This window comes from Micromonospora sp. HM5-17 (assembly GCF_003762835.1).
Taxonomy (GTDB): Bacteria; Actinomycetota; Actinomycetes; order Mycobacteriales; family Micromonosporaceae; genus Plantactinospora.
On record NZ_RJWA01000007.1, the window covers coordinates 172566 to 365295 of the forward strand.

131 protein-coding genes, 2 tRNA genes and 3 pseudogenes (1 of these 136 running past the window's edge) are annotated in these 192730 nt (G+C 72.5%); 63 read left to right on the forward strand and 73 right to left on the reverse strand.

What is annotated here, in order from left to right:
• The 5 genes in view from EF879_RS20460 to EF879_RS20480 are tightly spaced (at most 43 nt apart) and all read left to right on the forward strand, a layout consistent with a single transcriptional unit that may run on beyond the window.
• On the forward strand, window positions 1–27 hold the final stretch of the coding sequence (locus EF879_RS20460; protein WP_123561025.1) for a glycosyltransferase family 4 protein. Its footprint begins 1059 nt before the window's first position; 27 of the gene's 1086 nt are visible here — the last part of the coding sequence; the start codon falls outside the window, past its left edge; its stop codon occupies window positions 25–27.
• A complete protein-coding gene (locus EF879_RS20465) occupies window positions 24–875 on the forward strand; it encodes a class I SAM-dependent methyltransferase (RefSeq protein WP_123561027.1) in 852 nt (283 codons plus the stop codon). The genes EF879_RS20460 and EF879_RS20465 overlap by 4 nt, the downstream gene beginning before the upstream one ends.
• Before the next feature lie 43 nt (window positions 876–918).
• Complete coding sequence (locus EF879_RS20470) at window positions 919–1899, forward strand: lysylphosphatidylglycerol synthase transmembrane domain-containing protein (RefSeq protein ID WP_123561029.1); 981 nt, start codon at window positions 919–921, stop codon at window positions 1897–1899.
• Between the two features lie 12 nt (window positions 1900–1911).
• Window positions 1912–2565, forward strand: coding sequence for a GTP cyclohydrolase II (ribA, locus tag EF879_RS20475; protein WP_123561031.1), 654 nt, complete (start codon window positions 1912–1914; stop codon window positions 2563–2565).
• Between the two features lie 15 nt (window positions 2566–2580).
• Window positions 2581–3324: a dihydrofolate reductase family protein gene (locus EF879_RS20480; RefSeq protein ID WP_123561033.1), complete on the forward strand. Its 744-nt coding sequence runs from the start codon at window positions 2581–2583 to the stop codon at window positions 3322–3324.
• 1472 nt (window positions 3325–4796) lie between these two features.
• Here the strand turns inward: EF879_RS20480 and EF879_RS20485 are convergent.
• A pseudogene (locus EF879_RS20485) lies at window positions 4797–5578 on the reverse strand (transposase family protein).
• A gap of 97 nt (window positions 5579–5675) precedes the next feature.
• On the opposite strand from EF879_RS20485, the gene EF879_RS20490 reads away from it, so the two are divergent.
• Both EF879_RS20490 and EF879_RS20495 read left to right on the forward strand, forming a co-directional pair.
• The gene (locus tag EF879_RS20490) at window positions 5676–5885 is read left to right on the forward strand and encodes a hypothetical protein (protein ID WP_123561035.1); all 210 of its coding nucleotides are present in this window, start codon (window positions 5676–5678) and stop codon (window positions 5883–5885) included.
• On the forward strand, window positions 5882–6304 hold the full coding sequence (locus EF879_RS20495) for a transposase (protein ID WP_158624215.1): 423 nt from the start codon (window positions 5882–5884) through the stop codon (window positions 6302–6304). Before EF879_RS20490 ends, EF879_RS20495 begins: the two co-directional genes overlap by 4 nt.
• 295 nt (window positions 6305–6599) lie before the next feature.
• Here the strand turns inward: EF879_RS20495 and EF879_RS20500 are convergent, their stop codons facing one another.
• Window positions 6600–6803 (reverse strand): DUF397 domain-containing protein, encoded by a 204-nt coding sequence (locus EF879_RS20500; protein ID WP_123561037.1) that lies wholly within the window; start codon window positions 6801–6803, stop codon window positions 6600–6602.
• Window positions 6796–7686: a helix-turn-helix transcriptional regulator gene (locus EF879_RS20505; RefSeq protein ID WP_123561039.1), complete on the reverse strand. Its 891-nt coding sequence runs from the start codon at window positions 7684–7686 to the stop codon at window positions 6796–6798. Before EF879_RS20505 ends, EF879_RS20500 begins: the two co-directional genes overlap by 8 nt.
• A gap of 290 nt (window positions 7687–7976) precedes the next feature.
• Between EF879_RS20505 and EF879_RS20510 the strand changes: the two genes are divergently transcribed.
• From EF879_RS20510 to EF879_RS20525, 4 genes are all read left to right on the forward strand, one after another.
• The gene (locus EF879_RS20510; protein ID WP_123561298.1) at window positions 7977–8285 is read left to right on the forward strand and encodes a DivIVA domain-containing protein; all 309 of its coding nucleotides are present in this window, start codon (window positions 7977–7979) and stop codon (window positions 8283–8285) included.
• Window positions 8282–8602 (forward strand): hypothetical protein, encoded by a 321-nt coding sequence (locus tag EF879_RS20515; protein ID WP_123561041.1) that lies wholly within the window; start codon window positions 8282–8284, stop codon window positions 8600–8602. The genes EF879_RS20510 and EF879_RS20515 overlap by 4 nt, the downstream gene beginning before the upstream one ends.
• A 135-nt stretch (window positions 8603–8737) precedes the next feature.
• Window positions 8738–8917: a hypothetical protein gene (locus tag EF879_RS20520; protein WP_123561043.1), complete on the forward strand. Its 180-nt coding sequence runs from the start codon at window positions 8738–8740 to the stop codon at window positions 8915–8917.
• Window positions 8918–9017: 100 nt separating this feature from the next.
• Window positions 9018–9257 (forward strand): hypothetical protein, encoded by a 240-nt coding sequence (locus EF879_RS20525; RefSeq protein ID WP_123561045.1) that lies wholly within the window; start codon window positions 9018–9020, stop codon window positions 9255–9257.
• On the opposite strand, the gene EF879_RS20530 is transcribed toward EF879_RS20525, so the two are convergent.
• The 7 genes from EF879_RS20530 to EF879_RS20570 form a co-directional block, all read right to left on the reverse strand.
• Window positions 9208–9939: a 5-formyltetrahydrofolate cyclo-ligase gene (locus EF879_RS20530; RefSeq protein ID WP_123561047.1), complete on the reverse strand. Its 732-nt coding sequence runs from the start codon at window positions 9937–9939 to the stop codon at window positions 9208–9210. The genes EF879_RS20525 and EF879_RS20530 overlap by 50 nt on opposite strands.
• A 143-nt stretch (window positions 9940–10082) precedes the next feature.
• Entirely contained in the window at window positions 10083–10754 is a 672-nt protein-coding gene (locus tag EF879_RS20535; protein ID WP_123561049.1) for a hypothetical protein, read from the reverse strand.
• Window positions 10751–12853 carry a hypothetical protein gene (locus EF879_RS27325; protein ID WP_233604623.1) on the reverse strand — a complete coding sequence of 701 codons (2103 nt, stop codon included), beginning with the start codon at window positions 12851–12853 and terminating at the stop codon, window positions 10751–10753. The genes EF879_RS20535 and EF879_RS27325 overlap by 4 nt, the downstream gene beginning before the upstream one ends.
• Window positions 12854–13018: 165 nt before the next feature.
• Complete coding sequence (locus tag EF879_RS20555) at window positions 13019–13897, reverse strand: hypothetical protein (protein WP_123561054.1); 879 nt, start codon at window positions 13895–13897, stop codon at window positions 13019–13021.
• Between the two features lie 65 nt (window positions 13898–13962).
• The gene (locus EF879_RS20560; RefSeq protein ID WP_123561300.1) at window positions 13963–14940 is read right to left on the reverse strand and encodes an ROK family protein; all 978 of its coding nucleotides are present in this window, start codon (window positions 14938–14940) and stop codon (window positions 13963–13965) included.
• A 32-nt stretch (window positions 14941–14972) separates the two neighbouring features.
• Window positions 14973–16442, reverse strand: a complete 1470-nt coding sequence (locus tag EF879_RS20565) for a M81 family metallopeptidase (protein WP_123561056.1) — start codon at window positions 16440–16442, stop codon at window positions 14973–14975.
• 13 nt (window positions 16443–16455) lie between these two features.
• Complete coding sequence (locus tag EF879_RS20570) at window positions 16456–17604, reverse strand: ROK family transcriptional regulator (RefSeq protein ID WP_123561058.1); 1149 nt, start codon at window positions 17602–17604, stop codon at window positions 16456–16458.
• Window positions 17605–17919: 315 nt separating this feature from the next.
• Here EF879_RS20570 and EF879_RS20575 point away from each other — a divergent pair, with 315 nt between their 5' ends.
• The 13 genes from EF879_RS20575 to EF879_RS20635 all read left to right on the forward strand — a co-directional run bounded on the left by EF879_RS20575 (window position 17920) and on the right by EF879_RS20635 (window position 35631).
• Window positions 17920–19719 carry a peptide ABC transporter substrate-binding protein gene (locus EF879_RS20575; RefSeq protein ID WP_123561060.1) on the forward strand — a complete coding sequence of 600 codons (1800 nt, stop codon included), beginning with the start codon at window positions 17920–17922 and terminating at the stop codon, window positions 19717–19719.
• Window positions 19720–19789: 70 nt separating this feature from the next.
• The gene (locus EF879_RS20580) at window positions 19790–20749 is read left to right on the forward strand and encodes an ABC transporter permease (protein WP_123561062.1); all 960 of its coding nucleotides are present in this window, start codon (window positions 19790–19792) and stop codon (window positions 20747–20749) included.
• A complete protein-coding gene (locus EF879_RS20585) occupies window positions 20746–21675 on the forward strand; it encodes an ABC transporter permease (RefSeq protein WP_370375534.1) in 930 nt (309 codons plus the stop codon). The genes EF879_RS20580 and EF879_RS20585 overlap by 4 nt, the downstream gene beginning before the upstream one ends.
• 13 nt (window positions 21676–21688) lie before the next feature.
• Entirely contained in the window at window positions 21689–23968 is a 2280-nt protein-coding gene (locus tag EF879_RS20590) for an ABC transporter ATP-binding protein (protein WP_123561064.1), read from the forward strand.
• Complete coding sequence (locus tag EF879_RS20595) at window positions 23965–24678, forward strand: copper homeostasis protein CutC (protein WP_233604624.1); 714 nt, start codon at window positions 23965–23967, stop codon at window positions 24676–24678. Before EF879_RS20590 ends, EF879_RS20595 begins: the two co-directional genes overlap by 4 nt.
• 583 nt (window positions 24679–25261) lie before the next feature.
• Window positions 25262–27415, forward strand: a complete 2154-nt coding sequence (gene helR / locus EF879_RS20600) for an RNA polymerase recycling motor ATPase HelR (protein WP_123561066.1) — start codon at window positions 25262–25264, stop codon at window positions 27413–27415.
• A 188-nt stretch (window positions 27416–27603) separates the two neighbouring features.
• A tRNA-OTHER gene (locus tag EF879_RS20605) sits at window positions 27604–27680 on the forward strand.
• A 23-nt stretch (window positions 27681–27703) separates the two neighbouring features.
• Window positions 27704–29122 carry an SDR family NAD(P)-dependent oxidoreductase gene (locus tag EF879_RS20610; protein WP_123561306.1) on the forward strand — a complete coding sequence of 473 codons (1419 nt, stop codon included), beginning with the start codon at window positions 27704–27706 and terminating at the stop codon, window positions 29120–29122.
• Window positions 29119–30255, forward strand: coding sequence for a gala protein (locus EF879_RS20615; RefSeq protein ID WP_123561067.1), 1137 nt, complete (start codon window positions 29119–29121; stop codon window positions 30253–30255). Before EF879_RS20610 ends, EF879_RS20615 begins: the two co-directional genes overlap by 4 nt.
• Window positions 30252–31937, forward strand: coding sequence for an ankyrin repeat domain-containing protein (locus EF879_RS20620; RefSeq protein ID WP_123561069.1), 1686 nt, complete (start codon window positions 30252–30254; stop codon window positions 31935–31937). Before EF879_RS20615 ends, EF879_RS20620 begins: the two co-directional genes overlap by 4 nt.
• A gap of 8 nt (window positions 31938–31945) precedes the next feature.
• The gene (locus tag EF879_RS20625) at window positions 31946–33115 is read left to right on the forward strand and encodes a MoxR family ATPase (RefSeq protein WP_123561308.1); all 1170 of its coding nucleotides are present in this window, start codon (window positions 31946–31948) and stop codon (window positions 33113–33115) included.
• A complete protein-coding gene (locus tag EF879_RS20630; protein WP_123561071.1) occupies window positions 33112–34329 on the forward strand; it encodes a VWA-like domain-containing protein in 1218 nt (405 codons plus the stop codon). The genes EF879_RS20625 and EF879_RS20630 overlap by 4 nt, the downstream gene beginning before the upstream one ends.
• Window positions 34330–34641: 312 nt before the next feature.
• Window positions 34642–35631: a LacI family DNA-binding transcriptional regulator gene (locus tag EF879_RS20635; protein ID WP_199736537.1), complete on the forward strand. Its 990-nt coding sequence runs from the start codon at window positions 34642–34644 to the stop codon at window positions 35629–35631.
• A 118-nt stretch (window positions 35632–35749) separates the two neighbouring features.
• On the opposite strand, the gene EF879_RS20640 is transcribed toward EF879_RS20635, so the two are convergent.
• The 10 genes from EF879_RS20640 to EF879_RS20685 all read right to left on the reverse strand — a co-directional run bounded on the left by EF879_RS20640 (window position 35750) and on the right by EF879_RS20685 (window position 51962).
• Complete coding sequence (locus EF879_RS20640; protein WP_123561076.1) at window positions 35750–36811, reverse strand: LacI family DNA-binding transcriptional regulator; 1062 nt, start codon at window positions 36809–36811, stop codon at window positions 35750–35752.
• Window positions 36812–37364: 553 nt separating this feature from the next.
• The gene (locus EF879_RS20645) at window positions 37365–38546 is read right to left on the reverse strand and encodes a family 43 glycosylhydrolase (protein ID WP_123561078.1); all 1182 of its coding nucleotides are present in this window, start codon (window positions 38544–38546) and stop codon (window positions 37365–37367) included.
• A gap of 528 nt (window positions 38547–39074) precedes the next feature.
• Entirely contained in the window at window positions 39075–40328 is a 1254-nt protein-coding gene (gene mmsB, locus EF879_RS20650; protein WP_123561080.1) for a multiple monosaccharide ABC transporter permease, read from the reverse strand.
• Window positions 40329–40334: 6 nt separating this feature from the next.
• Window positions 40335–41864, reverse strand: a complete 1530-nt coding sequence (gene mmsA, locus EF879_RS20655; protein ID WP_123561082.1) for a multiple monosaccharide ABC transporter ATP-binding protein — start codon at window positions 41862–41864, stop codon at window positions 40335–40337.
• 76 nt (window positions 41865–41940) lie between these two features.
• Entirely contained in the window at window positions 41941–43068 is a 1128-nt protein-coding gene (chvE, locus tag EF879_RS20660; protein WP_123561084.1) for a multiple monosaccharide ABC transporter substrate-binding protein, read from the reverse strand.
• Between the two features lie 102 nt (window positions 43069–43170).
• Entirely contained in the window at window positions 43171–44688 is a 1518-nt protein-coding gene (gene araA / locus EF879_RS20665; protein ID WP_123561086.1) for an L-arabinose isomerase, read from the reverse strand.
• Window positions 44689–44716: 28 nt separating this feature from the next.
• Window positions 44717–45397, reverse strand: a complete 681-nt coding sequence (locus tag EF879_RS20670; protein WP_233604626.1) for an L-ribulose-5-phosphate 4-epimerase — start codon at window positions 45395–45397, stop codon at window positions 44717–44719.
• Window positions 45394–47106, reverse strand: coding sequence for a ribulokinase (gene araB, locus EF879_RS20675; RefSeq protein WP_123561088.1), 1713 nt, complete (start codon window positions 47104–47106; stop codon window positions 45394–45396). The genes EF879_RS20670 and araB overlap by 4 nt, the downstream gene beginning before the upstream one ends.
• Window positions 47107–47331: 225 nt before the next feature.
• A complete protein-coding gene (locus tag EF879_RS20680; RefSeq protein ID WP_123561090.1) occupies window positions 47332–50193 on the reverse strand; it encodes a wax ester/triacylglycerol synthase domain-containing protein in 2862 nt (953 codons plus the stop codon).
• 110 nt (window positions 50194–50303) lie between these two features.
• Entirely contained in the window at window positions 50304–51962 is a 1659-nt protein-coding gene (locus EF879_RS20685; RefSeq protein WP_123561091.1) for a hypothetical protein, read from the reverse strand.
• 233 nt (window positions 51963–52195) lie between these two features.
• Here EF879_RS20685 and EF879_RS20690 point away from each other — a divergent pair, with 233 nt between their 5' ends.
• The gene (locus tag EF879_RS20690; RefSeq protein WP_123561093.1) at window positions 52196–53116 is read left to right on the forward strand and encodes a DMT family transporter; all 921 of its coding nucleotides are present in this window, start codon (window positions 52196–52198) and stop codon (window positions 53114–53116) included.
• Window positions 53117–53493: 377 nt separating this feature from the next.
• Here EF879_RS20690 and EF879_RS20695 read toward each other — a convergent pair.
• Window positions 53494–54714: pseudogene (locus tag EF879_RS20695) on the reverse strand (FAD-dependent oxidoreductase); the annotation flags it as partial.
• A gap of 168 nt (window positions 54715–54882) precedes the next feature.
• Here EF879_RS20695 and EF879_RS20700 point away from each other — a divergent pair.
• Window positions 54883–55260 (forward strand): helix-turn-helix transcriptional regulator, encoded by a 378-nt coding sequence (locus tag EF879_RS20700; RefSeq protein ID WP_123561097.1) that lies wholly within the window; start codon window positions 54883–54885, stop codon window positions 55258–55260.
• A 382-nt stretch (window positions 55261–55642) separates the two neighbouring features.
• Complete coding sequence (locus EF879_RS20705) at window positions 55643–57424, forward strand: glycoside hydrolase domain-containing protein (protein WP_123561099.1); 1782 nt, start codon at window positions 55643–55645, stop codon at window positions 57422–57424.
• 260 nt (window positions 57425–57684) lie between these two features.
• Here the strand turns inward: EF879_RS20705 and EF879_RS20710 are convergent, their stop codons facing one another.
• Complete coding sequence (locus EF879_RS20710; protein ID WP_123561101.1) at window positions 57685–58185, reverse strand: hypothetical protein; 501 nt, start codon at window positions 58183–58185, stop codon at window positions 57685–57687.
• 444 nt (window positions 58186–58629) lie between these two features.
• Between EF879_RS20710 and EF879_RS20715 the strand changes: the two genes are divergently transcribed.
• The 4 genes from EF879_RS20715 (at window position 58630) to EF879_RS20730 (ending at window position 62917) form a co-directional block, all read left to right on the forward strand.
• Complete coding sequence (locus tag EF879_RS20715; RefSeq protein ID WP_123561103.1) at window positions 58630–60210, forward strand: DHA2 family efflux MFS transporter permease subunit; 1581 nt, start codon at window positions 58630–58632, stop codon at window positions 60208–60210.
• A 290-nt stretch (window positions 60211–60500) separates the two neighbouring features.
• Window positions 60501–60995 (forward strand): DUF1772 domain-containing protein, encoded by a 495-nt coding sequence (locus EF879_RS20720; protein ID WP_233604627.1) that lies wholly within the window; start codon window positions 60501–60503, stop codon window positions 60993–60995.
• Window positions 60996–61172: 177 nt separating this feature from the next.
• Entirely contained in the window at window positions 61173–61952 is a 780-nt protein-coding gene (locus EF879_RS20725) for a FadR/GntR family transcriptional regulator (protein ID WP_233604628.1), read from the forward strand.
• A complete protein-coding gene (locus EF879_RS20730; protein ID WP_123561107.1) occupies window positions 61949–62917 on the forward strand; it encodes an aldo/keto reductase in 969 nt (322 codons plus the stop codon). Before EF879_RS20725 ends, EF879_RS20730 begins: the two co-directional genes overlap by 4 nt.
• Before the next feature lie 91 nt (window positions 62918–63008).
• Here EF879_RS20730 and EF879_RS20735 read toward each other — a convergent pair whose 3' ends face one another.
• On the reverse strand, window positions 63009–63317 hold the full coding sequence (locus tag EF879_RS20735) for a hypothetical protein (RefSeq protein ID WP_123561109.1): 309 nt from the start codon (window positions 63315–63317) through the stop codon (window positions 63009–63011).
• 227 nt (window positions 63318–63544) lie between these two features.
• Here EF879_RS20735 and EF879_RS20740 point away from each other — a divergent pair, with 227 nt between their 5' ends.
• The gene (locus tag EF879_RS20740) at window positions 63545–64504 is read left to right on the forward strand and encodes an RNA polymerase sigma-70 factor (protein ID WP_123561314.1); all 960 of its coding nucleotides are present in this window, start codon (window positions 63545–63547) and stop codon (window positions 64502–64504) included.
• On the opposite strand, the gene EF879_RS20745 is transcribed toward EF879_RS20740, so the two are convergent.
• Both EF879_RS20745 and EF879_RS20750 read right to left on the reverse strand, forming a co-directional pair.
• Complete coding sequence (locus EF879_RS20745) at window positions 64437–65630, reverse strand: NAD(P)/FAD-dependent oxidoreductase (RefSeq protein WP_123561111.1); 1194 nt, start codon at window positions 65628–65630, stop codon at window positions 64437–64439. The genes EF879_RS20740 and EF879_RS20745 overlap by 68 nt on opposite strands.
• A gap of 206 nt (window positions 65631–65836) precedes the next feature.
• A complete protein-coding gene (locus EF879_RS20750; protein ID WP_123561113.1) occupies window positions 65837–66238 on the reverse strand; it encodes a TetR/AcrR family transcriptional regulator C-terminal domain-containing protein in 402 nt (133 codons plus the stop codon).
• 18 nt (window positions 66239–66256) lie between these two features.
• On the opposite strand from EF879_RS20750, the gene EF879_RS20755 reads away from it, so the two are divergent.
• Window positions 66257–67099 carry an ABC transporter permease gene (locus EF879_RS20755; protein ID WP_123561114.1) on the forward strand — a complete coding sequence of 281 codons (843 nt, stop codon included), beginning with the start codon at window positions 66257–66259 and terminating at the stop codon, window positions 67097–67099.
• Window positions 67100–67183: 84 nt separating this feature from the next.
• On the opposite strand, the gene EF879_RS20760 is transcribed toward EF879_RS20755, so the two are convergent.
• The gene (locus EF879_RS20760) at window positions 67184–68077 is read right to left on the reverse strand and encodes a M23 family metallopeptidase (protein ID WP_370375535.1); all 894 of its coding nucleotides are present in this window, start codon (window positions 68075–68077) and stop codon (window positions 67184–67186) included.
• A 177-nt stretch (window positions 68078–68254) separates the two neighbouring features.
• Between EF879_RS20760 and EF879_RS20765 the strand changes: the two genes are divergently transcribed.
• The 4 genes from EF879_RS20765 (at window position 68255) to EF879_RS20780 (ending at window position 83350) form a co-directional block, all read left to right on the forward strand.
• Window positions 68255–71050, forward strand: a complete 2796-nt coding sequence (locus EF879_RS20765) for a BTAD domain-containing putative transcriptional regulator (RefSeq protein ID WP_199736538.1) — start codon at window positions 68255–68257, stop codon at window positions 71048–71050.
• Between the two features lie 179 nt (window positions 71051–71229).
• Window positions 71230–74922: an RICIN domain-containing protein gene (locus tag EF879_RS20770; protein ID WP_158624218.1), complete on the forward strand. Its 3693-nt coding sequence runs from the start codon at window positions 71230–71232 to the stop codon at window positions 74920–74922.
• A 141-nt stretch (window positions 74923–75063) separates the two neighbouring features.
• A complete protein-coding gene (locus tag EF879_RS20775) occupies window positions 75064–76764 on the forward strand; it encodes a family 43 glycosylhydrolase (protein ID WP_123561118.1) in 1701 nt (566 codons plus the stop codon).
• A gap of 397 nt (window positions 76765–77161) precedes the next feature.
• Window positions 77162–83350, forward strand: a complete 6189-nt coding sequence (locus EF879_RS20780; protein ID WP_233604630.1) for an RHS repeat-associated core domain-containing protein — start codon at window positions 77162–77164, stop codon at window positions 83348–83350.
• A gap of 176 nt (window positions 83351–83526) precedes the next feature.
• Here EF879_RS20780 and EF879_RS20785 read toward each other — a convergent pair whose 3' ends face one another.
• The 7 genes from EF879_RS20785 to EF879_RS20815 form a co-directional block, all read right to left on the reverse strand.
• Complete coding sequence (locus EF879_RS20785; protein ID WP_148086496.1) at window positions 83527–84111, reverse strand: hypothetical protein; 585 nt, start codon at window positions 84109–84111, stop codon at window positions 83527–83529.
• On the reverse strand, window positions 84108–90389 hold the full coding sequence (locus tag EF879_RS20790) for an RHS repeat-associated core domain-containing protein (protein ID WP_123561124.1): 6282 nt from the start codon (window positions 90387–90389) through the stop codon (window positions 84108–84110). Before EF879_RS20790 ends, EF879_RS20785 begins: the two co-directional genes overlap by 4 nt.
• Window positions 90390–90656: 267 nt before the next feature.
• The gene (locus EF879_RS20795) at window positions 90657–91799 is read right to left on the reverse strand and encodes a hypothetical protein (RefSeq protein ID WP_123561125.1); all 1143 of its coding nucleotides are present in this window, start codon (window positions 91797–91799) and stop codon (window positions 90657–90659) included.
• An 89-nt stretch (window positions 91800–91888) separates the two neighbouring features.
• Window positions 91889–93979, reverse strand: a complete 2091-nt coding sequence (locus EF879_RS20800) for a right-handed parallel beta-helix repeat-containing protein (RefSeq protein ID WP_148086497.1) — start codon at window positions 93977–93979, stop codon at window positions 91889–91891.
• A 633-nt stretch (window positions 93980–94612) separates the two neighbouring features.
• Window positions 94613–96265: a cellulose binding domain-containing protein gene (locus EF879_RS28285; RefSeq protein WP_233604631.1), complete on the reverse strand. Its 1653-nt coding sequence runs from the start codon at window positions 96263–96265 to the stop codon at window positions 94613–94615.
• 295 nt (window positions 96266–96560) lie between these two features.
• A complete protein-coding gene (locus EF879_RS20810) occupies window positions 96561–97274 on the reverse strand; it encodes a hypothetical protein (RefSeq protein WP_123561129.1) in 714 nt (237 codons plus the stop codon).
• A 108-nt stretch (window positions 97275–97382) separates the two neighbouring features.
• On the reverse strand, window positions 97383–98519 hold the full coding sequence (locus tag EF879_RS20815; protein WP_123561131.1) for a hypothetical protein: 1137 nt from the start codon (window positions 98517–98519) through the stop codon (window positions 97383–97385).
• Between the two features lie 363 nt (window positions 98520–98882).
• Here EF879_RS20815 and EF879_RS20820 point away from each other — a divergent pair, with 363 nt between their 5' ends.
• Window positions 98883–101468, forward strand: coding sequence for a S8 family peptidase (locus EF879_RS20820; protein ID WP_233604632.1), 2586 nt, complete (start codon window positions 98883–98885; stop codon window positions 101466–101468).
• 163 nt (window positions 101469–101631) lie between these two features.
• The gene (locus EF879_RS20825; protein ID WP_148086498.1) at window positions 101632–107865 is read left to right on the forward strand and encodes an RHS repeat-associated core domain-containing protein; all 6234 of its coding nucleotides are present in this window, start codon (window positions 101632–101634) and stop codon (window positions 107863–107865) included.
• A gap of 127 nt (window positions 107866–107992) precedes the next feature.
• Here EF879_RS20825 and EF879_RS20830 read toward each other — a convergent pair whose 3' ends face one another.
• The gene (locus EF879_RS20830) at window positions 107993–110884 is read right to left on the reverse strand and encodes a BTAD domain-containing putative transcriptional regulator (protein WP_123561135.1); all 2892 of its coding nucleotides are present in this window, start codon (window positions 110882–110884) and stop codon (window positions 107993–107995) included.
• A 146-nt stretch (window positions 110885–111030) separates the two neighbouring features.
• Here EF879_RS20830 and EF879_RS20835 point away from each other — a divergent pair, with 146 nt between their 5' ends.
• On the forward strand, window positions 111031–111897 hold the full coding sequence (locus EF879_RS20835) for an AfsR/SARP family transcriptional regulator (protein WP_123561137.1): 867 nt from the start codon (window positions 111031–111033) through the stop codon (window positions 111895–111897).
• A 54-nt stretch (window positions 111898–111951) separates the two neighbouring features.
• Here the strand turns inward: EF879_RS20835 and EF879_RS20840 are convergent, their stop codons facing one another.
• From EF879_RS20840 to EF879_RS20850, 3 genes are all read right to left on the reverse strand, one after another.
• A complete protein-coding gene (locus EF879_RS20840) occupies window positions 111952–114963 on the reverse strand; it encodes a BTAD domain-containing putative transcriptional regulator (RefSeq protein ID WP_158624220.1) in 3012 nt (1003 codons plus the stop codon).
• A 451-nt stretch (window positions 114964–115414) separates the two neighbouring features.
• Window positions 115415–115957, reverse strand: a complete 543-nt coding sequence (locus EF879_RS20845; RefSeq protein WP_123561141.1) for a hypothetical protein — start codon at window positions 115955–115957, stop codon at window positions 115415–115417.
• A gap of 133 nt (window positions 115958–116090) precedes the next feature.
• Complete coding sequence (locus EF879_RS20850) at window positions 116091–117305, reverse strand: hypothetical protein (RefSeq protein WP_199736539.1); 1215 nt, start codon at window positions 117303–117305, stop codon at window positions 116091–116093.
• A gap of 85 nt (window positions 117306–117390) precedes the next feature.
• On the opposite strand from EF879_RS20850, the gene EF879_RS20855 reads away from it, so the two are divergent.
• Entirely contained in the window at window positions 117391–118131 is a 741-nt protein-coding gene (locus EF879_RS20855) for a TetR/AcrR family transcriptional regulator (protein ID WP_123561143.1), read from the forward strand.
• Window positions 118132–118232: 101 nt separating this feature from the next.
• Here the strand turns inward: EF879_RS20855 and EF879_RS20860 are convergent, their stop codons facing one another.
• From EF879_RS20860 to EF879_RS20870, 3 genes are all read right to left on the reverse strand, one after another.
• Window positions 118233–119186: an SgcJ/EcaC family oxidoreductase gene (locus tag EF879_RS20860; RefSeq protein WP_123561145.1), complete on the reverse strand. Its 954-nt coding sequence runs from the start codon at window positions 119184–119186 to the stop codon at window positions 118233–118235.
• A 61-nt stretch (window positions 119187–119247) separates the two neighbouring features.
• Window positions 119248–120270: a sigma-70 family RNA polymerase sigma factor gene (locus tag EF879_RS20865; protein ID WP_123561147.1), complete on the reverse strand. Its 1023-nt coding sequence runs from the start codon at window positions 120268–120270 to the stop codon at window positions 119248–119250.
• A 578-nt stretch (window positions 120271–120848) separates the two neighbouring features.
• The gene (locus tag EF879_RS20870) at window positions 120849–121415 is read right to left on the reverse strand and encodes a hypothetical protein (RefSeq protein ID WP_148086499.1); all 567 of its coding nucleotides are present in this window, start codon (window positions 121413–121415) and stop codon (window positions 120849–120851) included.
• Window positions 121416–121907: 492 nt separating this feature from the next.
• Here EF879_RS20870 and EF879_RS20875 point away from each other — a divergent pair, with 492 nt between their 5' ends.
• The 4 genes from EF879_RS20875 (at window position 121908) to EF879_RS20890 (ending at window position 124244) form a co-directional block, all read left to right on the forward strand.
• Window positions 121908–122177 (forward strand): hypothetical protein, encoded by a 270-nt coding sequence (locus EF879_RS20875; RefSeq protein ID WP_148086500.1) that lies wholly within the window; start codon window positions 121908–121910, stop codon window positions 122175–122177.
• Between the two features lie 60 nt (window positions 122178–122237).
• The gene (locus EF879_RS20880; RefSeq protein WP_123561153.1) at window positions 122238–122675 is read left to right on the forward strand and encodes a helix-turn-helix domain-containing protein; all 438 of its coding nucleotides are present in this window, start codon (window positions 122238–122240) and stop codon (window positions 122673–122675) included.
• 51 nt (window positions 122676–122726) lie between these two features.
• The gene (locus EF879_RS20885) at window positions 122727–123353 is read left to right on the forward strand and encodes a DsbA family protein (RefSeq protein ID WP_123561155.1); all 627 of its coding nucleotides are present in this window, start codon (window positions 122727–122729) and stop codon (window positions 123351–123353) included.
• Between the two features lie 219 nt (window positions 123354–123572).
• Entirely contained in the window at window positions 123573–124244 is a 672-nt protein-coding gene (locus tag EF879_RS20890) for an NPCBM/NEW2 domain-containing protein (protein WP_148086501.1), read from the forward strand.
• A 46-nt stretch (window positions 124245–124290) separates the two neighbouring features.
• Here EF879_RS20890 and EF879_RS20895 read toward each other — a convergent pair whose 3' ends face one another.
• The gene (locus EF879_RS20895; RefSeq protein ID WP_158624221.1) at window positions 124291–124938 is read right to left on the reverse strand and encodes a TetR/AcrR family transcriptional regulator; all 648 of its coding nucleotides are present in this window, start codon (window positions 124936–124938) and stop codon (window positions 124291–124293) included.
• A 56-nt stretch (window positions 124939–124994) separates the two neighbouring features.
• On the opposite strand from EF879_RS20895, the gene EF879_RS20900 reads away from it, so the two are divergent.
• Window positions 124995–126695 carry an FAD-dependent monooxygenase gene (locus EF879_RS20900; RefSeq protein WP_158624222.1) on the forward strand — a complete coding sequence of 567 codons (1701 nt, stop codon included), beginning with the start codon at window positions 124995–124997 and terminating at the stop codon, window positions 126693–126695.
• A 13-nt stretch (window positions 126696–126708) separates the two neighbouring features.
• Here EF879_RS20900 and EF879_RS28530 read toward each other — a convergent pair whose 3' ends face one another.
• The 5 genes from EF879_RS28530 to EF879_RS20920 form a co-directional block, all read right to left on the reverse strand.
• Entirely contained in the window at window positions 126709–126843 is a 135-nt protein-coding gene (locus EF879_RS28530; protein WP_255420931.1) for a hypothetical protein, read from the reverse strand.
• Between the two features lie 155 nt (window positions 126844–126998).
• Window positions 126999–128318 (reverse strand): RICIN domain-containing protein, encoded by a 1320-nt coding sequence (locus EF879_RS20905; RefSeq protein WP_123561163.1) that lies wholly within the window; start codon window positions 128316–128318, stop codon window positions 126999–127001.
• Between the two features lie 237 nt (window positions 128319–128555).
• Window positions 128556–129176, reverse strand: coding sequence for a GyrI-like domain-containing protein (locus EF879_RS20910; RefSeq protein ID WP_123561165.1), 621 nt, complete (start codon window positions 129174–129176; stop codon window positions 128556–128558).
• A complete protein-coding gene (locus tag EF879_RS20915; RefSeq protein ID WP_199736540.1) occupies window positions 129173–129760 on the reverse strand; it encodes a PadR family transcriptional regulator in 588 nt (195 codons plus the stop codon). The genes EF879_RS20910 and EF879_RS20915 overlap by 4 nt, the downstream gene beginning before the upstream one ends.
• 149 nt (window positions 129761–129909) lie before the next feature.
• A complete protein-coding gene (locus EF879_RS20920; RefSeq protein WP_123561166.1) occupies window positions 129910–130377 on the reverse strand; it encodes a chitobiase/beta-hexosaminidase C-terminal domain-containing protein in 468 nt (155 codons plus the stop codon).
• 294 nt (window positions 130378–130671) lie between these two features.
• Here EF879_RS20920 and EF879_RS20925 point away from each other — a divergent pair, with 294 nt between their 5' ends.
• Together EF879_RS20925 and EF879_RS20930 are read left to right on the forward strand one after the other, a co-directional pair.
• Window positions 130672–133545 carry a LuxR family transcriptional regulator gene (locus tag EF879_RS20925; RefSeq protein ID WP_123561168.1) on the forward strand — a complete coding sequence of 958 codons (2874 nt, stop codon included), beginning with the start codon at window positions 130672–130674 and terminating at the stop codon, window positions 133543–133545.
• Window positions 133546–133893: 348 nt separating this feature from the next.
• On the forward strand, window positions 133894–134712 hold the full coding sequence (locus EF879_RS20930; RefSeq protein ID WP_148086503.1) for a BTAD domain-containing putative transcriptional regulator: 819 nt from the start codon (window positions 133894–133896) through the stop codon (window positions 134710–134712).
• A 6-nt stretch (window positions 134713–134718) separates the two neighbouring features.
• Here EF879_RS20930 and EF879_RS20935 read toward each other — a convergent pair whose 3' ends face one another.
• From EF879_RS20935 to EF879_RS20995, 13 genes are all read right to left on the reverse strand, one after another.
• The gene (locus EF879_RS20935; protein ID WP_148086504.1) at window positions 134719–135897 is read right to left on the reverse strand and encodes a zinc ribbon domain-containing protein; all 1179 of its coding nucleotides are present in this window, start codon (window positions 135895–135897) and stop codon (window positions 134719–134721) included.
• Window positions 135863–136438: a phage tail protein gene (locus tag EF879_RS20940; protein ID WP_123561174.1), complete on the reverse strand. Its 576-nt coding sequence runs from the start codon at window positions 136436–136438 to the stop codon at window positions 135863–135865. Before EF879_RS20940 ends, EF879_RS20935 begins: the two co-directional genes overlap by 35 nt.
• A 30-nt stretch (window positions 136439–136468) precedes the next feature.
• On the reverse strand, window positions 136469–138418 hold the full coding sequence (locus EF879_RS20945; RefSeq protein WP_123561175.1) for a putative baseplate assembly protein: 1950 nt from the start codon (window positions 138416–138418) through the stop codon (window positions 136469–136471).
• Entirely contained in the window at window positions 138418–138840 is a 423-nt protein-coding gene (locus EF879_RS20950; RefSeq protein WP_123561177.1) for a GPW/gp25 family protein, read from the reverse strand. The genes EF879_RS20945 and EF879_RS20950 overlap by 1 nt, the downstream gene beginning before the upstream one ends.
• A gap of 4 nt (window positions 138841–138844) precedes the next feature.
• Entirely contained in the window at window positions 138845–139189 is a 345-nt protein-coding gene (locus EF879_RS20955; protein WP_123561179.1) for a PAAR domain-containing protein, read from the reverse strand.
• An 86-nt stretch (window positions 139190–139275) separates the two neighbouring features.
• The gene (locus tag EF879_RS20960) at window positions 139276–141087 is read right to left on the reverse strand and encodes a VgrG-related protein (protein ID WP_123561181.1); all 1812 of its coding nucleotides are present in this window, start codon (window positions 141085–141087) and stop codon (window positions 139276–139278) included.
• Window positions 141088–141092: 5 nt separating this feature from the next.
• Complete coding sequence (locus tag EF879_RS20965) at window positions 141093–141860, reverse strand: LysM peptidoglycan-binding domain-containing protein (RefSeq protein ID WP_158624224.1); 768 nt, start codon at window positions 141858–141860, stop codon at window positions 141093–141095.
• A gap of 41 nt (window positions 141861–141901) precedes the next feature.
• Window positions 141902–142330, reverse strand: a complete 429-nt coding sequence (locus EF879_RS20970; protein WP_123561326.1) for a phage tail protein — start codon at window positions 142328–142330, stop codon at window positions 141902–141904.
• Window positions 142327–142842, reverse strand: a complete 516-nt coding sequence (locus tag EF879_RS27030; protein ID WP_148086506.1) for a hypothetical protein — start codon at window positions 142840–142842, stop codon at window positions 142327–142329. The genes EF879_RS20970 and EF879_RS27030 overlap by 4 nt, the downstream gene beginning before the upstream one ends.
• Window positions 142843–145062: 2220 nt before the next feature.
• Window positions 145063–145221 (reverse strand): DUF6760 family protein, encoded by a 159-nt coding sequence (locus tag EF879_RS27750; protein WP_199736541.1) that lies wholly within the window; start codon window positions 145219–145221, stop codon window positions 145063–145065.
• Window positions 145218–145697 (reverse strand): hypothetical protein, encoded by a 480-nt coding sequence (locus EF879_RS20985; protein ID WP_123561187.1) that lies wholly within the window; start codon window positions 145695–145697, stop codon window positions 145218–145220. Before EF879_RS20985 ends, EF879_RS27750 begins: the two co-directional genes overlap by 4 nt.
• 103 nt (window positions 145698–145800) lie before the next feature.
• Window positions 145801–146244 carry a phage tail protein gene (locus EF879_RS20990; RefSeq protein ID WP_123561189.1) on the reverse strand — a complete coding sequence of 148 codons (444 nt, stop codon included), beginning with the start codon at window positions 146242–146244 and terminating at the stop codon, window positions 145801–145803.
• Between the two features lie 53 nt (window positions 146245–146297).
• Window positions 146298–147842, reverse strand: coding sequence for a phage tail sheath subtilisin-like domain-containing protein (locus EF879_RS20995; RefSeq protein ID WP_123561191.1), 1545 nt, complete (start codon window positions 147840–147842; stop codon window positions 146298–146300).
• Between the two features lie 330 nt (window positions 147843–148172).
• Here EF879_RS20995 and EF879_RS21000 point away from each other — a divergent pair, with 330 nt between their 5' ends.
• A complete protein-coding gene (locus tag EF879_RS21000) occupies window positions 148173–149141 on the forward strand; it encodes an alpha/beta hydrolase (RefSeq protein ID WP_233604633.1) in 969 nt (322 codons plus the stop codon).
• 142 nt (window positions 149142–149283) lie between these two features.
• Here EF879_RS21000 and EF879_RS21005 read toward each other — a convergent pair whose 3' ends face one another.
• The 6 genes from EF879_RS21005 to EF879_RS21030 all read right to left on the reverse strand — a co-directional run bounded on the left by EF879_RS21005 (window position 149284) and on the right by EF879_RS21030 (window position 160397).
• Entirely contained in the window at window positions 149284–151176 is a 1893-nt protein-coding gene (locus EF879_RS21005; RefSeq protein ID WP_123561193.1) for a DUF4157 domain-containing protein, read from the reverse strand.
• Window positions 151177–151314: 138 nt separating this feature from the next.
• A complete protein-coding gene (locus EF879_RS21010) occupies window positions 151315–153672 on the reverse strand; it encodes a DUF4157 domain-containing protein (protein WP_123561195.1) in 2358 nt (785 codons plus the stop codon).
• Window positions 153673–153687: 15 nt separating this feature from the next.
• Window positions 153688–155826 (reverse strand): ATP-binding protein, encoded by a 2139-nt coding sequence (locus tag EF879_RS21015; RefSeq protein ID WP_123561197.1) that lies wholly within the window; start codon window positions 155824–155826, stop codon window positions 153688–153690.
• The gene (locus EF879_RS21020; protein WP_123561199.1) at window positions 155823–156518 is read right to left on the reverse strand and encodes a DUF4255 domain-containing protein; all 696 of its coding nucleotides are present in this window, start codon (window positions 156516–156518) and stop codon (window positions 155823–155825) included. The genes EF879_RS21015 and EF879_RS21020 overlap by 4 nt, the downstream gene beginning before the upstream one ends.
• Window positions 156519–156537: 19 nt before the next feature.
• Entirely contained in the window at window positions 156538–159576 is a 3039-nt protein-coding gene (locus EF879_RS21025; RefSeq protein ID WP_123561201.1) for a DUF11 domain-containing protein, read from the reverse strand.
• A gap of 197 nt (window positions 159577–159773) precedes the next feature.
• The gene (locus EF879_RS21030; protein WP_123561203.1) at window positions 159774–160397 is read right to left on the reverse strand and encodes a response regulator transcription factor; all 624 of its coding nucleotides are present in this window, start codon (window positions 160395–160397) and stop codon (window positions 159774–159776) included.
• 287 nt (window positions 160398–160684) lie between these two features.
• Here EF879_RS21030 and EF879_RS21035 point away from each other — a divergent pair, with 287 nt between their 5' ends.
• Both EF879_RS21035 and EF879_RS21040 read left to right on the forward strand, forming a co-directional pair.
• Complete coding sequence (locus EF879_RS21035; RefSeq protein WP_123561205.1) at window positions 160685–161974, forward strand: hydrolytic protein; 1290 nt, start codon at window positions 160685–160687, stop codon at window positions 161972–161974.
• Between the two features lie 48 nt (window positions 161975–162022).
• Window positions 162023–162472 (forward strand): annotated as a pseudogene (locus EF879_RS21040) (LOG family protein); the annotation flags it as partial.
• A 61-nt stretch (window positions 162473–162533) separates the two neighbouring features.
• Here the strand turns inward: EF879_RS21040 and EF879_RS21045 are convergent.
• On the reverse strand, window positions 162534–162869 hold the full coding sequence (locus EF879_RS21045) for a cupin domain-containing protein (RefSeq protein WP_123561329.1): 336 nt from the start codon (window positions 162867–162869) through the stop codon (window positions 162534–162536).
• A gap of 71 nt (window positions 162870–162940) precedes the next feature.
• On the opposite strand from EF879_RS21045, the gene EF879_RS21050 reads away from it, so the two are divergent.
• Entirely contained in the window at window positions 162941–163960 is a 1020-nt protein-coding gene (locus EF879_RS21050) for a GlxA family transcriptional regulator (protein ID WP_123561209.1), read from the forward strand.
• 83 nt (window positions 163961–164043) lie between these two features.
• Here EF879_RS21050 and EF879_RS21055 read toward each other — a convergent pair whose 3' ends face one another.
• On the reverse strand, window positions 164044–165063 hold the full coding sequence (locus tag EF879_RS21055) for an ornithine cyclodeaminase family protein (protein ID WP_123561211.1): 1020 nt from the start codon (window positions 165061–165063) through the stop codon (window positions 164044–164046).
• Window positions 165060–165917: a PhzF family phenazine biosynthesis protein gene (locus EF879_RS21060; protein ID WP_123561213.1), complete on the reverse strand. Its 858-nt coding sequence runs from the start codon at window positions 165915–165917 to the stop codon at window positions 165060–165062. The genes EF879_RS21055 and EF879_RS21060 overlap by 4 nt, the downstream gene beginning before the upstream one ends.
• A 72-nt stretch (window positions 165918–165989) precedes the next feature.
• Here EF879_RS21060 and EF879_RS21065 point away from each other — a divergent pair, with 72 nt between their 5' ends.
• From EF879_RS21065 to EF879_RS21075, 4 genes are all read left to right on the forward strand, one after another.
• The gene (locus EF879_RS21065) at window positions 165990–166823 is read left to right on the forward strand and encodes a LysR family transcriptional regulator (protein ID WP_123561215.1); all 834 of its coding nucleotides are present in this window, start codon (window positions 165990–165992) and stop codon (window positions 166821–166823) included.
• Between the two features lie 138 nt (window positions 166824–166961).
• Window positions 166962–167092: transfer RNA gene (locus EF879_RS27330), tRNA-OTHER, on the forward strand.
• Window positions 167093–167181: 89 nt separating this feature from the next.
• Entirely contained in the window at window positions 167182–169341 is a 2160-nt protein-coding gene (locus EF879_RS21070; RefSeq protein WP_123561217.1) for a hypothetical protein, read from the forward strand.
• A gap of 301 nt (window positions 169342–169642) precedes the next feature.
• A complete protein-coding gene (locus EF879_RS21075; protein WP_148086508.1) occupies window positions 169643–170545 on the forward strand; it encodes a low temperature requirement protein A in 903 nt (300 codons plus the stop codon).
• A gap of 424 nt (window positions 170546–170969) precedes the next feature.
• Here EF879_RS21075 and EF879_RS21080 read toward each other — a convergent pair whose 3' ends face one another.
• The 3 genes from EF879_RS21080 to EF879_RS21090 form a co-directional block, all read right to left on the reverse strand.
• Entirely contained in the window at window positions 170970–175037 is a 4068-nt protein-coding gene (locus tag EF879_RS21080; protein WP_123561221.1) for a ThuA domain-containing protein, read from the reverse strand.
• A 60-nt stretch (window positions 175038–175097) separates the two neighbouring features.
• Window positions 175098–176222, reverse strand: coding sequence for a multicopper oxidase domain-containing protein (locus EF879_RS21085; protein ID WP_199736543.1), 1125 nt, complete (start codon window positions 176220–176222; stop codon window positions 175098–175100).
• 205 nt (window positions 176223–176427) lie between these two features.
• The gene (locus tag EF879_RS21090; RefSeq protein ID WP_148086509.1) at window positions 176428–179562 is read right to left on the reverse strand and encodes a family 16 glycoside hydrolase; all 3135 of its coding nucleotides are present in this window, start codon (window positions 179560–179562) and stop codon (window positions 176428–176430) included.
• Window positions 179563–180111: 549 nt separating this feature from the next.
• Between EF879_RS21090 and EF879_RS21095 the strand changes: the two genes are divergently transcribed.
• Window positions 180112–180960, forward strand: coding sequence for an aminoglycoside adenylyltransferase domain-containing protein (locus EF879_RS21095; RefSeq protein ID WP_123561225.1), 849 nt, complete (start codon window positions 180112–180114; stop codon window positions 180958–180960).
• A gap of 150 nt (window positions 180961–181110) precedes the next feature.
• Here the strand turns inward: EF879_RS21095 and EF879_RS21100 are convergent, their stop codons facing one another.
• On the reverse strand, window positions 181111–184509 hold the full coding sequence (locus EF879_RS21100; RefSeq protein WP_123561227.1) for a glycoside hydrolase N-terminal domain-containing protein: 3399 nt from the start codon (window positions 184507–184509) through the stop codon (window positions 181111–181113).
• Window positions 184510–184830: 321 nt separating this feature from the next.
• Between EF879_RS21100 and EF879_RS21105 the strand changes: the two genes are divergently transcribed.
• The 4 genes from EF879_RS21105 to EF879_RS21120 all read left to right on the forward strand — a co-directional run bounded on the left by EF879_RS21105 (window position 184831) and on the right by EF879_RS21120 (window position 188568).
• Entirely contained in the window at window positions 184831–185679 is an 849-nt protein-coding gene (locus EF879_RS21105; RefSeq protein ID WP_123561228.1) for a fumarylacetoacetate hydrolase family protein, read from the forward strand.
• The gene (locus tag EF879_RS21110; protein ID WP_123561230.1) at window positions 185676–187013 is read left to right on the forward strand and encodes an L-fuconate dehydratase; all 1338 of its coding nucleotides are present in this window, start codon (window positions 185676–185678) and stop codon (window positions 187011–187013) included. Before EF879_RS21105 ends, EF879_RS21110 begins: the two co-directional genes overlap by 4 nt.
• Window positions 187010–187468: a substrate-binding domain-containing protein gene (locus tag EF879_RS21115; RefSeq protein ID WP_233604634.1), complete on the forward strand. Its 459-nt coding sequence runs from the start codon at window positions 187010–187012 to the stop codon at window positions 187466–187468. The genes EF879_RS21110 and EF879_RS21115 overlap by 4 nt, the downstream gene beginning before the upstream one ends.
• 428 nt (window positions 187469–187896) lie before the next feature.
• Window positions 187897–188568, forward strand: coding sequence for a FadR/GntR family transcriptional regulator (locus EF879_RS21120; RefSeq protein WP_123561232.1), 672 nt, complete (start codon window positions 187897–187899; stop codon window positions 188566–188568).
• 184 nt (window positions 188569–188752) lie between these two features.
• Here the strand turns inward: EF879_RS21120 and EF879_RS21125 are convergent, their stop codons facing one another.
• Window positions 188753–189982, reverse strand: coding sequence for an ROK family protein (locus EF879_RS21125; protein ID WP_123561234.1), 1230 nt, complete (start codon window positions 189980–189982; stop codon window positions 188753–188755).
• 572 nt (window positions 189983–190554) lie between these two features.
• Between EF879_RS21125 and EF879_RS21130 the strand changes: the two genes are divergently transcribed.
• Both EF879_RS21130 and EF879_RS21135 read left to right on the forward strand, forming a co-directional pair.
• The gene (locus EF879_RS21130; RefSeq protein WP_123561333.1) at window positions 190555–191640 is read left to right on the forward strand and encodes a sugar phosphate isomerase/epimerase; all 1086 of its coding nucleotides are present in this window, start codon (window positions 190555–190557) and stop codon (window positions 191638–191640) included.
• A 166-nt stretch (window positions 191641–191806) separates the two neighbouring features.
• Window positions 191807–192730, forward strand: a 924-nt coding sequence (locus EF879_RS21135) for an ROK family protein (protein ID WP_148086510.1), incomplete at its 3' end; no start/stop codon positions are given.

The following is a 192730-nucleotide window of genomic DNA, read 5'->3' on the forward strand; positions in this document are numbered from 1 at the left end:
CACCACCCCCACGGGAGACCGAGATGACCCTGTCAGGCCACGGTGTGATCGCCGACCCCGACACCGCCCTCGACTTCGCCGACTGGCTCGCGCTCCGGGAGGCCGCCGACACGGCGGCCCGGGCGGCCGACCTGGTGGCGCCGATCCGCCGGCACCTGGCCGGGGCACGCCGCGTCGTGGTCCACGATCTCGGCACGGGAACCGGCGCGATGGGTCGCTGGCTCGCCCCCCGGCTGCCCGGTCCGCAGCACTGGGTGCTGTACGACCGCGACGCCGACCTGCTGGCCCGGGCCCGCGCCGGGATGGTCACGCGGGCCGGCGACGGCACCCCGGTGACCGTCGAGACCCGGGAGCGCGACATCACCCGGCTCGGCGTCGCCGACCTTGCCGACGCCACCCTGGTCACCGCCTCGGCGCTGCTGGACATGCTGACCGCCGAGGAGGTGGCGCGCGTGGTGGCGGTCTGCGCCGACGTGGGCTGTCCGGCCCTGTTCACCATCTCGGTGATCGGCCAGGTGGCGTTCCGCCCGGCCGACCCGCTCGACGACGAGATCGCCGAGGCGTTCAACGCCCACCAGCGGCGGACCGTCGACGGCCGGACCCTGCTCGGGCCGGACGCGGTCGACGCCTGCGTCGCGGAGTTCGGCCGACGGGGCGTGCCGGTCACGGTCCGGCCGAGCCCGTGGCGGCTCGGCGCGGACCAGGCCGGGCTGCTCGCCGAGTGGTTCGCCGGCTGGCTGGGCGCCGCCCGCGAGCAGCGGCCGGAGCTGACCGACCGGACCCGGGCGTACGCCGAGCGCCGGCGGGCCCAGATCGCCGCCGGCCGGCTGGACGTCGTCCTCCAGCACCGCGACATCCTCGCCGGATGCCCGTGAACTGATCTGAACTGTTCCCGACCGGGGCACGTATAGCAGGTCGATGGTGACCACGGAGAGCCTGTCTGCGCAGCGTAGCGGCACCGGATGGGCCTGGGTACGGCTGCTCGCCGGGGCCGGGATCCTCGGTTTCCTGCTCTGGCGGGTCGGTACCGGCCCGTTCCTCGACGGACTGCGCCTGATCGACGGCACCGCGCTCGCGGCCGCGCTCGGCATCGGCCTGTTCACCACGGTCTGCTGCGCCTGGCGGTGGAGCCTCATCGCCGGCGGGCTCGGCGTACGGCTGCCGCTGGCCAGCGCCGTCGCCCGGTGCTACCGCGCGGTCTTCCTGAACGCCACGCTCCCCGGCGGCGTACTCGGGGACGTGGAGCGGGCCGTGCAGCACGGGCGCGACGCCGGAGACGTCGGCCGGGGGATCCGGGCCGTGGTCTGGGAGCGGACCGCCGGGCAGGTCGTCCTGCTCGTCGTCGCGGCGGTGCTGCTGCTGGTGCTTCCGTCGCCGGTGCGGCCGTACCTGCCGGGGGTGATCGCGGTGCTGGTGGCGGTCGGGGGAGTCGTCGCCCTGCTGCTGTGGGCGCTGCCCCGCGCCGGGTCGGCGCGCTGGACCCGCCCGCTGCGCACCCTCGCGACCGACCTCCGGCACGGTGTGCTCGGGCGGCGTACCTGGCTCGGCGTGGTCCTGGCCTCCGCCCTGGTGGTGGCCGGTCACCTGGCGACGTTCCTGGTGGCGGCCCGGACGGCGGGCGCCACCGCGTCCCTGGCCGAATTGGTGCCGCTGACGCTGTTGGCTCTGCTAGCCATGGGGGTACCGGCAAATGTCGGTGGCTTCGGGCCGCGTGAGGGTGTGGCGGCCTGGGCCTTCGGCGCCGCCGGCCTGACCGCCGCCCAGGGGGTCGCCACCGCGATGGTGTACGGGGCGCTGGTGCTGGTCGCCAGCCTTCCCGGCGCCGCCGTGCTGGTGCTCCGGCGACCCGGCCGGGTGAGGGCCACGTCCCGGGCGGGCCGCAGCCCGGCACCGCACTGACGAAGGAGAAGCATGTCGGAACCACTGCCGATCGCCACCGTCCGAACCCAGGTCACCGTCCCGCTCCGGTTCCCCGACGGGTACGCCACGACCGCGCGGGTCTTCTCCTTCGACGGGCTGGTGGACGCCCGGGAACACCTTGCCTTTGGCCTGGGGGACTGGGTGGCGGCGCGGGACCGGGGCTCGGCCGACGGGCCGGCGACGCTGGTCCGCCTGCACAGCGAGTGCCTGACCGGTGACGTCTTCGGCAGCCAGCGCTGCGACTGCGGCCCGCAGCTGCGGGAGGCGGTCGAACGGATCTCCGAGGCGGGCGGCTTCCTCCTCTACCTCCGCCAGGAGGGCCGGGGAATCGGACTGTACCCGAAGCTCGACGCGTACGCGCTCCAGGACACCGGACTGGACACGTACGAGGCGAACGTGGCACTCGGGCACGGCGAGGACGAACGAGACTACACGGCCGCCGCCCAGATGCTGGCCGCGCTGGGGGTGACGCGACTCGCCCTGCTCAGCAACAACCCCGAGAAGGTCGAGCAGTTGACCCGGCTCGGGGTGACGGTGACCGAGTCCGTCCCGACCGGGCTGTACGTCTCCCCGGCCAACGCCGGCTACCTGGCGGCGAAGGCGAGCCGAGCGGCCCGGGCCGCCGACCGTCCCGTCGTCGCCTGACTCGTCCCCGGCGCCATGAGCCAGCGAACCAGTCACCTCAGCGAGCGTCCGTACGTGCTGATCAGCTGCGCGACGTCGATCGACGGCTACCTCGACGACGCCACCGACCAGCGGTTGCTGCTCTCCAACGACGAGGACTTCGACCGGGTCGACGCGGTCCGGGCGAGCTGCGACGCGATCCTGGTCGGGGCGAACACGGTCCGGCTGGACAACCCCCGGCTGCTGGTGCGCTCCGCGGAGCGCCGAAAACGGCGGGTGGCCCGTGGCCTGCCCCCGTCGCCGATGAAGGTCACGGTGCTGGGCCGGGGAGAACTGGACCCCAACGCCCGGTTCTTCACCGAGGGCGACACCGAGAAGCTCGTCTTCTGCCCGCCCGCGGCCGTGGAGAAGGCCCGGGAACGCCTCGGCGGCCTGGCCACCGTGGTGGACGGCGGAGGCGACCCGGTCGAGCCGGAGCGGATGCTCGCCGACCTCGCTGCCCGGGGCGTACGGCGGCTGCTGGTGGAGGGCGGGGCGAGTGTGCACACCCAGTACCTGACCGCCGGGCTCGCCGACGAACTGCACCTGGTGATCGCCCCGTTCTTCGTCGGCGACTGTCGCGCGCCCCGGTTCGTCAGCGACGGCCGGTTCCCGTGGCATCCGGGCCGGCCGGCCAGCCTGGTCGAGGTCCGGCAGCTCAACGATGTCGTGCTGCTGCGGTACGCGCTCTCCGACCGGTTCGATCCGGCCCTGGTCGGGGCGGCCGGCTGCGTCAGCTGAACCGACGAACGCAACCCGGCCGGCGCGGGCGGGAGGCCCCTTACCCCCTGCGGCTCCGCGCGGGGCGCTACGACACCGTCAGGTTCACACCCTCGACGAGCTGCGCCTCGGTGTACTGAACCCGCGGCCCCGACCGGCCACCTCCACCCCGTACGGCCCCTTCCCGGCCGGCATCCCACCGATGTTGAACCAGAACACGCACGCCTCGGCCTGCGACGGGTCGTCCGGGTCGAGTACGGGGTCACCGTCGATGGTTGGCCGTCACCCATCGTGTTGTGGTGGTGCCACAAATCACATAGTCGACAGCTATCGATCAATCTTCATCGCGCTTGGTAGTAGATCGACTCCATGCGGGGTAAATAATCGAAGTCTTTCACTGTTCGTGATCGCCTGCGGCGCTGACGGCGCCGCCTGCGCCCCGAACGGGACTGCCAGACGCGGGGATGACTGTCAGTATTGGGAAGTGCTATCCCACTTCCCCGGGTGACGGATTTCTTCTGGAGAGAGAGGAGGGTCATGTATACCGACGCACCTCATGTGCGCACATGGATAGACCGGCACAACGCCCAAGTGGCTGACCAGAGGGTTTGCGCCCAATTTGAATCATTCCTTGCCGGTCTCCCGTGGGCTGGAAGTCATATCGATTGGCGTGTGATTCCGTACGAAACAATAGAACTTCCAATCGAGGTTGACGCCGAAACGTTGAAACAGTGTGCGGAAACAAGGTGGGGTAGACATGGGTGTTTGCTAATAATGTATAACGGTGACGAACCTGGGATCTTCTGTGATGTTACGACTGGCTTGAAAGATTTAGATCTTCTGTATAGCGCTGCGCCAGGAACGCGGTTTATATGCGGCGCCCGAATGGCTGGGCGCGGTGTGGAGCCCGTCTTTGATGACTTCGCCGAGTTCGATGGATCTTCGGTACTCGCATACGCGCGCACTCGGGGCTCAGCGTGACGATGCTTGGATGTGGTTGCCAATACGTACGGTAGTGGCTGGTTGTGCAGGTTGCCGAAGGTCGGCCTGGGTTGCCGTCACGGTTGCCGTCAGGAAATGCCAAGTATCCGAGAGCATCGATCGATGCTCGGATGGCCCATGTGCGGAGCTACTCGGTGGCGTGCCGCGTAGCGGTGCGGCGTCGATCCCCGGAAGCCGTCGCCGTGGCTGGGTGGTGAAGGGATCGTCACGGCTGCGGCCTGTCGAGGGCCCGACGCGTGGGTGGTGGCTCGGTGTTGTTGGGCGTGCGCGCGTGGCCGTAGGCCCGTAGCGCGTGCGCGCGGCCAGGCTCTGCCGGGCCGCTCTTGAATTAGGTATAGCAGTTTTGAGCCAGACATCCCGTACCATGCTTGTCTATCGGTCATTTCAGTCTTTTTCGGACTGCCGGCTGGCGTGTGGTGCGTGGTCGGGCTGGCGCCGTCAGGTGCCTGCCCGGTGGTGTTGGCGGCGAGAGGCGGTAGAGTGAGCCCTTTTCATCCTGAGTAGCGGCTGGTCTCGACGTGGTGCAGGACGAGGATGGCCTGCACGATCGCGGTCGCGCGGCGGGGACAGCAGCGCAGCTTGGCCAAGACCTTCCAGCACGTGAGCGTGGCGATGGCTCGCTCGCCGCGGGCGCGGATACGGGCGTGCGTACGATTGACGGCCCGCTGGCGGCGGGACAGTTTCGGCCGGTAGCGGTGGCGCTTGAACGGTGTGCGAACGCTTCCGCCGGCTCCCTATAGCCCTTGTCCGCGAAGGTCATCACGCCGGCGCTGGTCAGCGCCTCGATGATGCCGTGAGCGCGGGCGGCGCTCAGGTCGTGGATGGCGCCGGGCAGCGCGGGCGAGGCCCAGACCAGGCGGCCCGCCGCGTCCGCGGTGACCTGCACGTTCACGCCGTGCCGTTGGTGTTTGCCGGAGTAGTGGGGCCTCTGGTCGGCGACTCGGTCGATCGGTATCAGGGTGCCGTCGAGGATCGCGTGCGCCAGTTTGCGGATCCGCGCCATGGCGGTGGCCAGGTCGTCGGCGGCTGCGGCGAGCAGGTCGACAGCTTCGCGGACGTAGCGCCAGGCGGTGGTGATGCTGATGCCGAACCCGGCGGCGAGTCGGGTGTAGGTGTCGCCGTTGCGCAGGTGAGCGAGGGTGAGCAGGGCTTGGCGGCCGGGGTCGAGACGCCGCCACCGCGATCGACGCTGCCGGCGGCGGGTGCGAATGCGGTCGGCGAGGTGGTTCAGGGTTCGACTGGACAGGGGGATCGTGGCGGGGTGAGACAGCACGGCGAGGATCCCGGTCGGGCATCGGGTTTTGGTCGACTGCTGTCTTACCTGGAGCCTCGCCCTCATTCCTCCCCGCGAGCTGGGCTACGGGTCGGGGATGACCTGCTGGCGCAGGCTACGCCGCTGGACCGACGCCGGGGTGTTCGACCGGCTGCACCGCCTGCTGCTGGCCGAGGTGAACGCCGCGGGTCGGATCGACTGGTCACGCGCGATCGTCGACGGCGGACACATCCCCGCGAAGAAAGGGGCGAGGGGACCGGCCCGTCCCCGGTCAACCGGGGTAAACCAGGCAGCAAGCATCATGTGATCACCGACGGCGAGGGGACACCCCTTGCCGTGTTGACCACCGGTGGGAACGTGCCGGACATCAGCAGAGCCGTCGACCTGGTCGACGCGGTACCACCCATCGCCGGACGACGCGGCAGGCCCCGCCGACGGTTCCCCGTGCTGTTGGCGGACACGGGATACGACAGCGCCAGGTTCCGCACCGCCTGCCGGCAACGGCGCACCGGGCCGATCATCCCCCGCCGTGGGCGGAAGCACATCAAGGGACTGGGCAGGCTGCGCTACGTCGTGGAACAGAGCATCGCCCTGCCCCACCAGTTCCGCCGCCTGGCCGTCCGATGGGAACGCCACCTCGACCTCCACGAGGCGTTGGTCAGTCTCGACTGCGCCCTGATCTGCTGGAGGCGTCTGACCAAGCGAACAACCTCAAGATCGTGTTAGGAGCTCTTAGGTGGGATACACCTGGTAGACCGTCAGTCGATGCCCTACACGCAGGGTCTCTGTGGCGTTGTCGGCGCAGCCGTCCTCGCCCTGACCAGGCCGCATCGTCGAAAAGAGGACCGCCGAGCGTACGTCGCGCGTCCATCAGCGACCCCTCGGCAGGTTCCCTGGCGCGGATTCCCTGGCGCGGGGCCTCGGCGATGGATGACCGTGGGTCACACGCTATTCCAGTGGCTGCCCGGTACGGCGTACGCCTCCGGGGGCTGTGGAGGCGTACGCCGTACGACGGGTCGGGTCAGCGGGTGATGGTGCCGGTCTTGACGGCGGTGACGAAGGCGGCCCAGCCGGTCGGGCCGATGGTCAGGACGGGGCCGGTCGGGTCCTTGCTGTCGCGGAGGGCGACGATGCCGGGCAGGTTGTCGGCGACTTCGACGCAGTCGCCTCCGTTGCCGCCGCTGCGGGTGCTCTTGCGCCAGCGGGCGCCGGTCAGGTCAGTCATGGTGGACCTCATGGATGAGTGCATTGATCAGATTCTTTGATTGTCTCTCATCGGGGGCGAGCGCGGTGAGCCCCTGCCACACGTTTTCGTATGCGGTCAGCTCGTTCGGCTTATCGAGGTAGATCGCCCCGGTCAGCGACTCGCTGTAGACGACGGACGGCTCGGGCAGGCTGCGACCGCCGTTGCCGGGCGGGAAGTCGAGGATGACGAACGATCCCGCGATCGCTCCGGAGTGCGGCCCGGCGGCCAGTGGCAGTACCCGCAGCGAGACGTTCGGCAGTTCGGCGACCCGCAGCAGGTGGCGGAGCTGGTTGGCCATCAGCTCCGGGCCGCCGACGGTCCGGCGCAGGACCGCCTCGGAGAGGATCGCCTCCAGCCTGGGCGCCTTCGGCAGTCGTCGGGTGAGTAGGGACTGTCGCTGCAACCGGACGGCGACCAGACGCTCCCGATCCTCCTCGCTCATTGTCGGACGGTCGAGCCGGTAGATCGCGTCCGCGTACTCGCGCGTCTGGAACAGGCCCGGGATCAGCGTCTCGTCGTACCGACGCAGGTGGGAGGCGGCGGCCTCCAGGCCGACGTACAGCTCGAACCAGCTCGGGATGGCGTCGCCGTAGGCGTGCCACCAGCCCTTCGCCTTGGTCTCGATGGCGAGGCCGCGCATCGCCTCGGCCATCTCGGGCGAGACGCCGTACAGCTCGCAGAGCGCCTGCACGTCGAGCATCCGGATCGCGCCCAGCCCGCTCTCGATCCGCCAGACCTTCTGACGGCTGTACTCGAGAATCTCGGCGGCGGCGTCCAGCGTGACGCCGGCCTCGGTGCGGTACTGCCGCAGCAGCCGGCCGAGCTGTCGTCGCGGCACCGTCGAGCCGATCTCTTCTGCCATGTCGGATCTCCCCAGTTCCATGGCGCAACACTGTGGATGCCTGCCCCGCACCGCCCCGAGGTAACGGCAGAGAAAGTCGGTCCACGCTGCGGGTTTTCCTGCTCCGAAGCGTTGCGCTCTCACTCCGGACTGTTCCAGGATGGCGCCTGAGACGACAGATGTCGACACCTATCGTCATCTGCTGACAGGAAACTGCGTCGTGGTGCCGCCGTGGCACGGCAGCGACGCGGCGACGGCATATCCCCGGATCGAAGAGAGGCGGGCTCATCGTGCGTGTCGGGTGGTCACGGATCCGCCGGCTGAGACGGCCGGCAAGGCAGCGGCAGGGACAGAGCCGAGGACGGTGTTACCGGTCGGCGGCGTACGTGCCGTTGCGGCCGTGGCAGGTGCGGGACCGGCGCTTCCGGCTCGCCCGCGTCGGGCAGCGGGGCTACGACCGGGCCGAGGTTCGGGAGTTCCTCACCCGGGTCGCGGAGGACCTGGCCGCCGTGTACGCCGAGCTGGCCCGCAGCCAGCAGGAAACGGCCCGGATCAAGGACGCGCTGCGCCGCTGGCAGTCCGCGCAGGCCGGCACGGTCGGCGAGCGGGGCCGGCGGTGACCCGGTACGTCATTCACCTGCCGGTGACCGTGGCCGACCTGGATGCGGCGGTCCGGCTGGCCCGGGTGGTGGCCCGGACGATGAGCTTCCTGCCGCAGGTCGACGCGCAGGCGACGACCGTCGCGGCAGAGGTGGAGCACGCGGCGGCGGAGTCGGCAGAGGCGGCGGGGGCGGTGACGGGAGTGGAGGCGGTGGCGGATCCCGACGTACGCCATCGGGTCTTCTGCGACCGGCGGCTGCCCAGCGGCCGGCCCTGTCTGCTGCGGCCCGGCCACGACGGCGCCTGCTCCCGACGGATCGGGCGGCGGTCGTGCTGACCGGCGCGCGGCCGATACCCGAGTCGGCGGCGTGGCCGCCGTGCCGACCGGCGGCCCACCGCTCGCCGGTGCGACCGTGCCGCGCCGGCCCGTCCCACCACGTCTGACGACCCGTGACTCGAGAGAGGCGCCGAGGTGACCTCGTACGTCGTGCTGGCCGTGGTGGCGGTGCTCGGCTTCGCCGCCGGCCTGTTCCTGTTCAAGGTCAAGTCCCGTTGGTGCCGGCGGTGTGGCGCCTGGTTGACCTGCCCCGACTGTCGCAACCGGGTGCCGTACCCGTTTCTGCGCAACGACCGTGGCCCCGGCCAGTGGTGAGCCGGCCTCATGCTCCTGCCCGCCGTCGTCGTTTCCGGCAAGACGCGGCGGCGGGCAGGACCCCCACAGGACCCCCAGACTGAAGGATGGTGTTCCACCCGTGACCAGTGCACCGGCCCCGCTGGCCCGGCCCGGCGACGTCGTGCGGCTCGCCGTCGAGGACTACCTCTACGGCGACGCCCCGGTCACGGTACGGGTCGTCGGGATCGACGCCGGCCTGGACCGGATACCCGGCCTGGAATGGGTCCGGATCCTCGCGGTCGACGTCGCGGCACCGGACGGCGAACCGTTCACGACCGTCGAGCCTTGCGCGCCTGCTCCAGTACGGGAATGGCGGTGATTTTCTCCAAGCTCAGGCTGTCCCAGTACAGGCCGGCGGGACGGCGTGCTTGCCCACACCGGATGACCTCCTCCGGTGTCACGATCAGATCGACGCTGAAGTCATGCTTGGTCTCGGGCAGATCGTCCTCAACGACCTGCAGCGAATGCACCGTCGTCACGATGGTCGTGTTCGGCCCGATCAGTCCAGCCTCTCGTAGTAGCGCTACCTCGATGTCCGAGTAGCCCGCGCCCTTGCCCAGTCGCACCCCGCGCCGGTTGACCGCGACGCTTCCGCACACGATGAGGTCAACCGGCTTCATCTCCTCGACACCGATCTTTCGCGCCACGCTGGCGGCTACCTTGCTCGACGCGGCCTCACTGGGCGGCACGGTCAGCTTCGCGGGGTCGAGCACGTAGAACGGCAGGGCTTTGGCCAGCTTGGGAACTGCCATGTAGACCAGCTTGCCCTCCGCGAGCGCCCGTGCTCGGACGGGAAGCTGGGCCTTGTCGGGCACCGCCTTGACGACGTGGGCCGACTGCCAGACGGGCAGCTCAGCAAGGCGATGAGCAGCAGCCTCGGCCCCGTAGAAGGCGGGGATGCGTCCGTGTACGCCAGGCGGTACGGCTCGCTCCTGCTCCAGGAGCGTCCACACGCGTTCCCTGATCGCCTGCTTGGCCTGGTCGGTGCTTACGCCGGTCAACTCCGCTCCCTTACGCCGCCGCCATCAGGGGGAGCAGCCGGTCATACACATCCTGGACGACCGGCACCTGTCGCCAGGGCCGCAGCTCCCGGCCAGCACGGATACCGTGACGTGGTTGTCGTCCATGGGACGTCACGTCGCCGTCACCCTGGCCGGCGCTCGTCCTCGGCGCCGGGGTGGCTGGCGGGCGGCGGCGGGTTCGGTGGTGGCGGGTTCGACGGCGCAGGGTTGGCACTCGGCGGCGGATAGACGGCCGTCGGAGAGACGACGACGGGCGGGTACGGGTACGCCGGGCCGGAGCGGAACGGTTGCCGGTAGCGCGCGGCCCGGCGCTGGGCGGCGATACGCTGGCGGGCAGCGCGGTACTCGCGGAAGAAGCGTCTGGACGCGGGCCCGGCCAGCAGGACCGCCCCACCCGCGAGCAGCAGCGCGGTCAGCACCGCCGTACCGGTCATCAGCCACCGGTGCCACGGGATCGCGGCGAACGGGTCGGCGAGCACCACGGTGCCGGCGACCAGCACCGACAGCCCGGTGTAGACCCAGGTCATCGCGCGTGCGCCCGACCAGCCGTAGCCGTCGAGCAGCGTCAGCAGCACGGTCACCAGCACACCGCACACGGCGAGACCGGCCGCCAACAGGAGCAGCAGCGTGGCGACCGCGCCGGCCTCGGCGCTCTGCGCCAGGTCGCTGTAGTGGCGGCGGTACTCCGGGATCGCGAACAGCGTGGCGACGGCGGCGGCCAGCCAGAACGCGGACGCGCCGGCGTAGAGGTAGAGGGAGGCCAGCAGGCTGCCGGGACGCCTCGGCGCGGTCACGCCGACCCCGTCCCCGACGCCCGGCGCCGCACCAGCAGGTACGCCCCCAGCCCTAGCCAGGCCAGCACCGGCAGCCCGACGAGGACGTAGAACACCGGCATCCGGAGTGGCGAGGTCGGCGCCGGGAGGGGCGAGTACGGCGGACGCTCGCTGGTACGGCCGCCGAGCCAGGTGACGCCCGTGCCGTCCTCCGACGTCGGGGCGGACAGCGCCGTGCTCACCGTGGTGGCCAGCCGTGGCCGGTCGCGGGTGAACGCCTCCGCGCTGAGCAGCCGCTTCGGCACCCGGGTCAGGTCCACCCCGCCGTACACGTAGAGGTAGGTCACGACGTGGTCGCCCTGGCGGGTCTGGCGCTCCACCCGGAACTCGCCCTCCCGGTAGGACTTGACAAACCTGTCGAAAACCTCCTTGGGTTTCCAGCTGACCCGGGAGGGCCACGCACTGACGTCACCGGAGTCGATCAGGTGCCCGTACGCGGTCGTCTTGGTCTTGCTCCGCTGCCGGTACCATTCGGCCGCCACCCGGCTGGTGTAGACGCGCCGCAGGTCGGCGTACTCGGGCGCGGTGTTCACGGCCTTTTCCAGTTCGGGCAGGATCGTGTTCCGGTAGATCCGCTCGTTGTACTCGGTGTCCCGGCTCGCCTGGGTGGCACAGCCCGGGTCGGAGGCGGCGCCCTTGGCTCTGACGTACTCCGTCTCCATCTTCACCTCCAGCGGGGCGTCGATGATGAACAGCCTGTTGCCGTCCTCGCGCACCACCGCCGGGCGGGGAACGATCCACTGCCGCATGGACAGACACTTGGTCTCGCCGCGCAGGGAGTCCCAGAACGTCCGCCCCCGCCGGCTGTTCGGGTGGATCAACCGCGCCACCGTCTTCTTCATCTGCAGGTCCGCCTCGAGCAGGACCCGGCCGGCGTCGGTCGTGCCGAGCTTGGCGTCGATGATGCGGTGGGGTTCGTCCGGGTTGAGGTTGACGGTGAAGCTGGTCGGGGGCAGCGCCAGGAAGATGAAGAACGAGTCGGCCGCGAGCTGCGCCGCCCGGCGCCCGCCGAACGAGATCTCCTCGCCGGGCTTGGCGTCGACCCGGTACGCGTACTCGATTCCGCTGCCCAGCCCGCCGCTGTAGGTGTCGGCGACGTAGCGCAGTTCGAGCGTGGAGAAGTCGACGCCGCCGAGCCGGTCCACACCCACGTCGGATTCGTCGACGTCGGTGTACCCGAGATCCTCCGCCACCGCGGCGGCGACCCGGTCCTGCGCCGCGGCCTGCTCCGCGGAGTCGGGCGAGTTCGCGATCCCGTCGGTCGAGGTGCCGCCGGCCACATGCTGCCCCGCACCGGCCAGCGATCCGGCCGGTCCGGCGGCGGGACCGGCGGGGCTGGTCGGGCCGTTGGGGCCGCGCGGGTCGCCGGGACCGGCCGGGCCGGGCGGCGGCGGCATCAGCGGGTGCCGCCGGGGAATGGCCGGGGCGGGCCAGTAGCGGTGCTGGATACCGAGTCTGTCCAGGAGGTTACAGGTCTCCTCGGAGGGCTTCTCGCCGAAGATGAAGAACGCGACGGGTCTGACCCCGTTGGCCGCCTGCTCCCGGTCCAGCAGCCGCGCGCGCCGGTTGGCCTGCTTGAGCTTGATTCCGCCGCCGGCCTTGAACTCCAGGATCACCTTGCCGGGTAGGAAGGCGTCGACCTCGAAGTCGTTCCCCGGGTACCTCTCGCCGATCGTGTACCCGAGCCCCCGAAGGTTGAACTGCCGTACATAGTGGTTGGCGAACGCCTCACCCCTGGCCTCGCCATCCCTCGCCTCGATGTAGGCGTCCAGGAAGTCCGCCCAGGCCGCCCGCTTCTGCTCGGGCGACATGCGGTCCCAGGGGGCGCCGGCGGCGCGTTCGATCGCCGGCAGGGCCTCCTTCCACATGCTGAGCAGATGGTTCAGGCTGCCCACCTGGTCCCGGTAGGCCCGACGGCCCTGGATCGCGTTGAGGTTGACCGGGCGCAGGAGCTCCGAGTCCCAGGGCAACTCGGTGCGGTACGCCTCCACCGAGGGGTATTCGTATGGCGGAGGAACCTCGGCTGCGCTCGGCTCGTCGCGGCCGGTGTGGCTCGGCACCGGCCAGGATTCGCTTCTGGCGAATGCCGGTGTGCCGACCAGGGCCACGAGCATTACCACGATCAGCGCAATGGCACGGTTCGCTCTCGCCGTCCTGGCCACCTGTACCCCCAGGGCTCGGATCTGCCGCTGGGGAAAGCATAAAATCCAGCGTCGAACGTGAATCTATGACGCGAAGCTGTCGTGGTGGGCGCGGAGGTGTCCTGGCTGGAGCAACGCGGTCTGTAGGGCAAAGACGGGCGTCGACGTACTCTCCCAGACGCCGATCTTCTCGACGAAGGGATGGGAGCGGTCGTCGGCAAGACGGTCGTCACGATTCCATCGCCCGCCCAGGCCGCGCCGCAGCACCTCGCCCAGATACCAGGCCGCGCCCTCGACGAAGTCGCGGTGGGACGGGTCGTGCAGTTCCTCCGGGGTCGGCGTCACCCGCCGTACCAGCTCCTCCAGCGCCGGGAGGGAGTCGGCGGTGAAGTCCCAGCGGCCCTCCGGGGCGTACGTGGCGACCCAGCGATCGAAGGTGCGGGCGCGCTCGGCGAGCCACGCCGTCAGCCGCGGCGAGTCCGGATCCGGCGGGTCGGCCGACGTCGGCTCCTTGACCGGCCGCCATGTCGGCCGGTCCTGCCGGACGCGCCGTACCGCGCGCTCCCAGCGGTGGTAGACGGTGCTGAAGCGTTCACCGTCCTCGGCGCGCAACGCGGCGAGGATCAACGCTCGGGGAGACACCGGTGCCAGGCCGAGGAGGTCGTCCGGCCGCACCAGCGGCGGGTGCGGGGCCGACTCGGGCCAGATCCAGGCCCCGCCGCCCCGCCGCATCAGCGTCTCGCCCACGTACGCCACGACACCGTCGACAAACCGCTGCTCGCCGGGGTCGGCGAGATCGTCGGGACCGTCGAGCCGGTCGATGACGTGGCCCTCCACCGCCCGTAGCGAGGCGGCCGAATAGTCGAGGGAGAACTCCTCGGGCAGTTCGAACAGGCGAAGATACGCGATCTTCAGGCCGACGTCGCGCCGCCATCGGGTGAGCGCTTCGGCGGGTACGACCACACCACCAATCTACGGACGACCTCGCCGCGCGGCCCCGAGCCGGGCGAACGGGAGGTCCGAAGCGGTCAGGAGTGGACGGGCGCGAGGGCTCCCCAGCCGTCCGGGACGGCGAGACCGGCCGCGCGCCGGGCCAGGATCGCGGCGCCGATCCGGGCGCCGGTCGTGCCGAACGCGGAGGGGACCAGGTCGGGCGCGTCCCGCCAGGCCAGCGCCGCACCCAGCGTCTCCCGGACCGGGTCGAAGAGCTGCGCCCCCGCCTCGGCGAGCCCGCCGCCGAGGACGATCCGGGCCGGGTCGAGGGTCAGGGTGAGGGTGGCCAGGGCGATCCCCAGCGCCTCGGTCGCGGTCTCCCAGACCGACCGGGCCAGCGGGTCGCTCTCGACCGCCGCGGCGATGGCCCGGCTGTCCCGCCCCGGTGTCCCGCCGAGCCGGGCGTAGCGTCGGGCCAGCCCGCCGGCGGAGGCGTACACCTCCAGGCAGCCGCGCTGCCCGCAGCTGCACGGCTCGCCGCCCGGGAAGACCGGCATGTGGCCGACCTCCCCGGCCGACCAGGTGGTTCCCGGCACCGGCGCGCCGTGCACCACCACGGTGGCGGCGATGCCGGTGCCGAGCGGCAGCAGCAGGAAGTTGTCGAGCCCACGGCCCGCGCCGGCGACCGCCTCGGCGATTCCGGCGGCCCGGGCGTCGTGCCCGATCCCCACCGGCAGGTCCAGGTCGTCCTCGACGAGCGCCCGCAGCGGCACGTCCCGGAACCGGATGTTCGAGGCGTACCGCACCACCCCGGCGGTCTCGTCGACGATGCCGGGGGTCACCACCCCGATCCCGGCCGGGACCACGCCCCGGGCGAGCGCGTCGTCGCGGAGCCGGCGGCACAGCGCCCGTACCGCGTCGACCGGCTCGGCCCCGGTCTCGGTCTGCGACGGCACGACCACACTGTGTTGGATCCGGCCGGCACCGTCGACGATCGAGCCCTTCATCGTGGTCCCGCCGACGTCGACGGCGAGCACCGCGCCGTCCGGGTCGGGGGCGGGCACCTCCGTCACCGGACCCGCGGGACTCGCCGGATCGACCGGGCTCACCGGACCACCACGGTCAGGTCCGCGGTGAAGTCGCGGTCCAGCGGGAAGAGCGGACGGCGCACCCGCTGGTACGGCAGCCGGGTGAGATTCTGGTCGACGCCGCCCGGGGTCAGGGCGAGCCGCCAGTCGCCGGCCGCCTCGAACAGCTCCGGCTCCAGGTAGCCGATCTTGACCACGACCAGGTCCACCTCGTCCACCGCCACCCCGAGCCGGGCGTACGACGACAGCAGCCGGTACTGCATCCGCCGGGAGGTGACGAAGACACTCACCCCGCCGACCCGGATGCTGACGCACCGGCCCCCGTCCGGATCCTCGGCGACCGCCTCCAGGGTCCCGGTCAGGGTCAGCGGCCCCGGATCGCGCGGATCGATCCGGCCGCCGACCCGCACCTCGACCGGGGACCCGATCGGCTGGTCGGCGACCTGGGCCACCGCCTCCGGGTCGACGAGCGACGCGTAGACCGCCCGGACGCTCCCGTCCCGCAGCTCGGGGCGGGCCAGCATCCGGTCCAGCGCGAAGGTGACGTCGTCGGCGCCGCCGGCGCCGGGGTTGTCACCGGAGTCGCTGATGAAGAACGGCCGGCGGGCCGGGTCGGCGACCGCCGCCAACGCGGTGTCCAGGCACTCGTCCATCGAGCCGGTGGGGGCGACGAAGTCGAACTCGTCCCGGGCCGCCCAGAACGCCGCACCGAGTTCCCGGGCCGCCTCGGCGGTGGCGGTGGGGTCGGTGCCGGTGGCGACCACGGCACCCCGGCAGCGCGGCTGGTCGGCCCAGGCGAAGCCGATCCAGATCGCCGCATCGATGATCCCGTCCCGCGCCTCGACCTCGTCGAGCCGGGCGTAGAGGCTGCGGGCCGGCTCCTCCCGGGTGCTGGTCATCTCGCCGGGCAGCAGGATCGGCACGTGGACCAGGGCCTTGTGCGGCCGTTCCCCCCGGCGCAGCGCCGCGACGAGGTTGCGGGCGGCCCGCTCCCGGGTCTCCCAGACGTCGACGTGCGGGGCGGTGCGGTAGCAGGTGAGCAGGTCACAGGCGTCGAACAGGACCTCCGAGACGTTGCCGTGCAGGTCCATCGCGGCGGAGACGAACGGTTCCGGCCCGATCACCTCGCGGATGGCGGTGACCAGGTCACCCTCGGCGTCGTCCCGGCCGACGACGCTCATCGCGCCGTGGATGTCCAGCAGCATGCCGTCGATCGGTCCGGCCTCGGCCAGCCGCTCCACGATCTCGGTGGCCCAGGCGTCGTACGTCGCCGCCTCGACCGCCCCGCCCGGCAGCGCCCGGGCGTGCACCAGCGGGATCCACTCCACCCCGGCGGCCCACGGCGGGACCGGGGAGAGCCAGGCGTAGCGGGCGAGCAGCGCGTCGCCTCGGGTGACCTCGAAGTCGTGCGCGGTGCTCAGGTGCGGCGAGAAGGTGCTGGACTCGATGTGGATGCCGCCGATGGCGACACGGAGGGGACGGGGCACGGGTGGTGGCTCCTCAGGAGGGTCGTACGTCGGCCGTCGTGTGCAGCAGGTGCCCGAGGCCGATCAGGGCCGCGTCGGGGCCCGTGACGCTGGCTTCGATGATCAGGGACTGGGTCATGGACGGTAGGCAGCGCTCGTAGAGCATCCCGCGGGCGGCGGCCACGTAGACGTCGAGGCTGGAGAGTCCGCCGCCGATGACGACGGCGTCGGGGTTGAGGAAGTTGACCAGGCCGGAGAGGGCCACACCGAGCAGCCGTCCGGCGTTCCGGACCATTGCCACCACGGTCGGGTCGGCGTCGGCGACCGCGGCCATGATGTCCCGGGTGGTGGTCGCCGTCGAGCCCTGCTCGGCGAGTTGCCGGGCCAGGGCGGCGCCGCTGGCGACCGTCTCCAGGCAGCCCCGGCTGCCGCAGGAGCAGTGTCGTTCGCCGCTGTCCGCGACCCGGACGTGGGTGACGTCGCCGCTGAGCCCTCGGCCGCCGCGGAAGATCTGGCCCCCGGTCACCAGGCAGGCGCCGATGCCGGTACCGGCCTTCACGTAGATCATGTCGCCGGTGTCCCGGCCCCGGGTGATGTGTTCGCCGATCGCCGCCGCCTTGGCGTCGTTGTCGACCACCACGGGCACCTGGAAGAGGTCCCGGAGGTGGCTGCGGGCGTCGACGCCGCTCCACCCGGGCATCCGGGCCGGGCCGACCAGTCGCCCGCTCGGGTACTCCACCGGACCGGGCAGGGCGACCCCGACCCCGAGCAGGGCCTGACCGGGCGTGGTCGCGGCGGAGAGTCGGGCGTACGTCGCCGCGACGACGTCGAAGACCTCCTTCGGGCCGGCGGCGATGTCGATCGCCACCTCCTCGGTGGCGCGCAGCTTGCCGCCGGGGGCGCAGAGTCCGACCCGGGCGTGCCGGCCGCCGAGTTCGGCGACGGCGTACACCCCCTCGACCTCGCGCAGCCGCAGGATCCGGGGGCGCCGGCCACCGGTGGACCGCCCCACCCCCTCCTCCAGGATCGCGCCCTCCTCGAGCAGTCGGCGCACCAGGGTGGTGACCGTCGAGGGGGCGACCTGCAACGCCTCCACGAGGTCGGCCCGCGACGTGGCCCGGCCGCTCGCGAGCAGGCTGAGGGTCTGCTCGCGCAGGGTGGCGGAGATCGATGATTCCGACATTCCTCTCCTCCTTCGGGCCGGTCGTCCGGCGCTGCCTCAGCCTGTCAGGGTGCACAACGGCCAGGGATGTACGCCGGGGACACCGCGAAGAGTATCGGACGATGCTTCGCCGACTTAGATCGTAGCCTGGCCGAAGTTGCCGAATAAAGGGGGTTAGTTTCGTTGACTAGGAACTTCTAGCCGGCTACATTCTCCGCATCACAGGTCCCGGAGCAGCACCAGAGGCTCGAGCAGCGGCATCAGGCGGCTGGACGCGAAGGGAATGCCGCGAGCGCCCGGAGACGCGGGGCACGTGCACATCAATCGAGGAGATCCATGAGGAGTAGATTTCACGGGCGCGCACTCCGCGGCGTGGTGGCGCTGACCGGCGCCGTGGCCATCGGAGTGAGCATGGCTGCCTGTGGCGGCGGTGGGTCGTCGAAAGAAGGCGGAAGCCAGGGCAAGGACACCGTCACCGTCGCCTTCCGTACCCCCAACTGGATCCTGCCGATCTCGGCGCCCGGCTACACGCAGGGGGAGAACGCGATCTTCGGTCAGGCGCTGTACCGCTCGCTCTACCAGTACCGGCTCGACGGCACGGCGCAGTACAACATCGACCCGAACCGGTCGATGGCCGAGCCGCCGGTGGTCAGCGACGGCGGTAGGACCCTGACCATCACGCTGAAGGACAACACCTGGTCGGACGGCAAGCCGATCACCACCCGCGACATCCAGTTCTGGTACGACCTGGTCACCGCGAACAAGGACAAGTGGGCGTCATACCGGCCCGGCGGCTTCCCGGACAACGTCGAGAAGTGGACGATCAAGGACGAGAAGACGTTCTCGATCACCACCAAGCGGGTCTACAACACCGCGTGGTTCGTGGACAACCAGCTCAACCGGATCACGCCGCTGCCCCAGCACGTCTGGGACAAGGACTCCCCGGACGCGCCGGTGAGCAACCTGTCCAGCACCCCCGAGGGCGCCCGGAAGGTCTTCGACTTCCTCACCGCGGCGTCCAAGGACCCCAAGACGTACGACTCCAACGAGCTGTGGAAGGTCAACAGCGGCCCGTGGAAGCTGGAGAGGTACGTGCCCAACGGCGAGGTCACCCTCGTCTCCCAGCCGAACTACTCCGGCACCGACAAGCCGAAGCTCAAGAAGGTCGTGCTGCGGCCGTTCACCAGCGACGACGCCGAGTTCAACGTGCTGCGCGCCGGTGAGATCGACTACGGGTACGTCCCGGCGGCGCACATCTCGCAGGAGGACTACCTCAAGTCCAAGGGCTACACCATCTCGCCCTGGTACGGCTGGTCCATCACCTACCTGCAGCTGAACTTCAACAACCCCAAGACCGGCGTGCTGTTCAAGCAGCTGTACCTGCGGCAGGCGCTGCAGATGCTGATCGACCAGAAGACGATCAGCAAGGTGATCTGGTCCGACACCGCGGCGCCGACCTGTGGCCCGGTGCCGCCCAAGCCGGGCACGAACACCGCGGGCGAGGGCTGCGTCTACTCCTTCGACCCGGAGCAGGCCCGGCAGCTGCTGGAGAGCCACGGCTGGAAGGTGACCCCGGACGGGGAGACCACCTGCGTCAACCCGGGCAGCGGGCCGAACCAGTGCGGCGAGGGGATCGCCGCCGGCACCCCGCTGAAGTTCACCGTCACCAGCCAGACCGGCTTCACCGCGACCACCAAGATGTTCGCGGAGATCAAGTCGCAGATGGCGAAGCTGGGGATCCAGCTCACCATCAAGGAGGTCCCGGACTCGGTGGCGGTCACCCCGGCCTGCAAGCCGAGCGAGCCGAGCTGCACCTGGGACATGTCCTTCTTCGGCTCCCAGGGCAGCTGGTACTACCCGGCCTTCGCCAGCGGTGAGCGGCTCTTCGCCACCGACGCCCCGGTCAACCTCGGCAGCTACAGCGACCCGGAGGCGGACCGGCTCATCGAGGCCACCCAGTTCTCCGGCGACGAGAGCGCGCTGAAGGCGTACAACGACTACCTCGCCCGGCAGCTGCCGGTGCTCTGGATGCCGAACCCGGTCTACCAGGTCTCGGCGTACAGGTCGGGGCTCCAGGGGGTCGAGCCGCAGGACCCGATGAACTACATGTACTTCCAGGACTGGTCCTGGAAGTAACCACCCACTGACCGTCCGGCCCCGGTGGCGTCCGCGCCACCGGGGCCCGACCCGAACAGGAGCGGCCCAGGTGGTCCGGTACCTCATCACACGCTTGGGTCAGGCCCTCGTCGTCGTCCTGCTCGTGACGGTGATCGCCTTCCTCATCCTGCACCTGCTGCCCGGCGGCGCCGCCCGGGCCACGCTGGGCAAGGAGGCGACGCTGGAGCAGCTGGCGGCGTTCAACCACGAGATGGGCTACGACCGGCCCTGGATCCAGCAGTACGGCATGTTCATGCAGCGCCTGCTCCAGGGCGACCTCGGCTACTCGTACCAGCTCAACCAGTCGGTGAGCGAGGCGATCATGCAGCGGTTGCCGAAGACGATGGTGCTGTCGCTGCTCTCGACCCTGCTCGCCATCGTGGTCGCCATCCCGCTCGGGGTCATCCAGGCGGTACGGCGCAACCGCTGGCCGGACTACGTCATCACGTCGCTCTCGCTGCTGGCGTACGCGACGCCCATCTTCTTCCTGGGCCTGATGTTGATCATCCTCTTCTCGCAGGTCTGGCCGGTGCTGCCGCCGGAGGCGCCGCAGGGCTTCACCGTGGCGGAGGTCCTCTCCGACCCGGCCGGGCTCGTCCTGCCCACCGTCACCCTGGCCATCGTCACCATCGCGGTCTACTCGCGCTACGTCCGCTCCTCGATGGTCGACAACCTCAACGAGAACTACGTCCGCACCGCGCGCAGCAAGGGGCTCTCGGAGCGGCGGGTGGTGCTGCGACACACCCTGCGCAACGGTCTCTTCCCGGTCATCACCCTGCTCGGCATGTACCTGCCCGCGCTGTTCAGCGGTGCCCTGGTCGTCGAGTCGCTCTTCAACTACCCCGGCATGGGGCAGCTGTTCTGGCAGGCGGCGCTGAAGCGCGACTTCCCGATCCTGCTCGGGGTCACGCTGATCATCTCGATCGCGACGGTCGTCGGCGCCCTCCTCGCCGACCTGCTCTACGCCGCCGTCGACCCCCGGGTCCGACTCCGCCGGAGCGCGTCATGACCACACTCTCCACGGCGGCGAACGCACAGCCGGACACCGGCGCACCGACCCCGGGCGAGGCGGCCGAGGCGCCGCTCCGGGGCATGTGGCGCCAGGGACTCATCGTCTTCTGCGAGAACCGGCTCGCCCTGGTCGGGCTGGGCCTGTTCGTGCTGCTGGCCGGGTTCTGCTTCCTCGGCCCGCTCTTCTACCACACCGACCAGGTGCACACCGACCTCACCCAGGTGCACCTGGCCCCGGGCGAGCAGGGGCACCCGCTCGGCACCGACGGCGTCGGGTACGACCAGCTCGGGCGGATGATGCTCGGCGGGCAGACCTCGATCGTGGTCGGGCTCGCGGCCGGACTCCTCGCCACCGCCCTCGGCACCATCTGGGGCGCGGTCGCCGGCTTCGTCGGCGGCTGGGTCGACGCGGCGATGATGCGGGTGGTCGACGCGATGATGTCGATCCCCTCGCTCTTCCTCTTCATGCTGCTGGCCGCGATCGTCACGCCGAGCGTGCCGATGCTGATCCTGATCATCGGCGCGTTCGCCTGGCTGGGGCCGGCCCGGCTGGTCCGGGGTGAGGCGCTGACGCTGCGGTCCCGCGAGTACGTCCAGGCGATGCGGGCGATGGGCGGCACCGGTGCCCGGGCCGTCCGCCGGCACATCGTGCCGAACGCGATCGGCACCGTGATCGTCAACGCGACCTTCCAGGTCGCCGACGCGATCCTCTACGTCGCGTACCTCTCCTTCCTCGGCCTCGGTGTGCCGCCGCCGGCGGCGAACTGGGGCGGGATGCTCTCCGACGGTCTCGCCGACGCCTACAGCGGCCACTGGTGGCTGCTGTACCCGCCCGGGATCGCGATCATCCTCATCGTCCTGGCCTGCAACTTCATCGGGGACGGGCTGAGGGACGCCTTCGAGGTCCGCCTCCGGCGGCGCTAGGCAGGAGTACGAGATGACCGCATCGAACGAGCTGACCCGTCTCGGTCCGGCGCCGGACCAGTCCGGCACCCAACCCCTGCTGGAGCTGCGGGACCTCGACACCGACATCGCGCTGCGTCGCGGCACCGTGCACGCCCTCGACGGGGTCGATCTCCAGGTGATGCCGGGGGAGACCCTCGGCGTGGTGGGCGAGTCCGGCAGCGGCAAGACGATGACCGCGCTCTCCATCATGGGGCTGCTGCCCCCGGGCGGCCGGGTCACCGGCGGGGAGATCCGCTTCGAGGGTCGTGACCTGCGCTCCCTGCCGGCCGACGAGGTACGGCGGATCCGGGGCGTCCGGATGGGCATGGTCTTCCAGGACCCGCTCACCTCGCTCAACCCGACGATGCGGATCGGGTTCCAGGTCGCCGAACCACTCCGGGTGCACCAGGGCGTCGGCAAGGCGGAGGCCCGGGAGCGGGCCATCGAGATCCTGCGCCGGGTCGGCATGCCCCGCCCGGAGCGGATCGTCGACAACTACCCGCACGAGCTCTCCGGCGGCATGCGGCAGCGGGTCGCGATCGCGATGGCGTTGGTCTGCTCCCCGCGGCTGCTCATCGCCGACGAGCCGACCACCGCGCTGGACGTCACCACCCAGCGGCAGATCCTCGAACTCATCGACGACCTGAAGGACGAGTTCGGGATGGCGGTCATCCTGGTCACCCACGACCTCGGGGTGATCGCCGGCCGGGCCGACCGGGTCGCGGTGATGTACGCCGGCCGGGTGGTGGAGACCGCGGCGACCGGGGAGCTGTTCCGGTCGCCCCGGCACCGATACACCGAGGCGCTGATGGAGGCGCTGCCCGAGTCGGCGATCCGGGACGACGGCGCGCACGCCCGGCTCTACAGCATCCCCGGCCTGCCGCCGGACCTGTCCCAGCCGCTGACCGGCTGCCGGTTCGCGCCCCGCTGCCGGTACGTCACCGCCGAGTGCCGGACCACCGAGGTGACCCTGTCGACCGGTCCGCACCAGCACGCCTGCCTGCACCCGGTGCCGGCGACGGCTCCCGCCCCGCTCGCCCGGACCGCGCCGGCGGCCCCGTCCGCCGACGCCGGCGGGACCCCGCCGGCCGCCGACGACCGGACCGCGCCGGCTTCGGCTGCCGAGCCCGTGGCGGCTTCGGCGGCCAAGGCCGTGGCGGCCGAGCCCACGGCGGCCGAGCCCGCGGTGGCTCCGGCGGCCGGGTCCGCGGTGGCCGAGCCCGCGGCGGCGCCGATCCTGTCGGTCCGCGGGCTGGTCAAGAACTACCCGGCCGGTGGCGGGCTGTGGCGGCGGTCAGCCGGACAGGTGAGCGCCGTCGCCGGGGTCTCCTTCGAGGTACGTCCCGGCGAGACCTTCGGCCTGGTCGGCGAGTCCGGCTGCGGCAAGTCGACGATCGGTCGGCTGGTGGTGGGGTTGGAGACGCCGACCGCCGGCCAGATCGTGCTGGACGGCACCGACATCGCCACCCTCCGCGGGCGAGAGCGGCGCCGGATGCACCGGCAGGTGCAGTTGATGTTCCAGGACAGCTACGCGGCGATGAACCCGCGGATGCGGGTCGACGCGATCCTGGCCGAGCCGCTGGAGATCCAGCAGGTCGGCAACGCCGCCGCCCGCCGGGCCCGGATCGCCACCCTGCTCGACCAGGTCGGGCTCTCCCGCCGCGCGCTGGAGCGCTACCCGCACGAGTTCTCCGGCGGTCAGCTGCAACGGATCGGGCTGGCCCGGTCGCTGGCGCTGCAACCCCGGCTGATCGTCGGGGACGAGCCGGTCAGCGCGCTGGACGTCTCGATCCAGGCCCAGGTGCTCAACCTCATGCGGGACCTCCAGCAGGAACTCGGCCTGGCGTACGTCTTCATCAGCCACGACCTCTCGGTGGTCGACTACATGGCCGACCGGATCGGCGTGATGTACCTGGGCAAGCTGGTCGAGGTCGGCCCGGCCCGGGAGGTGGTCCGGGCCGCCCGGCACCCGTACACGCAGGCGCTGATCGACGCGGTGCCGACGGTCACCCCGAACGCGGAGGCGGCCCGGTCGGGCATCGCGATCCGCGGCGAGCTGCCCAGCGCACTCAACCCGCCGACCGGCTGCCGGTTCCGTACCCGCTGCCCGTTCGCCCAGGAAATCTGCGAGACTGAGCCGCCGCTGACCGGCGGCGTCCACCAGGTGGCGTGCCACTTCCCGCTGCGCCCGGAGTCGACGGCGTCGACCGCCGGGTCGGCCGACGGCGTCCCGGCCGTGAACGCCGTACCCTCCGCCGAGGCGGCCCGGTGACCGCTCCGGACCGGCCGCTGGTCGAGATCTGCGTCGGCGACGTACCGGGCGCGCTGGCCGCCGAGGCCGCCGGCGCCGACCGGGTGGAGCTCTGCGCGGACCTCGGCCAGGGCGGCACCACGCCGAGCCTGGGCGCGGTGGCGGTGGCGCTACGGACGCTGCGCCGGGTCGGGGTACGGGTGATGATCCGGCCGCGGGGCGGGAACTTCGTGGTCAGCGAGGTCGAGGAGGAGGTGATGCGCGCCGACATCGCGGCGATCCGCGAGCTGCCCAACCCGCACGGCCTCGCCGTCGGGGTGGTGTTCGGCGCGCTCACCCCCGACGGTGAACTCGACCTGCCGGTGCTGCGCCGGCTCATCGCGGCGGCCGGGCCGCTGCCGGTGACCGTGCATAAGGCGTTCGACGAGGTCGCCGACCAGCAGGCCGCGTTGGACGAGATCATCGCGCTCGGCGCCGACGCCGTCCTCACCTCGGGGGCGGCGCCGACCGCGCTGGACGGCGCGGACCGGATCGCGGCGCTACGGGCCCGGGCCGGGGACCGGCTGCGGGTCATCGTCGGCGGTGGCGTCCGCGCGCACAACGTGCGAGAGGTGCTGGCCCGGACCGGGGCGCGGGAGGTGCACCTGCGGGCGCCGGTGCACCGCGACGGCCGTGAGGCCACCGACGGCGCCGAGGTACGCCGGGTCGTCGCCGCCGTCCGTACCCGCTGACCTGGTCGGCGGCGGAGGGTCTCCGGACGGCGGTCCGAGGTCGACGCCCGCGGGCCGGCGGCGGCCGGGTCGGTGGCGCCCCGGGTCGGCCGTCCCGGTCCGCCGTGTCGGACGAGCGCCGGCGGACGAGGCCGCGCCGTGCGGAGACCACCGGACTTGAGTGGAGATTGCTCGGCTCGGGGTGGGAAAGCCTGGCGGCGGGAAACCGCTCTGCGGTGGGAAACCGTCGTGGCGGACGCCGGGAAATACAGAACAAACACTCCCCGCCACCTTCAACGTATATCCCACCCCGGGGCTTGCGGCAAGACCCGGGTCGTGCCGCAGAATCGCTGGCCGAAGCCGACGCCGGCTGACACAACCTTCGTCACCCCGAACCACGCAGCGCTCGGGCAGCGCGTCCGACCGCGCAAACCGCCGGACCGCAAGGGTTCACGGGAATCGCGAAAAGCGTTTGTCATCGGCGACGTGTCGCATGCGCCCGAGCCGACGAATCGACGACGGAATTCGCGGCGCGGTGTCGGGACCTGTCGGGAACTCGGTGCGGAGTCGCGCGTACGCGCCGCCGCAGAATGGAGCTGATGACGTGAACCGGTTGGCGCACGACGTGTTCGACCTCCCGGACCGGCTGGCCCACAAGGCCGACCCGGCGCTGATCGCCGGCGACGTGCGGCACTTCGCGGCCGTCGCGGAGAGCCTCGCGCAGTCGATCGCCGAGCTGTCCGAGCGCCTCGACGCCGTACGCCGGGCGCCCGGCGGCACGGGCCGGCGGGCACTGGACCGGGACCAGGAGGTCCGCCGGCTCACGGCCCGCCTGCGCGCCCTGCGCCGCTACCGCCTGGACCTGTGCCTCGGGCACATGGTCAGCGCGGACGACCCCGAACCCCGGTACATCGGCCGATTCGGCCTCACGGACAGCGCGGGCCGCCGGCTGCTGATCGACTGGCGTTCCCCCGCGGCCGAACCGTTCTTCGGGGCGACCCACGCCAACCCGATGGGCCTGGTGAGTCGCCGCCGGTACCGCTGGACCCGCGGCCGGATCACCGACTACTGGGACGAGGTCTTCACCCCGGACGGGTTCGAGGGGCACGCCGCCGCGCTCGACGACCAGTCCGCCTTCATCGCCAGCCTCGGCGCGAGCCGGTCACCCCGGATGCGGGACGTGCTCAGCACCATCCAGGCCGACCAGGACGCCATCATCCGGGCGGGATCCCGGGGTGCGCTCGTCGTCGACGGTGGTCCGGGAACCGGGAAGACCGTCGTCGCGCTGCACCGCACCGCGTACCTCTGCTACTCCGACCCTCGGCTGCGCAACCGCCACGGCGGCGTGCTGGTCGTCGGCCCGCATCAGCCCTACCTGGCCTACGTCGCCGACGTTCTGCCCAGTCTGGGTGAGGAGGACGTGCAGATCTGCACCCTGCGGGACCTCGTCGCCGAGGGCGCCACAGCGGCGGTCGAGACCGACCCGGAGGTGGCGCGCCTGAAGGCGTCCGCGGACCTGGTGCGGGCGGTCGAGGCGGCCGTGCGGTTCTACGAGGAACCGCCGACCACGGGGATGAGCGTCGCGACCGACACGTCCGAGATCTGGCTCGGCGCCGACGACTGGGCCGAGGCGTTCGACGCGGTGGAACCCGGTACGCCGCACAACGAGGCACGCGACCAGATCTGGGCGGCGCTGCTCACGATCCTGCTGGACCGGTACGACGGCGACGAACCGGCGGACCTGGTCCGCGCGTCGCTGCTGCGCAACCGGGAACTGCGCACCGCCCTGCACCGCGCGTGGCCGCTGCTCGACTCGGCCGACCTCGTCGGCGACCTGTGGTCGGTCCCCGCCTACCTGCGCCGGTGCGCGCCCTGGCTCAGCCCGGACGAGGTCCGGACGTTGCAGCGGGCGGACCCGCGGGCCTGGACGGTCTCCGACCTGCCGCTGCTGGACGCGGCACGGCAGCGGCTCGGCGACCCGGAGGCGGCCCGGCGTCAGCGCCGACACGACGCCGTGCTCGCCGCCGAACGCGACCGCATGGCCAGGGTCGTCGACGACCTCCTCGCGTCCACCGTCTACGACGACGGCGAGGGCGTGCTGGTCATGCTGCACGGTCAGGACATGCGGGAGGCCCTGGTCGACGAGAGCGCGCTGCCCCACGCCGACCCGGACCGGCTCGCCGGCCCGTTCGCGCACATCGTCGTGGACGAGGCCCAGGAGCTGACCGACGCGGAGTGGCAGATGCTGCTGCGTCGGTGCCCGTCCCGGAGCTTCACCATCGTCGGTGACCGTGCCCAGGCCCGCCACGGGTTCACCGAGTCGTGGCGGGAACGGCTGGAGCGGGTCGGGTTCGACCGGATCGAGCTGGCCTCCCTGACCATCAACTACCGTACGCCCGAGGAGGTCATGGCGGAGGCCGAGCCGGTGATCCGGGCCGTGCTCCCGGACGCCAACGTGCCGACCTCCATCCGCCGCGGTGGTTGTCCCGTCGTCCACGGATCCATATCGGAGCTGGCCTCGATCCTCGACACCTGGCTGGCCACGCATCCCGAGGGGACCGCCTGCGTCATCGGCGATCCCACGTTCCGCGAGACGGACCGGGTCCGGTCGCTGACCCCGGAGCTGGCGAAGGGACTCGAGTTCGACCTGGTCGTCCTCGTCGACCCCGAGGCGTTCGGCACCGGTATCGAGGGAGCGGTCGACCGCTACGTCGCGATGACCCGGGCGACCCAGCAGCTCGTCGTCCTGCACCGCTGACGATGTCGGGTCCGGACGCCGTGACCGGAGCCCGTCGATCGTGGAGCGTGCGGGACCGGACCGCCGGGCTCGCCGAGGCCCAGGGGGCGGCGCGTCCGCCGACCCGACGGTCCGCCGGGCTCGCACGCGTCGCGGTGGGCGGCCCTGGGATGGTCGTGTCGGTGGCCTTGGGTATGCTCCCGCACGGCGAGGCCGTAGCGCAGAGGTCGTCGCGCCTTGACAGCAAGCTTGGAGGACGCCGGTTCGAATCCGGCCGGCCTCGCCACTCAGCACACGGGGGAGGGGGTCGTGTCCGTCGACCGCGCCGAGGTGGCGGCCTGTGTGGCCGTCCTCGCCCGCCTCGACGACGCGGACCTCGACGAGTCGACCCGTGCCGAGCTCGAGCGCGCCGTGGTGACGGCGTACCGGGGGGTGAAGAAACGGGCCCGGTCCCGTCGCGCGACGCGGAGCCGGGAGGCCGACCGCGCCCTCCTCGCCACCGCGACCCGCTTCCACACCGAGATCCCCGATCCCGCGCCGCCCGATCCTGATGCGACTCCCGCCGCGCGCGCGGTGACGCCGGCCGAGGCCGTGGCGGAGCCGGTCGCCGCCGATGCGGCGCCCGCCGGCCCGGCCGGCCCCGGCACGCTCCGGCGGGCGCGCCGCTGCTACGTCTGCAAGACGCCGTACCGCCAGGTCGACGTCGACTACCACCTGATGTGCCCGCCGTGCGCGGAGGAGAACCGCCGTCGGCGGTACGCCCGCTGCGACCTGACCGGCCGGACGGCCGTGGTCACCGGAGGGCGGGTGAAGATCGGTTTCCACACCGCCCTGAAGCTGCTCCGGGACGGCGCCGAGGTCATCGTCACGACCCGGTTCCCACGGGACGCGGCCCGCCGGTACGCCGCGGTGCCCGACTTCGACGACTGGGCCGACCGGCTCTACGTGCACGGGCTCGACCTGCTCGACCTGCCCGGCCTGCTCGACTTCATCGGCCTGGTCCAGCGGCGCTTCGCCGGGCTGGACATCCTGATCAACAACGCCGCGCAGACGCTGTACCGGCCGGCGGCGTACTACCGCGAGATCCGGCAGGCCGAGACGACGGCGCTGAGCGGGCCGGCGGCCCGGGTGGCGATCGGCGGGTCCACCCCGGCGCCGACCGACGGCCCCGCCCTGCCGGCCAGGCTGGACGCCCTCTTCCCGCCCGGCCTGCGCGACGAGACCGGCGAGCAGCTCGACCTGCGCGACGTCAACTCCTGGGTGCTCCGGGACGCTGACGTCAGCCCGCACGAGTGGCTCCAGGTGCACGTGGTCAACGCGTTCGCGCCGTTCCTGCTCACCTCCCGGCTGCGTCCGCTGATGGAGACGAGCGTCCACCCACGACGGTACGTCGTCCAGGTCTCCGCCATGGAGGGCAGTTACTCGCGGTCGACCAAGACCGTCCGCCACCCCCACACCAACATGGCGAAGGCGGCGCTCAACATGCTGGTCCGCACGGTGGCGGCGGACTACCTGACCAGCGGGATCCATATGAACAGCGTGGACACCGGCTGGGTGACCGACGAGCGCCCGCATCCGAGCAAACGCGCCCAGCGCGACCTCGGCTTCCGCCCACCACTCGACGTGATCGACGGCGCGGCCCGGGTCTACGACCCGATCGTGCGGGGCGAGGCCGGCGCGCCGGTGAGCGGCCTGTTCCTCAAGGACTACCGGAGTGTGCCCTGGTGAGCGAACCGACCCCGGTGCGCTGCCCGATCATCGCCAACCCCGAGACCGGGCTCGCCGCGCCGACCGACTTCGACCCGCTGCTGGCCCGCCTCGCGGTACCGGACGCGGTCTCGGACTCCGAGGTCTTCCCGCGCGGTACGCTCCGGGCCGACGGCCGGCTCGACCTCTGTAAGCAGGGCCTCGGACCGGTGCAGACCGGGCGGATCGCCGCCGCGGCGGTCGACTCCCCACTGGTCCGGCACCTGCTGCTCGGCACCAACGCGCTCGGTACGGAGGGCGCCCGAGCGGTGGCGGCCGCGCTCCGGCCCGGCCACCGGGTGCAGACGCTCTACCTCGGCTGCAACCGGATCGACGCGGCCGGAGTGGAGGCCCTGGCCGCCCGGATCGAACGCGACGACACGGTCCGGGCGCTCTGGCTCAAGCGCAACCCGATCGGCGACGCGGGGGTGGTCCGGCTCGCCGCGGCGCTCGAGGTCAACACCACGATCCGGACCCTCGACCTGGTCAACGTGGGGATGAGCGAGCGCGGACTGGCCGTTCTCACCGAGGCGCTGATCCGGCGGAAGCCGGCGCTGCAACGGCTGTTCCTCGGCGGCAACGGCTTCGGCCCCGAGACGGCCTCGACCCTGGGCGCCCTGGTCCGTGAGGCGGGGGTCCGCGAACTGTTCCTCGCCGCCAACCACCTCGGCGACGACGGAGCCGCCGAGCTGGCCCGGCTCGCCGACGGATTCGAGCTGACCCTGGGGCTGGGCGGCAACGGCATCACGGCGGCCGGGGTCGCGGCGCTGGCCCGACACCTGGGGGCGTGGCACGGCCTGGACCTGGCCCGGCCGCCCTCCGAACGGGCGCTCGGGGCCCGCGGCAACGTGGTGGGGGACGAGGGCGCCGCCGCGCTCGCCGCGGCGCTGCCGGCGGCCCGGCTCCGCCGGCTGGACCTGCGGCGTACCGGGATCGGCGGGCGGGGCGCCCGACTACTCGTCGAGGCGATCGACGGCCACCCCACCCTGGAGTACCTCGGCATCAACGGCGGGGTCCCCCGCCGGATGCGCCGCCGGGCCAGCACCCTGCTCGCCGAGCGGCCCGTCACCCCTCCCCACCCGGACATCCAGGCGATTGTGAGCGTCTACCGGTGACCACGACACCGCCCGTCATCCCCGAACTCCGTGTCTGGCAGCGGGTCCGCCGGTACGCCGTACCACCGGCGATGATCGAGGCGTGCACCGCGGCCCGCGAGGCCGGGGACTGGCGGGCCGCCTGCGCGGCCGGCCGGATCGACGTCACCGTCGACCTCGCCGAGGTGCGGCGCGAACACGGCCGGCGGCATGCCGAGCTGATCGAGGCGGATCTCGCCGCGCTCGCGCCGGACCTGCTGCGCTGGCACCTGCCCCGGGTCCTCGGCGGCCGGACCAGCGTCGCCACCCACCGGCAGTTCCTGCTGTCGGTACGGGAGGGACGCCTCGACCCGGGGGACCCGGTCCTGGTGCTGTCCACCCCGAAGACGGTCGACGGCTCCCAACGGCTTCGCCTCGCCGTCCGACCCGCCGTGGAGGAGGAGGCCCGGCGGTGGGACCTGCCGCCGGTCTACTGGAGCGTGCGCCACGTCGACGGTCTCGCAGCCGCCCACGGCGGCTCCCCGGCGCGGCTGCCCGGCTTCGCGCCGGACGGGACGGTCCGCTTCTTCGAGGCGTACGCGACGACCGTCGACCCGGCCGACCCGGCGAGCCGGTCCGAGGTCTTCGACCGGTGCATCGCCGCCGGCGACCTCGTCGCCGCCTGGGCGGCCACCGGCGTGGAGCTGGATCCCACCCCGCCGGTCAGCTCCCGGGACGACGACGCGATCGAGCAGGTCCGGGCGGGCGTGGTGACGCCGGTCGGGCTGACCGCCGAGCTGACCCGCCTCCACCGGCGCTACGGAGTGGACCGGGTGGCCGTCGGCGGCCGGTGGTGGCCGACCCTGGAGGTACGCCGCCGGAGCGACGGCACCGTCACCGCCTCGTTCGTCAAGAAGCCCGCGGGCTCGCACCGCCACTTCCTCGCCGAGCCGGTGCACACCCGCCCCGTCGACCTCGAACTGCTCCGGCACGGCCTCATCGACCCGGCCGCGCTTCATCCCCTCGTGCGGCGGGCACTCCTCCCACACCTGACGGTCGACACGGCGGTCCGGCCCGACCGTATCGACCTGCGGCGCAGCGTGCCGGTGCGGTGCCGTGGCGAGTGGCACACGGTGGTGCACGCCGACGGCCGGCTGGACCTGGCCTCCCACACCGTGGAGGAGGTGGGCCGGGAGGCGGCGCTGCGGGCCCTGGGCGGCCCGATCAGCGGCTGTTTCGCGGTGCTCGACGCGTGGCGTTCCACGGGTGGCTGGCTGCCGCGGCAGCTGCGGGAACTCCGTCGCGAGGTGCTGCAACGGCTCCAGCACGGCGGGTCGGCGGCGTTTTCCGCACTACTGGACGCCGGCCTCGACCCGCTGATGCGCGACGGTCGCGGCCGTACCCTGCTGCACCACCTGCGCTGCGTCCGGGACGTCACCCTGGTCCGGCGGCTGGTCGATGCCGGAGTGCCGCTCAACGCCGCCGACCGACGCGGGCGGACGGCACTGCACGTCACCGTCGGCGACGGTGGCACCCCGGAGATGGTCCGCGCGCTGCTCGAGGCCGGCGCCGATCCAGATCTGGTTGACGCCGAGGACATGAGCGCCGCCGAGCTGGCCGAGCGGAAGACGTACCTCTACGACGATGACGAAGACGAGGTCCCCGAGGAGTTCCGGGACGTACTGCGCGTCCGTGACGTCATCGAGGATTGGCAGACGAGGTGACCGTGACCATGCCCGGCCTCGCCGCGGCCGACGCGCTCGTCGCCGCCACCCGAGCCTGGCGGACCGAGCCCGTTCACGACCCCAAGGTGGAGGCGCTTGCTCTGGCCGTCTCGGCGAACCTGCCGGTGCTGCTCTGGGGTGAGCCGGGGATCGGCAAGTCCGCGACGCTGCAGCAGCTCGCGGAGGGGATGGGCACGCCGCTGGAGACGGTGATCGCCAGCGTGCACGAGCCCAGCGACTTCGCCGGGCTGCCGGTCGTCGGCGACTCGCCCGCCACCGACGGGGTGCCGATGGCCCCGCCGGACTGGGCGGTACGCCTCGCCCGGGCCGGCACCGGGCTGGTCTTCTTCGACGAGCTCTCCTCCGCGCCGCCCGCGGTGCAGGCCGCGCTGCTCCGGGTGGTGCTCGAACGCCGGGTCGGGAGCCTGCAACTGCCGCCCGCGGTGCGGATCGTCGCCGCCGCGAACCCGCCCACCAGCGCCGCCGACGGCTGGCACCTCAGCCCGCCGCTGGCGAACCGCTTCGTCCACCTGCACTGGACCCACGACGCGCGGACCGTCGCCCGGGGTCTCGCCGGCACCTGGCCGGCGGTGTCGGTGCCGACCGTCGAACCGGGCCGTACGTCGACCGCGCTGGCGAAGGCGCGGGGCGCGGTCGCCGGCTTCCTCACCGCCCGCCCCGGCCTCGCCCACCACCTGCCGGCGGACACCGAGGCCCGGGGCGGAGCATGGCCCTCCCCGCGCACCTGGGAGATGGTGCTGCGGCTGCTGACCTTCCACTACAGCGCCGGCACCAGCGCGGAGGCGCTGGCACTCGCGGTGGTGGGCGCGGTCGGGGACGGCGCCGGCCTCGAGTTCGTCAGCTACCTGGAGCACCTCGACCTGCCCGACCCCGAGCGGGTGCTCGCCAACCCGGAGGCGTTCGCGCTGCCCGAGCGGGGAGACCGGCAGCTCGCCTTCCTCACCGCGGTGGTCTCCGCCGTGCAGACCCGCGTCGACCGACGGCGCTGGGAGGCGGGCTGGACGGTGCTGGAGAAGGCGGTCGAGGCCGGGGTGCCGGACGTCGCGGCCCGGGCGGCGATGGACCTCGCCGCGCTGCGGGACCCGGCCTGGCCGGTGCCGGCGACGATCGACGCCTTCGTCGAGGTGCTGCGGCTCTCCGGACGCCTGCCGGGATGACCGGGGCGCTCGACCGGACGAAGCTGCTCGCGGCCCGGTTCCGGGCGGCCCAGGAGCGGCCGTACCTGGCCACCGCGTTGTTCAGCGTTACCGTCGTCGAGTCCCGGCTGGTGCCGACGATGGGTGTGGACCGGCGGTGGCGCTGCTACGTCTCGCCGGGGTTCGTCGACCGGACACCGGTGGCGCAGCTCGCCGCGGTCTGGGTCCACGAGGTCGCTCACCTGCTCCGCGACCACCACGGCCGGGCCGACCGGCTCGACACCGGGGACCGGTTGGACCACTACCGGGTCAACGTGGCGCAGGACTGCGAGATCAACGACGACCTGGTCGCGGACCGGCTCCCGCTGCCGGAGGGCCGACTGGAGCCGGCGACGTTCGGGCTTCCGACCGGGCTGCTCTTCGAGCAGTACCTGGCGCGGTTGCCGGCGAACGTCCGCAGCCGCGTCCGGCCCGGCCTCGAGGGTGTCCCCGAGGGCGGCGGCGCGCTCGACTGCGGCTCCGGCGCGCACGGTCTGGCCCGACCCTGGGAGATCGGGGCGGTCGGCGGCGGGGTCAGCGACGTCGAGGCGGGCGCGATCCGCCGCGACACCGCCCGGGCGATCCGCGACCATGCCCGTAGCCGGGGGACGGTTCCGGGCGGCTGGCAGCGGTGGGCCGACGAGGTCCTGGAGCCGACCGTCGACTGGCGGCGGGCGCTGACCGGCGCGGTCCGGGAGGCTGCGGCCTGGGCGAGCGGGGCGGTGGACTACACGTACCACCGGCCGTCCCGACGATCGGCGGCGCTGCGGGGCGTGGTGCTGCCGAGCCTGCGCCAGCCGGTGCCCCGGGTGGCGGTCGTCGTCGACACCTCGGGCTCGATGGGTGAGGAGCGGTTGACCGCGGCGCTCGCCGAGATCTCCGGGGTGCTTCGGGCGGTGGGGATCGGCGGGAACCGGGTCGTCGTGCTCTCCTGCGACGCGGACGTGCACGTGGTCCGCCAGGTCCACACCGTCGGCGAGGTACGGCTCGTCGGAGGCGGCGGCACCGACATGCGGGTCGGGATCACCGAGGCGCTGAAGAGCCGGCCGCACATCGTCGTGGTGCTGACCGACGGGTACACGCCCTGGCCGGAGCAACCGCTGGAGTCGACCCGGGTCGTCGTGGGACTGATCGGGGACGACGCCCCCGAGCCGCCGTCCTGGATCACCACGATCCACATCCCCGACGACCGGTAGCGCCGCATCCCCGACGACCGGTAGCGGCGGGCCATGCGGCCAACGAGAGCCCCACGACCGCGCCGAGCCGCACCACTCCCACCAGGCTCCCGGGGCCACCGTCCCCCCGGGGCGGGACCCGTGCGGACCGTCACCGTGACGGTTGCTGGTCCGGTGACTTTTCCGGCCGATAGCATGCAGGGGCGAGATCGTGTACCCCGGCCGGACCCGGTCCTTCGCGGGAGCGTCGCCGGCCGTTCCGTCATTCCGCGGTCGACCGGGTGTGGCAGACCGGAAGGACGGGGGAGTGAGATGGCCGTACGCAGCCCTGCCATGACCGACGTGGCGCGTCTTGCCGGCGTGTCGCACCAGACGGTGTCGCGGGTCTTGAACGGGCACCCGAACGTGCGCGAGCAGACGCGGTTGCGGGTGCAGGCTGCGATCGCCGAGTTGGGCTACCGGCCGAACCGCGCGGCTCGGGCGCTGGTGACGGGCCGTTCGCAGGTGATCGGCGTGGTCGCCCAGAACACGACGCTGTACGGTCCGGCGTCGTTGTTGACGGCGTTCGAGCAGGCGGCGGCGGAGGCGGGTTTCGCCGTCAGCGTCGGAAGCGTGCGCGACCTGGACTACCGGTCGATCTCCGCGGCCGTGGAGCAGCACCTGGCGCACCGGGTGGCGGGGATCGTGGTGATCGCCCCCGTGGAGTCGGCGGGTGAGGCGTTGGAGCGGTTGCCGCAGGGTGTGCCGTTGGTGACGGTGGACGGCGATCCCCGTCGGCCGGTGCCGCTGGTGACGGTGGATCAGGTGGCGGGAGCCCGGGAGGCGACGCGGCATCTGCTGGCGGCCGGGCACACGACGGTGTGGCACGTCTCGGGTCCGGCGGACTGGTTCGACAGCGCGGGACGGATCGAGGGGTGGCGGCAGGCGTTGGAGGAGGCGGGGGCGGAGGTGCCCCCGGTGGTGCCGGCGGACTGGTCGGCGGCGGCCGGTTACCGGTGCGGGCAGATGCTGGCGCGGATGCCGGAGGTGACCGCGGTCTTCACCGCCAACGACCACCTGGCGTTGGGCGTGTTGCGGGCGTTGCACGAGTACGGGCGCCGGGTGCCGGAGGAGGTGAGCGTGGTGGGGTTTGACGACGTGCCGGAAGCGGCGTACTTCATCCCGCCGTTGACCACGGTGCGGCCGGATTTCGCGGCGGTGGCGGAGGCGAGTCTGGCGTTGCTGTTGGCGCAGTTGGACTCGGACGGCGCGGTCGGCGTGCAGCGGCAGACCATCGCGCCGACCCTGGTACCGCGCCGCAGCGTCGCCCCACCACCGGCCTGATCCGCCGGACCCGCGGGATCGGCCCGGCCGGCGGGCCGGCGAGGGCCACCAGGGCGGCCCCGGCGTTCGGGCCGGCGGGTCCGGCCACCTCGGCGGGTACGTCCGTCCCCGACTCGGGCTACCCCCGCCCGCCAGGGCCGCCGGGCCGGGCACCGCCTGATGGGCGGCCCCGCCGTCGCCGGGCGCGCCCCGGCATCGCCGTACTGGCCCGGACCACCAGCTCCGGTGCGAGCACCACATGGTCCGGCGACCGTCCGCGACCCTGCCGATCGATCTGGTCGAGCAGGACCCTGAGGCTGCGCCGGCCGAGTTCGGCGAAGTCCTGGCGGACCGTGGTCAGCGGGGGCAGGAAGTACTCGGCGTCCGGGGTGTCGTCGAAGCCGACGACGCTGACCTGTTCCGGCACCCGACGACCGGCCTCGTGCAGGGCGCGCAGCACGCCGAGCGCGATCTGGTCGTTGCCGCAGAAGATCGCGGTGACCGACGGGTCCCGGGCGAGCACCATGCCCTGCTCGTAGCCGGAGCGCGCGGTCCAGGCGCCGGGCGCGACGGGCGGCACGACGGCGCCCGCGTCGTAGAGGGTCCGGCGCCAGCCCTCGATCCGCTCGTACGCCTCCGGCCAGTCGATCGGCCCGGCCACGTGGTGTACGGTCGGGTGCCCCAGGTCGAGCAGGTGCTGGGTGGCCAGCCGGGCACCCGCTCCGTTGTCGATCCGCACCGTCGGTACCGCGTCGTCGTCGGTGGCGCCCCCGCCGACCCCGACACTGGCCAGCCCGGCCGGCACCTGGAGGAGCGCGGTGGTGACGGTCGGCTTGGGTGCGATCGCGATGATGCCCTCGACGGACTGCTGGGTGAGCCGGTCCACGGCGTCGAGCACCGACCGGCGGTCGAGGTTGGGTACGGTGGCGACGCTGACGAAGTAGCCGGCCTGCCGCGCGGCCGCCTCGATGCCGTAGAGCATCGAGGCGGGGCCGAAGAGCGTGGTCTCGAAGCCGATGATCCCGAGGGTGCGGGACCGGCGGGTGACCAGGGTGCGGGCCGCCAGGTTGCGGCGGTAGTTCAGGGCCCGCATCGCCTCCAGGACCCGCGCCCGGGTCTCCGGACGGACGTTCGGGTGCTCGTTGAGCACCCGCGACACGGTCTGGTGGGAGACGCCGGCCAGCCGGGCGACGTCACGCATGACCGAACCGCGCGGGCGGGCGCTCGGCGCCTCGGCCGGGTCGGCGTCCCCATCGGTCGAGGAATTCACTGGCTCGCCCCCTGATCTTGATGTTACCGCTCACACCATACCGCGTGTCAGGTTCCGGTCGTACGCGTACCCGTCGATCGAACGTGGCGAAGTGCTCAGGTCAGGCGGGGAGTGGCGAGGGAACGGCGCGACGAGATCCGCGGCCGTGGATGGAGAACGATAACAATCGGGCTTCCGGGGGCACCATATCTCGGGGATGTCGGTCCCGGGGGACGAGGCATGGTCGTTTGCGGTCCTCGACGCTGGTGGTCGCAGCGCGGCCGGGGACCGGCGTGGGGCGATCGGCCGGAACCCGGGTCCCCCAGGTCGGTCCCTGGCCACCGCCGGCGCCGGTGACAGGTTCACCGGGCCGGCGGTGGCCGGTCAGGGGCGTCGGCGGTGGCCGGTCAGGGGGGCGCGGCCGGCCGGCGGGCCCGGAGCGGTGCTGGCGGGGCGGTGTCACTCGCCCGAGGGCGCGGTCAGCGTGACACCGAGGCGCACCGGCTCAGTAGACGTACGGCCAGCCGGCGGCGTCGTAGCCGATCCGGTTGATGCCGAGCAGGGCGGCGCCGTCGTCGGCGTAGTAGTGATAGACGAGAACGTCGCCGTCGCTGTCGGCGACCACCGCCTGGTGGCCGGGTCCGTGCACACTGCCGTGCCCGGCCAGGACCTGGGTACCGCCGCCGGAGGTCATGGCGACGCCGTTACGGTCGACGAAGGGTCCGGTGGGGCTGGTCGAGCGGCCGACCATCACCCGGTAGGTGCTGGAGGCACCTCGGCAGCACAGGTCGAACGAGACGTACAGGTAGTAGTACGAGCCGCGCTTGACCATGAACGGCGCCTCGATCGCGCCGCCGTTGCGGCCGGCGATACTGTGCATCGTCCCGTTGAGCCGTCGTCCGGTGGCGGGGTCGAGCTGGATCAGCTTGATGCCGGACCAGAAGGAGCCGAAGCTGAGCCACCAGCGGCCCTGGTCGTCGATGATGAGGTTCGGGTCGATCGCGTTGAAGGTGTCCGAGCTGCGGGACTCGATGACCAGACCCTCGTTCCGCCAGCTTCCCGAGGCACCGGTGGTACTGGTGGCCAGGAAGATCGCCGAGTGGTTCGACCCGAAGGTCGAGGCGGAGTAGTAGAGGTAGTAGCGGCCGTTGTGGTAGGAGATGTCCGGCGCCCAGAGGTTGCGGCTGCCGTTGGTGTACGCGCTCGTCCAGGGTGCGCCGCCGGGAAAGACGGTGCCGGCGTTGCGGAACGTCACCCGGTCGGTCGAGGTCTTCAGTGCGATGTCGTCCCCGGTGTGCGCCAGGAGGTATCCGCCGGCCGGCGTCTTCACCACCGCGGGATCGTGGACCCCGATGTCCCCGGAAACGACTCCGGGATTCGGGTACGACCCGGGCGGTGTGCCGGTGTCGTGGTCGATGGGGATGAGTTGCCATTGTTGGTTGGCGCCGTTGAGGTCGGTGTATTGGATGAGTGTGGCGCCGTCGGCGGTGGAGTGGTCGAGGACGTCGATGGCTTTTCCGCTGTTGCGGTTGACCAGCACGTACCAGGCGCTGGTGTCCACGACGGCCGCCGAGACGCTCGGCGCGGCGACCGTCACGCCGGCGCCGACCAGCAGGGTGGCCAGGACGGCCGCCAGCCAGCCGCGTCGTCGGACGCGGGAGGTGTCGGATCGGCGGGTGGGGGTCATGATGCTCCTGTTCGCCGGAGGGACGGGGTCGCGGTGGGGTGTGGTGCTCCGGTGGAACGCCGGCCGGTGCCGACGCCGCGGGCCGGCGTCGGCGGCCGTGGCCGGACCGGTCCGACGGGCCGCGGACGGGCGGTCGAGCGAGCCGGCGGGGTGAGCAGGCGACGGGTGTCGAACCGGCAGGAGCGAACCCCCGACCGGTCGCCGGCCCGGCTGCTGACGTTCACGGGCAGGGCTGGCACGGTGTGGGCGGGAGGGACTGTCCCTGCCGCCGCGTCAACCCGAATCGGCGCCGGTCGCCGGGGGTGGGTGCGACGACGCCGGAGTCCTAAGTGTTAGCGCTAACAAAGGTATAAGTCAATACCTTCTCCGGTCCTCGCGCCTGGCGGTGCCCGTGGTCGCGGCCGTCCCCGCCGACGAGGCGAGGGGCGCGTGCCGTCGTCCTGCCGCGTCGTCGACCACATGCGACAGCGGGTCCATCCGCGTCCCGACGAGGGGAGGGCGGACGGACCCGCTGGCGTGGGTGTCGGGTCAGCGGGCGGCGCCCGCGCGACGCTTGGTCCAGACGTCGAAGGCGACGGCCGCCAGCAGCACCAGGCCCTTGACCAGCATGACCCGCTCCGACGGGGCGTTCAGCAGCGACATTCCGTTGTTGATCACGCCCATGATCAGGCCACCCGTGATGGCGCCGACGATGCGGCCGACGCCGCCCTGGACCGCGGCGCCGCCGATGAAGGCCGCCGCGATCGCGTCCAGCTCGAACTGGTTGCCGGCGACCGGGTTCGCCTGGTTGAGCCGGCCGGCGAAGATGACGCCGGCGAGGGCGGCGAGGACCCCCATGTTGACGAAGAGCCAGAAGACCACCGACTTGACCTTGATGCCGGAGAGGGTGGCGGCGTGCAGGTTGCCGCCCACGGCGTAGATGTGCCGGCCGAAGACCGAGCGGTTGGTCAGCAGCGAGTACCCGAGCACGAGCGCGGCCAGGAGCACCAGCACCCAGGGCAGGTTGCGGAACCGGGCGAGCTGGACGACGACGAAGAGCACCAGGGCCGACGGCACAATGATCTTGAGTAGGAAGACCGGCATCGGGTCGACGGTCTGCTGGTAGCGGATCCGTCCCACCCGGGCCCGCCACTGCGTGACGGCGATGCCGGCGACCGCGAGAAGGCCGACCAGCAGGCTGACCAGATCGGCGCCGCCGAGCGGCCCGAGACCGACGTTGCCGAGGTAGCCCTCGGTGAAGCCGTTGGAGAGGGTGCGCAGCGGGTCCGGGAACGGGCCGATGCCCTGGTTGCCCAGGGTGGTCAGGGTCAGCGCCCGGAACAGCAGCATGCCGGCGAGGGTGACGATGAACGCCGGGATGCCGAAGTACGCGATCCAGAAGCCCTGCCAGGCGCCGATCAGGCCGCCGGCGATCAGCGTGACCAGCAGCGCCAGTGGCCAGGGCATGTCGTGATTGACCGTGAGTACGGCGGTGATGGCGCCGCAGACCGCCACCACCGAGCCGACCGACAGGTCGATGTGCCCGGCGATGATGACCATGATCATGCCGATCGCCAGGATCAGGATGTAGGAGTTCTGCACGATGATGTTGCTGATGTTCTGCGGCTGCAACATGTCGCCGCCGGTCAGCACCGAGAAGAGCGCGACGATCAGGGCGAACGCGATGTAGATGCCGCTCTGCCGTAGGTTGACGCTGAACCGGCGCGGCGCGGTCGGCTTCTCGGGGGCGGCCGGGTTCTTGTCGACCGCGAGGTCGGTGTTGGTCGGTGCGACACTGGTCATCGCGGCCTACTCCTGTTCCTTGGTCATGTACGTCATGAGGCGTTCCTGGGTGGCCTCCGCGCGGGGCAGCTCGCCGGTGATCCGACCGGCCGAGAGGGTGTAGATCCGATCCGCCAGACCAAGCAGCTCGGGTAGCTCCGAGGAGATCAGCAGGATGGCCTTCCCCTCGTCCGCCAGTCGGTTGATGATCGTGTATATCTCGAACTTGGCGCCGACGTCGATGCCTCGGGTGGGCTCGTCGAGGATGAGGACGTCCGGATCGGTGAAGATCCACTTGGCGAGCACGACCTTCTGCTGGTTCCCGCCCGAGAGGGTGCCGGTGACGCTCAGCACGTCCGGGGCCTTGATGCCCAGGCTCTGCCGGAAGCCGTCGGCAACCTGGTACTCCCGGTTGTCGTCCACCCACCCGCGGCGGGCCAGCCTCTCCAGCGCCGCGGCGGAGACGTTCCGCTTGATGTCCTCGATCAGGTTCAGGCCGTACCGCTTGCGGTCCTCGGTGGCGTACGCGATGCCGTGCCGGATCGCGTCCCGGACGCTGCGGACCTCGATCGGGCGGCCGTCCTTGATGATCCGGCCCGAGATCCGGTGCCCGTAGGACCGGCCGAAGACACTCATCGCCAGCTCGGTGCGGCCGGCTCCCATCAGCCCGGCGAGCCCGACGATCTCGCCGCGGCGCAGGCTCAGCGTGACGTTCGACACCACCCGGCGGTCATGCTGGGTGGTGGAGTAGACCGTCCAGTCCTCGATCCGCAGCACCTCCGCGCCGATGCGCGGCTCACGCGGCGGGAACCGGTGGTCCAGGTCGCGACCGACCATGCCGGAGATGATCCGCTCCTCGGTCACCTGGTCGGTGGCCGTGTCGAGGGTCTCGACGGTACGGCCGTCGCGAAGGATGGTGATCGCGTCGGCGACCGAGATCACCTCGTGCAGCTTGTGCGAGATGATCACGCAGGTGATGCCGTCGTTCCGCAGGCCGCGCAGCAGCTCCAGCAGGTGTTCCGAGTCCTCGTCGTTGAGCGCCGCGGTCGGCTCGTCGAGGATCAGCAGCCGTACCTTCTTGGAGAGCGCCTTGGCGATCTCCACCAGTTGCTGCTTGCCGACCCCGAGCTCGGTGACCGGGGTCGTCGGGTTCTCGGCCAGGCCGACCCGTCGCAGCAGCAGCCCGGCCTCGTGGTTGGTGCGATTCCAGTCGATCAGCCCGCGTCGGGCCCGTTCGTTGCCGAGGAAGATGTTCTCCGCGATCGACAGCTGCGGGGCCAGCGCCAGTTCCTGGTGGATGATGACGATGCCGCGCTGCTCGCTGTCCCGGATCCCGGAGAAGTGGCACGGCTCGCCGTCAAAGACGATCTCACCCTCGTACGTCCCGTGCCGGTAGACCCCGGACAGCACCTTCATCAGGGTGGACTTGCCGGCGCCGTTCTCGCCACAGATCGCGTGGATCTGCCCCCGGCGTACCGACAGGTTGACGTCCTGCAACGCCGTGACCCCGGGGAACGACTTCGTGATGCCGCGCATCTGCAGGATGTGGTCGCTCATGGTCCTCACCGCTCTCCGCCGGTACCGACGACGACCCCGCCGGCGCGATCCACGACCACGCCGGCGGGGCCTCCGGTCACGTCAGGTCCGCCTCGGTGTAGTACCCGCTGTCGATCAGGACCTGCCGGTAGTTGTTCTTGTCCACGATCACCGGCTCGAGCAGGTACGACGGCACGACCTTGGTGCCGTTGTCGTAGTCCGTCGTGTTGTTCACCTCGGGCGTGCCGCCCTTGAGCAGCGCGTCGGCCATCTTCACGGTCACCTCGGCGAGCTTGCGGGTGTCCTTGTAGATGGTCGAGAACTGCTCGCCCGCGATGATCGACTTGACCGACGCCCGCTCCGCGTCCTGCCCGGTGACCACCGGGTACGGCTGCCCGGCCACCCCGTAGCCGGCGCTCTTCAGCGCGGACAGGATCCCGATGGAGAGCCCGTCGTACGGCGAGAGCACCCCGTCGACCTTGGTGCCGTCCCGGTACGTGGAGGTGAGCAGGTCCTCCATCCGCTTCTGCGCGGTGCCCGGGTCCCAGCGCGGGATCGCCACGGTCTTGAAGTCGGTCTGGCCGCTGGCGACCCTGAGCGTTCCCTTGTCGATGTACGGCTGCAGCACGCTCATCGCCCCGTTGAAGAAGAACGTGGCGTTGTTGTCGTCCGGCGAGCCGGCGAAGAGTTCGATGTTGAACGGCCCCTTCGCCTCGCCGGGTGACCCGTCCGGCTTGAGGACCTTGAGGCCGATCAGCAGCGAGGTCGCCTGCTGCACGCCGACCTTGAAGTTGTCGAAGGTGGCGTAGTAGTCGACGTTCGGGCTGTTGCGGATCAGGCGGTCGTAGGCGATCACCGGAATGTTCGCCGCCTTGGCCTGCTCCAGTTGGCTGGTCAGCGCCGTGCCGTCGATCGAGGCGATGATGAGCAGCTTGGCGCCCTTGGTGATCTGGTTCTCGAGCTGGTTGACCTGGGTCGGGATGTCGTTCTCGGCGTACTGGAGGTCGACCTTGTAGCCGAGCGCCTCGAGCTGCTTGCGGACGTTGTCGCCGTCGGCGACCCACCGCTCCGAGGACTTCGTGGGCATGGTGACGCCGATCAGCGCACCGGCGTTGTCTCCGGGCTGCGGCTTCTGGTCCACCGACTTGGTACTGGAGCCGCAGGCGGACAGGGCGGCGGCGAGCGTGACGGCGGTGGCCGCCGTCACGAGCCGGGCGAACTTCATCGTTCTCTCCTTCATCGGTGGCGGCGCGGGCCGGTCCGGGGGTTCCCGGGTGCCGGGCGGGCGCATCGGACGGTGGGGTGCGGGCCGCCCCCGCCGCTGCGGTCAGCGGTTGGTCGGCAGCCCCTGGGCGAGTCGGTGGTACGCGTGGTTCCACCGGATGCGGTCACGGAAGTCGGCGACGGTGGTCGTGTGGTCGATGAACAGGAGTTCGGTGTGGAGCATGTCGGCGAAGTCCCGGAGGGTCTCGGCGGTGACGGCCTGGGTGAGGACGGTGTGGTGGGGGCCGCCGGCGGTGATCCAGGCCTCGGCGGAGGTGTGGAGCGAGGGGGCGGGTTTCCAGACGGCGCGGGCGACGGGGAGCCGGGGAAGCGGCTCGTCGGGTGGCACCACCTCGACCTCGTTGGCGACCAGCCGGAACCGGTCGCCGAGGTCGACCAGGCCGATCACGACCGCGGGGCCGGGAGCGGCGTCGAAGACGAGCCGGACCGGGTCCTCCCGGCCACCGATGCTCAGCGGGTGGATCTCGCAGGAGGGCCGCCCGGCGGCGATGCTGGGGCAGACCTCCAGCATGTGCGCACCGAGGATCTTGGGTTCGCCCGGACCGAAGTGGTAGGTGTAGTCCTCCATGAACGAGGTGCCACGGTCGCGGCCGGTGCCCATGGCCTTGACGGCGGCGAGGAGGGCCGAGGTCTTCCAGTCGCCCTCGCCGCCGAAGCCGTAGCCGTCGGCCATCAGGCGCTGGACGGCGAGGCCGGGGAGTTGGCGTAGCCCGCCGAGGTCCTCGAAGTTGGTGGTGAACGCACCGAAGCCACCGGCGGTCAGGAAGTGACGGAGTCCCGCCTCGATGCGCGCCGCGTACCGGAGGGATTCGTGCCGGGCGCCGCCCCGGGCGAGTTCCGGAGCGAGCCGGTACGCGTCGGCGTACTCGGCGACCAGGGCGTCGACGGTGGACTCGTCGGCGGTGTCGACGGCGGCGACGAGGTCGTTGACCGCGTGGGTGTTGACGGAGAAGCCGAACCGGAGTTCGGCCTCGATCTTGTCCCCCTCGGTGACGGCGACGTTGCGCATGTTGTCGCCGAAACGAACCAGCCGGAGCCCTCGGAGGTGGTCGAACCCGATGGCGGCGCGGATCCAGCTGTCGATCCGGTCGACGGTCGCCGGCTCGGAGACGTGTCCGACGACGGTCTTGCGGGCGACGCCGAGCCGGGTCTGGATGTAGCCGAACTCGCGGTCGCCGTGTGCCGCCTGGTTGAGGTTCATGTAGTCCATGTCGATGGACTGCCAGGGCAGGCTGACGTTGTGCTGGGTGTGCAGGTGCAGCAGGGGCTTGCGGAGGGCGTCCAGGCCGGAGATCCACATCTTGGCCGGGGAGAAGGTGTGCATCCAGGCGATGACTCCGATGCATGCGGGGTCGGCGTTCGCCTCCAGCAGCACCGTGCGGATCGTGGCCGGGTCGGTGAGCACGGGGCGCCAGACGAGTTCGGCGGGGAGTCGGCCGGAGCCGACGAGCTCGCGGTGGATGTGCCGGGACTGGTCGGCGACCTGGGCCAGGGTCTCCGGTCCATACAGATCCTGGCTGCCGGTGAGGAACCAGACCTGCGGCGTACTGGTGCGCGACATGACGGACCCTTCGGTGGCTGGCACGGGGTCACCCCTGCCCGTAGACGTTCTGGTAGCGCGCGTACAGCGCGTCGATGTCCCGCTGGTCGATCGGCACCGGGGTGCCGAGCTGCCGGGCGATGTGGACGGTGCGGGCCACGTCCTCGCACATGACCGCCGCCTTCACCGCCGCTCTGGCGGTGGCACCGATGGTGAAGACGCCGTGGTTGCGCATCAACACGGCCGGCGAGCGGTGCCCGGCGAGCGTCTCGACGATGCCCCGTCCGATCGAGTCGTCGCCGATCAACGCGAACGGCCCCACCGGGATCTCACCGCCGAACTCGTCGGCGATCATGGTGAGCACGCAGGGGATCGGCTCACCCCGGGCGGCCCATGCCGTCGCGTATGTCGAGTGGGTGTGCACCACCCCGCCGACCTCCGGCATGTGCCGATAGACGTACGCGTGCGCGGCGGTGTCGGAGGAGGGCGCCAGGTCGCCGTCGACGAGGCGGCCGGTCAGGTCGGTCACCACCATGTTCGCCGGGCTGATCTCGTCGTACGCCACGCCGGACGGCTTGATCACCATCAGGTCTGCGCCCGGCACCCGGGCCGAGACGTTGCCGGCGGTCCAGACCACGAGCTGGTTGCGGGGCAGCTCGGCGTGCAGGGCGGCGACCTCGCGGCGGAGCGCGGCGACCGTGTCGGCGACCGCCGCCACCGTCCCGGTCACCGGGCCACCGCCGGCTCGGCGGCCGGTACGCCCTCCTCCGTCGCCGCGAGCGCGCGGCGCTGGATGCTCCGAAGTCTGCGCATCACCGTGTTCCCACCCCGTCCGAAGTAGTCGTGCAGCTCGCGGTACTCGCGGTAGAGCTCGTCGTAGCGGGTTGCCGCGGTCTCGTCGGGTCGGTAGACGTCGCGCTCCACCCGGCCCATCCGGGCGGCGGCGGCGCGGATGTCCGGGTACGCCCCGGCGGCGACGGCGGCGTGGATGGCGGAGCCGAGCGCCGGCCCCTGGTCGGAGACGATCCGGTGCAGCGGCAGCCGGGTGACGTCGCTGTAGATCTGCATCAGCAGCGGGTTGCGGACCAGTCCGCCGCTGACCACGAGGTCGGTGACCGGCACCCCGGCCTTGGCGAAGGTCTCGATGATCGTCCGGGTGCCGAAGGCGGTCGCCTCGATCAGCGCCCGGTAGATGTCCTCCGGACGGGTCGCCAGGGTCTCGCCGACCAGCAGGCCGGAGAGTTCGTGGTCGACCAGCACCGAACGGTTGCCGCTGTGCCAGTCCAGGGCGATCAGACCGTGTTCGCCGATCCGCTGCCGGGCGGCCAGCCGGGTCAGGTGCTCGTGGACGGAGATGCCCTCGGCGCGAGCCGCCTCGACGTACTCCGAAGGGACGTGCCGGCGGACGAAGTGGGCGAAGATGTCGCCGACGCCGCTCTGGCCGGCCTCGTAGCCCCACAGGCCCGGGACGATGCCGCCGTGCACCACCCCACACATCCCGGGGACCTCGCGCAGCTCGGCGCCGTTCATCACGTGGCAGGTGGAGGTGCCCATGATGGCGACCATCTGGCCGGGGTCGAGGGCCTGCCCCGCGGCGGCGGTGACGTGGGCGTCGACGTTGCCGACCGCGACGGTGATGCCGGCCGGCAGACCGGTCCAGGCGGCGGCGCGGGGCGAGAGCGTCCCGGCCGCGGCACCGAGCTGGCCGATCGGCTGGTCGAGCTTGCTGGTGACGAAGTCGGCGAATCCGGGGTGCAGGGCGGTCAGGAACTCCGGGTCGGGGTAGCGGCCGTCCTGGAGGATGCCCTTGTAGCCGGCGGAGCAGACGTTGCGGACGTAGGTGCCGGTGAGCTGCCAGACGATCCAGTCGGCGGCCTCGACCCACCGCTCGATCGCCGCGTAGACCTCGGGGTCCTCCTCCAGGATCTGCAGCGCCTTGGCGAACTCCCATTCCGAGGAGATGAAGCCGCCGTAGCGGGGCAGCCACCACTCGCCGCGTTCGGCGGCGAGGCGGTTGATTCGGTCGGCCTGCGGCTGCGCGGCGTGGTGGCGCCACAGTTTCACGTAGGCGTGCGGCCGGTCGGCGAAGCGGTCCAGCTCGCACAGCGGGGTGCCGTCGGCCAGGGTCGGCACCATCGTGCAGGCCGTGAAGTCCGTGCCGATGCCGATCACCCGGGACGGGTCCACCCCGGCCGCCCGAACCGCCGCCGGTACGGCGTTCCGCAACACCTCGACGTAGTCGCCCGGCACCTGCAAGGCCCAGTCCGGGCCCAACGGCACGTCGTGCCCGGGCAGCGTGTCCGTCACCACCGCGTGCGGGTACTCGTGTACCGCCGAGCCGAGCTCGGCACCGTCCGCCACCCGGACCACCACGGCGCGCCCGGACAGCGTGCCGAAGTCGACTCCGACGACGAAGGCCTCCGACAGGTCATCCGACATTCGCGACACCTCGGTGCGTGGGTGGAGGGCGAAGTCCTTTCATGGCCGCCATTGTTATCGCTAACAAATACGGAGGTCAACGGAGCTTCGTAACGCTTGGGTAACGCCGGATCGATGGTGGTAACATTCCCTGTGCTGCGGGCTCGCCCGTTGACCACGGCGCCAGACCTGCTCGTGACCGCTGTGCTCGCGCCATTTCCTGTGAGCGGTAACAGCAGGGTCGCCCTACCCGGCCGGTGCCTGATCCGTCCACTCCGACCGCAGCTCGGCGACGGCGGTCTGCAGGGCGGCGACGAACTCCGGCCCGGTCTCGGCCAGCGACTCGTCGAGCAGGACCCCCACGTTCGTCGTCTCGCCCCAGCGAAGGACGCCGATCCCGATGGGTACGCCCTCGGCCAGCGCCACGACCGGCGTGATCCGTCGCAGCGGCGCCCCGGCCAGCCGTTGCGGACGCGGGTTGCCGCCGCTCATGTAGGACACGATCACGTTCATGAACCGGCTGTTGTAGACCTGCCGCGCCAGCATGCCGTGCACCGGAGACGGCAGTAGTCCCATGGCCCGCATGACGAGCGCGGCGGCGATCGGTTGCCCACCCGACACGCTGCGCCGCAGCTGGTCACGGACCAGGCTCGTTCGCTGCCGCCGGGTCAGCCGGCCGAGCGGCAGGTCCAGCGCGACCGCCCCGGTCCAGTTGCCGTAGGTCCGGGCCCGGTTTCGGGGATCCAGGGAGACCGCGAACATCGCCCGCAGCCGGGACGAGGTCGCCCGGGGGCGGTAGGTACGGTCCAACGCCTCGGCCACCAGGCTGCACATCAGCTCGCTGACGTGCGCGCCGTACTCCCGGGCCGCGCGCCGCAGGTCGTCGGTGGGCACCGTCGCGACGACGAGGGCCCGCCCCGGGGTCCGCAGTGGACCGTTGACGGTGGAGTGTGGCGCCCGGCCGGCCGTGGCCAGCCGGGCCAGCCCCCGCACGACGAGCCCGCCGCGCCGCGCCCCGGTCCTGACCAGCTCGGCGAGGGCCCGACGGCGGGATTCGGGCCCGGAGTCGGCCACCGTCCGCGACGCGGTCCCGGCCGGCTGTCCGGTGTTGGTGGCTCGGCCGGTTGCGGGGCGGTGCTCGGGCGCGTCGACGGGCTGCCCGGCGTGGGCCGGTCGGCGGGGCGCGGGGTGGCGGTCCGGTGTCTCGCCGGGCTGCCCGGTCCCGGGCGGGTGGTCGGTCGTGGCGCGACGGTCCGCCCCAATCGGCTGGTCGGTCGGGGCTGGCCCGCCGGTCTCGGGATCGAGCAGCCGTTGCAGCGTGCCGATGACGGAGAGCCCGTCGCCGAGGCTGTGGTGCAGCTTGATGGCGAGCCGGGTCCGTCCACCGGCCAAACCGGTGACCAGCAGGATCCGCCACAGCGGCCGGTGCAGCGCCAGGGGCTGCGACCAGAACTCGTTGACCACCGCGTCGACGTCGCCGCCGCCGGCCGGGACGCGGTGCTCTGCCACGTGCTCGGACGGGTCGACGCCGGGGTCGATGACCCAGCCGGGGCGCCGGAACCGGCCCCGTCCGGAGAGCCGTCGGCGCAGGGTGGTCAGGGCGGGAAGGCGCCGACGCAGCAGGTCCACGATGTCGTCCCGGCCGACGGGGCTGCCGTCCGGCCGGGGGTCGAGGTCGAGGACGGCGCCGATCTGCTGCGCGACCGTCGCGGACTGGACGTGCAGGAAGAACGCGTCCTGCGCCCGCAACGGCCAACTCGGCGGGGGACGGCGTCGGCGGGGGCGGCCGACCGGGGGCACACCCGCCGGCCCGGGGCGCGCGGTGCCGGCGACTCGCTCGGGGACGGCGACCGATCCGGTGGCCCGATCCGGTGCCGGCGGCGGCGCCGCGGTGGCGGCCAGGGCGAGCAGGCCCAGCTCGGCCAGGCCGTCGTCCTCGGGACCGGGGTGCGGCCGGGCCGAGGCGACCTGCTGGGCCCAGCGCACCCGCCGGACCAGATCGGGCAGGCTCTGGTAGGTCTCGGTCAGGCCGCAGGCGGTCATCAGCGCCGCGTTGGCCGCGCCGTGCGCGGCGATGGGCCGGTACATCAGCATCGGGGTACCGGTCGCCCAGGCCTCCAGGGCGGTGGCCCCACCGGCGTTGGTGATCAGCAGGTCGGCGGCGCGCAGCAGGGCGGGCATGTCGTCGACCCAGCCGAGCACGGTCAGTCGGTCCGGGGACACGCAGAGCCGGTTGAGCCGATCGACGAGCCGCCGGTTCTGCGCGCACACCACGACCACCTGGACCGGATCGGTGAGCGTGCAGAGCCCGCGGACGGCCTCCTCCACCGCCCCGAACCCGAACGACCCGCAGGCGACCACCACGACGTACCGGGTGGGGTCGAGGCCGAGCCGGCGCCGGGCGTCGTCCCGGTCACCGGGGTGGAAGCGCCTCAGCACCGGCGGCGCGCAGACCGCGACCGGGGCGCCGGGCGCCGCCGCGTCCGCCAGCGGCACGGCACGGGGATGGACCACCAGGTTCAGGTCGAGCTGCGGATAGACCCAGAACGGGTGCGGGGCGAAATCGGATACCCAGGCTCCGATCGGCACACCGAGCCCCCGGTGCTGTCGCAACCAGGCCAGGCCGGCACTACCCAGCGGGTACGTGGAGATGATGAGGTCCGGGTCGAAGATCTCGATCCGCGAGGCGAGCCGGCGCCCGGCCCAGGAGCCGGTGAACGCCTTCGACGCCCGGGCGAGCCAGGGGTACCGCCACAGCGAGGAGTAGAAGAACTCGTACAGCCAGGGCGTCACCTCGACATTGGTGATGTAGATACGCCGGAAGGCGGCCCCGACGCCCGGCCCCATCACGTCGAGGGTGTCCAGCCAGCGCACCTGGCTGCCGGGCCACAGCTCCAGCACCCGTTCCTGCAGGGCGCGGCCGGTCGCGTGGTGCCCGCCTCCGATGTCGGCCGACACCATCAGCACCCGCCGCGGCGTTGCCCCGGGAATGGCCGGCCCGGCCGGCCGGTCGGTGGGCGGGTGGTCGGCGGAGGGATGACCGGAGGCGGGCGGGTCGGCGGCGGGGTGGCCTGAGGCGGGGCGGCCGACCGTCGGAGGGAACGTCATGCCACCTCCTCAACCAGGCCGGCGTCGTGCCGGTACGTTCCGTTCGTCTGGATTCGCCGCGGGTCATCCCGGGCGGCGGTGCGGGCCACGGCACCGTCACGCTCAGATTGTCACGACGAGCCGCGGTCGGTCTGCCAGACCGGATTGAGGCCGGTGGCGAGCTCCGGAGCCTGCCAGGCGGCACCGGCGGCGCCGAGCACCCGGTAGGCGGCCCCGGCGGGGCCGTTGGCGGGGGTGACCGGCATCCCGTTGAGGAAGGCGACGAGGAGCCGCTGGGTCCGTGCTCTCCCGTAGTCCATGGCGTGCCGTTCGGGTACCACGACGACCGGGATCCGGGGCCGGGGACCGGGCGTATCCGTCACCGCGTCGAGCAGAGGCAGAACGGCGATCATCCGTACGCCGGGCACCGGTTGGAGCATCCGGTCCCGGTACCGCGGCCCGTGGTCGAGGAGCGAACGGACGAACGGGGTGTCCGCGCCGAGCCGGGCGCCGCCGGTCCGGTTCACCACGGCGAAGATGATCCGCAACTGCCAGCCGGCGGCGATCCCCCAGCCGGTGTCGGCGTGGGCCGGCGGATAGTAGGCCCGGGCGGGCCGGGTCAGCGGGCTCAGCAGCGCGACCGCCTCGACCTCGGGGCGAGGGTCGCGCTCCAGGTAGGTGCGGATGACCAGGGTTCCCTCGCTGTGCCCGAGCAGCGCCACCGGCCGTCCCGTCCGGCGGCGTATCTCCCGGACCTGCGCGGCGAGCAGGTCGGCGCTGCGGGCGAGCGACTGGTGGGTGTCGGCGGCCGCGTACGGCCGGGGATGCCCCTGTGCGTCGAGCCCGGCGTACGAGAAACGGTGTACCGGAATCGACGTCCGGCCCGCGGGGTCCGGGACGCTGGCGGTCGAGCCGTCGTACCGGGAGTCGTAGCCGCCGACGTAGAGCACCGCCTGGCGGGGGTGTTCGGTCCCGTCCCGCAGCACCAGCGCCGGCGGTGGCCGGGCGGCGGCCCGGGAGCCCGCCCCGGCCACCGCCCCGCTGCCGGCGAGGGCGAGCAGCAGCACCAGCGCGACGGCCGGGACGGCCGGCAGCCGGGGCAGCCGCGCCCGGCGCCCGACCACCGTGCCGAGCAGCCCGCGCCACAGCGGCGCGTTCGCCGCGCCGCCGGCGGCGGCCACCGGCACGGCCGCCCAGTCGGGTCCGAGCCCGACGACCAGGGCACCCGCGGTGAGGACCGCGAACGTCGCCACCACCCAGAGCAGCACCGCCGGCGGCGGCAGTCCCCGCCACCAGGTGCCCGCCATCGGCCCGCGCTGCAGCACCACGGCCAGGACCAGCAGCGCGAGCACCGAGCCGATCGAGAACCAGGAGAGGGCCGTGACGGCGGCGGCCACGGTGACCGCGGCCCAGGGCGCCAGCGCGAGCGCGGTCACCGCGGTGACCGCGAGGCTGGTGCGGATCAGCCGGCGAGTCCCCGGCCGGCGCCGTCCCGGCGGCCAGGCCACGACGATGATCGCCACGGTGTACAGGGCCCGCGCCACGACCGCGCCGACCGACAGCGCGGCGAAGGAGAGCCACGAGTCGTGGTAGACGACGATCCACCGCAGGTCGTGGAAGACACCGAACGGGTTGGGCGCGGCGGCCTGCGGGGCCAGCGCCAGCGGCGACCGGTTGCCGGTCCAGCCGAGGATCGCCGCCTCGACCGCGGCCGGTCCGGCGGTCAGCCCGACCAGCAGCGGCAGCCGGCCCCGACCGCTCCACCACCGGACGTCGTCCGCCTCGGCCATCGCCCGCCCGTCTCCGCTCACCGTCGGCGGGCGGCTACCCCACGCCGACTCCGCCAAACCGGGTCCGTCGGGCCGATGAGGTTTGCCGACGACGGGTACGGGAAGGGCACCACGGCGGTCCGAGCCGCCGCCGGCGCTTCCGCCCCGGAGTCCGGCGTACGGCCGCCGGCCGGAAGCGGACGCGCGTGCCTGTCCCGCCACCGAGGATCTGTGATGATCGGACCGACCAGTCGGTGAACGACGCCCTGCACCTGGCGCTCGGCACCACGCTCGCGGTGGCCGCCGGCGCGTCCTTTGGAGCCTCGTCGGTCCTGCAGTACCGGGCGAACCGAAATGTGCCGCAGGAGCGGGTGGCCCGTCCCCGGCTGCTGTGGCGGCTCGTGCACCGGCGGGCCTGGCGATGGTCCGTCCTGCTGGCGGCGGCGGCCTTCGCCATGCAGACGGCGGCCCTCGTCTTCGTGCCGCTGATCCTGGTCCAGGCCATCCTGGTGACCGGCCTGCTCTGGTACGTCCTCCTGCTCGCCGCGCTGGAGCGGCACCGCCCGGACGGGCCGATCCTGCTGGAGGCGCTGCTCTGCCTGCTCGGCCTGGCCGCCTTTCTGCTGATCGCCGCCCCCACCGCCGGCTCCAGCCGGGGGCTCGACTCGATCCGGTCCGGGGCGCTGCTGGCCGGCGCGCTCGCCGTCACCGTCGCCGGCTGCCTCGGCGCGGCGGCCCGACTGGGCCCGCACTGGCGTCCGCTGCCGCTGGCGCTCGCCGCCGGCGCCTGCTACGGCGTGACGGCCGGCCTGATCAGCAGTCTCTCCCACTCCCTCGACGGCGGCCCGATCGCCGTGCTCGGGCACTGGCAGACGTACGCCATCGTGGTGCTCGGTCCGCTCGGGGTCCTGCTGAGCCAGAACGCGTACCAGGCCGGTCCGCTCGGCGCGCCGGCGCTGGCGACGTTCACGGTCACGGATCCGCTGGTGGCGATCGCGGTGGGGCTGCTCTGGCTCGACGAGCGGATCCGGACCGGGGTGTGGAACGCGGTCGGTGAGGCCGTCGCGCTCGCCACCCTTGTCGTCGGGGTCTTCCTGCTCGCCCGGCGCGCCCCGCGGGCGGACCCGGAGGGCACCGCTCCGCCGGGAGCCGACGACGGCGACGCGTCGACCTGACGGGGACACCCCGGCCGGGGCGCGGCGGAAGGTCGCCGTCCTGGACTCACGCGGAACGCCGCGGCCGGGCTCGTGGTGTCGCCTCAGCCGCAGCATTCCCCCGCGGTGTCCGACCGACGGCTGAGCCCGCTTCCGAGCGGGGCGGCCCGCTCGGTGTCAGCCTCGAACCGGTCGCCGGCGAGCGCGGCGAGCTGCACCGCGACCTCGGGGTCGAGACCGAGTTCGATGGCGGCGGCCCGGGTGGCGGCGGCGATGGTGCCGGCGGTGGGGAGGTGCCGCAGCGCGGCCGAGATCAGCCTGGCCGGAATGTCCGGGGCGAGCCCGTGGCGGGCGGCCGCGTCGGCGAGCATCGCCTGAGCGCCCTGGGTCGCGGAGCAGACCCCGGTGGCGGGCAGGTCGAGCCGGACGTCGCGGGCTGCGGTCCAGTCGCCGGCGAGGGCGGCGGTGACGGAGCGGACCTGTTCGTAGCCGGTGGCCAGCAGGAAGGTGGGGGCACGGCCGTAGGACTTCATGCCGACGATGTAGTAGCCGGGCTCCGGATGGGCGAGTTCGTCGACGCCGTGTGGTCGTACCGTGCCGCAGGAGTGCTCGTTCGGGTCGATCAGCGGGGCTAGGAGCCGGGCGCAGCCGAGGGCCGGGTCGAGGTCGAGCCGCAGTTCGGCGGCGATCGTATGGTCGGGGCGGAAACCGGTGGCCGAGACGACGCGGTCGCCGACGAGGGTACGGCCGTCGGCGGCGGTCAGCTCGGCCCGACCGCCGACGGCCCGAATCCGGCGTACGGCGAACCCGGTCACCAGCTCGACGCGGCCGGTCTCGACCAGCAGCCGGACGCCCGTGCCGAGCGCGCCCCGGCCCGGGAGGGCGTCGGCCTCGCCACCCCCGACGGCCCGGTCGATGGAGCCGCGGGTGGCCCAGGTGATCCGGGTACCCGGCTCGTGTTGGGCCAGCTCGGCGAGGGCGAGGAGGGTGTTGGCGGCGGAGTGTCCAGCGCCGACCACGACGGTGTGCCGGCCGGCGTGGGCGGCCCGGTCGGCGCCGAGGACGTCGGGCAGCGCCGGACCGATCAGCCCGGCGGCCTGCTCCTCCCCGAGCGCCGGCAGTCCGTTGGCGCCGAGCACGTTCGGGGTGTACCAGGTGCCGGACGCGTCGATCACGGCGGAGGCGGTTAGCTCCTCGCCGGTGTGCAGCCGGACCACGAACGGGCTGTGCTCCCGGCCGGCGGTGGTGACCCGGTCGACGTCGCGACGGCCGATCGCGGTGACCCGGGCCTGGTAGCGCAGGTGCGGTGCGAGGTCGGGGAGTTGCGCCAGCGGCGCGAGGTACGCCTTGACGAGATCGGCGCCGGTGGGAAGGACCTCGGGGTCGGGCGTGCTCCAGCCGGCGGCGTCGAGCAACCGGCGGGCGGCGGCGTCGATCGTGAAGCGCCACGGGGAGAAAAGACGGATGTGCCCCCACTCGGCCACGGCGGCGCCGGGACCGGTGCCGGCTTCGAGGACGGTGAACGGCAGGCCGCGTTCGTGGAGGTGGGCGGCGGCGGCCAGGCCGACCGGGCCGGCACCGATCACGACCACGGGCAGGTCCGGCAAACGATCGGTCATCACGGGCTCCCTGTTTTGACGTAATTCGAAACAGCGGGCCGGCGGGTGCCGCGGTGCCACGTTCGGCTTCCCCTCGTGACCAGGCGGCCGGCGCCGGCCGGCGGGCTGTCTTGACATTTCTCGAATCAGAGGTTTGCATGCTGTTTCGAGATCTGTCAACCTAGAGGAATGTCGAAGCAGGCGGTGTCACGCATCCTGGCCGCCCTGACCGCCGGGCAACCCTGTTGCGCGCCGATCAGCGAGCGGCGGATCCCGGCGGAGGTTGCCGCGCTGCTCGCCCCGGCCTTCAAGGCGCTCGGTGACCCCGTGCGCCTCCAACTGATGTCGATGATCGCCTCGGCGCCCGGCGGCGAGATCTGTGTCTGCGACCTGACGCCGGCCTTCGCGCTGTCCGGCCCGACGATCTCCCACCACCTGAGGACGCTGCGCGAGGCGGGCCTCGTCGAGGCCGAGCGACGCGGTACCTGGGTCTACTACCGGGCCCGGCCGCAAGTCATGCGGCGGCTCGCGAGCCTGCTCTCGACCGAGGTCGCCGCCGGCGCGTGAGGCCGGACCGGGCCGACGCGCCCGGCGTCACCACCGACTTGGTCGACACCGTCCCCGACGGGATGGCCGGGCCGGTACCCGTCCCCGTGGTCCTGGACGGTCCCCTCCCGCTGACCGAGGACGCCGTCCTGGTGGCCGAGGTGTCCGATCGTCACCGGCATGCGGGTGCTGCTGACGCACCCCGGCCGGGTCGCGGCCACCCTCGGCGTCCGGACGATCAGCGGCGCGTCGCCACCCGACGCTGGTACGCCGCCGCGGCGCGCCCCTGTCGGGCCGACCGGATCGATTGCGACGAAATTACGCCTAGCGGTCGGCGTCGATGCATGGTAGAAATCCTTCAAATGGCGTCATTAGATGTAAAGAACTTACAAGGAGGACCCGGATGACGGGAATCAGGACGGGTCTGGCCGGTCTCGCGGCCGTGGTCGCCGGCTCGGTCGGGGCGATCGTGCCGACGCCGTCGGCGTGGGCGGCCGGTCCGGACCCGGCGGAGGGCACCCACACCGTCAGCTACCGGGGCTATCGGGTGGCGGTGCCGAAGACCTGGCGGGTCGTCGACCTCGCGGCCGAGCCGGACTCGTGTGTGCGGTTCGACCTGCCCACGGTCTACCTGGGCCACCCGGGGGACCAGTCCTCGTGTCCCACCCGCCTCGGCGGGCGCACCGCCGGGTTGGTCATCGAGCCGATCGACGCCGTCACGGCGGCGCGTCACCGGACAGAGGTGGCGGTGACCGCGCCGGGCGCGGCCAGCGTGCCCGCCCCGGCGTCACACGACGACGCCATCCAGGTCGCGGTACGAGACGCCGGCGTCCTCGTCACGGCGGCGCACACCCCGCTGACCGAGCCCCTCGTGCGCCGGATCCTCGCCTCCGCGACGCTCGGACCGGACGCCGAACCGGCGGAGCCCTCCGACCTCGACGCCACCGTCCGCGACACGGCGGCCCTGGCCCCGACCGGTTCGACGGCGGTGCCGGCCGGGACGGGGGCGGCGCGGGCCACGGCCGGCCCGGTGACGCCGTCGGCGGTCAGCCCCCAGCCCGGCACCTATCAGGGCCGGGGCTTCGACACCTGCGCGGCCCCGTCCCAGGCGACCATGGACGCCTGGCGGACGAGCTCGCCGTACCGCGTGATCGGCATCTACATCAGCGGCGCCAGCCGCTCCTGCGCCCAGCCGAACCTGACCGCGACCTGGGTCGCCAACCAGGTCGCCAAGGGCTGGCGGCTGATCCCGATCGAACTCGACCGCCAGGCGCCGTGCGGCACCCGGACGCCGAAGATGTCCAGCGACCCGGCCGTCGCGCGGGACCAGGGCGCGAGCCGGGCGACGGCCGCGGTGAACGCCGCGCGGGCGCTGGGCATCCCGCCGGGCAGCGCGATCTACAACGACATCGAGCACTACCCGTCGGACGCGTCGTGCAAGGCCGCCGTGCTGTCGTACCTCTCCGGCTGGACCGAGCGGCTGCACTCCCTCGGGTACCTCTCCGGCATGTACTCGAGTGGCTCGTCCGGCGTGGCGGACCTGTGCAGCGCGTACCACGACCCGGCGTACACCCGGGTCGACCACCTCTGGTTCGCCTGGTGGAACGGCGTGGCGGACCTCGACGCCGGCCCGTACTGCCCGGCCGAGTACTACGCCGACCACCAGCGGCTGCACCAGTACGCCGGGGACGTCTACGAGACCTGGGGCGGGGTGCGGTTGCGCATCGACCGCAACTACCTCGACGTCGCGGCCGGCACCAACCCCGAGCCGCCGGTCTGGAGCACCATCGTCGACAACACGACCCCCGGGCGCTTCACCGCCAGCGCGAACTGGGGCACCTCCAACTACTCCGACCAGCGGTACGGCGACGACTACCGCTTCGCCGAGCCGGTGCTCTCCAGCGACGTCGCCTGGTACCGCGTGGAGATCCCGGAGACCGCCGGTTACGAGGTCTCGGTCTGGTACGCCGCCAACGCGGGCTACAACGACGCCACCCCGTTCATCATCGCCACCGCGACCGGCAACCAGACCGTACGCGTGAACCAGCGGGTCAACGGCGGCCAGTGGGTCTCGCTCGGGGTGTACACGCTCGCCGCCGGGGACAGCGACCGGGTCGGGGTCAGCCGGTGGACCACCGGTACCGGCTACGTCATCGCGGACGCGGTCCGGATCACCCGGGTCTGAGCCAGCCGGGGCGGACCAGGCCGCGGCCCGCCGACCGTGGGCGGTGAGAACGCGGTCCTGATCCCTCCCGACCGGTGTCGATGCGCGGCCCGTCTCACCCGGGCGACCGGGTGGCCGGGCCGCGCCGACCCGGGACGGCGCCGGCGGACATCTCCGTCAGGAACGCGTCGATCCTGCGCAGGTGCCGCGGCGTCAGCCCGGTCGTCGTCCTCGGCGCCACGATCGGACACGGCGCCGCCGTCGGGTGCCGGGGCTTCCGGTCAGGGCTCGCGCGGGGGTGGCAGCGAGGAGTACCGCGCCCGACGGTGGTTGAAGTGGGCGAGGTAGTAGGTCACGCCGTCGCGCTCGACCTCCATCGGCGGCGGGTCCGGTACCCAGTACCAGCGCTGGCCGTCGAACTCGGCCTCGATGCCGCGGTAGTTCAGGCGCGCCGCCCACTCGGCCGCCTTCTCCGCGGAGTCGAACAGCATCACTCCCGGCCGCTTGGAGAGCAACCGGTGCACCGTCGGACTGTAGACGGCCTTGGCGCGGGCGTTCTTGAGGTGGCGCGACTCGATGATGATCCGGATGTACCGGTGACCGACCCGGTGGCGTCCGACGACGTACAGCCGCTCGCCGCCGTCACCGCTGAACGGCAGCGACACCCACACCCTGGCGCCACCGGCGAAGTGCTTGAGCCCGCGCCGGACCTCGAGGTCGGGACCGGCGAGACGTTCCTGGACGATGTTCGCCACGACGCCCCAGCCGAGGGGTTCATCCACCCCATCGATGCTAGTACCGGCCTGCCCACGCGGTGGCTGGCCTCCCCGGCACCGTGCCGAACGAGGTTGTCACCGATCGCATCGACCGGGTCACCGGGGGCACCGGCAGGTGTCGAGAAAGTGTCGTAAAGATGTCCGCCCTGCAATTCTGCCCTGGTCGACAGAGCGTTTGTGACCGAGGTCGCAGCGGCCCATTCCATGAGGTGGAATTGTGGGCCATCGACCCCGGGTGGCGCGATAGGCGGATGTCGAACTCGCAGGTGGGCGGCGGCGAGGGGTGATCTACGACACCTTTCTCCAGGTACTGGACGTACGTTCGATACGGCCTGTCATCCTCTATCCCGGATTGTGCCCACCAAAATGGGCGGGCGAATGCGTCCGGACCGCGTAGCTTGACCTGCGCATGTCGACAACATCCCACTGGCCCGACGGACCTGGAGAGTCGTGACCAACCAAGCCACCGCGGCGCCGAACAAGCTCGATGCCGCCGTATTCAAGATCGCTGGCGTGGTCGTGCTCGGCGCGATCATGTCCATCCTCGACGTCACCGTCGTCAGCGTCGCGCTGCCGACCTTCCAGACCGAGTTCGACGCCACGTACGCCGAGGTCGCCTGGACCATGACGGGCTACACCCTGGCCCTGGCCACGGTGATCCCGCTCAGCGGGTGGGCCGCCGACCGGTTCGGCACCAAACGGCTGTACATGCTCGCCCTGCTGCTGTTCACGCTCGGCTCGGCGCTCTGCGCCGTCGCCGACTCGATCGGCCAGCTCATCGCGTTCCGGGTCCTCCAGGGCCTGGGCGGCGGCATGCTGATGCCGATCGGCATGACGATCATGACCCGGGCGGCCGGTCCGGAGCGGATGGGCCGGCTGATGGCGGTCCTCGGCATCCCGATGCTGCTCGGCCCGATCGGTGGACCGATCCTCGGCGGCTGGTTGATCGAGGCGGCGAGCTGGCACTGGATCTTCCTGATCAACGTTCCGATCGGCGCGATCGCGCTCGTGTACGCCGCCGTCGCGCTGCCGAAGGACGCGCCCGAACCGTCCGAGTCGTTCGACTTCCTCGGCATGCTGATGCTCTCGCCGGGGCTTGCCCTCTTCCTCTTCGGCGTCTCGTCACTGCCGGAGACCGGCACGATCACCGCCACCAAGGTCTGGGCGACGATGCTGGTGGGTGGGGCGCTGGTGATCGGGTTCGTCCTGTACTCGTTCCGCCCTCGGCACCCGCTGCTCGACCTCCGGCTGTTCCGCAACCGCAGCCTGACGATCGCCGCGATCTCGCTGTTCGTCTTCGTCATCGCGTTCATGGGCGCCGGCCTGCTGTTCCCGAGCTACTTCCTGCAGGTTCGGGGTGAGTCGACCCTGCACGCCGGTCTCCTGATGGCGCCGCAGGGGATCGGGGCGATGCTCACGATGCCGATCGCCGGCACCCTGGCCGACAAGATCCCGGTCGGCCGGACGGTGCCGTTCGCGATGGCGCTCATCGCCACCGGGCTCTTCACCTTCACCCAGGTCGGGACGGACACCTCGTACCTGCTGCTCTGCGGCTCGCTGTTCGTGATGGGCCTCGGCATGGGCGGCACGATGATGCCGATCATGACCTCGGCGCTGCGGACGCTGGCCCCGCACGAGACGGCGCGGGGTTCGACCCTGGTGAACATCCTCCAGCAGATCGCCGGCTCCATCGGGTCCGCGATCATGTCGGTGATCCTCACCAGCCAGCTCAACAAGTCGGATCCGATCCCGGGGCTGACCGACCCGGGCACCGGCAAGCCGGTCACCGAGGCCGGGGCGGCGATCGCCCACCAGCAGGGGGCACAGCTTCCGCTGGATCCGTCGCTGCTGCACCGCGGTCTGGAGTTCGTGGCCGACTCGTTCGCCACGACGTTCTGGGTCGGCTTCGTGCTGGTGCTGGCGACGTTCGTGCCGATCGCGTTCCTGCCCAAGCGGCGCGCGGTGTCGCGGCCGGGCGGCGACCCGACCGGGGACGGCGACCAGGCGGCGGCTCCGGTGCTGGTCCACTGACCGTACCGCGACCCGCGCCCTGGGCAGCCGCGGCTCGACCGCCTGCCCAGGGCGGCCGAGCTATCGGCGCGTCGCCGGCTGGTGACGCCGGCTGACGGCGCGGTCCGTGGGCGGCGGGCCGCGTCCCGGGTGGCACCATCCGGGACGCGGCCCGCCGTGCTGTGTACCGGGACGTCGTCGTCCTCCCCGGCAGCGCGACGGCGAGGAGGTGGCGCGGGGGTGAGAGGCTGTCGCTGCTCGAGCCGAGGCTCCGGCCGCGGCAGGGGTCGTACCGACAGGAGGTGGGAGTGATGCTGACCGGGGTCGCGCTGGTTGCCGCCGCGCTGACCAGCGGGCTGGTCACCGGCGTGTTCCTGCTCTACGCGCACACGATCATGCCAGGACTGCGCCGGACCGACGACCGTACGTTCGTCGGGGCGTTTCAGGCGATCGACCGGGCCATCATCAACCCGATCTTCATGGCGTGCTTCTTCGGAGCGCTGGTCCTCAGTGGTGTCGCGACCGGCCTGCTGTGGAACGCGGAGCACCGCGCCCCGCTGCCGTGGGTCGCCGGCGCGTTCCTGCTGTACCTGCCGGTCATCGTCATCACTCTCGCGGTCAACGTGCCCCGTAACGACGCCCTCAAGGCGGCCGGTGACCCTGACCAGATCGTCGACCTCGGCCGGGTGCGCCGGGACTTCGACGAGGCGCGGTGGTGGAGGTGGAACCTGGTACGCGTCGGGCTGAGCGTCGCCTCGTTCGGCTGTCTGCTCGTCGCCCTGACCGAGTACGGCAGCCTGCCCTGAGGCCCGCCCCGTACGGGCGGCCGACGGGGACCGGTGCGGGGTGAGCGTACGCCGTAGAGCCGCAGAACTCGCCAGACATCGGGTGTTCTTCGGGGAGGCGCTCCCGACCGGCCATGACTTGCCCACGGTGGCAGCGCCGGGCGCGGACTAGTTCGGCTGTAGGCTGAGATACATCCGATGTCCTGCGAAGGGGGCGAGGTGCCGGTCACCGACGAGGCGATCGAGAAGATCAAGTTGATGATCGTCCAGGGAGAACTCGCTCCCGGCGCCCGGCTGCCCAGGGAGGCCGACCTCGCGGAACGGCTCGGGCTGTCCCGCAACTCGCTCCGGGAGGCGGTGAGGGCGTTGTCCCTGATCCGGGTCCTGGACGTCCGGCAGGGGGACGGCACGTACGTGACGAGCCTGGAACCCGAGTTGCTGCTGGACGCGGTCGGGTTCGTCGTCGACTTCCACCAGGACGACACGGTGCTCCAGTTCCTGGAGGTGCGGCGCATCCTCGAGCCCGCGGCGACCGAGCTGGCGGCGACCAGGATGACCGACGACGACGTCGCCGGACTGCGGGCCATCCTCGACGAGCTGGACGACGCGCCGTCGGTGGAGGCGCTGGTGGCCAACGATCTCCGGTTCCACAACCACATCGCCGCCAGCTCCGGCAACAAGGTGCTGAGTTCGTTGATCGACAGCCTCTCCGCCCCGACGACCCGGGCGCGGATCTGGCGCGGGCTGACCCAGGAGGGGGCCGTGCAGCGTACCCGGGAGCAGCACGAGGCGATCTGCGAGGCGATCGAGGCGCGTCAGCCCGACGTGGCGCGGGCCTGGGCGGCCGTGCATGTCGCCGGCGTCGAACAGTGGTTGCGGAACGCGCTCGGCGAGTCCACGTCGGCGTCCGGGCCGCCGGGGAGGGCCGCCGCCGCGGCAAGGAACGGTCGTCCTCGCCGTGCCCGGAGGTCGGCGTGAGGACCGCGCGGCTCGGCCGGTCCCAGGTACGGGTGACCGGTCTCGGATTCGGTGGGGCCGGCATCGGCAACCTGTACCAGGCCGTGGATGACGAGACGGCGCGGCGGGCGGTCGACGCCGCGTGGGAGGCCGGGATCCGGTACTTCGACACCGCCCCGCACTACGGTCTGGGGCTCTCCGAACGTCGGCTCGGCGCCGCGCTCGCCGGACGTCCGCGGGGCGACTACACCATCTCGACCAAGGTCGGGCGCCTGCTGGTACCCACCCCGGAGACCGCGCACCTCCGCGACGACGAGGCCGGGTTCGACGTACCGGCGGACCATGCCCGGCGGTGGGACTTCAGCGCCGACGGGGTACGCCGGTCACTGGAGTCCAGTCTGGAGCGGCTGGGCGTCGACCGGGTGGACGTCGTGCTGATCCACGACCCGGACGACCACTGGCGGCAGGCGGTCGACGAGGCGTACCCGGCGCTGCACGAGCTGCGTGACCAGGGCGTGGTCGGGGCGATCGGGGTCGGGATGAACCAGTGGCAGATGCTGGAGCGGTTCGTCGTCGAGACCGACGTCGACGCGGTCATGCTCGCGGGACGGTACACGTTGCTGGACCAGTCGGCGGGGGAGAGCCTGCTGCCGCGCTGCCGGGAACGCGGTGTGTCGGTGCTGGCGGCAGGGGTGTTCAACAGCGGTGTTCTCGCCACGGACGAGCCGGGCGGGATGTACGACTACCGCCCCATCTCCACCGCGCTGTACGACCGCGCCCTCCGGCTCGCCGAGGTGTGCCGCGCCCACGGGGTACGGCTGCCGCAGGCGGCGATGGCCTTCGTGGCGCGCCACCCCGCGGTCGCCTCCGTGGTGGTCGGGGCGCAGCGCGTCGAGCAGGTCAGCCGCAACGCGGCCCTCGCCGCCGCGCCGGTTCCCGACGGGCTGTGGGACGACCTGGTCGCGGCGGGGCTGATCCGCGGCTGAGCGGGGTCACGAGCCGACCCGTGAGGTGTCGTGGCGCCGGGTCCGGCGGCGTGCGCCGACCGGACCGGCCGGCGCACGCCCGGACGACGGGTCAGTCGCTGACGCAGGTGGCGGTGGCGAGGAACACCGTGGTGCTGTCCGGGTAGTACGGCGTCAGCGTCGCCTCGGGATGGGTGCCGGCCGGGCAGGTCTCGGAGTGGACCCAGCGGGGCGTGAACGGCTCCGGTATGCAGAAGAAGATCTGCTGGTCGTGGTTGATCGGATAGCGGCCGTACATCGAGACGCCCTCGGCGCGGCACGGTTGCGGCCAGGCGGCCTGGGCCGGTGTCGGGGCGACCCCGACGGCGACCGTGGCGCCGACCACTCCCAGGATCGCCGCCCGAACCGTGAGCCTTCGCATCGCCTCTCCTCCCCGTTGCCGGTCGCTTGTTTGACTATTGACCAAACTAAATGACCGCTGCTCGGGGGGCAACGCCTCGTACATTGGGGTGTTTTACGATGTTGGAGGTGATCGCCCGGGACATCGGCGCCGACGGTGCGGTGCGGCGGAGGACGCCCGAGCCGGCGGGCGCCATGCCGGACCGGACGGGCGGGCACGACACCGGCTCGGGCGGGGGTGGGACGGCGATGACGGCGATCGGCGGTGACGGGGCGACCAACGGTTCCGGGTCGGTCGCCGGGTCCGAGGCGACCCGGGTCTTCGCCCGGTACCGGGCCCGGCTCCACGCGATCGCCTACCGGCTGCTCGGCCGGGTTGGTGACGCCGAGGACGTGGTGCAGGACGCCTGGGTGCGTTGGTCGGAGGTGGACCTGGCCGAGGTGGCCGACCCGGAGGCGTACCTGGTGCGGGTGGTGACGCGGCTGGCGATCGACCGGCTGCGCAGCGCCCAGGTCCAGCGGGAGCGGTACGTCGGATCCTGGCTCCCGGAACCCCTCGCCACCACGCCGGACATCGCCGACCGGGTGGCGCTCGCCGACACCGTCTCCACGGCCATGCTGGTGGTCCTCGAGTCGCTCTCGCCGCTGGAGCGGGCCGTCTTCGTGCTGCGCGAGGCGTTCGACTACCCGTACGCGGCGATCGCCGAGATGGTCGGTCGCAGCGAGGCCTCGGTGCGGCAGACCGCCCGTCGGGCCCGCGAGCATGTCGCGCGGCGGCAGCTTCGGTACGACACCGACCCGGCGACCCGCGCCCGGGTGACCCGGCGCTTCCTCGCCGCCGCCGCGGGCGGTGACCTGACCGACCTGATGGCGGTGCTGGCGCCGGACGTGACGCTGATCAGCGACGGCGGCGGCGTGGCGCCCGCGCCACGCCGGCCCATCGTGGGCGCGGAACCGGTGGCGCGGGCGCTGATGACGTTCACCGGGCGGATGCCGGCCGACCCGCGGGTCGAGGTGGTGGAGCTCAACGGCGGCCCGGGCATCGTGGTCTACTCGGGAGACACCCCGGCCGTCGCGATCACCCTGCACCTGGTCGACGGCGCGGTGCGCACCATCCACCTGGTGAGCAACCCCGCCAAGCTCACCGGGGTACGGCCACCCGGTTCGCTCGCCCACCGGTCCGCGCCAGGGCTCGGGCCGGGATCGTGATCCGCTGCGACAGCCGGTACAACTTGGGCGGGCTGCTGGTGAACGTCTCCTTGTACGTCACCGCGGCGCGACCGGTCAGGTACCACCGGCCCGGCGAGTCGTCGGGCCGGGTGAACTGGATGACCGCGTCCCGCCGGCCGAGGCTGACCGGCTGGTGCAGGTACCCGAACCGGAACGGTCGGGCCTGCTTGCCCCGCAGCCGCCGAGCGATGCTCTCGGCGGCGTGTACCCCGGACGGCACGCCGCTCTGGCAGGTGCCGTGGATCTCGCCCCATCCCTGCCGGATGGCGGCGGCGTCGCCGATCGCGTACACCGAGGGGTGCGAGACCGAGGCGAGCGTGGCGTCGACCACCACCCGATCCCGGTCGTCCACGGTCAGCCCGGCCTCCCGAGCGAGCGGCGAGGCGACGACCCCGGTGGTCCACAGGGTGGCGTCGGACGGTACCAGCTCGCCGCCGGCCAACTCCACCGCGTCCGGCAGCACCTTGGTCACCTCGACCCCGGCACGTACCTCGACCCCGAGCCGGTCCAGCGCGGCGCGCAGGTAGCGGCGGGCCGGCGCGCCCATCATGGTGCCCGGCTCGTTGCGGCCGAGCAGCACCACGTGCAGGTTCGGGTAACGCTCGGCGATCTCGGCGGCCGCCTCGACGCCGGTGAGGCCGGCCCCGGCGACGGCCACCGCACCGCTGCCCCGGTGGACCAGCTCGGCCAGCCGTGCGGCGAACCGCTCGGCCTCGGCACGGTCGTTGAGCGTGTACCCGTGCGCGTCCATCCCCGGCACGGTGGCGGTGTCGGCCACGCTACCGATGGCGTAGACCAGGTAGTCGTACCTCAGCGTGAGCTCGCCGTCCGGGACCGCGACGCTGACCTCGCGCTGCTGGGGATCGATGCGGGTCGCCCAGCCCTGGACGAACTCGACACGGCTGCCCTCGAGCAGCGCCGGGATCCGGTAGTCGGTCAGGGTCTGACCAGTGGCGATCTGGTGCATCCGGAGCCGCTCCGTGAACCGGTCGGACGGGTTGACCAGTATCACCCGGGCGCGGAGGCGGCGGGTACGCCGGGCCAGCACGAGCGCGTTCATGATGCCGGTGTAGCCACCGCCGAGCACGACGATCGTGGGTGTCATGGCACTTTCTCTCCTCAACCGGCACCCGCTCGGGTGCCCTCACACCCCACGGACGAGGCAACGGGCCCCGCGCGTGAGCCGGGTCTGGCGTGAGGCAGGCCACAGCGGTCGGCGGCGACGTCCGGCCGGTGCGTCCTCCGAGGCCGGCCGCGGTGGGAGAGCGTGGTGCGCGGGGGCTGGCCGAGCCGGTCAGGTCCCGGGGGTGGTCACCGGCGGTCCGGGGACGGCCCGGACGAGGCCGACGCGCCTGACGCGCTCGACGCGTCCGACGCGCCCGAGGCGGCTGGCGCGGCCGCGCGGGCGGCGACGAGCGCCGCGATGCCGTCGAGCAGGCGCTGCAGACCGAACTCGAAGCTCTCGTCCCAGCCCGCGTCGAACGCGTCCTCGTTGAGCGCGGCCATCGCCGGGAAGTTCCCCGACTCCATGGCCCGGACGAGCGTTGGAAAGTGCTGGTTCCAGAACTCCTCGTCGCTGATCCCGCTCTCCTCCACCGCGGCGTCGTACTGGATCCGGTGCCGCGCGAAGCCGGTGACGAAGCCGTCGAGCGTGATCACCGCGCTGAGCCGTTCCTGGTCGGTCAGGCCAAGGTTGGCGAGGCCGGCGATCATGGCCTCGGAGGCCAGTCGATGAGTGCACTCGACCTCGTACCCGACGACCGCGACACCCTGGGCAGCCGGGTTCGGTGGGCGGTGGTCGACTGCTGGACGATCGTGCTGCAGGAGCTGACGCACCTCGTCCGCCAGCCCTCCAACGTCGCCTGGCAGCTCGGCTTCCCGATTGTCATGGTGCTGCTGTTCGTCTACGTCTTCGGCAGCGCCATGGACGTTGCCGGGCAGGGTGCCGGCGAGGGCTACCTGGAGTTCGCGATGCCCGGCCTATTCACCATGACCATGGTGCTCAGCTTCATGAACACCGCGTTCGCGGTGGCCATGATGAAGGAACGCGGATTCATCGACCGGTTTCGGTCGATGCCGATGGCCTCCTCGGCGGTCGTCACCGGACGGGGTGTGGCCGACATCATTCACGCCGCCGTGGACCTGGCGATCCTGGTCGTCATCGCGCTGATCCTGGGCTGGCGCCCCGGCGGCGACCTGGTCGCCACGCTGAGCGCCTTCGTGCTCCTGCTCTGGCTGCGACTGGCGCTCATATTCGTGGGTATCTATCTCGGCCTCCTGGTCAAGAACACCGAGATGGCGGGGAACCTGTTCGCCGTCGCGTTCCCGTTCGGGATGATCTCCTCGGTGCTCACGCCGCCCGACCTGATGCCGGGATGGCTGGGCGCGATCGCCGCGTGGAATCCGGTCTCCTCCACCGCGGCGGCGATCCGGAGGCTGTTCGAGTCGCCGGCGGTGGCCAGCGGGTACTGGATCGAGGAGCACCCGATCGCCGCCGCCGTGGTCTGGCCGGCGGTGATCACCGGGATCTTCCTGTTCCTGGCGGTCCGCCAGTACCTGCGGCTCGGCCGCTGAGCACCGGGCGGGCGCGGGTGGAGACCGGGTCCCGCCCGCCCGGTCCGCCGATGCTGCGTGTCGGCCGCCGGGCTGGGCCCACGGTCACCCCGGCTGGCAGTTGTTGCTGGTCAGGGTGACCGTGTACTCGGCATCGTCGTGGGTGATGCCGGAGGGTCGACCGTCGAAGTAGGTCTCCACCTTCTGCCAACCCCGGCGCTGTTCGTAGTGCAGGTGTGGCGCCCCGGAGTTGCCGGTGCTGCCGACCCGTCCGATCTGCTCGCCCTGGGCGACCCGCTGGCCCACCCTGACCAGGGGCGGTTCCAGCAGGTGGAGGTACTGCGTCTCCCACCGGCCGCCGTGGTCGATCTTCACCCAGTAGCCACCGCCGCGACCCCGCGGGCCGTTCGGGTTGTCCGGGGTGCGGCCCCCGAGCGTCCCGTTGATCCCCGCCGCGGTCACGGTGCCCTCGTAGGACGCGAGCACCGGCCGGCCCCACGCCTCGCCCTCGGTCGGGAACATGTCGACGTCGTAGTCGTCGTGGCCGGGATAGGTGCCGAGCTGCCAGGTCTCGCCGCACGGTACGGGAAGCTGGAAGAGCGGGCGCGGACCCGGCGGCAGCAGCAGGGGTACAACGAGGACGGCCGCGCCGAGCAGGGCCGCGACCGCGGCCAGGGCGAGCAGCAGGCGGGTGGTACGGCTCCGGGCGCGGCGGCGGTCGCCGCGTCCGGTCGGGTGGCCGGTCGTCACCGTCCCGAGGATGGCAGATGCCGGCAAGCCACGGACCATCGGGTACGCGGGCCGCGCGCCGGGGGCGCCGCGCGGAGCAGGCCCGACCGCCGGGCCGCCGAGCCTGTCCGCCATGAACGGATGAAACGCCTGCGGCATCCCGAAGAACATCGCGTTCATGTCGACGAGGTGGATGCCGAGCAGTTCGGGCCGGGCGGGCGTTCGCCGGCCACCGCCGCCAGGGCCAGTAAACCGGAGGCCGGTCACCACCGAGCGAAGCGACGGACGGCCGGCGGGGGCGGCACCGCCCGGATCAGCGACAGGCGGATGGATATCCCCTGCACAACGGCCGTCAGTGTGGCCTCACCCGGACGTTCGGGCACGTTCGGCTGCCCCGGTAGGCTGCGGCCACGGTATCCACCATCGCCGTGACCCCCGGGGGTTGGTGTGGAATTTCGGCTGCTGGGTCCGTTGGAGGTGGTCAGCCGCGGCCAGGTGCTCCGGCTCGGCGGTACGAAGCGTCCCGCGCTGATGGCGGTGTTGCTGCTGCACCCGAATCGCGTGGTGCCCCTCGGCCAGCTCGTCGAGGCGCTCTGGGCCAACCCGCCCCGCGCCGCGGAGTCCAACCTCCGGACCTATGTCGCGGCCCTGCGCACCACCTTCATCAGGGCAGGCGAGGATGGGGCGCGCCTGTCGACGGACCAGCGAGGGTACCGACTCTCGGTCGAGCCCGGCGAGTGTGACCTGGCCACCTTTGTGGACCTCGCCGCGGAGGGGGAGCAGGCACTCGCCCGAGGCGACACCGCCACCGCGGCCCGACGCCTGCGCGCCGCGCTTGACCTGTGGCGCGGACCTGCGCTGGCAGGCCTGACTGGCGGGCCCTACCTCGCCCTCGAGGCAGACCGGATGGATCAGCACCGGCTCCAGGTCGTTGGACGCTGGGCCGAGGCAGCCCTGGCCGAGCGCTGCCACGAGCAGGTGGCGGCGGAGCTCGATCCGTTGGTGCGATCGTACCCGATGTGGGAGGGGCTGTGGGGGCAGCTGATGCTCGCCCTGTATCGCTGCGGGCGGCGGTCGGCCGCGCTGGCGGCGTACCGGGAGGCGTACCGGGTGCTCACCCGCGAGCTGGGTGTCCTGCCGGGCCAGGAGTTGCAGGACCTGCACCGGCGGATGCTCGCCGCCGATCCCACCCTCGACCCGCCGCCGGCCCGCGAGTCGGTACGCGTCGCGCTGCCGGCGCCGCGGCAGCTACCCGCGGACATCGCCGCCTTCGCGGGCCGGACCGAGCAGCTCGACGCACTGGACAGGTTGCTGGGCGCTGCCGACGGCGCCCAGCCGGAGACGGTGACGATCGCCGTCCTGACCGGCTCCCCGGGGATCGGCAAGACCACGTTGGCGGTGCACTGGGCACACCGGGTGGCGGCGCGGTTCCCGGACGGGCAGTTGTACGTGAACCTGCGGGGCTTCGACCCCGGGGGAGCGGTGATGAGCCCGTACGACGCCCTCCGCGGCTTCCTGGACGCCCTGGGCGTGGCACCGCAGCAGATTCCCACGACCCCCGACGCCCAGGCCGCGCTCTACCGCAGTCTGCTCGCCGGGCGGCGGGTGCTGGTGGTGCTGGACAACGCCCGCGACGCCGAGCAGGCGCGCCCCCTGCTGCCCGGCACACCGGGCTGCATGGCCGTGGTGACCAGCCGCAACCAGCTCGCCGGCCTGGTCGCCGCCGAGGGCGCCCACCCGGTGACGGTCGAGCTGCCCAGCACGGCCGAGGCCCGCCGGATGCTCGTCGGCCGGCTGGGTGAGCGGCGGGCAGCGGCCGAACCGGCCGCGGTGGACGAGATCATCGCCGGCTGCGCCCGGTTGCCACTGGCCCTGGCGATCGTCGCCGCCCGGACCGCATGCCGCCCCGACTTCCCACTCGCCGCGATCGCCGCCGAACTGCGCGCCGCCCGCGGCGGCTTGGAGCCGTTCGCCGGCGACGACCCCGCCACCGACGTACGGGCGGTCTTCTCCTGGTCGTACCAGGCCCTGCCGCCGCCGGCGGCCCGGGTGTTCCGGCTGCTCGGCCTGCACCCCGGCCCCGACATCGCCGCCCCGGCCGTGGCCAGTCTCGCCGCGCTGCCGGTCGAGCGGGTCCGCCCGCTGCTGGGTGCGCTGGCCGAGGCACACCTGCTCACCGAACGCGTCCCCGGCCGGTACGCCTTTCACGACCTGCTGCGCGCGTACGCCGCCGAACTCGCGCACACCCTGGACTCGGCGGCGGACCGGCGGGCCGCGCTGGCCCGGCTGCTCGGCCACTACCTCCAGACCGCGCACGCCGCCGCGCTGCTGCTGCACCCGACCCGGGAGCCGATCGCGCTGCCCGCGATGCCGCCCGGCGTCACGGTCGAGCGGCTCGCCGACGGTGCGCAGGCGGTCGCCTGGTTCACCACGGAGCACCGGGTGCTGCTGGCCCTCACCCGGTGGATCGCGGAGCACGGCCCCGACGACCACGCCGGCCCGCTCGCGTGGGCCCTGTCGGACTTCCTCCAGCGCCAGGGGCACTGGCTCGACTGGGCCACCAGCCAGCAGGTCGCGCTGACCGCCGCGCGGCGGCTCGGCGACCGGGCCGGCCAGGGCGACGCGCACCGCGGCCTCGGCTTCGCGTACGCCCGGCTGGGGCGGCACCGGGACGCGCTGGACGAACTCGGGCACGCCCTCGACCACTACCGCGCGTGCGACGACGAGACCGGGCAGGCCAACGCCCACCTCGGCATCGGCTGGGTGCTGGAGCGGGAGGGCCGGCACTCCGAGGCGCTGGCGCACGGCCAGCATGCGCTCGACCACTTCCGCCGCGCGGACAACCGGATCGGGCAGGCCCGGGCCCTGAACAGCATCGGCTGGTGCCACACCCTGCTCGGCGACCACCGACCGGCGCTCGCCCACTGCCAGGCAGCGCTGGCCATCCAACGGGAACTCGGCGACCGGCGCGGCGCGGCCACCAGCCTGGACAGCATCGGCTACATCCACCACCAGCTCGGCGACCACGCCGCGGCCGTGGACTGCTACCAGGAGGCCATCGCGCTGTTCCGGGAGGACGGCGACCGGTACTACGAGGCCGACGTCCTGCACCATCTCGGAGACTGCCACCACGCCCGGGGCGACCGCGCCGCGGCCGTCGCCGCCTGGCGCCAGGCCCTGGCCATCCTCGACGAACTCGGCCACCCCGACGCCGCCACGCTCCGCGGCAAGCTCGACTCCTGACGTGTCCCGGTCGCCGGGTCCCGACGGCGGGTTCGCCGTCGTTCGTGGTCCGGGGACCGCCGTGGTCCGGCCGCCCTGTGCGGAAAATGTGCGGATCGGCTGGCAGCCTCGGAGCGACCCGTGTCAAGACCCGCGCTGATGCCGGCCGGGCGGGTGCGGACCTGCGCGGTGGAGGCGCGATGACGGTGTGGGCTGGAATAACCGGTTGGTCGACGACCCTCGTGGCGGCGCTCGTGGTCGGCTCCGCCGTACCGCCCGGTCCGCTCTTCTCGCCGGCGGATGCGGGCGGGACCGGGGCGCGGTCCGCCGAACCCGCGGCCGCGAGCCTGACCGAGGCCGCGCGGGCGGCCGAGACGGCACGTCGCACCGGCGAGCCGGTGGAGATCCTCAGCGAGGGCACCGAGACGTCCCGGGTCTTTGCCAACCCGTCCGGGACCCGGACGCTCGAACAGTACGCGCTGCCGATCCGGACGCGTCGCGACGGACAGTGGGTGCCGATCGACACCCGACTGGTCCGCGACCCGGACGGGCGGGTGTCGCCGGCCGCGACCCCGGTCGGGCTCCGGCTCTCCGGGGGTGGCGACGGCCCTCTGGTCGCCGCCGAGCAGGACGGCGCCGAGCTCGCGCTCTCCTGGCCGACGCCGCTGCCGGAGCCGATCCTGGCCGACGACACCGCGACCTATCCCGAGGTGCTGCCCGGGGTGGACCTGCAGGTGCGGGTCAATCCGGTGGGCTTCTCGCAGGTCCTGGTGGTGAAGAACGCGGCGGCGGCGAAGAATCCGGCGCTGCGGCGGATCCGCTTCGGCACCCAGACCCGGGGGCTGACCCTGCGGGAGGGTGAGGACGGCAGCACCGTCGCCGTGGACCCGAGTGGCCGCCCGGTCTTCAGCTCCGGGCCACCGCTGATGTGGGACAGCACCCCGGCACCGACCGGAGCCGAGGGGGTCGGCGCGCGCAGCGTCGCGACGGAGGCACCCCCGGTCGGACCGGATCCGTCGACCGCGTACCGGCAGCGCGTGATGGAGCTGGAGGTGAAGCCGGGGGAGCTCACGGTCGTTCCGGACCAGGACCTGCTGACCGGTCCGGACACCCGGTACCCGGTCTACCTCGACCCCTCGTACAGCGCGGTCCAGTACCGGTGGACGCTGGTCAGTAAGGGCGCTCCGAACAAGTCGTACTGGGTTCACGACCACTACCGCGAGGATGTCCGGGTCGGCACGACCTACGGGGTCTCTGAAGCAGAAGCACGGGGTCCCTGGCGGACGTTCTTCCAGATGCGCGTCGCGCGGCTGCCCAGGGCGACGATCTCCCGCGCCTGGTTCTCCATCTCGATGACGCACACCGCGAGCTGTTCGGCGACCACCGTCGAGCTGTGGCACACCAAGCTGATCGACCCCGCGACCTCCGTCACCTGGAACAACAGCGGTGGACACTGGCTCGGCGGCAAGGCGCTCTTCACCCAGTCTGGTAAGGCCAACAAGGTGACGTGCGGCCAGCCCGCGCTGCTGATGGAGTTCGGGCTGAGCCCGGACACGGTCACCCCGGTGGTGCAGCAGGCGGTGGCGGGCGCCGACGGACCGCAGGAGGCGATCGGCTTCGGGCTGCGTATCCCGTCCGCCCACGAGGACGAAGAAACCTACTGGAAGCGGTTCAACCCCTCCACCGCCCGCCTGAACATCGAGTACAACACGCCGCCGGAGATCCCGACCGGAGTGTCGACCGTGCCGCCCACCCGCTGCGGCACCGCCACCGCGCCGACGGTGCTGAACACCACCACCCCGACCTTCTCCGCGGTGGGCTACGACCGGGACGGGGACAACCTCGTCCACGAACTGGAGGTGCTCTCCGGCGAGACGGTGCTGACCCGGCTCCAGTCCGGCACCGTCGGCACCGGCACCGTGGCCCGTTGGTCGCCGGTGCCCGCCGGGACCCTGCCCTCCGGCTCGTCCGGGACCGTCTTCAGCTACCGGGCCCGTAGCCGCGACGCCAGCCTGACCAGCGGATACACCGACCGCTGCTACTTCACCGTCGACACCACCCGGCCGGCTCCGCCGGTGGTGTCGTCAACCGACTACCCCGGCGCGACAGCGGCCATTCCGGTCGGCCGGGCCGGCATGGTGACCTTCGACCCGGGCGGGGCGGAGACCGACGTCGTCGCCTACCGGTACGGCTTCAGCCCGGACGTCACCACCATGTGGGTGGCCGCCGGGGCGCAGGGCCGGGCCAGCGTGCCGATCACCCTGTGGCCGTCGAGCCCGGGGGAGACCGGTGACGTCCGGCGGACCCTCTACGTACGCGCGATCGACCGGGCCGGCAACAGCAGCCCGCTGAGCTCCGGATACGAGCTGGTCGCCCGGGGGAGGACCGTGTCGGATCCGCCGGTGCGCGGTGACGTCAACGGCGACCGGCGCGGTGACGTGACCACCCTGGTGGACCACGGGTTCGGCCGGACCGCGGTGTGGAACCTGCTCGCCGCACCGGACGGCTTCCACCCCGGCTACATCGGCTGGGACACCGACGTCAGCGGCGGCTTCCCCGCCGACCTGGTGCGCAGCGCCGCCGGGGACTTCGACGGGGACGGGCGTACCGACCTGGTCATCTTCCGGGAGGACGCCGACAAGGTGGTCCGGCTCTTCCTGCTCCGCTCCGACGGCAACCGGTTCTCCGCGGCCAGCGAGCCGGTGTGGAGCGGCAGCACGTTCCGGCTGAGCCACCTGAAGGCGGTCGCCGGGGACTTCGACGGCGACGGCGACGACGATCTGGCCGCGTACCAGGGGCTGGTGGACGGTCAGGTCCGGCTCTGGACGTTCCGCTCGGACCGGGGCGCCTTCGCCGCGCCCGTGTCGCACTGGGACAGCGGCGCCGGCGGTCCCGGCGTCGCCGGTGCCAACCTGGTCGCCGGCGACTTCGACGGCGACGGGGACGACGATGTCGCCGATGTCCACGACGTCGGTGGCGCCCGGACCCGGCTGATGGTGCACACCGCCACGGCCGGTGCGTTCGGCGCCCCGGCGCAGGTCTGGGACAGTGGCGCCGGCGGTCTCGACGCGGCCCGGTCCCGGTTCGTCGCCGCGAACGTGACCGGGGACGCGGCGGGTGTGGCCGAGGTGGTGGCGCTCGTGGACGACGGCGCGGCGACCGCCCGGCTGGTCACCATCGCCCGCCAGGACGGTACGTGGACGGCGGCGACCTGGTGGAGCAGCGGCGCGGGCGGGTTCGACGCCACCCGGGCGACCCTGGCCGCCGGGGACTTCGACGCGGACGGGCGGGACGACGTCGCCACCCTCTCCGACATCGGAGGCGGGAACCGGCGCCTCGTCAGCTTCCCGTCGACCGGCACCGGCTTCGCCTCGGCGCGGACCGGCTGGGAGGGCTACGTCAGCGACGCCACCCCGACGCTGCACATCGACCCGACCCGGAAGTACCGGATCCACCCGGTGCACAGCGGCAAGTGCCTCGACGTTCCGGGTGGGAGCAGCGCCAACGACGTCGTGATCGACCAGTGGGACTGCGTCACGACGGCGACGTGGGAGCAGTTCCGCTTCGAGCGGGTCGGCGCCTCGCCGTACTTCCAGATCCGGACCGCGGCCGAGAAGTGCGTGGACCTCAAGGCGTGGAGCCTGCTGGACGGCACCCCGGTGCTCCAGTACACCTGCCACGACGCGGGGGTGACGAAGCCGAACCAGCAGTTCCGGCTGGAGTGGGTGTCGGGCAGCGGGTACGAGCCCGTGGTCCGGCTCCAGGTGGTGCACAGCGGCAAGTGTCTGCAGGTCAGTGGCGGCAGCGTGGCCAACGGGGCGCAGATCGTGCAGACGCCGTGCGCCACGACGCCGCCGCCGGAGGCGCGGTTCATCCTGCGGATGGAGCCGTGACGGCGTGCGCGTCGGACGACGCCCGTCCGGAGGCACGGAGGCCCGAACCGGCCGCATGGCGGGCCTGCCCGGAAGCGGGATGACGGCCGTCGTGCGGGCGGGGTGACCCGGGTCCGACGCGTACGACGAGGGGAGGACGCGATGGGGATCGGCCGGCGTACGGGTGCGGTACGGCGCGGGGTGCTGGCCCTGGTGCTGGCGCTCGGCCTGGTGACCGCCGGCTCGACCGTGCCGGCCGGAGCCGCCGCAGCCGGTGCCGGGGGACCGGCCGTCGGTGCCAGGGGATCGGCCGGCGCCGCCGCCACCTTCACCAACCCGGTCGCCACCAACCGGTCCGACCCGCACATCATCTCCTTCGGCGGGCGGTACTACTACACGAGTACGGACGGGTGTCAGGCCGGCTGGCTCTGTGTCTGGGAGTCCGCGACGCTGACCGGTCTCGGCGGGGCCACCCGGCACCCGGTGTGGCAGATCCCGGCGTGCCCGGCGCCGAACTGCCGCGAGGTGTGGGCGCCGGAGATCCACGAGCTCGGGGGGCAGTTCTACATCTACTACACCGCGACCGACGCGACGGAGCACGCGAACCACCGGATCTTCGTGCTGCGGTCCACCACCGGCGCGCCCACCGGTCCGTACGTGGAGGCGGACACGGGGTACCCGCACGGCCAGCTCCGGGAGTCCAGCGACCTCTTCGCGATCGACCTGAACGTCTTCACCGGCCCGGACGGGCGGCTCTACGCCACCTGGTCCGGTTGGCCGACCAGCGCCGGCGGCCGGCAGCACCTCTACATCGCGCCGATGAGCGACCCGCTGCACATCAGCGGGCCCCGGGTGCAGATCTCGGCCCCGGAGCGGCCCTGGGAGACCGTGCGGTACCCGGTCAACGAGGGTCCGGTCGGCTTCGTCCGCAACGGGACGACCTTCATCACGTACTCGGCGAGCGCCTGCTGGAGCGACAGCTACGCGGTCGGCCTGCTCACGAACACCTCCGGCAACCTGCTCGACCCCGCCGCCTGGGTCAAGACCGGTCCGCACTTCAAGTTCCACTCCGGGGTGCGCGGCACGGCGTCGTTCGTACCGATCCAGACCCTCGACGGCGCCGAGACATGGTTTCTCGTGCACGCCAACACCAACGCCTGCGACCCGGGGCGGGTGCTGCGGGCACAGCGGCTGTACTGGGACCCGACCGGCACCCCGGTGCTCGGCTACCCGGTGGCCGACGGCGTGCCGCTGCCACCGCCCTCCGGCGAGCTGGGCTCGACGGGTACGCCCAACCCGTACGAGCGGGGCTGGGGAGACGCCTTCGGCGACGCCGCGATCGGCGACACCGTACACGGCCGGCGTACCGGCGCCTGGACCGTGCTGAGTCCCACCGAGGCGCGGCTCACCTCGTTCGGCGGTACCACCTGGACCCAGCTGTTCCGGGCCGCCAACCCCAACTACGAGACGTACACCGCCGCGGTCGACGTGCAGTGGGTGGCGACCGGCACCACGTCGGCGTACCCCAAGTACGGGATGTACGCCTCGTATGCGGACCGGAACAACTACGTGGCGGTCTTCATCGACATCAAGTACCGGGTGCTCGCCACCTTCGCCGTGGTCCAGGGAGTCCCGGCCGGGTGGCAGAACGCCCCGCTTCCCGCCGGTTTCGTGGCGACCAGCTACCACCGGCTCACCGTCCGCAAGACCGGGGCGACCTACCGGTTCCTGCTCGACGGTAAGCAGCTGCAGCAGCGGACCTTCTCCGGAGAGTTCCCGGTGCTGCTCAACGGCCAGGTGGGGCTGGTAACCGAGGACACCAAGGCGAACTACCGCAACCTGGCGATCACCGACACCTGGTGACCCGGGCCTCGTGCCGTTCCGGTCACCCGGCCGGGTCGCCCGCGTGGACGGGATAACGCCCGCCCGCCGCCGGCCGTGGTGTGTCGCCGACCGGCGTCGACCGTGGGGCGTGCCAGGACCCGCGGCCGATCCGGACCCCCTCCGCCCGCCCGTAACTGTGCAGTTCCTGTGCATCTCGCCCGGAACGATGGTCAATATCGGGGAATCTGGATGCGGCAACAGATCTGTCGACAGTCCCCGATACGGCTGGGATTACGGGACTGGAGGCGAGATGGACCGTGACCGGAGACCGAGGCACCACCGATGGCGGGTATCACGCCAAGGGGCGACCCGGCGCTGGGCCCGCGGTGTCCGACACGCGCTGGTGCCGGCGCTGAGCCTGGTGTTGGTCGTCACCATGACGGACGCGCCCGTGTCGGCGCGACCGGCCGAGGAGGACCTGTGGAAACCCCGCGCCGAGCGATCCGTGCCGGTGCGGAGCGTGACCGTGCCCGAGCCCGAACCCGACCCGGCCGAGCAGCTGGCGCTGCGGGCCACCCCGACGGTGACCTGGCCGACTCCGGGCGCCACGGAGGTGGTGCTGGACACCGGGACGCGGCGGGCCGTGGCCGGCACCGCCGGCTCGCTGCCGATCCGGGTGGCGCCGGTCGAGGGCGCGACCGCGTCCGGGGAACGAGCCGCCGCCTCGACACCCGGCCGGGTCCGGGTGGAACTCAAGGATCGGTATCTCGACGGGCTGCTGCTCGACGTACGCCGGACCGACGGGGTGGCCCGCGACGGCCGGGTGTCGCTGGAGGTGGACTACTCCGGCTTCCGGGACGCGTACGGAGCGGACTGGGCGGTGCGGCTCCGGCTGCTGAAGCTGCCGGCCTGCGCCCTGACCACCCCGGAGCGGACGGAGTGCGTCGGCACCCCGGTGGCGACCCGCAACGACGGCTCCGGACGGCTGAGCGCCGAGGTCACCGTACCCGGCACCCTGGCCGCCGGGGCGCGACCCACCGACGGCGGACTGTACGCGGTGGTCGCGGCGGCCTCCTCCGGCGCGGGTGACCTCCGGGCGTCGCCGCTGGCGCCCTCGTCGACCTGGGCGGTCGGCGGGTCCTCCGGCGACTTCACCTGGAGGTACCCGATGGACACCCCGCCCGCGGTCGGGGGTCCGGAACCGGAGCTGGAGCTGGCGTACTCCAGCGGCACGGTCGACGGGCGTACCTCGGCCACCAACAACCAGCCCTCGTGGGTCGGTGAGGGCTTCGACTTCAACCCGGGCGGCTACATCGAGCGCCGCTACACCAGCTGCGGCACCGACACGTCGGGCGGCAACAACAGCGGACGCAAGACCGGCGACCTCTGCTGGGCCACCGACAACGCCGTCTTCTCACTCAACGGCAAGGGCGGTGAGCTGATCCGCGACGACGCCACCGGGAGGTGGCGTCCCCGGGTCGACGACGGTTCCCGGGTGGAGCGGATGACCGGCGCGTCGAACGGCGACAACGACGGCGAGTACTGGCGGATCACCACCCGGGACGGCACCCAGTTCTACTTCGGGCTGCACGACGTCCCCGGCGGCGAGGTGTCGAACTCCACCTGGACCGTGCCGGTGTACGGCAACCACGCCGGCGAGCCGTGCCGCAAGTCGACCTTTGACACGTCGTACTGCGACCAGGCCTGGCGGTGGAATCTCGACTACGTGGTCGACGTGCACGGCAACGCGATGACCCTCTACTACCAGCGCGAGACGAACCGGTACGGCCGCAACCTGTCGGCGTCGAAGGTCTCCACGTACCACCGGGGCGGCTGGCTGGACCGGATCGACTACGGGCAGCGGGTCGACGACGGCACCGTGGTCACGCCCCCCGTCGCCCGGGTTGACCTGGTCGTGGCCGACCGGTGCATTCCGGGCACGACCTGCACCCCGTCCAAGCCCGCCGACTGGCCGGACGTGCCGTGGGACCAGTCCTGCACCAGCAGCACGAGCTGCCCCAACAAGCACACCCCGACGTTCTGGACGCAGAAGCGGCTGGCGAAGGTGGTCACCCAGGTGCGCGTCGGCTCGACGTTCCAGAACGTCGAGTCGTGGGAGCTGACGCACGAGTTTCCCAGCCCGGGCGACGGCACCCGGGCCGGTCTCTGGCTCGACAGCCTCCGGCACGTCGGCCACGTCGGCGGCACGGCCAGCGACCCCGAGGTCCGGTTCACGGGCAAGCGGCTCAACAACCGGGTGGACGGAATCGACGGGGGCATCCCGCCGATGAACTGGTTCCGCCTGGTCAAGGTCGAGCTCGACTCCGGTGGCGAGGTGGCGGTCGACTACTCGCCGGCCGAGTGCGTGGCGCCGGACCGGCTGCCGACGCCGGACAGCAACGGTATGCGCTGCCACCCGTTGCGCTGGACCCCGGAGGGACAGCTCACCGAGCGCCAGGACTGGTTCCACAAGTATGTGGTCACCAAGATCACCGAGACCGACCGGATCACCGGGCTGGAGCCCGAGGTGACCACGGTGGAGTACCTCACCGATCCCGCCTGGCGGCACGACGAGGAGGACGGCCTGGTCCCGGCCGAGCGTAAGACCTGGTCGCAGTGGCGCGGTTACGGCAAGGTCAGGACGATCAAGGGCACGGCCAACGAGGTGAAGACGGTCACCGAGTCGGTCTATTTCCGCGGCATGGACGGCGACCGGACCGCCTCCGGCGGGACCAAGAAGGTGATGGTCTACGACTCCACGGGCACCCCGCTGCCCGACTCCGACCCGCTGGCCGGGACCGAACGGGAACACATCACCTACGACGCCACCGGGGAGATCCTGGAACGGTCGATCACCGACCCGTGGATCTCCGACCCGACCGCGACCCGGACCCGGAGCTGGGGCACCACCAAGGCGTACCAGGTCGAGGAGGCCAGGGTCCGGCAGGCGGAGGCGAGGACCGGCGGCGGCTGGCAGGAGTCCGGCTCGGACAACGTCTACGACGTGGCCGGACGGCTGCTCCACTCGACGGACTTCAACGACCTGGCTGACCCGAACGACGACGTCTGCACCCGGTACACCTACGTCAGCAACGAAGACGCGTGGCTGATGGACCTGCCGGCCCGGGTGGAGACCCTCGGGGTGAGCTGCGACAAGACCCCGTCGTACCCGGAGGACCTGCTCGGCGACGAGCGGTTCTACTACGACGGCGCCAGCACGCTCGACGCCACGCCGGTGCACGGTGACATCACCCGCAAGGACGAGCTCTCCGGATGGGCGAACGGCGCCCCCACCTTCATCACCACCTCCCGGGCCCGCTACGACGTCCACGGCCGGCAGGTCGAGCACATCGACGTGCAGGGCGGGCGGAGCACCACCAGCTACACCCCGGCCACCGGCGGGCCGGTGACCGCGGTCTCCACCACCAACCAGCTCGGCCACGTCACCACGACCACGTTGGAGCCGGCCTGGGGCGAGGAGCTGCGGGTCACCGACCCGAACGGGCGGAGCACGGTGACCCGGTACGACCCGTTGGGTCGGCTGACCAAGGTCTGGCAACCGGGCCGGGACCCGGCGACCGACTCACCGAGCGCCGAGTTCAGCTATCTGACCCGGACCACCGGCGCCAACGCGGTCACGATCCGGACGTTGCAGCCCGACGGCAGCTACGAGACCGAGTACGAGCTGTACGACGGGTTCATGCGGCCCCGGCAGAAGCAGGAGCCGGCGCCGGGAGGCGGGCGGATCGTCACCGACACCATCTACGACTCGCGCGGGCTGGAGATCAAGGAGAACGGTCCGTACCTGAACGACGCACCGCCCGGCCCGGAGGTGGTCATCCCGGACGAGGCGCTGCTGCCCGCCCAGACCGTCACCATCTACGACCACGCGGAGCGGCCGGTGGCGGAGATCTTCAAGGTCGGCGGGGTGGAGCGGTGGCGTACCACGCACACCTACGGGCACAACCGGCACGACATCGACCCGCCGGACGGGGAGACCCCGACCACGCGGCTGATGGACAACGAGGGCCGGCTGGTCGAGCTGCGCCAGTACCACGGCGACTCGCCGACCGGGCCGTACGACGTGACCCGGTACACGTACACCAAGCGCGGCCAGATGGAGACCGTCACCGACCCGGCGGGCAACGTCTGGCGGTACGCCTACGACCTGCGCGGCCGGATGGTGCGTGCGGAGGACCCGGACCGGGGCGTCACCGAGTTCACCTACAACGACGCCGACGAGAAGGTCACCGCGCGGGACGCCCGGGGCGTGACGCTGGCCTACGCGTACGACGCGCTCGGCCGGCTGACCGCCATTCACGAGGGCTCGCTCGCCGGGCCGAAGCGGGCCGAGTGGACCTACGACGTGCTGCCGGACGGCACGCCGGCCCGGGGCCAGCAGGTCGCCTCGACCCGGTACGTCGACGGCAACGCCTACGTCACCGCGGTCGCCGGGTACGACGCCGCCGGGCGGCCGACCGGCACCACGTACACGATTCCGGCCAGCGAGGGCGCCCTGGCCGGCACCTACCGGTTCAGCACCACGTACCACGCCGACGGCGAGGTGGCGACGCTGGGCCTGCCGGCCGCCGGCGGCCTGCCGGCCGAGCAGCTCCGGTTCGGGTACGACGCCCTGGGGCTGCCGTCCACCCTGACCGGTCACACCCCGTACGTGACCAGGACGGGCTACACCTCGTACGGGGAGCTGGCCCAGCTCCGGCTGTCCGCGGGCGGGAAGTGGGTGACGTCGAGCTACGAGTACGAGCGCGGCACGCACCGGCTGAGCCGGGCGGTCGTCGAGCGGGAGACCGCACCGGTCCAGCTGGCCGACCTCAACTACACCTACGACGCGGCCGGCAACGTCACCCGGATCGCCGACCGGGCGGGCCCGGACGCCGGAGGCGGGCCGGAGACGCAGTGTTTCCGGCAGGACTACCTGCGTCGGCTCACGGAGGCGTGGACGCCCGCCTCGGGCGACTGCGCCGCGGCGCCGTCGGCCGCGGGGCTGGGCGGGCCGGCGCCGTACTGGCACGCCTGGACCTTCGACAAGACCGGCAACCGGCTCTCCGAGACCCGGACCGAGGCGAATGGCGCCACCACCACCAGCACCTACCGCTATCCGACCCCGGGGTCGGCGCAGCCGCACGCGGTGCAGGGCAGCACCACCACCGGGCCGGGCGGCACCCGCACCGACAGCTACGAGTACGACGCCACCGGCAACACCGTCACCCGGAGCAAGGGCGACAGCACGCTGCGGCTGATCTGGGACGCCGAGGGTCGGCTCGCCGGCACCACCGGTGCGGAGACCACGAGCTACGTCTACGACGCCGACGGGGAGCGGCTGATCCGGCGGGACTCCACCGGTACCACCCTCTACCTCGGTGACACCGAACTCCACCTGAGCACCGGTGGCGTGGTCACCGGCACCCGGTACTACCAGTTCGCCGGGCGGACGATCGCGGTGCGCACCTCGGCCGACAACAAGCTGCACTGGCTGGCCCTGGACCACCACGGCACGCCGGAGATCGCGATCGACGCGACCACGCAGCAGGTGCACCGGCGCCGACACACCCCGTACGGCGAGCTGCGCGGGCCGGCGCCGGACTACTGGCCCGGGCAGCGGTCCTTCGTCGGCGGCACCAGCGACCGGACCGGCCTGATCCACATCGGTGCCCGGGAGTACGACCCCACCCTGGGTCGGTTCATCTCGGTCGACCCGGTGATCGACTTCACCGATCCCCAGCAGACCAACGGCTACGCGTACGCCAACAACAGCCCGGTGACGTACGCCGACCCGGACGGCCAGTGGGGCTTCATCACCCGGGTCTTCTCCAAGACCGTGGTGCGGACGGTGGTGCACAAGGTCGTGCACCACGTGACGCACCACATCCCGGTGCCGGTGACCATCGTCAAGGACAAGATCAAGAAGACGGTCACCAAGCTGAAGAAGATCAGGAAGAAGGTCGTCCGCAAGGTCAAGAAGATCCAGAAGCAGATCGTCAAGATCAAGAAGAAGATCAGGACCGCGGCCAAACGCCTCGTCAAGAGGGTGGCCAAGAAGGTCACCAAGAAGTGGAACGAGGCCAAGGCGGCGGCCAAACGGGCGCGGGACCGGGCGGTCAAGGCGTTGCGGCAGGCCAGACAGGCGGCCGCACGGGCAGCCAAGGCCGTGGCGGACGCGTCACTGGTGGCCGCACGCTGGACCCTGAAGAACGTCCAGCCCGACGGGGCGATCTGGAAAGCGGCCAAACTCGGGCTCAGCGCCGCCGCGATGGTCGGCTGCGCCATCTGCGGCGCGGCAGCGGCCGGGATGACGCTGGTCGACATGACCCTCGCCGCCAAGGACGGCAACTACGGCGAGGCGGCATTCGAGGGCTTCGGGTTGGTCACCTTCGGGTTGGGCCGGGTCGCCAAGACCGGCATGGATGCGGCCCGGATCAACCAGAGCGCGGCGCGCGCACTGGCGCCGAACGTACCGGACCGGGCGGCCCGGATCGCCGCGGCCGACCGGGCGGTGGCTCGGGGCGAGGCCGCGGAGGCGAGCATCAACGGTACCGACGCCGGACTGTTCCTGAAGGACGCCGCCAAGGGCGCCTGGGAACTCGGTAACTGGATCAAGGGCTAGCGCCGCGGCGCCGACACGGGGGAGCAACGGAATCGGGCCGGGAACCGTCAGGTTCCCGGCCCGATGGCGCGTCCCGGGCCGGCGTGCCCTCTCCACCTCGCCGGGTGCCGACCCTCCCCGTGCGGCCCGCACGGTCGGACGCGTCGCGTGAGCGCCGCCCGGTTCCGGGCGACAGGTCAGTCGGCCGGCGGGCAGGCGCCCTGCCGCTCCAGCGCCTCCTGGAGCTGACGGGCCGACCGGGGACCCTGCACCGTGTCGAAGGTCAGCTCCGCCAGCGGCGTACCGGCCGGATACCGAGGCAGGTCGGCCGGTCGCTCCCGCGCCTCGCCGGGGCTCCAGCCGCGCGCGGTGTCCGCGTGCACCGACAGCCGGCGCGGGAAGTCGGCCGGTGCCGGCCGGGTCACCGTCTGGAACTGGCTGTCGTCGCCGAGGACGAACAACCCCTGCCGGACGGCGTCGGTGGTCGGCCCCTCGGCCTCCCACAGCGGCACGAAGTCGCCGCCACGTTCCGGATCCGGCGCCGCGTAGACCCGCACGCCCCGCACCTCGTCACCCGGGCAGAGCGGCGTGTAGACCGCCGTCCGACCGTCGATCTCGACGTACCCGAACACGTCCTCGACCTGGCCGCCGCCGCAGTGCGCGGCCGTCTGGCTGAGGCAGCACAGCCACAGCAGGACGACGGCGGCCCGCCGCCGGCCGCGGCCCGGCACCGTCCGGCGACGGTGCCGGGTCCGCGGAATCCGGGTGTCCATCGTTATCACAGACAACTGTTGTAGTGCCCCTTCGCGAGGCCGGCCTCGTTCTCGTACCTGTTCCGGCACTCGTTGCCGCCGGTGCGCAGGGCCTCCAGCCCGTACATGATGGCGAAGGAGGCACCGTAGCGCCGCCACTGCCGGCGATGCACCTTCTCGTGCGCGATCAGGTCCCGGTCGACGTCCCCGTCCTTCGAACGGAACGTGTCGCCGTAGGTGGTGCCGCCGTTGCCGTACGGGACGATGCCGCCCCAGCAGACCCGCATGCCGTGCTGGGTGCTGCACTGGCCGCCGGTGAGCCGGGTGATCCAGTCCACCCCCTTACCCAGTGAGTAGGAGGTCACCCGGTTGATGATGAAGTTCAACGGCGAGCCGAACCGCGCCAGGAATCCGATTTCCTTCTGGGCGCCGATCAGTCGGCCATTCCAGATGGCGCTGAGCAGCAGACGTGCCGCGAGCCGGCTGGCCAGCTGCGACGTCCGGATGAACTGCTCGGCATCCCGCAGCAGCTTGTCGATCCTGTCGCCGAGTTTGCGCAGGTTCGATGTGTTCTTGCGGTCGGGATCCTTCACCCAGACCCGGATCAGCCGGACCGTCTTGACGATCTCTTTTTGCAGGACCTTGATGTACCGGACGATGATCTTCGTGACGTAGAAGAAGACCGGCGCGAACATCGGCATGAGGATCCCGAGCGCGGTCAGGGTGAACACCAGCACCCACATGGTGACCAGCACCCGTACCATCCGGGTGACCTTCTTGATCACCGTCCGGTACACCGTCTTGTAGCTGACCACCCGCTTGGTGACGTACGCCCGGCCGTCAGGGTCGGTGAAGCTGACCGGGCTGTTGTTGGCGTACGCGTAGCCGTGCAGGTGCTGCGGGTCGTCGTAGCTGATCTCCGGGTCCACCGAGATGAACCGTCCGGTCGTCGGGTCGTACTCCCGGGCGCCGAGGTGGGTCAGGCCGGTGGAGGGGTCGTTGATGCCGCCGACGAAGCCCCGGTCGCCGGCGAGGGCGGGATCGCCCGGTCCCCGGGTGCCGCCGTACGGATCCCGGCGCTGCCGCGTGACGCTCTGGGTCGACTCGTCGACCGCCAGCTCCGCCGTGCCGTGGTGGTCCGAGACCAGCCAGGTGACCTTGCCGGTCTGGCCGTTGCGCATCGCCACCACACGGTCGTCGTGGGTGTAGTAGCGCAGGCCGGTGACCCTGCCCGAGGTGTCGAGCTTGAGCTGGGTCTCCCCGAGGTAGAGCGTGGTGCCCGTCGGGTCACGGCGGATCAGCCGGTCACCCGCCGCGTCGTAGACGTACGAGGTGACCCGGCCGTTCTCGGTCACCTTCGCCAGCCGACCCTCCGCGTCCCACTCCAGGGTCTGCTCGACCCCGGCGCGGACCCGGCGGGTCAGGTTACCGGCGTCGTCGTAGTCGTACTCGTCGACCCGGGTGCCGTCGGGGGTGGCGGTGGTCACCGAGAGCAGCGCGTGCGGCTGGGCCTGACCGGCCGGGTTGTAGGCGTAGGTGCTCGTCGTCCGGGACCCGTCCGCGGAGGTCCGGGTCTCGGAAAGCCGGTTGCCCAGCTTGTCGAAGGTCCACGAGTGCCAGTACGGGGCCGGACCGCCCAGCCCGGCGGCCGTGGGCGCCGCCGCGCAGTCCCCGGAGGCCGGCGTCCACGCCTCGACGAGCCGGCGCAGGTAGTCGTGCCGGAAGCACTGGGTGTCCGCGGCGATCCCGGTCGCCGGGTCCGGGGTGTCGCTGATCCGGGTCACGTTCCCGCCCGGGTCGTAGGAGTACGCCACGCTGGAGATGAGCTGCGGGCCGGTCTCCCGCCGGGTCTCCGCGAGCGAGAGCCGGCGCGTGCCGGCCTCGTACCGGAACGAGCGGCGCACCGACTTGCCGCCTGCGGAGAGGGTGATCTCCTCCTCGTCCCCGTACGGCGAGTAGATGGTCTCGGTGACGTAGCTCGTCGCGCCGGAGAGGGTGGTCGGCATGCCGAGCGCGTTGTAGCCGTACCGCAGCGTCTCCGTCGGCAGCCCGCCACCGCCGGGCAGCGTGGCCGTCTCGACCGTGCCGTCCGGGCGGTAGCTGGTGCGGAACGTGTAGGTGCCGGCGAGCGCACCCTCCCGCTCCGGGATGGTGACGGTCCGGGAGGTGACCCGGTTGCCCGCGTCGTACCCGGTGATCGCCGTGGTGTACGCGGCACCGTCGACGTACCGCGTCGCGGTGGCCTGGAGACCGGGGACGGGGGTGCCGTCGACCAGCACGTCGTAGGTCCACTCGGCGAGCTTCGGTCCGGTCGCCGATCCCTGCCGCAGCGCCGTCTTCCGGCCGAGCATGTCGTACTCGTACCAGAGCGTCACACCGCGGGCGTCGGTCTCGCTGACGAGGTCGTTGCGGTCGTTGTAGGTGTACGTCGTGACACCCTGGTCCGGGTCCTCGACGCGGATCTTGCGCCCCCGCGCGTCGTAGTGGAACCGCCAGACGTTGCCGGCGGCGTCGGTGACCGTCTCCGGCTGGCCGTGCCGGTTGTAGGTGTACCGCGTGGCGTCGTACTCGCCGCTGGTGGTGCTGCCCTTGTACTGGCGCAGTTCCACGAGCCGGCCCTCGACGTCCAGGATCCGGGTCGTCGGGGTCTGCCCGGCCGGCGGCGTGGTGTGCTGCCGGTCGACCTCGTGGACGTGGCTGGTCCGCCACTTCTCCACCCCGTAGACCAGGAAGATCTCCGCGGTGGGACGGTCGGCGCCGTCGAAGACGGTCAGGGTCTGGGCGGGGAGCAGCGCATGGTCCGGAACGAACAGGGTGTCACCCGGCGGGGCGTCGTTGTAGTAGGGCCCGCTCTCCCGCACCTTCAGACCCCGGGAGTCGTACTCGATGTCGGTGATGATCCGGCCGCCGCTCGGCGAGGGCGCCTGGGTCTGACGCAGCCGCATCTTCCCGTCCAGGAGCTGGTACTCCGTACGGTAGGAGCCGTCGGACTCCAGCGTGCGGACGGTCACCACGTTCGGCCCGTCGTTGCGGGTCTGGTACTCGTACGTGGCGTTGGGCGAATCCTTGCCCGGGGTCCGGCCCGGCAGCCAGGTCCGGACGACCCGGCCGAGCGGGTCGTACTCGGCCACGCTGCGCGCGCCGTTCGGCGCGGTGACCGAGAGCTCGCTGCCCCAGGCCGGCTCCAGTTCCGTCGTGGTGGTCTGGTTGAGGTGGTTGGTCGAGGTGACCCGGGTGGTGGGGCCGGTGGCCGGGCTGTAGGAGATCGTCTCCCGCGCGCCGAGCGCGTCGATCCGCTCGGTGAGTCGCCCGTGCGCGTCGTACCGGGCCCGCAGCGTGGTCAGGTAGGTCGGGGCGCCGTTGGACCAGCCGGAGAACTCCTCCCGCCGGGTGAGGATGCCCCGTTCCGGCGGGGCGCCGAGGGTGTCGTTGCCGTCGTAGTAGAACCGCTCGTCCGAGATGATGTCCTTCTCCGAGGTCGGTTCGCGGTCGCAGTCGCCCACCACCGTGCGCTTCTGGGCGACCACCTCCATGAGCCACGCCGTCGTGTTCCGCGCGTAGGTGTAGTGGGTGCAGCTGTCGTCGGACGGGTCGGCCAGGTCGCCCAGGTGCAGCTGCGTCAGCAGGGTGCCGTCGTCGTCGTACTCGTGTTCGGTCGCGGTCTCCCGCCACCGGCCGCCGCTCGTCTCGCCCTGCACCAGCCGCTTCTGCTGCACGTTGTGCGCCGTGGTGGTGCCCCACGGCCGGACCCGGGTGGCGGTCGCCTCGGACATCCACGGGTCGGTGATGGACCGGGACAGGATAGTGCCGCCGTCGGCGGTGTAGGTGATCTGCTCACGGAGCATGCCCGCGTACGGGTTGCTGTCCGGCCACGGCGTCTCGTTCGAGTCGACGACGTCGACCCGCTTGAAGACGCCCTCCTTGGCGGTCTTGTCGCCGTCCATGCCCCGGAAGTAGACCAGCTCGGTCAGCGACCGGACCTGGCCCGCCGCCCCCTTGCGGATGCGGACCCGCTCGTAGCCCCGCCACTGGCTCCACGTCTTGCGGCTCTCCGGGACCAGCCCGTCCTCCTCGTCGTGCCGCCAGGCCGGCTTGCCCACGTACTCGACCTCGGAGACCTCCTGGGCAAAGCCGTTGGTCCGATCGCTCTCCACGACCTTGGTGACCACGTACTTGTTGAACCAGTCGGTCCGCTCGCTCAACCCCTCCGGCGTCCACCGCACGGGATGGCAGAGCTTGTCGTTGGTGTCCGGCGCCGGCAGGTTGGACTGGTAGGAGCACTCCGGCTCCGAGTAGGTGACCGTGATCTCGTTGCCGCTCTCGGAACGGATCGTCTCCACCCGCCACCAGTTCATCGGCGGGATGAAGTCGTTGCCGTCCACCCGGTTGTTCAGCGGCTTGCCTTCGAATTCCACGTCGGGCAGGTCCTGCCTGCCGTTCACCAGACCGCTGTGCCGGATCGCATCCAGGAAGAGCCGCGGCTTCGTCCCGTCCCGCGGGTCCGGGAAGGTGTGGACGAACTCCCAGGAGTCCACGTCGCGCGGCCCGTTGCCGCCCCAGACCTGGGTGGTGACCTTCTTCAGACGCTTCTGCGTCCAGAACGTGGGGGTGAACTTGTTGTTGCAGTTGGTGGTGCTGGTGCACTCCTGGTCCCAGGGCACGTCCGGCCAGTTGGCCGGCGCCGACCGGGTGCAGGTGGTGTTCGGGATGCAGCGGTCGACGGCCTCGAAATTCACCCGGCCGACCCACGGCGAGGTGGAGCCGCCGTCGGTGCGCTGGCCGTACTCGATGTGGTCCAGGTAGCCGCCGCGGACGTAGGTGGAGACCTTGCTCGCGGTCAGGTTCCGGGCGTAGCGGTTCGTCTCCTGCTGGTAGTAGAAGCTGGCGGTGTTGCCGTGCGGGTCGACGACGTAGTCCAGGTTCCACCGCCACGCCTGCTGGCAGTGCGACGCGTCGAACGACGACGCGTGGCACGGCTCGCCGGCGTGGTTACCGAAGACCGGCACCGTCCACGTGGACAGGGTCTGGGCGTTCGGGTTGATGGGGAGCTTGTTACGGCCGAAGTGGTACTGCACGCCGTCCCGGGTGGTGACCACCCAGTACTCGCCGTCGTTGTCGCCGTTGTCGAGGCTGGGGTCCGTACGGCGCTCGATTCTTGACCCGTCGTCGTTGCGCAGGTGCCAGCGCCCCGTCTCGCTGTTGTACAGCAGCTCGCCGCCGCGGCCGTTCAGGACCAGGGTGACGTTGTCGGTGCCCCAGCAGAGGTCGCCGGTCTTCCTGGTGTTGTTGGCGCCGTTCTTCATGTCCAACGAGCAGGGCACGTACCGGCGCTCGATGTACCCACCCGGAGTGAACTCGAACCCCTCGCCGACCCAGGAGGGCTGGTTGTTGGTCCCGCTGGTACGGCCGTCCACGCTTCCGGAGGAGTAGACCAGCTTCAGCTCCGGCGTCGGCCCGCCCAGCGACGGCGGCACCGACATCGGGTACTGCCAGGTGAAGTCGCCGGACGAGCCGCCGATCTGCCAGGTCGCCGACGGGGAGAGCGGGCTCTGCCCGAAGTCGCCGGCGGTGCCGGCGGCGGCCGCCATGACCGCGATCAGCCCGGACTCCGTCCCACCGACCGGCACGTCGCCGTGCAGCCGACCGGAGCCGTTGTTGTGGGTGGCCACCGGCGTACCCTGGCACTCTGGCGCGGCCGGGGTCTGTGTGGCGCACTCTGGCAGCCGTACCAGCCGCAGCCGGGTCGCCCAGTCGCCGCCGAACGCGTCCCGGAAGCCCGAGTAGTCCACCTCCAGCGAGATCCGACCCGATCCGGACCGCCCGTCGGCGCGGCGAAGCCGGAGCAGCAGCCCGTCATCCTTCCGGCCGAACAGCTCCACCTCGACCCGGTCTGGCGGGTCCGCCTCGGCCGTCGCAGCCGCCCCGGGGGTTCCGGCCGGCGCCGCCGGGTCGCCGTCCGTCGTGGCGGGCCCGAGGTAGATCGGCAGCGAGCCGGCCTGTTCCCGGGTGGTGGCCGCGCCGGTACCATCCCGTGCCCCGGCCGAGGCCGCCGTGGTCAGGTCGACGACGGCCCGGCCCGGCGCCGGCCAGGACACCGTCGGGGCCGATCGGACGGCCCACTCCTCGGCCGGGTCCGGGGGCGCCGGGCGGGTTTCGGCGTTCCGGCCCGGCACCGATTTCTCCGGCGGAGCCGAGGTATTCCAGGCGAAGGCGGTCGCTGCCGCCGCCGGTACGCCACCGAGCAGGGTGGCGACCAACGACGCTCCGGTGACCAGCGCCACCGGGCCGGCGAGGCGGGAACGCCGCATCCGGAACCGTGACCGAGTATTCATGGCGTGCCACTCCCGGGGTTCGACGGCTGGACCGGACCGACCGGCGCGGATCGGGGGTCACACCGTCGAGGGGCGGGACTCCGGCCCCACCCGGGAGGTCCGGCACAGGAGGTACGGACGCGTGAGATCGCGGACGCGAACGGCTGCCAGTGTGGCGAGTGGCCCGCACATTTTCCGTACACGCGTCGCCGTCGTTCCGGGCCCCGCCACCGGGCCCGGAACGACGGTACACCGCCGGAAGCGTCAGCTGTTGTAGCCGGTCCGCAGCCGTTGGTCGCCCTCGGGGATCGCGCACGGCGCCCCGCCCGCGTTGGTGAGCCCCTCCGGGCTGAGCGACCAGGTTGGCAGCTTGCCGGTGTTGGCGTAGTTGCTGCCGAGGGTGTTGCTGAAGAACCGGTTGTGGTACGAGGCGCACTGCCGGTCCATGTTGTTGGCCACCGCGCAGGCCCGGTCGCAGAACTCACCCCGGTAGTGGGAGTTCCGGCCGGTCCGGTTGAACCGGTTCTCCTCGACCTTGTTGTGGTTGCTCATGTTCCGGATCTTGACCGGGTCGCCGCTGATGTAGCTGAACGCGTTGCCGACCACGTCGTTCGAGGAGCTGTAGTGCGTGATGTAGACACCGTGGATCTTGCCGCCGTACGGGCTGGCGTTCTCCACGTTCACGAAGTGGTTCTTCGCGATCCGGTTGTGCGACGAGTTGGTCAGGACGATCGCTCCGTAGCCGTACGAGCTGCCCCCCGTCCACTTGTTGCCCAGGTACCTGAACACGAGCCCGACCATGGTGTTGCCGTTCAGCCCGGCGCTGCCGGCCACCCGTAGCGGCGGGTTGTAGCGCTCGTCGCTGACGTCGCGCTCCGAGTCCCCGTAGATCGAGATGCCGCCGGCCGAGTAGTACTCGAGTTGCAGGTAGTAGAAGCGCAGTCCGGAGGTGCCTCCGCCGTAGAGCGGGTCCGCCGGGTCCCGGGGTAGCCGGGGCTGGAGCCAGTAGCCCGGCGGGTAGCTGCCGTCGGCGTTACGTCGGTTTCGGAAGATGGGCCGGCCCGCGATGCCGTCGACCCCCTCGCCGTACTCGTAGTCGATCGGCAGGAACGTGATGGTGTGCCCGGGAACGTAGAACCGCCAGTCGTGCATCGGCGGCGCCTGGTACGTCCCCTGCCTGATCCGGACCTCCACGTCCACCGTGGGCCGGGCCGCGACCAGCACCTGCTGAACCCGGACCAGGGTGGCCACCGGTCGGTCCGGGCTCAGCCCGTCGTTGGCGTCGGAACCGTTCGCCGCCATGTACACGGTGAACACGTCGGCGGCCGCCGCCGGCACCGCCGGCAGGACCGCGGCGAGACAGCCGGCCAGGGCGGTCGCGGCGAGCGCGCGAAGTCTGGTTCTCATGTCGCTCCTTGTCGGTGAGGGCGGGCGGTGTCCCGCCCGCCCTCACGTTCGTCAGCCGCCGCCGGCCGCGGTGGACCGGTCGGTCGCGGTCAGCCGTTCAGCGTGCAGTCGTCGACGAGCAACGTGGGCCCGCCCGGGGTGAGGTTGTGCGAGAACACGCTGAGCGGCAGGAGGTTGTCGCTGGTGGTGGCGGTGTGGGTCAGGGTGACCTGGTACCAGGTGTTCGGGTCGGCGAGCGTCACCCCCGCCGACTCGGTCGGACCGGTGACCGCCTGCCAGTTCGGGGTGTACTCCTGGACCCGGATCCGGGCGGTGATCCGGCTGGCCGACCGGACCCAGCACGACGCCGTGTACGTCCGGCCGGCGACGGTCCGGAGTTGGGGGCTCGGGCTGGTCGCGCCCGCGGTCACCGGGGGAGTCCCGGTGGTGGCGATCTGGAGCGCCTGGGCGCCGGTCCGCGCCGTGCTGACCGGGGTGAGCACGGTGGCCGGGCCGAACGTGCCCCAGACCGGCGGGTTGGCCTCGAACCCGGGGTCGGTCAGGTGGTTCGTCGGCGGCGTGCTGGTGACCGTCCCGAACGGGATGCCGGTGGCGGAGGCGAAGGCCGCGATGGTGGTGTAGCGGGTGCAGGTGCTCGACGGGCACCAGTGGATCGTCTGGTTACCCGAGACGGAGTTGTCCGTCGCCCGTCCGATCATCTGGGCGGCGTTGACCTGCGCCGTACGGTTCGTCTCGAGCAGCAGCGTCGTCTTCGACGTACCGGCGATGGTGTTCGCGGTGATCACCGTGTCGGTGGTGTCCCAGGTGAGCCCGAGGCCCGCCGAGTACGAGTCGCTGGACGGCGACCGCGGGTCGTCGTAGACGCCGAGCTGGATGGCGTTGCCGGAGAAGCGGTTGTTGGTGATCGTCACGTGGTCGGAGCCGGAGACCTTGATGCCCCGCTCGTTGCCCTCGATCCGGTTGTCGGAGATCGTGGCCCGGGACGAGACCTCCCAGTAGATGCCGTTGGGGGCGTTGTTGACGACCGTGTTGCCGGTGATCACCCCGTCGGTGCAGCCCAGGTCGCACCAGTACCCGGTGCCCTTGTTGTCGGCGAACACGTTGTTCCGCACGGTTGGGTTGGCGGTGTGCGCCATCTTCAGCCCGGCGATCGTGCAGACCGATCCGCAGGTCTTGGTGTCGAACCCGGCCGTGTTGTTGCGGCTGAACGTGTTCCCCTCGACCACGACGTTGTGCGCCCGGTTGAAGTTGGCTCCCGCGCCGCCGTTGTCGACCACCTGGTTGCCGATGACCTTGACTCCGGTGTTGAAGACCCCGAGCGACCGGCCGGCGCTGCGGGTGAAGACGTTGTTCTCGATCACCGAGTCCGGCGCGTTCACGATCAGCACCGCGAGCTGGTCCTCGTTCCAGTGCGGCGCGTACTCGGTGAAGGTGAGACCGCGGATGACACTGCCGGCGGCGCTGGGGTTGAGCAGCATGGCGCGCCACCGGGACGACGCCTCGATCACCGCGCCCGAGGGGTTGTCACCCACGTACAGCGCCTTGGTGGTCTCGTCGACGTAGAACTTGCCCGGTCCCAGCTCCTCCGGCCGGCCCACCTGCTCCAGCGGCGTGCCGTTGCGGAACACCTGGTCGGGCCGGCCGGCCAGCGGAGCATCCGGGTCGATGGCGTCCTCGTGGTAGCAGGTCTGGCAGAGCGGCGAGGTCCAGGACGTCGCCCGCCAGTAGTTGCCGTCGCGGGTCCAGGCCGTGATCACGTCCGAGCCCTTGAGCTGCACGTTCTCGTTCGGGTACGGCTGCACGGTGATCCGCTTGTTGACGCCGCCCAGCCCTTCCCGGTAGACGCCGCCGCGCATGACGATCGTCCCGCCGGCCGGCACCTTCCCGATCGCGGCGGCCAAGGTCCGCAGCGGTTGGGCCTCGGTGCCGGGCGCACTGTCGCTACCGCTCGGCGACACGAACACCGCATCGGACGGAATCGGGTACGCCGTCGCCCGGGGAGACGGCGTATCGGCGGCTGAATCGGCCGCCGCGACCGAGTTGACCGCGGCCTGGTCCGGGCCGGTGCCGGCGGACGCCGTCGTCGCGACGGCGACCGGGGCCAACACGGTCAGGCCGGCGGCGATCACGACGGCGGCCCGGCCACGCCGGCCCGCCCGGGGTATGACCGTTCGGGTCATGGTCGGCACTCCTCGCATCCTTTACTGATCGGACTGTTCTGCCGCCATCCGCCCGACGGCCCAGACCCGGCCTGGTCCCGCGGCGCCGGGCGGTTCGTGGCCCGTTCCACGGTGGACCACGATCCGGCCCCGGGCGGTCCGAACCGGCGCTCGGGCGTCTCCGTCCCATTTCCCGGCGTCGGGGGTTCGGATCCCGGGCCGGCGCCGGCCTTCCCGCCCGCGACCGCGGGCCACGAATCGTCGTCGTCCGACGGTCGGCGGCGCGGTGATACTAGCGAGGAAATTTATTCTCCGTCCATTCCGGATAACAAAAAATTGGTCTGTGCAGAATGTGTGCGCGCGAATGGAAAAATGGAACTTTTGCCTTCTCCCTGCGGTTCGGGGACCGCGGGGTCGGATACGTCGCGTGAGCGCCGCGCCGTTCGGGGCACAAATGGTTCGGTGCGCGCGGTCAGGGCGTTTAGAAGATTAACTGCCGGTAGCCACTTCCCGCCTGACCGTTTTCCGCCACGGTGCGACCGGTCTCGCCGTCGACACCGCGGCCGGGAACAAGCGCCGCGGTCGCAAACGCGCCGGGCCCGGTGCGGGCGACCACTCCGCACCGGGCCCGGGAGAACAACCGGGCGCGGGACGCTAGCTGGCGGTGCAGGTCGGCGTCATACCCGTGCCGGAGCCACTGCCCTGGAAGCCGAACTCGGTGGACTGGCCAGGGGCGATGGACCCGTTGTAGCTGACGTTGCTGAACTGCACGGTGCCGGTGTTTCCGCTACGGTTCGCGTTCCAGGCGTTCACCACGCTGGCACCGGCCGGCAGCGTCAGCGAGACCGTCCAGCCGTTGATGGGTGACGAGCCGGCGGTGACCCGCACCGTGGCGACGAACCCACCGGTCCACGACTGCACCGAGATCGAGGCCGAGCAACCGGCACCGGTCGGCGGGGTGGTGGGCGGCGTCGTCGGGTTGGTGGTGGGCGGGGTGGTGGGCGGCGTCGTCGGCGGGGTGGTCGGCGGCGTCGTCGGTCCGTCGGAGAGGGTCGGGGTCGTCCAGTCCCGCCACTGGGCCAGGTTGCCCGGCTTGCGGCTGGAGATTCGGAAGGTGCCCGTCGCGTTGCCCGTCTTCAGCAGGAACTTCTGGATGTACTGCTGCATCGGGGTCCGCCATTCGGATCGGGCCGCGCAGTGGGTGCCGTCCTGGACGTCGGACCAGTAGGTGATGTTGTCGCCCGCGCCGAGCGCCTTGTAGACCTCCGCGCCGGCCAGCGCCGCCACGCTCCCGGACTGGGCGGCCAGCCAGTCGATGTGGGGGTTCTCCATGATGAACAGCCCGCGCGGGGCGACCATCGCCACCATCTGGTGCGTGTCGACCGGCAGCGCGCTCGGGTTGCCGGTGTAGGAGCCGAAAGCGTCACCCAGCCACGGCTGCTCCGAGTACGCGCTGCTCAGCCCCTGGGCGCCACCCTCCTGGGCGACGGAGCGGAACGCGGGAACCCCGCCGGTGCCCGACTCGACCGGCATGGTCAGCGCGACGCGCTGGTCCAGCACGCCGACCGCGAAGGCGCCCTTGCCGTATCGCGAACACCCGGTGACACCGATGTCCGGCCGCAGGATGGTGCCGCCCGACTGCTCGATGACGTCGATGATGCGGCTCGCGCCCCAGGCCCAGGCGGCGAGCAGCCCGGTGCTGCTCGAGGCGCCGTAGATGGTGTAGAAGGCGCCCTGCTTGTTGTTCCGTGGCGTGCCCTCGCGCCCCACGGCGAGGGGGTCGTAGTTGATCACTGCGGCGCCGGACGACCGGATGGTGGCGGTGTCCGCGCCGAACCCACCCACGACGATGACGGCCGGGAAGGGGCCGGAACCGCTCGGCAGCTGCACGCTCGCCGAGAAGCTGGCGCTCCGGCCGTTGTGCGACACGTTGACGGTGATGCTGCTGCTCGTGACCGTGCCGGTCACGCTCGCCGGCTTCGCGGGCTTGTCGCCGTAGACGTACCGTTCCACCAGTTCCCTGGTCTCGGCGCGGCGGCAACGCCAGTCTGCCTTGGAGGTGATGCGGGTGCCGTCAAACCGTCGGAAGGGGTCGGGCAGCCTGGAGGTGGCGGGAAACGAGCCGGGGACGGTCACCGGGCAGTCGGCGCCGTCGTCCTCGACGCCGGCGACGAGCACGGTATCGGCGGCCGCCTCGGCGACCGCGGTTCTCGTGATGACCGTGACCGCTCCGGCGGCCGCGAGCGCCGCTACCGCCAGGACGACGAACGTCGAGCGGAGCGCGAAGCGGCCCGAGCTGATGTTCACTGGGCTCTCCTTCCGGATGGTGGCGGGAGCGACAGAAGCAATCGATGATCGCAGATGTCGACATGTTCAGTTTCGAATAAGAGGACGAAACATGTCAATGTCGCTCCCTCTGTCGCCGGCCCTCCGTGCCTGGTCGCGAGCGGGGACCGCCCGATGGGGCATGGCACACCGAGACCCATGCGCGGGGCGCCGACCGATGCGCGGGGCGTTCCCGACCGGCTCCCGGCTGCGGGCGTGCGCGTGCGACCCTCGCCCCGTCGACCACCACCGGCGGCCGGCGGGGCGCGGAAGCCGATCAACTGAGCAGAGCCGGTCTCAGCTCCGCGCCGAGGTTGATGCCGCTGACCACCCGGTCGGCGGCCGGGTCGTAGACGTCGATCGTGTTGTTGCGCCGCATCAGCTCCCGGACCGGCGGCGGCAGCCGGGGCGGATCGTCCATCGCCGCGCGAAGCTGCCGGGCCGTCGAGATAAGCCGGTTCGCCAGGGACGCGCCGTCGACGTCGACGCGGACCCGGCCGTACTCCCAGCCGGCGGCGGTGAGGTCGAGGACCTCGAACACGTGGGCCAGCAGCGGCATCGGGTCGACCACCCGTACCACCCGGGGCGCCCGGGCACCGACGACCGTGACCGCCGCGGCCACCTGCGCGTACGGGTGGAAGCCACACGGCAACGTGAAGAGCGGCCACCGCAGCTCCGCTCCGGCCTCCCGCCACAGCGGCCGATAGTTGCGGCGGTTGACGATGAACCGTCGGCCGGTACGTCGGAACAGCTCCGCCACCTGGGCGTGGAGTGCGGCGTGGGCCTCGTCGGCGACCTCGCGCAGGATCCCGGCCGCCACCACCAGGCCGTCGTCACCGTCCAGCACCCGGGTCACCGCCTCGGCCTGCTCGGCGAACGGGACCCGCAGGTGCGCGCCGAAACGGTGCCGGACGTCCTGGAGCAGCGCCTGCTGCCGGGCCGGATCGGGCTGGACCTGCCTTCTCCCCAGCAGTTGCCGGAACCACCGCATGTCGCCCTCGTTTCAGCCGCCACCGCGGAACGCGGCCATGCTACAAGACCGTGGCCGGCGCCCCGGGGGCGTCCGGCCCGGGCCGTCGCGACGGCGGCCGGGGCGCCGTCAGGTCGGCGCCGGGCCCTGGCCGATCGTGGCGCGGAGCTGGGTGCACGCCTGCTCCGCGACGCCGTCGAGCCGCTCGGTGGCGTCGCCCGGCAGCCCGCGTTCCACCGCGGTCCACCGGACCCAGGCCCGGGCGACGTCCGGCAGGACCCGCCCGACGCTCGGATCGGTGGCGGCGCCGGACGCCAGGGTCGACAGAGAGAGAACGGCCATGACCCGGCGCGGGCCGAGCCGGAGGGGATGACAGGCCGCCTGGTCGACGAACTGCGCGACGAGCAGGTCGAGCGCCCGGCGTGTCGCGTCGTCCCCGGGCAGGGCCGCCGCGGCGGCGGAGCCGAGGAAGGTCCGCTTCAGAAGTTCGATCTCGACACTGGTGGGGAACGGCTCCGGTCGGGCGGACACGTCGCTCAGCGCGCGGGCGCGGGCCAGGGTCAGCGCCCGCATCTTCCGGTACGTCGCCGGCAACGGCCTGAGCGTGTACTCCGGGTTCTCGGACAGCTCGTCCGAGGTGGCCACCGCGTCCTCGAGCAGCCGCCGGGCGACCGCGGGGTCGAGAGGCGCGCTCACCAGGCCGTCACCGCCCTCGTCGGCGTGTTGGAGCAGGTCCAGCCACGGCTCCACCCGGGTGCCGAGCGTGAGTTCCCGGACCAGGCCGCCGCCGATCGTACGGTCGATCATGGCCAGGATGGCGTGCTCGTCGGCTCCGTCGTAGGAGAACGCGCAGAGCACGATCGCCGTCTCGTCGAACGGGTCGTGCGCCCACCAGCAGCCGTCCATCCGCACCCGGCCGATCGTGGGTGCCCAGGGCGGCTCCGGCAGTCCCTGCTCGACGAGCCGGTCGGCGTTCAGCCGGGCGAGGTCACGCTGGGTGTCGACCGTGCTCATCGCCTGGAAGGCACGCAGCGCGGCGACCGCCGTCGGCGTCCGCCGCTGGCCCAACTCGTGGATGACCCTGGCGTCGTGTCGTGCCGCGTCGGCCAGCGACGGCCCGAAGCCCTCCGCGTTCTGGTGGGCGAGCAACTGGGTCATTCCCTGCTCGATCGACCATGCGGAGCTTCCCGCCATGATCGTGAAGTTCCACTCCAGAAAGTCCGCACTCGCGGCGGTACGACTGGCGCCGTGATCGCTGCCATCCATGCCGTGATTGTCGCAGGCGCTCCGTGACCGCGCGACTACGGTTCCGCGTCGGCGTGCCGGCCCGTGACCACCTTCCGGTTGGGGCCGATTCACCGCTTCCGGGCGATCGGGCGGGGGAGTGGCGGGATGGGTCCGGATCTGCGGTGGGGTGGGCGTACACCGAACCGCACACGGCGCGCACACCACCGGTTTCCGGCCGGCTACCTGCCGTCAGTGCGCCGTCACGTCACCTAGCATCGCCGTTAGTCGATCTCGGGTCCCGTGCCGCCGGCGTTCATCGGCACGGACCCGTCTCGGCGCGAGGGGAGGAGACAGGCAGTGAGACATCCTTTCGGCCCGACGGGCCGGCGGGGGAGGCTCGGGATGCTGGTCGGGGCGGCCAGCGTGCTGGCGGTCGCGGCGGCGATGGCGCCTCCGGCATCCGCCGCACCCGGCGGGACGGGCGTTATCCGCAACACCGGTGGGGCGACCGCGGTCGCGGACAGCTACATCGTCGTCTTCAAGGACGCCACGGTCGCGGCGAGCACCGTGGCCGACCGGGCCGGCGCGATGGCGGGTCGGGTCGGCGGGACGGTCGCCCGCACCTACCGGCACGCCCTGCGCGGGTTCGAGTTCACCGGCACGGCCGAGATGGCCCGGCAACTCGCGGCCGACCCGTCCGTGGCGTACGTGGAACAGAACCACCGGGTACGCGCCACCGACACCCAGTCGCCGACGCCGTCCTGGGGGCTGGACCGGATCGACCAGCGGCCGTTGGCGCTGGACGACAGCTACACCTATCCGACCACGGCCGCCGGGGTCCGGGTGTACGTCGTGGACACCGGCATCCGCTTCTCCCACAACACCTTCGGCGGGCGGGCGGTCTCCGGATACGACGCCATCGACGGCGGGACGGCCGACGACTGCGACGGCCACGGCACGCACGTCGCGGGCACCGCCGGCGGCCGCGAGTACGGGGTGGCCAAGGGCGTCACCCTGGTGGCGGTACGGGTGCTGAACTGCGCGGGCGAAGGCACGTACGGGCAGGTCATCGCCGGCATCGACTGGGTCACCGGCGACCACGACGCCGGAGAACTCGCGGTGGCGAACATGAGCCTCGGCGGGCCGGCGGCGGACTCCGTCAACACCGCGGTGGAGAACGCGATCGCCGACGGGGTGACCTTCGTCGTGGCGGCCGGCAACGAGACCACCGACGCGTGCGACAGCTCGCCGGCCAGCGCGCCGAACGCGATCACCGTGGCGGCGACCGGGGGCTTCGAGGGCGGTCCCGGGCGCAGCGACGCCCGGGCCTCGTTCTCCAACTACGGCAGTTGCGTGGACATCTTCGCCCCGGGGGTGAACATCACCTCGTCGACGGCGGACAGCAACACCTCCAGCGACGCGTGGGACGGCACCTCGATGGCGTCGCCGCACGTGGCGGGCGCGGCCGCGCTGGTGCTCGCCCAGAACCCGACGTTCACCCCGCGGCAGGTGCGCGACCACCTGGTCGGCAACGGCACCACGGGGGTGGTGACCAATCCGGGACCGGGATCGCCGAACGTCCTGCTGTACGTCGAGAACGCCGCGCCGCCGGAGCACGACTTCAGCCTGTCGGTCTCGCCGACCGCCGGGGCGACGCCGCCGGGCGGTTCGGTGACGGCGACGGTGAAGACGGCGGTCACCGCCGGCGACGCCCAGTCGGTGGCGCTGACCGCGAGCGGGCTGCCGGCCGGGGCGACGGCGTCGTTCACGCCGGCCTCGGTGACCGCGGGCGGGTCGTCGACGCTGACGGTCAGCGTCGGGGCGTCGACGCGCCCGGGCAACTATCCGGTGACGATCACCGGCACCGGCACGTACGCCACCCGTACGGCGACGTACACGCTGACCGTGGAGGGGCTGCCGGGCTGCGCCGGGTCGAACGACACCGATGCGGAGATCCCGGACGGGTCGTCGGTGGAGAGCACGATTGTGATCTCCGGGTGTTCGGTGGCGCCGTCGGCGGCCAGCACGGTTGAGGTGCACATCGTGCACACCTGGATTGGTGATCTGGTGGTGAGCCTGGTGGCGCCGGACGGTACGTCGTACGTGTTGCACAACCGCTCCGGTGGCGACGCGGACAACATCGACCGGGTCTACCAGGTGGACCTCTCCGGTGAGTCGGCGAACGGTACGTGGCGGCTGCGGGTGCAGGACACCGCCCTCGCCGACGTCGGTTATCTCAACTCCTGGTCCCTGGACCTGTCCGGTGGCGGTGGCGGTCCCGGGAACTGCGCGGGCAGCAACGGCACCGGCGTGGCGATCCCGGACGGGTCGTCGGTGGAGAGCACGATTGTGATCTCCGGGTGTTCGGTGGCGCCGTCGGCAACCAGCGAGGTCGAGGTGCACATCGTGCACACCTGGATTGGTGATCTGGTGGTGAGCCTGGTGGCGCCGGACGGTACGTCGTACGTGTTGCACAACCGCTCCGGTGGCGGCACGGACAACATCGACCGGGTCTACCAGGTGGACCTCTCCGGTGAGTCGGCGAACGGTACGTGGCGGCTGCGGGTGCAGGACACCGCCCTCGCCGACGTCGGTTATCTCAACTCCTGGTCCCTGGACCTGTCCGGTGGCGGTGGCGGACCGACCGTCTGCACCGGCAGCAACGACACCAACCGGAGCATCACCGACCTGTCCACCGTGGAGAGCGCGATCGACCTGTCGCACTGCTCCGGCACCGCCTCGGCAACCAGCGAGGTCGAGGTGCACATCGTGCACACCTGGATCGGCGACCTGGTGGTGAGCCTGGTGGCGCCGGACGGTACGTCGTACGTGTTGCACAACCGCTCCGGCAGCGGCACGGACAACATCGACCGGGTCTACCAGGTGAACCTCTCCGGGGAGGCCCGCAGCGGCACCTGGCGACTGCGGGTGCAGGACGCCGAGTACGGGGACACCGGCTACCTCGACAGGTGGTCGCTGACCCTCTGACCCGACCGTTCCCCCGTGACCCCGGCGCACTCCGGCGCGCCGGGGTCACACCCGTGTGGGGGACCCAACCCCGCCGACCCGTGTGCGCGGCGGTGTGCGCTTCCCTGAACGGCTGCTTCCTACCGTTACTTATGTCGATGTCTGTCCAGCCGTGGAGGACGGGATGGCACGTACCCGGGTGATGGTCGCGGCCCTGGCGGCGACCGTGGCAGCCCCTCTCGTCGTACCCGCCGGAACCGCCGGCGCGGCGCCCCGGCCTCGGGCCGAGGCCCGTCCCGCCGTCGAGCGGATGGGATCGGTGCCGGTCGAGGCGGTGCCGGCCCGCTCCAGCCCGCCCGACCCCGCGACCCTGGCCGACTCCCGGGATACGGTGCAGGTCCGCTGGCCGGCACCCGGCGTCGCCGAGGTACGCCTGCCGACCGCGCCGTCCGACCGGTCCGCCGACCGGGAACCGCACCGGGCCCCCGCCGGCGACCTGCCCGTCCGGGTGGGCGCCCCGGCCCGCGGCGCGGGTCCGGAACGAGTACGGGTGGAGGTGCTGGACCGGTCGGCGGCCCGCGCGGTGGGCCTCACCGGGGTGCTGCTGAAGCTGCGCCGCGCCGACGGGGTGGCGGCGGCGGGGCGGGCAACGGTGGAGATCGACTACTCGGGCTTCGCCGCGGCGGCCGGGGGCAGTTTCGGCAGCCGGCTGCGGCTGCTCCGGCTGCCGTCCTGCGCCGACCCGGCCGCCCGCCCGGCGCCCGGCAGTTCCTCGGCGGCCGGCGACGCGGCTGGCGCGGCCCGGTGCCGCGGCCCCGCCGAACCCGTGCCGGGCCGGAACCTGGTCACGGCCCGGCGGCTCGTCGCGGAGCTGGAGTTGCCCGGCACCGCGGACGCGGTCTACGCGGTGGCCGCGGCCCCGGAGGGCAGCACCGGCTCGTTCGCCGCGACCAAGCTGGCCCCGTCGGCGACCTGGCAGGTCGGTCTCCAGTCCGGCGACTTCACCTGGAACTACCCACTCCAGACGCCGCGGGTGCCGGGACCGGTGCCGGAGCTCGCGATCACCTACTCGGCCGCCAGCGTCGACGGCCGGGCCGGATCCTCGAACAACCAGCCGTCCTGGGTCGGTGAGGGCTTCGACCTCTCCACCGGCTACATCGAGCGCGCCTACCGGACGTGCCGGGACGACACCGGCGGCTCGGTCGACGCGAGCGACCTGTGTTGGGTCTCCGACAACGCGATCGTCTCCCTCCCGGGGATCGGCGGCGCCCTGGTCCGGGACGACGACACCGGAACCTGGCGCGCGCAGAACGACAGCGGCTGGAAGGTCGAGAAGCTGACCGGGGCGAGCAACGGCGACAACGACGGTGAACACTGGCGGCTGACCTCGCCGGACGGCACCCAGTACTACTTCGGGCTTAACCGGCTGACCGGCTGGACGTCGGGGCGGCCGGAGACGAACTCGACGCAGACCGTGCCGGTCTTCGGCAACCACGCGGGCGAACCATGCCGGACGTCGACCGCGGCCACCTCGTGGTGCCAGCAGGCCTACCGGTGGAACCTCGACTACGTCGTGGACCGCAACGGCGACGCGATGTCGTACTGGTACCAGCGGGAGACCAACAACTACGGGCGCTACGACGGCATGCCCTACTTCGGGGAGACCACCGCCTACGTCCGCAACGCCTACCTGACCCGGATCGACTACGGGCAGCGCGACGGCGAGGTCTACTCCACCACGCCGGGTGCCCGGGTGATCTTCACGGTGGCCGACCGGTGTCGCAAGGCCGGGTCGACCTGCACGTCCGCCTCCGCGAACTGGTCCAACTGGCCGGACGTGCCGTGGGACCAGCACTGCCAGAGCTCCTGCACCTACTACTGGACGCCCACCTTCTGGACCAGCAAGCGGCTCAGCTCGGTCACCACCCAGGTCCAGGTCAACGGCGCGTTGCGCGACGTCGACTCGTGGACGCTGCGGCAGTCCTACCCCGACCCGTACCCGGCGGACGAGCCGTGGGGCGAGGAGAACGACGCCTCGCGGTCGCTCTGGCTGAACGGCATCACCCGTACCGGCCTCTTCGGCGGCACACTCACGTTGCCCGAGGTGACGTTCGGCGGCGTGTCGATGAAGAACCGGCACAACGGCAACCAGGAGTTCCCGTCGCTCTACAAGTGGCGGGTCAACCGGATCACCACCGAGACCGGCGGTCGGATCGATATCTCGTACTCGGCGGCGCAGTGCGGCGGTGAGCCGTACATCTTCCCGGACCAGAACGTGAGCCGCTGCTACCCGAACGGCCGCCTGCCGAGCCCGTACGGCGGCCCGGACGTCTTCTACAAGTACGTGGTCACCCAGGTCGCCGAGGCCGACCTGGTCGGCGGTGGCCCGACCCGGCTTACCCGGTACGAGTACGTCGGCGGTGCCGCCTGGCACTACGACGACTCGGAGGCGACCCCGACGACCAAGCGGGACTGGAACCAGTGGCGCGGCTACCAGACGGTGCGGGTCCGCACCGGCGACTCCTCGGCCGGCGTGCAGAGCCTCACCGAGTACCTATTCCTGCGCGGCATGGATGACGACCGGCTCGCCGGGGGCGGGCGACGCGACGTGTGGGTCACCGATTCCGCGGGTGGCCGCGTCGAGGACCACCCCCGGCTGAGCGGCTTCACCCGCGAGACGATCGTCTACAACGGCGACGGCGGGCCGATGGTGACCAGCACGATCAACGAACCCTACCTGACCCAGCCGCTGGCCACCCGGGTCCGCAGCGGCAACGACCCGCTGCACGCGCACCAGCTCGACATCGCGGTGATCCGCAAGCGGGCCGCGCTGGCCGACGGCGGGATCCGGGTCGCCGAGGAGCACCGCACGTTCGACGCGTACGGGCGGATCCGGCAGGTGAACGACCTCGGCGACGTGGCGGACAGCACCGACGACCGGTGCACCCAGACCACGTACGCGACCAGCCCGGACCGGCACCTGATAAACCTGCCGTCCCGGGTGTTGAAGCTGAGCCGCTCCTGCGACTCCGTGCCCCGGTACCCGGCCGACCTGATCTCGGACGAGCGGCTCTACTACGACGGTGCCGCGACCACCGGCACGATCCCCGGCGCCGGCCACGCGACCCGGCACGACAAGACCGCCTCCTGGGGCGCCACGGGGCAGGCGTTCGTCACCAACGTCCGGGCGACCTACGACAGCCACGGCCGGGTTATCGCGACCGTCGACTCGCTGGGGAACCGGTCGACCACCACCTACATCCCGGCCACCGGCGGGCCGGTGACCCAGATGATCCGGACCAACCCGCTCGGGCACACCGAGACCACCCTCCTCGACCCCGCCCGGGCCCAGCCGGTCGCGCAGGTCGACACGGCCGGTCGGCGCACCGACGCCAGCTACGACGCGCTGGGGCGGCTGACCTGCGTGTGGGAGCCGGGCCGGCCACGTACCTCCTGCGCCACCGCCACCCGGCGGTACAGCTACGAGGTCAACGCCAGCCGCCCGAGCGTGGTGGCCACCAGCACGCTGCGCGGCGACGGCGGCTACACCACCAGCTACCTGCTGCTGGACGGGCTGCTGCGGGAGCGGCAGACCCAGGAACCGTCGCCGTCCGGAGGCCGGATCATCACCGACATCGGCTACGACTCGCACGGCCGGGTGGCCCGGCGCACCGGCCCCTTCTACAACGCGTCCCCGCCGTCCGGCACCCTGGTCTCGGCCGCCGACGAGAGCCTGCCGGCGGTGACGACGTACAGCTACGACGGGGCGAACCGCCCGACGGTGGAGGCGCTGCGGTCGTTCGGCGTGGAGCAGTGGCGCACCACGACGACGTACGGCGGGGACCGGGTCTCGGTCGACCCACCGGAGGGGGAGACGGCGACCACCCGGATCCTCGACGTGGAGGGGCGGACGGTCGAGCTGCGCCAGTACGCCGGCGGGGCGCCGACCGGGCCCTACGACGCCACCCGCTACACCTACACCCGGGCCGGGCAGCTCGCCTCGGTGACCGACCCGGCCGGCAACGTCTGGCGCTACACCTACGACCTGCGCGGTCGGAAGGTCCGCACCGAGGACCCGGACGCCGGCACCATCACCTACACCTACGACGATGACGACCGGCTGATCTCCACCACCGACGGGCGCGGCCAGACCGTCGCGTACGCCTACGACGCGGCCGGCCGCAAGATCGGGGCGTACGCGGGCAGCCTCGACGGTCCCCAGCTGGCGGCGTGGACCTACGACACCGCCCCGGGCGGGGTGGGCCTGCCGGCGACCAGCACCCGGTACGTCGACGGCCACGCGTACACCACCGAGGTGCTCGGCTACGACCAGGCGGGCCGGCCGACCGGCACCGCCGTGACGATCCCGGAGGTGGAGACCGGGCTGGCCGGGCGCTACGAGAACCGCATCACCTACAACGACGCCGGCCAGGTCGCCACGGTGCGGATGCCGTTCATGGCGGGCCGGGACAGCCTCGGCGGCCTGCCCGACGAGACGCTGCACTACGGCTACACCCCGCTCGGGCTCGCCTCGACCCTGACCGGGTTGACCGACTACGTGACCGCCGCCCGGTACACGGAGTTGTCGGAGCCGCTGGAGCAGACGTTCGGCACCCCCGGGGCGCGGGTCTGGCAGACGTTCAGCTACGACCCCGCGACCCGCCGGGTGGTCCGGGCCCAGGTGAGCCGGGAGACGGCGAACCAGTCGTCGGTCGCCGACCGGCGCTACGACTACGACCCGGCCGGCAACCTGCGCTCGGTGAGCGACACCCCGGCGGGCGGGGCGGCGGACACCCAGTGCTTCCGCTACGACCACCTCCGCCGGCTGGTGGCCGCCTGGACACCGACGGGCGGGTGCACCGCCGCACCGAGCACGGCGACGCTCGGCGGCCCGGCGCCGTACTGGCACGAGTACACCTACGACGTGACCGGTAACCGGTTGTCGGAGGTGCGGCACGCCTCCGGCGGCGACACGGTCTCCACCTACACCTATCCGGCCCCCGGCACCGCGCAGCCGCACACCGTCCGCACGGTCAGCACGACCGGTCCGGGCGGCCCGACCACGGACTCCTACACGTACGACGCCGCCGGCAACACGATCGCCCGGCCCGGACAGGAGCTGACCTGGGACGCCGAGGGGCACCTGGCCACGGTGACGGCCGGCGGGGCGGTGACGAGCTTCGTCTACGACGCCGACGGCAACCGGCTGCTCCGGCGCGACCCCGGTGGCACCACGCTCTACCTGGACGGCATGGAGCTGCGCCGTGACGCGGCGACGGGGGAGGTCACCGGCACCCGGTCGTACCGGTTCGGCGGCGAGACGGTGGCCGTGCGTACCCCGGCCGGGTTGACCTGGGTGGCCACGGACCTGCACGGCACCGCGGACGTGGCGATCAACGCCGCGACGCTGGCCGTGACCGTCCGCCGGCACCTGCCGTTCGGGGCGCCGCGCGGGGCGACGCCGTCGTCCTGGCCGGACGAGCGGGGATTCGTCGGCGGGCCGCGCGACCCGTCGACCGGGCTGACCCACCTCGGAGCGCGCGAGTACGACCCGGCGCTCGGCCGGTTCCTCTCCGCCGACCCGGTCACCGACGTGGAGGATCCGCAGCAGCTCCAGGGTTACGCGTACGCCGAGAACAACCCGACCTCGTTCAGCGACCCGGATGGGCGGCGGACGAGCAAGCAGCAGCAGAAGCAGCTCCAGGCCGAGCTGAAGAAGCTGATGAAGCAGGCGTTCCGTGACCCGGACGGGTTTTACGACATCCTGATGAACCTGGTCAACCTCCTGAAGAAGGATCCGTACAGCAAGGAGGTCCGGAACGAGCTGAACAAGATCGCGTCGATCATCAACTCCGAGGTCGACGACATCTACAAGGAGCTGGGCGCGACGTCCCTGAGCAGCCAGGCCAAGAAGGCGCTGAAGGGGCGGATCCAGTCGCTGGCCAACTTCATCACCACGCTCGGCGAGTTGGTACGGACGGTGCTCGGCACGAAGTTCGACGACTGGCGGGCCCGGATGAACGCCGGGGTCAGCATCGCCGCCCGGGGCGAGGCGGCGGCGGCCGGCGCATCCTGCTCCCAGGCGGCCGGCGGGCTGTGGGTCTGCGGCGGGGCGAAGTGGACGTTCAAGGGGCGCGAGTACACCCACGGGAACGTCTTCCTGACCCGGAAACCGACCAAGGACGTGCTCAAGGACAAGCTGCTCCTGGCGCACGAGATCCGGCACGCCACCCAGTGGGCCCTGTTCGGCCCGATCTGGTTCCCGATCCTCTACACGAAGATGGACAACCTGTCGAAGCGGGCGTACCAGGTCTTCGGCCCGCGCAAGCACGGCAAGCAGCGGTGCACCGACCCCGGGGCCTGCTACAACCCCTTCGAGATAGAGGCGAATCTCTTCAACGGCGGCTACTTCAGGTGACGGCGATGGTGGTGCCAGTTGGCACCGTCGCGCGGCCGGCCCGGTGGCGGGACGCCACCGGGCCGGCCCGTGCCGTGGCCCCGGCCGGGCCGGGCAGCCGCGCCACCGGGCCGCGGACCGCGCGGCGCTACCGGGCGTCCGCCGTCCGGTCGACTCCGGGCCGGCGTCCGAGCTTGGCCCGGACCGTCTCGGCCTCGGGGTGGCCCAACCGGTCGAGGATCGCCAGGGCCTGGCGCCAGGACTCGTCGGCGGCGGCGCCGGCCCCGGCGGCGTCCTGCGCGTCGCCGAGGTGGTGCAGGGCCTCCGCCTCCTGGGTCCACCGGCCGAGTTCCCGGTTCAGCGCGACCGCCTGTCGCAGGTAGCCGATGGCCGGACCGTGCTCACCGAGGAGGTGGTGGGCGTAGCCCAGGCTGTCCAGGGCGCTGGCCTCGCCACCCCGGTTACCGGTCTTCCGGTGTAGCAGGAGGGCCTGTTCACAGTGGCTGACCGCCTCCCGGTGCCGGCCGAGCAGCGCCTGGCACCAGCCGACCGAGTTGAGCGCGCCGGCCTGGCCGTCCTGGTGGCCCGCCTCGCGGAACAGCCGCAGCGCCCGCAGGTCGCTGCGGAGCGCCCCCGCGGGGTCGCCCTGCCGCTCGGCCAACCAGCCCAGGGCGCGGTGGGTGAACGCCTCGCCGACGATGTCGCCGAGCGCGTCGAAGAGCTCCAGCGCCCGCCGGTACTCCGCACGCGCGTCGGCGTGGCGCCCCAGCCGCACGTACGCGGCACCGAGCATGCGGTGGGCGTGCGCCTGGGCGGCCCGGTCACCGAGGCGGTCGAGCGCCGGTATCACCCGCCGGAAGGTGGCCACCCAGTCGTCCCAGTGTCCCCGGTGATCGAAGAAGTTCACCAGGGCCCAGGCGAGCTGCCAGGCGGGCGCGGCGAATCCGGCGTCCACCGCCCGCGCGACGAGATCGATCAGCACGGCGTGCTCGGCGGTGAACCAGGCCAGTGCGGCCTGCGGGTCGGCGAACCGCTCCGGAACCACCCCGTCGCTGGGCGGCGGTACGTCGATCGGATCCCGCTGCGGCCAGAGCAGCCGGTCCGCGATGTGTGCCGTGTGCAGGTAGTGGTCGAGGAGCCGGCGCGCGGCCCGCCGCCCGGCCGCCGGATCGCCGCCGGCCAGCTCGGCGGCGTAGACGCGCAGCAGGTCGTGGCAGGCGTAGCGGCCGGGGGAGACCTCGGTGAGCAGGTGGGCCCCGGCCAGCTCGGCGAGGACCGGACGCAGCCGGGCGGGCGGCTCGGCGGCGAGGCTGGCCGCCGCCGGCACGGCGATGCTGGGGCCGGGATGCAGGGCGACGAGGCGGAACAGCAGCGCCGCCGCCGGGCTGAGCGCCCGGTACGACCAGGAGAAGACGGTACGGATCGTGGTGCCGGCGCCGGACGGGAAGCCGTCCAGGCCCTGGCCGGCGGAGCGCAGGTCGTCGGGGAGGGACTTGAGCGGGAAGCTCGGGTGGGTGGCCGCCCGGGCGGCGACGATCGCCAGCGCCAGCGGCAACCGGCCGCACCGCTCGATGATCTCCGCCACGGCCTCGGGCTCACCGGCCACCCGCTCGGCGCCGAGGCGGCGGGCCAGGAGCTGCCGGGCCTCGGCCACGGAGAGCAGATCCAGGACCAGCGGATGCGCTCCCTCGGCGGCGACCAGGTCGACCAGCTGGTTCCGGCTGGTGACCAGGACGGCGCAGCCCGGCGACCCGACCAGCAGCGGCCGGACCTGCTCGGCGTCGCGGGCGTTGTCCAGCACCACCAGCGCCCGCCGGCCGGCCAGGGTGGCCCGGTACAGGCCGGCCTGGGCCGCCTCGGTCGCCGGGATCTGCTGGTGCGGTACGCCCAGCGCGTCGAGGAAGCCCCGCAGCGCCTCGCCCGGGCTCAGCGCCCGGCCGGTGCGGTCGAAGCCCCGCAGGTCGACGTAGAACTGACCGTCGGGAAACCGGTCCGCCACCGCGTGCCCGGCGCGGATCGCGAGACTGGTCTTGCCCACCCCGGGCGGTCCGGTGATGAGCACGAGCTCGGCCCGGCCGGTCAGGTCGTGCAGCAGCCGCCGCAGCCGCGCCAGTTCGGCCTCCCGGCCGACGAAGCGCGCGGGGTCGGGCGGCAGCAGGTGCGGCGCGACCGGCAGGTCGGGGCCGACCCGGATCCCGGTGGGACCCGACGGCACGGCGAGGTCGACCCGACCCGCTCCGGCCCGAGGCGCACCGGAGACGCCGCTCGGCGGTCGGCCGAGCACGAGGGTCCGTTGCAGGATCTGGCGTTGCAGCCGGTGGAGTTCGGGGGCGTCGATGCCGCGCCGGCGCAGCAGCACCAGCCCGGTCTGGCAGAGCCGGGCGGCCTCGTCCACCCGGTGCTCCGCGTAGAGCGCGACGGCGAGCTGCCGGCGCAGCCCCTCGTCGTACGGCTCCTCGGCCACCACCCCGGAGAGCGCGACGATCACCTCCGCGTACCGGCCGAGGGAGGCGAGCGCCTCGGCATGGGCGAGTCGGGCCGAGCGACGCAGCGCGGTGAGCCGGGCGGTCTCGGCCAGGGCGAACGGGCGGGCGGCAACGTCGGCGAAGGCCGGGCCCCGCCAGAGCGCCAGGGCGTCGTGCAGGAGCGCGGCGGCGCGGGCCGTCTCCTCGGCGCGGCCCGCGTCCAGCAGCCGCCGGGCGTGGGCGTATCCCTGCTCGAACCGGTGCGCGTCGACCTGCTCCGGACGCAGGTCCAACCGGTAGCCACCGTCCGAGCCGGCGGTGCTGATGACGGTCGGAGCGTCACCGGCGGCCGGTCGCAGCGCCCGGCGTAGGTGTGACAGGTGACTGCGCAGGGTCGCGGCGGCGGCCTTCGGGACCGCACCACCCCAGAGCAGCTCCACCATCCGGTGCGCCGGCACCGGCGTACCCGGGTTGAGCAGGAGGATCGACAGCACCTCGACCTGCCGCGCGGTCAGCCGGACCGGGACGTCGTCGCGCAGGACCTGCACCGGCCCCAGCACCGAAACCCGCAGCATCCCGCCCCCGTGCTCCGACGCTCTCTCGGTCCCGACGTGAAGACAGTTGATGTTATCGATGTCGTGTCCACGCTCCTTCCACCGTTCATCCACAACGATCGTGTGATCCTGGGACGGTGCTCCGGACGAGGGAGGGAGCGGGTCGCGTGGAACTCACCGTCGGACTGCTGGGGCCGTTGCAGATCTACCTGGACGGGCAGCCGGTCCGGGCGCCGGTGGGCAACCGGCGTCGCATCCTCGCCCTGATGCTGCTCGACGGCGGCACCGTGTCACGCGCCCGGCTGGCCGCCGAACTGTGGGGGCGCGAGCCGCCACGGTCGGCACCGGCGAACCTCCGCACCTACCTGTCCGGGCTGCGGGCGTGGTTGGCCGGTCGCGCCGACCTCATCCGCGACGGTTCCGGCTGGCGGATCGCCCCGGCGCACGGGGTGCGGTTCACCGTCGACGCGATCGCCTTCCAGGCCGCGCTCGCCGAGGGGCGGCGGGCGGTCCAGGCCGGGGACCTCGCGCGGGCGGGCCGATACCTGCGTCGCGCCCTCGGGCACTGGCGGGGAACGCCGCTGCAGGACGTGTCGCAGGGCGATCTCCTGGCCGCCCGGGCCGCGGTGCTGGCGGCGGAGCGGCTCGCCGCGACCGAGGAGTACGCGGACGTGCTGATCCGGCGTGGCGAGTACGAACCGGCCCGGGCGATGCTGCACGAGTTCCTCGGTGACCACCCCCACCGGGAACGGGCCTGGGGACAGCTCATGGTGGCCTGCTACCGGAGTGGTGACCTGGCGGGATCGCTCGAGGCCTACCGCAGCGCGCGGGCGGCGCTGATCGCCGGCTACGGCGTGGAGCCCGGGGCCGAGCTGGCGGCCCTGCACCGCGCGATCCTGCGCCGCGAGCTCCCCGCCGAGGCGCCCCGCCCGACCCGCTACCCACCGGATCCCCTGCCACGCCGCCCCCGGCCGCGCGTGCCGCTGCGGATCGTGCGGCGCCGCGAGACCGCCGCGTCCGCGGACGGGAGATGACCCGGCTGCCGGGGAGACGGTGCCCGGGGGACCCGTGCGGGCGGGGGACGACCCTCAGGAGAGGGGTCCGCCGAGCCGGTCACGCAGCTCCTTCGCCTCGTGGCGGGCCCGTTCCGCCGGGGCGCCCTCACCCAGTGCCTCGTGCGCCTCGGCGAGCGTGTCGAGGCCGATGGCGAGCCAGTACGGGGAGCCGATGCGCCGCCATACCGTGACCGCCTGTTCGGCCCGGCGGCACGCGGCCCGGGGCCGGCCGACGGCGAGCTGGGCGACCGCGAGGACCCAGAGCGTCCCCGCCTCCCCCCAGGCGTTGGCGTAGTCGCGGTAGACCCACAGACACCGGGCCAGCAGCCACCGCGCCTCGGCGTGGCGGCCCTGCCGTACCCACATCTCGCCGAGCCAGCAACCGGCGTGGGCTGCCCCGAGGCGGTCGCCGAGCCGCTCGCTGATCTCCTGTGCCGCCCGCAGGTACGCCGCGGCCGCGTCGTACGCGTGGCTGGCGCGCTCGACGTGCCCCAGGCACCGGAGGGCCTGCGCCTCGCCCGGCAGGTAGCCGGCCTGGCGGCTGAGCCGCAGGCACTCCGCGAAGTGCGCGGCCGCCTCGGCCAGCTGCCCGCGCTCCAGGTGCACCACGCCGATCCCGCTCGTGGCGTACACCAGTCCGTTGAGGTTGTCGTGCGCCGCGGCGAGCTGTCGGGCCCGCCCGAAGTGGCGCAGTGCGGCCCCGTACTCGCCCCGCAGCCGCCGGAGGTACCCGAGACCGGCGGTGACCGCGGCCTCGTACTCGGGCTCCTGGGCCGTACTGAGCGCCCGCGCCGCCTCGAAGTGGCGGATGGCGTCGGCGTACCGGTCCTGGATGGTGTCCAGCTCACCGAGACCGCGGTGCAGCTTCAGGGCCGTCCGCCGGTCGCCGGCGCGTTGCGCGGCGGCCAGCGCCCGGGTCTGCACCCGGCGCCAGTCGTCGAAGCGGTTGCTGATCTGGAAGAACGTGGTCAGCGAGGCGGCGAGGCAGCCGGCCAGGCCGGTGGCGCCCAGGTCGAGGCCGTCGTCCACGGCGGCGACCAGGAACGCGTGCTCGCGCTCGAACCAGTCCCTCGGCTGGGCCGTGAGCCGTTCCGCCTCCACCTGCGGCAGGCTCCACCGGGGCAGCCGGTGCCGCGAGACGCCCAGGAAGTCCGCGGAGAGCCGGGCGTCGGCCCGCTCCGCCAGGGCCAGGGCGGCCCCCACCAGGCGGCGGATGGCGGCGGCTCGGGCGTGTGCCGGCTCCGTCGCGGCGGCCTGCTCCTGGGCGTACAGCCGAACCAGGTCGTGCAGCCGGTAGCGGGACTCGCCCGCCGGCTCGACGAGGTTCGCCGCGACCAGGTCGTCCAGCAGCCGTTCGGCCGGTGCGAGCGGAACGTCCAGGAGCGCGGCCAGCGCCCACGACGGGAACTCCCGCTGCCGCAGCAGACCGAGCCGGCGGAACGCCGTCCGCGTCTGTGCGGCCAGGCCCCGGTGGGTCAGTTCGAGGCTGGCGCGCACGGCCAGGTCGGCGACGGCCAGCTCGTCGAGCCGGTGTTGCGCGGCCTCCAGCCGGTCGGCCAGCGCGGCGATCGGCAGGCCGGGCCGGGCCACCAGCCGCGCCGCGGCGATCCGCAGCGCGAGGGGAAGGTGGCCGCAGAGCGCGACGATCCGCTGCGCGGCGGCGGGGTCCTCGGCCACCCTCGCCGGTCCGATCAGGTGGCCGAGCAGGTCGACGGCGTCCTCCGTGGAGAGCACGCCGAGGGGCACCCGGACCGCCTCGGTGAGGCCGAGGAGCACGTCACGACTGGTCACCAGGGCGGCGCACCCGGGACCGGCCGGCAACAGCGGGCGGACCTGTGCCACCGACGCGGCGTCGTCCAGCACGACCAGAACCCGACGCTGGGCCACCAGCGAGCGGAACATCGCCGCCGCCTCCGCCTCGTCGTCGGGCACCGCGACCGGGCGGACGCCGAGGGTACGCAGGAACCGGCCGAGTACCTCGATCGGTGCCAGGGGCTGCAGACCGGGGCTGGCGCCCTGGAGGTCGACGTAGAGCTGCCCGTCGGGGAACCCGTCCATGCACGTCCGCGCCGCGGCGACCGCGAGTGCCGACTTGCCGACACCGGCCAGGCCGTCGATGGCCACCACCACCGGGCCGCCCCAACCGATGGCGCCGGAGAGGAGCTGGAACAGCCGGTCCAGTTCCCCGGTGCGGCCGCAGAAGCCGTCGGCGCCGGCCGGCAGCTGCCGGGGTGGCCCGGCGACCGGCTCGACCCGGCCCGTCGGCGGGCGGGCCGGTCCGGCGTCCACCCGGCCGGCGCCGATCGGGGCGGGGTCCCGCTCCAGGGCCTGGTCGTCCCCGTGCAGGATCAGCTGGTACAGCTGCCGCAGCTCGGGACCGGGGTCCGTGCCGAGCTCCCCGGCCAGCACGGCCCGCAGATCGGCGTACGCGGCCAGGGCCTCGCCTGGCCGCCCGGACCGTGCCAGGGCCAGCATGAGGTACGACCACAGCCGTTCCCGCAGCGGGTGTTCCGCGACCAGCGTCCGCAGCTCGGTGACGACGCTCTCCGGCCGACCCAGGTCGAGCTGAAGCTGTGCCCACTGCTCGGCCACGGCCAGGCGTCGTTCGTCCAGCCAGGTCACCTTCGCCTGTAGTGCGGGTCCGCACGCCACGCCGTCCAGGGCCCGCCCGCGCCAGAGCTGTAGCGCCCGCTCCAGCCGGTCGGCGGCCTCGGCCGCCCGCCCGGCCCGGAGCGCCCGCTCACCCTGGTCGACCAGTCCCTGAAAGCGGTCCAGGTCCAGCTCGCCGGGGAACACGGTCAGCTGGTAGCCGCCACCCCGGATGGTCCGGAGGCGCGAGTCGCGTTCGCCCGGCACCCGCAGCGCCCGGCGCAGCCCCGCCAGGTACCCGCGCAGATTGGCGCTGGCGGCGGCCGGGGGATGCCACCACACCGACTCCACCAACCGATCGGCGGAGAGCGTCTGGTCAGTACCGAGCAACAGGGCCGCGAGCACCACCCGCTGCTTCGGCGCCCCGATGTCCAGGCACTTCCCGTCGTGGTACACGTCCGGTCGCCCAAGGATACGGAAATCCACATCAACCATCCCTGTGCGGTCCCGCCCTCCGGCTCGTGCCGGCCGATCCACGGGACTGTCGCCACTCACTATGCTGCCGGCCGTCCGGCGTGCGCCCAATGGCCGCTGCCCACCGTGATGAAATGGTAGTGACACTACTGTTCCACTCCCCAGCGTCCGGGACCGTCGCCACCGGCTCCGGTGTGCGTGAGCCGTCACCGCTCCTCCGGCGGCCGCGGCCGGGAGAAGTTCGTCACACGGGGCGCGCGCATCCGGCCCAGCGGGGTCGTGCGGGGTGTGCGGAATCTGTGCCGGCGGTCGCGGCGACGCACGGCGGGACGGGAAGAGGACGGCCGGACCCCACATCCCGACCGCGGAGCCGGTGCGGACCGACCGGCCGTGGTGACGGGGTTCGGCGTGCGGCGGCGTACCACGCCGCGGGTCACCGAGACTGGCGGACCGTGCCGTCGGCGGCGATGTGCAACCGGGCCTGCGGTGCGCCTCCCGGGCAGGTCGCCCGGGCGGCGCCCGACGCCGGCGGCTGGTCCGGCCGGCCCGGTTGCCTTGGGCAGACGACCGACGGGCGGACCAGCACCTCGGCGTCGATCGGGAACGGCGCGCCGGGTGGGGTGGTGACCCGTACGGTCACCTCGTCCACTGTCAACGCCGGCACCGGCGCGTAGCCGTAGCCGGGGCCCGCGCCGGGCAGCCGCGCGACCCCGCACGCCGTGTCGGGCGCGGCGGACGAGGGGCAGGGCAGGACGCTCGTCGGGCCGGAGATGTGCAGCGGTACGTCCTGCTCGTGGCAGCCCCACGAACCGCAGGTCGTCAGGTGCACCCGCGGCACCCGCGGCGCGACCTCCCGGTCGACCTCGATGCCGAAGCCCCGGAGCGGCGCCGCCGCGCCCGATTCGTGGCGCTCGGGTTCGTGGCCCGCGCAGCCGCCGAGCGTGAGTACGGCGACCAGCGACAGCAGGATCCTCACACCCACCACCGACGTCGCGGAAGGGCCGCCGGTTCCCGCCCGAGCGGCCCGGCCCGTGGCGGGGGGAGCGCCGGGCCACGGGACGCGGTCGCGACGTCGTCCGGCGCGGCCCGGCGCCGTCGTCCCGTTCGGGTCAGGCCGGGCTGGCTTCGAGCTGGGCCGGGAGGAGCTGCTCGGTGAGCAGCCGGCGGACCCGCGCGGTGCGGTCGGTGGCGAGCCAGGTGTCCAGGATGCGCCAGCCGTGGAAGTAGGCGGTGATGTACACGGCCATCCCGGTCGCCCGCAGCGTGGCCAGCGCCGCCGCCGCCTCGGCGTCGGAGAGCAGCGCCCAGCGGCTCAGGTACGCGGCCAGTTCCTCGTCGGAACGGCCCTCGTCGGCCAGGTACGCGGCGTTGGCCCAGGCTCCGAACAGGATGTTCTGGACCCGGTGGATCGCGGCGAAGTCGCTGCCGTCCGGAGCGATGTCGAACTCGGCGAGGACGTTGTCGGTCAACCAGGCCTGGGCCTCGTCCCCGGGGAAGATGATGTCCTCGGCGTGCAGGCCGAGCCCCTCACTGAGGACGAAGCTGGGGCTGAGCATGAACCGGATCTGCTGGTCGAGGCGGCCCTGCTCCCTGACGAGCCGGTGGTCCTTCAGCAGCGACTCCGCGATGTGCCCCGGGTGTCCCTCGTGGGCGACGACGTAGAACAGGTCGGCCAGGTTGAACGGCAGGTCCCCGTTGAGGTGGAGGGTCGAGGTCACGCCGCCCTCGTACTCGCCGGCGGCCCGGTAAGCCACCCCGGACTCCAGCTTGCAGCGCACCACCTCGTCGGGCGGGAGCGGGACGATCCGCTCGGTGCGCCGCCGCGTCTCGGCGATGGCCCGTTCCACCAGCCCCGGCAGTCGGTCCCGCTGCTCTGCGGGGAGGGTGTGCGCGGCCTGCCAGGCGTGCAGCCGGTCGGAGAGGGAACCCGGGCCCGGGGGAAGGGCCCGGTCGAGCCGGGCGTGGGCGTCGTCGAACAGGTCTTCCGGCAGGAAGGACGCCGAGACTCCCAGGACCTCGCTGGCGTACTCCGGCAGCGGCAGCTCCACCCCGGAGAGCCGGCGGGCAACCGCCCGCATGGATCGGACGTGGGCCGCGAGATACTCGGTCCGGTCGGGGCCGAACGGGATCTCCGCCAGCAGCTCCTCGGCGTCCTCGATCAGCCGGCCGGCCGGCGGCGGCTCCTCGCCGGCCACCTCGGCACGCCAGTCCGGCGGCCCCTGGTAGACGACCACCGTCCCGGTGGCGCTTCCCTGGAGCTGCCGGTCGAGCCGGAGCGCGAGCAGTGCGTACCGGTGCAGCCATTCATCAGGCGTGACAACCACAGCTTCCTCCCTGGGTCGCGTTCTGGCTTCCGAGGCGAAGCTAGCTGTACGGTTATCCGTACAGTGTACGGAAGGAGTCGCCCAGATGCCTCGGCCACGTTCCTCGGCGATCTGGTTCACCGACGAGCCCGACCGCCGGCCCCGGCTCTCCCGGGAACGGATCACCCGCGCCGCCGTGGACCTGCTCGACGTCGAGGGCGTGCAGGGGTTGTCCATGCGGCGCCTCGCGGCCCGCCTCGGCGCCGGCACCATGTCGCTCTACGAGTACGTCAGTAGCCGGGAGGACGTGCTCGACCTGGCCACGGACGCGGCCATCGCCGAGATCGAGATCGACGGCATCGACGGGCTGCCCTGGCGCGAGGCCCTCAGCCGGCAACTGAGGCGCAGCCGGCAGGTCATGCTCCGGCACCCCTGGCTGCCCGCCCTGATGGCGACCCGCCCGCTGCTCGGCCCGCACGCCCTGGCCCGGTCCGAGCTGGTCTACGCCCTGCTGCACCGGGCCGGCCTGGCGGGGCCCCGGCTCGTCGCCGCGGTCGGGGCGCTGACCTACTACGTCCAGGGCTTCACCGCGATGGAGAACGCCTGGCGCGGCCAGCAGCCCGACCCTGCGGCCGAGGCGGAACTGCGCCGCCAGGCCCAGCAGTACCTCGACCGCAGGGGCGAGGCCCACCCGACCCTGGCCCAGCACGCCGATCTCGGCCGCGACGACTTCGACGCCTCGTTCCAGCTCGGCCTCGACGTCGTACTGGACGGGATCGCGGCGCAGCTCGGCACGGCCGGCCCACCCGCCGACGGGTCCGGCGCCGAGGGATCGGGACGGTCCTGACGCTCCGCGCGGCGCCCGCGGCACCCGGTTACCGGGGGCCGCGGGTGGTCCCCGCCCCGGGACGCCGGCCCGCCGGTCGGGTACGCCCGCCCGGGCGGCGGCTAGGGCCGCAGGTCGGTCCGGGCCACGCCGGTGGCCGGGTCGTACGGGTAGGAGAGGTGCTGGTGGACCATCGTCCACGCGCCGTTGCGGCGCCGGAAGACCCGGGTGCCGCGGGACCAGCTCTCGGCGTACCCACCGTCGGGCTGCTCCACCCGGACGAGGTTGAGCCCCCAGACCACGGCGAGGTCGTCGCGGACCAGTACCGACATGTCGGGGACCGTCCAGGTCACGGCGCCGTCGCCGGCGGCGTCGAGGCCGCCCCTGCAGACCTCGCGGACGGCGTCGACCCCGACGTACGCCAGGGGTTGGTCGTGTTCGTAGGAGACGATGTCGTCGGCGATGGGTGCCATCAGGCCGTCCAGGTCCTTCGCCGCGGTGGCCGCGAACCAGCGCTCGTGGAGTTCCCGCAGCTCCCGCTCGGCCGTGGCGTCCCGCGCCGCGTCGTCCTCGGCGGCGTCCGCCGCGGCGTGGTCCTCGGCTGCGTTCCGTACCGGGTCAGCCTGCCCCGGGTCGGCGCGCCGCGCGTCACCCTGCGCCGTGTCGTCGTCCGCGCTCTGGTCGGTGTAGGGGAAGGAGTGGTGCTCGTGGGTGACAACCCAGCGGCCGTCCTGCTTGCGCAGGCCGAGCGTCAACCGTAGCCGGTTGTCGGGATTCTGGGCGAACATCTCCTCGGTGCCACAGCGCAGCAGGGCGTACGCGAAGGCGACGCCGTCCCCGGCGGTGACGTCCAGGGACTCGATCTCGAAGCGGGCGCCGCTGAGCTGCCACCGGAGGAAGGGCGGCCACGCCTTCCGGTAGGCGTCCAGCCCTCGCACCCCCTCGTACGGCGGCGGCACGTCGAACATCACGACGTCCTCGGCGTGGTCCGCGACCACCCCGGCCAGGTCGCCGCGGTGCACCGCCTCGGCCCAACGCTCGATCAGGGTGCGAATCTGCTCCTCGTCCGTCGGCATCAGGGACTCCTCCTCCGGGTTGACTGTCTGTCACGGGTACAACCCGGGGGAGCCGAGGAATTCATCGCGGCGGGGCGGGTGGGGCTCCGGCGAGTCGGGCGGGCAGGCCGAACGCGGTGAGGTCGGCGGTGAGGAACGAGACGACCTCGCAGATCCGCCGTCCCCGGATCATCAGTAGGTCCAGCCCGGCCGGCCGGTAGTCGCCCCGGTCGTCGTCCCACAGGTAGGTACCGAACGCGAGCTGCCCGTTCGCGGCGGTGGGCCGGAAGCGCCAGCCCGGCCGACAGACGTCGACGAGGAAGGTCCGGATCGCGTCCCGACCGTGGTACCAGGCGGTCAGTGGTGGCATCGAGTACCGGGCGTCCTCGGTGAGCATGGCCACGATGGCGTCGATGTCGCCGTTCTCCCAGGCGGTCGCGTACCGTCGGGCGATCTCGCGTTGACCTGCCTCGCCGAGGTTCTCGAGGGCCTGATGTTGGCTGCCCTCGGGAAGCCGTTCGGCGAGGATCTTCCGGGCCCGCTGCAGCGCACTGTTGACCGCCGCGACGCTCGTACCCAGCATCTCGGCGGTCTCGAGGGCGCGGTAGCCGAGGACGTCCCGCAGCAGGAGGGCGGCGCGCTGGACGGCGGTGAGGTGTTGCAGGGTGGCGACGAACGCCAGTTCCATGCTCTCCCGGGCCATCGTGTGTGCTTCCGGCCCCGGTCGGGGCGTTCCGCCCATCAGCCGGTCCGGGTACGGTTCGAGCCATTCCGCCTCGGCCGCCGGCGCGCCTTCGGGGCCGAGATCGGTCGGGAGCTCGCGCCGCCCCCGTCGTTCGATCAGGCTCAGGGCGCGGTTCGTGGCGATCCGGTAGAGCCAGGGCCGGATCGACCCCCGCTCCTCGAACCGGTCGAGCGCGCGCCAGGCGCGGTCAAGGGTGTCCTGGACAGCGTCCTCGGCGTCGTGGAACGAGCCCAGCATCCGGTAGCAGTACGCCCGCAGTTCGTCCCGCAGGGGGCCTACCAGGCGTCCGAAGGCCTCGCCGTCGCCGGACCGTGCCGCGGACAGCAGCTCCGCCTCGGGTGAGCTCGTCCCGGCCGCCATCTGCCGCCACCTCCACCAACCCGATGTCCCGGTCGCGTTGTCCCTCGCGACCGCTGTCGCACACGTCTCGCGCGCGGTTGCGGGGTGGCGGTACCGGCCGTGGCGTTGCGCCCCGTACCGCCGGCGTCCCCGCCGTACCGGTGTCCGCGCGGGATTGCCCGGCCGGCTCCCAGCCGGGCACCGGCGCGACCCGGTCGGTCCCGCCGCGATCCGTCACCGGTACAACCCCGGCCGCTCCCCGAACTCATCGTCGAGGCGGGAACGATCTCCGACACCGCGCCCGGGCGTGCCGGGGTGTCGAGGGGCCCGGGCACGCGCCCCCGCCGCACGACGCGGGGGCGAGCGCCGCGCGGCGGACGGCCCCGATGGCGGACACCATCCGCGCCGTGCCGGCGCGAGCGACGGGCCGGCGGCGGGGCGCAAGGGGCCGACAGCGGGTGCGGCGGGCAGCCAAGGCGCCACCAGAGCGCGACCGGCCCGAGGCGGGGCCGGACCCGAGCGAAACGGACCAGAGCGCTTCGAGCGTCGGCGGCGCGACGGCGCTCAGGGTCGCCTCGACATCCCGCCGCCGGGGTGGATCACCGGGTACCGGCCCCGGGCTTGGTGTACGCCTTGGTCCGGCCCGTGAGGAGGATGATGGCGCAGGCGACGACCATGAGGAACAGCAGCACGTCGATGGCCATCGAGAGTCCGTTGAGGACCGTGCTCGAGGTGGACGCGGTGTCTCCGCCCTCGTTGAACGCGCCGCGGCCCGCGACGAACACGAAGGCGGCGGCGAGGCCGGAGCCGAGGTTCGCCAACGCGTAGCCGAAGCAGGCGATCGCGAGCAGAACACGCGCCCAGTTGGCCCCGAGGAACGTCGCGACGAACAGCCCGAGCGCCACGATGACGCCCAGCGCGCTCACGACGAGGCGCACGATGTTGAACGTGGGCATGATCTCCAGCATCTCGTCGCTGGCCCAGAACATCTCGGCGAGGTACCGACGGTCGAGGTACCAGTCGATGAACGTCAACACGCTGCCCAGCCCGAGGAGGCAGAGCACGACGTAGAGCACGGGCGGTCGGGCCGGAGACGGAGTCGCTGTCGGCGGATGCGCGGTGCCGGTCGGCTGGCCGGTGGCGGGGGGCTGCGGACGGGCGTACACGACTTCCTCCGAGGAAGAACTGACCTGATCGGACCCGGGGATGGTAGCGCCGCTACATTCCTTTCGCCCCGAAGGGTGCCGGTCGCGCCATGTCATCGCGGGCGGGAGCGGCGCGGGTCATGCCCGAGACCCCGAGACGACCCATCCGGGGCCGTGCCCGGTGGGCCTGCCGGGGTGTGGATCCGGTGACGCGTCGCCGAGCCCGGCACGTCGGGCCGTCCGGTTGACCACGGATAGCCGATCAAACGGTGTTGCACATCGTTGGTGATCGCCAGACTCCAGCGGGTGGCCAGGTTGGACGGGTGGCGCGGATCCGGGTCTGGGCGCGGGCGGCGCTCCCGCGGGTCCGGGCTCCCTCGACGCGCCGACCCGCGGCGCCACCGTCCGCGGTCGCGTCCGGGCACGCGGCCACCCGCGGACGGCGGCCGCACCCGAGGCCGGGTCCCGTCCGCCGAGGGAGACAGCAGTCCTGCCGTCGAAGGGGGTGCGCCGATGAGGCACATGCTGCCCGACCCCGAGCTCACCGAACGCTTCCATCGGCGGCTTGCGGGCCGACCCGGGATGGCGTACGCGCTCGGCTGGATGTACTCGTGGACCATGACGATGGCGCACGACCACGCCGCGACGTGCACCGCCCAGGAGTGCGAGACCTGCGGCGAGTTCGTCGCGGCGCTGTCGCTCTTCGCCGCGGTCTCCCGGGACCTGCCGAAGTCGCGGGGCGTGGTGGAGCGGCTGGCGCGGCTACCGCGTGGGCCGCGCTGAGGGGCGATCCGGGCGCTTACTAACTTCTGGTTAGTACATGCCCCCGGGTAGGCTGCCGGGATGGCGACGGATCCCCAGAGGTCGCGGCGGGTGGCCGACCCGCTGGGCGACGTGTTCGACAAGGTGTGCGCCGGCCGGATGGTGCTGGAGCATCTGACCGGGCGGTGGAGTCCGCTGATCATGGCTGCGCTGTGCGACGGGCCGATGCGCTTCTCCGAACTACGGACCAAGATCGGCGGCATCAGCGAGAAGATGCTGTCGCAGACGCTCCGCATCCTGGTGCGGGACGGTTTCGTCGCCCGCACCGTCGAGCCGACGGTCCCGCCCAGGGTCAGTTACGAGCTGACCGAACTCGGGCGCGATCTCGCCAGTCCGCTCCAGCATCTGATCGACCGGATCGCCGTCCGCGTCAAGGACGTGTTGCGGGCCCAGGAGGCGTACGACCGGTCCGCGGAGCCGGAGGCGGCGGCGGGCGCGGAGGCCGCGACCAAGGGCTAACCTGAAGGTACGTACTTACGGAAGGTAAGTTTGCCCGCTAGCCTTCTGGCCATGGTGATCGAGGTTTTCTCCGACCTGGTATGCCCCTGGTGTTACATCGGCAAGCGTCGCCTCGACCTCGCGCTCGCCCGCGTCGAGCGTCCGGTGGAGGTCCGCTGGCGGGCCTTCCAGCTCGACCCTGACTATCCGACCGACGTCCGGTGGACGCTGCCCGAGGCGCACCTGAACCGCTACGGCCTCAGCCGGGCCGAGAACGACCGCCGGCTGGCGATGGTCACCGCCGCCGCTGCCGAGGTGGGGCTGCGCTACGACCTGAACCGTGCGGTCATGGCGAACACCAGGGACGCGCACCGGCTCGTCCACCACGGTCGGGCGCACGGCAAGGACGCCCAGGTCGCCGAGCTGCTGATGCGGGCGTACGCGACCGAGGGCCGGTGGATCGGTGACCCCACCACGCTGAACGAGATCGCGGCCGAGGCGGGGCTACCGCCGATGCCGCCCGGCGCCTACGAGGCGGAGGTCGAGGCGGACCTGGCGCGGGCCCGCCGGCTCGGGGTGCGGGGTGTCCCCAGCGTCGTCGTCAACGGGGCGTACCCACTGGTCGCGCCCGACGTCGAGCAGCTGGTCAGGGCGCTGGGGTCCGACACGCCAGACCCGGAGCGACGCCGCGTCCCGTGATGCGGTCCCGTGGTCGCGACCCGGCCGGGCGGTCCGGATGGGCCGGCATGGACCCCGGTCGATCGCGGACGGTGGCACTGACCCGGTCGCGGGAGCGGATCGTCCCCGGTCCCGCGACCGACATCCCGCCGGGCATCGGTGACCCCGACCGTCGCGCCGGGACCGGCCCGGTCCGTCGGGGTCCGGCGCGACGTGCCTCCGGGTGCCATAATCACGGCCGTGCCCACCCGGCCGCCGCGGCGGTTCGCCCATCCGACGATCCTTGCCGCGATCATCGCGGCCGTGGCGGCCGTGGCCGCCGCGGCGATTCCCGTCGTGGCCGAGGTGCTGCGGAATCCCACTCCCCGGGCGGCCCCGGATCCGCCGCCCGTCGCCGCGCCCGCCAGCCCGCCCGCCGTGGCGCCGACCGGGTCGCCCGTCGCCGCGCCGGGCTCCTCGGATGCGGCGGCGCCCACCGGTGGTGCGGCCGCTCCGGCGCCGGATCCCGACGTCCGGGCGCTGGGCGACATGTCGGAGCTCGGCGACTTCGAGGGGTGGAGCGCCGAGCCGCAGCAGGTGGCGGGGGCGCGCCACGAGACGGTTCTCGCGGCCTCCCCCTGCTGGCTCAACGACGACTTCACCGCCACCTTCGTCGTGGGTCGGCAGTACTCCCGGTTCGAGGCGGCCGTGGGGATCGCCGACGATGCGCGGGTGGCGCGCCCGCTTCGGTTCACCGTCCTCGTCGACGACAAGCCGGTCTTCCAGACGACCGCCGGCCTCGGCCGGACCCGGCCGGTTCGCGTGACGATCAGCGGCGCCACGCAGCTGGGCATCCGGGTCAGCACCACCAGCACCGACCAGTGCCACGGCGACACGGTCGGCGTCTGGATCAACCCCGAGGTCCACCGGTGACCCGGTCGGACGTCGCCGGGCCGGACGCCCCCGGGGGGGCGGGCCGTCAGTCGGCGCCGGTGAGGTGGGGCCTGCAGGCCGAGACGAGGACGTGGGTGATCCGGGTGACCAGTTCGTCCTCCGGGTAGGCGAACCGGGTCGGCCGTTGCGCGCCGAAGAGCAGGTCCTGCTGGGCCAGCGCCAGCATGGTGCGGGTCGCGAAGTCGAGGTCGCGTTCGGCGTCGGGCAGCCGGTGCGGTGGGATCCGGGGCGCCAGCTGCGCGACGATCGCGGCCGACAGCGCCCGGCCCAACTCGCCGGCGCGGGCGTACATCAGCGGGTTGTCGGCCAGCAGCACGCCGCGCAGCAGCCGCTGATTGGCCCGGTAGACCGTGACCAGTTCGCGGGCGACATCCCCGAGGAACCCGTCGGGCGGCAGGTCGGCGCGGTACCGGTCGCGGACCGCGGCCAGGATCCGGTTCGCGGTGCGCTGCCGGAAGCGCTCGTGGACGGCGAGCAGCAGGGCCGTCTTGTCGGAGAAGCGCGCGTAGATCGCGGTGGGGGCGCTGGCGGCGCGGGCCGAGATCTCGGCGATGGTGATCTGGTCGAAGGACTTCTCGGCCAGCAGGTCCTCCACCGCCGACAGGATGCGCTCCATCGTGGCCCGGCTGCGGGCCTGCCGGGGCTCGTTGACCTTCAGCTCACCGCGCTTCACCTGCGTCACCCTATCCTGGGTTGACCGTAACGGTAGTCCCATTACTATTTTGCCGCGTGACGCAGATCCTCCGAACCCCTCGCATCCTCATCGTCGGCGGCGGCCCCGTCGGGCTGGCGGCCGCGCTGGAACTGGCGCGCTTCGGCGTCGCGTCGGTCGTGCTGGAGCGGCGCGCCGCCACCTCATGGCATCCGAAGACCCGGAACCTCAACACCCGCACGATGGAGATCGCCCGGGGGTGGGGACACGCGGTCTACCAGCGACTGCGCGGGATCGACACCCCGGACGGGTGGAAGAGCCCGATCCGGTTCCTCGACACCCTCACCGGAACCGAGTTCGGGCAGATCGAGGCCCGGGGGTTCCTGGGGCCCGGGCCGCAGGTCAGCCCCGCCCTGCCCATCATGTCGTCCCAGGACCTGGTGGAGCGGATCCTCTGGGACGCGGCCATCGCCACCGGGCTGGTCGAGCTGCGCTTCGGACACGAGGTCACCGCGGTACTCGCCGGGTGGCGGCCCGAGGACACCGAGGCGTCGCTGGAGGTGCGTGCCCCCTCGGGGGCCGGCTACACCATCTCGGGCAGCGCCCTGATCGCCGCGGACGGCGTCGACAGCCTGGTCCGTGCCCAGCTCGGTATCGCCCTCGAGGGCGCGCAGGCGGTCCGCCACTTCGTCAACTGCTACTTCCGCGCCGATCTGGAGTCCCACCTCGGCGACCGGCGCGGCGTCCTGCTGTACGTGGCCGGCCAGCGGGCGGCGGGCATCTTCCAGCCCCTCGACGCCCGGGGCCGCTGGCTGTGCCAGATCCCCGTCTCGGCCGAGGAGTGGGAGGCCGGTGCGTACTCGCCCGAGGCGTGCGTCGACTGGATCCGCGCCGGCGCGGGAGTTCCGGACCTGGAGGTCGAGGTGCGCCACGTCGGGCGGTGGCGGATGAACGCCGCCATCGCCGACCGGCTCGTCGCGGGGCGGGTCGTGCTGTGTGGCGATGCCGCCCACCAGCTGCCCCCGACCGGTGGGCTGGGCGTCAACACGGGTCTGCAGGGCATGCACAACGTGGCGTGGAAGCTCGCCCTCTGCGTACGGGGAATCGCGGACTGGTCGCTGCTGCACACGTACGACGAGGAGCGCCGCCGGCCCTCGCAGGAGATCATCACCCAGTCGCTGGCGAACTTCGCCAACGTCACCCAGGTGGCGGCGGCGTTCTACGGCCACACCCCGCAGCTCACCACAGAGGAGGCGATCCGGGCGACGCACCGGTACGGCAACCACCTCGGCGTCGAGCTGGGCACCGTCTACTCGTCCGCCGCCGTCATCCCGGACGGCACCGTACCGCCGGCGGTCGACGACCCGTACGCCGACTACCAGCCGAGCGCCACGCCCGGCTGCCGTGCCCCCCACCTCTGGCTGGGCCGCGGGGACGGCCGACTCTCCACCCTGGACCTGTTCGGTCCGCGGTTCACCGTGCTGACCACCGGGGAGGACCACCCCTGGGACCGGGCCGCGGCCCGCGTCGCCGACCGGTACGGCGTGCCGGTCGCCGCCGTCACCGTCGGCGCTCCCGGGATCGAGGACGACGAGGGCGTCTTCCTCACCCAGTACGGCATCAAGCCCGGCGGCGCCGTGCTCGTCCGCCCCGACGGGCACGTCGCCTGGCGCTGCGCCGTCGCTCCGGAGGACGCGGACGGGGTCCTCGATCGCGCCCTGGCCCAGGTTCTCGGCCGTCCCGTTCCCGGCCAACCGGGCCCGGAGGGCGGCGACTGACGGGTCGGGCCGCTCACCAGCCGCCGTCCGTGCCGCGGAGTGTCGTGAGGAAGCGCCGGAGGTCGCCGACCAGCAGGTCGGGCGCGTCACCCTGGGAGACGGTGGCCGCGGTGAACGATGGGATCGACCCGCCGGCGTCCAACGACACCGTCAACCCCCGCTGGGGCACCTGGCCGGACCGCTGAGGTGAAGGCGTTCGGCACCTGACCGGCGGTGCCCGCCGCCGCGACCGGAGGGTCGCGGCGGCGGGCACCCAGATTCCGCCACGTCCGCCGTGGACGTCGTCGCCCGGGCCCCCGCCCGTCACACCTGGGTACGCGACCACTGCTGGTTGGTGCCGCTGCCGCAGGTGTACTGCTGGATGTCGGCGCCGTCGCCGGTGGCGGCGTTCACCACGTCGAGGCACTTGCCGCTGTTCTGGTTGACCAGGCGGACGTAGCCGCCTCCGGTTTCCTGGAACTCCCACCTCTGGTTGCCGCCGCCGTTCCAGGCGTACTGCTTGACCTCCGCGTTGTTGGCCGTCGAGTTGCTCACCACGTCCATCACCCGTCCGCTGTGCCGGGCGGTGACGCGGTAGTAGGTGGGGGCGTTGCCGGTGACGGTGCCGGCGGCGGTGTCGATGGTGATCGACGGGTACCAGGACAGGCTCATGCTGGTGGCGGACGGGAAGGTGATCGGCAGCCAGACGTACTGGGAGTCGTTGACCCGCCCACCCCAGGCGCCCGCCCAGCGGTCGCCCAGGTAGAGGTAGCTCGTGCCGGTGCTGCCCTGGATCGGCAGCACGAACGCGGGCTGGGAGTTGAACGTGGTCGAGTTCCCCACGTCGGTCCAGCCGGTCCACGGGCCGGAGACACTCGGCGCGGTGGCGTACCTGGCCTGGTTCGGGTTCCAGCCGGTGGCTCCGGACGTCAGCAGGAAGTACGTCCCACCCCGCTTGAACATCGCCGGCGCCTCCCGGTGGGCGCCGTCCCAGAAGTTGCCGACCAGGCTGGCCACGTTGAGGTAGTCCGGGGTGAGCCGATAGATGTGCAGGTCGTAGTTCTCGTCCGCGGCGGAGATCATGTACGCCGTGCCGTTGTCGTTGAAGAGCGTGATGTCCCGGGACATGTACTGGCCGAACGGCCGGAAGCTGCCGTGGTAGGTGTAGGCGCCGTCCACGGTGGCCGACGAGGCGACGGCGGCTCGCGCCTCGCTGTAGTTGGAGCCGTTCTCCTTGTGCATCCACATGACGTAGCGGCCGGTGCTGGCGTTGTAGATCACCTTTGGCCGTTCGATGTTGGCGACCTGGAGCTCCGGCGCCGAGGACTGGGTGAGGACGTTGTTGCGGAACTCCCAGGTCCGTAGGTCGGTGGAGCGGTAGACCGATACCGCACGGAACGTGTTGTCCGGGTTGCGGTTCTCGCCGAACCAGTAGTAGTAGTCCCCGACCTTCAGCATCCCGCCGCCGTGGGCGTGCACCGGGTTGCCGTTGGTGTCGGTGAACTGGGTGCCGTTGGGGGTGGTGACCGGCGCCGCCTGGGCGGGAGTCGCCACCACGGCCAGTACGGCCGCCCCGGTCATGACCGCCGCCACGGCCACGGCGAGCACCGTCCCGGCCGACCCGAGCCGCCTCGTACGTGTCATGTCGCTCTCCCGTCAAATCGACGCATGTCAATACTATGACACTGTGGCGGCCGCTCCGCACCGTCGCGCCGGGCGTCCGCGGTGAATCGATCGGGCACCGCGCGGACCCGTCCGCCGTGCGGCGCCCGGCGCCGTGATCGATCAGCCGCTTGGCGACGTGGTCGACGGTCACCCCGGTCGCCCACCCGGTCGGCCGACGTGGTCCGGCCCACCCGGCCCGATCAATCCGCGCCGCGGTCAGGTCGCCGGTCGGACGGGTTGCCGGAGGACCGTCCTGAGCTTGGCGGGCGCGGTCCGGCGGGGGTCGCTGAGGTAGATCTCGTGGTGGTCGCCGACCATTCGCAGGTTGTGCGTCGCGAGGTACTGGTGGTGGAGCCTGGCGAGGGCGGGACCCTCGTCGTCGTAGGGTCCGACGTGCAGGAGCTGGGCGCTGGTGCCCTCGTGCAGCGTCTCCCGACGGACCTGGGCGATCGCGGGTCGGGCCTTCTTCGCCAGCGCGGTCTGTTTGGCCTCGTCGATGAGCTCCGGCGGGATCCAGTCCGGCTGGCTGATCAGCATTCTCCAGTTCCAGAGGTGCTTGGCGCGGGTGATGAACACCTCGGGGTGGTCGGACCACCAGAGCCCCTCCAGCGGTCCCACGACGAAATCCCGGCCCAGGAGGCGTTTCGCGGCGAACTTGATGGTGTAGGCGACGGCGTACAGGGCCTCGACGGCGTGGGTGTAGTCGGCGCTGGTGTTGGGGTCACCGTGCCCGTCGACGGCGATGAACTGTTGCGCGGGCACCTCGACCAGTTCCCAGTCGGTGTTGGTCGGCGCGTAGCAGTGCCTGAGCTCGCGCTTGACGTCGTACCGGGTCATGCCCGTCCTTCCTGTGCGGGGGAGTGGTGGGGTGGTGCGGTGCCGGGGGCGGCGAGTTTCGTCCGGTAGGCGGTCAGCCACTGATGCTCGGCGGCGAGCTGATTCAGCGCGTAGTCGAAGATGGCGTGGACGAAGTCCGGGACGTCGGGTTGGGCGTCGCGGGCCGCGGCGATGGCGGCGATCCGCTCCGCGAGAGCGGCGGCGCGCCGGGCGAGTGCGGCCTGGAGGCGGTCGGGCGGGATGACGGGTTGGTTGGCCAGGCCGATCAGGAGGGGTGGAAACACCGGCCGGAGTTCGGCCACCGCCGCCTCGGCCGACCGGGCGCAGACCCGGCGTCCCTCGGCCGTCGGTCCGTAGACCCGGCGAGCCCGTCCCCGGGCTGTGCCGGTGGGCTCGATCTCGGCGATCAGGCCACGGTCACGGAGCCGGGCCAGCAGGTAGTAGATCGAGCTGAAGCCGATCTCGGTCCACTCCCGCATGCCGCGGGCATCGATGACCTCGTCGAGTTCGTAGCCGTGTCTCGGCTTCTCCACGAGCAGGCCGAGCAGGGTCAGCTCGGCGGGGGTCAGGTCTCCGGAGGGCACGCCGATATTCTAGTACTAGAATAGTCTGGGCTCGTGCGGAGCCGGCCGAGCAGGGGTCGGGCGACCGGCGGCCGCAGGCCCGGGAGACGGCCGTGGCCGCCGACCCAGCCGGATCGGCGGCCACGGTGGCGGGCACCACCTCGCGGCGATCAGGGTTTCGGGACGTTGAGGACCCGCTCCTGCACCGCCTCGACGTTGCCGGCGAAGTCCACGGCGAACCACCGCACCGTGGTCCGCGCGGTGATCGTGATGCGCTCCGGTCCCTCGCGGTACCCGGCGAAGCCGAGCTTCGGCGACGAGGTGGTCGGCTCGCTGCCGTCCAGGGTGTAGTAGATGTTCGCCGCCTCGCCGACGGAGAAGGTGAAGGTCGTGGTGCCCGGGCCCTTCGCCTTCACCACCAGCTCGGAGCGGGGCTTGGTCTGGTCCGCGGCGTACGCCTTGGCGACCTCGAGGATCGCGATCTGCCCACTGGAGAACTCCATCGCCTCCTCGTGCCCCTCGGCGAAGTCGGGCTGGAAGCCGACCGCCTCCCAGCGGTTGGTCGCCGCGTTCCATTTGTCGGCGCCGACCTCGACGAAGGTTGCGCGAAGTGTGTGGCGTGCCGCAGCACGTGTCAAGGATCGTGAATCCGTTACCGCATCAGGCGGTGACGGATCCGGGTCGGGGGCGTGCCCCCGCCGCGGGGCGTCGCCACGCCGCGCCGTGCGAGCGACCACCGCGGACCACCCCTGGCGCCGCTCGGCCTGCCCGCGCAACGCCGTTGCGGCTGGATTATCGGACGCGTCGATCCCGAGAAGGGTCTGTTACATTGCTGATATTCAATGTCATTTTTGACTGGCACCCGTGAGTTGTCGGCTAACATGCACCGGTGGATGTCGCTTCTCCTTCCGTCCCGGTAGTGCGTTGTCGTGATGATTCCCGTTGAGTTGCCACCCGTGTTGGCCGGGCGGGACAAGGAGCTGGCCGTGCTGCGCGCGGCTCTCGACGCCGCCAGCCAGGGTCGGGGATCGGTGCTCTGGGTGGAGGGTGAGGCGGGCATCGGCAAGTCCTCCCTGCTCGCCGCGGGACTCACCGGCGGGGACGGCACCTGCGAGGTGCTGTGGGGGAGCGCGGACCAGCTGTCCCACCGCTTCCCGCTGCGGGTGATGCTCGACTGTCTCCAGGTGCGGCTGCGCTCACCGGACCCCCGACGGGCGCGGATCGCCGAGTTCCTGCGAGACCGGCGACCGGGGCTGTTCGCCGCGGACGACGTCAGCTACACCGCCACCGAGATGCTCGTGTCACTGGTCGACGAGCTGTGTACCGAGACCCCCACCGTACTCGTCCTGGACGATGTGCAGTGGGCCGACGAGGCGTCGTTGATGCTCTGGCACCGACTCGCCCTCACCGCCGAGGAACTTCCGCTGCTGCTGGTCAGCGCCACCCGTCCGGTGCCGTACCGGCAGGACGTTCAGACCCTGCGGGCGGCGACGCTGCGCCGCGGCGGCACCCTGCTGTCGCTGGGCGCGCTCAGTGCGGACGACGTCCGTACCGTGGTCACCGGAGTGCTCAGGGCTCCCCCGGGCCCCGGGCTGAGTCGCCTGGTCGGGCGAGCCATGGGTAATCCGCTCTACCTGCGAGAACTGCTCGACGCCCTGATGCGGGGGCAGGCAACCGGCGCCGCGTTGGCCGAGGGCGAGCTTCCCGACGAGGTGCTCGAGCGCGTTCCGGCCTCCTTCGCTGACGCGCTGTCCGACCGGCTCAGCGTGGTGTCGGCACCGACCGCCCAGATGTTGCGCACCGCGGCGCTGCTCGGCGGCGAGTTCGCCGTCACCGACCTTGCCGCACTGCTCCGCCGTACGGCGTCCGACCTGGCCGAGGGCCTGCAGGACGCGGTCGCGGCGGGCCTGGTCGTCAGCGTCGGCGACCAGCTCGCCTTCCGGCACCCGCTGATCCGGCAGGCGCTCTACGACAGCATGCCGGCGGCGCTGCGCGCGGCGCTGCACTGCGAAGCGGCGCGGGCACTGGCGGCGGCCGGCGCCGAACCGCTGCGGGTGGCCCAGCAACTTCTGGCGGCCGGCCGCCCGGGTGACGAGTGGGCGCGTGCCTGGGTGGTCGAGGCGGCACCGGCGTTGGCGGCGCGCGCCCCGGACATCGCGACCGAGCTGCTCCAACGGGAGCTGCAGGCGAGCCCACTCGATCGGGTTGACCAGGAAGCCCTGACCGTCCAGCTCGTCCGGGTGCTGTTCGGTGCCGGGCGGCATGCGGAGGCCGCCGACCGGGCCCGGCAGGCACTCACCATGGCGACCCGGCCGGAGCACCGGGCCGAGATGTCCTCGATCCTGGCCCGTACGCTGTTCGATCTGGGGCGCAACGAGGAGGCCGTGGACGTCGTGCGGTCCGCGCTCGGCCGCGCGGACGTACCGGCGGTGTGGCAGGCGCGCCTGCTGGCCTCGCTGTCGATGTTCGCCCGAGCCAGCACCGGTGATCTGGACACCGCCGACGACATCGCGCGCGAGGCGCTGCGGATCGGGGAGGAAACCGGGGACGCCTTCGCCACCGCCTACGCGTTGACCGACCTGTGGATGACCCACTCGGTGCGGCGCCACCACGACGCCGCCCTCGGCTACGCCGAGCGGGCGCTGGCCGTGCTGGACGAGGCGGCGGAGCACGCCGACCTGCGGGCGTTCGCCCTGGACGGTCGGATCTTCAGTCTGCAGAATCTCGGCCGGTGGTCGGAGGCGGAGGCGATCCTGCGCCGGACGCGCGCCCTGGCACAGCGAGCCGACGGGCCCGGCCGGGGGACGTCGGCGGTCACCGCGGCCGTGTTGCTCTACTGGCTCGGACAGTGGGACGACGCCCTGGCCGAACTCGGTGCCGTCGGTCCGGACGCCACGGGTGTCACGTACGCCGGGCTCCGTGAGCGGGGGCCGGTGCTGCTCCGACACGGTGTCACCGCAATGATCGCCGGACACCGCGGTGACAGCGCCGCCGCGGCCGAGCACCTCCGGGCCGGCCACGCGCTTCCCGTCAGGACCGTCGCCGATCGGGAGAACCGCGACTTCCTGCTCGCTGCCGCAGCGCTCGCCGCCGAGCAGGAGGGAGAGCCGGCCCGGGCGCTGTCGCTGTTGTCGACACTCCTGGATCGCGCGCCCGGCGAGATGACCCTGCGCTACCAGTGGATGCCCGAGCTGGTTCGGCTCGCCCTGAGGGCCGACGACCGGGCGGTGGGGCGGGCGGCACTGCAGGCCTGCCAGGACGAGGCCAGGGCGGAGTCCCGGCCGGGGCGGGCCGCCGTGGCGGTGCGCCGGTGTCAGGGCCTGTTGGACGACGATCCCGGGCCGCTGCGGGAGGCGGTCGGGTACTACCGGTCGGTCGGCTCGCCGGTGGAGCTGGCCGAGACGCTGGAGGATCTGGCCGCGGTGCTCGCCCGGCGTGGCCAGCAGGCCGAGGCGCGGACGCTGCTCGGTGAGGCGATCGACCGGTACGGCGCCGTCGGCGCGGCGTGGGACATCCGCCGGGCCGAGGGGCGGCTCCGGCGCCACGGCGTACGGCGGGGTGTCCGTGGCCCTCGACCGGCCCGGGCGCGGGTCGGATGGGAGGCACTCACCCCGACCGAAACCCGGGTGGCCGTCCTGGTCGCCCAGGGACGCTCCACCCCGGACATCGCCAGGGAGCTGTATCTCTCCCGGCGTACCGTGCAGACCCACATCTCGCACGTGCTCGGCAAGCTCGGCGTGCGGAGCCGGGTGGAGATCGCGCGTGAGGCGTTGCGTCGCGAGAAGCTCTCCGACACCGGATCCTGACGGCCCGGCCCATACCGGGCGGACGAGACGCCGGTTCGGCGCTCCGATCTCGCCGCCCCGGCCTCGCCGCCCCGGCCTCGGCGCTCCGGTCGAGACATCCGTTATCTGACGTACCGGAGCTGATGGCGCCGCTCGGTCGGCCCGCGGCGCGTGGGCACCGCGTCGGCACCATCGCCCGGTCGCGGGTCCGACCGGCGCGTGGCGCGGCGCGGGGGCCGGCGGTTGATCCAGCGGTGGTCGTGCCGTCGGGTGTGGTGTGCCGACTCGCGTCAACTGACCGATGTCCGCCGGGACTCGCCAGCCGAGGATCGGACCGACGACGGCGAGCGTGGGGGACAGGAGTCGGAGATGGCATTGTCGGATCGCGAACCGGTTCAGGGATGGGCGGCCGTGCCGCCGGGGCCGTCGGCAGGATCGGGGCCCGCGGCTGCCGGCGCCCCGCTGGTGGTGCGCTGCTTCGGTGGGTTTCACCTCGAGATTCCGGGGCGGCGGCTGGACTGGGCGTCGGTGCGGCCGCGGGTCCGCGCGCTGCTGCGCTTCCTGGCCGCGCACGGTGGCCGGCCGGTGCACCGCGAGATCATCCTGGCGGCGCTCTGGCCGGAGTTACCGCTGCGGTCCGGCGTCCGGAACCTGCACGTGGGCGTCTCCATGCTCCGGGCGTTCCTCGAACCCGGGCTGCGGCGCGGTGAGTCCCGGTTCGTGCGGCGGGACGGCGAGTCCTACCTGCTCGCCCTGCCGCCCTCCGCGTACTGCGACGTGCGGTCGTTCGAGGAGGCGGTCGCGACGTGGCGGCGCGCCGTCTGCACGGGGGATCGGGCGGTGGCGGTGGCGGCGCTGCGGGACGCGCTCGACCAGTACGGCGGTGACCTGCTGCCGGAGGATGGGCCGGCGGAGTGGGTGGTGCCCGAGCGTGACCGTTACCGGACGCTGGCGGCGGAGTCGGCGGCGACGCTCGCCGCGCTCGAACTGGAGGCGGGCCGGCTCACGGCGGCGGTGACGGCGGCGCGGCGTGGACTGGAGCTCGACGGGTTCCGGGACGATGCGTGGCGGGTGCTGGCCGAGGCGCAGCAGCGTTCCGGTGACACGGCGGCGTACGCGCGGACCCGCCGCGCGTACGCCCGGATGCTGCGCACGCTCGGGGTCGACGAACCGGCCCGGGTGGCGTGAGAGCGGTCAGGGGCGGCGGAAGATCTCGATCTCGCCGATCGCCGTACGGCGCCCGGGCCCGCTGCCGTAGCTGTCCACGACGGTCAACCGGATCCTCACCACGTCCGCGACGACGTGGCGGAAGGTCTGTGGGCCGGCGCGGTCGGCGAGCCGCAGGGTCGTCCGCTCCGTGCCGGACCGGCTGGTCCAGAAGGTCAGTTCCAGCTCTGCCGGCCGGGCCTGGCGCAGGAACGCGTCCTGCTGCGCCGACACGCCGGTGTGGATGATCAGGTCGAGCAGCCGGAACGGGGTGGCGAAGGTGAGCTCGACGTACTCGCCGCGCCCGGCGCCGTCGGTGTCCGGAGCCCAGTAGCTGTTGCTGAGCCCGTCCGCGACCGACTCGGCCGGGTGGTTCCGTGCCTGGCTCGACGCGTGTACCGAGGTGGGGCTGACCGGTTGCGGGGTGGCGAGCCGGTCCCGTACCGCGTCGTCGACCCGGGAACCGAGCCGGAGGACGCCGTAGCCGAGGCCGGCGAGCAGGGCGGCGACGAGCAGCACGGTGGCGATCCGGTGCAGCACTCCCCAGCCGCCGGTGCGGCGCCGGAGCAGCCATCGTGCCCCGCGCCGCAGCGCCCGCCAGCACCGGCGCCACCACGACAGCCGGACCGCCGGGGCGGCCGAGGCGGCGTCGAGGGGCGTGCCGCATCGCCGGCAGAATCTCCGGTCCCGGGAGTTGCGGGTCGCGCAGACCGGGCAGACGAGGTCGCCGGGATGCTGATCCGCCGTGGGCGGACGCTGTCGTACCACGGGGCGGCGCGCCTGGGGCCGCGCGGGCTGGACGGCCTCCACCGGTCCCGCCGCCGGGACCTCCGTGATCTCCGACCAGGTCGGATGGGCGGGTGCCGGGTCGGGGGTGACCGCCACCTCCCCGGGGCGGTCGGTCGTCGCCTCCGCCCGCTCGCCGGTGGCGCCCGTCTCGGGCGCCGCCGGGTGGACCGCCCCGATCCCCGGCTCGGCGGGGCGGGGCTCCGGTACGACGGTCGACGGTGGCGCGGGACGGGTCGGGGGCGCCGGCCGGGTGGGCGGGGGAGGATCCTCGGACTGTTCCCAGCCGAGGAAGGATCCGCAGACCGCGCAGAAGGTGCCGTCGGGTTCGGCCGGGGTGCATCGCTCACAGCGCGGCATCGTCGTCCCCCGGTGCCTCATGGTCGTCGACGATGACCCGGACCGTGCACGGCACGTGCGCCGGCCGGTTCGCCTCCACCAGCTCCCGGAGCCGGGCCAGCGGTACCCGATCGGGTTCGGACACCCGCACCGTGACCGTCAGGGCGAGCTCCTCGGTGCCCGGAAGCGGTCCGCCCGGGGTCGACGACCAGGCGGTACCGCCGTTCTCGGTGATCTCCGGCCGCACCCCGAACACCGTCCGCACCTGCTCCGCCAAACCGCGTGCCGTGCCGCGGGCCCGGTGCAGCGCCACCGCGTGGGCGACCGCCTCGCGGCGCTGCGGCAGCGTCCATCCCGGCGCCGTCTCGGCCGCCAGCCAACCGGCGAGCCAGTCGACGAAGTCGGCCGGGGCGAGCCGGGGGTCCAGGTAGGCGGCGAAATTGTCCAGGGTCGCGTGTACCGGGGCCAGCACCTCGTCGAAGGCGGCGAGCAGTCGTCCGGCGAACTCGTCGGTGCCGTAGATGGCCGGCAGCCGGCGGTGAAGCGGATGCGGTGTGCCGAGGCCCGGCACCGCGCCACGCATGGGACTCTCCTTCCTCCGGCCGTGCCGGCCTCAGCGTTCCTCCACCCGGACCTGGTGCTCGTAGGAGAAGACCAGCGCGTGCCGGTCGAGCTCGATCCGGGCGGTCGCCGCGCCACGCCGCCCGGTGATCGGATCGGCGGGGAAGAGCAGCACCTCCTCCACGAGCGCGACACCGGGCAGCTGCTGCAGCACCCCGAAGAGCTCACCGGACTGCACCGGCCGGCCGAACGGCCAGCCCGACCCGTCCGGGCCGCCCCGCAGGGGGTTGAGGTAGGCGTACAGCGCGTCGAGCGCGGCGGTCCGGACCCGCTCGAGCGCCGCCCCGGGCCGGGCGGTCAGCCGGGCCGCCACGGTGACGCCCTGGTAGAAGGGGGGTTCCACGACCAGCCGTACCCCGATGGGGCGGCGGGCGTCCAGGTACGCGGCGATGGTCGCGAGCATGTCGTCGGGCGGAATCAGCTGTTCGAAGCGGAGCCGGTCGCCCGCGTCCGCGACCGCCCCGGGTACGACGAGGACGCGTACCCCGCCGGGATCGGCGCCGTCTCCGGCGGGCAGGCAGCGGATCCGGGCGGCGGCCGGCACCGCCTGCGTGGCGAGCAGTTCGTAGTCGCGGGCCGTGACCGCCCGGTCCTGGGCCCGCAACTGCACCGGTCCGCGCTGCCGGGCGCTCTCCACCGACTCGCCGTCCACCCCGCCGCTGGCGGCCTCCCGGTTCTCCACCCGACTCACGTACGGCACCGAGCTGCGCAGCATCGAGATGGCGCCCCGGGCCACGTTTCCGCGGCGTCCGCCGCCGGTGCGGTACCGGCGGACCCGCAGCCGGGCGCCGTTGGGCGGGACGGCGCCGTATCGGCGCAGCGAACCGTCGGGCTCGCGGACCGCCGGCGCGAACGCCACCTCGCCGGTGGTCCGGTCCACCGTCACACACCGGTCGTTCGGTCCGGTGGCGCCGAACGCGTCCACCTCGACCCACTCCTGCCAGCCGGTGCCGTCGGAGACCTCGACCACGAACGGCTCGTCGTCGGGTATCACCGGGGGACGGGCGACCCGGAACCGTTGTCCCGGTACCCCCTCGGACTCGCCGAGGAGCTCGCCGGTCACCGTCTCGGCGTGCACCGCGGCGACCGTACCGCCGATGGTGAACGCCGACGCGGCGCGGATCGTCGGTGACGCCGAGTAGAACGGTTGGCCGGGCTCCGGAGCGACCAGCCGGCACCGCAGCCAGCCGGCCCGCTGCCCGCCGACGGTGGAGGTGGTGTGGCTGGCCGGGACGTGGAGCACCACGTCGCCGGGCCGGTTGAGCCCGCCGGTGGCGTCGCTGTCGACCTCGCACGCGGTCCAGCCGGCACCGTCCCACGCCTCCCAGCGCAGCGGCGGCTGCCGGGGGTCGACCCCGATCCCCTCCACCCGGCTCTCCAGCCGCAGCACCACCGCACAGGACGGGACGGCCGTGTCCAGGCCGAACAGCAGGGCGTCACCCACCGTCGGGGTGGCGGAGAAGCAGGCGACGTCCCGGCCGCCCCGCAGCTGGTCGGTGCGGTCGGCCGCCGGGCCGTGGGCGGGATGGACGCGCAGGTGGGCCAGCTCGCACGGCACGATCGCCAGATCGGTGACGGTGGCGAAGACGATGGCCTCCTCCGTCTCGGTACGGACCGTGCCCGCCTCGGTCCCGGCGCGCAACAGCACCGTCTCGGCCTGCGGGGCGGCCAGCCAGAACGTCAGGTCGGCCCGGGCCGCGGTCGGTGGGAGGAGCCGGACGCCGATCAGGTCGAGAAAGGCGAGGTAGTTCTTCTCCGGGACCCGGTTCAGCCGGTACAGCAGCTCGTCGGTCATCTGGGCGAACGCCTCGATGAGCGTGACCCCCGGGTCGGACACGTTGTGGTCGGTCCACTCCGGGCAGCGCTGCTGGATGAAGCGTTTGGCGTCGTCGACGAGATCCTGGAAGCGCCGGTCGTCGAGGTTGGGTGCGGGAAGGGCCATCAGGATGTCGCCTCCGCCTCGGGCCCGTCGTGGGACGGGATCACGTAGAACGGGAAGACCAGGTTGCGGGGATCGTTGGTGCCCCGGATCAGGTAGCGGATGTCGATGTAGAGGGTCCCGGCGTCCACCTCGTCGAAGCCCACCAGGACGTCGGTGACCTCGATGCGCGGTTCCCACCGGTCGAGTGCGGCCCGTACCTCGAAGGCGATCTGTCCGGCGGTGTTCTCGTCCGCGGGGGCGAAGACGTAGTCGTGGATCCCGCAGCCGAACTCGGGGCGCATCGGTCGCTCGCCGGGGGCGGTGCCGAGGATCAGCCGGATCGCCTCGACGATCTCCCGCTCCCGGTTGACCAGGGCGATGCCGCCGTTGGCGTTCACCCGGAGCGGGAACGCCCAGCCGGCGCCGATGAACTGCTCTGCCACCGGCTCAGCCTCCGATGAGGACGGTGGTGGCGCCGGTCAGGATCGTCGCCGAGCAGGTGGTGCGGTCGCCCACCCGGGCGGCGGGAAAGCCGCCGATCAGCACCTGGCCGCGCGTCGACGGTGGGCCGGGCAGCACGACGTTGCCCGGGCCGAGCGCCAGGTGCGGTGGCGGGACCGGGCAGGTGCAGATCGTCCCGACCACCGCGGCGGGCAGACCGCCGATGAGGACGCTGCGCACGCCGAGCGCCGGTGCGCCACCGGGTACGGGCGCGCCCCCGCCGGGCGGACCGACGGTGCCGGTGGGTGTGCCGTGGCCGACGCGGTCTCCGATCCGGGCTGCTGGTGGCATCGCGCCTCTCCTTCCCCTCCCTCGCCGGGTCCGGCGGACCCACCCGGCGTGTGGTGCCGCCCGGTCGGTGCGGGCGGCGCGCGTGTTCAGTTGATCCGTACGACGGTGCCGGTGATGGCGACGCTGCCGCCGGTGAGTTTCAGCTCGCCGGGGCCGGCGTCGACCGACACGCCCCTGCCGCGGACCGTGACCGGCCCGCCCGACTCGACCCGGACACCTCCGGTGCCGCCGACGGTCACCTCGGTCCTGGCCTCGATCTGCACGCTGCCGTCGCTACGGACCACCACCGAGGTGCCGGCCCGGTCCAGGTGCAGCAGCAGCGTGTCGGTGCCGTTCTGGGTGCGTAACCGCACGCCCTGCGGGGTGGCGGCGGTGGGCCCGTTGAGCAGCTCGACCCAGTTGCCGGTGGTGCGACCGCCGGCCGCCCGGCCCTGCCGGGAGGCGAACGAGAGCCGGTTCACCGTCCCGCTGGTCGGGTCGACCAGCGGCCCGTCGTGCGGCGACGGCTGGTCGATGCCGTTGTACAGCCCGCCGATGACGTACGGTCGGTCGAGCAGTCCCTGCTCGAAGCCGACCAGCACCTCGTCACCGACCTCGGGGCAGCAGACCCCGCCGCCGCCGACCCCGCCCAGTTGCACCGTGCGGACCCAGTCGGTCTCGTACGTGTCGTCCAGCCACGGGAAGCGGAGCTTGACCCAGCCGCGGTCCCGGCGTTCCGGATGGTTGCGGTCGCGCGCGGCATTGACGTCGGTGACCACGCCGATCGCCAGCCCGGGAAGCCGGGCCGACCGGGCCGGGGCGCCGGCGGCCAGGGCGGTCAGCGACCGCTCGGCTCCGCCGCTGACCGTCAGCCAGGTCTCGTAGAACCGGGCCGGGCCGAACACGTGCCGACTGGCGGTGATCGTGTACTTGCCGGCGAACGGCTCTCCCACCCCGGTGAGCGCGAACGGCACGCCGGCCCGCAGCCGCGGGTTGCCGCGGACCACCACCTCGAGCTCGGCGAAGCTGGTCGCCGCCTGCGCGGCCAGGGCGTCGGAGACCGTGCGGACCTCGGCCGGGGTCTCGTACGGGACGTCGGTGACCCGCATCTGGGCGGTGCCGAACGTGGCGGCCAGCCGCCCGGCGGTCACCGGAAGCTGTACCTCGTCGCTGTCGCGGACCGGGGCGCGTCCGATCACCGGCTCGCGGGTGCGGCGGTCCCAGCCCCGCACCTCCACGTCGGTGAACTGGCCGACCGAGGTGACGGTGGCGTGCATGGCGAGCACGTTTCCGTCCACCTCCGCCACGAAGTCACTGCGTTCGGCGGTCGTCTGCGGGCCGGGGGCGGAGGCGGCGCGGACGGGACGGCGGAACTCGAACCGGCCGTCGACCACCGCCACCTCGGCGTCGTTGTCGGCCGCCAGCCTGGTGAGGAACTCCCAGTCGCTGATGTTGGGCTGGGCCACCACCTCGTAGACCACGCTGGTGGGATCGATCCGGCCGATGGGGAGGTTGGCGGCCCGGGCGAGCTCCCCGGCGATGTCGGAGGCCTTCCGGTTGCGGTAGCTGGCGACCCGCCGGCCCCGCATCAGCCGGTGTGCCAGGTCCATGGCCCGGATGGTGGTGTAGGTGCCGGTGCCGTCGAACTCGGTCTCGACGGTGACGACCTCTCCGGTGAACAGCCTTGTCTCGTCGTTGCGGTCGCCGGCCCGTACCGCGACGGTCAGGTCCCGACCGATCGTGATCCCGGTCTTCTGCAGCATCAGCGAGCCGGGGTCGCGGTAGCGCAGGGTCGCCACCGCCGGCATGTTCGCGCCGTCCTCGATCGCGCCGTACGTCAGCTCGTCGGGCCAGGGGGCGGGGAGTTCCTCGTCGGGCAGGCCGACCTTGAGCAGGTTGGTGAGGTTTCCCGTGGACACCCGAGCTACCTCCGTTCGCGGCCGTGGGCGGCCGTCGCGGCCGGCGGGTGGGGACGGTGGGGCGCGTGGGCCGCGACCTCGTCGGCGGCGGGCAGGAGCAGTTCGGTGCCGGGGCGGAGCCGGGTCGGGTCGTCGAGGTCGTTCGCCTCGGCGATCACCCGCCACACCGTCGGGTCGCCGTACTCGCGGTGGGCCAGCAGCGGCAGCGAGTCGCCGGCCACCACCCGGTGTACCCGTCGGGCGGAGCGGCCGCCGGAGGTCGGGTTCTGGCCGGGCTTACTGCCGCTGATCTCGGTCAGGTTCAGGTCGCAGGTCGCCCGCAGCGGGGTCCCGGAGCTGTTGAACAGGGTGTACGTCGCGGTGACCTGACTGACGTACGAGTAGAACGAGACGGTCTGGAACTGGCCCCAGGTGAACTTCACCCACGGCGGCGAGGGTGCCTTGGCCGCGATGCTGGCCGCGGTGGGCGTGCAGCAGGCGAGCAGGCTCTCCACCCGCTGCTGCACCGTGCGGGTGTGGGTGTCGGTCACGTCGAGGAACACCGTCAGGGCGAGGCTGCGCGGCTCGGATCCGCTGAACTCGGGGACCCCGACCTGTTCGGCGCCGCGGACCACGTGCGGGATCCAGGAGGCGGACTTGGTCAGGGTCAGCTGGTTCGGGTTGAACATGAAGGGAATCGGCCCACCCAGCGGACCACCGGGACGGTTGCCGCCGCCCAGCGGCGGGTGGTAGCGCTGGATGAACGCCGAGACCTTGCCGGTCGGCCTGGTCATGACGTCACCGACCCGCCGGGCCGGTGTCGTGGCCGGGACACCTAGCCCACCTCCAGGAATCCGTTGTACGCCAGTTCGATGCTTTCGGTCGCCGCCTGGGACAGGTCGGGCCCGAAGGACGGGCCGGTCCAGCGGACGAGGACGACGTCGGCCAGGCCCCACTGCACCAGGGGGGCCCGGTTGGGCCGCAGCGCCTCGATCTGCGCGGTGCCGCGGGTGATGCCGTTCGGGAGGGCGGCGAGCAGCCGGGCCACCTTGGCCGTGTCCGGGGTCAGCGGCCGGGTGAGGGTGACGTTGGTGTAGCGCACCCGGGACGGGAGTTGCCAGACGAAGCCGTTGTTTCCGCCCTCCTGGTGCTGTTCCACCTCGACCTCGCAGCCGAGCCCGTCGCAGGAGCTCCAGTGGCCGAGGTCGATTCCGTCGATGCTCAGCCGGAAGTGGACGCTGGTGCCCGGGTCGAGGTCGGTCATCGCCGCACCTCCGGCCACCGGCCGATACGCTCGCGTCCCGCCCGCAGCTCGGCGCGGAGCAGCCGGAAGATCGGTTCGGCCAGCCGGTGCGCGAGCTCGTCGAGAGCCCGGGGGTCGAGGCGGTGGAACCGTTCGGCGCTGTCCCGGTCCGCGCGTCCCGACCGGTACTCGGTGTCCGGTGCGCGGTGGCCGTGGGCCGGGCTGGACCCGGCCCGGTCGGTTGTCGCGGCCGACCCCCGGGTGGCGACCGGGGTGCCGGCCACCGTCGACCGCTGTACCCGGGTGGCCGGCCCGGACCGCGGTGCCGTCGGCGCCGCCGGGCCGTCGACGGCGACGCCGCGCGCGCGTCGCTGGACCGGCAGGCTGGTGCTGGTGCTGGTCGCGGGTGCGGCGCCCCGACCGCCCGCCGGCGGTGTGGATCCGATGGTGACGGTGCGGGGCGAGCCCCGTCCGGCCGCCGGCACCGCTGCCGCCGGTCGCGGCGCCGGTGCGGGCGGCAGGGGTGCCGTCACCGGCAGGGAGTCAGCCGGCGCCGGCCGGGTCGGTCCGGGCGCCAGCCGGGGGTGGGGCCGCGGGTGGCGGGGCGGGTGGACGGTCGCGGGGGCGCCGCGCGGTCGGGCGACGGACACCGCTGCGGTGGCTCCTGCCATGGTGGGTATCTCCTGGGTTGGTGCGGGGCTGCGGCTCGGCGTCGTGGCGGTGCCGGCCGGTGCCGCGTGCTCCGTCGGCTGGATCCAGCGGATGGGCGCCGCCGGCCGGGCCGGGGCACGGCGACTGGCGGGCGGCGTGGTGGGGGCGTGGCGTCGGGGCGGTGGTCCGAGGTCGACGGTTCGCCGCAGGATCGGCAGCGTGGGCCGTCCGCCGAGCAGTGGGACGAGGTTCCCGGCGGGTTGCCGGCCGTCCGCCTTCGTCCGGCCGGACGTCCGGGGTCGGGACGTCGCGCCCGGCGGTGTGGTGGCCGGCCCGGCACCGCGGGACGGCGCGGGAGCGGCGGCCGGCGGGGCGGTGACCGGCGGTGTCGCCGCGGTGGCCGGCGGTGGGGACTGTGGACGGAGGACCGGCGTTCCGCCATGCGGCGCGGGGTACGGTCGCCCGGCCGGCGCCGCGGGGTGTGGTCCGCCGGGGCGTGTCTCGGCGCCGGTGGCCGGCGCCGTGGCCTCGGACGACGCGGAGACCGTGCCGCCCGACCGGCCCGGCGGCGTCGCCACCGTCGGCGGCGTGGGCGGTTCGGACGCGGTACGGGAACCGGCCGGTGGGCCGGCGGACCGACGCGGCCGGTCGGGCGGGGCGGGGGCGGTGACCGGTCGGGCCAGGATCCGGGGCAGGTTCTGTGGGGCGAGCGGGGCACCGAGACCGACCCGTGGTCCGGGCGGGGAATCCGGCCGGGAACCCGGCGGTGCGTGCCGGGACCCCGGCGGGGCGTCCGGGCTCACCGGGCGGCGGGGGAGCGAGGTCGGGCCGGGTAGGCGTGCCTCGGTGTCGGTCGGACCGGCGTCGGCCGGGGTGGCGCGGCGGATCGGGCCGCCGGGGCGGGGCCCGGGCCGCGCGGCCGGGCCGTCGGCGGGGACGACCGGACCGCCTCGGTCCCCGGCCGGGGTGGCGGGCGCGCGGGGGCCAGCCGGCGGGGTGCCGCCGGGGCGTGGCGTACCAGGAGCGCCGGCGGCCGACGAGCGCCGGTGCGGGGCCGCGACGGATCGCTGCACCGGTGGCACGGCGCCGCCGGATGGTCCGGCACCCGGCCCCGTACGGCCGGGACCGGGCATCGGCCGGATCGGGGCGGGCCGGGGTCCGGGCGCCGCCGGGGCGTCGGGGGCGGGGGCCGGCAGGACGATGGGCTCGCCGAGGCCGAGTCGAGGCGGGGTGACGCCGGTTCGGTGGGTCCGCGACGCCGGCGCCGGGTTGGCGGATGCGCCGGGCAGCCGGCCCCGGACCGTCGGCTCGCCGCCGGGGGGAGCGACCGGCGCGACGACGGTCGGAGGCGGGGTGGTCGCGGCCGGTTCGCCCGGCGGCGCCACCGCGGGGGACGGGGTTGGGGTGGTGGCGCGGCCCCTGCCCGGGGCGGTACCGGGGGAGGCGTCGACGCGGGCCGGGCCGGCCCGAACGGCGGTGCGCGGCGACCGGGAGACGTCGGCGGGCAGCCGAGCGGGAAGCGGGCGCGCCGGCACGGCGACCCGGGCGATCGTCAACGGCGTACCAGACCGACGGGCGGGGGCGGGACGCACCGGGTGGGGCGCCGTCCCGGCCTGCGGCGTGGTGGACGGGCCGCTCGGCCGCGTAGGCCCGGTGTCGGCCGCCGGGTCACCGTCGGGGGTGGACGGCGTACCGGGCACCGCGGAGATCGCCGGGGGCGGGTCCGCATCCGCCGACCCGGCGCCGGTCGGGCGACGTACCGGCAGGTCGCGTCGGGCCGCGGCGGCCACCCGCGGGGAAACCGGACGGAGCAGGTCGTACGCCAGCCCGCCGGGTGCCTCGCGGGTGACCAGATGCCCCAGCGGTTTCTGGAGGGCGGGACTGTGCCAGGTGGCGAGCTGCCGCCGGAACCCCATCGGGTCGGTGAGCGGCACCGGCGCCGTGGCGACCAGCCCGGCCATCGGCGGCAGGCTCCGCCAGCCCGGATCCGTACGCTCCCGGTGTGGCTCGGGGGGCGAGCCCGCCGTCGCACCGGCCGACGGTCCGGCGGGCCCGGCTGGTCGACGCCGCCGCCGGAGCAGGTCGCGTACGCCCATCGGCGATCACCGGCCTTCGTTGACGCGGGTGTTGATGGCGGCGATCTCCGCGACGTAGCGCCGCCGTTCGTCGTGCCGCAGGTCGAGAATCTCGTCGCGAGACCAGTGGAAGTGGTAGGCGACGTACGCGACCTCCTCGTAGAGCTGGTCGGCCGCGTACGTCACGATTCCCCCGGGCGACCACCGGCGAGATCCACCTCGAAGTCCGACGCGCAGTGCGGGCAGGTGACGGCCGCGCGGGTGTGCCCCTCCGCGTTGATCCGCCGGTAGAAGTCCTGCAGGAAGGCGAGATCGGAGGCGAACAGCCGCTCCACGTGCTCGGTGCGGACGTCGGTGATCGTGCCGAGCCGGGTGATGACCATGCTGAGCAGCACGACCGACAGGTAGGCGGGGTTGTCCTTGACCCTCAGGTCGACCAGCGGGGCGAGTTCGTCACGGGCGGTTGCCAGCCGCATGCTGCCGTCCCGGTGGAGGGTGCCCGTCTCGTCGACGTACCCCCTGGGCAGTTCGAAGGAGAACTCGGTCTGCAGTTTCGGCGGTCCGGGCGGCGCGGGCCGGCCGACCAACTCCGCCCCCGGCGCCGGGTCCGGGCCGCCCGGCGGCTCGTCCAGGGCGGTGTGCGAAACGGTACGTCGCCTCATCGACCTCGCGGCGTGGCGTCCCGGCCGCCCAGGGCCGGGAGCGGACGCCGCTTCCTCCCTTCACGAAGTCACGAAGCGGCCCCGGGGCGGTCGCCGCGGGCGGTCAGGAACTGCGAATCTCCTCGAAGACGATGGTGATCTTCTCGGTGGCCGGGGACGTGTCGCCGGCCCTCAGGTTGGGGCCCTCCCACCGGCTCACCCAGGCGTTGGTCAGGTCCCACCGGCGCTGCTCGGTGTTCTCCGCGTCCACGACGATGATGCTGATGTTCTGTCGGGCCGTGTTGATCGCGCCGTTCTCGTAGGTTTCCTTGATCCAGTCGGTGAACGCGCTGCTCTTGTCCAGGCCGCGGGTGATGGTCACCTCGCCGCCCTTGCGCGCCCCGGGCAGCTTGCGGATGAGGTACTCGCCGGTCGGGGTGACCTGGGTGACCTCGATCGCGTCGAGCTCCACGGTGAGGCCGCTGACCTCCTGGACCGACTCGACCCGGGCCTTGCCCAGCTCCACCTGGAACCGGTGGGTGACGAAGGTGTCGCCCGTCTCCGCCATGGCTGGTTACCGTCCTTTCGCCACGTCGACGTCTACTGCGAATCCGCCCCGGGTCATTCCGAGACGAGGCTGGTGCTGTCGGAGTACTGGGCCAACCGGAAGACGACGAACTCGGCCGGCTTCACCGGGGAGATGCCGACCTCGCAGACCACCCGGCCGCGGTCGACGGACTCCGGCGGGTTGGTCTCCCGGTCGCACTTGACGTAGAAGGCCTCGGCGGCCGTGCTGCCGAACAGCGCTCCCCGGCGCCACTCCTCGGTGAGGAACGCGGCGATGTTGCGCCGGATCGTGCCCCACAGCCGCTCGTCGTTCGGCTCGAAGACCGCCCACTGGGTGCCGAGCAGGATCGACTCCTCGACGTAGTTGAACAGCCGGCGGACGTTGATGTATCGCCAGGCGGGATCCGAGGAGAGCGTCCGGGCGCCCCACACCCGGATTCCCCGGCCCGGGAAGCTGCGGATGCAGTTCACCCCCGCCGGGTTGAGCAGGTCCTGCTCCGCCCTCGTCACCGTGTTCTGCACCTCGATCACGCCCCGGAGCACGTCGTTGGCGGGTGCCTTGTGGACCCCGCGTTCCGCGTCGGTGCGCGCCCACAGCCCGGCGACGTGCCCGCTCGGCGGCATGAACCGGTGCTGCCCGCTCGCCGGGTCGAACACCTTGATCCAGGGGTAGTAGAGGGCGGCGAACCGGGAGTCGTAGCCCGCCTCGTCCTGGCGCCAGGTCAGCACCTGCCGGGCGGTCAGCTCCGGCGGCGGATCGAGGATCGCCATCCGGTCGCCCATCTGTTCGCAGTGCGAGATGACCGCCGACTGGACCGCCTTGACGTCGTCGAGGCCGAGCCGTCCCTGCTGGTACGCGCTCATCAGGTCGGGCACCGCGACCATGGTGATCTCGTCGATCGCCTCCAGACCGCCGAAGCCGGTACGGGCATCCGCGTCGCCGACGTAGTCCTCGGCGGAGACCCGGGCGGGCAGGCCGCGGTCGGCCGGGGCCGACGGTACGGTCACCGACTGCTTCGCGGGCCGGGCCAGCGCGCTCGCCGGCGCCGCCTCCTCGACCACGATGAGCTTCGACCGCTCCCGTACCTGGTTGACCACGTACGCCCTGGTGTTGCGCTTCGCGGAGACGTCGAACGTCTCCCGTGGCGTGCCGTCCTGCCGGACCACCAGCCTGAACCGGTCCTCCGGTACGGACTCACCCTCGACGTCGGCCACCTCCACGGTGATCTCACCGGCGTCGTCGGCGCCGGCCAGCGCCGCGACGGTGAAGGTGCCGAGCGGGACCGGCGGCCCGGTGACCGCCCGGTCCGCCGCGCCTGCCGTGGCGGACGCGTCCGGCGCGCCGACCCGGACCACGTAACAGGCACCACCGCCGTTGGCGAAGTAGCCGTACACCGCGTGGGCCAGGTAGGCGTCCTCGACCATCTCCCCGAACGTCTGCACGAACTGGCTCCAGTTGGTCACCAGGGTCGCGGTGTTGAACGGCCCCTTGGCGGCGAAGCCCACGAAGGCGGCGACGGCGGTGCCCACTCCCTCGATCGGGCGGGAGCCGCTCGGAACCTCCTCCACGTACACCCCGGGTGACAGGTACGACGGCATGACAGACTCCTCGGGCACGACGGCGATCTGTGGGGTCAGTCTGGGTCGGCGCGGGACCGGGAACCACGACCCGACGGGCCGGCGCCGGGGAAGTGGCCGCTACCCGAAGGGGCAGGTCCGCGCGGCACCGTCAAATGGCGGATGTCTGCCCGCGCGGATGCCGGAAGACTCCGCGTACCCGAGGAAACCCCTCGACCGTTCACGCCGCGCTCGCGGCCCGGACTCCCGGAGTGCTCCCATGCCCATGCCCACGACCAGGCCCAGGCAGCAGGATCCGGTCGTCAGATCCGCCGGCGCGGCGACGGCGCCGGCCGCCCACCGGTCGCGGCGGTGAGCGCGACGAGCGGCCCCGCCGCGATCATGCTGGAACCCGCCGCCCGGCGGTTTGCCGAGACGACCGCGAACCCTCCGTATCTGCACCAGCTCGGGCCGGAACGAGGTCGACGCGCCCTCACCGAACTTCAGTCCGGCCCCGTCGCCAAACCCGACGTGGATGTGGAGGACCAGCCGGTGCGCACCGGCCGCAATGCCGCGGTGCCGGTCCGGATCGTCCGGCCGGCGGGCGCCATCGGTCGGTTGCCGGTGGTCCTCTACCTGCACGGTGGCGGCTGGGTCTTCGGGAACTGCCACACCCATGACCGGCTGATCCGGGAGTTGGCCGTCGGCACCGGCGCGGCCGTGGTCTTCCCGCACTACAGCCTCGCGCCGGAGGCGTGCTACCCGCAGGCGGTGCGCGAGTGTTACGCGGTGCTGCGCTGGCTGGCCGGAAACGGGTGTGCCGACCTGGACGGTGCGCGGGTCGCGGTGGTCGGCGACTCGGCGGGTGCCAACCTGGCCGCGGCGGTGACCCTGCTGGCGAAGCGGCACGCCGGCCCGGGACTGGCCGGGCAGGTGCTGTTCTACCCGGTCACCGACGCCCGGTTCGACACCGTGTCGTATCGGACCTTCGCCGAGGGCTTCCACCTGCGCCGGGACACGATGCGCTGGTACTGGGACCAGTACGCACCCGACGAGGCGGCCCGGGCCGAGGTGACCGCCTCACCGCTGCGGGCGGATCTCGGACAGCTGGCCGGGCTGCCACCGGCGTTGGTGATCACCGCCGAGGCCGACGTGCTGCGCGACGAGGGTGAGGCGTACGCCCGCCGGCTGCGGGCGGCCGGGGTGCCGGTCTCGGCGACCCGGTACCAGGGGATCATCCACGACTTCGTGATGCTGGACGCGCTGCGCGGCACCGAGGCGGCGGAGGCCGCCATCACCCAGGCCGTCATCTTCCTCAAGCGGACGCTGCGGCTGGCCTGACCGCCCCGTGGCCGGCCGGCCCCGCGTCGCACCCCGTACGCGGGGCCGCCCCGGTCGCTGCCATGTCACGGACAGCACCGGGGCGGCGGGTCGCTCCTGCCTACCGGGACCGGACCCGGCGGTGGGCGCGGTGCGGGCACCGCTACAGTGGACCGAGATCCAGGTCGAACGAACCGGACGGCGAGCCGCCCGGACCGGGCGGCGGGGCGGTCGCCCGGGTGGTGCGCTCTCTTTCCTTCTCCACCTCGTCGAGGCGCCGTCGCGTGTTTCTCTCGAATTCGATGATGTCTCTGCCGACCTCGCGGCCCGCGGCCCCGCCGGTGCTGCCGAGGTAGTACGCCCGACTGCCGGCGGGAAGCCGCCGCTTGGTCTCGAGCTCGGTGAGATGATCCTGGCCCATCCCGACATAGCGGACGCCATCCCTTACCGCCTTCGCCACGGCCTCGGCGAAGTGCAGGTCACGCCACTTCAGGAAGACCTTTTCCGGATCGCTTCCGGGTTTCCTGGCCATCGCCTCGACCTTCATCCGCCCCGCCACGGGCAGATCGGTGCGGGGCCGGGCGAGCGCCGCGTCGATGAACGCCTGACAGAACTGCTGGAGGTCGGCGAGGATATCCCGGCGGGCGGCGGAGTCGGGGTCGCCGAGGGCGTTGATGGCGTCGCCCAGATAGCTGTCGTACGCGAGCGAGGTGATGAATCCGTCGAGGCGCGACTTGGTCTTGGTGACCGACTCTGCCAGGGCCGTCTCCTTCGCCTTGGCCACGCGCTGAAACCGGTCGAACGTCGATGCCTCCGCCTCGACATCCTTGCCGTACCCCCAGGCGATCTTGAGGTAGCGCGAGGCTGTCTTCCCGAAGTACCGGCCGTCCCCAAGGGCGTCGAGCTGTCCGTCGGCGAGGAGTTTCTTGAGCACGGCGAGCGTTTCCCCCGTCTTGGGGAACAGCGAGTCGGCGGCGAATTCTCGCTTGTCGGTGACCCCGCCGGTGGGCATCTGGTTGAAGAGCTCCTGGGTACTCGCCTCGTACGCCTCACTCATCTTCGAGTTCGGCGGCAGTTCGTCGACCGAGAACGCTTCGTACCGGAAACTACTCGAACGGACGGCAGTCAGAACGTCCCTCAGGGTTACCTCGGTGTGGGTTTCGCCGATGACGTTGGTGCCGCTGGGCTCGAAGCGCACCCAGGTGCCCTGGCTGAATCCGCTCAGGTTGCCGATGTGGTCGGTGTTTCCGGCCGCATGGTCGGCGAACTCGTTCTCGCTGAGGTAGTCGTGCACCAACTGGTCTTCGACCAGCCTTTTCATGTTGTCGTTGTTGGCGACGATGGGGTCGTCCGACCGGATGCGCCGGTTCCCGACCCAGACCCATCGCTGGATCGGTACGGGGGATCCGCGAGGCACCGTGCCCTCGGCCTCCGCCGCCCGCTGCACCCCGGTTTCACCGCCGGCCGCCACGGGGCCGGCCTCCGGACGCGGCGCCGCCAGCGCCCGGGCGGCGTTCGCCTCCGCGGCCCGCTCGTACGCGTCGCCAGGATCCGAGACCCGCAGTCCGTGGCCGTTGTCGGTTCCCGTGACGGGGCCGGTGCGTTGTTGGATGACGTGGGTGAGTTCGTGGGCCAGGGTGTGTCGGTCGGTGCCGCCGGGGCCGAGGACGATGTGGTTGCCCGAGGTGTACGCCCGGGCGCCCAGTTCCCGGGCCGAGCGTTCCGCGAGGGCGCCGGTGTGTAGCCGGACGTCGGAGAAGTCGGCGCCGAGCCGGGCCTCCATGTCGTGCCGGAGGGGCTCGGATATCGGGGTGCCGGGGGTGCGGAGGACGTCGTGGACGGTGGTGTGCCGTACGGGGCGTGGGTGGTCGGTGGCGCGGTCCGGGTCGGTGTGGGGTTGTAGTCGCTGGATGGCCCGGGTGACGGCGGTGTTGCCGGCCTGACGGTGCAGGGCGATGATGGCGGCCGCCGGGCCGGCGGGTGGGGTGGGGCGGTGGTGTGGTGGGTTTCGGTGGGGCGGCGTGGTGGTGCGCTGTGGTTCGTCGTGCGCGCGCATGGCTGTCCTTCCTGACGGTGGTCGAGGCCTGGGCCGGGCCCTCACCGCCCGCGGTGCCCGTTGCGCGGTGCGGCGATCGGCGTACCGGCCGGTGCCGGGCCGCAGCGCCGGGGGTGAGATGCCCCTGATGCCGTCCCCTCACGGGAACTCAACCTGGTCCAGGGTGAACGTCACCTGCTTCTGCAGCATGGCTTGTGGGCGGAGGAAGTCCTTGAGCAGGATCCTGACCAGCTCGTCGTCGGGTTTGGTCATCAGACGCTGGGCGACGTCGGGCTGGTGGCGCTGGATGCGGGCGATCTCGACGACGCAGCGTTGTGCCAGCCCGGGAATCACGTCGCCACCAACGAGGATATTCGACCGGAGCGGCTCCGGGAAGGTCGTTCGGCGCTGGTCGTCGGCGTGGTAGTCCACCCGATCGGATTCCATCCGGCCGCGTTCTCGAAATATGCGTACACGGCGCGTGTAACGAGAAGCATCGGCAGAGGCCCGTTTTCGTTCCGACAACTCCTCCGCCAGGCGCACCACCGTTTCCCGGAGCTTTAGCAGGGTTTCGTCCAGGTCCCGATCGCTGTCGTGGCCGGCGTCCTGGTGGAAGGCGCGGGCGGCTTGGGCCAGAGCCTCGACGTGGGCCGGCAGATTGTAGACCGAACGCTTCAGCCGTCCCTCGGGAGACTTCTCCGGCACGGCGTGGGTCTCACTCATGACCGCGGGGAACCTCGCGCGTATGTGCTCGTCCCTCAGCTGGATGATCATGTCCGTGTCGGCGCCCCGAGTGTAGGAGATCATCTCTCCGTTCTCGTCGGCGCGAAGAGTGGGAAACTCCCGATCGCTGAAGTCGTTCAGCATCGCCCATCCGTTGCCCGACTCGAGCAGGCCGATCGGCAGGGTGATCCGGGCGTCGCCGAACCTGGTGGGGCGGAAGGGCTGTCCCTCCTGCTCGATGTAGAAGAAGACGAAGCCATGGTTGGCCAGTTCTTCCACGTCGAACTGCGTGCTGTTGTGATCCACGTCGGCGTCTTCGCGGTCCAGCACCGCCTTGGACTTCAAGGTGCCGGTGTTCTGGTCACCGAGGAGCGCCCGGAGGGTTTTGGCCCTCGTGTAGTGACGCAGCACGCATCGCCGTAGGGCGGACTCGAGTCTGTGCCGCAGGTCGACCCACGGATCCACCCTGTCGTCGGTGGCCCGCCCACCCTGCGGGGCGTTCCTGGGCGAGTGGAGGGCCGGTGTCCCCCGCACCGATGGATCGTCTTCCAGGCTTGCCAGGTTGGCGGCGGACATTTCCCTGAAGTAGTCGAGGTCCGACATTCTCTCGGTGGCGCTCATGTCATGACGGCTCCAGAGATCGCCGTAGGTGCGCATGAGAAAGTAGCCGAAGTCTCTCGCCCTCTCGGCGTAGAACAGGAGTTCTTTGTAGACGGTGTCGCGTACCTGATCTATCCACTCCTCGTTCTCCGCGCGCCACTCCCCGAGTTCTCGGTCGTCGTCCACCATCATGCGGTCGTCGTTGTCCGACGTCACGCCGTCGTCGGGGTCCACCATCATGCGGTCGTCGTCGGTGTCCGACGCCATGCGGTCGTCGTCGTCCAGCGACACGCGGCCGAGGCTGGCCAACGTCAGACGGTCAAGCTCACGCAGATTGTTCAGAATGTCCCCGACATATATGCGGTACGTGCCTGGCCAGGTCTCGTCGTCGGAGTTTGCCATCCAGTCGGTGGGGTTCTCGCGAGAACCGAACGTGACGTTGTAGAAGAGCATGTTGTTGGTGATCTGCTCGAGAATCGTCCTGATCTTCTCGGGTGTTGTGTCATCGAGTGGGACTTCGTTCGTCTGGAAGGCGCCTTCGGCACGCTGAACGACCAGCCCGGTACCGGCCTCGGCTGTTCCGGCGGATCCGACCACGTCCGCGTCGCCTTCCGGGCCGGCCGGCAGCGAAGCCGCCAGTACGCGTCGTGCGTTCGTTTCGGCTGCGTGTTCGTGCGGGTCGCCGGGATCCGAGACCCGCAGTCCGTGGCCGTTGTCGGTTCCCGTGACGGGGCCGGTGCGTTGTTGGATGACGTGGGTGAGTTCGTGGGCCAGGGTGTGTCGGTCGGTGCCGCCGGGGCCGAGGACGATGTGGTTGCCCGAGGTGTACGCCCGGGCGCCCAGTTCCCGGGCCGAGCGTTCCGCGAGGGCGCCGGTGTGTAGCCGGACGTCGGAGAAGTCGGCGCCGAGCCGGGCCTCCATGTCGTGCCGGAGGGGCTCGGATATCGGGGTGCCGGGGGTGCGGAGGACGTCGTGGACGGTGGTGTGCCGTACGGGGCGTGGGTGGTCGGTGGCGCGGTCCGGGTCGGTGTGGGGTTGTAGTCGCTGGATGGCCCGGGTGACGGCGGTGTTGCCGGCCTGACGGTGCAGGGCGATGATGGCGGCCGCCGGGCCGGCGGGTGGGGTGGGGCGGTGGTGTGGTGGGTTTCGGTGGGGCGGCGTGGTGGTGCGCTGTGGTTCGTCGTGCGCGCGCATGGCTGTCCTTCCTGGTCACCGAACCCGCGCGGGCTCACCGCCCGGTTGGTGCTCGCCGAACTCGCTCTCCAGCAGTAGCCGGCCGAGCTTGCGGTACTCCCGTTGCACCGCGCCGACGAGGTCGGCCATCCGCACCGGGCGACCCGCCTCGGCCGCCAGGTACGCCGCGGTGACCACGCAGGCGCGGATGCTGCCGCCGGAGAGTTCGAAGTTTCGGGCGCAGAAGTCGAGGTCCAGGTCGTCGTCGCGGGGCAGTTCGGTGCCGAGACAGCGGTCCCAGAGCGCCCGCCGCTGCGCCACGTCCGGCATCGCGAAGTCGATGATCAGGTCGAGTCGCCGGGTGAAGGCCTCGTCCAGGTTGGCCCGCAGGTTCGTGGTCAGCACCGCGACGCCGTCGAAGGACTCCATCCGTTGCAGCAGGTAGGCGCTCTCCAGGTTGGCGTAGCGGTCGTGGGCGTCCCGGACCTCGGACCGCTTGCCGAAGATCGCGTCCGCCTCGTCGAACAGCAGCAGACCGTTGACCCCGGCGGCCTCGGTGAATATCCGCTCCAGGTTCTTCTCCGTCTGGCCGACGTACTTGTCCACCACCGTGGAGAGGTCCACGACGTACAGGTCCAGGCCGAGGTCGGCGGCGACCACCTCCGCGGACATGGTCTTGCCGGTGCCGGAGTCTCCGGCGAACAGCGCCAGCACTCCCCGGCCCCGGCCGCCGCCGGGACGCATCCGCCACCGGCCCAGCACCCGGTCCCGGTACCGCACCCGCAGCGCCAGCTCCCGAAGCTGCTCCAGAACCGGATCGGGGAGCACCAGGTCGTCCCAGCCGACGGCGGGTTCGATCCGGCGGGCGAGCCGGGCCAGACCGCCGGCGTTCTGTCCGCGTACCCCGGCGCGCAGGTGGTCGGCGCCGACCCGGTCGGCGCCGGCGAAGAGCGCCAGCTGGTCGGCGGCCTGCGCGGCCCGTCGCAGCTGGTCCGGCCCGAGCTGGTACGGCGCCAGCTCCCGCACCGGGTCCACACCGTCGGTCCAGCCGGCCGGCCGGCCCGCGTCCCACCCCCCGCCGGCGGTTCGCCACAGCCGAGCCCGGTCCTGCTCGTCCAGTGGCGGGGCGGTGACCAGCAGCGGGGGTCGGCTCGTCCACTGCGGGTCCCACTCGACCGCCCCGGTGAGCAGCACCGGCACCGGTCGGTGGGCGATCCGGCGCAGCAGCCGCGCGTGCTCGGGCTTTCCGGCCGGGTCGAGTGCCTGGACCGGGCCGGCGACCAGCCCGGCACCGCGCAGCCGGGCCTCCCGGACGGTGGCGGCGAGCGCGTCGGCGGGGTCCGGGTCGGCGGCGAGCGCGTCCAGGTCGAGCCGGAGCACCGGCCGGCCGGCCCGGACCAGCGCCGCGACCGCCAGGTCGTCGGCGGCGGCACCGGGGCGCTCCCGTAGGTAGCCCAGCCGGACCCCGGCGCGCAGCGCCGCGCCGAGCCGCCGCGCCGTGGCGGCCGTCTCCGGCCCGTCGTCAGAGGGGTCGTCCGCGGGGGCCGGGACATCCGGCAGGGGCCAGGCCACCTCGGCCAGCCGGGCGTCGACCGTGTCGTCGCCGAGCAGGTGTGCGGTCACCCGGTCGGGGACCCGCAGCGGGCGGGACAGGTACGGCTGGTCCGGCTGCTCGACCCGCAGCAGCCCGCCGTCGACCAGCGGCGCGGATGCGGCGAACCGGGACCGGCCGGCGGCGTCGCCCGGCGATATCCCGCACAGCTCCAGCGCCAGCCCCACGGTCGCCCGGCGCCGGCTGACGTCGTCGTTGAGGTAGCCGTAGAGCCGCTCGTACCGGGGGTCGACGTCGGGCAGCAGCGCGACGAGCAACACCTCCACGTCCAGCTCGGTCAGCCCGAAGTCGCGGGCCAGCCGATGGAGCCGGGGAGTGGCCCCGGTTCGGGCGGCCCGGTGCTCCACCTCCGCCCGTACCCGCAGGTCGGCCGGGTCCGCGGCAAGCGGCTCGGCCGGCCGGGCCAGCAGACGCTCGACGTCGTCGGTGGAGAGGTACAGACCGCGGAACGGGTCATCGGGCGCGGGGTCGTCGCGGCGGCGTTCGGTGAGCAGCCGCCGCACCCGGGCCGCCACCAGCCCGAGCCGGTGCCACAGGTAGGCCGTGCCGTCCGCGTCGCTCATCGGTGCTCGTCCCGGTGGCCGCGCCGCCGGTGGCCCGGCCCCGAACCGGGCCGATCCCTCCCCGCCCCGCCGCTCTCCTGGCGACGGGTCGCGGCGGTGCGGGTGAGATGGTCCGCGAGGACTCCGGCGGTGTCGCTGACCCGGACCGCCCGCTCCCGCACCGGCGGCGGGGCCAGCGTGCGGCGGGGTGACACCGGCGCGACCACCACCAGGTCCAGTGAGGGTTTGAGATCCCCGCCGAGCGCGGTCCACACGTCGGCCAGCGCCCGTCCCTCGCCGGGCGGTGCGGCGACGGTCATCGGCACCGCCAGGCGCAGCGCGGCGAGCGAGCCGGTCAACCGCTCGGCCGGCAGTTCGTCGTACCGGACCAGGCCGGCCAGCAGCGCGGCGAGCAGTCGGTGTTCGTCCGTGGCGCGGTTGGTCCAGGCGGTGACCAGGTAGGACAGCGCGAAGAAGTGCGGCGCGTCGTGCCAGGCGACGATCTGGCCGTCGGCGTCGCGTTCGGCGATCCGGCCCTGGAAGTGCCGCGACCGGTCCTCCCGGATGTCGTAGAGGAACAGGTTCACCGTCGGCGCGTTGCGTCGGGCGGCCCAGTCCCGGGTGGGCGCCTCGAACGACACGTCCACTCCGGTGCCGGCCAGCGCCTCGTCCAGCACCAGACCGCGCAGTCCCTCGTCGACCTCGTGTATCACGCCCGCGCCCCCATCGCCGTCACCAGCCCCGGTGCAGCAGGCCGGGTGGTTGCTGGGCCGGCAACACCACCAGGAACGGTGTGGTCGCCGGACGGAAGCCGGTGCCGGTGGCCACCGCCTGCCGGGCACCGAGCCGGTCCTTGGGCAGCACCAGCAGCTGCGCGGTGAAGGTGCCGTCGGCCGCCGGCCGTACCGGCGGGGCGGCGGCGGTGATCCCGACGTCCCAGGAGAGCCGCACCGGCTGGCCGGGTGGGAAGTCCACTCCTCGGATCGAGGTGACGAACCCGGGTGGCCCGATCGGCGGCACCGCCACGATCCGTGGGACGACCACCCGCAGCGGCGCGCTCGCGGTGTCGTTGCGCGGGTCGGAGTTGCCACCGGTGGTGCTGACGGTGCCCCGGACGGTGGTGCGGAGTGCCGCACCGGGGGAGAGCGTGCCGGTGACGGTGGTGGCGGCGCCCGGGGCGAGGTCCGGTACCGGGCAGCCGTCGGCCGGACAGGTGGCGACGGCTCCGCCGACGGGTACGCCGCCGGGCAGGGCGGGTCGGAGCCGCAGACCGGTCGCGGTCGTCCCGCCGGCGTTGCGGACCGTGTACGTGACGGTGACGGTGCCGCCGACGTACCCGGGTTGCGGGTCGACCGAGACGGTCAACGCCGGATCGGCCGGGCTGCCCGGCGGTGCGGGGGTGACCTGGACCGTGGCCACCGCCCGGTTGTCGGACGGGTCGGCGTCGGTCGGGCTGGTGTCGACCGACCAGGTCAGGCTGACGGTGCCCGGGGCGGTGCCGACCAGGTCGACCTGGATCTCGACGGTCCGTCCCACCTCGAGGCGGCCCAGCGCGCAGCGCAGGGTGGTGAGGTCGCACCCGCCGACCGGTGTGTCGAGGCCGGTCACCGACAGCCCGGGCGGGACGTCGAGACGGCCCTGGACGTCGTCGGCGGCGGTCGGGCCCTGGTCGGTGACGGCGAGCCGCAGCGAGGTCCGACCGCCCACCGTGGTGGCGGGCGCGGGCGCCGAGACGGCGGTGGCGATGTCGGTGTGCCGCTGCCAGCTCGGTTCCTTCTGCCGTCCCGGCAGGTGGGCGGTGAGCGGCCGGATGCGGCCGTCGGCGAGGTCGAGGCTCCACAGTGCCTCGGGTGAGTTGTTGTCCTCGGCGCGACGGGCGGAGAAGGCGATCCGTCCGCCGTCGGGCGACCATGCCACGTCGCGTGGCTGGTGCGGACCGTCGGGAGAGTCCGGCACCGGTCCGGCGCAGGATCCGCCGCTGGCGGGCAGCAGCAGTCGGCATGTGCCGCTCTCCAGGTCGACCAGGACCAGGCCGTCGGCTTCCCGGTTGACGATCAGCCGGGCGCCGTCCGGTGAGAACGCGGCGCTGTCGTCGACGACCGGGCATGCGGCGCCGCAGATCATTTCGGTGAGGTCGATCTGGTCGAGGCCGTCGCTGGCGTTGGCGATCCAGATGTGGGTCGCCACGGTACCCCGGTAGGTGCCTCGGGTGAAGGCGAGTCGGGTGCCGTCCGGTGACCACGCGGGCTGGGTGTCGTCGAGCCCGGCCAGGTCGTCCGGGACCGGCAGGTCCAGCAGGCGCTGCCCGGTGTTGACGTCGACCACCTCGATCCGGGACGGCGTACGTGGTGCCCCGGGCCCGTCTCCGGGCGAGTTGCGGACCAGGGCGAGTCGGGTGCCGTCCGGCGACCAGGCCGGGTCGAACTCCCGGTCGCCGCGTCCCCGCCCGGGGATCGGCAGCAGCCGGGGCTGGCCGCCGTCGGCGTCCACGATCCAGATCCGTTCGGTCCGGACGCCATCGACGGTCTCGAACCGGCTGACCGCGATCCGCCGTCCGTCGGGCGAGTACGCCTGACGCTCGAACCACGGGTCGCCGTCAACCGGCTCCCAGAGCAGCCGCGAGTCGGTGATCGCCCCGGGGTCCTCGCGCAGGATCGGCAGCCCCAGGTGGCGGGGATCCACCCCGTCCGGCCGGATGTCCTGCAGCGTGGCGGTGGTCCGGTCCGGGGCGCTGCTCCGGGCCACCAGCAGGGACTCGGTGCTGGTGCCGGGATCGGCGTACCAGGTGGGATGGCTGACGTCGCGGTCCTCGGCGAGCCGCGGCACCACCACGCAGTCGCAGGGATCGTCCCGGACCAGCACCGAGTAGACCCGGTCGACGTCTCCGGTCGTGCTGCCGTCCGGCAGGGTACGGCTGACGAACGCCACCGTCGCGCCGTCGGCCGTCCAGGCCGGCTGCCGGGCCTGCCAACCGGGGGGCAGCATCCGGACCGGGCCGGTACCGTCCGGGGCGATCAGCCACACCTCGGGCTGCGGACCGGCCGGCCCGACCGTGTAGGCGATGCGCTGGTGCGCCGGGTTCGGGTCCCAGGCGGGCTCGCCGGCCCCGGTGGGTTCGGCGGTGACCCGGGTGGCCGGGCCGCCACCGGCGGGCAGTCGATAGATCTGGGGAACGCTGTCGCCGCCGCGCCGGCCGGAGAAGGCCAGTGTGGTGCCGTCCGGCGACCAGGTCGGCCAGGTGTTGTCGCCGGTCCCGTCGGTGACTCGCCGGGTGCCGCCGCCGTCGACGTCGACCACGTAGATGTCGTGCCCGCCGTCGTCCCGGCCGGCCGTCGAGCTGTACGCGATCCGGGTGCCGTCCGGGGAGAGCACCGGCCGGGACTCGTCGGTCGAGTTGCGGGTGACCCGGAGCACCGGGCCCGTGCCGCGGCGCAGGTACACCTCGGTGCTGCGCTCGTCGCGTCGGCTCACCCAGGTCACCGCGGAGCCGCGGGCCGAGACCTCGTCGTCGAAGTGGTCGGGTCCGGCGTCGAAGAACGGCGCCGCGGTCGCCGCCGCCCCCGCACCCTGGATCCGTCCGAGGCTGCGGTGCCCGGTGCCGGCGTACACGATCCGCTGGGTCACGTCGGGGTTCGGGGCCGGCGCTCTCGTCGGGGCCGGTCGGGGCATCACCGTCGGCCCGGGCGCGGGCGCGGCCCGGCCGGCGACGCCGGCGGTGGGCGGCAGCGCACCGGCGACGAGCACGGCCAGGACGGCGGGGAATCCGATCATGCGTCGCAAGGCAACCTCGGCGGGCGTGCGGTCGACGGAGGTGGCGAGCGGACCAGGCGTCAATCCTCCGGCGAACCCGGGCCGGCCGGCCCGGCCCGAGGGGCATCGCCGGGGGCAGTGGTGTCGGCCCGTTCAGGCAGCCCGCCGCGGCGAAGCGCCTCCGCCCGGACCGCCGTCCCGACCCGCCGTCCCGGTCGTCAGATCAGTCCGTTGCGGAGCGCGTAGGCCACGGCGTGCGCCCGGTTGCGCAGCTGGAGCCGGCTGGTCACGTCGTGCAGGATGTTCTTGACCGTCCGCTCGGAGTAGGAGAGCTTGCTGGCGATCTCCCGGGTGTCGAACCCGTCCGCGACCAGCCGCAGGACGTCCACCTCCCGGGTGCTCAACCCGAGCAGGGTGAGGCCGCGCGGTTCGAGGACTTGCCGCTGGAGCCGGCCCATCTGGGCCATGAGCCGGCCCAGCAGGTCGGCGGGGAGCGCGCCCTCACCGCGGGCGACCGCCAGCACGATGTGGCTGAGCCGTTCCGCGCTCGCCTCGGCGCGGCGGACCACCCCCACCACGCCGTGCTCCACGGCGAGCGCCAGCCCGGCGTCGTCGATCCTGGCCGGCACGAGCACCAGCTTGGCCGAGCCGGCCCGGTGCAGTCGGCGCAGCAGCCGGGTCGCCGCCTCGTCGAGGGTGTCGACGACCACCAGCGCGACCGTGCCGGGAGTCTCCTGGCCCGGCTCGACCACCCACAGGTCCGGCCGGGAGCGGAGCTGGCTCTCCACCCCCAGTCGTGAGATCGGGTCCTCCGCGTGGACGCTCACCGTGACACGGCGCATCTCCAGCCTCCCCACAGAACGACGCCCGGTCCCGGGCGTCCGGCTCGGACGGTGCCGCCGCGCCGGTGCCGGTCCGCGCCCGTCCGGCCATCCGGCCGGGGCTGCTGCCCACGTCGTGGCGGTGGAGCGTCGCCGACGGTCGGTCCGCGCCGGTACGGCGGTACGGCAGAGGGTGCCGGACGGGACTTCGCGTGCACCTAACGTGGACCTAACGGGCAGGCATTCTGCCCGCACCCGTACCCCGGCGGCCGGTCCCGGCCGGCCCCGCCGCACCTACCGTCGCCGGCATGAGCATCTCGTTGGGCCTGGACGCCGCGGTGGTGGTGCCGGGGGAGAGCGTCGAGATACCCGTGACCGTCCGGAACCAGGGCGACGTCGTCGAGGCGTACGACCTCGAGATTGTCGGTGTGCCCGCCACCTGGGCGACGTTCGACCCGCCGAGGGTCTCCCTCTATCCCGGCGCCAGCCAGACCGTCACGCTCACCATCCGGCCGCCTCGGTCCTCGGAGGTCCGCGCCGGGGAGCTGCCGTACGGCGTCCGGGTCGTCCCGTCGGAGGCGCCGCAGGCCGCGACGGTCGAGGAGGGCACGCTGACCATCGCGCCGTTCTCGGAGGTGACGGCGGAACTGCGGCCGCAGGTGCGCCGGGCCCGCCTCGGCGCCCGCTACCGTCTCGCCGGGGTCAACGCCGGCAACGTCGAGGAGACGCTGACCCTGACCGCGGTCGACGGCACCGAGCAGCTGCGCTTCGCACCCCGGCCCAGGACGACGACCCTGGCGGCGGGCGAGCAGTACGCGGCCGTGCTCGGCGTACGGGCCCGGCGGCTGCTCTGGCGCGGCACCCCGCGACACCTCCCGTTCCGGGCCGTGGTGGCCGACACGGGGGGTCGGGCCGTCACCCTGGACGGGACGCTGGTGCAGCAGCCGGTGCTTTCCGCCTGGCTGCTCAAGCTGGTGGCGCTGCTGCTGGCCCTGATCCTCCTGCTGCTCGCCCTCTGGCTCGGCCTGCTGCGTCCGGCGGTACGGTCGGCGGCCCGAGAGGCTGTCGACGAGAAGGTGGCGCAGGTCGCGACCGAGGCGGAGGAGGCGGCGAGCGAGGCGGCCGGCGAGGCGGTGCGGGACGCCATCGAGCAGGAACGCGCGGCGGCCCCCGCCGTACCGTCGCCGTCGCCGGAGGCGGTCGGGGGTGGCGGTGACGGCACCGACCGGGGCGGACAGTTCGCCACGGCGCTGGTGGTGCGGACCAACCCCGGGGGTACGGCGTCCCGCAGCTACACCGTGCCGCGCGGCCGGGTGCTCCTGATCACCGACTTCCTGGTCGACAACCCACAGGGGGACACCGGAACGCTGACCGTCACGGCGAACGACGTCCGGGTGGTCACCTACGGTCTGGAGAACTTCCGTAACCAGGACTACCACTCGGTCACCCCGATCCGGGTGCCGGCCGGAGCCCGGGTGACCCTCACCGTCTCCTGCCGGCAGCCGGGCACCCCGGCCGGCGCTCCCGCGCCGCGGACCTGCCAGGAGGGGCTCTACCTCAACGGCACCCTGATCCGGGCCGCCGGGACGGGCTCCTGACCTGCCGGGTGCCCCGGGACGCCGGCGACCGACCGGGTCGCGGTCTGTGGTCCCCACTCCTGCAGCGACGAGGAGGCACGGCACGCCTACCGCATCGGTGAACTCCTCGCGGAACGAGGTGCCACCGTCATCTGTGGTGGCGGCGCCGGGGTGATGGGGGCCGTTGTCGCCGGCGTACGCGCCAGGGGCGGCCTCGTGATCGGGGTTCGGCCGAACGACAGTCGCGACGGCGCCTCGCCCGACCTGTCCGCGGTGATCGTGACGAACATGGGGGAGGCGCGTAACGCGGCCATCGTGTGGAGCGCCGACGCCGTGATCGTCGTCGGAGGATCCTGGGGAACGCTCAGCGAGGTCGCACTCGCCAAACGCCGCGCCGGCGTGCGGGTGGTCTCCCTCGGCGGCTGGCGGGTCATCGACGCGAACGGCGACGAGGTACCGGGCATCGATCACGTCAGCGACCCCGAGGAGGCGGTGACGGTGGCCATGGCCGGGTCGTAGCCAGCCCTGGCAGCGGCGCGGCCATGGCCACGACATGGCCACCGGCATCCGGGGGACCGCGTCAGCCCTCCGGGTAGAAGAGGAAGAGCGTGCAGCCGGTGCTGGTCGCGGGCACGTGCCACGACCCGGCCGGGGCGTGGATGAAGGTGCCGGCCGGGTAGTCGCGCGCGCCGTCGTTGAAGGTGCCGGAGAGGACGTAGACCTCCTCCGGGCCGGGCTCGTGGACGTCGCGCCGCGGCCAGGAGGTGCCCGGGTCCATCTCCAGTACGTGGGCGGACGCGCCGGACGGTCCCCGCCACAGGGAGCGGAGCCGGATGCCGGGGAAGGGTTCGCGGACCGGGGCGTCGCCGACGAAGACGGAGGTGTAGCCCTCCTGCTCGAGGATCTCGTGGTGCATGCATGCGACGGTGCCGTACGGGGCCACGGCGCGACAGAGCCCGCGACGACAGCATGGGGTACTTTCCTGCCATGCATCGCGTGGTGGCCCTGGTCCGGCCGGTGCAGTCGACGTTCGAACTCGGCTGTGCCGTCGAGGTCTTCGGCACCCGGCGCGCGGGGTTGCCGCAGTACTACGAGTTCGAGGTCTGCGCGGAGACGCCGGGACCGGTGGCGACCACGGGCGGATACACGATCACCGTTTCGCGGGACCTGTCGGCGCTCGAGTCCGCGGACACGGTGATCATCCCCGGCTGGGTGCCGGTGGAGGCGCCGCTACCCGAGCGGGTGCGCGACGCACTGCTGCGCGCCCACGCGCGGGGGGCGCGGCTGGTCACGATCTGTTCCGGCGTCTTCGCGCTGGCCCGTACCGGGCTGTTGGACGGCCGCTCGGCCACCACGCATCCCGCCCGGGCCGAGCAGTTGCGCCGGGAGTTCCCCCGGGTGCGGGTGGAGCCGGACCGGCTGTACGTCGATCACGGCGACGTCGCCACCAGCGCCGGGGCCGGCGCCGGCATCGACCTGTGCCTGCACCTGGTCCGCAAGGACCACGGGGCCGCGTACGCCGCCCTCCTCGCGCGGCACATGGTGATGCCGCCACACCGCGAGGGTGCCCAGGCACGACACGTGCCGTCCCCGACGGCCGGCGAGCCGCTCGACGACCTGGTCGCGTGGGTCGACGAACGCCTCGGTACGCCGTTGTCCGTGGACGACCTGGCCGCGCAGCTCGGTGTCTCGCCCCGCACCCTCGCCCGCCGCTTCGCCGATCAACTCGGCACCAGCCCTGGCGCGTGGTTGCTCTCCCGCCGGGTGGCCGCGGCGCGCACCCTGCTGGAGGAGACGGACCTGCCGGTCGAGGCGATCGCGGCCCGGGTCGGCCTCGGCTCCGCGGTCAACCTGCGCCGCCGCTTCCGCGCCCAGCTGGGCACGACCCCGGGCGCGTACCGGCAGGCGTTCCGGGTCCGTGACACCCCGTCCCGGGCGGCGACCGGCAGGCCGCGCGCCGGCGGCACCCGCGCGCTCTCGTTGCCGGACCCGCCGGCGTCGCCGTGATCTTCCGCCGGACCGGGGTGGTCCACCCCTGCCGTCGTCGACCCGGCCGACCGGAACCTCACCGGACCGGGTGCGGGCGACCGTCAGGGGGCTGCTGTCCGCCGGAGATCCTGGCCGCTGGCCGGCGGCTGCCGCCGGGCCGGGGCCTGCCCGGTCAGGCGGGCGAGGGTCACCTCGGCCGCGGCAAGGTCCTGGACGCCGAGTCCGACCAGCTTGCAGACCGTGATCTCATCCTCGTCCCGCCGGGCCGGCGCCGTACCGGCGAGGACCTCACCCAACTCGGTCAGGTCGTCGCGGCGGGGCCGGACGCGGGCGAGATCACCATGCGTGGTGGCGAGTGCGCGGCTGTCCACCACGATCCGGTCGGCGCGGCGTAGGCAGTCGGCCGACAGCTCCGCCTTGGTCGGGTCGTCGGCGCCGACCGCGGTGATGTGGAGCCCGGGACCGAGCCAGGCGCCGTGCACGAGCGGTTCGGTGCTGGCGGTCGCGGTGACCAACAGGTCCACGCCGACGCAGACCGACCTGGGGTCGGCGACCGGGGTCACCCGCAGGTTGGGGCGGCGGGCGCGGAGGGCCGCGGCCAGCGCGTCGGCGCGGTGCGGGCGCCGGCCCCACACCCGTACCTCGGTGATCGGTCGCTCGTCGAGGGCGGCGAGTACCTGAAGGTACGCCTGGACGCCAGTGCCGAGCACCCCCAACACGGTCGCGTCGGTCCGGGCCAGGACCCGGGCGGCCAGAGCGCCGGCGGCGGCGGTACGGATGTCGGACAGGTGATGCTCGTCCTCCAGCAGTGCCCGTAGGTCCCCGGTCGCGGCGTCGAAGACCGCCACGATCCCCGACCCTGGTGTGCCGCCGCGTCGGGCGCGTTCCCGGAACCAGGTGGCGACCTTGACCGTGAAGATCGCCCGTCCGGGCAGCCACGCGGACTTGACGTGGACGTCGCCGTCCGGGCCGGCCGGGGCGAAGACCGTCACCGGAGAGTCGCCGAGCCCGCGGCTGAAGTCGGCCAGCGCGGTGGAGACCGGCTCGAGCAGGTCCTCGAATCCGACCGCGGCGCGGATCGCCTCCGGTCCGTAGTGCAGCGGCGGTGCGGACGCGGTCACCGGGGCAACTCCCGCAGCTCGCCCTCGCCGACCAGGACGACCCCGCCGCCAACCTCCACCGACCGGATCCGCTCGTCCCGTCCGTACGCCACGATCGTCATCTCGCTCGGGCGACCGGTGAACCGACCCTGCCGCAGGGTGACCGGCTCACCGTCGCCGACCCGGCCGTGCCGGCGCAGGAACGCGGCGACACAGCCGGCGCCGCTGCCGGTGGCGACGTCCTCGACGTGGCCGTCGTTGTTCCAGTGCCGCCCTTCCCGTCCCGCCGCATCGAGGAGGTACGCGAACTGGGCGCCCACGGCGGCCAGTGGCGCGTCGAGGTCGGCGGTGATCCGGGCCCGGGCCAGGGCGTCGCCCCGGACCGGGAGCACCAGGTACCGCAGACCGGTGGAAACCACCTCCGCGGGAAGGTCGGGATCGAGGTCCTCGGGGCCGAGGGACAACCGCGAGAGCACCGCGGCGACGTCCGGTCGGCCCAGGAACGTCGCCGGCCCCTGGTCGAGCACGCTCGCGTACCGTCCGGGTCCGGTGCGCCGGGTGGTCACCCGGACCGTGCGGGCCGCCAACCGTATCGTCCAGGTCGCGCGGTCCGCGTCGGCGTGCATCGCGTGCAGCACGCAGGCCGCGCCGATGACCGGATGTCCGGCGAAGTCCAGCTCGTCGAGCAGGTCGAACACCCGAGCCGCCCAGGTCGTCGCGTTCTCCCGAACCAGGAAGATCGACTCGAAGTGCCGCAGCTCCCTGGTGATCTGTGCCATCTGCGCGCCGCTGAGCCCCGCCGCCTCGGGAAACACCGCGAGGCTGTTGCCGCTGTACGGCCGGCTCGTGAAGACGTCGACGTGGTGGTATCGCACGGGACGACGCTATGCCGGGCGCCCGGTTCCCCGGAACTGAGCAAATTCCGAGGGCGGGTATAAGTTCTCGTTATGGCACCCGAGCTCGAGACGGCGCTGTTGCGGGCCTTCCTGACCGCCGTCCGGGCCGGCAGCATCAGCCGCGCCGCGACCGCGCTGGGGCACAGCCAGCCCGCGTTGAGCCAGCAGCTGCGCAGGCTCGAGCGCGCGGTCGGCGAACCGCTGCTGCGCCGCACCACCGCCGGGGTGACCCCCACCCGGGCGGGGGAGGCGCTCCTGCCGTACGCCGAGCGGATCCTCGCCCTGTCCGCGCAGGCCCTACGCGCCCCGCGACAGGCCCTGGCCGGGCACTGCGGCATCGGCCTGCTCGAGGATCTCACCGCCGCGCCGCTACCCCAGGCCCTCGCCGATTTCGCGCGCACCCACCCCGGCGTCACCCTCGAGGTCGTCAGCCTGCCCGGCCCGGCGATCCGCGAGGCGTTCACGAGCGGCCGGACGCAGCTGGCCCTCTGTGACCCGGCGTACCTGCCGGAACCACCGCGCTGGACCGTCCGAACGCCCCTGACCTGGGCCGCCGGCCCCGGCTTCGATCCCGACGCCGACCCCCTGCCACTGATCCTGTTCTCCCCACCCTGCCGGTGGCGTGCCCCGGTACTCGACGCCCTGGAGGCCGCCGGCCGCCGCTGGCGCGTCGCCTTCGAGAGCACCGGCCTCGCCGGGGTCACCGCCGCCGTCCGGGCCGGACTCGGCGTCGCCGCCCTGCTCCCGGCCAACCTCGAACCCGGCATCACCGTGCCGTCACTCCCACGCCTGCCCGACGTCGAGCTCGGCCTCGCCCGCCGTCCCGACACCGACGGTGATCCCCTCGTCGACGCGGTCGAGGCACTCCTCCGCCGGCTCGCCTGACCCGGGGAGCGTCGCCGCGCCGCGGAGCGTGCTCTCGGCAAACATCTGCCGCGGCGCGTCGCCGGACGGGACCGTCGACGGGTTCGCGCCGCGAAACTCGATGGTCGGGCCTTGTCCGCCCGTGGAATGATCGACGCCGGGTCGCTAGCTCAATCGGATAGAGCATTCGGCTTGGGGTAGCGCGTCCGCTCCCCGCCGGTGCGGCCATGGGCGGGCTTCCTTCTCCGTTTCGGACCGAAGGGTTCGGGGTTCGAGTCCCCGGCGACCCACGGTGCATGTCGGTGCCTGCCGGAGTCGACCCTCGGGCCTCCGGGGTGGCCACATCGTCGAGGGGCACGACCAGCGGAACGGAGGGCGTGTGCTCGAAAAGCTGATCATCCAGAAGACACTGCGGGTGCCCGCGAGCACCGGCGCGGCGGGCGACGGTACGGCGGTGGCCCGGCAACTGGATGCGGCGCTGCTCGACGTCGGGTTCTCGGCGTCCCGTGCCCTGCTGGAGCACGTCGGTTCCCTCGCTCCCGGACCGGCGATGGATCTCGCCGCCACGGTCGTCTCCGCCGTGCGTGAGCTGGTCGGCGACCATGTCCAGCACAACGCGTACTTCATCAACTTCCCGGACGGCGTGCCGGACACCGTCGAGTTCTGGGTGGAGCGGCTGCGGGCGGCCGTGCTCACCGGTGGCGGTACGGCGACCGACGCCGAGCTACGGGAGGCGGTCCTCTCGGGCGGGCTGAACCTGCTCGAACTGCCGGGCTACGGTACCTACCAGCACAGCTACGCCGAGTTGTTGGCCGCGCACGACGCGCTGGTCGCCTCCGCCGGTGACCGGGTGACCCTGCTGCATCTCGGCGACACCGTCGACGTGGAGGCGGAGCGGCTCTACCTGGCCCTGGCCGGGAGCACGACGCCACTCGGCGAGGCGGACCTGGCGATCCTCAGCGAGCTCGCCGTCGCCTGCCTCGACGACGCGCAGCCGGCCGAGATCCCGGTGCGGGAGAACCGCGCCGTCCTCAACGGGGTCCGGCTCGTCCTCGGGCGACCACTGGTCGCTGTGGACACCACGACCGACGTGCTCCGCCTTGCCTGCCACGTCTCCGGCGGGGACGTCTCGCTCGTGACGCCCACCCGGTTCCGGCCGTTCCGGCGTCGGGAGCGGCGGATCCTGCTGGCCGCGCTGGACCAGGTCGTCGCCGCCCACCCGGACAAGCTCGGTGACGTCGTGCGCCACGCGGAGCGGTGGAAGCGGCTCGGGGAGCGGCTGCACCCGCACGAGTACGACGAGTGGCCGCACGCCCAGGAGGTGTTCGCGGTCGCGCGTGGCGAGCGGCGGGCCCCCAGCCTCGCCGGCCGTGCGGAGGCGGCGATCCGTACCGGAGCCATCGGTTCGGCCGCGTCGGTGTTGTCGGCCGCGCCGGGACTGCTGCTGCGCTCGGCGGACCGGCTTCTGCGGCTGGCATCGCCGTCGGAGCGTGCCACGGTGGTCGACGCGGTCGCGGGCGCCCTGGGCACGGCGTCGGGCCGTGTGCTCTGTTCGCTGCGGGAGCATCTCGACAACCGGCTGACACCCGCCTGTGTCCGGGTGTACGCGAGCCGCTCGCGGCGCGCGTGGGTGGGGCCGGACCGGCGACCACCGCTGCCGGCCGAGTTGGTGGCCGAGCTGTCGTCGTTGCTCGACGCGGAGATCAGCGCCCGGCTGCCGGAACCGGAGCGACCGCTGGTGGTGGACCCCGAGGTGCTCGACGTCGCACTGCCGTTGTCGGGCAAGGCGGCCGAGGGTGGGTTCGCGGTGTTGCCGAGGGGCTCGCGGGCGTCGGTCTCCGGCGAGCTGCTGCGCTTCTTCATGTACTGGCGCCAGACCAGTCGTCGCACCGACTACGACCTGTCGGTGTTGCTGCTCGACGACGAGTTCCACACCGCGGGCCAGGTGTCCTGGACGAACTACCGCCACGACGGTGTGGTGTACTCGGGCGACATCACCGACGCGACGAACGGTGCCACCGAGTTCATCGAGGTGCCCCTGACGGTCCGTGGACGGTACGTCGTTCCGCAGGTCCACATCTACGCGGGCGAGTCGTTCGACGAGGTCGCCGAGTCGATGTTCGGGTACCAGACCCGTACCCGGGACCAGGGCGGCGCCCCCTTCGACGCCCGGACCGTGCGGGCGCGTTCGCAGCTGCGCGGCCCGGGCCGGGTCGCGCTGCCGATGGTGTTCGTCAAGGGCACGGATGGCTGGCAGGCGGTGTGGCTCCACCTGTACCTGCGGGGTAAGCCGTCGTTCAACCGGGTGGAGACCACCACGTTCACCACGGCCGACCGGGTGCGGGCGCTGATGGAGCGGCGCTACCTCACCGTGTCCTACCTCGTGGACCGGTGGCGTGCCCGAGCCGAGGTGCGGACGTGGGACGGCCACCCGCCGGACGAGCCGGTCACGTTCATCGGCATCGAGGCGCCGGAGGAGCTGCCGGACGGATCGGAGGCGTATACACTAGATCGGCTCACCGAGCTGATCCCGGCGTGATCGGCGAGAGCCGAGGCCATGCGGGCGCTTCCTGCTACTCGTTCGACTCGGGCCCTCCGCGATAGCGGAGGATGTGGTATTAGCGCCCGCGCTCTCCTCGGCCCGCGCCGGTGGGCCACGGGACCGCGGCCGGCCTGACCGGCCGACCGTCGGTGACGGCATTCCCGGCCCCGCCGGCGGCTGTGCCCGCGTCACGGCGAAAGGCCTCCGGCGTATCCGGGAACCGCCGGCCTCGGGCAACCGGCCCCCGCATCCGCGTCGTCGTGGTACGACTGGGGAGAGGTCGCCGGGACGGGGGTACGTGGCGCAGGGACGGTCGGGGTGGCTGCTACGCCCCCGGGAAGGCGAACGTCGGATCTCCTATCTGGAGCTCTTCCTCGATCTCGGGCTCATCGTCGCGCTGTCCCGGCTCTCCCAGCGCATGGTCGACGATCTCTCGTCGGCGAACGTGGTGGAGACGGCGGTGCTGCTCGCCGCCATCTGGTGGGTCTGGACCGTCACCGCCTACACCACCGACTGGTACGACCCGCGTCAGCCGCTGGTCCAGTTCTTCGTGCTCGCGGTGATGCTCGGCGGGCTGCTGATGTCGGTCGCGTCCGTGCGGGCGTACGAGGACCCGGAGGGGATCGTCTTCGCCGGGTCGTACGTCGGCCCGCACCTGCTGCGCGGCGTCGTGCTGGTGACCGCGCTCCGCGGCCACGAGCTGCGTCGGCGCCCCCTGCGGGTGCTGATCTGGTTCGGGTTGAGCGGCGTGCTCTGGCTGACCGGGGCGTTCCTGCCCGCCTCGGCCCGGCTGGGGTGCCGGGGTGGGGCAGCGTCATCTCGGGAGTGTACGGCCACACGTGCGGCGGCGGTCAATGGTGTCGAGCTACCCGGGCTACGACGCCGCGGCGGTCGCGCGGGTGCTCATGGAGTTTACGCCGCTGAAGAAGAAGGACGCCGCGGCGACCGGGGCCGAACTGACGAAGGTTCTCGACGCCTACTGGGCAGGGAAATGACCGTCCCGGTCCGCACGGCGCCCGGTGCGGCCACGGTTGACCGTGGCCGCACCGGACACCTCGGCCACGGTGCCGACCGCCGAACTGCTGGCCCGGTTCCACCCGACCACGCGGGGCCGGTCGCCGCTCGGTCCGTTCGACTCGCTGGTGGACAGTTCGGCCGCGCGCCGGCTGCTCGGCTTCGAGCCTCGGTACGGCTGGCGTGACGCCGTCGTCGGCTGACCGGCTCGGCTCGGGCACCCGGCCGGGCCGAGACGGTCAGGTCACCGTCGTCGGTTACAACGCGGCCCGCCACCCCGGCGACCTCCGACCCGCCCTCGCCCGGGGTCGAGCCACCCGGCCGGGTACCGCGTCCGACGCGGCCTCAGCCGACCGTGACCAGGTCGAACCGCTCCCAGCTGCCGATCGTGGTGGCCGCCGCGACCAGCGGTGCCGCGCCCGCGTCGGCCGCCTGCACGTACCGGTCGGTGCTGGCCGACGACCCAACACATCGGATGTATCGCCGGTGGTGCGACGCGGGATCCGCTCGGACTGTCGATGTCGGAGCCGCCCGGGACAGCCCGCCGGAGCCCGGACAGCGTGGTGCCCGGGTACCGGAGGACCCGCCTCCGGTACCCGGGCACCGGTCGGTTACAGGGCGCGTACCCGGATGTTGCGGAACTCGATCACGTCGTTGTCGCTGTGGTTCTGCAGGCCGACGTAACCGCTGAGGAACTGGCGGAGGTCGGTGGGCGGGTCGCCCTGGCGGGACGACTGCTTGCCCGGCGTGTTGTCGAACTCGCCGATCACCACTCCATTACGGATGATCGTGTAGTGCTGGCCGACCACCCGGATCTCGTAGTCGTTCCACACGCCCTTCGGGGTCACCCCGGCCTCGTCCAGTCCGTTGGGTGAGAAGTTGTAGACCGAGCCGGTCTTCTGCGGCTCACCCGTCTCCCCGTCGTAGATCTGGATCTCGTGACCGCAGTAGATCGCCACCCACGCCTGCGAACTGCGGGCCGACCCCACCGTGCCGCAGCTTCCGGCCGGCCGTTGCTCCAGCGGGGTTCTCGGGTCGGGGAAGCGGACGAAGACCCCGCTGTTGGCGCGGAAGCCCTCCGGCGAGATGTCCCGGAACTGGAGTCGGATCGAGAAGTCGGCCAGTTCCCGCTCGGCGTACCAGAGCATGCCGAGGCCGCCGGAGCTGCGTAGCGACCCGTCGGGTCGGACGGAGAAGGAACCGCTCGGCGCCTGTCGCCAGCCCGCGAGGGAGTACGCCGTGCCGTCGAAGATGGTCTCGTAGCCGTGCGTGGTGCCGATCGGGGAGTTCGCCCCGAGCCGCCGCAGCTTGTTCGCCTCGCGGGTGTCGATGACGTGCGCCGCCGTCAGCTCGGCGAGCACGTCCTCCAGGTGGCTCACCCACGACCCGCGGTTGGGCCAGCTGCGCTCGTCGTCGATGAGGTCGTTGACCGTGCAGCCGCCGCCGGCCGGGTGGTTGGCGACCCCGGTGTCGGTGTGCAGCAGCCAGACGGTCGGCCGGGCGTCGGCCGCGGTGCAGCCGGCGTTGACGGTGACCGTGCTGGTGGCGACCTCACCGTCGGCGTACGTCACCGTCAGCTTCGCCTGGAAGGTGCCGTACCGCTTGTAGGTGTGGGTGGGGTGGGGCTGGTTCGACTTCTTGCTGCCGTCGCCGAAGTCCCACTCCCAGGCTACGCCCCCGACCCTCGCGCTCGAGAAGGTGATGGTCCGGGGCTGGCTGGGGGTGCGGGCCTGGGCGGTGGCCAGGGTCGGGCTCGGCGTGGCCGGGCCACCCTGGTAGACGATCCGGATCAGCTTCTGGTTCGGGTGCAGGCTAAAGAAGCCGCCGCCGTAGTCGAGCAGGTAGAGCGCGCCGTCGGGACCGAACTTCGCGTCCATCCACGACTGCAGCTGGGTGCCGCCGTTGCCCGGCTGGATGATCGAACGCAGGTCCTCGGCGAAGGCCGGCGCGCCCGCCGTCGGGACCTTCTCCGGGTCGACGGTGACCGCGATCCGGTTGTTGGCGTTGGACTGGTCCCCGATGAACCACTTGTTGTCCCAGTACGCCGGCCAGGCCACGCCGCTGTCGGTGTCGACCTCGGACCGGTGGTACGTCGGGCCGTTCATCACCGCCTGGCTGCCGCCGGTCAGGTACGGCCGGGTGAAGGTCTCCTCGCCGAGCACGTAGCTGGGCAGGCCACTGCCGTCGGTGCGCGTCGGATAGACCGGGCCGCCGCCCTGCGGCGAGTACCAGATCATGTTGTCGCGCGCCGGCGGGATGTTGACCAGGCCGGTGTTGCGCGGCGACTCGTTGCGCAGGTTGTCGCAGTCGTACCAGCCGGTCAGGACGCTGGCGTCGGTGTTGCTGCGGTCCCGGTACGGCTGCCGGTTCCCCATGCAGTACGGCCAGCCCTGGTTACCGGCGGAGGTGATGATGGTGGCGGTGTCGTACTTCGCCGGTCCCAGCTCGGGGCTCGGCGCGCCGGCGTCGGGGCCGACCCAGGCGGCGGTGAGCCAGTCGTTGACCGGGTCCCAGGCGATGCGGGCGGGGTTGCGGACCCCCATCACGTAGATCTCCGGCCGGGTCTTGCCACCGCCCTCCTCCTCACCGGTGAAGAGGTTGCCCTCGGGGATGGTGTAGGTGCCGTCCGGCTCGGGGTGGATTCGGAGGATCTTGCCGTTGAGGTCGTTGGTGTTGCCGGCGGTCCGGCGGGCGTCCTGGAACGAGATGCCCGCGTACTCCTGGGTCCAGTTGTTGCCGGAGTAGCCGTTCGAGCCGCCGGAGGAGTTGCTGTCGCCGGTGGCGACGTAGAGGTTCCCGTTCTCGTCGAAGGTCATGCCGCCGCCGGCGTGGCAGCAGGAGTGGATCTGGGTGTCCCAGTGCAGCAGGTCCTTACGGGTGCCCTGGTCGATCGTCTGGTTGGCGAAGTCGTACGTGAAGCGTGAGATGGTCCGCTGCCCGATCCGCCTCTCCCGGTCGATCGACTCGTGGGGCATCCAGTAGACGTAGATCCACCCGTTCTCGGCGAACTTCGGGTCGAGGGTGATGCCGACCAGGCCCTCCTCGTTCTTCACCAGCTCGCCGCCGCTGCCCCGGTTCCCCATCACCTTGAGCGTGGTCAGGAGCTTGACCTGGCGGGTCCGCGGATCCCACTGGTGGATGGTGCCGCAGCCGAGGCCGACGTTCGGGTCGTCCCAGTCCGGGACCGGCCCGGTCGCGCAGGCGGCCTTGCCGATGTAGAAGACCTTTCCATCCGGCGCGATGGTCAGGCCGTGCGGCTCGCCGATCTGGTCGAGCTGCCCGGGGGTGTTGGTGGTGGTGAGTCGCTCGGTCCGGTAGTTGGCGGCGATGGTCGCCTGGCAGTCACCCCGGACGACGCCGGTGGCCCACTGGATCGCGCCGAGCAGGTGCGACTGGAACGCGGTGTCGCTGGTGTACGACGCCTCGGTGCGCCCCATGCCGATGTAGAACGACCGGCCGCCGTCGTAGTCCCGGCACCACGAGATCGGGTGGAACGGGCCGTTGCGGCTCAGCCCCGGGTTGTACGTGGACTCGTCGACCTGGGCGACGGTGTGCACCCGCCCCACCGGGCTCGGATCCCAGTTGATCCACTGGTCGGCGCGGGTCCAGGTCAGCGGCTGGCCCCTGTTGGCCGGGTGCTGCCGGTCGGTGAGGCCGACCACCGCCTCCTGCACCTGGCTCTCCGGCGCCGGCCCGGCGTTCGGTCCGATCAGCCAGAGCTCCGCCAGCTGGGTCAGCGGCTCGCCGCTGTTGGCGGTGATGGTGAGCCGGTAGTACTGGTACGCCTCGGTGTTGTCGACCGCATACTGCTTGGTCTGGAACCGCTGCGGGAAGGTCTCCCCGGTGCGGCGGTCCAGGTCGGTCCAGTTCTCCCCGTCGTTCGAACCCTGCAGGGTCCAGTCCTTCGGGTCCCGGCCCGGAAAGTCGTTCGCCGAGGTCAGGGCGTAGCGGGAGAGCGCCACCGGGGCGCCCAGCTTCGCCACGACCCAGCCGTTCGGGCTCCGGGTCAGCCACTTGGTGCCGGTCCGCCCGTCGATGAGCTGCGCCTCGGTCTCGTTCGGCGGGTTGTTTCCGCTGGCCCGAACCTCAACGATCTTCTCGGCGTTGGGCAGGGTCGGCGCGGGGCGGGTGCCGATCAGCCCGGTGAACCACTCCGAACCCGGCTGCGCGTACGCGGCGTCGTGCACCCCGACGAAGCCGCCGCCTCCCTTGATGTACGCCTGGAACGCCGCCTCCTGTGCGTCGTTGAGGGTCACGCCGTTGGCGGAGAGGAAGACGACGGCCCGGTACCGGGCGAGATTCTCGGGGGTGAAGACGGCCGGGTCGGCGGAGTCGTGGACGTAGAAGCCGTGCTCCCGGCCCAGCTTCCGGATGGCCTTGACGGCGCGGGTGACCGGGTCGGCCTGCTGCGCCACCGGGCCGTGGAACACCAGAACGTTCACCACCCGGGCGCCCCAGGTGGGCGTTCGCTCGGCGTCCGCCGTCACCGCGGCGGCCGCGGTCGCGGGCGCGGCCAGCACGCCGCACAGCAGCGTGCCGCTCAGGGCGGCGGCCACGGCGCGTCTCGGCCTGCCGGTGCGGTGGCGGGCCGGCGGCGCGGCCGCCGGGGCGGCCGGGGTGGGTCCCGTTCGACGTCGTCTGACCAGTCGGGACATCCATTGCTGGGGTCCGTCGGTCATGTCTCCTCCTTCACGAGGTGTGCGGACGGTGGGGAGTGGGTCGTGCGACGGACGGCCGGGTCAGCGGTGGTGGGCGGGCGGTGCGTCGCCGCCGTACTGCGGCATGGTTCCGTTCTCGTCGAGGACGTGTACGACGGTGGACATGCCGGCATCGGAGTGGAACTGCATGTGGCAGTGGAGCATCCAGTGCCCCGGCCCGACCGAGTCGCCGGCGGTCACCTGGAAGCCGAACGAGTCGCCGGGGCCGAGGGTCCGGTTGTCGATGATCGGGATTGAGTCGACGAGGGCGCGGTTACTCCCGCTGACCAGCCCGGTGCGGGTGTCCGCCCAGGAGTGTCCGTGCAGGTGGAAGGTGTGCATCTCGTTGCCGATGCCGATCACGATGAACTCCACCTTTTCGCCGACCCTGGCGACCATGCAGGTCGGGCCGGGCTGCGGGTTCGCGTGGTCACAGGTGTCGGTGTCGGGGCTGCGGCGCAGGTTGATGGTCTGTCGGTCGCCGAAGGCGGTCACGTAGGTGCGGTCCGGCCGGGGGTCGCCCTGCCGGCGTACCACGAGGCCGCCGAAGAGTCCGCTGGCGATGCCCTGGGTGCCGTGCGGCCCGCCCACGACGTGGTCGTGGTACCACCAGTAGCCGGCGGTGCCCTGCGCCCCGGTCCGGGTGTTTCGGGGCTGCGCGAACCAGGTGTAGGTGCGCGACCGACCGGAGGGGACGTAGGAGTTGCTGTGCACCGTGCCGTCCGACTCCTGGGTGTACTTGACGCCGTGCACGTGGAGCGAGACGCCGAGCGGGTGGCCCGGCTCGGTCCGCAGCGCGGCCAGCGTCGCCTCCGGCACCTGGTTGTGCAGGGTGATCGCCAGGCACTCACCCTCGATCATTTCCATCGTCGGGCCGGGGTACGAGGCGGTCTGCGGGGTGAGGCCGTACCCGAGCCGGATCTGGTTGGTCGCCGGGTCGCGCGGCAGCTCCACGGCGTACAGGTCCAGGTGCCGATCGGGTGCGACACAGCCCTCGGGGCGGTCGGCGAAGAGCCCGGCGTTGTTGGCGAGCGCCAGCCCGCCGGCGCCGGCCACGGTCAGCAGCAGGACCATCGCGACCATCAGCGCCCGGCCGGCGCTGGAGCGTAGGAACCGGGTGGCCCGGTTCGCCTCGACGGCCGACGCGGTCCCGGTGAGCGGGGTCATCGCCCACCCCGCCACGGCCGCGGCTGTCCCGCCGTCACGCCCGCGGCCGCCGGTGTGGCGGCGTCGCGTCGTCGGATTCGGTTCGTGCCCAAGATCGTCTCCAATCGCTTGGCCAGGGTGGCTGGCACGGTGGACGGGGTGCGTGCTCGCCTCGCCGGATGGGGGACGGCCGTCCGGCGGGTGTGCGGTACGGCCGTCCCGGTGCTCACGGGGTGAGGGGCGCGATCCTGACGTTGCGGAAGCTGACGATGTCGCCGGCTCCGTGGTTCTGCAGGCCGATGTAGCCGCTGGCGTGCTGGCGGCCTGCGCCGCCCGGGTCGTCGGGCCGGGGCGGATCGAAGACCGCATCCGGGGAGTTGACGTACTCGTTGATCAGCTCACCGTTGCGGAAGATCGAGTAGTGCTGCCCGACGACCCGGATCTCGTACTCGTTCCAGGTGCCCTTCGGGGTGACCCCCGCGCCGTCGAGGTCGACCCGGTCGAAGCCGTAGATCGAGCCACTCTTGTACCGGTCCCCGTCGGCCCGGTCGAGGATCTGGATCTCGTGGCCGTACTTGATGGCCACCCACTCCGGTCGGGGCTCCTGCGGATGCTGGTGCACGTGCGGGAAGCGGACGAAGACGCCGCTGTTGGCCCGCCCGTCACCGGGGGCGTCGTCGCGCCACTCGAGCTTGAGCGAGAAGTCGCCGTACGCCCGGATCGGGAACCAGAGCATGCCGAGCCCGTCGACCGGGCGGCTGGCGATCGAACCGTCGGCCCTACGGGTGAAGCCGCCCGCCCCGACCTGCTCCCACTGCGCGAACGAGGCGGCGGACCGGTCGAGTAGGGGCTGGTAGCCGGCCTTCGCGTCCGACCTGCCCACCCCGGACTCCTGGGCGACGCGGACCAGGGTGGCGTGCTCCTGGTGGTTGATCGCGCCGAGGTGGTGCAGGTGCTCGGCGACCTCCTTCACGTGTTGGACGAAGGCGCTGTGGCTGGGCCAGTCCTGCTCGTCGCGGATGACGTTGTTGATCGTGCAGCCAGGCTCGACGGTCCGGTTCGTCACCCTGCTGTTGAGCGTGCCGAGCCAGACCGTCGGCCGGGTGTCCATAACCGGGCAGGCCGGCGCGGGGCCGCTCGGCACGACCGTGAACGTCGTCGAGCCGGTGCCGGAGGTGTTGCCGGCCCGGTCGGTGGCGCGGTAGCTGACCGTGTGCTCGCCGGGCTGGTTGACGGTGAGTGGCGCCGTGTAGCGGGCGTAGGGCTGCCCGTCGAGGGAGTACTCGATCCGGTCGACCCCGGACTCGGTGTCGGTGGCGGTGAGTATGACGGTGGCGCTACCGACGTACGCCCAGCTTCCGTTCTGCTGGCCGGTGACCGCGGCGTTCACCGTCGGCGCGGTGGTGTCCGGGTCGGGCGGTGCCACCACCGTGAACGAGGTGCTCTGCGGGGTGGAGGTGTTGCCGGCCTGGTCGGTGGCGCGGTAGCTGACCGTGTGCTCGCCGGGCTGGTTGACGGTGAGTGGCGCCGTGTAGCGGGCGTAGGGCTGCCCGTCGAGCGAGTACTCCACCCGTTCCACGCCGGAGCCGTCGTCGGTGGCGGTGAGGGTGACGGTGGCGGCGCCAAGGTATGCCCCGGTGTCGTCCCGGTCGCCGGTGACGGTGGCGGTCACGGTGGGTGGGGTGGTGTCCGGGTCGGGCGGTGTCACCACGGTGAACGAGACGGACTGGACCGGCGAGGTGTTGCCGGCCCGGTCGGTGGCCCGGTAGGTGACGGTGTGTTGGCCGGGGGAGTTCACGGTCACCGGTGCGGAGTAGGTGCCGTAGGCGCCGCCGTCGAGGGCGTATTCGATTCGGTCGACTCCGGATTGGGTGTCGGTGGCGGTGAGGGTGACGGTGGCGGCGCCAAGGTATGCCCCGGTGTCGTCCCGGTCCCCGGTGAGGCCCGCCGTGACGGTGGGTGGGATGGTGTCCGGGTCGGGCGACTCCGCCACGGTGAACGACACGCTCTGCGGGGTGGAGGTGTTGCCGGCCCGGTCGGTGGCGCGGTAGCTGACCATGTGCTGGCCCGGCTGGTTCACCGCGACCGGAACGGAGTAGGTGGCGTATGGACCACCGTCGAGCGAGTACTCGATCCGTTCCACGCCGGAGCCGTCGTCGGTGGCGGTGAGGGTGACGGTGGCGGCGCCGACGTACGCGCCGGTGTCGTCCCGGTTGCCGGTGACGGTGGCGGTCACGGTGGGTGGGGTGGTGTCCGGGTCGGGCGGTTCCGCGACGGTGAACGAGACGCTTTGTGGGGTGGAGGTGTTGCCGGCCTGGTCGGTGGCGCGGTAGGTGACGGTGTGTTGGCCGGGGGAGTTCACGGTCACCGGTGCGGAGTAGGTGCCGTAGGCGCCGCCGTCGAGCGAGTACTCGATCCGTTCCACGCCGGAGCCGTCGTCGGTGGCGGTGAGGGTGACGGTGGCGGCGCCAAGGTATGCCCCGGTGTCGTCCCGGTTGCCGGTGACGGTGGCGGTCACGGTGGGTGGGGTGGTGTCCTGGTCGGGCGGTTCCGCGACGGTGAACGAGACGTTTTGTGGGGTGGAGGTGTTGCCGGCCTGGTCGGTGGCGCGGTAGGTGACGGTGTGTTGGCCGGGGGAGTTCACGGTCACCGGTGCGGAGTAGGTGCCGTAGGGGCCGCCGTCGAGCGAGTACTCCACCCGCGCCACCCCGGAGCCGCTGTCGCTGGCCGACAGGGTCACCGTGGCCGACCCGACGTACGCGCCGGTGTCGTCGCGTTCCCCGATGACGGTGGCGGTCACGGTCGGCGGGGTGGTGTCCTGGCCGCCGTCGGTCACCACCAGCAGGCCGGCCATGGCACCGTGTCCGGGGATCGCGCAGAAGTACCGGTAGGTGCCGGGCGTCAGCACCACGTCGACGGTCCACCGGCCGCCGTTCGCGTCGAACGGGTCGGCCAGGATGTTGACGTCCACGTCGCTGTTGTAGGCCGGGTTCCCGGTCTCGAAGGTCAGGGTGTGCTGCATCCCGGTGGTGTTGCCGGTCGCCCTGCTGTTCTCGAAGACCAGCGTCGCCGGGCCCGCGACCGCCGTCGTCGGCGCCGAGGCGTACGCCTGGAAGCTGTCACCGGCGGTCCAGGTCAGCACCTGTGCCTGCAACTGCCGCTGCGCCGCGGGCTCGCCGGCGGTTTCCGGTTCGTTCCCGGCCGGGCGGGCGTTCGCCGGGAACGCCCCCGCCACGGAGCTGAGCAGCAGGACGGCGACCGCCGAGAGTATCGTCAGCGGCCGCCTGAGTCGGGAGGAGGTCCGCCGGGGCGGCCGTCGCAGGCAACCCGGCGAACCACGTCTCACGGGGGAAGTTGGCATCTCCGGCCACCTTTCACGCGTCGTGTGGACCCTCTGACGGCTCCGTGCCGACCGCCCCGGCCGGTCCACCGCCGCGGGTGTCCGGGCACGGTGAGCCGGCCCGACCGGGCGGGTGGGCAAGCAGGTGGGCCGAGGCCGGTGCGGCGCGAGTGGGGGTGCGAGGTCAGACTCGCGATCGCGCCGTGGCTGACCGCGGTCCACCAGGGACGGCTGACATGGGTGTGGACGTGGCGCGCGCCGTCGCGCCGGATCGGATAGGGGCGGCGCCGACCTGGGGGTGCCATTCCCACGGCCAGACCAGGTCCGCGGGTCGGCTTGCGCCGTCCGGGACCGCAAACGGTGAGCTAACCGCGCCGCCGGTTACCTCACCGAATCACCGTACGCGTCAGACCATAACGGACTTGATATTCAGGTGTCCAGATCTTTTGATGAAGTAATCAGTACTTTCATCTGCATCGACAAAAGGCGTGGCGTACCACGACGTTCCGCCGTCCGGCGGGTCGTGGGCCCGAGGTCGCACCGGGATGCGTCCCGGCCGCCGGTACGGCGATGGCGGGCTCGGTCGGCACCTGGCAGGGTATGGCGGTGATGTCGACGCTTCCGGCGGCCGAGGCCGCCTACCTGACCGTGGTGGTGGATCGGCTGCGCGCCGTGTTCGGAGAGGCGCTCCTCGGCGTCTACCCGACCGGCTCCCTCGCGCTGCACGGCTACACCCCGGGGCGCAGTGACCTCGACCTGATCGCCGTGGTCGAACGCGCGGACGCTCCGGTGCTGGCGGACGTCGCGGCCCGGTTGTCCCACGACGCGCTGCCCTGCCCCGCGACCGGATTGGAGTTCGTGCTGTACGAGCGGGCGGCGGTGGCGGTCGCCGGCACCGGCGCCGGCTTCGCCCTGAACCTGAACACGGGCCGGGAACTTCCGCCGAGGGTGAGTTTCGGGCCTGACGGCGACGAGTCGTTCTGGTACCCGATCGACCGCTCGATCAGCCGCCAGCAGGGTGTCGCCCTGCTCGGTCCGCCGCCGGCCACGCTTCTCGCCCCGGTCCCGTTCGAGGCGCTGATGTCGGTGGTGATCGAGTCGATCGACGCGCGCCTGCGGGCGGCAGGTCTCGACCTCGGCGACAACGCCGTGCTCAACGCCTGCCGGTCGCTGCGGTTCGCCGTCGAGGGACGGTGGTACGCGAAGCGGTTGGCGGCCGAGTGGGCGGTGCGGGAGGCGCCGGAGTTCGGCACGCTGATTCACCGGGCGCTGGACAGCTACGGCCGGGGACGGGCGGCCGGGACCGCGGTGGGCGGCGCCGAGCTGCGGGCCTTCCTCGGCTTCGTCCTCGACCGGCTGCGCCGACACCAGCCCGCCGCCGGGCACCCGCCGACCCGGCATCCGGCGTCCGCACACTGACACAGGCGTGCTCAGCGTCATCGACACAGTTCCCTCTCGATCGTCTGTCGGGATGACGGTGCGGGCTCGGGCTCGGCCGCGCCCCGCCCGGCGGGCGACCGATCGGTCACCCGCCGGGCGGCACGGGAGTGGTGCCACGACGCCGACGGCTCAGCCGAACACCCGGGCCTGCCAGCCGCGCACCTGGTCGGCCGAGAGGGCCACGGGCAGGATCGCCATCCGGTCGACCTCGCCGGTCAGCCGTTGGCCGCCGTCCTGGTCCGCGGCGAACCGCAGCTCCCGGGTGGCGCAGCCAACGATTCCGCCGTCCGGCACCCGGGCCGTACCGGCCTGCTGGCCGTCGATGTAGACCGCGATGAAGCCGTCATCGGCCATCGTGATCACTAGGTCGACGTATCGACCCATGGGCACCGTCGCGTCGGTGGTGACCCCGGTGCCGGAACCGATGAACCGCACCTGGTTGCTCGGTGTGAGGTCGATCAGCACCCCGTCGGTCCCCGGGTCGCCGCTCGGCTGGAAGTCGAACAGCCGGCGGTATCCGCCGCTGGCGGTCACCTTGACCTCCACGGCGAAGGTCGCGGCCTCCAGGTAGCCCAGCGTCGTCGGGGCGGTCCGGAGGAACCGGTTGCCGTCCAGCACCAGCGCGCTTCCGGTCGGCCCGTCGGCGGTGTACGCGGCGCCGCCCTGCACCGTCGCGGTCCGCCCGTTCGGTGAGCGGTCGACGATGGTGTCGCCGGAGGTCGGGTCCCAGGCGACGAGCGGGTGATCCGGGTCGGGACGGGGGCAGGGCGGGGGCACCGGCAGTGCGATGACGGTGCTGGCGGAGGCCCGCCAGTCGTCGTGGACCAGCCGTGCCTCGATCCGGTTCGGACCCGGTGCGGCCTCCCGGCCGGGCGTGACCGTGAAGCGGTAGACCTGCGAGTCCCCCGGCCACAGCCGCGGCACCTGCACCCGGGCCGGTCGGACGTTCCACCCGGCAGGCGTCACCAGCCGCAGCCTCGTGGCGGGCACCGTCGTGCCGCCCGTGGCGCTGACCGTGACCGACACGGTCCCGGCCTCGTCGTGCTCCAGCCGTTCCGGGGCCTCGATCGCGAAGCTGACCCCGGCAACGGCGACGTACCGGTGGCCCTTGCGGGCGGTGAAGGTGAGGCGATCGCCCTTCGGGGTGACCGCGATCCGCGCGCCGGTGGTGGCGTCCACCATCCGGTACGGCCCGGCGAAGAGCGGGCTGCGCAGCGTCACCTCGCCGGTCCGGCCGGCGGTCACCGCGATCTCGGTGGCGGCCCCGGCCGACCAGCGAATGTCGACGGTCAGGTCCCCGCGGGCGCGCAACCCGCGGACCGAGCCCTTCTTCCAGACGCTCGGCAGCGCCGGGAGGATGTGGACGTCGCCGCTCTGGCTCTGCAGCAGCATCTCGGCGATGCCCGCCGTGGCGCCGAAGTTGCCGTCGATCTGGAACGGCGGGTGGGTGTCCCATAGGTTGCTCAGGGTGCTCTGCCGCAACTGCTCGCTGAGCATCTTGTGTGCGTGGTCACCGTCCAGCAGCCGGGCCCAGAAGTTGATCTTCCACGCCTTGCTCCACCCCGTACCCCCGTCGCCGCGGGCGGTGAGCGAGACCCGGGCGGCGGCGGCCAGCTCCGGGTCGGTCAGCGCCGAGAACTGTGCCCCCGGGTGCAGGGCGTACAGGTGCGAGACGTGGCGGTGCTGGTCCGCGGGGTCGTCCAGGTCCTCCTTCCACTCCTGGAGCTGCCCCCAGGAGCCGATCCGCAGGCCTGGGTCGAGCCGGTCCAGCGCGGCCCGCAGCTCCCGACGGAAGGCGCCGTCCCGGTCGAGGATCCGGGCCGCCTCCAGCGTGTTGGTGAAGAGCTCCCAGACGATCTGCTGGGACATCGAGGCGCCGGCGGTGAAGTCGCCGTGTTCCGGCGAGTAGCTGGGCGAGACGACGAGCGTGCCGTCCCGCGGGTCGACGACCAGCTCGTCGAGCCAGAAGAGCGCCAGCTCCTTCATGATCGGGTACGCCCGCTCGCGCAGGAACCGTACGTCTCCGGTGAACCGGTAGTGCTCGTAGTAGTGCTGGGCCAGCCAGGCGCCGGCCTCCGGGAACCAGAACGACTCCGGCCAGTCGTGGACGCCGGTGAAGCCGTACGGGTTGGTCTCGTTCTGTACGACCCAGCCCCGGTTGCCGTAGATCTCCCGGGCGGTGACCCGACCGGGCGGCACCATCGCGTCGACGTAGTCGAAGAGCGGCGCGGTGGTCTCGGAGAGGTTGGTCGTCTCCGCCGGCCAGTAGTTCATCTGGATGTTGATGTTGACGTGGTAGTCGGCGCCCCACGGCGGGTTGGTCGAGTTGTTCCAGACGCCCTGGAGGTTCGCCGGCAACGAGCCAGGCCGAGACGAGGAGATCAGCAGGTAGCGGCCGTACTGGAAGAACAGCGCCTCCAGCGTCCGGTCCGCGGGCGAGGCACCGTTCCGGTAGGCGCGGAGCAGCTCGTCGGTGGGGATGTTCGGCATCTCCTGACCGATGTCGAGCGCGACCCGGTCGAAGAGCGCCCGGTAGTCGGCGACGTGCGCGGCGAGCAGCTCGGCGTACGGCTTGGCGGCCGCGGCGTCGACCGCCGCCGTGACCCGCGGATGGGGGTCCGGTCCCCGGTAGGTCGGGTACGCGTCGGCGTAGTCGGTGCCGGCGGCGAGGACCAGCGTGGCGGCGTCGGCCTCGGCCACCGTGACGGTCCCGTCGGCGCCGTCGGTGACCCGGCCGCCCTCGGCGGTGACCTGGATCTGCGACTCGTACCGGAGCCGGTTGTCGTGGAGGTTGCCGGCGAAGGTGATCCGGCCGTGCTCGGCGGTGACGGTCTTCGACCGGTTGTCCGGGGCGGTGACGCTGGCGGTGAACCCGACCCGGCCCGGCCGGTCGGCGCTGAGCCGGATCACGAGCACCTGGTCCGGGTAGCTGGCGAAGTACTCCCGGGTGTAGCGCACCCCGTCGGCCAGGTAGGACACCCGGGCGATCGCTCGGCCGATGTTCAGCTCACGGCGGTACTTTCGTACCTCGCCGGGCTCCTCGGTGAGCCGCAGCGACAGCTCGCCGAAGGTGTTGTACGAACCGAAGCCCCGCTTCGGCTGGCCGAGCCGGTTCGCCACGTCCGGCGGGCTCAGCCGACCCTGCTCGTCGAGCAGGCGCTGCACCTCCTCGATGGCGCCCGGGCGCGGCGAGGTCCAGTTGCCGAAGTCGTAGCCGGCGGCCGAGCCCGGGCCACCGGTCCAGAGGGTCTTCTCGTTGAACTGCACGGTCTCCGTCGCGACCCGCCCGAAGATCATGCCGCCCAGGGCGCCGTTGCCGATCGGCAGGGCCTGGGTCTCCCAGTCGGTGGCCGGTTCGTCGTACCAGAGGGTGAGCGGGTCCCGGGCGGTGGCGGCGTCCGGTCCGCCGCGGTGGGCGGCGGAGGCGGGAGCGGAGCTGGACCAGGCGGGTAGGACCGCGCTCAGCGCGGCCACCAGCGCGGCGGCCGTCAGCCGGCGCGATCCGCGCCGACGGTGGGAATCGTCCATGGGGGCCTCCGGTCATGCGTTGTCCGAGTGGTCGGCGGGGATGAGGACGCCGGCGGGGCCGGATCGGGCATCGGTCACACGCATCCGATGTTTAGCGGCGAGGTTACAAAGGACACTCCGGAGAAACAAGGGCGCGGCCTGCGGTGAGTCCGCCTGGGTCACGCGCGAACCGGCCAGATTTCCGGGCCGTCGTCCCGGGTTTTCCGGCACCGCCGGCGCGAGGCACGAGATCTCGATCCACGGTGGGCTCTTGTGCGGCGCCAAGGCGGCCTGATAGACATCGGATGTATTGCTGACCACGCGACGTTCTGGGGGCGACGGGTGAGGCTGTTGCGGGTAGGTGAGCCGGGTCGGGAGTCGCCGGCGCTGCTGGACGAGACCGGGCGGCTGCGGGACCTGGGTGGCGTGGTCGACGACCTGGATGGCGCATTCCTGGCCGGCGGCGGCGTCGAGCGGCTGGCTGGAACCGACGTCGACGGGTTGCCGATCCTCCCGGCCGACGGGCTGCGCGTCGGGCCGCCGCTGCGACCGGGCAAGATCGTCTGTATCGGCCTGAACTACCGAGACCACGCCGCCGAGACGGGCGCTCCGCTCCCGACCGAGCCGGTGGTCTTCCTGAAGGCGCCGGACACCGTCGTGGGACCGGACGACCCCGTCCTGCTACCCCGGGGCAGCACCAAGACCGACTGGGAGGTGGAACTCGCCGTGGTCATCGGGCGTACCGCCCGCTACCTGCCCGACGCCGAGGCGGCACTGGCCTGCATCGCCGGCTACACCATCTCGCACGACGTGTCGGAGCGGGAGTTCCAGCTCGAGCGCGGCGGCCAGTGGGACAAGGGGAAGAACTGCGAGACCTTCAATCCGCTGGGCCCCTGGCTGGTCACCGCCGACGACATCCCGGATCCGCAGAACCTGCGGCTGCGGCTCTGGGTCAACGGTGTGCTGCGGCAGGACGGCGACACCTCGGACATGATCTTCCCGGTCGCCGAGATCGTCCGCTACCTGAGCCAGTTCATGGTGCTCTACCCCGGCGACGTCATCAACACCGGGACCCCCGCCGGGGTGGCGCTGGGGCAGCCCGAGCCGAAGCCGTACCTGACCGCCGGCGACGTGGTCGAGCTGGAGATCGATGGTCTGGGGCGTCAGCGCCAGGCGGTGGCCCAGGCATGATCTTCACCGAACTGGAGATCTCCGACGTCCGCTTCCCGACCTCGCGCCAGCTCGACGGATCCGACGCGATGAACCCGGATCCGGACTACTCCGCCGCCTACGTCGTGGTGCGCACCGACGCCGGCGACGGACACGAGGGGCACGGATTCGCCTTCACCATCGGGCGCGGCAACGAGGTGCAGGCGGCGGCGATCGCCTCGCTGCGGCCGTACCTGGTCGGCCGGTCCGTCGACGACGTCCTGGCCGATCTCGGCGGGTTCTGGCGAGAACTGGTTCACGACTCGCAGTTGCGCTGGCTGGGGCCGGAGAAGGGCGTCATGCACATGGCGATCTCGGCCGTGGTCAACGCGCTGTGGGACCTGCGGGCCAAGCGTGAAGGGCTGCCGCTCTGGCGGTTGTTGAGCCGGCTCAGCCCGGAGGAACTGGTCGATCTCGTCGACGTCCGCTATCTCAGCGACGCCCTGACCCGAGACGAGGCGTTGCAGATCCTGCGCGCCGCGCGCCCCGGGCGGGCCGAACGCGAGGAACACCTGCTGCGCGAGGGCTACCCCGCCTACACCACCTCGCCGGGCTGGCTCGGCTATGACGACGACAAGCTGCGCCGGCTCTGCAAGGAGGCGGTGGCGGACGGCTTCACCCAGATCAAGCTGAAGGTCGGCGCGAACCTGGCCGACGACCTCCGGCGGCTGAGCATCGCCCGGCAGACCTGCGGGCCGGACTTCCGGATCGCCGTCGACGCCAACCAGCGCTGGGACGTGCCGCAGGCAATCTCCTGGGTACGCGAGCTGGCGCCCTACGACCCGTACTGGATCGAGGAGCCGACCAGCCCCGACGACGTACTCGGGCACGCGACGATCGCCCGGGAGCTGGCGCCGATCCGGATCGCCACCGGGGAGCACGTCGCCAACCGGGTGGTCTTCAAGCAGCTGCTCCAGCTCGGGGCCGTGTCGTACGTGCAGATCGACGCCACCCGGGTCGCCGGGGTCAACGAGAACGTGGCGATCCTGCTGCTGGCCGCCAAGTTCGGGGTGCCGGTCTGCCCGCACGCCGGTGGGGTCGGCCTCTGCGAGCTGGTCCAGCACATCGCGATGTTCGACTACGTCGCCGTCTCCGGGTCGATGCAGGACCGGGTGATCGAGTACGTCGACCACCTGCACGAACACTTCGTGGACCCGGTGGTGATTCGCCGGGGCCGCTACGTGGCGCCGACCGCGCCGGGCTTCAGCGCCACGATGCGGCCGGAGACGCTGACCGAGTACGCCTTCCCGCACGGCCCGGTCTGGTCCGGGGCGGCCGGGGGAACCTCGTCGGACCGGGAGAGGAGGACGCCGTGAGTGTGGACACGGAGGGTCGGGACGGCGGTGCCGGAGCCGCGTTGCAGACCCGCCTGGCCCAGCGCCCCGACATCAACGGCATCTACATGCAGGCCGGTGACGTCTTCCTGGCGCCGGCGCTCCAGGTGCTCAAGTCCAAGAACCTGCTGGTCCCGCCGACCGACCCGAAGCACATCGTCGTCGTCTCCAACGACGGCATCCCGCAGGAGTTCGAGGCGATCCGCAGGGGCGAGATCGATGCCACGGTCTCCCAGCCAGCAGACCTCTACGCCAAGTGGGCGCTCTACTACGCCAAGGCGGCGGCCGAGGGCAAGACGTTCCAACCCAGACCGACCGATCACGGCAGCACCATCATCGACGTCGGCAACGGGCTTGAGGACCAGCTCCCGGCACCCCTGGTCACCAGGGAAAACGTGGACGATCCCACGCTCTGGGGAAACCAGATCGGCAAGTGATGACCGGTCAGACGCGGTCCGCCGACTCCGCCGCCGGGGCGGTGGCCCGGACACCCCGGCTGGCCCCGGGGCTCGACCTCGGGCGTCCACAGGGCACGGCCGGCGACGAGCGGCCTGCACGCGGTCGAGCCTGATCCCGGGACCCTTCGGTCGAGCCGTCGCCGGGCGCATCCTGGTTGGAGCGGGTCGCCGCCGGGCTGCTCCGGCAGGCCAAGTCGATGCCGGCCGGGCGCGCCGATGCCGGGCGGTCAGCGGCGACCGAGGCGCGGCGCCGGCGGCCGGCCGGGAAGCGCGGCCGGCCACGCCACGGGCGGCGGGGGACCGGCCGACCCGGCAGCGGACGGTCCGCGGCGACACCCCGGCGCGGACGTCCGGGATGGTTGTTCGGGTGAGGCCCTAGGCTGCGGCGGGAGGAGTGGGAGGAGCGCATGGCGGTCACAGACGAGGCAATCGACAAGATCAAACAGATGATCGTCGCCGGCGAGCTGCGTCCCGGCGACCGGCTGCCTCGGGAGCCGGACCTCGCCGAGCGGCTCGGCCTGTCCCGCAACTCACTCCGGGAGGCGGTCAAGGCGCTCTCCCTGATCCGGGTTCTCGACGTCCGTCAGGGCGACGGGACGTACGTGACCAGCCTGGACCCGGCGCTGCTGCTGGACGCGCTGAGCTTCGTGGTCGACTTCCACCGCGACGACACCGTGCTGGAGTTTCTGGAGGTACGGCGGATTCTGGAGCCGGCCGCGACCGCGCTCGCCGCGCAGCGCATCTCCGACGCGGAGGTGGCGAAGCTCCGTGCGATCCTCGACAAGCTCGGCGACGCACCGACCATCGACGAGCTGGTCGCCAACGACCTGGAGTTCCACCGGCAGATCGCCGCCTGCGCCGGCAACAACGTGCTCTCGTCCCTGATCGACAGCCTCTCCGGGCCGACCACCCGGGCGCGGATCTGGCGCGGACTCACCCAGGAGGGCGCGGTGGCCAAGACCCGGGAACAGCACGCCGCGATCCTGGACGCGGTCGCCGCCCGGCAGCCGGAGCTGGCGCGCTCCTGGGCCACCGTCCACATCGCCGGCGTTGAGGAGTGGCTGCGGCGAGCCCTCTGACGGACCGGACGTCTCGTCGCGGCGGCCTCGTCCGCGCCGAGGACCATTCGGCCGGACACCGGCCCGGAGGACATGCCGTCCGGGCTGTCGGAAGCTCCTGGGCGCCGGACGGCGTGCGGGCGAGCCTGCCGGCCCGTACCTCCCCGGTCGGTGGGCGGGAGATGACGGCTGGTCGGGGGACTCCTCAGGTCGCCACCGCCGGGCGTGGGCCGGCCTGATTCGCCGGCTCGGGCGGGGTGTGGCAGATGTAGTCGCTGATCATGCGGGCCGCGCCCAGGAGGCCGGCCTCGTCTCCCAGCTCGGAGAGCGCGATGGGCATGTCACCGGTGGCCAGGGGCAGCGACGACCGGTAGACCACCGAACGGATCTCGGCGAGCAGCGCGTGCCCGATGCCCGCCACACCGCCGCCGATGACGATCAGGCCGGGGTTGAAGAAGCTGACCAGCCCGGCGAGCACCTGGCCGAGCCGGCGCGCGCCGTCACGCACCAGCCCCATCGCGTACGGGTCGCCCTCTGCCGCGGCCACGGAGACGTCGACCGGCGTGACGATGCCTGCCTCGCGCAGCCGGTTGGCCAGGTGGGGGGAGCGGCCGGACCGGGCGGCGGCGAGCGCGTCCCGGGCCAGCGCGGCGCCCCCGAAGAGGGCCTCCAGACAGCCCGTGTTGCCGCAGACGCAGACGGGCCCCTCCGGGTCCACCGAGATGTGGCCGATGTCGCCCGCGCTGCCGGTGGCGCCACGGTAGACCTCGCCGCCGGCGACGATGCCGCAGCCGATGCCCGCACCGATCTTGACGAAGAGAAAGTCGACGAATGAGCGGGCGACCCCGGCGTGCATCTCGCCGAGCGCCATGATGTTGACGTCGTTGTCCACGAGCACCGGACAGCCCAGCGCGGCGGCGAGCGTCTCCCGTACCGGGAAGCGATGCCAGGCGGGCATGAAGGGCGGCGACACGGGCATCCCCTCGCGGAAGCTCACCGGGCCGGGTATGCCCACGCCCGCGCCGGTGAAGCCCTTGCTGCCGGTCTCCACCCGCAGCTTGGCGGCCATCTCCAGGGCCTGACCGAGCACCGCGGCCGGCCCGTCGCGCAGGTCGGTGCGTTCCGTGAGCCGGCCGAGGATGTGCATCTCGCCATCGGTGACCGCGAGGTCGAGGGTGGTCGCACCGATGTCGATGCCGAGGTATCGGGTGGTCGCGGCGATCCGGACCACCGACGACCGCCGGCCGCCCCGGGACGCGGCCGGGCCCGCGGTGTCGACCAAACCCCGGTCGATGAGGCGATCGATCTCGGCGGCGAGCTTGGACCGGGAGAGTCCCACCGCGTCGACGAGCTCGGCGCGGGAGCGGGGCCCGCCATCGCGGAGGAGACGGAGGAGCGCCGCCTGGTGCCGATTGTCAGGCCACACGCCAAGCATTTCGACAAGATAGCGCAAAGTTTGATCTCAATCGAGAGAACTTTTAATAAGTTCATCAAAAGCTCTCGAAGCGTGGCGGTGCGGGGCTCGTGGCGGTCGCTCGGCCGTCGGGCGGGTCGCGGACCGGGACGCCCGCACGGGGGGCGGCTTTCCCCGACCGCCCGCGGCGGTGACGGCCCGTGCGGCGTGGAGGCCGCCGTTTCCGGCCGCCGAACCGTTGCCGCAGGTCAGCGGCGGGGTGACGGCGTCCGCATCGCATCGCTCGCCTGTGGGCTGTGGGCTCGACCCGTCGGCCCACCCGCCGGCCGCTCGGGCTCGTCGGGCGGGCTTTCGCCCGCTCGGGCAAAAGTTTGTTGGCTGTGGGTCTACCTTTCGACCGCCGTGAGGGTTAGCGTCTCGACTCAGACGTAACCCCTGTGTCCCAAGCGTTCCGCAGAGCACCTGTCACCGCAGGTCCGACGCGTTGACAGCGCCGGGCCTGAGGCGTCCACCCGTTCCGTTCGTCACGTCCCCCACCCTCTGCTCTCGTCGTCGACGGTGGCTCCAGCCGCCGAAGGAAGGTGGAGAAGCTCATGACCGAACGACCGTCCACAAGGGCGTTGACCCGCCGTCGGCTGCTCACCGTGTCGGCCGGCGCGGCCGCGGCCATCGGCGCCGCCGGACTGCCCGTCCTCCAGACCGGCGCACCGGCGCTCGGTGACAAGAAGATCACTGTCGAGCCGCTCATCCCCCCGCAGAACCGGGGCATCATCCTCTACAGCGTGCGGGACCGGATCACCGCGGCCCCGGACGACAGCGGCGTGCCGTACGGCTTCGAGCGGGTCCTCGCCCGGCTCGCCGAGATCGGTTACCGGGAGGTCGAGTTCGCCGGGTACACCCAGCACCCCTCGATCCTGGGCCGGCAGATCACGCCGAGGGAGATCCGCAAGATTCTCGACGACAACGGCCTGGTTGCCAACGGCACGCACACCCAGATCGACCCGGCGACGTTCGAGCAGCAGTTGGACATCGCCGAGGAGCTGGGGATGACGAACATCGGTACCGGCTCCGACCCGACCACCAGCCCGTACCAATCCGACTGGGACGCGGCGGCGGACACCTGGAACGAGCTGGGACGGCGGGCCAGGGCGCGGGGCATCAAGCTCTACACCCACAACCACGACGCGGCGTACGGCTTCCTGCTCGACGCCGGCCCGCTCGACGCGAACGGTCGCCCCACCCGCTCCTCGGGCGTACGGCGCCTGGAGTACTTCTTCAGAAAGACCGACCCGAAGTACGTCTTCTTCGAGATGGACATCTACTGGGCGTACGTGGCGAGGTTCAAGTACCGGACGTACACCAACCCGGCCGGGCAGGTGAAGACGGACATCTTCGACCCGATCCTCACCGTCGCCCGCCGGACCAAGCGGTTCCCGCTCTTCCACGCCAAGGACGGTGACAAGGCGCCCGACCAGGCGAACGGCTACACGATGGTGCCGTTCGGCGAGGGCGACCTGAACTTCCAGCAGTTCTTCGAGGTGATCGGGGAGCAGGAGTTCCACCACGTCAACTGGGAGCAGGACACGGCCCCGGGCGGCACGGCAAATCCGGGCCAGTCCCTGGCGTTCGCCGACCTCAGCTACCAGAACATGTCCGAACTGACCATCTACCGCCGCTGATGAGCCGGCGGCCTGTGGGAGCCCCGGGCCCAACTTCTGCTGGCTCGTAAAAAAGTTGTGCCACAGATCGATGAAAGCTCTGGACACCGAGAGCGGAAGGCTCCTAGTGTGTCGGACACGACACGCCGACGTTTCGCCGATGTGACCCGCTTCGAGGGAGGGTGCCGTGCGTACGGCTGAACCTCTGCACCTGCGGCTTCTGCGTCTACTGCGCGACCACGGCACGATCTCCCGGGCTGAACTCGCCGACCGGCTGGAGATGCCCCGGCCGCGCCTGCTCGCCGAGTTGGAGCGGCTGGTCGGGTTGGGTTTCGTGGCCGAGGCCGGCATGGCGGCGTCTCGGGGTGGTCGCCGGTCCACGTTGGTGGAGATCAGCCCTCATCTGCGGTTCGCCGCGGTGGATCTGGGTGCGAGTTCGATCGACGTGGAGGTGGTGAACGGTCGGCTGGAGCCGGTGGTGGCGTACGCCGAGGAAGCCGACATCCGGTCCGGACCGAAGGCGATCCTGCACCGGGTCAACGAACTGCTGGCCAAGGCGCGGGCGGACGGGGCGTACGAGCGGCTCGACGGCGTGGGGATCGGTGTTCCGGGGCCGGTGAGCTTCCGGGACGGGGTGCCGGTCTCGCCGCCGATCATGCCCGGCTGGGACCGCTTTCCCGTGCGGGAGTTGTTGACCCGGGAGCACGGTTGTCCGGCGGTGGTGGACAACGACGTCAACATCATGGCGATCGGGGAGCGGCACGGCGGGGTCGCGCACTCGGTGGACGACTTCCTCTTCGTGAAGATCGGTACCGGGGTCGGGTGCGGCATCTACCTGTCGGGTGAGGTCTACCGCGGCACCGACGGGTGTGCCGGGGACATCGGGCACATCCAGGTGGACTCACATGGGCCGGTCTGTTCGTGCGGCAACGTGGGGTGCCTGGAGGCGCTGTTCAGCGGGGCCGCGTTGGCGAAGGACGCGACGCTCGCGGCTCGGAGTGGTACGTCGCCGGCATTGGCCGAGCGGTTGTCGGCGCAGGGTGCGCTGACGGCTCGGGACGTCGCGGAGGCGGCCGGCGAGGGCGATGTCACCAGCATCCGGTTGATCCGC

Bases quoted from the DNA above. Each gene is read 5' to 3' on its own strand.
- EF879_RS20465 (WP_123561027.1), top strand. From the start codon at position 24: ATGACCCTGTCAGGCCACGGTGTGATCGCCGACCCCGACACCGCCCTC.
- EF879_RS20470 (WP_123561029.1), top strand. From the start codon at position 919: ATGGTGACCACGGAGAGCCTGTCTGCGCAGCGTAGCGGCACCGGATGG.
- ribA (WP_123561031.1), top strand. From the start codon at position 1,912: ATGTCGGAACCACTGCCGATCGCCACCGTCCGAACCCAGGTCACCGTC.
- EF879_RS20480 (WP_123561033.1), top strand. From the start codon at position 2,581: ATGAGCCAGCGAACCAGTCACCTCAGCGAGCGTCCGTACGTGCTGATC.
- EF879_RS20490 (WP_123561035.1), top strand. From the start codon at position 5,676: ATGACCTGCTGGCGCAGGCTACGCCGCTGGACCGACGCCGGGGTGTTC.
- EF879_RS20500 (WP_123561037.1), bottom strand. From the start codon at position 6,803: ATGACTGACCTGACCGGCGCCCGCTGGCGCAAGAGCACCCGCAGCGGC.
- EF879_RS20505 (WP_123561039.1), bottom strand. From the start codon at position 7,686: ATGGCAGAAGAGATCGGCTCGACGGTGCCGCGACGACAGCTCGGCCGG.
- EF879_RS20570 (WP_123561058.1), bottom strand. From the start codon at position 17,604: ATGTCGGAATCATCGATCTCCGCCACCCTGCGCGAGCAGACCCTCAGC.
- EF879_RS20575 (WP_123561060.1), top strand. From the start codon at position 17,920: ATGAGGAGTAGATTTCACGGGCGCGCACTCCGCGGCGTGGTGGCGCTG.
- EF879_RS20585 (WP_370375534.1), top strand. From the start codon at position 20,746: ATGACCACACTCTCCACGGCGGCGAACGCACAGCCGGACACCGGCGCA.
- EF879_RS20590 (WP_123561064.1), top strand. From the start codon at position 21,689: ATGACCGCATCGAACGAGCTGACCCGTCTCGGTCCGGCGCCGGACCAG.
- EF879_RS20625 (WP_123561308.1), top strand. From the start codon at position 31,946: ATGCCCGGCCTCGCCGCGGCCGACGCGCTCGTCGCCGCCACCCGAGCC.
- EF879_RS20630 (WP_123561071.1), top strand. From the start codon at position 33,112: ATGACCGGGGCGCTCGACCGGACGAAGCTGCTCGCGGCCCGGTTCCGG.
- EF879_RS20635 (WP_199736537.1), top strand. From the start codon at position 34,642: ATGACCGACGTGGCGCGTCTTGCCGGCGTGTCGCACCAGACGGTGTCG.
- EF879_RS20640 (WP_123561076.1), bottom strand. From the start codon at position 36,811: ATGCGTGACGTCGCCCGGCTGGCCGGCGTCTCCCACCAGACCGTGTCG.
- EF879_RS20645 (WP_123561078.1), bottom strand. From the start codon at position 38,546: ATGACCCCCACCCGCCGATCCGACACCTCCCGCGTCCGACGACGCGGC.
- mmsB (WP_123561080.1), bottom strand. From the start codon at position 40,328: ATGACCAGTGTCGCACCGACCAACACCGACCTCGCGGTCGACAAGAAC.
- mmsA (WP_123561082.1), bottom strand. From the start codon at position 41,864: ATGAGCGACCACATCCTGCAGATGCGCGGCATCACGAAGTCGTTCCCC.
- chvE (WP_123561084.1), bottom strand. From the start codon at position 43,068: ATGAAGTTCGCCCGGCTCGTGACGGCGGCCACCGCCGTCACGCTCGCC.
- araA (WP_123561086.1), bottom strand. From the start codon at position 44,688: ATGTCGCGCACCAGTACGCCGCAGGTCTGGTTCCTCACCGGCAGCCAG.
- araB (WP_123561088.1), bottom strand. From the start codon at position 47,106: ATGTCGGATGACCTGTCGGAGGCCTTCGTCGTCGGAGTCGACTTCGGC.
- EF879_RS20680 (WP_123561090.1), bottom strand. From the start codon at position 50,193: ATGACGTTCCCTCCGACGGTCGGCCGCCCCGCCTCAGGCCACCCCGCC.
- EF879_RS20685 (WP_123561091.1), bottom strand. From the start codon at position 51,962: ATGGCCGAGGCGGACGACGTCCGGTGGTGGAGCGGTCGGGGCCGGCTG.
- EF879_RS20700 (WP_123561097.1), top strand. From the start codon at position 54,883: ATGTCGAAGCAGGCGGTGTCACGCATCCTGGCCGCCCTGACCGCCGGG.
- EF879_RS20705 (WP_123561099.1), top strand. From the start codon at position 55,643: ATGACGGGAATCAGGACGGGTCTGGCCGGTCTCGCGGCCGTGGTCGCC.
- EF879_RS20720 (WP_233604627.1), top strand. From the start codon at position 60,501: ATGCTGACCGGGGTCGCGCTGGTTGCCGCCGCGCTGACCAGCGGGCTG.
- EF879_RS20725 (WP_233604628.1), top strand. From the start codon at position 61,173: ATGTCCTGCGAAGGGGGCGAGGTGCCGGTCACCGACGAGGCGATCGAG.
- EF879_RS20735 (WP_123561109.1), bottom strand. From the start codon at position 63,317: ATGCGAAGGCTCACGGTTCGGGCGGCGATCCTGGGAGTGGTCGGCGCC.
- EF879_RS20740 (WP_123561314.1), top strand. From the start codon at position 63,545: ATGACGGCGATCGGCGGTGACGGGGCGACCAACGGTTCCGGGTCGGTC.
- EF879_RS20745 (WP_123561111.1), bottom strand. From the start codon at position 65,630: ATGACACCCACGATCGTCGTGCTCGGCGGTGGCTACACCGGCATCATG.
- EF879_RS20750 (WP_123561113.1), bottom strand. From the start codon at position 66,238: ATGATCGCCGGCCTCGCCAACCTTGGCCTGACCGACCAGGAACGGCTC.
- EF879_RS20755 (WP_123561114.1), top strand. From the start codon at position 66,257: ATGAGTGCACTCGACCTCGTACCCGACGACCGCGACACCCTGGGCAGC.
- EF879_RS20770 (WP_158624218.1), top strand. From the start codon at position 71,230: ATGACGGTGTGGGCTGGAATAACCGGTTGGTCGACGACCCTCGTGGCG.
- EF879_RS20775 (WP_123561118.1), top strand. From the start codon at position 75,064: ATGGGGATCGGCCGGCGTACGGGTGCGGTACGGCGCGGGGTGCTGGCC.
- EF879_RS20780 (WP_233604630.1), top strand. From the start codon at position 77,162: ATGACGGACGCGCCCGTGTCGGCGCGACCGGCCGAGGAGGACCTGTGG.
- EF879_RS20790 (WP_123561124.1), bottom strand. From the start codon at position 90,389: ATGCGGCGTTCCCGCCTCGCCGGCCCGGTGGCGCTGGTCACCGGAGCG.
- EF879_RS20795 (WP_123561125.1), bottom strand. From the start codon at position 91,799: ATGAGAACCAGACTTCGCGCGCTCGCCGCGACCGCCCTGGCCGGCTGT.
- EF879_RS20800 (WP_148086497.1), bottom strand. From the start codon at position 93,979: ATGACCCGAACGGTCATACCCCGGGCGGGCCGGCGTGGCCGGGCCGCC.
- EF879_RS20810 (WP_123561129.1), bottom strand. From the start codon at position 97,274: ATGCGGTGGTTCCGGCAACTGCTGGGGAGAAGGCAGGTCCAGCCCGAT.
- EF879_RS20815 (WP_123561131.1), bottom strand. From the start codon at position 98,519: ATGGATGGCAGCGATCACGGCGCCAGTCGTACCGCCGCGAGTGCGGAC.
- EF879_RS20820 (WP_233604632.1), top strand. From the start codon at position 98,883: ATGCTGGTCGGGGCGGCCAGCGTGCTGGCGGTCGCGGCGGCGATGGCG.
- EF879_RS20825 (WP_148086498.1), top strand. From the start codon at position 101,632: ATGGCACGTACCCGGGTGATGGTCGCGGCCCTGGCGGCGACCGTGGCA.
- EF879_RS20830 (WP_123561135.1), bottom strand. From the start codon at position 110,884: ATGCTGCGGGTTTCGGTGCTGGGGCCGGTGCAGGTCCTGCGCGACGAC.
- EF879_RS20855 (WP_123561143.1), top strand. From the start codon at position 117,391: ATGCCTCGGCCACGTTCCTCGGCGATCTGGTTCACCGACGAGCCCGAC.
- EF879_RS20860 (WP_123561145.1), bottom strand. From the start codon at position 119,186: ATGCCGACGGACGAGGAGCAGATTCGCACCCTGATCGAGCGTTGGGCC.
- EF879_RS20865 (WP_123561147.1), bottom strand. From the start codon at position 120,270: ATGGCGGCCGGGACGAGCTCACCCGAGGCGGAGCTGCTGTCCGCGGCA.
- EF879_RS20875 (WP_148086500.1), top strand. From the start codon at position 121,908: ATGAGGCACATGCTGCCCGACCCCGAGCTCACCGAACGCTTCCATCGG.
- EF879_RS20880 (WP_123561153.1), top strand. From the start codon at position 122,238: ATGGCGACGGATCCCCAGAGGTCGCGGCGGGTGGCCGACCCGCTGGGC.
- EF879_RS20885 (WP_123561155.1), top strand. From the start codon at position 122,727: ATGGTGATCGAGGTTTTCTCCGACCTGGTATGCCCCTGGTGTTACATC.
- EF879_RS20905 (WP_123561163.1), bottom strand. From the start codon at position 128,318: ATGACACGTACGAGGCGGCTCGGGTCGGCCGGGACGGTGCTCGCCGTG.
- EF879_RS20910 (WP_123561165.1), bottom strand. From the start codon at position 129,176: ATGACCCGGTACGACGTCAAGCGCGAGCTCAGGCACTGCTACGCGCCG.
- EF879_RS20925 (WP_123561168.1), top strand. From the start codon at position 130,672: ATGATTCCCGTTGAGTTGCCACCCGTGTTGGCCGGGCGGGACAAGGAG.
- EF879_RS20930 (WP_148086503.1), top strand. From the start codon at position 133,894: ATGGCATTGTCGGATCGCGAACCGGTTCAGGGATGGGCGGCCGTGCCG.
- EF879_RS20935 (WP_148086504.1), bottom strand. From the start codon at position 135,897: ATGAGGCACCGGGGGACGACGATGCCGCGCTGTGAGCGATGCACCCCG.
- EF879_RS20940 (WP_123561174.1), bottom strand. From the start codon at position 136,438: ATGCGTGGCGCGGTGCCGGGCCTCGGCACACCGCATCCGCTTCACCGC.
- EF879_RS20945 (WP_123561175.1), bottom strand. From the start codon at position 138,418: ATGGCCCTTCCCGCACCCAACCTCGACGACCGGCGCTTCCAGGATCTC.
- EF879_RS20955 (WP_123561179.1), bottom strand. From the start codon at position 139,189: ATGCCACCAGCAGCCCGGATCGGAGACCGCGTCGGCCACGGCACACCC.
- EF879_RS20965 (WP_158624224.1), bottom strand. From the start codon at position 141,860: ATGACCAGGCCGACCGGCAAGGTCTCGGCGTTCATCCAGCGCTACCAC.
- EF879_RS20970 (WP_123561326.1), bottom strand. From the start codon at position 142,330: ATGACCGACCTCGACCCGGGCACCAGCGTCCACTTCCGGCTGAGCATC.
- EF879_RS20985 (WP_123561187.1), bottom strand. From the start codon at position 145,697: ATGAGGCGACGTACCGTTTCGCACACCGCCCTGGACGAGCCGCCGGGC.
- EF879_RS20990 (WP_123561189.1), bottom strand. From the start codon at position 146,244: ATGGCGGAGACGGGCGACACCTTCGTCACCCACCGGTTCCAGGTGGAG.
- EF879_RS20995 (WP_123561191.1), bottom strand. From the start codon at position 147,842: ATGCCGTCGTACCTGTCACCCGGGGTGTACGTGGAGGAGGTTCCGAGC.
- EF879_RS21005 (WP_123561193.1), bottom strand. From the start codon at position 151,176: ATGCGCGCGCACGACGAACCACAGCGCACCACCACGCCGCCCCACCGA.
- EF879_RS21010 (WP_123561195.1), bottom strand. From the start codon at position 153,672: ATGCGCGCGCACGACGAACCACAGCGCACCACCACGCCGCCCCACCGA.
- EF879_RS21015 (WP_123561197.1), bottom strand. From the start codon at position 155,826: ATGAGCGACGCGGACGGCACGGCCTACCTGTGGCACCGGCTCGGGCTG.
- EF879_RS21025 (WP_123561201.1), bottom strand. From the start codon at position 159,576: ATGATCGGATTCCCCGCCGTCCTGGCCGTGCTCGTCGCCGGTGCGCTG.
- EF879_RS21030 (WP_123561203.1), bottom strand. From the start codon at position 160,397: ATGCGCCGTGTCACGGTGAGCGTCCACGCGGAGGACCCGATCTCACGA.
- EF879_RS21035 (WP_123561205.1), top strand. From the start codon at position 160,685: ATGAGCATCTCGTTGGGCCTGGACGCCGCGGTGGTGGTGCCGGGGGAG.
- EF879_RS21045 (WP_123561329.1), bottom strand. From the start codon at position 162,869: ATGCACCACGAGATCCTCGAGCAGGAGGGCTACACCTCCGTCTTCGTC.
- EF879_RS21050 (WP_123561209.1), top strand. From the start codon at position 162,941: ATGCATCGCGTGGTGGCCCTGGTCCGGCCGGTGCAGTCGACGTTCGAA.
- EF879_RS21065 (WP_123561215.1), top strand. From the start codon at position 165,990: ATGGCACCCGAGCTCGAGACGGCGCTGTTGCGGGCCTTCCTGACCGCC.
- EF879_RS21080 (WP_123561221.1), bottom strand. From the start codon at position 175,037: ATGACCGACGGACCCCAGCAATGGATGTCCCGACTGGTCAGACGACGT.
- EF879_RS21085 (WP_199736543.1), bottom strand. From the start codon at position 176,222: ATGACCCCGCTCACCGGGACCGCGTCGGCCGTCGAGGCGAACCGGGCC.
- EF879_RS21090 (WP_148086509.1), bottom strand. From the start codon at position 179,562: ATGCCAACTTCCCCCGTGAGACGTGGTTCGCCGGGTTGCCTGCGACGG.
- EF879_RS21095 (WP_123561225.1), top strand. From the start codon at position 180,112: ATGGCGGGCTCGGTCGGCACCTGGCAGGGTATGGCGGTGATGTCGACG.
- EF879_RS21100 (WP_123561227.1), bottom strand. From the start codon at position 184,509: ATGGACGATTCCCACCGTCGGCGCGGATCGCGCCGGCTGACGGCCGCC.
- EF879_RS21110 (WP_123561230.1), top strand. From the start codon at position 185,676: ATGATCTTCACCGAACTGGAGATCTCCGACGTCCGCTTCCCGACCTCG.
- EF879_RS21120 (WP_123561232.1), top strand. From the start codon at position 187,897: ATGGCGGTCACAGACGAGGCAATCGACAAGATCAAACAGATGATCGTC.
- EF879_RS21125 (WP_123561234.1), bottom strand. From the start codon at position 189,982: ATGCTTGGCGTGTGGCCTGACAATCGGCACCAGGCGGCGCTCCTCCGT.
- EF879_RS21130 (WP_123561333.1), top strand. From the start codon at position 190,555: ATGACCGAACGACCGTCCACAAGGGCGTTGACCCGCCGTCGGCTGCTC.